Origin of the sequence: Erwinia persicina (genome assembly GCF_019844095.1) — a bacterium.
GTDB lineage: Bacteria > Pseudomonadota > Gammaproteobacteria > Enterobacterales > Enterobacteriaceae > Erwinia > Erwinia persicina.
Window position 1 is genome coordinate 745,408 of sequence record NZ_CP082141.1, and the last position, 230,686, is coordinate 976,093.

The window sequence follows — 230,686 nt, forward strand, 5'->3', positions numbered from 1 at the left end:
CGACCGCGCCGCCCCATAAAAAATCTTTTGGTAATTGCTGCTCTGACATAATCTGTCCTTTCTGGTGAGATTAACAACGTCTGTAAAAAAACCGCGCCGCAGGGGCACGGTGAGAATTAATAATCGATCGCTTTATCTAAGTTGGCGCCGTTGGTGTTGATCACCCGCTGATACCAGCTGAAGCTTTTCTTACGGTAACGAGCCAGATCTTTCAGATCGTGTTCGTCACGGTTGACGTAGATAAAACCATAACGCTTGCTGATCCCCTGATGGGTGCTGACCAGATCGATCGCCGACCACGGACAGTAACCGAAGATCTCCACGCCATCGCTGATGGCTAACTGCAGTTGCGCCAGATGATCGCTGAGGTAAGCAATGCGATAGTCATCATAGATCTTATTGCCCGCCGCCAGCTCGTCGAACGCCCCCAGGCCGTTTTCGGTGACAATCAGCGGCAGGTGGTAACGGTCGTAGATCTCACGTGCGGTAATGCGGAAGCCAACGGGGTCAACGTACCAGTTAAACTGGTTTTTCTTCAGGTGCGGGTTATTGGTGCCGACGTACACGCTTTTATCAATGCCCGCCATCTGCTGGTCCACTTTCTGCATTCCTTCCCCTTCGCTGCCCAGTTCGGCGGCGACGGTGGCAGAGGCATAGTAGTTAAAGGCAATAAAGTCCGGCTTCGCCTGTTTCAGCAGCGTCATATCGCCCTCAGTGATGGTGGGCAGCCAGCCTTTTTCCTGCATAAAGCGCCAGGCGATGGTGTTGTAACGGCCATAGCAGGCGAGGTCGAGGTACAGCCAGTTGCGAATCGAGGTAAAGTTATTGGCTGCCAGCATGTCTTCCGGTTTGGCACTGGCCGGATAAACGCAGGAAATATTCGGGGCCGGGCCGATTTTTGCCGCCGGCAGCATCTCGTGGCAGGCGATCATCGCCCGCGCCTGGGCCAGCATCATATGGTGATTCTGTTGATACAGGGTCTTATGCGGATCAGGCGTTCCCTCCGGTAGCGTACCGATGACGTCCCCTTTAAGGATCATCATGTTCTGCTCATTGATGGTCAGCCAGTATTTCACCCGGTCGCCAAACAGCGCGAAGCAGGTACGGGCAAAATGTTCAAAGGCGGTAATCGTGGCCGGATCTGACCAGCCGCCTTTCACCTGAAGCGCCCACGGCAGGTCAAAGTGATACAGCGTAACCAGCGGCTCAATCCCCTTATCGGTCAGGGCGGTGATCAGCTGCTGATAGAACTCAACGCCTTTAGCATTAATTTCCCCGGTTCCCTGCGGAAACAGCCGGCTCCAGGAGATCGACAGGCGGTAGGTTTTCAGGCCCAGTTCAGCGAACAGTGCCACATCCTCAGCGAAGCGATGGTAGTGATCGCTGGTGACGGTAAAATCAGTCAGGCGCGGATCAAAACGGGCTTTATCAATGACCGACGGCCCTTTACCGTCCTGGTCTGAAGCGCCTTCAACCTGATAGGCCGAGGTCGACGCTCCCCATAAAAATCCGTCAGGGAAGGGCGTAAGCTCACGATATTGCATCCTGTTCTCCTTGCGTTTTGGACGGGGCAGGCGTGCCTGACTCCCGGGGGACGAAATTGTCTGTCACGGGCTGGCGGAATAAAGGGTCAGCCCTTTTGTTTCAGTGCCTGGACTTCGCGATGCAGAAGGATGATCTCTTCGGCCAGTTCGCGGCACAGCATGGCGTTCATCAGATGGTCCTGCGCATGCACCAGAATCAGGTTGACCGGCACCTTACCCACCCCCTCGTCAGCACCGATCAGTGCCGTCTGGATTTTATGCGCCGCCTTTGCGGCGGCCCCTGCGGCAGCCAGCTGGGCATCCGCTTCCTGCCAGTCATAACTGCGTGCAGCGCGCAGCGCCTGCATGGAGCATGAGCGGGCTTCACCGGCATGAATGATCAGCTCCATCACCGTTGTTTCCATATCCATTATCGGTTCTCCACGGCGTTCAGTTCGGCTTCTGCCGGAGTGGGTTTTTCCTGTTTTAACAGCTCGCGTTCGTACATTTTGAAGAAGGGATAGTAAATCAGCGTCGAGACCACAATCAGCACGCCGACCAGAATCACCGCACGGAAGTCCCAGCCGGTGGACCAGGCGGCACCAATCGGGCCGGGGGTCGTCCACGGGGCCAGCGACACCACGTGGTTCACCAGATCGGTACGCGTCGCCACCCAGGCAATGATCGCATTGACCAGCGGGGCGGTGATAAAGGGAATAAACAGCAGCGGGTTCATCACTACCGGGGAACCAAAGATAATCGGCTCGTTAATGTTAAACATGCTGGGAACCAGGCCCAGCTTACCGATAGAACGAAGATGTGCTGAACGGCTGCGCAGATACAGGAACACCAGCCCCATGGTGGAACCAGACCCACCAACGACAATAAAGAACTGCCAGAAGGGTTCGATAAAGATCTGCGTAATCGGCTCACCGGCATTCAGCGCCTGCTGGTTAATCCCGAGATTGGTCAGCCAGAAGGCCTGCAATATGCCGCCAACGATCACCGCGCCGTGGATACCGGCAAACCACAGCAGGTGGCAGAGCAGCACGGCAATCAGCACCGCAGGCAGTGAGTCAGACGCCGAGATGATTGGCTTGAAGAGCGCCATAATCGCCTGCGGTAACAGCATGCCGAACTGATCCTGCACCAGCAGGCTGAGTGGGAACAGCGTCAGGAAAATCGCCAGAATCGGGATCAGCAGGTCAAACGACTGGCGGATTTTGGGGGGAACCTGCTCCGGCAGCTTAAAGCCAATATGGTGTTTCTGCAGGAAGTGCATCAGTTCGGTGGAATAGAGGCTGACGATAATCGCCGTAAAGATGCCTTCTCCGCCCAGCGATCCCACCGGCAGGGCACCGTTGCTCTGGGGGGACGCCACTAACAGGAATGACATCAGCGACAGACAGGCAGCCATAAAGCCATTCATCTTATAGCTGATTGCCAGGTTATAGGCGATGGCGGCGGCGATATACACCGCCATGATGCCCATGGTCATGTTGTACGGCATCATGATCTGCGCGGAATGACGCTCGACCATCCCCAGCCACCAGCGGGCAAAGGCCCACTGGCTGTCGGCACCAAACGGCGGATGGGCGAACAGCAGCATAAACGAACCCACAATCAGGAACGGCATCGAGGAGATAAACCCGTCTTTGATTGCCACCACGTGGCGCTGGCTGGACAGCCTTGCCGCAATGGGGCTGATCCGGTTCTCTATCACGCCGAACAGAGACTCGCTGAAGCGACTCATTGCTGGGGCCCGCCGTTCTGGATCATCGCCAGCGCTTCCGTGAGGATCTTTTCACCGTTCATCATGCCGTAATCCATGGTATTGATGACCGCAATAGGCTTATTCAGCTCATCAGCCAGCGGCTTAAAATCCACCAGCTTATATTTAATTTGTGGGCCCAGCAGACAGCAATCGTAGTCGGCTATTCGCTCATTAAACTCATCCAGACCGACGGCATTAATCTCTACAGCAATCCCTTTTTCTTTAGCGGATTTTTCCATCCGCTGGACGACCATACTGGTAGACATACCTGCAGCACAACAGAGTAAGATTTTATTCATGGTTGTTCTCCGGTCTGGGTTTCCTTAATAAATAGCCGAAAGGAACCCGTTTCTGCAACCGGTTTCATATTCATTAATTTGTTCTGTGAGCAGGATCGCAAAGGTATGGGAGTACGATAAAACAGGCTATTATGACCACAAGAGTTTCGCTTTCAGGATGCCACAATGATTACCATGCTGGACGTTGCAAAAAAGGCGGGCGTATCAAAAGCGACCGTATCCCGGGTGCTGGCGGGAAACAGTTACGTCAGCAAGAGCACGCAGGAAAGAGTTTTTAAAGCCATTGAAGAGACCGGTTATCGGCCGAATTTACTCGCGCGTAACCTGGCGACCAGCAAATCGCAAAATATTGGGCTGGTGGTGACGAATACGCTGTATAACGGCCCCTATTTTAGCGAGCTGTTATTCCAGGCGGCAACGTTAACGGAACAGCATGGCAGACAGCTGCTGCTGGCAGACGGCAAACATGACGCCCGTCAGGAGCGTCAGGCTATTGAGTTTTTACTCGATCTGCGCTGTGATGCGATTATTATTTATCCGCGTTTTCTCAATACCATCGAACTTGACGAGATTATTGAAAAAACCCATAAACCCATTATCGTCGTCAATCGTCAGCTGGAAAAACACCCCGAACACTGTGTGATCGCGGCGCATGAGCAGAACACGTTTGATGCCGTCAATTATCTGGTTTCCCGGGGCCATCGTGATATCGCCTTTATTTCCGGCTCACCCGATTCACCGACCGGTAACAGCCGCCTGAACGGCTATACGCAGGCCCTGCGGGCGCATCATATTGCCTTTAATGCCCAGCGTCTGGCGCAGGGAAGCTGGTCATTACAGAGTGGCTATGAGGCGGGGCTGGCGCTGCTGGAGCAGGGCGCTGAATTTACCGCGCTGGTGGCCAGCAACGATGACATGGCGATTGGTGCGGCTAAGGCGCTGTCTGCCGCCGGTAAGCGTATTCCGCAGGATGTTTCCCTGCTCAGTTTCGATGATATTCCCATGGCCGCGTTTTTTGTTCCGCCGCTGACTACCGTCCATGTGCCGGTCGGGGAGATGATTATGCATACGCTGGAGAAACTGGTAATGATGCTGGATGGCAAGCCTGCAGAGCCCTTGCCGGCGTTTAACGGTCAGCTGATCGTACGTGATTCCGTGGTGGCCGGCCCCTATCTGGGACGCACCTGACCTCCTCCGGGCCGGGACTGGATGGGGTTGAACAGGCTGTTTGCCTGTCTGAAAAATATCCCCGTCATACAGAGGTTCTGACTGAACCTTAATAACACAGGGTTATTATTGGGTTAAATAATATTTCCCCGGACAGGTATTTCATCCCCGCATTTGTATTGATTTGACGTGAAAATGACATGATAATACGCGGGCAAAAATCTCTGTTAATTCACTGAACGTTGTATGGAAATACGATGCATTTATGCTATCGGTTTTCCTGTACCCGGTCGCCTTAAAGGAATGGAATCATGAGTGACATCAAAATGGATGATATTTCATCTGCACGCCCTGGTAATCAGGCACTGAAGCCTTATGTGCATCAGGACGATGAACTCGATCTGCTGGGGTTACTGAGTATTCTGCTTAACCGTAAGTTCTTTGTGATTGCGATTACCGGACTGGCCGTGCTGGCCGGGGCGGGCATGAGTTATCTGATTCCGCAGCGCTGGACCAGTTCCGCCGTGCTGGTGCCCGCAGAGGCACCACAGTTGCGTAGTATGGAAAAAATCCTGACCGAACTGAACGTACTGGATATTAAAACGGATATCACCCCTGACTCGCTGCTGTCTGATTTTATGCGTAACTTTGATTCGCGCAGCCTGCGCGAGAAATATCTGGTTAATACCACTTATTTTAAAGAGCTGGCAAAAGACAAAGCAGATACACCGGATACCCGTAACCGGCTGGTGAATGCCATTTTGCAGGGAAATATCGATTCGCACAGCTCCGTGCAAGATAAAGATGCCGCGAAAAAAGAGTATCGCTACTACGAAATTAAATACACTGCCGAAAACCCCGTTGCCGCCCGCGATCTGCTGGAGGGGTACATTAATTATGTTTCGGATGTGGTGCAGAGTGAGTTACATCAGCGCATCAACTACCAGATTGATATGCTGAAAGGCAAAGCCATCGGACAATATAATCTGGATGTCAGCCGTGCCGAAAACGCCCACCGAATCAAACTGGAACGTTTGCAATACGCGCTGCAGATTGCTAACTCCGCCGGGCTGAAGCAGCCGTCGTGGAGCAATGGCCGTACCATTCAGGATGACCCGGACTTTTCAGTGACACTGGGCGCGGATGGCCTGGCGCGCAAACTTCAGATTGAGCAGGCGATCTCCGATCCTGCCCGGCTGAGTGCCGACTTACAGAACCGCCGGCTGTATATTGAAAAACTGAACGCGGTGAAAATTAATGAGCTGCACGTTGAGCCGTTCAAATACATGCGTGCGCCCTATGAGCCTATCCAGCGTGATGCGCCAAAACGGTCGCTGATTGTTCTGCTGTTTGGTCTGGCAGGCCTCATCGCCAGCTGCAGCTACGTGCTGCTGAACCATGCGATGAAAAATCGCAGTCAGCCTGTTGATCTCCTGCCGAAACGCCTGAACTAAGCGGCTATCCGGGCAGCGCATAGCGCTGCTGCCCGGCTCACCTGTTTACACGGCCGGAGTGACTGCCCGCTTGCGCAGTGCCAGGCACAGCACATAATAAATGACGCACGAAACCAGCAGCGAATTGATTGTTGGCACCCCCCATTCGGTCACCAGGCCAATCACACTGCCAATCAGCGTGGCGATAATCGCCGTCCAGCCAATCACCGGCGTTTCGCTTTCATTCGGTAATTTTCCCTCAGCCCGGCTTCTGTCCAGCACGGCACGATGGGAACGCAGCAGCAGGTAATCAACCAGCATAATGCCGAGGATCGGCGGGAATACCACGCCCAGTACGGTGAGGAAATCGACGAAGCGGTCAAGGATGCCCAGTACTGAAAGCAGCGTACCTAACACACCAATGGCCAGCGTGGTGTGACGATATTGCAGCTTCCTGCCACTGATACCTTCCACGGCGTTAATCACCCCCAGGGAAGAGGAGTAGAGGTTAAGATCGTTCACGCGCAGCGTGGAGAGGATCACTACCAGCAGTCCGACGCCGCCCGCCACCTGTGACATGATGGTCACCACATCGGCGGTTTGCAGCGTACGTGCAATCATGATCGCCAGGCCGTTAACGATAAACTCACCGGCAATAATGGTCAGCAGCGTCACGCCAGCGACATGCTTAGACGATCGGGAATAGCGCGTCAGATCCGGCGTCATCAGGCTGGCCACAATCGCGCCGCCCACCACCATGGTGATTGCTGCACTGATGGTCAGCGGGCTGCCCGTCGGTGGCAGATCAATAATCTGTTGCAGGGTATGCCCGGACAACGTCTGGAAAGATATAAAACCGACCAGGCAGATAAACAGTGGTACCGCGATACGCGCCGTGACGCGCAGCGCTTTGAAACCGAAGGTCACCAGCACGGTCAGCAGCAGACCGGAAAGCGTAGCGGCCAGCGGGAAGCCCAGTACGCCACCGAGGGCGAAATTCAGCGATTTGGCAAAGATGGCATTCTGAATGCCAAACCAGCCCAGCAGGCTGACGGCTACCACCAGCCCAATCAGGACGGAACCAATCCGACCGAAGCCACACCAGCGGGCCAGCAGACTGCCTGAGATCCCTTCTTTCATCCCGGCGTAGCCCAGACCGAAGGTGACAATACCAAAAATCACACTCCCGGCCAGGATGGCCAGAAAGGCCGAGGCGAGACTCATGGAGTCGCCCAGCACCGCGCCCAGCATAAACTGGTCAAGTGCGGTCAGCATGCCCATGTGGACAACGGCAACGCTTAAAAAAGAGACGCGTTTATTCTCAGGCACGCGACTGAGTGGGTAATCTTCAATACGAATCAAGTTGAGTTTCCTTCGCAAAAAATTAAATAAACTGGATGCCCTTTTCGATCAGACGATCCGGTATAAAATTATCTAACCCAGCCTGGCGACAATATTCTTCAAACTGGCTCAGTGTGTGCACCCCGGCCTTCTGATAGATGTTATAGATGCGGTTTTCTACCGTGCGGTGGCTGAGGTTATAAATCCGGGCAATCTCCTTCGTTGATAAGCGTTGCAGCATCAGAAACAGCGTATCCAGTTCGGAACGGGTAAACAGGTTATTGCTGACTTCGGTGGTCAGTACCCCGGGTTTTTGCTGTGTGATGTACTTCAGGGGGGACATGGTATCCAGCAGTTTCGCATTCCAGGCGATGCCAATGAATTCACCGGCTGCATCATGCAGGGGGATCTTCTCGCTCACGTAGGGCGTTAAGCTTTTCTGGCCGAACCAGTAATGGGTTTCAATCACCGCTACGCGTCCGTTGGAGGCCAGTGTCCGGCGATCGTGCTCGATCAGCGCCTCTTCACACTCGGCCCAGGAGGCGGGAAAGTCGCTGTCCAGCTGGCCTTCAATATTGAATTTCTGCGGCGTATTGGTGTAAAGATACGCCGCTTTATTCATATAAAGATGGCGGGATTCAGGATCTTTAATGCCCCAGGGTTCGGATAAGTGTTCCATCATGGCAATCAGTGCACTGAAGTCTGACCGTGCTTTATCGTCCGGCAATTCCATTTTTCCCCCTGAGGACTGTCTCTGTTAAATCTTTTTCGCCAGGTAGTGACGGGTATGCAGGTGTGCATAATCGCCAAGCTCACCATAGTCCGAATAGCCTAATTTCTCGTAAAACCCTTTTGCCTGGAAATCGAAGGTGTCCACGTAGGCCATATGACAGCCACGCTGTCTGGCTTCTTCTTCTGCCGCCAGCATCAGATCGCGGCCCACACCCTGACCCCGGCAGGCGTCGCTGACCCACAGATACTGGACTTCCAGCCCACCCCACCAGGTTCTTGCTACCAGGCCTGCCGTAATCTGCTGATTTTCATCACGCTGGGTCAGGAAAAGCGGGTGGATATCCACGGGTGTCGTTTTCGCATTGTGCTGCCACAGGCTGTCGATGACGAATGCCTCATCGGCGGCAGATGGACGATCGGTAACGGTAATTTTCATTGGCCTCATGCTCTCATTATTTGAATAATTATTAATAAGATTACTTGTACATTACCAATGCGTAATTATCATTTTAATTCGTCGGTGACAAGAGTGTTTTCCCCCCTTACTACGGCGCGAAAAAACGCTTATGGTATGCATCACGGACGGCACTTCTTTGCAGACACAACTAATATCCTGTCGTCCTTCCAATTTGGCAAGGCAATCTTTAGCCTCACCAGGGAAAATTACACAGCACGCCTCTTTTTCAGCGACCAAAACAGCGGCGGATGAAAAAGCGATAAATAAAGAAGTCTGATACTGATGAAGGTTGTCACTTCAGTAAATCTTTTCAAAGTATCTGTTTTAACAAAAAAGCCGCTCACTGAGCGGCTTTTTTTACAGCCCGCTTTCCCGTCCGATCCCCTCCTGCCGTTCCTGCCGACTCCGACATGTTAAAAACCAGTAAAGTTTGTAATGGTTTCTGCCGTTAATACTGTTTTAAGGATGCTTACTCTATATTGACAGGGAGACCAGTATGATCGACGCATCGTTAACGCCGGCCACTGCCGGGAAGAATGAGATTCTTTCTCTGGAGAAAATCTGGCGGCAGGCTGACTTTCTGATGCTTTTCCTGTCATGGGGAATGTGGGGCATCGCCTGCATAGTGGGATGGCTGATGGGGTCATTCCTGCTGGCATTGACCGTTGGTGGGGCGCTGGCCATCATTGCCACCCTGATCCGTTTTGCCGGGCCTGGGCGTCTCTTTACCCGGCTGTGGTTTGCCTTTACCCTGCTCGCTTTCTCTGCCCTGTTAATTCAGCTGGGGAAAGGCGAGGTTGAGTACCACTTCTTTATCTTTGTTCTTCTTTCTGCCTTACTGGCCTATCGCGATTATCGTCCACTGCTGATGGGGGCGGCTACTGCTGCCGTTCACCACACCCTGTTTAACTACTTACAGGAAAATGACCTTTACGGCATCGTCTGCTTTACGCATCCCGGCTTTCATATGGTGGTGTTTCACGCCATTTTTGTTGTAGCGCAGACAGCGATCCTGATCTTCATCGCCCACCGCATGGCGGCGGATGCCCGTGCGGCCTGTGAGGTGGCAAAACTGGCCGCATGGATCAATCGTGAGCCAGGTCGTCTGACCCTGGCGCAGGAAGATAACCGCAGCGAAACCGCGTTTGCCCGCACCTTCAGCAGCACGCTGGGTACCATGCGCAGCACCCTGAACCAGGTGAGTGAAGGGATCAGCACGCTACGCGAGGAGTCGGTCAGCATTCTGCAGCGTAACGCTGCGCTCTCGCAGCGAACCGACGAGCAGGCCCGCGCACTGGCCGTGGCCACTGGTGCCATGGAGCAGATGAGCACCGCGGCGGCAATCACCAGCGAAAAGACCCATGCGGCACAGCAGCTGGTGCAGGGGGCAAACCGGGTAGCCCTGCGCGGTGGGGACAATATTGCCTCTGCGGTCAGTTCGATGGCGCAGATAGAGCAGGAGTCGCAGCGTATCAATGTCATTCTTGAACTGATTGACAGCATTGCATTCCAGACCAATATTCTGTCGCTGAACGCCTCGGTCGAAGCCGCGAATGCCGGTCAGCACGGAAAGGGCTTTGCCGTGGTGGCGTCAGAAGTGCGTATCCTGGCCGGACGATGCGAAAATGCGGCGAAGGATATCCGGCACCTTATCTCCACCTCTGTTGAACGTACCCGGAGCGGAACCGAACAGGTCGCGGCGGCGGGCGAAACCATGCAGGAAATTATTCATACCATTAACGGTCTCAACGATCTGGTACGCGAGCTGGCCGGGATGAATGACCAGCAGCTCAGTCGTATTACGCAGATGAAGGAGAGTGTGGAGAGCATCGATCTCAGCGTGCAGCATAACCAGCAGCACGTTGCCGAAACACTGGAAGTGGCACAGCAGCAGCAGCGCCAGGCAGAAGCGGTACAGCAGGCGATCGCGGTGTTCCGCTTCACCTGATAGCCCTCAGCGCCCGGCGGCAGCCATCACCTGAATACAGCTGTCGATGTCTCTGGCCGCCGTGGCCTGTTGATCGGCACTCAGTGCCTGATATTTCTCAATCGACGCCCGGCCAGACCGGTCGTCATAGCTGATCTGCTTGATCGAGTAAGCGCTATTTTCGTTAATGATGACGGTACGGATTTTATTGACGAAATCCCGATCGCTGGTGGGCGCACCGAGGGCGACGACCGCCGCGCAGGCTGCGGCATCATAATGAGGATCGGGCGCCGGACTGCGGAACATAAACCACCACAGGGCCAGGGCGGCAACAGCCAGCATCAACAGCGGGAACAGCTTTTTCATGACCACAACTCAAATTCACCCGGGGTGGGCTATCAACAGGGGCGCATTATACGGAGAAATTCTCCTGTAGCGACCGAAAACACCCTCATGCGTTTGCGCATTCAGGGGACATCCTTTTGAGCAGGGCATGGAGCTGGTCAGCCGGCTGCGGTTTACTAAGCAGAAATCCCTGTAACCTGTCGCAGCCCGCTGAGGCCAGCATCAGCCTCTGTTCCTCGGTTTCCACGCCTTCGGCGGTGACGGTAATGCCCAGGCTGTGACCCAGATTAATCACCGACTCCACGATGGTGGCAGAATTTTCCCTGACGCCCAGCGACTGTGTGAAGGCGCGGTCAATTTTAATAGTGTCTACCGGAAACTGCACCAGATAGCTCAGGCTGGAGTAGCCGGTGCCAAAATCATCCAGTGCAATGCAGAATCCTGCTGCACGCAGCGTTTTAATCGTTTTCAACGCCTCCTGCTCATTTTCCAGCAGCACGCCTTCGGTGATCTCCAGTTCGATCTGCCGCGGATTAATGGCATGGCGCGCCATGATCGCCATCAGGTGGTCAACAAAACCCGGGGCGAGAAACTGCAGGGGAGACACATTCACCGCAACGATAAGCCGGGGGCAGGTGATGGCCAGCAGACACGCCTGCTCCAGCACCCACTCCCCCAGCGGTATAATCAGTCCGGTTTCTTCGGCAACCGGCACAAATTCTGCCGGAGAAATCGCGCCGAGCTGGGGATGATGCCAGCGGAGCAGGGCCTCAACAGCAATCAGTTTTGTGCCGCTGATATCCATAATGGGTTGATACCACTGCATCAGATCGCCGCTATTTGCCAGCGCCAGACGTAGCTCCTGCGCCAGCCGCTGGCGCTTTTGCAGGGCCTCATCCATGGCCGGAGCAAACAGACAGTAGCGGCCGCGCCCTTCGGCTTTGGCCGCATACAGTGAAATATCCGCTTTGCGCATCAGCTCCAGCCGATCCCTGCTGTGGCGCGGCGACAGCGCCACGCCGATGCTGACATCCACCCAGAGCGTATGGCCACGCAGCGTCATCGGTTCGGCCAGACGGGCAATAATCTGCTGACATAAATCGGCGACCTGCTGTTCATTTTCAATCTCGCTGACCATGACCACAAACTCATCCCCGCCCAGGCGTCCGACGGCATTCCTGACGGGTAGCAGCGCCGACAGCCGCTGGCCGACCTCGACAATCAGGTCGTCTCCCGTAGGGTGGCCGTAGGTGTCGTTGATCATTTTAAAGCGATCGAGGTCGAGCAGCAGCAGCGCCAGCGTGTGGTTTTTCCCCGGTCGCGAGGACAGCCTTTCACTGAGTTGTTCTTCAATCCAGGCGCGGTTAGGCAGACCGGTTAACACATCATGGCGCGCCAGATGGCGGGCGTGAGCTTCACTGGCGGCCAGGCGGTGCATTGAGCTGGAAAGCTTGAGTGAGGCGTGCCACAGACGGCGCGTCATAATAATGCACATCAGTGAAATACTGAGAATGGCCATCGCAATCAGCGGGCCTGTCACCATCAGCATCTGGCTGCCGGGGCGCATGGGGATCCACGAGACGCTGCTGACCGGGATCCCTGCTGCTGACGTGAGAAGGAATCCTGCGCTGTTATTCCGATCGGGGTCATTGGGGGTAAAACGAAAATGACTGACGACGCCGCGATGCTCAAGGAAGTCGATAAAGCTATGATGGAGGTAGCGGATAAACACCAGCGTTTTGCCGGAGTTATCGGGAAGGCCACCGATCGCCACTTCCGCCACCCGGCCGCGCAGACGGATGAAGTCCCGCGTCATCTCTGTCTTGCCTGACGGCAGAAGAACATGATCCAGCGACAGTGCGATGGCGGCAAAACCGGAGGGGGAAACCGGTTTGCCTTGCTGCCAGCTGACCAGCGGACGCTGCTGGTTATCCAGCAGATAGATTTCGTTGTCCCCGGCAAGGTTAAAAAGCCAACGGCCAAACTCAGTGGGTTTTTGAATCTGATCGATTAGATCCGGTCTTTTCAAGAGTCCTTTATGCTGGAGCGCATAATCATCCAGGTGCTGGGCAAGAATGTTTTGAATCACCTGCTGCTGTTTTTCTTCTGCTTTTGCATTGCTTTGTGCTGTCACCCACCATGCGGTAAGGCCGCATCCAAACAGGGAAAAAAGCACTACCGCCACCACCGGTACGACCACATTACGCCTGAATTCACGACGTAATTCAGCAACCGTGCTGTATTCGATTTTCATTGACCTTCCAGGATGAACGCGTCGCAACCTCAGGAAACCACTGGACCTGTAAAGCGCAAACATTACCGCATTGTCTATTATTGGCAAAGTTAAAGAGGTTAGAAAATCTCTGTTTATCTGAATTCGTGGGGGCAACCTGACAGTCTGGCCGGGCGGTTGACGGTATAAATCTGACCGTTGACCCCTATCTGTGCTTTACCGGATAGCTGGCCAGTGGCTTGATCTCTTTCAGTACAAACATACTCTGCATCTCTTTGATTCCCGGCAGACGCCGGATCACGGCCATCGCGAAATCGGCATAGGCATCGAGGTCGCGTGCGACCACCTGCAGCAAAAAGTCTGCATCGCCGCCGATGCTGTAACAGGCCACCACATCTTCCAGCGCTGTCACTTCCTGCTCAAACTTGCGGGCTTCAGCCTCACTGTGGCTGTCGATCGCTACGCGTACAAAGACCATCACCCCCAGTCCGATTTTTTTGCGGTTGAGCACCGCGCGGTAGCCCTGAATGACTTCGTCTTCTTCCAGTTTGCGCACTCTGCGCCAGCAGGGCGAGGCCGACATACCGATGTCGTCGGCCAGCGTCTGGTTGGTCATTCGCGCATCGTCCTGCAGCAGCGCGAGAATTTTCATATCAACAGCGCTTAAGGTCGTCATGTCAGATCCTTTCCATTTAGTGATTTATTAAGGTTTATTCTGCCCTTTTTTTGCGGTTTAACAACGGATTCAGACAATATTTTCCTGCCAGGCCGGGCGATAATAAGGGCTGTATTCGTTGACTTCCCTGAGGAATTTTTGATGAGATTTGACGCCAGTCAGCACCGATGTACGATTATTATCGACAGCCAGCTCAGCCCCGGGCTGGCCATGAATGCCGCCAGTGTGATCGGTATCAGCTTTGGCCGCACGGTTGAAAACCTTGTCGGACCGGATCTGCACAGCCTTGATGCGGTCAGTTATCCCGGGGTGATTTATGCCCCGTTGCCGGTTCTGCGGGCGGAGAGCAGCTATGTTCAGCAACTGCTGGCGATAGCCGGGCAGGACGATGAGATCGTCGCCATGCCGTTCAGCGCCCTGGCACAGTCCTGCCGGACTTATGAGGAATATAGCGAACGAATTTCTGCCGTCCCCAGCCCACAGATTGCGCTGGTGGCGATTGGCCTGCTCGGCCCGAAAAAGAAAATTACTCAACTGACGGGAAATCTGGCGCTGTATAAATAGAGGGTGAGGATGAAAATTATTAACAGTGAAATTCGTGATGTGACATCGGGTCAAAATGTTCGGGTGATGACGCCAGCTAACCTGTATGAGTGTGAGTTGCACGACGATGTTTTTATCGGCCCGTTTGTCGAAATCCAGAAAGGATGCGTCATCGGTCGTGGCAGTCGTATCCAGTCGCATACGTTTCTTTGTGAAAACGTGACGCTGGGCGAGCACTGTTTTATCGGACATAACGTCACCTTTGCCAACGATCTGTTCCACAGCGGGAAGCCCGATGCCGATGCGCAGAACTGGATCACTATCACGCTGGGCGACGGTGTGACCGTGGGCAGTGGCGCTACCATCCTGACGGAAACGGTGTGCAGCGGGGCGGTGATCGGCGCCGGGAGCGTGGTGATCAGGCCGGCGACCGTAAAGGGGATCTATGCCGGCAACCCGGCCAGGTTGATCAGGACGTTATGAGCGTTTCGGGCCGGGCGAGGAGAAAACCGGCCCCTGCGCCTGAGCGGAACGCCGTCAGCGCACCACGCACATCGGGCGCCCTGAGGCCGGTTCGGGGTAAATCTGTGCCTCAATATTGAAGACTTTCCGCAGCAGCACCGGTGTCATCACCTGTTCCGGCGTCCCGCTGGCCACAATCTGTCCACCAGACATCAGCACCAGATGGTCGCAGTAGCGGCTGGCCTGATTCAGATCGTGCAGCACGGCGACCACGGTTTTTCCCTGCTGTTGCTGGCGGCGCAACAGGGCCATCAGCTCCACCTGGTGGTGTATATCGAGCCAGGTGGTCGGTTCATCCAGTAACAGCAGGGGCGTGTCCTGTGCCAGCATCATGGCAATAAAGACCCGCTGACGCTGGCCTCCTGACAGCTCGGTGACATTTTTCCCGGCCAGATGGGCTATTTGTGCATCGTCCATCGCCGTGGCGATCAGCCTGCGGTCAGCCGCCGACGGGCGGCCAAACAGGTTCTGCCACGGGCTACGGCCGTAGCCGACCAGTTCCTGCACGGTCACCCCTTCCGGCGCAATGTGCTGCTGGGGTAACAGGGCCAGCGACTGCCCGAGCTGGCGGGCGCTGAAGCTGTTCAGCGGCTGACCATTCAGACGGACTTCTCCTGAGCCTGGCCGCAACAGCCGCGAAAAGCAGCGTAACAGGGTGGATTTTCCGCATCCGTTCGGGCCGAGCAGAGCGGTAACGTTAGCCGCCGGCAGCATCAGCGAAATATCATGCAGGACAGGCGTGCTGCCATAGCCGGCGTGAAGCCGTTCAGCGGCAATCTGCGTCATCAGCGGGTCCTCATTAACAGCCAGAAAAAGTAGGGGGCACCAATAATGGCGGTCAGCACCCCGGCGGGCAGTTCAAGCGGCGGGTGCAGCGTGCGTGCCAGCAGGTCGGCCAGCAGCAGCAGCAGTGCGCCGACCAGCATTGAGGCCGGTAGCAGCCAGTGGTGGCGTCCGCCGATCAGCCGGCGGGTAAGATGCGGGGCCACCAGACCGATAAAGCTTAAGGGGCCACACAGCGCAACGCTGACCGCCGCCAGTGCGACGGCCAGCAGCAGGGCGCGGTGTGGGGTTGCGGGCAGGGCCACCCCGAGAGTGTGGGCCTGCTCCTCACCCAGCGCCAGCAGATCGAGATCGCGGCACAGCAGCAGACTGAGAGGGATCAGCAGCAACAGCCACGGCAGGGCCACCCAGACAAACGGCCAGCCACGCCCCCACAGGCTGCCGGTGAGCCACAGCAGCGCCTGGTTTATCTCCAGCGGACGTGACAGCATCAGATAGTCGGTGACGCTGGCATAGAGCGCGGTCAGCGCCACACCCAGCAGCGCCAGCCTTAACGGGGCGCTGTGGCCGGCCAGCCTTCGCAGCAGTACAAAGGCCAGCAGCCCCCCTGCAAACGCCAGCAGCGGCAGCCACAGCACCGGCAGGGCCGGGAACAGCATCAGTGCGCTCACGGAGCACAGCCCGGCGGCGTGGTTCACGCCCAGAATTTCCGGCGAGGCCAGCGGATTGCGGATCACGCCCTGCACCAGCACGCCGGAAACCGCGAGCGCCGCACCGACCAGTAGCGCCAGCAGGGTGCGGGGCAGGCGATACTCCATCAGGGCGAAGTGGCGACTGTCGGCAGGATCAAGTGCCTGGCGCAGGGCGCTGAAGCTTAAAGTTTCACTGCCGTAGCGCAGGGACAGCACCAGGGCCAGCAGGACCAGCGCCAGCAGCAGGGAGAGCATCAGACGTGGCGATCTCATGTGCGCCTCCGCACCAGCCAGACAAAGAAGGGGGCCCCGATCAGCGCCAGCACCGCGCCGGCGGGCAGTTCGGCCGGATACGTCAGGCCGCGTGCCAGCAGATCAGCGGCCAGCATCAGCAGGGCGCCCAGCAGCATCGCCGTCGGCAGCATCAGGCGCAGATCGTGGCCGACCCACGCCCGCGCCATATGCGGCACCAGCAGCCCGAGGAATGCCACCGGCCCGGCAACGCTGACGCAGCTGCCGACCAGCACCACCACCACGATATTGACCAGCAGACGCAGCCGGCTGAGATTAACACCCAGCGTGCGGGCGCTGTCGTCGCTGACGCGCAGCAGATTAAGGCGGGCAGCCAGTAGCCAGGCCAGCGGGGAGAGCAGGGCCGTAAACGGAAACAGCTGCCAGAATTCACGCCAGCGCACGTGGGATACGCCGCCCGCCAGCCAGTGCAGGATGCCGTACGCGTGATCTTCGGCCAGCAGAAGCGTGGCTTTCGTCAGGGCGGCGCACAGGGCTGACACCGTCACTCCGGCCAGGATCAGGCGGCTGCGGTCACCCGCCTGCTGCCAGCCTCTGCCCAGCAGCATCACCAGCCCCCAGCTCACCCCGCCGCCGCAGGCCGCCAGCAGTGCGATACTGTATCCGGCGACCCAGGCAGGGTTATACGCGCTGGCCAGAACCATGGCCAGCGAGGCACCAGCATTAATACCCAGCAGGGAAGGGGACGCCAGCGGGTTACGCGTCAGGGTCTGCAACAGGCTGCCCGCCAGCGCCAGGCTGGCCCCGAGCAGCATCGCGACCAGGCTGCGCGGCAGACGCAGGTTAAGCACCAGCGCCTGCGGCAGCGAAGGGGGGCCTCCGGGAAACAGGGCGCTCAGCGCCTGCCACGGGCTGACGGGCACCGGTGACCAGCAGAACAGCGACAGCCAGAACGTCAGGAGCAGTGCCAGCAGCGGCAGGCCCCACGCCAGCAGCGGGGTCTGGCGCATCATTGCGCAACGGGAACCGGACGGTGATGGAGAAGGGCGACCAGGTCGCTGGCGATATGTTCCGCCGCAAACAGCCCGCGCATTCGCGCCCAGACATTGCTGTCAACGGCCACCACCTGATGGCGCTGGGCGGCTTTCAGCATCGGCCACAGTGCATCCTGCTGCCAGTCGCGCACGATGCTCTGCTGACGGTAGTGGGCGACAATCAGCCAGTCCGGATCGGTGGCCAGCAGCTGTTCCAGGTTAATGCTGACCATCGCCGCCTGGCCCACCGGCTGCGGCACTTTCATTCCCAGCGCTGCCAGCACGCTGCCGGTCCAGGACTGGCTGCTGTAGAGGTTGAACTGCTGTTCTCGCGAGGTGCCGAACACCACCGTCTGGTTTTTGGGCAGTTCGGCGGCAAAGGCCTGCATGCGCTGATGATGCAGAGTCAGGCGCTGCTGCATTTCACCGTCTTTCCCGACAGCCTTACCAATAATTGCCGCAGATTGCAGATTTTCGGCCCAGGTCTCATTGCGCGACTTTAGCATCAGCGTCGGCGCGATGCTTTTCAGCTGGCCGAGAATACCGCCGTGGCGGGCAGCGTCGGCAATAATCAGATCCGGCTTCAGCGCCGCAATCACTTCCAGGCTGGGCTGGGCACGGGTGCCCACCGATTTCCACGGCTGGATGCGCGCCCGCACCTCCGGCAGAATGCGCGTCGGATCATTGTCATCCGCCACGCCCACCGGACTGACGCCGACGGCGGCCAGCGCATCCACAAAGGACAGTTCCAGCACCACAACGCGCTGCGGCGTTTTATCCAGCGTAAAGGGACCGTTGCTGTCCTGCACGGTCACTGCCCGGGCGACAGGCACGATGGCCAGCAGGGTGCTGAACAAAATAAGGATGAGTCGCGTTAGCATGTTTCCTCCGGATCACAGAAACGAAAAAGCGAGCTGCCGTAACGCAGCCCGCTGGGGGACGAACGATCAGAACTTCACTGAGCCCTGCATATAAATCGTGCGCGGCTGACCGGCGTACAGGCCCTTGTTATTGTCTTCGGCGGCACGGGTAAAGTAATGATGGTCGAAGATATTTTTCACCCCGACGCCCAGATTGAGGTTGGCGAACTGCGGGCCAAAATCATAACTGGCGCGCGCGCCCCACAGCATAAAGCCGGGTATGCGGCCAAGGCTGCCGTCCGCACTCTCATCCTGCGTGTTGGCGTTGTCCGCGTACTGACCAGACTGATATTCGCTGTTGACGTTAAAGGTCCAGCTTCCACTGAGGTAATCCATCCCCAGCGTCCCCTTATGCTTCGGTGAAAACGGCACCTGATTGCCATAGTTATCTCCGGCCTGACGGATCACCGCATTCACGTAAGCATAGCTGGCGGAAACGGAGAGGTTTTCCAGCGCCGGCGAGACATCGCCCAGGTCATAGCGCAGCCGGCTTTCCAGCCCGCTGTGGCGGGTTTTTCCGCGCGAGGTCACGCTGTCATCAGTCTGGTTAGACTCATACTGGTTGCTGAAGTTAATCAGGAACAGGCCCACTTCCGCCTGCAGGGCCTGGTTATCAAAGCGGGTACCCAGTTCCCAGGTCCGCGCCTTTTCCGGCTCAATGCTGCCGCTGCTGACCGCTTTACCAATCTGGCTGTACTGCACGGTGCCGAAGGAGCCTTCAGTATTGGCATAGAGGTTCCACGACTCGTTGAGGTGATACAGCACATTCAGCGCCGGGAGCGGGGCGTTATAGCCAATCTCCTGTCTGCCGTCTTTGACGTAGTCGTTCTGATACGACTGGATATGCTCATAGCGCATGCCCGGCGTCAGGGTCCAGTTACCCACGTCGATGCGGTCATCAATATACCAGGCGTGCGCCTCGGTGCCGGACTGCGTATCCCGGTCGTACGGGCTGTTGCCGGTGGGCAGTCTGCCGCTGCTGGCGGGGCTGGTGTAGCGGACTTCGTGGGTGGATTCACTGACGTAGCGGTAGCCGACGCCCACTTCATGGGCGGTTTCCCCGAGGGTGAAGCTCTGGCTGTAGCGCGGCTCCACGCCGCGCACCCAGTATTCACGCGGTGACAGCGTCAGGTTTTTCCCCTGATCGAGATAGCCGCTGCGCAGGGTGTTGGTATAGAAAGTCAGAACAGAAAACTTGTGCTGCGTGTCCGGCTGATACTGATAGCCGAGGCTGGCCAGCTGGCGGCGGCCCCAGAACTCGTCGTACGGGCGGGTGGACTGGAAACGGTCAGCGTTGTAGTCGGCGCGCGACAGACCGCCCGGCATCTGCGCCCGGCCTTCATAGTATTGCAGCAGGCTGGTGAAGGTGTGTACCTCGTTTGGCGCATAGCGGGTTTTCAGCATCACGTCGTCGATTTTGGTCGAGCTGTGTTCGCGCCAGTCGCTGCCCCGGGTGCCGGAGTAGAGCAGCGCCGCGCCGAGGCCGTTATCGGCGGTGCCGCCGATCATCAGGTTGCCGCTGCCTTTGGGATCGTGCTGGCTGGAGGTCGGGCTCTGTAACCCTTCCATTCCGGCTTCAATGCCAAATTCTTTCGGGATGGCGCGGGTGACAAAGTTCACCACGCCGCCCACGCTCTGCGGTCCGTAGCGCACGGCACCGCCCCCGCGCACCACGTCGACGGCATCCATATTCCCGAGCGATACCGGGGCCAGCGACAGCTGCGGCTGGCCGTACGGGGCGAACGGCACCGGAATACCGTCCATCAGAATGGTTGAGCGGCTGGCCAGACGCGGGTTGAGCCCGCGAATGCCAAAGTTCATTGCCATATCATGGCTGCCCGTGCCGTTATTTTCCGGGGCGTTGACGCCGGGAATACGGTTCAGTGCTTCGCGCAGAGTGGTGGCACCGGTTTTGGTAAAATCCTCACGGCGGAGCACATCACGCGCTCCGGCATGTTCGAAGACGTCATTCTCACGGGCTTCGGCCAGCCAGTCACCGACCACGGTCAGCGTTTCTGCGGGGGCTGCCGCCGGCACCGGCGTCACCGTCCACGCGTTGTTACCCAGGGATTTCCCCTGCAGACCGCTGCCGTTGAGCAGGGTTTGCAGACCCTCCTCTGGTGTATAGCGGCCGTTCAGCCCCGGGCTTTGTTTACCCTGCGTCAGTGACGCGTCGATTGACAGGGTGATGCCGGCGCGGGCTGCAAACTGGTTCAGCGCGCTGTCGAGATCCGTGGCGGCAATCTGATAGGCCTGGGGCGTGGCCGCTGCTGCGGCGGCAAAAGGTGCCGCCAGCAGGGCGGCAGGGATCAGCGCGCAGTGAAGCGCGGCAGCCAGAGGTGTTGCCTGGTAAAAAGCGTACTGAATGCGGGGGCTGGGTTCAGACATGACCGTCTCCGAAAAAAATCATTTTTATGTGGTGTACTACAGGAGTCGGATAAGCCGCGCAAAAGGGACAATCGAAATGAAAATATTTCTTATTTTTATTCAGTGTCAGGGGGTCAGGCGGCGCTGACCCTGACCCAGTAACGGCTGCGGGTATGAATGGCGATCGGTAACGTCTGCGCCAGCACCCGCAGTAGCTGGTCGGTATCGCGCAGCGGAAAGGTGCCGCTCACGCGCAGATCGGCGGCGCTGGGGTCGCAGCTCAGTATCCCGTGGCGATAGCGTGCCACCTCGGCAAGCACCTCCGACAGGCGGCGATTGCTGACCGTTAACAGGCCCTGCGTCCAGCTGATATCGCCAGGCGTTAATGCGCGGACGGGGTCAAAGGCCCGGTCGGTAAAGCGCAGCGTCTGGCCTGCCTGCACGCGGATTTTCTGCTGAGGGGCGGCGTTAAGCGTGACTTCGACCGCATGCTTTTCTACGGTCAGCTGCGTTTGATGCTCCCACTGACGTACGCTGAATGCCGTGCCCAGCGCGCGCAGGCTGCCCTGGCGGGTGGTGACCCGAAACGGACGCTGCTGCGCGTCCCTCGCCGTGCTAATGGCGATCTCACCCTGTACCAGATGCAGCACACGCTGCTGCGGGCTGAAAGCCACGCTCACGGCGCTGGCGGTATTGAGCTGCAGCTGTGAGCCATCGTCCAGCCGGACCTGACGCTGTTCGCCGGTGCCGGTGTGGTAATCGGCCCGCAGGCCGACGCCGAGCGGGGACTGCCACAGCTGCCAGCTGGTGCCACCGACGCCCAGCAGTACCAGCAGCGATTTCAGCACCCGGCGGCGGGTCAGGTGCGCGCTCTGCTGCGCCTGATGCAGCGTCTGATAGCTGAGATGGCCCGGGATGTTTTTCAGCTGGCCCTGCAGGGATTCCACGCGCTGCCAGGCCCAGCGGTGGTCTTCATGCTGCTGATACCATGCCTGCCATTTTGCGCTCTGCTGCGGGGTGATCTCCCCGGCGCACAGGGTGGCGAACCAGTGCGCCGCCATTTTCAGCGCCAGCTTCTGCCGGTCACTGACCGGTTCATGCCTCATGTCAGCCCAGCCCCAGCCGGAACAGCAGGCAGTGTTCCGTGGCTCTGGCCATGTATTTTTTCACTGAACTGACGGAGACGTTCAGCTGGCCGGCAATCTGCGCATAGGTCAGCCCTTCCAGCTGCGACAGCAGAAACGCCTGGCGCACTTTTGCGCCGAGTCCGTCGAGCATCGCATCAATTTCCTGCAGCGTTTCCAGCAGCTCATGCTGAAGTTCGGGGGAGGGCACCTGCGCTTCCGGCAGCTGTTCCAGCATCTCCAGCCAGGCGCGCTCCAGCGCATTGCGGCGGAAAAAGTCGACCATCACGCGCCGGGCGACGGTGCAGAGGAACGATTTCGGCTCGCGGATATCCTGGGCGCTGCCCCCGAGCAGCACCCGAACAAAGGTATCCTGAGCCAGATCGTCCGCATCGCAGCTGGAGCCCAGCTTGTGCTGCAGCCAGTGGCGCAGCCAGCGGTGATGCGTCTGATACAGGGTGTTAAAAGCGTTGGCAGCCAGCGGCGCCGTCAGCGTTGACATAAGAAGTTACATCGCCCGGCAAAAAAATGACGCTGAGAGGATAATTGATAATGGTTATCATTACAATGGTGGCAATTTGTGCGGTGCCCGGCGGCGGGGGGGCGCGTGGTCACTGCCCGGGCAGCGGAACAACGGGGCTGAACAGCGGCGGCTGCCAGCCGGATCTGCCCTCACTACCCCGCTGCGGTGTCAGTGCGAACGTGCCGACGACGGTGCCTGTCGCCAGGCGATTTTTGGCTTAAGCCAGCCCGTTCTCCACCAGTGCTGAACGCGATATCTCCGCGACGGACTTCATCCCGGTCAGCGTCATCGCCACCCGCATCTCTTTTTCAATCAGCGTCAGCAGGTTTTCGACGCCAGCCTGACCGGCCGTTGCCAGCGCATAAAGGTAAGCACGGCCTAACAGCACGGTGTCTGCGCCCAGTGCAATCATACGCACCACGTCCAGACCGTTGCGGATGCCGCTGTCGGCCAGGATGGCAATATCGCCTTTTACCGCATCGGCAATGGCGGGCAGCGCACGGGCGGTAGAGAGCACGCCGTCTAACTGGCGACCACCGTGGTTGGACACCACAATGCCGTCGGCCCCGAAGCGCACGGCATCGCGCGCATCGTCAGGGTCGAGGATGCCTTTAATGATCATCGGGCCGTCCCAGAACTCACGGATCCACTCCAGATCGCTCCAGCTTATAGAGGGATCGAAGTTATTCGCCAGCCAGCCAATATAATCTTCCAGCCCGGTGGGCTTGCCGAGGTAGGCGGAGATATTGCCCAGGTCATGCGGCCTGCCGTGCAGCCCGACGTCCCACGCCCATTGCGGGTGGGTCACGGCCTGGCCGTAGCGGCGCAGGGCGGCATTCGCCCCGCTCATCCCCGAATGCGCATCACGGTAGCGCGCGCCGGGGGTGGGCATATCCACGGTAAACACCAGCGTGGAGCAGCCTGCGGCTTTCGCGCGTTCCAGCGCGTTACGCATAAACCCGCGATCTTTCAGTACATAGAGCTGGAACCACATCGGGCGGGTGATGGCCGGGGCCACCTCTTCAATCGGGCAGACCGATACGGTGGAGAGCGTAAACGGAATGCCCTTTGCCGCTGCGGCCTTCGCTGCCTGCACTTCACCCCGGCGGGCGTACATCCCGCACAGCCCGACCGGGGCCAGCGCCACCGGCATCGACAGCGTTTCGTTAAACAGCGTGGTGTGCAGGCTCAGGTCGGACATATTGTTCAGCACCCGCTGCTTTAGCGCGATGCTGGCCAGGTCCTCAACATTACGCCGCAGCGTATGTTCGGCATAGGCTCCGCCATCAATGTAGTGAAACAGAAACGGTGGCAGGATGCGTTTGGCTGCGGCGCGGTAGTCGGTTCCGGCTGAAATAATCATCGATTTTCGTCCCTTGTGATATCGGTATCGTCATCCGGCAGGCGGGTGCTGCGCCGCTGCCGGGCTTCATTTTCATGCAGGTTTTTCAGGGTGGTCTGCACAAAACCAAGGTGGTGTCTGGCCGCCTGACTCGCCCGCTCCGGGTCCCCGGCAAGGATCGCCAGCAGCAGCGCCTCATGCTGCTCTGTCAGCCGGGCAAAAATGGTCGGGGCGGTGTACATACGTTCACGGCTGTGGGCCACGGAGGATTGCAGCAGATCGAAGAAGCCGCGCATGGTCTGTAACAGCACCACGTTGTGTGAGGCTTCGGCAATCGCCAGGTGAAAGCGCACATCGGCCTGGGTGGCCATCTCCGGCGACAGGCTCTCCTGCTGCTGGATGGCGTCAAAGCAGCTTTGCAGCTTCTCTTTGTCGGCGTCGGTGGCGCGCAGTGCGGCATACCAGGCGGTGCTGGCTTCAATGGCGTGGCGGGCTTCCAGAATATCATTGCGATAGTCCGGATCGTCGGCCACCAGCGCCTTCAGCGGCTGGACGATGCGCTGTTCTGACCACGGTGGCGGCGCATCGCACAGGTAGTAGCCGCCGCCGTGACGGCTGTACAGGATGCCTTCCCCCACCAGTTTCTGCAGCGCTTCGCGCAGCGACGATCGCGACACAGCCAGTTCTTCGGCCAGCTTACGTTCAGCAGGCAGCCGGGCGCCTGCCGCCAGCTGGCGTGCGGCAATCAGCGCACGAATACGTTCGACAAGCTGGACGGAGGCGGTCATGGGATCATCCAGGTGAGGACGTAGGCCTGCAGCGTGGTGATCACCCCGACCATGCAGGTGAATATCAGGCTGTGCTTCACGGTAAAGCGGAACAGATCCGACTCTTTCCCGACCAGCCCCACTGCCGCACAGGCAATGGCAATCGACTGCGGGGAGATCATCTTGCCGGTCACGCCGCCGGTGGTATTCGCCGCCACCAGCAGCAGGTCGGACACGCCAATCTGCTGTGCGGTGGTGGCCTGCAGTGCGGCAAACAGCGCGTTAGAGGAGGTATCCGATCCGGTCAGGAACACCCCGAGCCAGCCGAGGAACGGCGAGAAGAAGGTGAAAGCAGGGCCGGTATGGGCCAGCGCCAGTGCCAGCGTGGCCGACAGTCCGGAGTAGTTAGAAATAAAGGCGAAGGCCAGCACCATCCCGATAGAGTAGATGGGCAATGCCAGTTCTTTCAGCGTGCTGCGAAAGGTCGACAGGGCATCGGCAGGCTTCATCTTCAGATAGACGATGGCGATCAGCGCCGCCACGATGATCGCGGTGCCGGTGGCCGACAGCCAGTCAAATTTAAACACCGCCGCGTAAGGCGTGACAGCGCTGACCACCGGCGGCATTTTCGCCACCAGTTTATCAAGGAACGGGATCGGGATATTCACCACCAGGTCGTACAGCGCGCCACCCGGGGCAAACAGCGCCTTGAACGGCGGGATGCTCCACAGCGTAACGGTGGCGGTCAGAAACAGGAACGGCATCCAGGCACGGATAATCTGGCCCGTGCGGTATTTCTCCACCACCAGCGGCTGTTCAGCCGCGTTATCCGCCGGTTTAAAGCGGAAGATGCGCACCGGTTTCCAGACGCGCAGGAACAGCGTCAGGCATACCAGTGACACCAGGGAGGAGATAATATCCGGCAGTTCGGGGCCGAGGAAGTTGGAACTGAGATACTGAGCGAGGGCAAAGGATCCGCCAGCGACGATCACCGCAGGCCAGGTCTCTTTGATCCCACGCCAGCCGTCCATGATCGCCATGATCCAGAACAGCACGATCATCGTCAGGAAGGGCAGCTGACGGCCCACCATCTGGCCAATTTCAAAGCTGTCCAGCCCTGTGACCTGGCCGGCCACAATAATCGGGATGCCCATCGCGCCAAAGGCCACCGGGGCGGTGTTGACGATCAGGCACAGACCCGCCGCATACAGTGGATTGAAGCCCAGACCCACCAGCAACGCCGCGGTGATCGCCACCGGCGCACCGAACCCGGCTGCGCCTTCAAGGAACGCGCCGAACGAGAAACCGACAATCAGCATCTGCAGGCGCTGATCGGGGGTGATCGACAAAATTGAGGCACGAATAATATCGAACTGCCCGGTTTTCACCGAAATTTTATAAACGAAGACAGCGGCAATAATAATCCAGGCGATAGGCCATAGCCCGTAGAAGAAGCCATACACCACCGAAGCCAGTGCGCGATCGACCGGCATGCGGTAAAGAAACAGCGCCACCATCAGCGCCAGCACCACGGTGATGGTCGCGGCAAGGTAGCCCTTCAGCTTGAGCTTAATCAGCGCGAAGAAGAAGAACAGGATCGGAATGGCGGCGATCAGGCTGGATAGCCAGATATTGTCCAGCGGGTCATACACTTGTTGCCAGGGCTGCATACAGGTTTCTCCAGAGTTTTTCTCACCCCCCTGCTGATTACGGTCCTACCAATTCAGCTATCTGGGGTTAACAGCTGCTGATAGTTAATATTTTGTTAGTTAAATACAATGATTGTTGTTTGAATTTTGCTTTTTTGTGGGGGTGATTCATCTTTTTTCGAAATTGGTAGGACCACTGGAAAGGGGAGGGAGGAAACACCTGCGATTAGCGTCAGGGAATGACCCCGGAGATATTCTCAGTCATTCAATGGGTGGATGAACAGCCCCTCACACAATCGTGCCCGCTGTGGGTTTGAAAACAGCCACGTCGGAGGCTGCGGGTAAAGGAGGAAGGGCTGATTGCAGCAGGCTGCCGGCCAGGGAAGGCCGGCAGCCAGGCCACAGGGATGTGTTTATGCCGTTGCAGCAAGCAGCCCTTCCTCCGTAGACCTGGTACTGCGCCTCCCGCGATAAAGACCTGCCATGTTTCCTGAGTGATTCCAGTGGCGGGGCAGGGGATCAGAATGACATAGTGACGCCCGCATAGTAGGCGCGGCCCGGTTCGTTATAGGTGGAAGCCCCGTCGTTTTCACGGTAAATCTGCTTATCAAACAGATTACTGACGCCGCCTTTCACACTCAGATCTTTGGTGAACTTATAGTTCATATTCAGACCCACAATGGAATACGCACCAATTTCTCTGTTTGACAGCCCGGTGGTGCCCTCAAGGCGGCTTTCAACAAACTCACGCGGTTTCTGGCGTCCGTACAATGTCCAGTTCAGCTCGGTGGAGAACTTATCGGTAACCTGATAATCCAGCATCGAGTTGATGGTGTACTTAGGGATGATCGACAGCGGGTTGCCGGTTTTCTTGTCTTTCGACTCCAGCATATAGGTGGCATTGGTACGCCAGTCGAGCACATCACTTACCACCGGGATCGTCAGGCTGGCTTCCAGACCTTCCACCAGCGCTTTGCCGCCATTTTCCCACTGCAGGATGTTATAACCGTTGGAGGCCTGCCCGAGCAGGTCAGTGCCGGAGACGATTTTGTTTTTATAGTCGTTGCGGAACCACGTCACACCCGCGGCATAACCGTCGGCAGCAAACTCCAGCCCCAGCTCTTTATTCACGCTGACTTCCGCGTCCAGATTAGGGTTGCCTAACAGATAGCAGCTGCCGCTGGCAACCGTCGTCGGGCAGCCATTACCCCGGGTGGCCAGCAGATAGCCTTCGCTTGACTGGTAGAGGTTCGGGGCTTTAAACACCCGAGCAATACCGGCTTTCAGTTTGAACCTTTCACCCAGATCCTGAGAGAAGTTGAAACTCGGGCTGAAGTTACTGCCAAATTCACTGTGGTGATCAAAACGCAGGCCCGGGATCAGGAAGGTGCCTTCCCATGGCTGGATATTATCTTCGACGTAGAGTGCGGCCGTGGTCGCGCTGTTCTTGCTGCTGCGACTGGCGGGATCCCCCGACATATCGCCGATGATCACGCCGCTGGCATCGGTGGCTGACATGGAGGCGCTGTCGTCCAGCTTTTCGTGATTCCACTCAGCGCCGAGGGTCACAGTCTGCTCAATCCAGCGATCCAGCGGCATATTGGCTTCCGCGCTGGCTCGGTAATTTTCCAGTCGGCTGGTGCTGTACTCATCGCTGTTAATCATCCCTTCCACGCGGCCGGTCGAGCCCTCTTTCATACGCGTGTTATTGGTTTTTTCGTAATTAAAGGCGAGCTTAGAGTCACCCCATTCCCAGAAGCCGTTATGGGTCAGCCCGTAAGACTGGCGATACAGGCGGTTGGTCTCGGAACCGTACAGCGAATCAACCAGGCCACCGGGGCTGATATTGCCGTTACTGTACTGGGTATCGCCGGCATAGATATTCCCCTGGCGGCTGTAGCCGTAGCTGAAATCCACGATCTGCGAGGGGGTCATTTTCCACGACACCAGCGCATTAATATCCTTGTTACGCACCCCTTCACGGCCCGCGGCATAAGATCCGTTTTGCGCCTGGTTGATATCGGCGGCATCGGCATCGGTTTTGTTGAGGTTACCGTAGAGACGCATGGTCAGCGCGTCACCCGCCAGCGGGCCGCTCAGGCTGAAGTTGGCCCGTTTAGTGTCACCTTCTTTGCTGTTTTCCGGCTGGTTGGTAAACAGTGACAGGGAGCCGTGCCAGTCTTTGGTCGGGCGTTTGGTGTGGATATTGATTACGCCGCCGGCAGCCCCTGAACCGTAACGGGCAGCGGCCGGGCCACGCAGTACTTCAATGCGTTCGACCATCTCTGCCGGTACCCAGTTGCTGTCGCCGCGGGTATCACGCTCGCCTTTCCAGCTGTAACGCACGGCATTCCGCGAGGTGGTGGGAACGCCATCAATCAGGATCAGCGTGTTTTCCGGGCCCATGCCGCGAATGTCGATTTGGCGGTTATTGCCCCGGCTGCCGTTAGCGCTGTTGCCGGTCAGGTTCACGCCGGGCATTTTGCGGATGATGTCGGATAAATCGTTAACGGGCGGATTCTTCGCGATATCCTCTGCCGTGATGATAGAGACCCCAGGCTGTTGTTTTAACTCCTGTTCTGCTGTTTTCTGTACCAGCAGTACATCCTCCACTTCACTGGCGGCGGCGGTATCGTCATCGGCGCTGGCCGTCCCGGCCAGCGTGGCAGTCAGTAAAAGTGCCAGAGGGTGTAATCGAAAGCGTCCGTTCCTGTTCATTGCATCATCTCAAAGTGTTTGGTGTTGTAAGAGAATGTGCATGATAACGATAATTGTTATCATTTCTATGGCGGAAACAACGAATCCTTAAAATCTCCACAATTGGCCACTTTTGTCAGAAAAAGTCAGCGCTCAGATTTTAGTTGATATTATACAATGTGTTAGGTTTTCCATATTTACTTCACAATCTGCTTATTTGGCACCGATTGTGAAAGCTGGATGTTTTATGAACACTCTGTGCCATGTTCTGTCTACCCATCCCGCCGCTCAGTCGTTATTATCCCGCAACAAAATCAAACGCGAATCGTTCTCATTTTTGCTACTTATCTGATTCTCAGGAGAGAAAATGCGCTTCCCTCAGGCTTTCGCTTTAACGCTGTGTTCCGCTCTGCTGGCCATGACCCCCGCGGCCTTTGCAGCAGAGGCGTCCGTGCTGTCAATCGTTCATGCGCAGGGCACCACGGAAGTGCCGAAAAATCCGCAGCGTGTGGTGATCCTCAGCCCGGCCACGCTGGATATTGCTGATGCCCTGGGGATTAACCCGATGGGTGTGCCACAAACCAGCGCGCACTATCCGCAGCATCTGGCGAAGTACAACGGCAAGGCGTATCTGAATGCCGGCACGCTGTTCGAACCCAACTTTGAAGCCCTGAGCAATGCCAGACCCGATCTGATTCTGGCCGGTGCCCGCGCCCACGATGCCTATAGCAAGCTGAGTGAAATTGCCCCGACAGTCTCGCTGGATCTCGACCCGAAACATTTTGTGCAGAGTCTGACTGAACGCACGGAGCAGTTAGGTAAGCTGTTCGGTAAAGAAGAAAAAGCCCGGCAGGTTTTGGCGGCGTTTAACGCGCAGATAGCCGACGTGCGTAAGGAGTCAGCCACTGCCGGTAGCGCCATGATGCTGATGATCAACGGCGGTAAGATCAGTGCCCATTCGCCAGGTTCGCGCTTTGGTTTTATCTATGACGTGCTGGGCTTTAAACCCGCTACCGCTTTCCCGGAAACGGGCAAACACGGTAACGCCGTGTCGCCTGAATTCATTATGGAAGCTAACCCGGACTGGCTGTTTGTGCTGGATCGTGACAGCGCGATTGGCCGCAAAGAGGGCGAGTCAGCGCAGCAGGTGCTGGATAACCCGCTGGTGCGTAAAACCAACGCCTGGAAAAAACAGCAGGTGGTGTACCTGGATTCAGGTTCGCTGTATATCGCCGGTGGCATTCAGAGTTACAGCAATCTGATGACTCAGGTGAAGCAGGTGCTGGATAAAACGAAAACACAGCCGTAAATGAAATCTGTTGCCTTTGTTGCAGGCCTGGCATTGCTGCTGGGCCTGATGGCGTGCAGCCTGTTTGTTGGCGTCAGCCGCGTCACGCTGGCCAGCCTGTGGTCGGACCCGGAGATGCGCGAGATCCTGATGATCAGCCGCTTTCCGCGTACCGCTGCGCTGCTGCTGGCGGGCAGTGCGATGAGCGTGGCGGGGCTGATGATGCAGATGCTGACGCAGAACCGTTTTGTTGAGCCTTCGGTGGTCGGCACCACGCAGTCTGCCAGCCTGGGACTGTTGCTGGTGATGATCGTCAGCCCGGCGGCGCCGATCATGCTGAAAATGGGCGTTGCCACGCTGTTCGCCCTCGGCGGTACCGCACTGTTTATGCTGCTGATCCAGCGTATCCGCATGAAATCCTCTCTGATGGTCCCGCTGGCCGGCATTATGCTGGGGGCGGTGTTCAGCTCGGTCACCACTTTCCTGGCGATGAAATTTGACCTGCTACAGTCGCTGGGCGGCTGGGAGTCCGGCGATTTTTCCAGCGTGATGCAGGGGCGCTATGAACTGCTGTGGGGCGTGGGGGCGATTACGCTGCTGGCGGCAGTGATTGCCGACCGCTTTACGGTCGCGGGAATGGGGCGTGACTTTTCGGTTAACGTCGGGCTGCGCTATCACCGCGTGATGCTCACCGGTATGGCGATGATCGCCATGATCAGCGGCGTAGTGATTGTGGTGGTCGGCGTGCTGCCTTTCCTTGGCCTGATCGTGCCCAACATTGTCAGCCTGGCGCTGGGCGATAACCTGCGCCGTACCGTGCCGTGGGTGGCGCTGGTGGGCGCAGTGCTGGTGATCGCCTGCGATATCGCCGGCCGTCTGATTATTCATCCGTTTGAGATCCCCGTCAGCGCGCTGCTTGGTGTGATGGGGGCGGCGATCTTCCTGGTGCTGATTGTGAGGTCGAAACGCCATGCGCACTGATCTGTCACTGTCGCCGGGTCAGCGTCTGCTGCTGCTTGCCGGGCTGCTGCTGGCGCTGATGACGCTGTTTATGACCCTCGATCTGCACGGGAATATCGCCTATATCCTGCGGCATCGCGGGCAGATCCTCGCCACCATGATGCTGGTCGGCTTTGCTGCCGGCATCAGTACTTTGCTGTTCCAGACCCTGACCCGTAACCGCATACTGACCCCGTCGGTGATGGGGCTGGAGTCGCTGTTTGTGCTGATGCAGACGCTGCTGATCTTTGCGCTGGATGTCGGCGGGCTGAATATGCTGGGCAGCGTGGGACGCTTTGTGGCAGAAAGTACGCTGCTGGTACTGTTTGCCACGCTGCTGTACCGCTGGCTGCTGGGCGGAGCCGGGCTGGATCTGCACCGGGTGCTGCTGATTGGTCTGGTGTGCGGCACGCTGTTCCGTAGTGTTTCCGGGCTGATGCAGCGGCTGATGGAACCCGGCGAGTTTGCCGTGTTGCAGAGCCGGATTTTTGCCACCTTTACCCGCGCCGACAGTGATGTGCTGCTGATCTCGTCGCTGGTGATTGCGCTGGTGACGTTGCTGGTGTGGCGACTGCGCCACCGTCTGGATGTGATGGCGCTGGGGCCGGACAGCGCCATTGCGCTCGGCATTGCCTGGCAGCGCCACGTGACCGGTCTGCTGCTGCTGATTTCGCTGCTGGTGGCGGTATCGACCGCACTGGTGGGGCCGATGATGTTCCTCGGTCTGCTGATCGTTAACCTCGCTTATCCGCTGATTGGCTCGTGGCGTCACGGCTACCTGCTGCCCGGCTGCGTGCTGATCGGCATGATTACGCTGGTGGGCGGGCAGCTGATCCTCGAACGGCTGCTGAATATGGCCGGTACTCTGTCGGTGGTGATTGAGTTCAGCGGCGGCGCATTGTTCATCTGGTTACTGCTGAGAAAGGGCGCAAAGTGATTGAAATTAAGCACGTTAGCAAAGGCTATGATAACCAGCCGGTATTGCAGGATATCTGCGAAACACTGCCATCGTCGGGTATCACCTCGATTATCGGGCCGAACGGCGCGGGAAAATCCACGCTGCTGTCGGTGATCAGCCGCCTGTTAAAAGCGGACAGCGGTGAGGTGAAGGTCGATGCGCTGGACGTCAGTGAGGCCAACAGTGAGAAGCTGGCGAAAGTGCTGTCGGTGCTGCGCCAGGAGAACCACTTTACCAGCCGCCTGACGGTGTGGGACCTGGTGAGCTTTGGCCGCTATCCCTACAGCAAAGGCCGCCTGACGGAACAGGATCGCCAGCATATTGAGCAGTCGCTGGCGTTCCTGGCGCTGGTGCCGTTGCGCAACCGCTACCTCGATGAACTGTCCGGCGGGCAGCGTCAGCGCGCGTTTGTGGCAATGGTGCTGTGTCAGGATACTCAGTATGTGCTGCTGGACGAGCCGCTGAACAATCTGGATATGAAGCACAGTGTGGCAATGATGAAGCAGCTCAGACGCGCCGCCGATCAGTTGGAGAAGTCGATTGTGCTGGTGATCCACGATATTAACTTTGCCTCGGCGTACTCCGACCATATTCTGGCGATGAAGGACGGCAGGGTTGTGTTTCGCGGCACGCCGGAGCAGGTAATGGTGCCGGAGGTGATTGAACAGATCTTCGATCTGCCGGTGACCGTTGATCAGGTCAATGGCCAGCGTATAGCGATGTATTACCGCTAAAAAGCAGGAAACGGTTTGGAATGACCCAATACGGCAAGCCTTGCTGATATCCGCCCCTGTTGCTGCACTAAAAACTGAGTTACAAGATATTACCCCTATCACATTCATAACAAAGTCCTATGAGCAGTGAGGGGGTAAATAAAAAGCTTCGTGATCCTGTTCGCATATTGTTGCCCTTTTACCGTGCTAGGCTTTTATTAGTCCTTAGTTAGGACTAAATAGGTGACCGGCAGCTTTCCCGCCGGACTTCGACCATGCAGCCTTGCTTCCGGAGTTAACGATGAACGGGATAGACTATTTTGTCATGGCGCTGTATGCGCTTATGATTGTTATGATCACGCTGTGGTCCATGCGTAAAGTAGGAAGTACGAAAGATTTCTTTGCTGCCGGAGGAAAGATGCCCTGGTGGCTTTCCGGTATCTCACACCATATGTCCGGCTATAGCGCGGCGGTATTTGTGGCCTATGCCGCAGTTGCTTACAAGTTTGGGCTGACCATCTATTTCTGGTGGGCGCTGCCCATTTCTATTGCCGTATTTATTGGTTCGGTTATTTTTGCACCGCGCTGGGCGCGTCTGCGTATCCATATGAATATCGAATCACCGATGGAATATCTTGCAACGCGTTATAACGTGCCAACCCAGCAAGTTCTGGCCTGGAGTGGCGTGCTGCTAAAGACCTTCGATGTCGGCGCTAAGTGGGCCGCTATCGCCATTATTATCAATGTATTTACCGGGCTTGATCCTGTCGTGGGTATTGCTGTTTCCGGCTTGTTGTGCCTGTTTTATACCGTTCTCGGCGGGCTATGGGCCGATGCTTGTAACGATTTTGGCCAGTTTATTGTCCAGTTTATTGCCGCCACTGTCATGGTGGCCGCCGTCGCATTTCATCTTGGTGGTTTCAGTAACCTGCTGACTATCTGGGACCGATTACCGGCAGGGCATACCGATATTATTGTTGAACCCTATTCAACGGGATTTATTCTGGCTTACTTTGTTATTTACACTCTGAGTTATAATGGCGGCACCTGGAATCTGGCGCAGCGATTTATTGCTTCGCCCCGTGGTAAAGATGCCCGCAAAGCCGCATTGCTTTCATCTGTTTTGTATCTTGTCTGGCCGCTGATTCTTTTTTATCCCATGTGGGCAGCACCACTGTTGTTCCCGGATATCCCTGACCCTTCGCAGTCTTATTCCATCATGGCCATGCAGTTACTGCCAAACGGTCTGATTGGCCTGGTGTTGGTGGCGATGTTTACACACACCTTATCGATGACGTCCTCGGACTCTAATGCCATTACTGCTGTGGTAACCCGCGATATTCTGCCGATACTGTTGCCGAAAAAATTTGGTAACGGGCAGTCTTCACTTTTGGTCGCACGGATAACTATTGTGTTGTTTATTCTGATAACGCTGCTGATTGCCGCCAACGCCAGCCGCTTTGGTGGAGTCCTGTCATTATTAATTGTCTGGTTTGGCGGGCTTGTCGGGCCGATATCTATTCCGATGTTACTTGGCCTGCTGCCGTGGTTCCGTAAATGCAACTCGACGGCGGCAATATCCTCATGGGTATCCGGTGTCACTGCCTTTTTCCTGGTGAAGTTTGTAATTCCAGATATGAGCACAGCTCAGGTCGTGGCTATTCCGGTATTGCTGTCATTGGCTGTCTATACGCTTGGGGGTTTCCTCCGTCGCAGCCCGGTAAGTGCAGAGGTGGATAATTTGCTAAATGCATTAAATCAGGATCAGGCCGATGATTTTTCTGCGCTAAAAAATAAACCCATTTATCAACACGAGTCCAAATGAATACAGGATGTAATGCTATGACAACACCTGGCTATATTAAACATGTTGAGCTTCTGACCGTTGAAGTTTTCGCTACCCGGCAACAAATGGGGCAAGCCGCCGCTGCGGCTGCGGCACAACATTTAAGGCAACTACTTAGTCAGCAAAATAATGTGCGAATTGTTTTTGCCGCTGCGCCATCACAAAATGAGTTTCTGGCACATCTGTCACGAGCAGAGGGGATCGACTGGCGTCGGGTCGTGGCTTTCCATATGGACGAATATATTGGGTTACCTGAACATTCGCCGGCACTGTTTCGCCACTACCTGGCGCATCATTTATTTGATACGGTGCGGCCAGGTAGGGTGTATTACATTCCCGCATCTGGCGATCCTCAACGGGTGTGTGAGCAGTACACCATGCTGTTGCAACAGGCACCTGTTGATATGGTCTGCCTGGGTATTGGCGAAAATGGTCACCTGGCATTTAACGATCCACCGGTGGCTGATTTTAACGACAGGGAGGCGATGAAAGTCGTTGAACTGGATTCATCATGCCGTCAGCAGCAGGTAAACGATGGCTGTTTTGCTTCGCTGGATGAAGTGCCTGTCCATGCGTTAACGCTCACGATTCCAACCCTGATGGCAGCCCGGCGTCTGTTTTGTATCGCACCCGGTAAAAATAAGCGTAATGCCATTGTTCAAACGCTGACCTCACCCCAATCTGTGGCATGCCCTGCCACCATTTTACGCAGCCATCCTGCCTGTACGCTATATACCGATATTGCGGGTTATGGGGAATTGCCACATGAGTGAAATGATAGTGCGTGCCAGAGACTATCGCGATCGGCAACCGGTTGAGATTATCGCCCATAACGGTGTGATCAGCGAGATCCGCCCTGTAGCCGGTGGAGAGCAATATCTGCCGCTGATAGCACCGGGGTTAGTTGATTTGCAGGTTAATGGATACAACGGCGCGGATTTCAACTGTTTTCCTTTTGCCGAAGAGTCTGTAGAGCTGGTGACACGTGCGCTATGGCAACAAGGGGTAACGACGTTTTTACCCACAATTATCACGAATGGCGAAGATGAAATTGAACAGATGATGGCAACGCTGGCGAGGGCCTGCCAGCATTTTCCGCTAGTCGGCCAGTCTGTTGCAGGTATTCATCTGGAAGGCCCCTTTTTATCAACACAGGACGGACCACGCGGTGCCCATAACCTCGAGCATATAAAAGCCCCTGACTGGTCGCTGTTTCAGCGCTGGCAGGATGCCGCCCAGGGGCGTATCCGCCTGGTGACGTTATCCCCGGAATGGAAACACGCTGATGATTTTATCCGTCACTGTGTTGCTGAAGATGTGGTGGTTTCTATCGGGCATACGGCTGCCAGCGCAGAACAAGTTGCCTCTGCGGTTAACGCGGGTGCACGGATGTCTACCCATCTTGGTAACGGAACGCACCTGATGTTGCCACGCCATCCTAACTACTTGTGGGAACAACTGGCACAGGACAGTCTCTGGTGCGCAATGATTGCTGATGGCGAACATTTACCACTGTCGGTACTGAAAGTATTTATTTGTGCTAAAGGCGAGCGGGCTATGCTGGTCAGCGATGTTACCTGCCATGCAGGGATGCCAGCGGGCCGTTATCGTTCGCATATTGGTGGTGAGGTAATATTGAGCGCAGAAGGGCGGTTGTCGATGGCAGAGAACCCGGCGTTGTTGGCCGGATCAGCACAGGGATTATTGCACGGCATTAACACGCTGGTAAAAAATGATCTGGTTTCGGTAGCAGAGGCTATTGAGATGGCATCAAGGCGGCCTGCGCGGTGCCTTAGGTTACCGGTGCAACAAGGACTGGCCGTTGGCGCACCGATGGATGCTATTTTGTTACGACAGGAGGGGGATAAAACGCTCCAGCTGCTGGCGACATATAAAAAGGGGACGGAAGTATGGCGTGTTGAATAGTTTGGTCAGTAAATCTTCTCTCATGCCATAATACCTGACAGGCTGTAGCGAACGGAAGATCATGAGATGAAAGAGCCAGGCAAAGGACCGGCGCTGCTGCGCCAGTATAATGAGAAACGTGTGCTGGCGTATCTGCGCCAACATAAAATCAGTTCTCGCCTGGATATTTCGCGTGCGCTGTCATTAAGCAAAAATACGATTTCACTGATAATCGACGGCTTGCTTGCGCAGGGTTTTGTTGAGGAACAGGGCGCAGCGCAAACTAGCAGCATTGGGCGCCCTAAAATTTATATAGCAGCCAGACCTGCGGCGATAAAAACGGCTGGTATCATGATTGAGCGCCAGCGTATTCACTGGGTGGTTTGTGACTTTTTCTCTCAAATTATTGATGAAAAAAATATCCTGCTTGATACTGCCAATCCGCAAGAGGTGTTGGTAGCGATAATGGATAACTGCCAACAGTTGCAGCAATCCTATCCGGATTTGGTCGGCATAGGCATAGGCTTTCCCGGTATTGTCGATCAACAAAAAGGTATGTTGCATGTTTCCGCCCATCTTGGCTGGGGGGCGGTTTCCTTGCAGCCTTTACTGTCCTGCACGAACGCTATTCCGGTGAGTCTGTGGAATAACGTTAAAGCTGCGGCGCTGATTGCCCGGCAGGGAGAAATAGCGGGAGGAAACGGGGCCTGTTTTTACCTGCGTATTGGCGAAGGTATTGGCGGTGCATTACTGACCGAACACGGAGTATATTCCGGCGGCAGCTGGACGGCGGGTGAAGTGGGGCATTTAGCGGTGTTCCCTGGGGGACCGCTATGTTCATGCGGGCAGAACGGCTGCCTGGAATCGCTGATTGGTTTCCTGGCGATTAATAAGCAGTTAGAACAGATGCAGCCGGGCCTCAACTGGGATAACCGACATCAGGCGGTCGCGTTGGTCGATGAGGTAATGGTGAATGCCGGAAAGCTGTTAGGCAGGGCGCTCAGTCAAATAATTCATTTGTTAAACCCGAAAATATTGCTGATAGACGGCCCTTACAACAGTCATCCATCATTTGTGGAAAATACGCTGGCAGTGGCCAGGCAAAGTACGCTGGCGTTTCCTTTTAGCAGCACACAGATTGTTTTTGTTACCGAAAGGCTCAACCCTGCGAGAGGGCTGGCGTTGGCGATGTTGCAAGATTTTGAGCAAATGTCACTGACATAAACCACGGCTTTCAGCGTGGTACTTCTGGTGGTAACGCTTATTTCGTGTGGATGTCTTCTCTGTCTTTTGAATATATTGACGGCAAAGAGGGAGGGGGGCTGTCCGTGGCAATGAATCGTTCTGAATACGGGGAGACGGTAAAAACGCCTGGTATCAGGCCTGCTGCGGCACGTAACCAATTGATCCACAGCAGAGAGCCTTTCCCGGATACGAAAGTTGTTATCTGCTGTCAGGCTGGCAAGTCGCAGGTTAATGATAACGATCCGGTGCACGTGAAATGTATCGGCGTATCCTTATCATGTCTGGCTGGAGGCTTTTGTCAGTGTTTTAGTGCGCGTTGACCACCAGCAGAGCAGCGACCCCAGGCTGACCATGCCGGCCCCCTGCCAGAAGTTCACCGACAGGCTGGCGTTGAGCAGACCGGCAGCCAGCACCGCAGAAATAACGGGAATAAAATAAGAGGCGGCGGCCAGTATCGTCACGTTGCCGTGCAGGATGCCAGTGTTCCAGGCGGCATAGCCAAAACCCATCGCCATCGCGGCCAGCCCCAGGCTGACCACGACCCGCGCAGTAAAGATCATCTCCGGCTGCGGCCCGGCAAAAAATTTCAGCCACAGCGCCAGTGCGGTAAGAATAAAGAACAGCGTAATGCCGTTACTGCCACGGGCGATCTGGCGGGTGACCACGCAGTAAACCGACCAGATCACCGCACCGCTGAAGGCCAGACCGTAGCTGAGTGGGTTGGACGCGATATTATGGCCGATCTCCAGCAGGGAAAAGGCGCTGTCGCCCGCCAGAACCCGACCAATACCGGCGACGGAGATCACCAGGCCCGGGATCAGCAGCAGGCTGCATTTCTGTCGGGTGACCAGTACTGAGAGCACCACGGTCATCGCGGGCCACAGATAGTTGACCATACCGACCTCTATCGCCTGCGTGCGGGTGGTGGCAAAGCCCAGCGACAGCGACAGGCAGAGTTCGTAGCAGACAAACAGCAGGCTGCCGGTTATCAGATAAGCCCGGGGGAATTTTTTAACATCCGGAAAGCCCACCGTCAGCAGCAGCAGCAGCGCGCTGAGTGAGTAGATCATCGCCGCCCCGCCTACTGCGCCCAGTCCTTCACTGACGGCGCGTATCAGTCCGACAATCGCGCTCCACAGTACGATAGCAATCAGTCCGGTCAGTGTGGCTTTGTTGTGTGTCATGGTGCGCTCCCTGCGAGTCATGGTTATCGCCTGAGACTTTACAGGTCAGAACGCCAATGCGCACCGACTATTGTTGCCAGGAGAAGGCGGCGCAGGCAACGGACATCGCCTGCGCCGGGGTGGACTCAGGATAGCTTAATGATCACCATCCCGGCGAGCAGCAGAGCCACTCCCAGCCAGCCTTTACGATCCAGACGCTGGCCAAACAGGATCCAGCCTGCGGCAATGGTGGCGACCAGACCGAACCCGCCCCACAGGGCATAGGCGACAGACAGATCGATGCCCTTCACCGCCTGGGAAAGGGCGCTGAACGCGGCCAGCACCGCCAGCAATGACAGTAGCCCGTAGGTTTTACGCTTAAAGCCGTCTGACAGCTTAAGAAAGATATTGGCGGCAATCTCCAGCAGCGTTGCCGCGCACAGCCAGGCGGCATGGATCCACTCAAACGGCTGCATGTGACCTCCTGCTGCGGGTGCCTGACTTAATCAGGGCAATCCCCGCCACCAGCGTGGCCAGGCCAATCGCTTTTGCCAGCGAAACGGACTCGTCAAACAGCAGCACGCTGAACAGCGTAATAAACACGATGCCAATGCCTTCCCACATGGCATAAGCAACGCCGAGAGCAATTTTTTTAATGGAAACAGAGAGCGCGATATAGGAGAGGGCGATCATCATCAGCATCAGGAAATAGCCCAGTTGATTATCGCTGACGTTTGACCACTTCATCAATAGCGTACCGGTGATCTCAAGCGCGATCGCCAGGGCCAGTAACATCCAGTAAAACATGATTTTTTCTTCCAGATAATACGTCTACGCGCCAGCCTGAAGCGATTTCAGACGGCAATAAGTCACAGACAAATAAAATGAGGAAGGGGACTAAAGCGCGTTGCGCCAGTGTTGTTCGCCGGAAAGGGAATAATCAGAAGCGTTCAGAGAAGAGCGGTTATGCCAGGTCTTGCCGATATTATCCATAATATTTACAACTTATCCGCGTTGTTGCTTTTCGTCGGTGCGGAAAGGAAATTGTCCTCAGTAGTGATACACGCCTCTCTTTTACCCGATCATCATCGCTTTAGCTGGTGTATTTGCAATTCTTTACGCTGCTTTCAGGCCAAAAAGCAGTGACAGTCACTGCTTACAGATTATAAGGCGTGATGATGCTGACTTTTGAAAAGGGCGCCGGTTGGTCCGGTGGCGTCATGAAACCATGGAAAGCCAGAATGTGATGAAAAATACGCCGTGCATCCTGCTGAAGATCATGGTCAATGATCGCATCCAGCCTGCCGTCACTGAGCAACTGGCGATTTTCGCGGTCAAGATCGTGACCAAGGTATGCCTTCAGCGGCCGACCGGCATCGGAGAAGGCCCGCAGGATCGCCGTATTGCCCCCACCCGCGCAGTAGATCGCGCCCAGCAGGGGATGCGCCTCCAGCTGTTGTGACACCGCGCTGTAGGTGGGGGCATCAATGCCATAGCCTGCGCGAATGCGGCGCATTTTCAGCGCCGGTGCCATCGTGGACATGGCCGCGCAAAATCCGTCTGCACGCGCCTCCTCCCCATGAAAATGCGGGCTGCCGGTCACCACGGCCACTTCCGGGCGGTGCTGGGCCAGCAGGTGAGACATCAGCCAGGCGGCGGTTTGTCCGGCGGCGTGATTGTCCATGCCGACGTAGCTAATGCGCTGGCTGTCAGGCAGGTCGGTCACCATCGTCACCACCGGTACGCGCTGTTTCAGCAATTCCCCGATAGTCTCCGTCAGTTCAGGGCTGCTTTCCGCCTTCAGCACAATGCCATAACTGTCGCTGGCGCAGCGCTGCATCAGCCGGGCGATCTGGTCTGCCGCGATCGCCTCAAAAATATGCAGGCGCAGCGTCAGCCGGAAGGGGGCAAAGCTACTCAACTCCTCCAGCAGTGCTGCGGTAACCAGCTGGCTGAAGCGGGCAGGGGTGTGCATGATGACGTCTATGGGCAGTGTCCTGCCGCTGGCCAGGCTCATACGCTGCTGCTGTTCCAGGTCGCTGATCGCCTGGGCGATGCGGCGTTCAGTGCGGGCATGAACCGCGCCGCGTTGGTGAAGCGCCCGGTCTACTGTGGCTTTGCTGACGCCCGCCTGCGCGGCAATCTGTTTAATGGAAAATTTCATCATTGAGGTTTTTCTGAGGTGATCCGTTTCGTTGAGAAATAATGTAGCGGCTAAATAAGTTGCAGGAAATGGTTAAATTGTGTAAAAAACTGTATCAAATCTAACTGATAATCATTTTTATTTGCCTTTAGTTTCTTACCGGGAACCTGCATCCATGACCAACTCTGCTTTTGCTCCACGTGCGCTGCTGTGCGCGCTCTCTTTTGCTGTACTGACGTTTACCTCTTCCGTATCGGCTAAGGTTCAGACCCTGACCGACGTGATCGGCCGGAAAGTGAACGTCGATCTGCCCGCAAAACGCGTGGTACTCGGGTTTTACTTTGAAGATTATATGGCGGTGGGCGGGGAGAAAGCTTATGACGCCGTGGCAGGCATTTCCCGTGAGGCCTGGGAAGGCTGGGTGCCAGCCAACTGGAACATGCACGTGGCGCACCGCCCCTCGCTGAAAACCATCCCGGACGTGGGGGAAGTGGAAGCACAGAGTTTCTCGGTTGAAAAAGTGCTCAGTCTGAACCCGGACCTGGTGATCCTCGCTGACTGGCAGTTCCAGGCGCTGGGTCAGGACGTGCAGCGCATCGAAAAGCAGGGCATCCCGGTCGTGGTCATTGACTTCAACGCCCAGACCGTTGAGCGCCACGTCGCTTCAACACGCGTTCTGGGAACGCTGACCGGGCAGGAAGCCCGTGCCAGTGAAATGGCAGCACTGTATGCCGGTGCGCTGAAGCAGGTCGCAGACCGCATTGCTGCGGCAGGCAAACCTCAGCCAAAAGTCTACGTGGAGTTTGGTAACAAAGGGCCGGAAGAGTACTCCTTTACCTACGGTAAAAATATGTGGGGCGCAATGGCGACAGCCGCGGGGGGCAATAACATTGCCACGCCGTTCGTCGAGTGGTGGGGGCCGCTGAATCCGGAGCAGGTGCTGGCCTCCAGGCCCGATGCTGTCTTTATCTCCGGGCGTGAAAACAATAAAAACCCGAACGCACTACCGATGGGGCAGGGCGTGAAGGTGGAAGAAGCCCGTGCGAAGCTGAAAGGGTTTATGCAGCGTCCGGGCTGGAATGAATTACCGGCCGTGAAAAACGGTAAAGTGTTCGGGGTTTATCAGGGCGCATCGCGAACGCTGTCAGACTTCGCGATGGTGCAGTACATGGCGAAACAGCTCTACCCGGATCTGTTTACGGATCTCGATCCGCTGGGTAACTACATGAACTTCTATAAAAAATACCTGCCGGTCACCCCGGAAGGGACATTTGTGGTCAGTGTGAAAGAGTGAGTTGATCCCCCTGCGGGCTGACCGGCAAAAGGTCAGTCCCGCCGGATCGGCTTTTCCGCGTGATACCAGGACCGCTAAATGAACACACCTCTTGACCATCGTGTCGCCATTGCGGCACATCGCCTGCGTGAAGGAAAACGCTGGCGCTTTGTCATTCTTTTTATTCTGCTGACTGCCGTTTGCCTGGTGCTGGATATTGCGACCGGGCCCTCAATGCTGGCCCCGTCAGAGGTGATCCGTTCACTGACCGGCATCGGTGAACGGGCGTCGATGACCGATGCCATCGTGCGTGAGTTCCGTCTGCCAATGGCGCTGATGGCGCTGGTGGTTGGCGCAGCGCTGGGGGCCGGAGGAGCACAGATGCAGACCCTGCTGAATAATCCGATGGCCAGTCCCTACACGCTGGGGATGGCGGCGGCGGCCGGGTTCGGCGCGGCGTTAAGCCTGGCCTCCGGCGGTTTCGGGCTTCATCCGATGATCGCCGTGCCGGTGGGGGCGTTTCTTTTCTCCATGCTGGCCGCGCTGTTTCTGTTTATGCTGGCTTCGCTGCGGCGGGTGCGTACGGAAACCATTATTCTCGGCGGCATCGCTCTGTTGTTTCTGTTCCAGTCGATGCTGTCGCTGATCCAGTTTCTCTCCGCCCCGGAACTGTCGCAGCAGATTTTATTCTGGCTGTTTGGCAGCCTGACCAAAGCGACCTGGCCGACGCTGGCCCTGACGGCAGGGGTGACGCTGGTGTGCTGCCTGCTGCTGATGGCCGACGCGTGGAAGCTGGCCGCGCTGCGGATGGGCGAAATGCGCGCGCTCAGTCTGGGGGTGAACGTCCGGCGCCTGCGGATGAAGGTGCTGGTGATTGTCGCGGTGATGACCGCCACCGCCACCAGTTTTGTTGGCGTCATCGGCTTTATCGGGCTGGTCGCACCGCATATTGCCCGCATGCTGGTGGGAGAAGACCAACGCTTTTCCCTGCCCATGTCACTCCTGAGCGGCGCGCTGATGCTGTCTGCCGCCTCAGTGCTGTCAAAATCCATCGTGCCCGGTGCGCTGTTTCCGGTGGGGATTGTCACTGCCATTGTCGGCGTACCGTTCCTGCTCTGGCTGATATTTTCCCCGCGAAGGAGTGCGCTGTGATCCAGCTTGAAAATGTCTCTGTCCATCGTCAGGGGCGACCGGTCATCGACGGCGTCAGCGCCGGGCTGGAGGGCGGCAAAATCCACGTGATGATTGGCCCGAACGGCACCGGTAAAACCACGCTGCTGAATGCCCTGTTCGGTGAGCTGGCGCTGGCTTCCGGCCAGATTTCTTGCGGCGGGCAGCGGCTGGTGGCGGGAAAATCATCGGGCCGTTTGCTCAACACCTGGCGTGAGCGGTTTGCCTACCTTCCGCAGGACAGCACGGCTGATATTGGTCTGACGGTGCTGGAAGTGGTGGTGCTGGGGCGGCTGGGCCGGCTGTCGCTGCATATTGATGATGAGACGCTGGAAGCGGCAATGCAGCGTCTGGAGCAGGCAGGTATTGCCCATCTTGCCGGACGCGATATTGCCTCGTTAAGCGGCGGTCAGCGTCAGATGGCGCTGTTTGCGCAGGTGATGATGCGTGAACCGCAGGTGATGCTGCTGGATGAGCCGGTCAGCGCCCTGGATGTGAAGCATCAGCTGGCGCTCCTCGACCTTGTCCGGCGGGAAACCCGTGCCCGTGGCTGGGTCACGGTGATTGTGCTGCATGACCTGAATCTGGCCTGCCAGTATGCCGATAACCTGCTGGTGGTGGCGCAGGGGAAAATTCAGGCTGTCGGTCAACCGCGCGATGTGGTCACCGCTGAACTGATCGCCACCACCTACGGGGTCGACGTCGAGATCCTGCGCGATCGCGCCGGTAATCCGGTGATCCAGCCGTTCAGTCCGGCAGCCGGTTAATGCGCCAGGGAAGGGGCGTACCGCTGCCTTTCCTGACGTTTTGTCACTAAAAAAACTCTGTACCAGTTCGCATTTCAGGGATTGAGGTTGGGAAAGAACGCCCCGCCCGGTGTATGTTGCACGCACGGGAGAATGCGGATTGCAGGATATGTACGAATTTACGTTGATTTTACTGCTGTTACAGCAGATGTGTGTGTTTCTGGTCATTGCCTGGCTGATGAGTAAAACCCGTCTGTTTATTCCCCTGATGCAGGTGACTGTGCGCCTGCCGCATAAGCTGCTGTGCTACATCACCTTCTCTATTTTCTGCATCATGGGCACCTATTTCGGCCTGCATATTGAAGACTCGATTGCCAATACGCGCGCCATCGGTGCGGTGATGGGGGGGCTGTTGGGTGGGCCGGTGGTTGGCGGATTAGTCGGCCTGACCGGGGGGCTGCATCGCTATTCACTGGGGGGAATGACCGCCCTCAGCTGTATGGTTTCTACCATTGCCGAAGGGCTGCTGGGCGGCCTGATGCACAGCATTCTGATCAAACGCGGCCGCAGCGATAAAGTCTTCAGCCCGCTGACGGCGGGGGGCATTACCTTTGTGGCTGAACTGGTACAGATGGCGATCATTCTGCTGATTGCCCGTCCGTTTCAGGATGCCCTGCATCTGGTGCAGAACATTGCGGCCCCGATGATGGTCACCAATACCATCGGGGCCGCCATGTTTATGCGTATCCTGCTGGATAAGCGGGCGATGTTTGAGAAATACACCACCGCGTTTTCCACCACTGCGCTGAAGGTGGCGGCATCGACCGAAGGCATACTGCGTCAGGGCTTTAACGAAGAGAACAGTATGAAGGTGGCACAGGTGCTTTATCAGGAGCTGGATATCGGCGCGGTGGCGATTACCGATCGTGAACGCTTACTGGCGTTTACCGGCACCGGGGACGATCATCACCTGCCGGGCAAACCGATCTCTTCCTCCTGTACCTGGCGCGCCATCGACAGCGGGGAGGTGGTGTATGCCGACGGTAACGAAGTCCCTTACCGCTGCTCGCTGCACCCGAACTGCAAGCTGGGATCCACGCTGGTGATCCCGCTCAGGGGCGAAAATCATCGGGTGATCGGCACGATAAAACTGTACGAGGCGCGCAACCGGCTGTTCAGCTCGATTAACCGCACGCTGGGCGAAGGCATTGCGCAGCTGCTCTCCGCGCAGATACTGGCCGGGCAGTACGAGCGGCAGAAGGCGCTGCTGGCACAGTCGGAGATCAAGCTGCTGCACGCTCAGGTAAATCCGCATTTTCTGTTTAACGCACTGAATACGCTGATGGCGGTGATCCGTCAGGATAGCGAAAAAGCCGGGCAGCTGGTGCACTATCTCTCCACTTTTTTCCGCAAAAATCTGAAGCGGCCTTCGGAGATAGTCACCCTGGCGAATGAGATTGAGCACGTTAACGCCTACCTGCAGATCGAGCAGGCACGTTTTCAGTCGCGACTGAGCATCCGGCTGCGGGTGCCGGAGGCGCTGGCGTATTACCGGCTTCCGGCGTTTACCCTGCAACCGATTGTGGAAAATGCCATTAAGCACGGTACTTCGCAGCTGCTGGGCCGGGGGGAGATCACCCTTCAGGCCAGCCGCGACGGAGAGCATCTGGTGCTGGATATTGAAGATAACGCCGGGCTGTATCAGCCCAAAGAGAGCAGCGGTGGGCTGGGAATGAGCCTGGTGGATAAACGTTTGCGCGCGCGGTATGGCGATGCTTACGGCATCACTGTCACCTGTGAGAAGGATTGTCTCACCCGTATCACTCTGCGGTTGCCGTTGGAGGAAACAGTATGATTAGCGTATTGATAGTGGATGATGAGCCGCTGGCGCGCGAAAATTTGCGTATTTTGCTGCAGAAAGAAGCGGATATCGACATTGTTGGGGAGTGCGGCAATGCTGTCGAGGCCATCGGCATGGTGCATAAACTGCACCCCGACGTCCTGTTTCTCGATATTCAGATGCCGCGCATCAGCGGCCTGGAAATGGTCAGTATGCTCGACCCGGCGGAACGTCCGTGGATCGTGTTTCTCACCGCCTTCGATGAGTTTGCCGTGCAGGCGTTTGAAGAACATGCTTTTGATTACCTGCTGAAACCGGTCGAAGCATCACGACTGAATAAAACGTTGATGCGACTGCGCCACGATCGCCACGGACAGGATGTTTCGGTGCTGCCGGACAGTCAGCAGGATCTGAAGTGTATTCCCTGCAGCGGCCTCAGCCGTATCTGGCTGCTGCAGATGGAAGAAGTGGTGTTTGTCAGCAGTCGCCTGAGCGGGGTGTATGTCACCAGCCAGGAGGGAAAAGAGGGTTTTACTGAGCTGACGTTACGCACGCTGGAAAACCGCACGCCGCTGGTGCGCTGCCACCGTCAGTTCCTGGTGAATATGACCCATCTGAAGGAGATCCGCCTGGAGGATAATGGCCAGGCGGAGCTGTTACTCAGCGGCGGCCACACTGTGCCGGTAAGTCGCCGCTATCTGAAAAGCCTGAAGGAGACCGTCGGGCTGTAGGTTACGATTTCAGCCCGGCAAAGGCCGCGCGGATTTCCGCTTCCGGTAGCTGAATGCCGATAAAGACCAGTGTGCTGGCAGGCTGTTCATCCGCCTGCCACTCGCGATCCCAGTCGGCACTGTACAGGCGTTGCACGCCCTGGAACAGCAGACGGCAGGGATGGCCGGCAATCCACAGCATTCCCTTGTAGCGCAGCAGCCTGTCGGCAAAACCAGCCAGCAGACCTTCCATGACGGCAGATACCGCCTCCAGCGCCAGCGGATAATCCAGCTCCACCACCACCGAGGTGATGGCGTTTTCCTGCGGCGCAATAAACTGGAAACGCGGTTTTGGCGTCACAATGGTTTCTTCCAGCATAAAGCCCCGGGTATCAAAAAGCTGCGCCAGGTCAATCTTGCCGTGGATCACCGGGTGGATCGGCGCACGGGCATTGATGCGCTGTAAACGTTCCAGCAGGGCCGGAGGCGTTCCGCAGACATCGGTTTTGGTCAGCAGGATCCGGTCAGCATAGCCCACCTGCGACTGGGCAAGCGTGAACTGATCCATCTGCTGCCCGGCATGGACTGCATCCACCAGGGCAATCACCCCATCCAGCAGATAGCGCTCGCAGAGGATGTCATGAGAGAAGAAGGTCTGAATGATTGGGCCGGGGTCGGCCATGCCGGTACATTCTATGATTAAGCGGTCGAAGGCCAGTTCGCCGCTGTCGCGACGTTCCAGCAGGTCGAGTAAGGCCGCTTCCAGCTCGCCGGAGCGGGTACAGCAGATGCAGCCATTCGTCAGTGTGGTGATCTGCGTGGCGCTGTCACCCAGCAGCTGGTCATCGACGGCGACGGCACCAAATTCATTTTCAATGACCGCGATTTTGTAGTCCTGCTGTTCATGCAAAATATGGCGCAGCAGCGTGGTTTTGCCCGCGCCAAGAAAGCCGGTCAGTACCGTAACAGCAACAGGTGTCATCATTTTTTCCTTATCAACAGCAGCGCATTCCGCCTTTTCCATCTCCGCCATAACGTGCCTGCTGGCGCTCGCGGAAGAACTCTTTATAGGTCATCACCGGCTTATCCGGGTGATTATTCTGCATATGTTCGACGTAAGTGTCGTAATCAGGAATGCCGACCAGCATACGCGCGGCCTGCCCGAGATATTTTTTCGCGCTGTTCAGATTATCAAACATCAGGTACTCCCAACGACGAGCCCCGCCGCAGCGGGGCCGTGTTAACGCGGATCAGTGTCAGTGGCCGGAAGCGATTTTCACCCCTTCCTTCGGCACGGCCACATACGGGGTTTCAGTATCCGTCGGACCATCGGCCTGGCGTGCTTTCAGCCAGGCTTTAATGCCGTAGAAGATAATACTGTACACCACCACGAGGAACAGGATACTCAGACCGGCATTTGTGTAGTTGTTGATCACAATATGATTCATATTGCTCACCTGCTGTGCCGTCAGATCGGCTCCCCCGGCAGCGGCTTTGGCTTTGTACTCGCGGGCCATGTAGAAGAAGCCTTCCATCTGCGGGTTGTTGCTGAACAGCTTAAGACCCAGCGCCCAGGTGGTGCAGATCAGCAGCCAGATGGCCGGCAGCATGGTCACCCAGATGTACTTCGTCCGCTTCATCTTAATCAGCACCACGCTTGCCAGCACCAGAGCGACGGCAGCCAGCATCTGGTTCGAAATTCCGAACAGTGGCCACAGGCTTTTCACGCCGCCCAGCGGGTCAACCACGCCCTGATACAGCAGATAGCCCCACAGCCCGACGCAGCCAGCGGTGCCTACCACGCCCGCCAGCAGCGAGTCGGTTTTTTTCAGGAACGGCACAAAGTTACCCAGCAGATCCTGCAGCATAAAGCGGCCGGAGCGGGTTCCTGCATCCAGGGCGGTGAGGATAAACAGCGCTTCAAACAGAATACCGAAGTGATACCAGAACCCCATATCGGCTATCGGCATAATTTTGTCGAACACATGGGCAATCCCGACGGCCAGCGTGGGCGCGCCCCCCGCACGGTTCAGCACTGACGGCTCACCGATATCCTTCGCGGTTTGCAGGATCGCGTCCGGGGAGATAACAAAGCCCCACGAGCTGACGGTGGCGGCCGCCTGAGCGGTCACGTCCTGCAGCTGCGCCATAATCAGTGGCGCGTTGGCACCTCCCAGTTCATGCAGGTTTGGCATCACGATGCCAAGGCCCGCCGGCGGTGTGTTCATGGCAAAGTAGAGACCGGGTTCAATAATCGATGCGGCCACCAGCGCCATCACGGCGACAAAGGACTCCATCAACATCGCCCCGTAGCCGATAAAGCGGGCATCGGTTTCACAGGCCAGCAGCTTCGGCGTGGTGCCGGAGGCGATCAGCGCGTGGAAACCTGAGACTGCGCCGCAGGCGATGGTAATAAACAGGAACGGGAAGAGCGCCCCTTTCCACAGCGGGCCGGTGCCGTCGATATACTGCGTCAGCGCCGGCATTTTCAGTTCAGGATTGAGGATGACAATCCCGATAGCCAGACCGACGATGACGCCAATTTTCAGGAAAGTGGCCAGATAGTCACGCGGCGCCAGGATCAGCCACACCGGCAGCAGGGCGGAAACAAACGCGTAGCCGATCAGGGTATAGGTGATCGTGGTGTCTTTGAAGGTCAGTGCCGGACCCCAGTAAGGATCGTGGGCGATCACGCCGCCGAAGTAGATGGCGGCGATCAGCAGTATCACGCCGATAACCGAAATCTCACCCACCCGTCCGGGGCGGATAAAGCGCATGTAGATACCCATAAACAGCGCAATCGGCACCGTTGAGCAGACGGTAAATACGCCCCACGGGCTCTCTGCCAGTGCCTTCACCACGATCAGTGCCAGCACCGCCAGGATAATAATCATGATCAGGAAGCAGCCGAACAGGGCGATGGTGCCGGGCACCGGGCCCATCTCATTTTTGATCATCTCACCGAGTGACGCCCCGTTACGTCGCTGCGAGATAAACAGCACCATAAAGTCCTGCACCGCCCCTGCCAGTACTACACCGGCCAGCAGCCACAGCACGCCGGGCAGGTAGCCCATCTGCGCCGCCAGTACCGGGCCGACCAGCGGGCCTGCACCGGCAATGGCCGCAAAGTGGTGACCAAACAGCACGTTACGATTGGTCGGGACGTAGTTCAGTCCGTCGTTATTGATCACCGCCGGCGTGGCGCGGGTTGGATCCAGCCGCATCACTTTCTGTGCGATATAGAGGCTGTAGTAACGGTAGGCGACCAGATAGACCGAGACGCTGGCAACCACAATCCATAGCGCACTGATATGTTCACCGCGCCGTAGCGCGACGACGGCCAGACAGCACGCGCCGATAATCCCAAGGATCATCCAGGGTATGTGTTTGAATAGTTTATTTTTATTCATAGGGGACCTGGTTTTTTATCAAATGATAATGAGTCGGTTTGTCACATTTTCAGACCGGGTCTATGGTGGCGAATTTCAAGGGTTCCAGGGGGGATAATTCGTTGAGTGGCGCTATCGGGCGGGTAAGCGGTTGTTGAGTGGTATAAGCGGTTTTATCCACGAAGCCGGAGATGAAAATTTGTGACTGGTGTCTCATCGTGTCGGAGCAGGGAACAACCAGAGCGCGTGGCGAACAGGGAACGGGAAGGAAGAGGAGCCATCAGCGGAGGATTTCCGGGCGATATATTTTCTGAATCCTGCATTATTAACTGATATAACAACATATTCATACATTGTCTTATTTTTATCCCTTTATCAGCACAGACACCTTTTCGCCGCGTGTGGCCTGCCAGGGCTGGCGGACGAAAACTCAGGAAGAAGCCCTACTATGACGACGAATTTTGAATCTCTGGATACGATCCTCAGCCGCCGCGCGCACCTGCGGGCGCTGTTAGTCGGGCAGCAATTTGATGCCCTTGACGCGTTACTGGAACAGCAGTCCCGGCCCTGGTTGAACGGCATCAGTCAGGACTATGACTATGAGTGGAGCATCGAAATGCTCTTCGACCCGATCCAGCCCGCCACTGAACTGCTGTCCCTTCTGCAGGAATGGGTCAGACACTATCCGACTTCCTACCATGCACATCTGCTGCTGGGAGGCTACTGGGAGCGGGCCGCCGGGCGAATTCGTACCCAGGATGGCGGTGAGTTCGTCGCGGACGATCGCTGGATGGGGGCCGGGCTGGCACGGGATCTGGCCATTGCGTCCTACCTGCGTGCGCTACCTTTGCATCAGCAACCCGCCTTTGCGCTGTTTCGTATCTTCCGTCTGAGCTGCTACCTGGGTGAGCCGCAGTGGCTGACGGCGCTGGCTGCGGGCGTGGCGCCGGCGGACTATTCGCAGCGCGAGGCGGAGGTTGATCCGGCTCTCTGGGCCGCTGGTGTTCAGCGTCTGCGTGATGAAGGCGGCAGCGAACTGGCGATCATCCCTGTGGCATTACCGCCTTCGTTGCCGTTGCGCAGTGAGCAGGAGCAGCACAACAGTAAGCTTTACTGGCTGCAGTTAACCCTGGCCGCGCGTCCGGACTTCTACAGCATTCTCAGTTCATGGGTCTATTTCCTTTATCCTCGCTGGGGCGGAAGTCATCAGGAGATGTCGGCGTTTATCGCCAGCGACTGGTGCCGCGGGCTGAGTGACATCGAACGCAATGGCCTGCGGATGACTCAGGCGTGGGATTATCTGGGCTACCTGGCCCTGATGCCGGACGCTGACGACAGCGAGCACATTGCCTTTTGTCTGCAGCAGTATGATGCGCTGCTGGCCCTCACCCTTGCCCCACGCCAGCATGCTGCGGTCCTGCGCAGCTATGCTAATTTTCTCAGCCACTATGCGCGTACGGAAAATGAAGAGGGCGTGCAGTGGGATCGGCCTGATATGCAGCGGGCTTATGATGCGCTGGTGCAGGCATGGCAGGTGGATCATCCGGCGGCCGATCCGGGGAGCAGCGATGCTTTCAGTACCTTGCTGCTCTGCCTGGATTTTGCCGGCATTGAGGACCATTTTGGCCTGCGCCCGCTGTGGCTGGAACGCAGCCAGCAGTGGGGGGACTGTCCGTACGAAGTGCTGATGGCGGGGCTGGCCAGCCGCTTCGGTTTTTACGGCATCGCACCGGGGCAGTTTGATCATGAAAGACTGATCGCACGGGGGCTGGCACTGCCGTCTGACTTCGATATCGGCCAGGCCGCAGCGAACCTGTTTGAATCGGTGTCGGAGGAGGCGGGTATTTATCTCGATCATGCCGCCGCCGGGGCCGGAAATGCGTCGGCCATGGCCGGTCTGTATGACCTTTACGCCGGCAGCCTGTCACGCCGCTACGGGCGCGACGCTTCGCCCTATGACGACCCGGCCCAGGCACAGCACTGGCTGGCGCGGGCGGCTGAGGCGGGCAGCGTGGTGTGCCAGTACAACCTCGGCTATGTGATTGCCCGGGAAAATGACATCGTCAATGCAGAGCAGTACCAGCGTGCGCGCGACCTGTTTATCGCGGTGATGCGAGCCCCTAACGTCGCTCTGGAGGTCTGGCAGCGTGCCACGCGCGAGCTGGCAGGGCTCATCCTTTTCAGTGAGTATGCCAGCTATGCGGATCGGAAGCTGGCGGTGGCGGAGGTCCTGGGTGAACTGTGGCGTGATGAGCGCCCGGAGAATCAGGAGTATGCCGCTGCCTATTATGCTTATGCCTTTTTCACCGGGACGGGCTGCGTGTCGAACCGCTATCTGGCAAAAGTGTGGGTCGACCGCGGCCTGGCCATCAACCCGCAGGATGCGTATCTGCGCGAACGGGCGGATGAGATTTATCAGCGAGGCGCACTTTTCGGCGGGTTGCGGGCGTCAATGGCCTTCCGGCGCGATCGGAAACGGGTGGAGGAACGTGGCCGGGCCATCACTTTTGATGGGACAGAGTAAGCCTGTGGGTGCGTTTTCATTTCTTTGTCGCACTTTTAGCTGTTTTTTCCGGTAGATTATCCCTCTGCCGGACGGACGGGCTTTCTGCCCCGCCGCATGATACCGGCAAGCACCTGCTAATGAGAATGACATGATGGAAAGGGCGTAAGGAAATAAAAATGATAAAACTAAAATACGGTCTGGGGATTGGGCTGGCTTTGCTGGCGCAGAACGCGCTGGCCGCCGGTTTCGACTGCTCGCTAACCGGTCTTAACAAGACGGAACAAACCATCTGCAAAGATCCCTATCTTTCCGGTCTGGATAACGTCACCAATGGGTATTTCGTTAAAGCCATGGATAACAGCTTTGCGGTCGGCAGCCTGTCGCGTGAGCAGAGAAAATGGCTGGCAGAAAGAAATCGCTGCGGGGTGGATGCGGAGTGTATCAAGCAGCGTTATATCGAGCGCAATAAAACCCTGTCGCGAGCCGGAGTGTATCAAAAGATTAGCGATGTCTTTACCCGTCCGGGCGATAAGCTGGATAAACCCGTCGCTGCCGGATTAAAAAGTGAAGCCGGTTTTACCATTACCGAAGAGCCGTGGCGCGTCCGGCCGCTGATCACCTCCAGTGATGTCACCGATCTGACCGTGGGCACCAGCGGGCATTATCTCAGCCCGCTGACCTACCGCATCGTGAATAACGACCTGATGGTGTTTGTCGTTCTGTATGTTGAAAAAGACGACAAAAAGGGGGCGTTTCTCCTGAGCCTGAAAGACGGTGAGAAACCGCAGGTGCAGGCGGTGTATGAGGGCTATAACCTCGTACTGTCGCTGCTGGATAACGTCAGCACGGTGGAGGGCGACATTCGCTACACGGTGGCAGAATACCGCGCGCCGGGCGTGACGGTGAACAGCCAAAGCGACTTTGCCACACCGCATGCCTATGCGCTGAACGTTTCTCCGAAAGCGCTGGGCGCCATCACTGAGCTGAGTGTGCCGCCGGACGAACCCGAGAAGAAAAAGTGGGTGGGGTACTGCGGAAGCAATGAGTGCAACAGCCGGCTGACGTCACCTGATGGCCAGTGGCGTCTGGCCTCTGCTGACCGCAGCAACAGCGAAGTTGATGAGGGGATGTACGTCTTCCCACATGACCGGCCGGATGCCGGTATGAACGTATTCCTGCCGCAGGCCGACACGGCCAAGGGCCCGGATTTCAGCTACAACCGCAATTATGTCTGGGGGCGTGATTCATCATTCTACTTCGACAATGAGGGCGGCTACGCCTGTATCTGGAAAACCGATCTCGCCGATAAAACCACTAAGCGAATTCTGCCGGTCGAAGCCTTCCTGCAGCCGCATTACGTGAACTACCGGGGTGAAGATATGATTATTGCCTCTTACAGCTACTATAATGAGGGGGGCGATTTCCACCTCGAAGAGATCTATCTTGCCAGAAAATAATTAAGTCGTTTTCCAGCGCAATAATAAGCCCGTCAACCGGGCTTATTATTGCTATTCACTCCCGTTAAATACGTTATCCCTTTTGACCTTCGGTGACTCAATTCTGGGTCTGACAGGCGCGCCGTCTTACGGTGATGCCTCCGCTGAATGTGAGCGTTTCAGGGCATCGATTATTTTACATAAGAGAGTGGTGTATCCAGAATGGGATGAAATCAATATTAAAATCAGGACCCTTTAATTGCGAACGGAGTGATTAACGCCATGCCGGGAAGAAGAATGCTGAAAACCCCTAATGAAGAACATCTTGAGTATATCTGCAGGATGGCTTTCCTTAGCGGTCTGGTCGTCACCGTTGGCTGGCTGGTGGTGTTTGCCATTATGCAGCAGTGGACGCTGGTGATCTCTCTGTTAATCATGGGTATGGCGGCCTTTTTCAGCTGGCGCATTGCCGCAGGGGGCTATTTCTCCACCGGGCTGATGCTGGCGCAGCTGGTCCATCTGATTTATGCCGTCCTGTTCTGTCTGCTGTATGACGTACCTGAAGCGGGTATCCCCAGAACCACACATCTCTACCTGCTGACGATTGCCCTGGTCGGTTATATCAACTATCAGCGCAGGCACACGCTGGCGCAGATGATGCTGATAGCGGTGACGCTGCTGGCGTTTATTATTTTCAGCAGTGCCGATCTGATCTATCCCTTTGCGCGACCGATACCTTACCGTCATCACCTCTGTCTTCCGCTGATTAATGCCATGGCGGCCACCGTTATTTTATGCGGCGGTATTGCGGCCATGCATGTGGATTTTTCCCGCCACAGCGAGAAAATCAGGGCCATCCAGCATGCGCTATATAACCATGAATTCGTTCTCTTTTATCAGCCGCTGCTCAATGCGGCCGGGCAGATTAGTGGGGCCGAAGCGCTGCTGCGCTGGCAGGAGCCGGGCAAGGAAATGGTCCCCCCCTCTGAGTTTATTCCTGATGCCCAGCGGGCAGGGTTGATGCCCGCCGTGGGGGAGTGGGTGATCGACAACGCCCTGAGCGCGCTGGCGGCATGGCAGCGCGATCCGGCGATGGCCCATCTGACCATCTCCGTCAATATTACCGTTGACCACCTGATGAAAGCGGATTTTGTCGAACGCCTGATCCACCTGGCTGACGTGCGTTCAGTGGCCCCGTCACGGGTGAAGCTTGAGCTGACAGAGAGTGTGTTTGCCTCGGATATTGAGACGGTGGTAGCGAAGATGCATGCGCTGGCTGCTGCGGGGTTCCGCTTCTCGCTCGACGATTTTGGTACCGGCTTTTCCTCGCTGAATTATCTGCGCCGTCTGCCGCTGGAGCAGATCAAAATCGATCGCAGCTTTATCTCTGGCGCAACGGAGGGGCCGAAAGGGGCAGTTATTGCCATGAATATTGCCCGCATGGGGCTGGAACTCAAGCTGGAGGTGCTGGCGGAAGGCATTGAAACAGCCGAGCAGTGGCTGCTGATGCAGGGATTTGGCTGCACGGCCTTTCAGGGGTTCTACTTTTCCCGCCCGCTCAGTTACAGCGATTTCCGCCTGTTTGCGCACAGGAACAGCCCCGGACAGCAGAACCGGGCCGCGGCTGAAGTCAGCCAGTAGTGCACTGAATTCAGCCGCGTCACGCTTATCTTTCGGCAGGCGTGCTGGGGCCTGACGCCGTCACCGGACGGATGCGGAACCAGATGGCGTACATCGCAGGCAGGAAGATCAGCGTCATTGCGGTTCCCCCAAGGGTTCCTCCAATCAGGGTGTAGGCCAGCGTCCCCCAGAACACCGAGTGGGTCAGGGGAATAAAGGCCAGCACCGCCGCCAGCGCGGTCAGCAGCACCGGACGGGCGCGCTGTACCGTGGCCTCAACCACCGCCTGGAACGGCGCTAATCCCTCCTGCTCGTTCTGATGAATCTGCCCAATCAGTATCAGCGTGTTACGCATCAGAATGCCCGACAGCGCGATCAGCCCGACCAGCGCATTGATACCGAACGGCTGCTGGAACAGCAGCAACGTGGGCACCACGCCAATCAGCCCCAGCGGGGCGGTCAGGAACACCATCGCCATCGCCGACATTGAACGCACCTGCAGAATAATAATCAGCAGCGTCATGGCAATCATGATGGGGAACAGCGGCAGCATCGCCTGACTGGCTTTGCCGGACTCCTCAATCGAACCGGCCTGTTCAATACGGTATCCCGGTGGAAGCGCATCCACCACCGGCTGCAGGGACCGGCCAATCGCGACCGAGACATCCGGCGGTTGCAGGCCGTCGGCGATATCGCCGCGCACGGTGATCGTCGGGGTGCGATCGCGGCGTCGCAGCAGAGGCTCTTCCATACCAACGCTGACTTCCCCCACCTGAGACAGGGGAATGCGCTGCCCGGCGGCACCCACCAGCGTGAACGCAGAAATCTTAGCGGGATCGAGCCGGATGTCACCGGCGGCACGCCCCACCACCTGGACGGAACGGATATCTTCCCGCACGGCCGTAATCGGCACGCCGGCAAGCAGGAACTGCAACTGCTGCGCCACGGAACTGGAGGTCAGGCCTACGGCCTGCAGCCGGTCCTGATCCAGCGCAAAGTGCAGAACAGGTGTGCGTGGCCCCCAGTCGCTGTTGACCGTTCGCATCTGCGGGCTGGCCTGCAGGATGCCCTGAACCTTCGCGGCAATCGTGCGCAGTACCGCGGGGTCGGGACCCATTATCCGCCAGGCCACCGGGAACGGGGAGTAGGGCCCGAATACCAGCTGCGTGACCCTGACCCGGGCATCAGGCACCAGGCCATCGGCTGCCGCCTGACGCAGGCGGAGTTTCAGCGTATCGCGGTCCTGCTGGCTGTCTGTCAGCACGACGATCTTGGCAAAGGAGGGATCGGGTAACTCCGGCGCCATGGCCAGATAGAAACGTGGCGCACCCTGCCCGATATAGGCGGTCACAATGCGCGTCTCTTTCTGTTTTTGCAGCCAGGCCTCTACCTTTGCACTGGCCGCGCTGGTCTGCTCTATTGACGTGCCGTAAGGCATCTGTACTTCAATCAGGACTTCCGGACGATCGGACGCCGGGAAAAACTGTTTCTTCACCAGCCCCATACCGATAACCGCAGCGACAAACAGACCGATCACCGTGATCGCCACCAGCCATTTGCGGGCAATCACCTTGCCCAGCAGAGTGCGGAATCGGTTGTAATGACGGGTGTTATAGATGGCCGCATGACCGCCCGCCACCGGCTTGATCGCCGGCAGCATTTTCACCCCGAGGTAGGGGGTAAAGACCACCGCCACCACCCAGGAGGCAATAAGGGCGATGCCGACGATCCAGAACATATTGCTGGTGTACTCGCCTGCGGTGGACTGGGCAAAACCATTGGGCATAAAGCCAATGGCAGTCACCAGCGTCCCGGAGAGCATCGGTGCAGCCGTATGGCTCCAGGCATAGGCAGAGGCGGCGATGCGGTCATAACCCTCTTCCATTTTCACCACCATCATTTCAATGGCAATGATGGCGTCATCCACCAGCAGGCCCAGCGCCAGGATCAGCGAGCCCAGGGTAATACGGTCAAAGTTTTTTCCGCTGGCGGCCATCACCACAAACACTACAGCCAGCGTCAGGGGAACCGCTGCTGCCACCACCACGCCAACGCGCCAGCCCATGCTGACGAAACAGACCACCATCACCACCAGCAGCGCGACAAAGAATTTAACCATAAACTCGTCAACGGCCGAACTGATGTTCACCGCCTGATCGCTGACTTTGGTCAGCGACATCCCCAGCGGCATTCCGGCATTGATCTGTGCGGTCTCTTTGTCCAGCGCCTGGCCCAGATCGAGGCCATTCCAGCCGTCGCGCATAATCACGCCGAGCAGCAGCGCCTGTTCACCGTTGTTGCGCACGATAAAGGTGGCGGGATCTTCATAGCCCCGTTCGACGGTGGCCACATCGGACAGCTTGAGCGTGCGGCCCTGCACACTGATCGGGGTATTACGGATTTTATCCAGCTTGTCGAGCGCACCTTCAAGACGCAGGAAAATCTGCGGACCGTGCGTATCGATCGAACCGGCAGGGGTCAGCAGGTTCTGTCCGTTCAGGGCGTTAAAAATATCCTGCGGCATTACGCCCAGGGTGGCCAGCCTGTCATGAGAGAAGGAAACAAATATACGTTCAGGCTGCTCGCCGATGATATTGACCTTTTTCACCCCCGGCACATGCAGGATCCGCTGGCGCAACGCCTCGGCATCGCGCACCAGCTGACGCTGAGGTTCACCTCGCGCTTTCAGCGCGAACAGGGCAAAGGTCACGTCTGAAAACTCATCGTTGACCATCGGCCCGATCACGCCGGCGGGGAGATTCTGACTTTCGTCACTCAGCTTTTTACGCGCCTGGTAAAAGGACTCCTGAACCTCACCGGGGGGCGTGCTGTCGAGCAGGGAGACCATGGTGAATGCCATGCCCGGACGGGTATAGGTCTCGGTACGGTCATACCATTTCAGTTCCTGCAGGCGCTTTTCTAACGGGTCAGCCACCTGGTCCTGCATTTCCTGCGCCGTTGCGCCGGGCCAGGCGGTAATGACGGTCAGCTGCTTGACGGTAAAAGGGGGATCTTCTGCCCGTCCCAGTTGAAAGAACGCCAGGATCCCTGCGACGGCCACCAGCAGGATCAAAAACAGGGTCACGGAGCGTTCACGCACCGCGAGGGCGGAGAGGTTAAAGCGATGCGCACTCATGGCTGGGCTCCCGGGACATTTTGCACGGCCAGACGTACTTTTTCCCCGTCGTGAAGCAGATGGGCACCGAGTGCCACGACCTGCTCACCGCGCGCCAGCTTCCCCGTCACGCGGGCGGTATCATCACTCAGGCTGATAACCTGTACGGCGCGCCAGGTGACGGTCGCCGGCTTGCCCTTCACTACCCACACTCCTGGCCCCTGGCCTGCGTCGTACACGGCGGCGATCGGCACCTCCACGCCCGGACGGGCATCGGCGGTTTGTGGCAGGCGCAGCGTCACCGTAGCGCCAAGCGGGGCGCGGGCAAGGGCATCCTGCAGAACGTAGCGGGCTTCATAGGTGCGGGTCACGCTGTCAGCAGAGTCAGACAGCACCCGCAGGGTGGCCGCGACGGGCGCGTCTTTATTGCCGTACAGCGAGGCCCAGGCGAGAGAGTGAAGCGCAGGACGCAGGGTTTCAGGGAGTTGCACAACGGCTTCGCGTTGTCCTGCCCGGGCCACGCGCACCACGGCCTGTCCGGCGCTGACCACCTGGCCGGGTTCGGCCAGGGTTTCCATCACCACGCCGTCTGCGTCGGCCCGCAGCACGGCATAGGTCGAGGCGTTACGCGAGACATCGGCCTGTGCCTGGGCGGCGTTCAGATCGGCCTTTGCCGCTTCTGCCGTGGCCTTAATCTGGCTGTAAGACGAGGCCGAGATGGCCCCGGCGGAGACCAGGCCCCGGTAACGGCGCTCGTCTTCCGTGGCCTGCACGGCGCGGGCGCGGGCGGCGGTCACCGCCTCCTGCTGGGCGCGAACCTGCAGCCCAAGATCAACCGGATCCAGACGCATCAGCGGCTGCCCCTTGCTGACACTTTGTCCGCTATCGACAAGGCGTTCCAGCACCTTACCCGATACCCGGAAGCCCAGATCGCTTTGAGTACGTGCGGCAACAACGCCGGTAAAGGTGCGTGAAGATGCGGCGGCATCCTGCACGCTGGCCACCCGCACCAGCGGAGGCTGATTGCGGGGATCCCCGGCCTCTGAGGGGGGATCGCCACAGGCGGCCAGGGTCAGTGGCAGCAGACAGACAGCAATGGTAACAGGTCGTAGCCGGAGCATGGGTTCCCTTACTTATTGAAAAGAGCAGAAACCGCATTCTGTAACTAGTGACTAATTATGTCAATGGTCACTTTCAGGGGGCGAGGCTGCGCAGGATCAGCGCCGCCAGCTGAACCGCCCCTTCCTCGGCAATTTCCAGATTAAATTGCAGCTGCACCGGATTCATATAAGGGCGGATCACCAGATAGATAGCGCTGGAGGCTTCGTCGAGCGGGGTCTTACGTTCAAACTCGCCCGACTCCCGGCCCTGATGCAAAATGTCCTGTATCAGCAGTCGCAGATGTTCTTCGTGCCCTTTGATCGACGGCCAGCGATCGCGAGCCGCTACGGCGGCAATGTCATACAGTTTACGATCGTGGAAAAACAGCTCTCTGCCGGTGTCGGACAGCGTGCGGAAGAGGCGGCGGAGCTTGTCGGAGGCGGTCGGGGCCTCCGCGATGGCACTGTCGACGCGCGCCATGATCATCGCCAGGCGGTTGGCACAGATCACTTCACCGATTGCCTGTTTCGAGTCGAAAAACTTATAGATATAGGCTTTTGAAAAACCGATGGCTTTGGCCAGATCGGACACGGTGGTTTTTTCGTAACCGTAATGACCGAAGTGTACGGTCGCCGCCTCGACGATCTGGTCGCGCACGCTGTGCTCGGAGGGCCCGCGTGACGTGGGCAGAGGGGTATTTTCAGTCATATTCACCACTTAGCTTGTAGAGCCTGATTGACAACTAGTGACCATTTGGTAATCTGGTCACTATCTTAACGCGTTTCCCAAGGAATCTCCATGTCTTCCCTGCGTTCCCTTGTTGTGGCTGTGAGCAGCACGTTGCTGTTCGGCTGTGCCGTTGGCCCGGACTATCACAGACCCGGGGTTCCATTACAAGCGCGTTACCTGAGCCAGCCTTCTGCGGGCGAACGCGCCGCACTACCGGTCACCTCGCTGGCTGTCTGGTGGCAGGGATTTAACGATCCTGTGATGACTCACCTGATTTCGCAAGCCCTGGCGCAGAATCTCGATCTGACGCAGGCTATCGCCCGTGTCGCTCAGACGCGCGCCGGACTGGGAACGGCGACTGCCGCACTGTTGCCTTCAGGTAATATCAGCGCCCAGGCCGGACGCGCCCGCGAATCAACGGAAACCCCGCTGGGGAGAGTTCTCAGTACCACTCCGGACTATGACCGCTACGGCAGTCGCTGGGAAACCAACCTGGGAGCCAGCTGGGAGCTGGACCTGGCGGGGGGACAGCGGCGTCAGCGTCAGGCCGCGCTGGCGGAATATCAGGCTGCGCAGGCGGATGTAGTGGCAACCCGACTGGCCGTCGCCGCACAAACGGCGGATCTCTATATTACCGTTCGCGGCCTGCAGATGCGGCTTGAGATTGCCCGCCAGCAGTCCGCAACGCAGCGGATGCTGCTGGAAAAAGTCAGACTGCGCCAGCGCGAGGGCATCGCGGCAGAATATCAGGTGCGCCAGACCGAAGGGGCGCTGTCACAGGTGGACGCTACGCTGCCGGTTCTGCGTAACGGGCTGGAGACGGCCATGAATGCGCTGGATGTGATGTTAGCCACGCCGCCCGGCACGCAGCGCCGCCTGCTGGAGGTGCCTGTGGGGCTGCCTGCGATCCCATCGATGAGCGATACCGGAACCCCCGGCGATCTGCTGAGGCGCAGGCCTGACCTGATTGTGGCAGAGCGTCGTCTGGCGGCGTCAAATGCGCGCATCGGGGTCGCTATCGCGGAGTATTACCCCAAATTTAGCCTCAGCGCCTTGCTGGGCAGTGCGACCTCGCTTTCCGACGGCCATCTGTTCAGCGGCCCCGCCAGCCAGTCGTCAGCGGGGCTTGGCCTGCAGTGGCGCCTGTTTGATTTTGGCCGTATCAATGCCGACATTGACCGTGCCAGGGGCCAGGAGGCTGAAGCGCTGGCGGCCTATCGTCAGTCGGTGCTGCGCGCAACAGAAGAGGTTGAAAATGCCTTTTCCGCGCTGATCAACCGGGAACAGCAGGCGAGGATTCTGGCGCAGGGAGAGGCGTCCCTGACCCAGGCCCGCGCCTCTTCATATGCCGCCTGGCAGAACGGTGCGGCCAGCCTGATTGACGTATTGCAGGCAGATGATACCCGGCTTCAGGCGTCGGATGGCCTTGTGATGGCACAAACGGCATCAGCCCGCGCCGCCGTTGCGGCATTTCTCGCCCTCGGGGGCGGATGGCAGCCGCCGGCGAGCGACGAAGCGGCCTCCGCCGCCACCGATCGCGCCGTCAGCCATGTCCGCTCCGCAGGAGTTCAACCGTGAGTTCCCCTGAGCAGGCCCCGGCTGTGCGCCCGCTGACAGGGAAGATCGTTGCGTTACTGGCCGGGTTAGCCGCCATTGGCATGCTGTCGACGAATATTATCCTGCCGGCCTTTCCGGAGATGGGCAGGGCGCTGGGCGTATCCACCCGCGAGCTTGGGCTGACACTGTCGGCATTCTTTATCACCTTCGCCTTTGGCCAGCTGGCAGTGGGCCCGCTGGCGGATCGCTTCGGACGGCAGAAACTGGTCCTGGGCGGGCTGGCGGTGTTTGTCACCGGCAGCGTGCTGGCGGGCTGTGCGGACAGCCTGGCGCAGATGATTACCGGCCGGGTGATTCAGGCGCTGGGGGTCTGCGCAACGTCGGTTCTGTCCCGGGCCATTGCCCGCGATCTTTACGAGGGGGATACGCTCGCCAGGGCGCTCTCGCTGACGATGATTGCCACGGCCGCCGCACCGGGTTTTTCGCCCCTGCTGGGCAGCCTGTTAACGCTGGCGTTCGGATGGCGGGCCATGTTCCTGCTGGTGGGGCTGAGCGCCGTGGTGCTTGCCGTGTGCTACCGGTGGGGGATGGGAGAAACTCATCCCGCCGATCGGCGTGCACCGCATTCGGCCGGTACGGTGATCCGTGCCTACTGTCGGCTGCTCACTGACCAGCGTTTTATCCTGCCTGCGCTGTCGATGGCGCTGCTGATGAGCGGGCTGTTCGCCGCTTTCGCTGCGGCTCCGGCCATTCTGATGAATGGAATGGGGCTGTCCCCGCTCCAGGCCGGATACTTCTTTGCCTCGACGGTCTTTGTGGTCTTCTCGGCGGGACTGGCCGCGCCGCGTCTGGCCCGCCGTTTTGGCTCAGCCAGGGTAGCTGCCGCCGGGATCGCTATCGCCACTGTCGGAGGGCTGGTGCTCTTTTGGGGCCCCGCCCACCCCGGACCGGGGGCGTATGCGCTTTCGATGGTGCTGTTTCTTCTGGGAATGGGGCTGGCTAACCCGCTGGGGACGGCGCTGGCCATGGGGCCGTTTGGTCAGGAAGCGGGGCTGGCTTCCGCCCTGTTTGGCTTTCTGCAGATGGCCGCTGCGGCCCTGGCGACCTGGCTGGGGTCGGTACTGACCTTTGCCCCGGTAAGTACGCTCGGCGGCCTGCAGACCAGCGCCTGCCTGATGGCGTTGCTGCTGCTGATGATGCGCAACGCGGCGACGTCGCCACCCTGACGCCAGCCTTCCTCCGCGCGGTGATCTGCCGCCACTGACTAAATTTTCCGCTCTCGCGGCCGATAACATGATCGGTTTGTTAAACAACATCACAATGCCTGCTTTATCGTTGTGCATCCGGATCCTGATGGGCTGAAACAAAAAAACAGAGCCGGATTCACAGGATCCTGATGATTTTTTTGACTTACACACACTGATGCTGACTGCAATTATGCTGTTACGGAATGCCCGTATACGATTGTCAGAGAGCATGAAATTCCGACCCTGATGTAAGGTAAAAACATGCTCAGAATAAAAAATATGAAACTCAGCGTGATGCTGAGTCTGGCGTTTCTGGTGGTTATTGCTGGCGGCGTACTGGTCTCCGTTTTTGCGGGAATTAAACTGTCTGATGCCAACGATCAGCAGAAACTCACCAGCGCCCGGCTGGACGACCTGCAGATACTGCGGACGGTGAAGGATAACGCCACCCTGCAGTCAACGCTGATGCTGCGGGCACTGGCGACAGAAGAGGGTGCCGTTGCGCCTGACATGCTGGCGCAGATTGAACAGGCCCAGTCCGGTAATCAGGCCATCACCACACGCTTCCGTCAGCTGGTGGAAGGGGCGAAATCGCTGCCAGGCATTAATCTGCAGGAAGTCGAGGAAGCCTCGACGCTGCTGGCTGGCATCGAGCAGACGCAGCCGGCGTTCGTGGCGGCGATGACCCGTCTGCTACAGTTGAAAAGTAGCAACGATATGGCAGGCACCCGCGCGCTGATCACCGGGCCGTTAAAGGTGGCGCAGGATGCCTACCTGACGGCAATTGACGCCATGGTCAGTTACCAGAGTCGCGTGACCAAAGGCACGGCCGTACAGTCACAGGAGAGCCTCTCCGGGGTGTTCGTGACGCTGATCGTCCTGACGCTGGCGTCGGTGGCGCTGGGTCTGCTGATGAGTGGTTTGATTACCCGTCATATCAAGCGGCAGTTAGGGGGCGAACCGGTTCAGGCCCAGCGACTGGCCTCGGCCATCGCGGACGGCGACCTCAATACGCCGGTCGAACTGCGGGCAAAGGATACCACCAGCCTGCTGGCGTCTCTTGATGTGATGCAGACGCGCCTGCGGAGTCTGGTCACGCAGATCAAAGAGACGGCGGCATCGGTGTCGCTGGCGTCGGATGAGATTGCCCAGGGGAATACCGAGCTTTCTTCCCGTACGGAGCAGCAGGCGGCGGCCCTGCAGCAGACGGCGGCGAGCATGGAGCAACTGACGGCCACCATCAGAAATAACTCCCAGAGCGCCACGCAGACCGCCTCGTCTGCACGCGGTGCGGCGGTGCTGGCGCGCGAAGGTGAGGAGCATGTCCAGACCATGGGCAGCACGATGAAAGATATCGCGCAGAGTTCAGGTAAAATTCGTGATATTACCGGCGTGATCGAAGGCATTGCTTTCCAGACCAATATTCTGGCGCTGAACGCGGCTGTGGAAGCGGCGCGTGCCGGTGAGCAGGGGCGCGGGTTTGCCGTGGTGGCAGGTGAAGTGCGTATCCTTGCACAGCGCAGCGCCACCGCCGCCCGTGAGATCAAGGCGCTGATCGCGGAAGCGGTTGCCGAAGTGGAAAACGGCGTGACGGTGGCGGACAACACCGGACGCAGCATTGTGGCGGTGGTCAGCATGGTGAGTGAGCTTGCCGCGTCAATGGATGAAATCGCCCTGGCCTCCGGCGAGCAGATGCTGGGCATTTCCCAGATCAGCACCGCGGTCAGCCAGATGGATAATGTGACGCAGAGCAATGCGGCGCTGGTGGAAGAGTCCTCTACCGCGTCACAGTCGCTGGCAGAGCAGGTTCACAGCCTGCAGGCGATGACCGATACCTTCCGCGTATAATCTCCCTGCCGGGCGGGCCTGTTGCGGTCCGCCCGTATCCGTTGTCAGACTAAAACAGCGCGTTAATATCTGCATAGGGTGTGGCTGTCGCCATCAGCGGTGCTGTCTCGTCCTGCGATAAAAAGCCCCGCACCAGCTGTTTGTTTCTGGCCCATAGCGTCTGTGGCAGCCAGGAGCCAGCGCTGATGCGTCGCACGCCGCAGGCTGTCAGCGATGCCAGCGGCGGAAGTTGTGGCCAGACGCTGACGTTGAGCAGCAGATCGCTGCCTTTGGCGATCGCCTGCATCTCCTGCGCTTCCACTAATCCCAGCACAAACAGACCATCAGCCCCGGCGTGACGGTAGTTCTGTGCCCTCAGGATCACTTCGCCCGCCTTATCCCCGGCCGGGACCAGATTACGTGCGTAGACGTCAGTACGCACATTGATATACAGCTCAACGCCTGCGCTGATGCTGGCGGCTCTGATGGCCTCAACCTTACGGCAAAGTAACTGCGGATGGGCGCTGCCGTCTTCAATATTGATCCCCACCACGCCTACATCGATCATCTGTCTTACCGTGTCGGCTACGGTGGCTGGATGTTCATGATAACCCCCTTCGATATCGGCGCTGAGGGGGATGTTGATCACGCGGGCAATGGATGCGGCGCGGGCAACATACTCTGCGACCGGGAGCTGATTGCCATCGCGATAGCCCAGTGACCAGGCCACGCCCGCGCTGGTGGTGGCAATCGCCTGTGCGCCGAGCATTTCGATCTGGCGTGCGCTGCCTGCATCCCAGGCATTGGGCAGACGCAGGGGGAGGGGCTGGTGGTGCAGGGCGTGGAACCGGGCGGCAGAAGAGGTGTTCATCAGATGTTCTCCAAAAAAGAACGATTCTAATCATGCTTAATTTTCTTGATAATAGCTGCTAATAAGATTCATTCGTTTATTGAGAGCAATAATGCCTGCGCCGCCCCTGCACTTAGTGCAAACCTTTATCGCTGTGGTTGAACACAACAGTTTTGCCCGTGCGGCGGAAGCGCTGGCGATCACCCCTTCCTCCGTCAGTCGTTTTATCAAGATGCTGGAACACCATCTGGGCACCCAGTTGCTGAACCGCACCACGCGGGCGATGTCGCTGACCGACACCGGGCAGCGCTATTTTTCTGAATGCCAGCAGGCGTTAGGCCAGCTGCGCGATGCCGCCGATCGGGTGCGCGACGAACAGGTCAGGCCGCAGGGCAGGCTGGTGGTCAGCGCACCCGTAGCGTTTGGTCACACCCACGTGGTGCCCCATCTGGCGGGATTTCTGCGTGCCTTTCCGGATATACAGCTGGATTTACGCCTCAATGATGGCTATGTGGATCTGGTGGCGGAAGGGGTGATGCTGGCCCTGCGTATTGGCCAGATGAAGGACTCCTCACTGGTGGCGCACAAGCTGCTGGAGAACCGCCGTATTCTGGTGGCCTCTCCGGCCTATTTGGCATTAAGAGGCACGCCCACAACGATTGATCAGCTTGGGCAACACGCGTGTATTGTCTCTGCGGCCAGCCAGGATGGTCTGTCCTGGCGTCTGTTTTCTCAGGGTGAACAGCGCACGCTGGAACCCCGTGGGCGCGTTACCGTGGACAACGCAGATGCAGCCCGACGGCTGTGTGTCGACGGCATGGGGATCGCTTTTCATTCCGCGTTGACAATGAGCGCTGCCATTGCCGCCGGAGACCTGGTGCAGGTGCTGCCGCAGTGGACCGGCCGTGAAACCGGGTTGTACTGCGTACGACCCAACCGGCGCATTGGCCCGGCGGCACGGGCGTTTATTGAATTTTATTCAGCGTGCTGGTCGGTCGAATAAAAACGCCATCCAGACGGATGGCGCTAGATGAAGGGAGCTCACTCAATGCCGTATTTCTTGTCAGTGACAAATCTCGGTTCTTTCCAGTTTGGGCCTTTGACCACCTGCCCGTTCAGGTCCTGAAGCACGCCTTTCCGGAATAATTCGTCATAGGTCCTTGAAAGATCTCCGCTGGATATGACGTCATATCGGTTATAAGTGAACGGCTTATCCAGCTTTGTATAATCAGATGTAGGCCCCAGGAAGGTTAATACATCTTCTACACTTTCATTTTTTACTATTTCGGTTAAAGATATTATTTATCTCCTTTGAAAGCATCCTTCAACTCTTTTTCATATGCGGCTTGTAAGGCAGCATCGGTATAAAGAGTTTGCTCTTTTTCATTAATTTCATAATCTTCTAACGTTGCAGTAAGAGTATTATTCCATACTGATTTTTCTCTGGAATGCTTTCAGGTAACGTACCATCTTTAACCCCCAAGATTTCTGTACCGTTTCTAAAAAGGTTCGCGGAATAGTCGATCACCTTGAGGTAACTCAGTCGAGATTGAGCTACCGGTCACTCGCCTGATATCCCACATTATCCACAGGACAGGCTGAGACTTACCGGGAGCAATGCTTACTGGAAATGGAACACGGCTTATAACCTGCGGTCGCTGTCCGAAACGGCAATGTACCGGGTTAAACAGCTTTCGGTGGATACCTGACGCTGTGTGACTTCGATGCGCAGGTTAGTTAGGCGATGACCATAATTCGTATCTTAAACAAAATGACGCGTGCATGGATGCCATAAAGTTTGCGGATTGCCTGAGGAAGACAGAGACGGGAGCTGTTTTTATCTAAATCCGGTTTATTCAACAAAGGGGGGGGCTACGGGCTTAGAATGCAAAAACGGACCTCCGTGGAGATCCGTTGATATGAATAGGGTGCCCGGACTCGGACAAAAACGCCGGGAGCGTTTTTGCATGACGCTTCAGCGTTAACCCCGCAGGGGCGAGTCTCATGGATGAGACGAGTCATCGAACGTAGTTCGATGGAGAGTCCGGATCGCAGAAAGCAAAAAACCCGCTATAAGCGGGTTCTTGTGAATATGGTGCCCGGACTCGGACAAAAACGCCGGGAGCGTTTTTGCATGACGCTTCAGCGTTAACCCCGCAGGGGCGAGTCTCATGGATGAGACGAGTCATCGAACGTAGTTCGATGGAGAGTCCGGATCGCAGAAAGCAAAAAACCCGCTATAAGCGGGTTCTTCTGAATATGGTGCCCGGACTCGGAATCGAACCAAGGACACGGGGATTTTCAATCCCCTGCTCTACCGACTGAGCTATCCGGGCAACGGGTCGCATTAAACCTTATGCCGCTGCCAGCGTCAACGGCTTTATTATGAAAAACCGAGCGATTGCACTCTTTTCCACCAGTCAGGCGCTGAAACGCTTTTTTTTTGACTGTTTAAATGGCAATCGGCCTCCTCATGACCTGCTTGCTGCCAGGCTGACCAGCGCTGGAAACCGTCGCGAATTTGTTTCGTGCCCGGGCTGGATGAAAATTATTTTCATCCTTTCATTGGGTTAGGTTGCATCTTTAAGCACCGTGATAAGCGCCATTTCATCGCCTGACAGACTGTTTTTAGCTTTCGTCGCGTATTGACCCGCAAACGGGCAAAAAACGCGCCCGGGTAGAGCAGGTAAACGCCTGGCGTCGGGGAGCTGGCATTGAACACGTTGCTAAAAAATGCCATTATTGCGCAAATTTTGACATCCCCGTCATCCCTTTATACTGAGGTCGTCGCCATGAGAGGTTCAGCGCTGAATAATCGCTTCTGTAACCCGCATCAGCAGATGTCGTGCCGCCGTTCTTCATGTTGTCACACCTTGTCGATACTCTTTTTCACCGTGCGGTGAGGTCTTACTACGCTTAACTGTTGGCCATGCGTAAAAACAGATGCGATCTGATTTTACTGATGTCTATCGGTCTGAGCGGCGCTTAATCGCTGACAGCCTCTGACACCCACTTACCCTTGAACGCCGGGCATTTGTGCTATGACACCGTTAAAAATTGCAGCCAGTACCACTGTGGCAATCCATCTCCAGACCGGGCGCGAAGTCGTCACGCTGGATAATACTGATTTTACCGATGTGGCCGCGGTGGTGTTGTCTGTTTCTGACGCCAGGAGCGGCATGCTGGCACTGCTGCGCCACACGGGATTTAACCTGCCGGTGTTTATCGCGCTGGACGATGCCTCACAGGCCGACAGTTTGCCTGCGGTGGACGGAGTGCTGACAGGAGAAAAGGGTGATGCTTCATTGCTGGAAGCGGCGGCTTCCGGGTATCAGGCTGACTTACTGCCGCCATTTTTCCAGACGCTGACCAAGTACGTGGCGATGGATAACACCACCTTTGCCTGCCCCGGGCATCAGGGGGGCGAGTTCTTCAAAAAGCATCCGGCCGGGCGTCAGTTTTTTGACTTCTTTGGTGAGAACGTGTTTCGCGCCGATATGTGTAACGCCGACGTTAAGCTCGGGGATTTACTGATCCACGAAGGGTCAGCCAAACATGCACAGAAGTTTGCGGCGAAGGTGTTTAACGCGGATAAAACTTATTTCGTGCTCAACGGGACCTCCAGCGCCAATAAGGTCGTCACCAATGCGCTGCTGACGCGTGGCGATCTGGTGCTGTTTGACCGCAATAACCATAAATCAAATCATCACGGTGCGCTGATCCAGGCAGGGGCCACGCCAGTGTATCTGGAGACCGCCCGTAACCCGTTTGGCTTCATCGGCGGTATTGATGCGCACTGTTTTGATGAAGGCTATGTGCGCGAGCGGATCAATGAAGTGGCACCGGATCGCGCCGGAGATGAGCGGCCGTTCCGCCTGGCCGTGATCCAGCTCGGGACTTACGATGGCACGGTATACAACGCGCGTAAGGTGCTCGACAGTATCGGGCACCTGTGCGACTACATCCTGTTTGACTCGGCATGGGTCGGCTATGAGCAATTTATTCCGGTCATGGAAGCCTGCTCGCCGCTGCTGCTTGAGCTGAAACCTTCCGATCCGGGGATCTTTGTGACCCAGTCGGTACATAAACAGCAGGCCGGGTTCTCCCAGACCTCGCAGATCCACAAAAAAGATAACCATATTCGCGGCCAGCAGCGTTTTTGCAGCCATAAGCGGCTGAACAATGCGTTTATGCTTCATGCCTCAACCAGCCCGTTCTATCCGCTGTTTGCGGCGCTGGATATCAACGCCAAAATGCATCAGGGGGAGGCCGGTCGCCGTCTGTGGCATGAATGTGTGGTGCTGGGAATTGACGCCCGCAAGGCGATCCTGGCGCGCTGTGAGATGATTAAACCCTTTATCCCCGATGAGGTCGACGGCAGGCCATGGCAGGATGCGCCGACGGCCACCATCGCCTCGGACGCCCGTTACTTCAGCTTCGCTCCGGGCGCGGCGTGGCATGGCTTTGCCGGCTACGAGAAAGATCAGTACCTGGTTGACCCGTGCAAGCTGCTGCTGACCACGCCGGGTATTGATGCTGCCAGCGGTAAATATGCTGCGTTCGGCATTCCGGCGACCATCCTGGCAAACTACCTGCGCGAAAATGGCGTTGTGCCAGAAAAGTGCGATCTTAACTCCATTCTGTTCCTGCTGACGCCGGCAGAGAGCATGGAGAAGATGGCGCGGCTGGTGGCGAAGCTGGCGCAGTTCGAACAGCACATCAAAGAGGATGCGCTGCTGCGCGACGTGCTGCCGACCATTTACCGTAAAAATGCGGCACGTTACGAGGGTTACACCCTTAAGCGTTTGTGCCAGGAGATGCACGACCTGTATGTCAGCCATGATGTGAAGGATCTGCAGAAGGCGATGTTCCGCCAGCAGAGCTGGCCGAAAATGGTGATGAACCCGCAGGATGCGAATATCGCCTTTATTCGCGGTAACGTTGAGCTTGTGCCGATTGCCGACGCGGCAGGGCGTATCGCGGCGGAAGGGGCGTTGCCTTATCCTCCGGGCGTGTTGTGTGTGGTGCCGGGTGAAGAATGGGGTGGAGCGGTACAGCACTATTTCCTGGCGCTGGAAGCGGGGCTGAATCTGCTGCCGGGCTTCTCGCCAGAGTTGCAGGGCGTGTATGTTGAAAGCGACGAGCAGGGCGTGAAACGGTTGCAGGGGTACGTGCTGACGGCGTGATCATGGGCCGGTGGTCGCCACAAAACGGGCGACTACCGGTCATGGAATCGTCACTTCAGGACGGATTTAATGCATCTTCCCGCGCCTGGCGCACAATGGCTTTTGCGATCCATTTACCAATGTCCTGCAGCTCGTCGTCATCGCAACCCCAGATATCTTTCATCACCAAAAAAATCTCCGAACCATACACCAGAGACAGTGAGCGCACGACGCGATCCATCAGCGCAGGAGGAAGCTCTTTATTGAGCGGCTCTATCACCTGGGTCAGCATGGCTTTTCGATTGCCACGCACCAGCTTTTCCTTTAACGGCAGCGCATTCACCGACTGCGACTGTGCCCACTGCGTCAGCGACAGATGGAGGGCTGCCCGGAGCGTACCTTCGTGTTTTAACATGCGGGGAAAGGCAAAGCTCAGCAGCTCGTCAATCCGGGCGCTGGCATCTTCTTCAGTCGGCTGCCAGTTTTTAATCGGGCTGAGCGTTTCGGCGACAATCGCTGATACCAGCGCACTCTGCGTAGGAAAGTAACGATAAGCCGTTGCGCGTGACAGCTGCGCCTCCTGAGCGACTTCTGTAATGGATGGAAATGCGCCGCTATCAAACAGCTTCATTGCCGTATCAATCAGTAAGCGGCGTGTTCTGGCGCGTGTGGATGTTAATCCCAAAACGCCAGCGGAATCCCTTTGCTCCACGATAACCTCATTTTCCAGTAGATCTGACTCTGTATCGATCCGGTAGTCATTATAATAATGCTACCGGCATTTTACTGCCGGGGGTGCGGGTCAGCACCTTGCTCCGGCGTTATAAGCGTAGTCAAAAACACCCGCAGACTCATGTTTCATTCAATTGATTTATCAATCTTTAAGGTGCTACTGTGAGCTCCTGCCAGTGCGCTTTCTTAGCGCTCCAAAGTTATTTACGTTTTTATGTGATGAATATCAACCCTTTATTAATATAAATAACAGGTTATTGTAACGCCAATGAAAAATGAGAATGGATCTGTCTACGTTGTTGCGACAGCGGATACTAAAGGAAGGGAACTGTTTTACGTGCGCGATCTGATCGTGCAGACCGGCGTAAAAGTCGTGACAGTTGATCTGTCTACTCAACCACTTAGCGAAACTTTTCCTGGCGATATTCCGGCTGAAATGGTAGCCGATTATCATCCCCAGGGACGCAATAGTGTGTTCTGTGGTGATCGCGGAAAAGCCATTGATGCGATGGCGCAATCTTTTAGGATTTTCCTTAGCCAGCGTAGTGACGTTGCAGGGATTATCGGGCTCGGTGGTTCCGGCGGTACGGCGCTGATTACCCCAGCGATGCAGGCCTTACCCGTGGGCGTGCCGAAGCTGATGGTGTCGACAATGGCATCGGGCGATGTGTCTGCCTATGTCGGTGCCAGTGATATAGGTATGCTTTACTCAGTGACTGATGTGGCCGGCCTCAACCGCATTTCCCGGCGCGTACTGGGCAATGCGGCCCATCAGATTGCCGGGGCGGTCAAATTCTCACTGCCTTCCTCCGGTGACGATAAACCGGCCATCGGTTTGACCATGTTTGGGGTGACCACGCCGTGTATCGAGGCTGTCAGCGCCGGGCTCGACGCTGACTATGACTGTCTGGTATTCCACGCTACCGGCAGTGGAGGCAGGGCGATGGAGAAGCTGGCAGACAGCCGGATGCTGACCGGAATGCTCGACCTGACGACCACAGAAGTCTGCGATTTACTCTTCGGCGGCGTGCTGGCCTGTGGTGAAGACCGCTTTGATGCCCTGGCGCGCAGCCAGATACCCGGCGTATTATCCTGCGGTGCGCTGGATATGGTGAACTTTGGCCATCCCTCCAGCGTGCCGGAAAAATATGCTGCCCGCCAGTTCTACCACCATAATGCCCAGGTGACACTGATGCGGACCACGGTGGAGGAGAATATCGCCATGGCCGAGTGGATCGCCGGTAAACTGAACCAGTGTGAAGGCGACGTGCGCTTCCTGATACCCGAAGGTGGATTTTCCGCCCTTGATGCACCGGGTCAGCCGTTCTGGTCACCCGAGGCCGATCGGGCGTTTATCACCGCCCTGGAATCACACTGTCATCAGACTGAAAAACGGCAAATTATTCGCCTGCCGTGGAATATTAATGACCCGCAGTTCGCCGCTGAAGCAGTGGCACAATTTCGTCAACTGGCGTCGAGAGGAAGATAATCATGCCCGCTTTTACCCGTCAGCAACTGCTGACTCATTTCAGACAGATGATTGCCCGCCGTGAGCCGATTATCGGCGGTGGGGCCGGCACCGGGCTGTCGGCTAAATGTGAAGAGGCCGGGGGCATCGACCTGATCGTTATTTATAACTCCGGGCGCTATCGTATGGCCGGGCGCGGTTCTCTGGCCGGGCTGCTGGCATATGGCAACGCGAATGAGATCGTGGTTGATATGGCTAAAGAGGTTCTGCCGGTGGTGAAACATACGCCGGTGCTTGCCGGGGTGAACGGCACCGATCCCTTCTGCCATTTTGATAAGTTCCTGGATGATTTGAAAGCGATGGGCTTTTCCGGTGTACAAAATTTTCCCACCGTTGGCCTGATTGATGGCAATTTCCGCGCCAATCTCGAAGAGACCGGCATGGGGTACGGGCTGGAAGTTGAAATGATTGCGCTGGCGCACCAGAAAGAGATGCTGACCACGCCCTATGTATTCAGCGCGGAGGATGCCGTGGCAATGACGCTGGCCGGTGCCGATATTATTGTGCCGCATATGGGGCTGACTACTGGCGGCAATATCGGCGCGGCAACGGCATTACAGCTTAAGGACTGTGTTCCCCGCGTGAATGAGTGGGCGGCGGCGGCGAAAGCCGTGCGTGAGGACGTGATTGTCCTGTGCCACGGCGGGCCGATCTCCAGCCCGGAGGATGCGCAGTACATTATGGACAACTGCCCGCAGTGCGACGGGTTCTACGGTGCCAGTTCGATGGAGCGACTGCCAACCGAAGTGGCACTGACCGAAACCACCCGCCGTTTTAAAAACATCAGCCGGTAATGTCCGGGTGAGGTTAAGAAGGAGGGGCAAGGCACTGGTTGCAGCGCCTTGCCTGCGTTTTAGTAGCGGTGATAGCTCTTCTGCGCGTTATTCACCTTATACAGGTAACGACGCGACTCGGCGGACGGATGGCTGGTGGTCAGCTTCTGGTACACCTCGGCAGGCGACAGGCCGTTGATGGCGCTGAACGCGCGATCTTTATCGCTGGAGAACACGCGCAGCACGCTGCCCGCCCCGCCGTTATAGGCGGTGATAACGGCATAACGACGTGAAGTCGGGTTACTGATCCCCGCCAGATAGTTGCCCTGTAACAGGGACAGGTAGGCTGCACCCGCATCGATATTGTTTTCCGGATCCAGCAGATAGCTGCGGCTCGGTTTGCCCCATTTCCCTTTCATACGGAACACATCCACCCCGGCGGTATGTTGCACCACCTGCATCAACCCCAGTGCGTCAGCATGACTGACCGCATAGGGGTTAAAGCTGGACTCTATCTGCATGATTGCCAGGATCAGCGACTGATCGACGCCGTAGCGTTCGGCGGCCTTACGCACCATCGGCAGATATTTGTGCGCACGTTTATCCAGGTGGTTAGGCACCATCGGAATGGTTACCGACCAGATGACATGCAGCCCGGAGTTACGGCGCTGAAGTTTATTCTGGATCAGGTAGTCGGCAAAACTGGCGGCACGACCCTGCCAGCGGATCGGCTGGCCGGTATTATCCAGCACCTGGCCGTACAGTAAGGGCTCTTTACTGACCTGAATATCCTTGGCGTCGGAATAGAGATCGACATTGCCCGGATCTTCACCGATCAGCAGGGTGGTAATGATGGCCTGACGCAGGCTGGCCGTCGGATCGGTGCCAGCGATAGTTTCAATCGTAATGCTACCGGCATCGAAGTTAATGTGGCTACGGGTATAGTACTGATCGCTGTACTTCACATAGTCTTTTGGACCTGCGATCAGGACTTCATTGATCCCCCAGATATTTTCGATGTTGTGGGCGAACTGTCCCATCAAAATATCAAAACCGTTGGTGTCTTTGATCCACTCTTCGTGAGAGGCGTTCTGCTTCTTGCCGGAGCAGGAAACTAACAACGGCGCAATAATCAGCAAACTTATCAGTTTTTTCTTCATTTTTTAGTAAAAGCCCACAATTGAGAGGGCCTCATCAGTGAGGCCCAACGACTTATTCTTCCGGCGGGGTATAACCTTCGATATGCACGTCGTGGCCTTCAAACAGGAACTTAATCATCTCCTGTTCCAGCAGCTTACGGTCATCAGGGTTCATCATGCTGAGTTTCTTTTCATTGATCAGCATGGTCTGTTTTGCCATCCATTTTGACCAGGCTTCTTTGGAGATCTCGTTAAAAATACGTTTACCTGTCTCACCCGGGTACAGCTGAAAATCCTGTCCTTCGGCATCACGTTGCAGGAACGTACAAAAAATGGTTCGGCTCATTACTCTTCCTCTTCCGTTACGCGAGCGCTCAATTCCATAGGGTTTGGCTGGCGCAACTGCTGTAGCAGACGCTCTACCGGCGCGGCCAGCCCCACAGCGGGCGGCTGCGCTAAGTTATACCAGAGACCCGCGCCATCATCCATGGCTGCACTGACAGAAGGCAGATCCAGCCACATTGGTACAATATCCAGGTGGAAGTGGCTGAAGGTATGCCGGAAGGCGGTCATCTGGTGTAGTTTACCGTCATCCACCCCGCGCTGCCGCAGGGCCTGGCGTAATGCCTCCTCGCTGGTGTACTGGGGGAAGCAGAATAACCCCCCCCACAGGCCAACGGGAGGACGCTGTTCCAGCCAGACGTCCTGCCCCTGCTGCATCAGCAGCAGGTAGCCGGTGCGTTCCGGAATGATCTGCTTCGGCTTTTTCCCCGGATATTGCGCCCAGCTGCTGTGGGCGTAAGCCAGGCAACCGGTATTCAGCGGACAGATCTCACACTTCGGTTTCGAGCGGGTGCAGACCATGGCACCGAGATCCATCATCGCCTGATTAAACTGGCTGACACCCTCGGCAGGCGTCACGGCTTCACTGAGCTGCCACAGGCGCTTTTCAACCTCTTTCTTACCCGGCCAGCCGTCCACCGCATAGCAGCGTGCCAGCACGCGTTTTACGTTGCCATCCAGGATCGGAAAATGCTTGCCCAGCGCTAGTGAAAGCACCGCGCCGGCGGTTGACCGGCCGATACCCGGCAGGGCCTCGACCTCTTCCAGCGTTTCCGGGAACACGCCCCCGTGTTTATCGACGACGGTTTTCGCTGCTTTGTGCAGATTGCGCGCCCGCGCGTAATAGCCCAGGCCGGTCCACAGGTGCAGCACTTCGTCCAGCGGTGCGGCGGCCAGATCGCTGACAGTAGGGAAACGCGCCATAAACCGTGTGAAATAGGGAATAACGGTCGCGACCTGCGTCTGTTGCAGCATGACCTCAGACAGCCAGACTTTATAGGGTGTTTTTTCCAGTTGCCACGGCAGGGTTTTCCGCCCGTAGCGCTGATACCATTCCAGTACCTGATGTGAAAACTGCGCTGGCTGCATGATGCGGGTTCCCGTTCTGCTATTCTGAAAATCAGGCAGGGATTCCAGCACAGACACTAAGGGCTGTAAACCGGATCTTCGCTGCATTTTATTAACCTGTAGAACAGTCTGTTCAGTCAGCCGAATTTTTAGCAGCCGCTATACTACCAGCCAGCCCCGGGAGTAAGCCGGTAACAGGGTGTCCTTTATGTTTTCACTTCCTGAAGGCATAATGCCCGCTTTCTACAGTGCACAGCCGCAGGCAGAATCATGAAAAACGATGTTATCTCACCGGAATTTGACGAAAATGGCCGCGCTATGCGCCGTATCCGCAGCTTTGTACGCCGCCAGGGCCGTCTGACGAAAGGTCAGCAGCAGGCGCTGGATTCGCTGTGGCCGGTAATGGGCGTTGAGTTTCAGCCGCAACCGGTGGATTTAACCGCTCTGTTTGGCCGTGATGCACCGCTGGTGCTGGAAATTGGCTTCGGTATGGGAGCGTCGCTGGTGGCGATGGCGGCCAGTAATCCGCACCAGAATTTTCTGGGAATTGAAGTGCACTCGCCGGGCGTGGGTGCCTGCCTGGCCACGGCGGAAGAGGCCGGCGTCAGCAATCTGCGCGTAATGTGTCATGATGCAGTCGAAGTGCTAAATTTGATGATCCCGGATAATTCGCTGCGTATGGTGCAGCTGTTCTTCCCGGATCCGTGGCATAAAGCGCGTCATAACAAACGTCGTATCGTGCAGGTACCGTTTGCTGAATTAGTACAGCGTAAACTCAAGCTGGGCGGCGTATTCCATATGGCGACCGACTGGGAAGCTTACGCGGAGCATATGCTGGAAGTGATGAGCAGTATTGAAGGGTATAAAAACCAGTCAGAAGCCGGAAACTGGGTGCCGCGTCCCGAGTCACGGCCGTTAACGAAATTTGAGCAGCGTGGGCAGCGTCTTGGCCACGGTGTATGGGATCTGATGTTTGAGAGGATTAAATAATGGCTACACAACGCAGTCGTCGTCTACGCAAGAAAATGCATATCGATGAGTTCCAGGAGTTAGGTTTCTCCGTGGGCTTTACCTTCCCGGAAGGAACTGACGAACAGACTATCGACAGCACCGTTGATGCGCTTATCAATGAAGTGATTGATCCGAATGGCCTGGCCTTTGATGGCAGCGGCTATCTGCAGTGGGAAGGTCTGATTTGCCTGCAGAAAATTGGCAAATGCACTGATGAGCATCGTGAGCTGGTCAAAAACTGGCTGGAAGCCCGCAAGCTGAACGACGTAAAAGTGACTGAACTCTTTGACGTCTGGTGGGACTGACGGTCTGACCGGAACAGAAGGTCAGACCCTGCGAAGGTGAAGCGATCGCTGTAGGGGCCGGTCTTTTTTCGGTCGGCCCTCCGGCGTGACCACATAAGGGGGCGACCATTTTTTCTGGTTGCCCCTTTTTCATATCAAGGAGACGATTTATGCGTAAAGCGCTTTTCAGTGGAGCATTACTGCTGCTGGCCGCAGGACAGGCTCAGGCGGATTACCAGTGCAGCGTTAATCCTCAGGACGATATCATTATCAGCCCGAACCAGGTGGAAGTGGTGGGGGCCAGCGGCAAGCTGATTATTTCCCCGGTTGGCGATGTGCAGCGTAATGGCAAAGTGGCCAGTATTGATGCAGCCACGCGTCAGAAAGCCATCGACTATCAGACCGCGCTGCGCCGTGACCTGCCGTGGATTGATAACGGCGCAAAACAGCGGCTGGAAAAAGGCCGTGTGGCGCTGGATCGGGTGATTGTGCAGAAGCTGGGGCAGGACAGTAACGTGCGTCAGCGCCTGACCTCGCTGGACGGGCAGCTCAAGCAGCAGATGAATCGCATCATCGAGCATCGCAGCGATGGCTTAACCTTCCACCATCAGGCCGTGGAGCAGGTTCGTCAGGACGGGGAGCGTCTGGTACAGAATGCGATGGGCGGCGTGGTGCAGGACAGCCTGAATGAGATGGGCAGCAAATCGACCGGTGGCGATAATCCATTGCAGGCGATCATGGGCAATCTGGGTGGCTTACAGCAGGCGATTCAGGCCGAATGGAGCAACCAGGAGCAGGATTTCCAGAACTTTGGTCATGAAGTCTGTAATCGTGTTACCACCCTGGAAGGACAGCGCAAGGCGCTGATCGCCGGGTTGAAATAACGTGCTGTTTGATATGGCGGGCTGACCGAAAAACAAGGTCAGCCTCTGCGTACCCTTTATACGTTGGGGCGAGCAGTTTTCCGGTCGCCTCCGACGTATTATTCTGCCAGGAAAAGCTCCAGCAGCGAGTTCAGGAACAGCTTCCCTTTCTCCGTAATCTGCCACGCCTCTGGCGTTTCTGTCAGATAGCCTCTGGCGATCGCCTCGTCGAGCTGCGTGCGGATGGTGCTCTCCGCCAGGCCGGTGTAGCGCGTGTACTCTTCGCGCGGTGCGGCCTCCAGCAGACGGAAACGGTTCATAAAGAACTCAAATGGCTTCTCGGCATCGGCCACTTCGTGTCGTTTATCCAGATATTTTCCGCTCATAAAACCACGCGGGTGCTTCGTTTTTGCCGTACGGATAATGGTTCCGTCCGGCTGGGTCAGCTTGCCGTGAGCCCCACAGCCAATGCCAAGGTAATCACCAAAGCGCCAGTAGTTGAGATTATGCTCGCAGCGATAGCCGGGTTTGGCATAGGCGGACGTCTCGTACTGCTGGTATCCCGCCGCCGTCAGCAGCGCATCGCCCTGTTCGAAAATATCCCACAAGTCGTCCTCATCAGGCAGGCGCGGCGGCCGCGAGGCAAACAGAGTATTCGGCTCGATGGTCAGCTGATACCACGACAGATGAGGCGGATTGAGCGCGATGGCCTGACGCAGGTCGTCCAGCGCTTCTTCCAGCGACTGATCCGGCAGGCCGTGCATCAGGTCGAGGTTAAAGCTGCGCAGCCCGAGGCCTTCGGCCAGTCGTGCCGCCCGCTTTGCCTCTTCAGGCCCGTGAATGCGCCCCAGACGCTCCAGTTTGGCCGCGCTGAAGCTCTGCACGCCAATGGAGATACGATTGACGCCGGCGCGCTGGTAGCCGCTGAAGCGCTCTGCTTCGACGGCACCCGGATTCGCTTCCATGGTAATCTCGGCGGCAGCTGACAGAGGCAGACGCGCACGCACGCCGTCCAGCAGCATCTGCATCGCTTCGCTGCTTAACAGGCTTGGCGTACCGCCACCGATAAAGATCGTGCTCACTTCGCGACCCGACGTCAGCGGCAGGTCAATATCCAGGTCGTTGAGCAGGTGCTGCACGTACTCTTCGTGCGGGACTTCCCCTTTCAGCGCGTGCGAGTTGAAGTCGCAGTACGGGCACTTCTGCACACACCAGGGAATATGGATGTACAGACTTAACGGTGGGAGATTAGGCATGTTTCATGGCACTCAACAGCAGGCTGAGGGCCTGGCCACGGTGTGACACTGCCTGTTTCTCTGCTTTAGTCAGTTCCGCAGCGGTTTTCCCCAGCGCAGGCACGTAGAAAATAGGGTCATAGCCAAAGCCGCCGACGCCTGCAGCGGTACGGGTGATTTCGCCCGCCCAGCTGCCGTGGAACACCAGCGGTGTCGGATCTTCAGCATGACGCAGATAGACCAGCACGCAGTGAAACTGCGCCTGACGCTCCCCGTCCGGCGTGGCTGCCAGCGTGGTCAGCAGCTTTTCCAGGTTCTGCTGATCACTGGCGTCCGGGCCCGCATAGCGCGCTGAATAGATCCCCGGCGCACCGCCAAGCGCATCGACCGCCAGCCCTGAGTCATCGGCTATCGCCGGTAAACCGGTAATGGCTGCCGCGTGACGTGCCTTCAGAATGGCATTTTCAATAAAGGTCAGACCGGTTTCTTCGGCGGACTCCACGCCCAGTTCCGTTTGCGCGACAATATCCAGCCCAAACGCGGCCAGCAGGTCGGCCAGTTCACGAACCTTTCCGGGATTACCGGTGGCGAGTACGACTTTTTGCATAATGATTCCAGAACGATAATTTTAAGAAAGCATTTTCAGAAACAGATGGCGCGATATAACCAGGAATTTTGCCCTTCAGGGGAAAGAATCATGGTTAATCCAATAGCCACAATAATTGGAGCTGCCGCAAGGCGGCAAGGACATGAGACCCCGGGAGCTTACTGTAGTAAGTGACCGGGGCGAATGTACGCAGCCAACGCAGCGGCAGTTTCAAGGATGAAGGCTATTTAAAATTGGGCCCAGCCAGGAATATATTCCAGTCCCAGGAAGTTCAGCATATAGAGAACCAGAATGACTGCCATCGCCGAGAAGTCGATGCCACCCATCGCCGGAATAATGCGGCGTACCGGAGCCATCAGCGGTTCAGTCAGTTGGATCAGCACGTAATCAACCGGGTTACGGCCCTGGCTTACCCAACTCATCAGTGAGCGAACAATAATGACCCAAAATACCAGCATGCCCGCCGCTTTAACCAGGATGACCAGGCCCAGATAGAGGAAAATCGGATCCGGTACAAACAGGCGCAACGTCACCGGCCCCAGCAGCACGCTGACGATATAGGCCAGCAGCAGTGAGGCGGTATCCACCGGCCCGACAGACGGGATGATTCGGCGCACGGGTTTGACGATTGGTTGGGTGATTTTCACCACAAACTGTGAAAACGGGTTGTAGAAGTCACACCGCGCCCACTGCATCCAGACGCGCAGTAATAACACTTTGATGTAAATCGCAATCACCGTTGTGACCAGAAAGATCAACGCTAGCATGGGGTTCCTCAGTTGTTATGATGAGCGGCGGCATGACCGTAGTCGCGCGCACCGAAAATAGCGGTGCCAATGCGCACCAGGGTACTACCGGCCGCGATTGCGGCGTCCATATCGTCACTCATTCCCAGCGACAGCGTATCCACGCCGGGAACCTCCCGCTGTAACTGCTTAAATGCCGCCGCCATCTGCTGGCATACGGCCAGCTGACGTGCGTAGTCAGCTTCCGGCGCGGGGATCGCCATTATTCCACGCAGTCTGAGGCGTGGCATTACGGCAATATCCTGTGCCAGTGCAGACAGCCCGGCAAGGGCAATACCGGATTTGCTCTGTTCATCGCTGATGTTTATCTGGATCAGAACGTTAAGCGGTGGCAGCGTTTCAGGCCGCTGCTCGTTAAGGCGGCTGGCAATGCGCAGCCGGTCAACGGTATGACACCAGTCAAAGTTCTCCGCCACAAGACGACTTTTGTTAGATTGCAGCGGGCCAATAAAGTGCCAGGTCAGGTCAGAATTTGCCAGCAGCTGGATTTTGTCCACGCCTTCCTGCACGTAATTCTCACCGAAGCTGCGCTGACCGGCCGCCACCGCTTCTTCGATCGCGCTCGCAGGTTTTGTTTTGCTCACTGCAAGCAGCTCAATCTCATGTGGATCGCGCCCGCACTGTGCCGCCGCCGCTGAGATCCGCTGGTGGACTTGTTGTAAGTTGTGCTCAATCGAAGTCATAGTCAGGGAACAAATATGGATATTGAGGAATTAGTGGCCCTTAGTGTAAAGCATAATGCAGGCGATCTGCACCTTTGCAGTGGTCATTCTCCATTCTGGCGCTGCAATGGCCGCCTGGCACCGATTGAGGGTATGCCGGAGATGACCAATGAGTGGCTGGAAAGCTTCGCTGTACGCTGGCTGACGGTCGTTCAGCAACAGACGCTGGCAGAGGAAGGGCAGGTGGACTTTGCCCTCACGATGCCGGACGGCGTGCGCCTGCGGGCCAGTCTTTTTCGTCAGCGCCACGGTTTATCGCTGGCGCTGCGCCTGATTGCCAGCCGCTGTCCGGATATGACATCACTGCTTCTTCCTGCGGTGACCCAATCGCTGCTGCTGCGGGAAGAGGGCCTGATTCTGATCGTCGGCGCTACCGGTAGCGGAAAATCCACTACGCTGGCGGCAATGATTGACGGGATGAACCAGCAGCAGCAGCGCCATATTCTGACGCTGGAAGATCCGGTTGAATATCTGCATCACAGCGAGCAGTCGCTGATCCAGCAGCGTGAGAAAGGGCTGCATTTTACCGACTTTGGCGGAGGGCTGAGGGCGGCGCTGAGGGAAGACCCTGATGTGATACTGCTGGGGGAACTGCGCGACGCCGAGACGATTCAACTGGCGCTGACTGCCGCCGAAACGGGGCATCTGGTGCTGGCAACGCTGCATACCCGAGGGGCGGCGCAGGCGGTGGAGCGACTGGTGGATGTCTTTCCGGGAAACGAAAAGAATCTGGTACGCAGCCAACTGGCGGGCAGCTTACAGGCGGTGATTGCCCAGCGACTGGTAGCAACCACTGGCGGCAGGGTCGCGCTGTTCGAGGTACTGGTGAACAGTCCGGCAGTGGCTAACCTGATCCGCGAGGGGAAAACCCATCAGTTGCCTGCACTCTTGCAGACTGGCAGTCAGCAGGGGATGCAGACGTTTGAGCAAAGCCTGGCGGAAAGGCAGAGAATGGGGGTTCTGGCTGGTTAACTGGTATTGAGAAGGCGGGCTGACGAAAAAAGCAGGTCAGCCATGACCGTCACAGCCTGAGGGGTGTCCTTTTGCAGTCACCTGTGTCGGGCGAGGATTGCGATCCGTAGCCTGCTTACGTGTAATGGTTCTCGAACCAGCTTTCCAGAATAATCACTGCAGAGAGCGAGTCGACGCTGCCTTTGCTCAGGGCGCGAAAACCGCCGCGCTCAAACAGTTCGGCCCGGGCTTCGACGGTGCTCAGGCGTTCATCGTGCAGTTCTATCTGCACGCCAAAACGTCCGTGCAGGCGGTTGGCGAATTTGCGGGCGCGCACCGTTAATGGTTGCTCGGTGCCATCCATATTTAACGGCAGTCCCACCACCACGCGGTCGGGCTGCCACTCTTTCAGCAGTGCTTCAATTCTGTTCCAGTCCGGCACACCATCGTTGGCCTTCAGTGCCGTCAGAGGGCGTGCGGTGCCGGTCAGCTGCTGGCCGATGGCCACGCCGATGCTTTTCGTCCCGAAATCGAAGGACAACATAGTCATACTGCTCATCAGGCGTGTCCTGCTTCACTGGCTATATTATGGATATCCACGCCCATGCTTTTCGCCGCTTCACGCCAGCGCTCTGCAATCGGGGTATGGAACAGAATATTGCTATTAGCAGAGGTCGTCAGCCAGGCATTTTCCAGCAGTTCATTTTCCAGTTGGTCTTTTTCCCAGGCACAGTAGCCCAGCGCCACCAGTACGTTATCCGGCTGCTCCGGCGTTCCCAGCGTTTCCAGCACGTCACGGGAGGTGGTGATCACCGTGTTGTCAGACACGCGAATACTGGAGGTGAATGTTTTCTGCGCGGAATGCAGTATAAAACCGCGATCTTCTGCCAGCGGCCCACCGGTAAAGACAGGTTTATCCAGCCTGACGTCGGGTTCGCGTGGCGTGGGTGAAATTTTTAGCTTGGTCAGAATGCCGTCAACCGTCAGATTTTCCATCGGCTTATTCACTATCAGACCCATCGCACCATCACTATTATGTTCACAGATATAGACCACTGAACGTTTGAACAGCGGATCCTGAAGCGTTGGCATGGCAATCAAAAAATGATGCTGTAAATTCATACTTAATGTTCTGTAGTCTGGTTAACGCCCGGACGGATAGTCGCGGGCGTTAATGGGTGAGCAGCGGGCAGTCCGGCCCCGCCGCAACAATCAGGCCAGGCGTTTTTCGATCGCATCCATCAGCATACCAGTGACAGAAATCGGGAATGCGGCTTCGATCTCACGAACGCAGGTTGGACTGGTCACATTAATTTCAGTCAGCTTGTCACCGATAATATCCAGTCCGACAAAGATCAGCCCTTTCTCTTTCAGAATTGGGCCGACACGGCGGGCAATTTCCCAGTCGCTTTCGGTCAGTGGACGGGCTTCACCACGGCCACCGGCGGCAAGGTTACCACGGGTTTCACCTGATTTAGGAATACGCGCCAGGCAGTAAGGCACTGGCTCACCGTCCACGACCAGCACGCGCTTATCTCCGTCTTTAATCGCCGGCAGGTAATTCTGCGCCATGCAGTAGAAGCTGCCGTGCTCGGTCAGGGTTTCAATAATGACTGACAGATTCGGGTCTTCCTGTTTAATACGGAAGATTGACGCGCCGCCCATGCCGTCCAGCGGCTTGAGGATGATGTCACCATGCTCCTGCCAGAATTCACGGATCTGGCTGGCATTGCGGGTGACCAGGGTATCCGGGGTCAGTTCTGCGAACCAGGCGGTGAACAGCTTTTCGTTACAGTCACGCAGACTCTGCGGCTTATTAACGATCAGCGTGCCTTTTTCTTCCGCACGCTCAAGGATATAAGTGGCGTAGATAAACTCGGTATCGAAAGGGGGATCTTTACGCATCAGCACCACGTTCAGGTCACTGAGGGCAATATCCTGCTCGCTACCAAATTCGAACCATTTGTCATAGTTCTGTTCAACGCTTAACTGGCGGGTACGTGCCCGGCCCTCGCCGCCGCGCAGATAGAGATCGTTCATCTCCATGTAATGAATTTCATAACCGCGGCGCTGTGCTTCCAGCAGCATAGCAAAGCTGCTGTCTTTTTTAATATTGATAGACGTAATGGGATCCATCACGATGCCAAGCTTAATCATTGTGTCTCCAAATTGAGCTTTCCCATGACAGAGAAGGCTCAAGCTATGCGGAATAATACCTAAAAGTTAGCCCAGGTCGCCAAAACGTACCTGGAGGGCGGTTATTGCCGTCAGTGCTGTTGTTTCAGTCCGCAGAACGCGCGGCCCAAGCAAAATGTCGGTGAATCCAAACTGTGCTGTCATGCTGATTTCATCGGCCGTCAGTCCCCCTTCGGGACCAATCAGCAGCCTGACCCGTTCAACCGGCAGCGGCAGTGTGTTGATACTGTGTTCAGCCCGGGGATGAAGATTCAATCTTAACCCGCGATCCTCTTCGGCACACCAGGCGTCAAGTGCCATTGCCGGACGAATATCCGGAACGACATTACGTCCGCACTGTTCGCAGGCGGCAATGGCGATTTTTTGCCACTGCTGCATTTTTTTTAACAGACGTTCTGTATCCAGCTTTACGCCACAGCGTTCAGAAAACAAGGGGGTAACGACATTTACCCCCAGTTCAACGGCTTTCTGGATAGTGAATTCCATCTTTTCGCCGCGTGACATCACCTGGCCAAGGTGCAGATGAAGCGGAGACTCGCGGCTGTCGGCGCGGCTTGCGGTGATTTTCACGCGCACATTTTTTTTATCGGCCTGAATTATCTCGGCGGCAAAAGTCAGATTTGTGCCATCGAACAACTCCAGGGCCTGGCCTGGCACCATGCGCAGCACGCGACCAACATGATTGGCGGCGTCTTCGCAGAGGGCCGTCTCGCTGCCTGTCTCTAACGGTTCAGGGTGAAAAATGCGGGGTATACGCATGGTGATCCTGTCAAAAGTAGTGCACGAATGCTGTGCAGTGTAGGTCAGTGATTTTACTGCTGGCAAGCCTGCTGTACATAGGGGTTATGATTCCCCTGTACGCGTGCAATACGCCGATCGCGTTCGCACTCCCACGGTGTGACCGGATACTGCTTACTCCACACGTTCATCAGTTGGGTCTGCTGTCTGGACATTTGCAGCTGGTACTGGTCACGCATATAAAACCAGGTGCGGGCAATGGCCCCACGGGCACGTACCGGCGGCTCAGCCAGTTTGCTTTTGAAATCGACTTTCATCGCGCACTGGCCATACTGCGGCTCGCCGCCATTCCACTGGCTGTACATAAAGTTTCCCCGGTCGCCGTTCACTTCCCCGATGGACGGCTGCAGATTGTGCAGATCGGTTTCCATGCGGCGGTAGCCATCGTCTTTCGCACAATTCTTACGGCCGCCATTTTGCCAGCACTGACGCTGATGGCCGAAACTCCAGGCCGGAACCACATGCTCCCACTCTATACGGCTGGCGCGATTGGCATTCTTACGCACCTGATAACCGCACGAGGCAAGGTCAGGCACCCCTTTTTTCCCCTGCCAGTGAATTTTGCAGCCGCAGTAGAACGTGCCGGGCGCGCCACTGTTGATCTGCGCGGCATAGGCTTTCGCCTGACTGAAGCTGTTTTGATGATAGTTATCCAGGCTGAGGGCATGGCTGAAAAAGGCGGGTAACAGCAGAGCAAAGGCCACAGTGGCCAAAATTTTGCGAGACATATTCCAGTAAATCTGTAATCCATGAAAGAGGCGGGGAGAGTAACAGATATGAAAGATATTACGAATATGTCACGGCAATACCCGTCTTAAATTGCCGGTTTTTCAATCACATCAGCTTCTTTTAGGATTTCTGGAAGTCTCCCGACTTCAGGAGATCGCCACAGTGCAGGCAGCGGTACTCGCTTTCGCCACGCACCACGCGGTTATGACGCCTGACGGTCAGTTGGTGCTGCTGACAGCGACAGAAATAGGGGAAGGCCCGGCTGCGCACCGATTCTATCTCGAACTGATGGGTGCGGCGTGCCGGAACGCCCAGCACGCTTTCCATCATCCACTTCCACTCTTTGCCGTGCGGGGCGACGCGGCCAAAATGTTTCCATACCAGCAGATGAGCCAGTTCGTGCGGGACGACTTCATCCACAAATGCCTGCTGATTTTCCAGCAGTAATACCGGATTCAGGCGGATTTCCCAGCGCTGAAGCCAGGCAGTGCCAGCCGCTGTGCCACGCTGTTGATAAACCAGGGAGGGTTCAGGATAGTCACGTTCCAGGCGCAGGTTGGCCTGCTGCAATTTTTCGCGCAGCTGACGCATAACGGCCTGTTGCAGGGCGATAGGGAGTCTGAGGGATTTCATGCCGCAAAGAATACGGGCCGATAAAGAGCAATTCAAGAGGGTGTGACATCACTGTGGCTGCCTTTACATTGCGTTTGTGGGGGCATCGGGCTGTCGAGGACGTGTGGCAGAGGAGGGCGGCGAAGCAGGATGAGGGCACTTTCAGAAGAACGTCGGTACGGGGAGCCCCGTACCGACGAGCGGTCAGAATTTAGTTACGCTGACCGATGTTACGCAGTTTTTTACCCGCTAACAGATTACGTTCGATGTGTTCCAGCGAAACGTTTTTGGTTTCCGGGATCAGCCACAGCGTCAGCACGATGAAGAACAGGTTCAGTGCGCCGTACACCCAGAAGGTATTGGCATTGCCCAGATTGTTCAGCATGGTCAGGAAGGTTGCCCCGACAATCATATTCGCGATCCAGTTGGTGGCCGTAGAAACGGTAATGCCGAAATCACGGCCTTTCAACGGCTGGATCTCTGAACACAGTACCCAGATCAGCGGGCCGGCGCTCATGGCGAAGCCAACGATAAACATCAGCAGCATCGCCACCGCGAAGTATTGCGCGCTCTGAGAATGAATACCCATATGCAGCATGGTACCCAGAATGCCCATACCGGCAGCCATCACAATAAAGCCTAAGATCAGCGTAGGTTTGCGGCCCCAGCGATCCACCAGGCCGATAGCGATAAAGGTTGCCAGCACGTTAATCAGACCAACAATCACCGTGCCCCACATTTGCTGGGTGGTATTGGTGAACCCGGCAATCTCAAAGATTTTTGGCGCGTAGTACATGATGACGTTCATACCGGTGAACTGCTGCATCACCTGTAACAATACGCCCAGATAGACGGCACGACGGAAGTTGCTGTTGTCTTTAAACAGCGACCAACCGGACTGTTTGATCTTCAGACTTTCACGAATCTCATCCAGTTCACGTTTTGCCTGTTCACTGGTATCACGCAGACGATCCAGCACGCGCTGTGCGCTGCGGAAGTCGCCTTTCGCTGCCAGCCAGCGCGGGCTGTTCGGCAGGAAGAAGACCCCGACCAGCAGCAGCAGGGCAGGGATGGTGATCACGCCCAGCATCCAGCGCCATTCACCGGTATAGCTGAAGGCTGTATCTGACAGGTAAGCCCCGAGAATACCAATGGTAATCATCAGCTGATACAGCGAGATCATGCTGCCACGGATTTTCTCCGGAGCAATCTCGGACAGATAAAGTGGGGCAGTATAAGAGGCTACCCCGACCGCCAGACCCAGCAGTACGCGGGCAACGATCAGCATTTCTGGGTTAGGGGCAAAGGCCGACCACAGTGAACCGATGACGAACAGGACAGCACCGATCATCAGGCTCTTTTTACGCCCGAGATAGGATGACATCCAGCCGCTGCCGACGGCACCAATGGCGGCACCAAACATCATTGAGCTGACAATCCACTCCTGCTGATGCGGTGTCACGTTAAAGTCTTTGGCGATAAACGGCAGTGCACCCGCGATGACGCCGATGTCCAGACCAAACAGCAGGCCCGCCAGTGCTGCGAGGAAACAGACGAACAGGGTCATAGCCTTGTTCGATGTCCGGCTCCGTTTTTTATTTTCAGGCATAGTTGCCTCCATTAAGTAGTCCCACTTGTTGTTGTTATAGATGTTAGGTAAGCCTGGCGCAGCAGACTGTGCTTCAGATCACATTGGTGTAATCGCTTACACTTCTGAAATCGCTGAAAAACACTTTTTATCATGCTGTAACGCTTTGTAACCAGTAACTCATAGCAGTTTATAGCTTTAACTATTTTCCCCCTGAACCACTATCAGACAACGCTGAAAATAGCGCATTTTCAGAATAAGCATAAGATTAGAGTTGATGTAATGATATGAAATATTTAGGTTTATTAAGTGTAATCGTTATCATTTTAAGGCCGTGGCCACTTTGTTATACGCGTAAAAAAGGGCACCCGAAGGTGCCCTGATGCAACCGGCTTAAACTTACTTCAGGCCGGCAGCGTCACGCAGCAGTGCCGCTTTGTCGGTTTTTTCCCACGGGAAATGTTCGCGACCAAAGTGACCGTAAGCGGCGGTTTCACGGTAGATCGGGTGCAGCAGATCCAGCATCTGGATCAGACCGTAAGGGCGCAGGTCAAAGAACTCGCGCACCAGCAGCGTCAGCTGTTCGGTAGAGATTTTTTCCGTACCGAAGGTTTCCACCATGATAGAGGTCGGTTCAGCCACACCGATGGCGTAGGAGACCTGAATTTCACAGCGATCTGCCAGACCAGCAGCCACGATGTTTTTCGCTACATAGCGTGCCGCATAGGCTGCTGAACGGTCGACTTTTGACGGATCTTTACCTGAGAACGCCCCGCCGCCGTGACGGGCCATGCCGCCGTAGGTATCGACGATAATTTTACGTCCGGTCAGGCCGCAGTCGCCCATCGGGCCGCCGATAACAAAACGACCGGTCGGGTTGATGTGATATTTGGTGCTGGCGTTGATCCACTCTGTCGGCAGAACCGGCTTGATGATCTCTTCCATCACTGCTTCCTGCAGATCTTTCTGCGAGATATCTTCCGAATGCTGAGTCGACAGCACCACCGCGTCAATACCGACGATTTTACCGTCGTCGTACTGGAAGGTGATCTGGCTTTTCGCATCCGGGCGCAGCCATGGCAGGCTGCCACTTTTGCGCACTTCAGCCTGACGCTGTACCAGACGGTGTGCGTAAGTGATTGGCGCAGGCATCAGCACGTCGGTTTCATTGGTGGCATAGCCAAACATCAGGCCCTGGTCGCCTGCACCCTGTTCCAGCGGATCGGTGCGGTCAACGCCCTGATTGATGTCAGGTGACTGTTTGCCAATGGCGCTCAGTACGGCACAGGAGTTGGCATCAAAGCCCATATCGGAATGAACATAGCCGATATCACGCACGGTCTGGCGAGTGATCTCTTCGATATCAACCCACGCGCTGGTGGTGATTTCACCGCCGACCAGCACCATACCGGTCTTCACATAGGTTTCACAGGCCACACGCGCTTTCGGATCCTGCTCGAGGATGGCATCGAGCACAGCATCAGAAATCTGGTCGGCGATTTTATCAGGATGTCCTTCTGATACGGACTCGGATGTAAAAAGGTGTTTAGCCATTTTATTCTTTACCTTGACTCTAACGGGTTAATAATCGACTGCATAGCGCGAAGACTGGAAACCAGCCCGGAGGCAAAGCCATGAACAGTAATAAAGGACGCTTGGAAGTTAACCAGTATAGATGGATTAACATCTGGACGTCTATTTTAGGTTACTCAATAAGCGTATTGCCAGCGTTTTTTGCTGACTAATGTTTTAAGTAATGTAAAAAGTGGCAAGATATCCTGACAGACTACGCATTTAGCACATTTAGATTTTGCATTTTACCCTTCAGAGCTGTATAAAACGCCGTTGCCCGTTGCCCGTTGCCCGTTGCCCGTTGTCGTTGTCATTGGGCGCAGCAAATGCCCGTCAGCCACGAACCCTTTCGTGCTGGCCTTCACCCTCAGTCTCAGGTTTTCCATACGCCACAGTGGTGTGTGTGGAGGTGATAGCAGTAATGAACCACGATGTCGTTTCATCCGGTCAATTACGCCATTCGGGCGTGTTCAGTTCCCCTTCATTTATCACGACTCCTTACCCTCTGAGCCGAAGTTATCTCTGCGCTGGTCATAATCCCGACACCCGCGGCAGTTAAGCTTTCTATACTCATAGCGGTGCTCTCAGATTATCCTGAGAGTGTTCCTTATTAGTTCTCTGACCCGTTACCCGGAGTCCGCGACGTGTCTTACAATGTTATACTTAACAATCCGCGCTTAATGGCCTTGCTAACTTCAGGGCTGAAATTACCGGCGGGGAATGGGTTATTGCTGCAGGGGACGCCTGTAGCGGATTGCTGTTTTGCATCATTACAACTTGAGGTTCGCGATGTCTGACGACATGAAGACAATTAAGGGTTCGTCAGCAGGCGAACAGGGTGTACTACGCTCCATGCAGGAGGTCGCAATGAGCGATCAGGATGCCAGCAAAATGCTGCGTACCTACAACATCGCCTGGTGGGGTAATAACTACTATGACGTCAACGAGCTGGGGCACATCAGTGTCTGCCCCGATCCGGATGTGCCGGAAGCGCGCGTTGATCTCGCCAAACTGGTTAAAGAACGTGAGGCCGAAGGCCAGCGTCTGCCAGCCCTGTTCTGCTTCCCACAGATTTTACAGCACCGCCTGCGCTCGATTAACGCCGCCTTTAAACGCGCGCGTGAGTCCTATGGCTATCGCGGTGACTACTTCCTGGTCTACCCGATTAAGGTTAACCAGCACAAGCGTGTGATCGAGTCCCTGATTAACTCCGGTGAACCGCTGGGCCTGGAGGCGGGCTCTAAAGCCGAGCTGATGGCCGTACTGGCTCACGCAGGTATGACCCGCTCGGTGATCGTCTGTAACGGCTATAAAGATCGTGAATATATCCGTCTCGCGCTGATTGGCGAGAAGATGGGCCATAAGGTCTATCTGGTGCTGGAAAAAATGACCGAAGTGAAGCTGGTACTGGAAGAAGCGGAGCGCCTGAATGTGGTGCCGCGTCTGGGTATCCGCGCGCGTCTGGCCTCTCAGGGCTCCGGCAAATGGCAGTCGAGCGGTGGCGAAAAATCGAAGTTTGGTCTGTCAGCCACTCAGGTGCTGAAGCTGGTAGAAATCATGCGTGAAGCGGGCCGGATGGAAAGCCTGCAACTGCTGCATTTCCACCTTGGTTCACAGATGGCTAACATTCGCGATATCGCCACCGGCGTACGCGAATCGGCGCGGTTCTATGTTGAACTGGCGAAGCTGGGCGTAAATATCCAGTGCTTCGACGTGGGCGGCGGGCTTGGTGTTGATTATGAAGGCACGCGCTCGCAGAGCGACTGCTCGGTCAACTATGGACTTAACGAGTACGCCAACAACGTCATCTGGGCCATTGGCGACGCGTGTGACGAGCACGACCTGCCGCACCCGACGGTGATTACTGAGTCGGGCCGCGCCGTTACCGCGCACCATACTGTTCTGGTGTCCAACATTATTGGTGTGGAGCGCAACGAGTTCAGCGAGCCTCAGCCGCCGCTGGAAGACTCCCCGCGCCCGATTGTCAGCATGTGGGATACCTGGCAGGAGATGCACGAACCCAGTAACCGTCGTTCGCTGCGCGAATGGCTGCATGACAGCCAGATGGATTTGTTCGATATCCACACCGGCTATTCGCAGGGGACTTACGATCTGACCCAGCGTGCCTGGGCCGAGCAGCTGTATCTCAGCATCTGCCACTATATTCAGCAGCATCTTGACCCGAGCAATCGTGCACACCGCCCGATTATCGACGAACTGCAGGAGCGCATGGCGGATAAAATTTACGTCAACTTCTCGCTGTTCCAGTCGATGCCGGATGCGTGGGGTATCGATCAGCTGTTCCCGGTGATGCCGCTGGAAGGCCTGAATCAGGTGCCTGAGCGCCGGGCGGTACTGCTGGATATAACCTGTGATTCTGACGGGACTATCGACCACTATATTGACGGTGATGGCATTGCCACCACCATGCCGATGCCTGAATACGATATCGATAACCCGCCGATGCTCGGCTTCTTTATGGTGGGGGCGTACCAGGAGATCCTGGGTAACATGCATAACCTGTTCGGCGACACCGAAGCGGTTGACGTGTTTGCCTTCCCTGACGGCAGCGTGGAAGTCCAGCTTTCTGATGAAGGCGATACCGTCGCCGATATGCTGGAGTACGTGCAGCTGAATCCGGCAGAGTTGCTGACCCACTTCCGTAACCAGATCAAACAGAGCGATCTGGATGAAGAGCTGCGCGCGCAGTTCCTGGAAGAGTTTGAAGCGGGCCTTTACGGGTACACGTACTTAGAAGACGAGTAAAACCGGAGCGATAACCTTCGGCTTTGTTTCTGAACCAGCAAATCCCTTCCTCGTCGGGTTAACGACGCGGTGGGGATTTTTTTTAACTATAGGAGTTGCTATGAATAACACCCTGGGTAATCAGTACGATAACTCGCTGGTGTCTAACGCCTTCGGTTTTATGCGTTTCCCGGTCAATTTCCAGCCTTACGACAGCGATGCCGAGTGGGTGATCACCGGGATCCCGTTTGACGCCGCGACCTCCGGCCGTCCTGGCAGCCGTCTTGGCCCGGGCGCTATCCGTCAGATTTCCACTAACCTGGCGTGGGAAGGTTGCCGCTGGCCGTGGGAGTTCAACCTGCGTGAACGCCTGAACGTGATTGACTGCGGTGATTTGGTTTACGCTTTTGGTGACTCTCAGGATCTGAGCGATAAATTACAGGCGCACGCCGAGAAATTGCTGGCCAGCGGCAAGCGTATGCTTACGTTCGGCGGTGATCACTACATCACGCTGCCGCTGCTGCGCGCCCATGCAAAAACTTTTGGTAAAATGGCGCTGGTTCACTTCGATGCGCATACCGATACCTATTCAAATGGCCCGACCTTCGATCATGGCACCATGTTCTTTACGGCGCCAAAAGAGGGGCTGATCTCGCCTGAGCACTCGGTGCAGATCGGTATCCGTACCGAGTTTGATAAGTCGCTGGGCTTCAACGTGCTGGATGCCGCGCAGGTCAATGACCGCAGCGTGGAGGATATCCTCGCCCAGGTGAAGCAGATTGTGGGTGACCTGCCTGTCTACCTGACCTTTGATATTGACTGTCTGGATCCCGCTCATGCGCCAGGAACCGGTACGCCGGTGATCGGTGGGCTGACCAGCGACAAAGCCAGCAAGCTGGTACGTGGCCTGCAGGGCATGAACATTGTCGGAATGGATTTAGTCGAAGTGGCCCCGGGCTACGACCAGTCTGATATTACCGCGCTGGCGGCTGCCAGCCTGGCGCTGGACATGTTGCATGTTCAGGCAGCCAATAAAGGATAATTGAATCGTCTGGGCCGACCCTTTTACCGGCCGGCCCGTGCAGACGTTATTTACCTGCTGCAATACGCTGTTTGATATGATCAGCACGCGCCTGGGAAGCCGGGTGCGAGTCGAACATGCTGCTTTCGTGCGTCCCTTCAAGCTTGGCTAATTTCTCAAAGCTGGTGACCAGGCCCTGTGGATTGATGTTGCGTTTTTTCAACAGATCGAAGGAGTAGTCATCTGCCTGGGACTCCTGGCTCTGTGAGAACTGAGCATTGACCAGCTTCTCACCCAGATCACCCAGCTGTGACTGTGACAGCGAAGCGGCAACGCCACCGGCTGACGCAGCCGCAGTTCGGATAGCCGTGGTAGAGTAAGCCAGCTGCATCGCCTTACGTGAGTGGCCCAGCGCAACGTGGCCCATTTCATGGCCCAGTACGCCTTCTACTTCATTATCGGTCATCAGATCCATCAGGCCGCTGTAAACGCGGATGCAGCCGTTCGCCATCGCCCAGGCGTTGACATCTTTGGTCAGGTAAACTTTATAGTTTGCCGGGGTGCCGTTGATATTGTCGCCCAGGGCTGCTGAGATTTTGTTCAGACGTTTCGCGTAGGTGCTGCTGGCAGGCGCGATTTGTGCTTCGCTGTCCATCTGCTGACAGGATTTATCACTTAACTCTTTTACCTGCGCATCGCTCAGTGTGGCGGCCTGAAAGGCCTGCGTACCGGACTTCATCAGCGTGTTTGCATCAAAATTCTGACAGCCCGTCAGCGTAGTCGCCAGTGCCAGCGCGGCGAAAGAAATACGTGTCTTCATTCCAGTTCATCCATTTAGGTAATAAATTGTTTAAAATCATAAAGTTGAAAAAACACGCCGGACAAAAAAGTACGGACGTGGAGAGAGTTATAGCGCGTGTTAACGTGGTTGCATAGTCATCGTCATCTCAAACTGCAACTTATGTGACTCTTTTTACATCCTGCGCCATGTACATGTTACCCGTATTTCATGTACATTGATGGTCGACTTTCCTTCGGCTTTGCCTGATAACTCATTCATTACAATAGGTTAAGGACGGCGAAGCGTTAAATCCGACCTGGAGTAGAAAATGTCTTCTCGTAAAGAGCTTGCCAACGCCATTCGCGCATTAAGTATGGATGCGGTGCAAAAAGCCAAATCCGGCCACCCGGGCGCCCCGATGGGGATGGCTGATATCGCCGAAGTGCTGTGGCGCGACTTCCTGAACCACAACCCTGAAAACCCACTGTGGGCCGATCGTGACCGCTTCGTGCTGTCTAACGGTCACGGCTCAATGCTGATCTACAGCCTGCTGCACCTCAGCGGTTACGACCTGCCAATCAATGAACTGGCTAACTTCCGTCAACTGCATTCCAAAACCCCAGGTCACCCGGAATACGGCTACACCGCAGGCGTGGAAACCACCACCGGCCCACTGGGCCAGGGTATTGCTAATGCCGTAGGCTTTGCGATTGCGGAACGCACGCTGGCCGCGCAGTTCAACCGTCCAGGCCACGATGTGGTTGACCATAACACCTACGTGTTTATGGGCGACGGCTGCATGATGGAAGGTATCTCCCACGAAGTCTGCTCGCTGGCCGGGACGCTGAAACTGGGCAAACTGGTTGCGTTTTATGATGACAACGGTATCTCTATCGACGGCCACATTGAAGGCTGGTTCACCGACGATACGGCGAAACGTTTTGAGTCTTACGGCTGGCATGTTGTACGCGGCGTGGACGGTCATGATGCAGACGCGATTAAAAAAGCCGTGGAAGAAGCCAAAGCAGTGAGCGATAAGCCTTCCCTGCTGATGTGCAAAACCGTAATCGGTTTCGGTTCACCGAACAAAGCCGGTACGCACGATTCACACGGTGCTCCGCTGGGTGATGACGAAATCGCCCTGACCCGTAAACAGCTGGGCTGGAACCACGCGCCGTTTGAAATCCCTTCAGACATTTATGCACAGTGGGATGCGAAAGAAGCTGGCCGTGCAAAAGAAGCAGCATGGAACGAGAAGTTTGCCGCTTACGCCAAAGCGTTCCCTGAGCTGGCGGAAGAGTTCTCCCGCCGCGTGAAGAACGCATTGCCGGCCAACTGGGAAGCTGAGTCGCAGAAGTTCATCGAACAACTGCAGGCTAACCCGTCTAAAATTGCCAGCCGTAAAGCGTCGCAGAATGCCATCGAAGCCTTCGGTAAATTGCTGCCAGAATACCTGGGCGGTTCCGCCGACCTGGCACCAAGCAACCTGACGATGTGGTCCGGTTCTAAGCCGATCAACGAAGATGCGGCGGGTAATTATATTCACTATGGCGTGCGCGAATTCGGTATGACCGCCATCGCGAACGGTATCACTCTGCACGGTGGTTTCCTGCCGTACACAGCGACCTTCCTGATGTTCGTGGAATATGCCCGTAATGCGGTGCGTATGGCTGCGCTGATGAAGATCCGCCAGGTGATGGTGTATACCCATGACTCCATCGGTCTGGGCGAAGACGGTCCGACTCACCAGCCGGTCGAGCAGATGGCCAGCCTGCGCGTGACGCCAAACATGAGCCTGTGGCGTCCGTGTGACCAGGTGGAATCAGCCATTGCGTGGAAATACGCCATTGAACGCCAGGACGGCCCGACAGCCCTGATCCTTTCCCGTCAAAATCTGGCGCAGCAGGATCGTACGGCAGAACAGCTGGCGAACGTCGCTCGCGGTGCATACGTGCTGAAAGATTGCGCAGGTACGCCTGAAGTGATCCTGATCGCCACCGGTTCAGAAGTTGAACTGGCCGTAGGCGCCTATGACCAGCTGACGGCTGAAGGCCGCAAGGTGCGCGTGGTGTCTATGCCGTCTACCGATGCGTTCGACAAGCAGGATGCGGCCTACCGTGAAGCAGTACTGCCGAAAGCGGTCAGCGCGCGCGTGGCGATTGAAGCCGGTATTGCTGATTACTGGTATAAATACGTGGGCCTGAACGGCGCTATCGTTGGCATGACCAGCTTTGGTGAGTCTGCGCCGGCGGAGAAGCTGTTTGATCTGTTTGGATTCACGGTAGAAAACGTGGTAGCGAAAGCGAAAGGCCTGCTGTAACCGGTGGCTATCGCTCTTCGGAGCCCTGAATAACTGAAAAGGCATCGCACGGCGATGCCTTTTTTTATGGCGGAAGAAAGCTCAGTCCCGCACGATGTTAGCCAGTTGTGCTGCATCCAGATCCCAGCCTGCTGTACCTTCCTGAGGCAGGAAATGGCCGTCATCCGTGCCAATTTCCTGTTGATAACGCGTATTCAGCTTCTGATTCAGTGCCATAATCAGCGCCCGGGAAGTTTGCGGATCGCGGGCGAGGTTGTTGTTTTCCTGCGGATCGTTTTCCAGGTCATACAATTCCAGATCGTTCAGCGCCAGTAACTGCTCCCAGGTTTGCGGCACATTGTGCTGTCGCAAAGAGAAGTAGCGGGCAAATTTGTAACGCCCGTCGAATATCATCCGGATACCTGTTCGCCGTCTGTAATCAGGGGAGAGCGCATTCATCGCGAGATGCTTTTCATCCGGGGTCATGGCCTTATCATCGCGCAGGCGGAATATTTTACGCAGATATTCCCGGTCGATATACAGCATCATGTCGTAGCAGTAGAGGGTTGCATCGCGTATCTGATGCAGCCCCGCCTGCTCTGGCTGCCGGATCAGCGGGCTGAAATCGACACCCTTGCGATCGTGCAGCAGTGATGTCCGCTGTGCCAGTGGCCGCCCGGTCAGCCCCAGCAAAGTGGGCACCAGATCCAGGTGGCTGGTCAGCGCCTGACAGCGCTTGCCGCCCGGATAGTCAGGATGGCTGATGATCATCGGAACGTGCACCTGCTGGTTATAGACACAAGTGCCTTTACCATGCATCTGATGGTAACCCTGCATTTCCCCGTGGTCGGAGGTAAACACGACAATGGTTTTCTCCCGCAGGCCCAGCGCATCCAGTTCGTCCAGCAGGCGAACCAGATGGCTGTCATGATCGCGAATGCAGTTAAAATAGTAGTCACGCAGTTTCTTCCAACGACGATCCTCATCAGGAAACTGTCCGACCAGTATGGCTCTGGCCTGCTGATAGTCCCACTGCGCGGCGGGCCTGCCCGGCTGATCAAAGGGCTGATGGCGGCTTTCGGGCAGGGGGCTTTTATCCCAGCGGGCCGCATACAGCACGTTTTCCGGCGGCTGGGACGGGCTCATTGGCTGGTTTTCATTCAGCGCCTGGTGCCACTGCACTTTTTCCCCCGGGGCATCGGTATCAATGAACATGACATCATGAGGATTAACCAGATTGACGGCCAGCAACCACGGCTGCTGCGCGTCCGCCATGTTACGGCCCTTGCCGCGCAGCCAGCTGATGACCTGCGCTGTCGTTAGGCTGTCATAGACATACCCCCCTTTATGCAGGCCTATCAGGTCACCGATTCCGGAATAATCTTCAAAGCCATATTTCTGCATCTGTTGATGCAAGGGCGCATGATCAATATCGTCGATGTTGCCGGAAGGAACGTTCTTCAGCGAGTGTTCCATCAAGGTGGAGAGGTGCCACTTCCCTTTATAGGCGGCGTAATAACCTAACGATTTTATCAGTGTTGCAAGGGTCCCCAGCTGCGGGTCGAGGCTCCAGGGCATCCATGGCATGCCGGCGTTATCAAACATACGCGTCTGCGGCATATGCAGGCCGGTGTACATCACTGAGCGCGATGAGGTACAGACGCAGCTGTTGATATAATGTCGGGTAAATGTGGTGCCAGTGTTCATCAGGCGCTCCCGGCCCGGTACAGGGAAAGGGTAGTGGTCGAAGTAGCGTTCCTGATCGGAAGTGACAAACAGAATATTGTAGCCCTCGGGAAGCTGCAAAGGTGCCCGGGGGGGAGGGGACGTCGGGTGTGGAAGGGGGGCGTTCGTTGTGTCTGCGGCCAGCGCTGAGGGAAGCAACTGACTGCTGGCGAGAACCCCGGCACCTTTCAGCAGGGTGCGGCGTGAAATGCCGGATTTATCTGGTTTGTGTACGGCCACGGGTGGCTCCTTTCTCTGATGTGTTAATCAATCGTTAAAAACAGAAAGTAAGCGCTTCGCTTTGCCGTCGATAGACATAAGGTGTGGTTTGACTAAAAAATGTTCACTGCTGCGCTTTGTGTCGGAAAATGCCCGATTTTTTAACAACTTTTATTTGATTTTGTGACGTAGATCGAAAGTTGAGGGGCGCAATTGATCCCGATCATTCCTATTATTCCTGACATCAATTATTCTAGCTGAAGCGTTTCAGTTCTCTGTCCAGCCATGATCCTCTTGCCGGCAGACAGGAGGCAGAGGGCAAGAATGTCCTGTACAAATCGCGGTGTCTGGCTCAGGCTAATCCTCCGATTTCATAGTGAATTCTGATGCAGGGGTGATATGACGGTTCGCATTGCCATTAACGGATTTGGGCGTATAGGGCGCAACGTATTGCGTGCGCTCTATGAAACCGGCCGCCGTGCTGAGATTACGGTGGTGGCTATCAATGAGCTGGCAGAGGCCGCCGGAATGGCGCATCTGTTAAAATACGATACCAGCCATGGTCGGTTTGCCTGGGATGTGCGCCAGGAACGCGATCTGCTGTTCGTTGGCGATGACACCATCCGTCTGCTGCACCGTCCTGATATCCCTGCGCTACCCTGGCGCGAACTGAATGTTGATATCGTGCTGGACTGTACCGGGGTTTACGGCAGCCGTGCGGATGGCGAGGCTCATCTGCAGGCCGGGGCGAAAAAGGTCCTGTTCTCCCACCCCGGCGGCAACGATCTGGATGCCACCGTGGTGTTTGGTGTGAATGAAAAAGATCTCCTGCCTGAACACCGGCTGGTTTCTAATGCCTCCTGCACCACGAACTGCATCATTCCTGTGATCAAATTACTGGATGATGCATGGGGTATTGAGTCGGGAACGGTCACCACCATCCATTCGGCGATGCATGACCAGCAGGTGATTGACGCCTATCACCCGGATTTGCGCCGCACGCGTGCCGCCAGTCAGTCGATTATCCCTGTTGATACGCGACTCGCTGCCGGCATCACGCGTTTCTTCCCGAAATTTAACGATCGCTTCGAAGCGATTGCCGTTCGCGTGCCGACCATCAACGTCACGGCCATCGACCTGAGTGTCAGCGTGCGGGATGCTGTCAGCGCCTGCGAGGTAAACGCGCTGCTGCAAAGTGCGTCAGAAGGGGCATTTAGTGGTATAGTTGACTACACGGAATTGCCGTTAGTCTCCATTGATTTTAACCATGATCCGCACAGTGCCATTGTTGACGGCACCCAAACGCGGGTCAGTGGTCAGCACCTGATCAAGACGTTAGTCTGGTGCGATAACGAATGGGGCTTTGCCAACCGTATGATCGATACGACGTTAGCGATGGCCGCAAGCGGTTTCAGGTAAGGCGCGTACAGCGTCTGTAAAACTTTGAGAATCAACGAGAGGGTTCACCATGTCTGTAATTAAGATGACCGATCTGGATCTGGCTGGTAAACGTGTTCTGATCCGTGCGGATCTGAACGTGCCAGTTAAAGAAGGGAAAGTGACGTCAGATGCACGTATTCGCGCTTCACTGCCGACAATTGAAGCGGCGTTGAAGCAGGGCGCAAAAGTGATGGTTACCTCTCACCTCGGTCGTCCGACCGAAGGTGAATACAACGAAGAGTTTTCTCTGCTGCCGGTAGTTAACTACCTGAAAGACAAGCTGGGTGCAGACAATGTGACGCTGGCGAAAGATTACCTGGACGGCGTTGAGCTGACCGCCGGTAAACTGGTTGTGCTGGAAAACGTGCGCTTCAACAAAGGCGAGAAAAAAGACGACGAAGCCCTCTCTAAAAAATACGCTGCACTGTGCGACATCTTTGTGATGGATGCGTTCGGTACTGCTCACCGTGCGCAGGCCTCTACACACGGCGTTGGTAAGTTCGCACCGATTGCCTGTGCAGGTCCGCTGCTGGCCAATGAGCTGGAAGCCCTGGGCAAAGCCCTGAAAACCCCGGCGCGTCCGATGGTTGCCGTGGTCGGGGGTTCTAAAGTTTCCACTAAGTTCGACGTGCTGAACTCACTGGTAAACATTGCTGACACGGTGATTGTGGGTGGCGGTATCGCCAACACCTTCGTTGCTATCGATAACAACGTGGGTAAATCACTGTACGAGCCTGATTTTGTTGAAGCCGCTAAAAAACTGCGTGATGAATACAAGATCCCGGTGCCGACTGACTCCCGCGTCGGCACGGAATTCTCTGAAACTGCGCCGTCTACCGTGAAGAAAGTGTCTGAAGTTCAGGACAACGAAGAGATCATGGACTTCGGTGATGAGACTGCGCTGGCCATGGCTAAGTTACTGAAAGAAGCCAAAACTATTCTGTGGAATGGCCCGGTAGGCGTGTTTGAATTCCCGAACTTCCGCAAAGGCACTGAAATCATTGCCAACGCCATTGCAGACAGCGACGCATTCTCCATTGCAGGCGGCGGTGATACGCTGGCGGCTATCGATCTGTTCGGTATCGAAGATAAAATCTCCTACATCTCTACCGGTGGCGGTGCGTTCCTTGAGTTCGTGGAAGGCAAAACCTTACCTGCGGTTGCTATGCTGGAAGAGCGTGCGAAGCAGAAGTAATTAAACCTCAGTGCGGGGTGCATGACGCCCCGCGTGAGAACTGGATCCTTTAATACGACCGAAGAAACAGGACAAGCTAACATGTCTAAAATTTTTGATTTCGTAAAACCTGGCGTTGTCACCGGTGATGACGTGCAGAAGATCTTTAAAGTGGCGAAAGAGAACAAATTCGCCCTGCCAGCCGTTAACTGCGTCGGCACCGACTCCATCAACGCCGTACTGGAAACCGCTGCGAAAGTAAAAGCGCCGGTAATTATTCAGTTCTCCAACGGTGGCGCTGGCTTCATCGCCGGTAAAGGCCTGAAATCAGACAAACCACAGGCTGCTGCCATCTTTGGCGCAATCTCTGGCGCACACCATGTGCACCTGATGGCTGAACATTACGGCGTGCCGGTGATCCTGCACACTGACCACTGCGCGAAGAAACTGCTGCCGTGGATCGACGGTCTGCTGGACGCGGGCGAAGAGCACTTCGCTAAAACCGGTAAGCCGCTGTTCTCTTCTCACATGATCGATCTGTCTGAAGAGTCACTGGAAGAGAACATTGAGATCTCCAGCAAGTACCTGGCGCGCATGGCGAAAATCGACATGACCCTGGAAATCGAACTGGGTTGCACCGGTGGTGAAGAAGACGGTGTGGACAACAGCCACATGGACGCCTCTGCCCTGTACACTCAGCCAGAAGACGTTGATTATGCGTACACCAAGCTGAACGCGATCAGCCCACGTTTCACCATCGCTGCCTCTTTCGGTAACGTGCACGGCGTGTATAAGCCAGGCAACGTGAAGCTGACACCAACCATTCTGCGTGATTCTCAGAAATACGTCAGTGAGAAACATGGTCTGCCAGAGAACTCCCTGGACTTCGTGTTCCACGGTGGTTCCGGTTCATCTGCCGCTGAAATCGAAGAGTCTATCGGTTACGGCGTGATCAAAATGAACATCGATACCGATACCCAGTGGGCCACATGGGACGGTATCCTGCAGTACTACAAAAAGAACGAAGGCTATCTGCAGGCGCAGCTGGGTAACCCGGAAGGCGCTGATAAGCCAAACAAGAAGTTCTATGATCCACGCGTCTGGCTGCGTGCTTCACAGTCTTCAATGATCGTTCGCCTGGAGCAGGCATTCAAAGAGCTGAACGCAGTCGACGTACTGTAATCTCCCCTTTGGTTAAAAAAGGCCCTGATGGGCCTTTTTTTATACGCTAAATCCGGAATTTTTAAGTAATTGTGTGACTTGTTTGGCACAACAACAATTCTTGTTTACCCTTAACTCCACCGGTTGTCGTTACAGCGGCAGTGAATTGAACGCCCGCTCAGGGCAAACAACAGGACAGGGTAATGGACGAGTTAAATGTGGTAAACGGCCTGAATAATGCAGGCGGATGGCTGGTACGCAACCAGGCATTACTGCTGAGTTATGCGGTAAATATTGTTGCGGCTATTGTCATTGTTATCATCGGGATGATTGCCGCCCGCTTTATTTCTAATGCTGTTAATAAGCTCCTGGTAACACGAAAAATCGACCCAACCGTGGCGGATTTCCTTTCCGGTCTGGTGCGCTACGGCATCATTGCCTTTACACTGATTGCCGCCATGGGCCGCGTTGGCGTACAGACCGCATCGGTGATCGCCGCGCTGGCTGCCGCAGGCTTTGCCTTTGCGCTGGCACTGCAAGGGTCGCTGTCTAACCTCGCTGCGGGCGTGCTGCTGGTGACCTTCCGTCCCTTCCGTGCGGGTGAGTTTGTCGACCTTGGCGGCGTTATGGGTACAGTGCTCAATGTGCAGATTTTCTCCACCACGCTGAGAAGTGCGGATGGCAAAATCGTGGTGGTGCCGAACGGCAAAATCATCGCCGGAAACATCATCAATTTTTCGCGTGAGCCGGAACGCCGGAACGAGTTTATTATCGGGGTGGCTTATGATGCCGATGTCGACCAGGTGCTGAAACTGCTGCGTGAGGTGGTTGATGCCGAACCGCGCGTGTTGCAGGAGCGCGGCGTGCAGATTGGCCTGAATGAGCTGGGTGCCTCTTCAGTGAACTTTGTGGTGCGCTGCTGGAGCAAAGCGGGTGACCTGCAGGATGTTTACTGGGACCTGATGAAAAACTTCAAGCGTACGCTGGATGCAAATAATATCGGCATTCCTTATCCGCAGATGGACGTGCATCTGCATCAAGTGAAAACACCGGAGCAGGCGGTTCAGGCTCAGGACTAATTCAACACCGTGACGCCAGCCCTCTGACCCAGACCGTCAGGGGGCTTTTTTTTGCCCAAAATGAGAAAACCGGAGGCATGACGTTGCGCTCGTGTTTATGGGGTGAAGGCGTAAGTATTAGTATTTTTTATAAGGCATTAAATCTTTCAATTTCCACTAATAATTAAGTCCCTATACACTTTGCCAAAATCGAAAACGGTGAGGTGATTATTGTGTTATCGGTGTTTTTTCAGGGCGTTGCCATGGGCGCGGCGCTTATTCTTCCGCTGGGGCCGCAGAACGCGTTTGTGATGAATCAGGGCGTACGTCGTCAGTATCATCTGATGACCGCCGCGCTCTGCACCCTGAGTGATATTGTGCTGATCTGTGGCGGCATCTTTGGCGGTAGCGCGCTGCTTAATCAGTCCGCGCTGCTGCTGAACGTAGTGACCTGGGGCGGCGTCGCCTTCCTGCTGTGGTACGGCTGGGGCGCGCTGCGTACCGCATTCAGTGGTGACGTGCAGCTGGCCTCTGCGGCCGCGCTGAAGCAGGGACGCTGGCGGATTGTCGCCACGATGATGGCGGTCACCTGGCTTAACCCGCACGTTTACCTGGATACGTTTGTGGTGCTGGGGAGCCTGGGGGGACAGCTGCCGGCAGAAGCCCGCCGCTGGTTCGCCCTCGGCTCTGCCAGTGCCTCCGTGCTGTGGTTTTTCGGCCTGGCGCTGCTGGCGGCCTGGCTGGCACCGCTGCTCAATACCGCGCGCGCCCAGCGTGTTATCAACCTGCTGGTTGGGGTGGTGATGTGGGGGATTGCGCTCAAACTGGCCTTACAGGCACTCTCATGATGCCAGCAGGAACTCACTATCAGAATTGATGTCCTAGTGTGACGCGCCAATGCGCACTAAAATATCTTGTACCGCCAGATGTTGACGGAACAATTCGCTACCGCAACCCGTTTTTATCCGGTAGCGTTCTCGCTGATGATGAACCCATGGAGGATGCTTTGAAGCTCACTAAACTGGCTCTGGCCGCAATGATTGGATTAGGCACGCTGCCACTGGCTGTACAGGCAGATGAACTACCGAATGGCCCACACGTCGTGACCTCCGGTCAGTCCAGCGTGGATGCTGCGCCGGATATCGCCACCCTCGCGATTGAAGTCAGTGTGTCTGCTAAAGATGCTGGCGAAGCGAAGAAACAGGCTGACAGCCGCGTACAGCAGTATTTTGACTTCCTGGATAAAAGCGGTATCGAGAAGAAAGATATCAATGCCGCCAACCTGCGGACTCAGCCAGAATATGATTACCTGAAAGACGGTAAGTCCGTACTGAAAGGCTACCGTGCCGTGCGTCAGGTTCAGGTGACGCTGCGTCATCTGGATAAGCTGAATGAGCTGCTGGACGGTGCGCTGAAATCTGGCCTGAATGAGATCCGTTCCGTGGAACTGGGCGTTGCTAATCCGGAAGAGTACAAAGCCAAGGCGCGTAAAGCCGCCATTGACGATGCGGTGAAGCAGGCAGGGGATCTGGCGCAGGGCTTCGGCAGCAAGCTGGGCCCGGTGTACAGCATTCGCTACCATGTTGCTAACTATCAGCCAATGCCGATGGCCCGGATGTACAAGGCCGCCGACGCGGCACCGATGACCTCTGCTGCGCAGACTTACGAACAGCAGAGTATTCATTTTGACGATCAGGTCGATGTGGTGTTTGAGCTGCAGCGTAACCCTTAATGCCGGGTGGGCTGACCGACAACCACGGTCAGCCCCTGGGAGAATCCCCCCTGAGGTCGGCCCCGACCCTGACAGGGGGTTATTCTGTATCCTGACGCAGTACGCGATGGCCGTGCGCCAGCAGCGCGTCCGTCACCTTACGCATCAGGCGGCTTTCCGGCGCAAAGCGGTGCCAGTAAAGCATCCGACGCTGCAACAGGCCCGGGGTTAAATCAATCAACTCGCCTTCCGCCAGCTCGCGTTCGATTTGCAGATGCGGGATCATACAGCAGGTGGTGCCCTGACGGGCCAGCTGGACAAACGCTTCCGACGAGTTAACGATGTGGCAGGGCACGCTGCCCGGTGACAGGTCAAAGTTCTGCTGTAAAAATGCCTGATGCATATCATCCAGATGATCAAAGGCCACTGCCGGGGCTTTCAGCAGCGCAGAGCGCGTCACGCCATTCGGGAAGTAGCGGGCGGCAAACTCCTTCGATCCCACAAACAGATAGTCGAGCGCACCCAACTGATCCACCAGACAGCTGGGGAGCGGTTGCGGCTGGATACTGACGGCACCCACAACCTCCCCACGGCGCAGGCGTTCCTGAGTCCGGGTTTCATCTTCCACCTGAAGATTCAGGCGCACCGGGGAATCGGTCAGTACGGTTTTCAGCGCGGGAAGCAGCCAGGTCGCCAGACTGTCGGCGTTCACCGCCAGCGACAGCAGCAGGGGCGTGGTGCCGCTGATATCGTCCCCGAGCCACTCTTCTTCCAGCAGCTCCACCTGGTGCAGTAAGGCCAGCAGCTTCTGGCCCTGCTCTGTCGGGCGCGGCGGTACGGTTCGCACCAGCAGAGGCTGGCCGAACATATTCTCAAGCTGCTTGATACGCTGCGAGACCGCTGACTGGGTAATACAGAGCTTTTGCGCGGCGCGTTCAAAGCCGCGTTCACGAATCACTGCATCCAGCGCCTGAAGCGTTCGATAATCCGGGCGTTTCATTAATCGTTGTACTCTCTTTCAGGTGTGGTTCTGCACTATGCCATATTTTTCATGTTTTGCCTTTGGCTGGCATCACTGACCAATCCGCCACTTTGTGGGGTGGGTTCCATTCCTGTTAATCAAAGACCGCGTAAGGCGGTTTTTTTTCTCAGCGTTGCTTTATACTACGCGCACACAGTGACTCACAGGTTTTAAACATACCATGACACAGGATGAACTGAAAAAAGCCGTAGGCTGGGCTGCACTGGACTACGTCACGCCGGGCACCATCGTAGGGGTGGGAACGGGGTCGACCGCTGCGCATTTTATTGATGCTCTGGCCTCAATTAAACATCAGATTGAAGGCGCTGTTTCCAGTTCGGAAGCCTCCACGGCCAAACTGAAAGAGTATGGCATCCACGTCTTTGATCTGAACGAAATCGACGAATTGTCCGTGTATGTGGACGGCGCAGACGAAATCAACGGTCAGATGCAGATGATCAAAGGTGGCGGCGCGGCGCTGACGCGCGAAAAGATTATCGCTGCCGTGGCCGATCGCTTTATCTGTATTGCCGATGCCTCCAAGCAGGTGGATGTGCTGGGGCGCTTCCCGCTGCCGGTTGAGGTGATCCCTATGGCGAGGTCGTATGTCGCCCGTGAGCTGGTCAAGCTGGGTGGGCAGCCGGAATACCGTCAAAACGTGGTAACCGACAACGGCAACATTATTCTCGACGTGCATAATCTAAAAATTATCGACCCTGTGCGTCTGGAAACGGCGATTAACGCGCTGCCTGGAGTGGTCACTGTCGGGCTGTTTGCTGCCCGCTGCGCCGATGTTGCGTTGATCGGGACGGCTGACGGCGTGCAAACCATTCAAAAATGATCTGCCCGCGGGCAGTTATTTTTATCTAAAAAACATCTTTTCTTTTGCAGGCAATATTTAGTGACTTATGTCACATTCGGGCTGCCTGAAGCGCGATCCTCCTGATGGTTCGCGCTGCACCACGATTTTCTATCGCAATGTTCTGGCCGACCGTGTTGCCATGCTGGCAGCCAGGCAATCGTTTGTATTGCTGCGGGCGTAAATTTTGTTATTTTGACAGAAGGCTATCTTATCTCCCCGCTGTTTTATCCTTTCTGCAGGCTGATGTTACGCCTGTAAACGGGAAAGCCTGGGGATTAAGCCACATCTGAAGTCTGCTAAATAGGGTCGGGAAATGGCAAAAGTATCACTGGAGAAAGACAAGATTAAATTCCTGCTGGTGGAAGGCGTTCACCAGAGTGCAGTTGATAATCTGCGTTCTGCTGGCTACACCAACATTGAATTTCACAAGGGCGCACTGGACAGCGAAGCACTGAAAGAGTCCATCCGCGATGCGCACTTCATCGGGCTGCGTTCGCGTACCCACCTCACCGAAGAGATCTTCGCCGCAGCAGAAAAACTGGTTGCGGTGGGTTGCTTCTGCATCGGTACCAACCAGGTGGATCTCAATGCGGCGGCGAAGCGCGGCATTCCGGTGTTTAACGCACCTTTCTCCAACACCCGATCCGTGGCTGAACTGGTTATCGGTGAACTGCTGCTGATGCTGCGCGGCGTGCCGGCGGCCAATGCCAAAGCACACCGGGGCCAGTGGCATAAGCTGGCGGTAGGTTCCTATGAAGCTCGCGGCAAAAAGCTGGGGATCATCGGTTACGGTCACATTGGTATGCAGCTGGGCGTGCTGGCGGAAAGCCTCGGGATGCATGTCTTCTTCTACGATATCGAAAGCAAACTGCCACTGGGTAATGCGACCCAGGTACAGCATCTCTCCGACCTGCTGAATATGAGCGACGTGGTGAGCCTGCACGTGCCGGAAACACCGTCTACCCAGAATATGATGGGGCCGGACGAACTGGCGCTGATGAAGCCGGGTGCGCTGCTGATCAATGCTTCGCGCGGTACCGTGGTCGATATCCCGGCCCTGTGTCACGTCCTGGCCACCGGGCACCTGGCCGGGGCGGCGATTGACGTCTTCCCGGAAGAGCCGGCGACCAACAGCGACCCGTTCAACTCGCCGCTGTGTGAGTTTGATAACGTGATCCTGACACCACATATCGGGGGCTCCACGCAGGAAGCACAGGAAAACATTGGTATTGAAGTGGCTGGTAAACTGGCGAAATACTCAGACAATGGCTCGACGCTGTCTGCCGTTAACTTCCCGGAAGCCTCACTGCCGATGCACGGCGCAAATGCCAGCCGTCTGATGCACATCCATGAGAACCGTCCCGGTGTGCTGACAGCAATCAACCTGATCTTTGCCGAGCAGGGGATCAATATCTCTGCCCAGTATCTGCAAACCACGCCGCAGATGGGCTATGTGGTCATCGACGTCGATGCCCCGCAGGATGTGGCTGATAAAGCCCTGCAGTTGATGAAGGCTATTCCGGGCACTGTACGCGCACGTTTGTTGTACTGACAGACGGGCTGACCGAATAAGAAGGTCAGCACCGGTACAATACCCCTGAGGGGCGACTTTTTGAGTCGCCCCTTTTGCTTCACCACTGCCACAGCCTGGACGGCGTGATCAACGCCGGTAATGGGACATCCCACTCCGCGACGGGTAAGCGTTCCACCTGCTGACAGTCATGCGCCAGACCCACCGGCAGAAAGCCGTGCTGCTGCCAGTTCTGCAGCGTTCTGTCATAAAACCCGCCCCCCATACCCAGACGCTGACCGCCGGCATCAAACGCCACCAGCGGTACCATCAGCACGTCCAGCTCACTGAGCGGCAGCAAATGACGGATATCCAGCGGCGGTTCGGGTATGCGCAGGCGGTTATTGCGCAGTTCGGTGTGTTCATCGTAACGCAGGAACAACAGCTGACCGCGAGAAAAAGGGTGCAGAACCGGAAGATAAACCCGCTGCTTACGCTGCCAGAGTTTGGCAATCAGCGGCCGGGTATTGATTTCACCGTCGACAGAAAGAAACAGCGCAATATTCTTCGCCTGCTGTACCGGGGCAAAATTCAGGGCATGGTCAGCGACCTGCACGGCAGCAAGCTGCTGCTGTTCATGGCTGAGTTCTCGCCGGAGGTGGCGGATATGGGTGCGGATATCCTGACGGTCGCGAAGAAGGAGGCTCATAGCTGGCCACTCCAAAAGCAAAGGGTGTCTTCAGATTGCCGGGTCTTGCAGAGAGTGTAAATACCAGAAAAAAGAGTGGAGATAAAACGTGGGAATCTCCGAGATGCCGCCGCAGGCTGTAACCCTTGAACCCATGGTTCAAGGTGAGTATGCCGTCGTAACCATCAGGCTTCTCGGACGAACCGAGCTTGCGCACAGGTTACAGAGCGTCACACTCTGTTTGGTATTAATTATCGGCTCAGGGGACGGGCCCGCTTGCAAACATCTCAGAGAATTTTTTACTTCACCGTCACTGTATCACAGCTAACGTTGAAGTGTTATTCGAACTTCGCACCCGTACGTTCAGTTATGCGACCTTGCTCAAGCAATGCCTGTTCAATGGTCTGTTGCAGCATCCGAATTCGTTGTTCCATGTTCGACGCATAGTCACGGGTTTTGACTTTTTCCTGCGCCAGTTCATGGCAAATGTTCAGTGCAGCAATAAATACCAGTTGCTCGGTATTAGTGACTCTAGTGCGAACTTTTAAGTCTTGCAACCGTTGATTGAGGTCTTCGGCAGCCAGATTCAGCGCATCTTGCTGTTCGGGCGGACAATTTACTCTTAATGAACGGCCAAAAATTTGAATATCTACCGGTTGTGCAGACATGCCACCTTCCTGACTGATTACTGCGCCCGCCATCACCCTTACCGCTCAAGGGCTTGGGAGGGGCGCTACTATAACTACCCCTAATATAAGAAACAACCCCTTTCTGGAATCGTTGAGGCACCTGGTGGTAGCATACCACGAACTTAACCAGCCAACGACGAACAAAACCCATGTCACTAACGAACATTATGCCGGGCTACAACACGCTGGCCTCAGTACTGACGCAGCAGGGCGTAGGAATGACCCCTGCCGAGATGCATGGCCTGATCAGCGGATTGATCTGCGGCGGCAACCATGACAGCAGCTGGCAAACGCTGATGCACGACCTGACCAATGAGGGCATGGCGTTTTCGCAAACGCTGGCGCAACCCCTGCAGGAGATGCACGAAGCGATTGGTAATACACTGGAAGATGAAGGCTTCCTGTTCCAGCTTTACCTGCCGGAAGATGACGACATCACCGTTTTTGATCGTGCCGATGCGCTGGCAGGTTGGGTGAACCATTTCCTGCTTGGCCTGGGCGTTGTACAGCCTAAAATTGGCCAAGTGAAAGGGGAAACCGGAGAAGCCATCGACGATCTGCGCACCATTGCCCAGCTCGGTTATGATGAAGATGAAGATCAGGAAGAACTGGAACAGTCGCTGGAAGAGGTCATTGAGTATGTGCGTGTGGCTGCACTGCTGTGTCATGACACCTTTACCCGCGCCGTGCCGACCAATGTCGTGATGAAAAAGCCGACGCTGCACTAAGAGGCGGTCCGTCAGGCCGCCCGTGGTGATTTAACGGAACAGCATTCAGGAGGTCAAATGACCCAGCAGGAGTTTTTGCGCCGTCGTCAGGCGCTGTTAGCGAAGATGGCACCGGCAAGCGCGGCGATTATTTTCGCCGCACCGGAAGCAACGCGCAGTAATGACAGTGAGTATCCGTATCGACAGAACAGTGATTTCTGGTACTTCACGGGATTCAACGAACCCGAGTCGGCACTGCTGCTGATCAAAAGTGCAGATAACCACAGCCACAGCGTCCTGTTTAATCGGGTGCGGGATCTGACGGCTGAGATCTGGTTTGGCCGCCGTCTGGGCCAGGAGGCTGCACCGGAAAAGCTGGCGATCGATCGTGCTCTTCCCTGGAGTGACATTAACGAGCAACTGCACCTGCTGTTGAACGGGCTGGATGTGATCTACCATGCCCAGGGACAGTATGCCTTTGCCGACACCATCGTCTTCAACGCGCTGGACGTGCTGCGCCGGGGTTCGCGACAGAACCTGTCTGCGCCCGCGACACTGACCGACTGGCGTCCGTGGGTTCATGAACTGCGTCTCATTAAATCGCCGGAAGAGCAGGCTGTGCTGCGTGAAGCCGGGCGTATCAGTGCGCTGGCACATACCCGCGCCATGCAGAAAGCCCGTCCCGGGATGTATGAATACCAGCTCGAAGGGGAAATTCACCACGAATTCAACCGTCACGGCGCGCGTTTTCCGTCCTACAACACCATTGTTGGCGCGGGGGATAATGGCTGTATTCTGCACTACACCGAAAACGAGAGTCAGATGCGCGACGGCCAGCTGGTGCTGATCGACGCCGGGTGTGAACTGAAAGGCTATGCCGGAGATATTACCCGCACCTTCCCGGTGGGGGGGAAATTTACCGCGCCGCAGCGCGCGCTCTACGATATCGTCCTGGCCGCCTTATACCGTTCGCTGGCGCTCTATCGCCCGGGTACCAGTATCCGTGAAGTGACGGCGGCAGCGGTGGAAGTGATGGTCACGGGGCTGGTTAAGCTGGGCATTCTGCATGGTGATGTCGACGTCCTGATCGCAGAAAATGCACACCGGCAATTCTTTATGCATGGCCTGAGCCACTGGCTGGGGTTGGACGTGCATGATGTCGGTCATTACGGCGTCGACCGCGATCGTCTGCTCGAACCCGGTATGGTGCTGACTATTGAACCTGGCCTGTATATCGCCCCGGATGCCGATGTGCCTGCTGAGTATCGCGGTATTGGCATACGCATTGAAGATGACATCATTATCACCGCAGAAGGTAACGAAAACCTCACGGATACGGTGGTAAAAGATGCCGATGACATTGAAGCATTAATGGCAGCAGCGAAACGCTCATGAGCATAATTATTGCAGGCGGCGGGATGACCGGCGCGACGCTGGCGCTGGCCATTTCACACCTGACGCAGGGGCAGCTGGCGGTCACGCTGGTGGAGGGAACCGAGCCTGCCAGCCGTGTGCATCCTGGCTTTGATGGCCGGGCGATTGCGCTGGCAGAGGGGACCTGTCAGCAGCTGGCGGCAATCGGCCTCTGGCCACTGCTGGCCTCCGCCGCGACGGCCATCACCGATGTACATGTCAGCGATCGCGGCCATGCCAGCTTTGTCTCGCTGACTGCGGCCGATTACGGCGTGTCGGCGCTGGGGCAGGTGGTTGAGCTGCATGAAGTGGGCCAGCGGCTGTTTTCCCGCCTGAAAAACGCCCCGGGTGTCACCCTGCGCTGCCCGGATAAAGTGGCCAGCGTCGAACGTACCCGGGATCGGGTGTGCGTGGCGCTGGAAAGCGGTGAGCAGCTGACTGGCCATCTGCTGGTCGCCGCAGACGGTTCGCACTCCCGGGTCGCTGCGGCCTGCGGTGTCCAGTGGCAGAGTGCGGACTATCAGCAGGTCGCCGTGATCGCCAATGTGTCGACGCAGGTAGCCCATCAGGGGCGTGCGTTCGAGCGTTTTACCGAATTCGGCCCGCTGGCGCTGTTGCCGATGTCCGCTGGCCGCAGTTCGCTGGTATGGTGCCATCCTCTGGCACAAAAAGACGCGGTGGATCGCTGGGGCGACGATCGCTTTATCGCTGAATTGCAGCGTGCCTTTGGCTGGCGGCTGGGGCGCATTACACAGGTAGGGCAGCGCACCAGCTATCCGTTACGGCTGCAAACCGCCTCTCAGCATATTGCTCACCGGCTGGCGCTGGTTGGTAATGCTGCACAGACCCTGCACCCGATCGCCGGACAGGGGTTTAATCTGGGGATTCGTGATGTCATGTCGCTGGCCGAAACGCTGGCGGCGGCCTGGCGTGCCGGACGCGAAACAGGGGCTTACGCTACACTGCAACATTATCAGCAGCGCCGGCAGCCGGACGCACAGGCGACGATTGGTATTACCGACGGGCTGGTTCGACTGTTTGCTAACCGTTACACGCCGCTGGTCGCAGGGCGAAATCTGGGACTGATGGCGATGGATCATCTACCGCCATTACGTAATTTGCTTGCCGAGCGCACGTTGGGCTGGGTTAAGCGTTGAGGAGAAAGCAGTCATGCAAACCTATGATGTGATCATCGCCGGTGGTGGAATGGTCGGACTGGCAGTCGCCTGTGGCTTACAGGGCAGCGGTCTGCGCATCGCCGTACTGGAGCGTGAAGCCCCGCAGGTGCGCGATACCAGCGCACCCCCGGCGTTACGCGTTTCTGCGATTAATGCTGCCAGCGAAAGACTGTTGCAGCACCTTGGCGTCTGGGATGCCATCCTCAGCGCACGCGCCAGCGCCTATCACGGCATGGAAGTGTGGGACCGCGACAGTTTCGGGCGCATTGTTTTTGACGATGAGCAGCAGGGCCTGGCCCACCTTGGGCATATTATTGAAAATGCAGTGATCCATCAGGCGCTGTGGCAGCGGGCAGAGGGCCTGAGCGATATCACGCTGATTGCTCCTGCGGAACTGCAGCAGGTAGCGTTTGGCGACAATGAAGCCTTTGTGACGCTGCAGGATGGCACCATGATGACGGCCCGTTTGCTGGTGGCGGCAGACGGTGCCAATTCCTGGCTGCGCAACAAGGCCGATATTCCGCTCACCTTTTGGGACTACCAGCACCATGCGCTGGTAGCGAATATTCGTACGGAACAGCCGCATGCGTCGGTGGCCCGTCAGGTGTTCCACGGTGACGGTATCCTGGCGTTCTTACCTCTGAGCGATCCGCATCTCAGCTCTATCGTCTGGTCGCTGCCGCCGCAGGAGGCGACCCGCCTTCAGGCGATGCCGGAAGCGGTGTTTAACCAGCAGCTGTCGGTGGCTTTCGACCTGCGTCTGGGGCTGTGTGAGGCAGAAAGCGAACGTCAAGCCTTCCCGCTGATGGGCCGCTATGCGCGTCATTTTGCCGCACATCGTCTGGCGCTGGTGGGGGATGCTGCGCATACCATTCATCCACTGGCCGGGCAGGGCGTTAACCTCGGCTTTATGGATGCGGCAGAGCTGATCGGTGAAGTGAAACGCCTGCAGCAGCAGGGTAAAGACATTGGTCAGCACCTGTATCTGCGGCGCTACGAGCGCAGCCGTAAACACAGCGCTGCAGTGATGCTGGCCAGTATGCAGGGGTTCCGCGAGTTGTTTAACGGTAACAACCCGGCGAAGAAACTGCTGCGAGATGTGGGCCTGGCGTTAGCCGATAATCTGCCGGGCGTGAAGCCACGGCTGTTAAAGCAGGCGATGGGGTTGCATGACCTGCCGGCTTGGCTGCGCTAAGTAGCCAGCAGAAAGGGGGGCGTTTCGCTCCCCTTTTTTTATTCCTGCCTGCCTGAGAACCTGCGCCCCGCTGGTGCAATATCTGCCCCATTTTTGCCCGTCGTTTGAAAAATTCTAATTTTACGGGCCTCTTCGCATTACTTTTTGTAATGCCACCTTTGGTTACCCTTCGCTTTTTTACGGCGGGTTAATGCCTGTGCTGTATGTTTAAACTATGTTTGTCGCAATGAATTGCCGTTTTTGTGTGTAATAACGCATTTTTTTAGTGAAAAAAACCAGAAAATCAACGGCGCCCTGTTTTGAGGCAGAGCGGGTTCGACCTCGTTTACCTTATGGTTAATTGACGGGTTCGGTGGTAAGTTCATAGTGAAGGTAACGATTGCGTCGGCTATCCCGGGTGGTGAACGACGCGCGTCAGCAACCGACTCAGGCACAGGAAAACTATGGTTCAGCAAAGCGAGATTCAGCAAACCCCGTTGTTTGAACAGCACCAGGCAAGCGGTGCCCGTATGGTCGATTTTCACGGCTGGATGATGCCGCTTCATTACGGCTCTCAGATGGATGAACATCATGCGGTGCGCACGGATGCCGGGATGTTTGATGTTTCCCACATGACCATTGTTGATCTGCGCGGTGTCCGCACCCGCGAGTTCCTGCGCTATCTGCTGGCCAACGATGTGGCCCGGCTGACCCAGCCCGGAAAAGCACTTTACACTGCCATGCTCAACGCTTCTGCCGGCGTGATAGACGATCTGATTGTTTACTTTATGGATGAAGAATTTTTCCGCCTGGTGGTCAACTCTGCCACCCGTGAAAAGGATCTGGCGTGGATAGGTGAGCATGCGACAGCGTTCGGCGTAGAACTGATCGAGCGTGACGATCTGGCGCTGGTGGCAGTGCAGGGCCCTCATGCCCAGCAAAAAGCGCAGACGCTGTTTAATGACCAGCAGCGGCAGGACGTCAGCGGCATGAAGCCATTCTTTGGCGTGCAGTCCGGCGATCTTTTTATTGCCACAACCGGTTATACCGGGGAGGCGGGTTATGAAATTGCCCTGCCCAACGATCAGGTAGCCGGGTTCTGGCAGCAACTGCTGGCTGCCGGGGTTAAACCTGCCGGGCTGGGCGCACGCGATACGCTGCGTCTGGAGGCGGGTATGAATCTGTATGGGCAGGAAATGGATGAGAGCGTCTCCCCTCTGGCAGCCAATATGGGCTGGACCATCGGCTGGGAACCCTCAGATCGTGAGTTTATTGGCCGTGAAGCGCTGGAATTTCAGCGTGAAAAAGGTACCGACCAGTTGGTGGGGCTGATCATGACCGAAAAAGGTGTACTGCGTAATGAACTGCCGGTTCACTTCAGCGATGCCGCAGGCAATCAGCTGGCAGGCGTCATTACCAGTGGTTCATTCTCCCCGACGCTTGGGTGCAGCATTGCGCTGGCACGCGTACCCGCCGGGATTGGCGAACATGCCGTGGTGCAAATTCGCAACCGTGAAATGCCGGTGCGCGTCACCCGGCCCGTTTTTGTCCGCGCCGGAAAACCGGTAACGAAGTAACTTTTGGAGAGCAATTTAATGAGCAATGTACCCGCCGAATTGAAATATCGTGACAGCCATGAATGGGTGCGCAAAGAAGCGGATGGCACCTACACCGTGGGCATTACCGAACACGCGCAGGAGCTGCTGGGAGATATGGTCTTTGTTGACCTGCCGGACGTCGGCAATACCTACAGCCAGGGTGAAGACTGCGCGGTGGCAGAGTCCGTGAAAGCCGCTTCCGATATTTATGCGCCCCTGAGTGGTGAGATTGTGGAAGTGAACAGCGGGCTGGATGCTGAACCTGAACTGGTTAACAGCGCCCCCTATACCGATGGCTGGCTGTTCCGTATTAAAGCGACGGATGATACCGAGTTTGAGACGTTATTAGATGCAGCAGGCTACCAGGGAACAATTGAATAACAGCCCGCTCACTTGTCATTTCGGGACTGGCTCTCTGCCTGTCCCGCCTCTTTGTGCCTGATGCAGGATTGACCACCCATGACCCAGAAACTCAGCCAGCTTGAACACCACGGTGCATTTATTGAGCGCCATATCGGCCCTTCGCAGGAACAGCAGGATGTCATGCTCAACGCCATCGGCGCGACGTCGCTGGCCGAACTGATTGCCTCGATTGTGCCTGCCGACATCCAGCTTCCCAGCCCGCCTGCGGTAGGCGATGCGCTGACGGAGCACCTGGCGCTGGCCGAGTTAAAGGCGATTGCGTCGCAGAATCAGCGTTACAAATCGTTTATCGGTATGGGCTATACGCCGGTGCTGACGCCTCCGGTGATCCTGCGCAATATGCTGGAAAATCCCGGCTGGTACACCGCGTATACCCCTTATCAGCCTGAAGTCTCTCAGGGGCGTCTGGAAGCCCTGCTGAACTTCCAGCAATTGACGCTGGATCTGACCGGGCTGGATATTGCCTCCGCTTCCCTGCTGGACGAGGCGACGGCCGCCGCTGAAGCCATGGCCATGGCAAAACGCGTCAGCAAGCTCAAAAATGCTAATCGTTTCTTTGTCGCTGATGATATCCATCCGCAAACGCTGGATGTGGTGCGCACCCGTGCAGAAACCTTTGGCTTTGACGTGCTGGTGGACAAAGCAGAGAAAGTGCTGGAGCTGGATGAGGTGTTCGGCGTGCTGTTGCAGCAGGTCGGCACCGGCGGTGAAGTACATGATTATACGGATCTGATTACCCGGCTGAAAAGCCGCAACGTGGTGGTCAGCGTGGCGGCCGATATGATGTCGCTGGTGCTGCTACAGGCACCGGGCCAGCAGGGGGCCGATATCGTCTTCGGTTCTGCCCAGCGCTTCGGCGTGCCGATGGGCTATGGTGGTCCTCATGCCGCCTTCTTCGCCGCCCGCGATGAGCACAAGCGTTCAATGCCTGGCCGGATTATTGGCGTATCCCGGGATGCGGCAGGGAATATCGCGTTGCGTATGGCAATGCAGACCCGTGAACAGCATATCCGTCGTGAGAAAGCGAACTCCAACATCTGCACCTCGCAGGTATTACTGGCCAACATCGCCAGCCTGTACGCGGTATTCCACGGGCCGGCTGGCCTGAAGCGCATTGCCACCCGCATTCACCGGCTGACCGATATCCTGGCGCAGGGATTACAGCAGCGCGGCCTGAAACTGCGCCATGACACCTGGTTCGATACCCTGACCGTGGAAGTCAGCGACAAAGCGGCGGTACTGGATCGCGCCCTGAGCTTCGGTATGAACCTGCGCAGCGATATTCTCAATGCGGTGGGCATCACTCTGGATGAAACCACTACCCGGGAAGACGTAGTGGCACTGTTCTCGATCCTGCTGGGAGAGGAGCATGGCCTGAATATCGATGCGCTGGATAGCGATGCCAGCGCCATCCCGTCAGCGATGATCCGCACAGCACCAATCCTGACTCATCCGGTGTTTAACCGTTATCACAGCGAAACCGAGATGATGCGCTACATGCACAGCCTGGAGCGGAAAGATCTGGCGCTGAATCAGGCAATGATCCCGCTGGGGTCGTGCACCATGAAGCTGAATGCAGCAGCAGAGATGATCCCCATCACCTGGCCAGAGTTTGCAGAACTGCACCCGTTCTGCCCGGCTGAGCAGGCGGGCGGTTACCTGCAGATGATTGGCCAGCTCTCGCGCTGGCTGGTGCAGCTGACCGGGTATGACGCACTCTGTATGCAGCCCAACTCCGGCGCCCAGGGTGAATATGCAGGTCTGCTGGCGATACGCCGCTATCACGAAAGCCGTAATGAAGGGGGACGTCACATCTGTCTGATCCCTGGCTCGGCGCACGGCACCAACCCGGCCTCGGCACAGATGGCGGGGATGACCGTTGTGGTGGTCGCCTGTGACAAACAGGGCAACATCGATCTGCACGATCTGCGTGTGAAAGCAGAACAGGCGGGTGAAGCCCTCTCCTGCATCATGGTGACTTACCCGTCCACGCACGGCGTCTATGAAGAGACGATCCGTGAGGTGTGCCAGATCGTTCATCAGTTCGGTGGACAGGTATATCTGGACGGAGCCAACATGAATGCCCAGGTGGGGATCACCACGCCGGGTTACATCGGGGCGGATGTCTCACACCTTAACCTGCATAAAACCTTCTGCATCCCGCACGGCGGCGGCGGGCCGGGCATGGGGCCGATTGGCGTCAAAGCTCACCTTGCCCCCTTTGTACCGGGCCACAGCGTGGTAGAAATTGAAGGCATGCTGACCGGGCAGGGCGCGGTATCAGCAGCGCCGTTTGGCAGCGCGTCAATCCTGCCGATCAGCTGGATGTATATCCGCATGATGGGCGCTGAAGGTCTTAAACAGGCCAGCTCAGTGGCGATCCTCAATGCCAACTATATTGCGCATCGTCTGCAGTCGGCCTATCCGATCCTCTATGCCGGCCGTGATGGCCGGGTGGCGCATGAATGTATCCTGGATATTCGGCCGCTGAAAGAGCAGACCGGTATCAGTGAGCTGGATATTGCCAAACGCCTTATCGACTACGGTTTCCATGCGCCGACCATGTCATTCCCGGTGGCGGGTACGCTGATGGTGGAGCCAACCGAGTCGGAAAGTAAGGTTGAACTGGATCGCTTTATTGATGCGATGCTGGCTATCCGCAGCGAAATTGATCGTGTGGCAGACGGCGAGTGGCCGCTGGCAGATAACCCCCTGGTCAATGCACCGCACACCCAGATGGAAATGGTCGGCGAGTGGAGCCATCCTTATAGCCGTGAACTGGCGGTATTCCCGGCAGGAAGTGCGAATAAATACTGGCCTGCCGTGAAACGTCTGGATGATGTTTACGGGGATCGTAATCTGTTCTGCTCCTGTGTACCGATGAGCGAATACGAGTAACCCTTCGCATTATCGCCTGCGCGGGTTATGCCGGGGCTGACCTTCTTTTGCGGTCAGCCCTTTTTTATGGGAGAGACGAGATGAACATCGCATTAGTCACCGGCGGCAGTCGGGGCATTGGGCGTGCGACGGCGATTCTGCTGGCCCGACAGGGCTGGCGGGTCGCAGTTAACTACGTGCATCGTACCGCTGAGGCAGAGTCGGTGGTGGCAGAGATTGAACGACAGGGCGGCAGCGCTTTTGCTGTGCAGGCGGATATTGCGGACGAAGCTCAGGTCATGGCGATGTTTGCCGACATTGACCGTCAGCCGGAGCCGCTGAGAGCCCTGGTCAATAACGCCGGGATCCTCTTTCAGCAGTCGACACTGGAGCAGTTAACCGCAGAGCGTATAAACCGGGTCTTTGCCACCAACGTCACCGGTGCTTTTATCTGCTGTCGCGAAGCGGTGAAACGCATGGGGCATCATCACGGCGGTGGCGGCGGGGCGATTGTGAACGTCTCTTCGGCAGCGTCGCGCACCGGTTCACCGGGGGAGTACGTCGATTATGCTGCGTCAAAAGGGGCAATGGACACGCTGACCCGGGGACTGTCGCTGGAGGTGGCCGCGCAGGGCATCAGGGTTAATGGCGTCCGTCCCGGATATATCTATACCGACATGCACGCTGACGGGGGCGAACCGCAGCGGGTGGACCGCCTGGCCTCTGCGATCCCTATGCAGCGCGGCGGGCACCCCGGGGAGATTGCCAGTGCGATAGCCTGGCTGCTGAGTGACGAGGCATCCTACGTCACCGGTACGTTTATTGACGCGGCAGGTGGGCGTTAAAACGGGGCGAACAAAAAAGGGCGCGGTCGTCCCGGGCACCTTGCCATCTCACTCACTCACGCAGGCTGACCTGCTTTTCTGGTCAGCCTGCCGGCGGATCTGCCCTACAGCAGCCAGCCCTTCGCATGTGCGCAGTCCAGGTGCTGCTCCAGATGCTGCCATAATGCAGGCCACTGCTGCGCCAGTTCCACATTTCGCGCCTTTACCTGCACCAGGCGGATACCGTTGTCTTTCCAGCTCTGCCCCTGATTGTGCAGATTAAGCATAACCGGCAGCGCGCGGTCCAGCATATTGGCAAAGCGCGCTTCTGCGGTGTCCCCCGCCTCGTATTCGTCCCACAGCGCACGAAAATATTCACCCTGCGCGCCCGGCAACAGGCCAAATATGCGGCGTGCTGCGGCAATTTCCTGAACCTGAATAGCTTCACGCGCAGCAGTGTCATAGACCATGACATCACCGGCATCGATCTCGACCACGTCATGCACCAGCGCCAGTTTTATTGCATGCTGTACATCTATGGGATCCGGCGAGAAGGGGGCCATACTCATCACTGCCATGGCAAGGTGCCAGCTGTGTTCTGCCGAGTTCTCCTGGCGCGCATTGTCGAGCAGGCGGGTACGGCGCTCCACACCTTTAAGCTTGTCCAGCTCCATTAAAAACTGCACCACTTCCGTCATCGCGCCGAAATCTAAGGCTGCTACCCTGTCTGACATCGCTGTCTCACTTATCGCTAAAAAAGGTGTCCATATTGTAAGGTAAACGATTGCGTATTTCGCCCAGGAATGTGCGTGCAGGATGTCGCAGTATATTTTAGCTTACATGTGTACTCTGAAATTATTCTCAGTTACGCTAGGTCTGATGAGATTTCCGTCATGGCATTTTATGATGGTGGTGGCGGGTAAACCGGGGATAGTAATTGATTATGGTGAAGCAAAAAGTACCGACGGCAGGCTATTCCGTCGCTGAAGAGTGGGCGAACAGCATCAGCCACGGACTCGGCTGCCTGCTGGGGATTATTGGTCTGGTGCTGATGCTGGATCAGGCGATTAATAACAACGCGGGGACGCTGGCTATCGTCAGCTACAGTCTGTACGGCGGCAGCATGATCCTGCTGTTTCTTGCCTCGACGCTCTACCACTCAGTACCGGGTGAACGGGCTAAATTCTGGCTGAAAAAACTCGACCATGCCGCGATCTATCTGCTGATTGCCGGAACCTATACGCCGTTCCTGCTGGTGGGGCTGCGGTCGCCGCTGGCACACTGGCTGATGGTGGTGATCTGGGGGCTGGCGCTGGTCGGGATTATCTTCAAGCTGGTGTTTGCTCACCGTTTTGAAGCCATCTCCCTGATCACCTATATGCTGATGGGCTGGCTCTCAGTGATTGTGCTGTATCAGATGGTAATGCGCCTGCCTGCGGGCAGCGTATGGCTGCTGGCCGCAGGCGGGATCACCTATTCGCTGGGGGTGATTTTCTACGTGTCGAAACGTATCCCTTACAATCATGCCATCTGGCACGGTTTCGTGCTTGGCGGCTCTTTCTGCCACTTCCTGGCGATTTATCTCTACGTGATGTAGGGGGCAGCGCCCCGGTCATCCCGCAGCGATGTCGTAGGGCAGCGGCCGTATGGCTAGCTGCCCACCCTCATCGCCCTGCACGCGCAGAACCGTATCCGGCTCCAGGTCGTTATTCATCACCGCCTGCACCCAAACTTCACCGTTGTCGAGCTGGCAGGCTGCCAGAATGGTTCCGGTGCGACGCCAGTTTTCACCCATCTTCATTTCCAGCGCGCCGTTGGCTACCGGGACGGTGCTGGCTTTCCCCGCCAGCCAGTAGAGTGCGCGTTTATTCGCGCCACGGAATTTAGCCCGCGCCACCATTTCCTGCCCGGTATAGCAGCCTTTCTTGAAGCTGATGGCATCCAGCGCCTGCAGGTTGGTGGCCTGCGGGATCAGCTGGGCGCTGGTCTCGCTGTCAATCACCGGGAAACCAGCCTCAATCTCCAGCGCCAGCCACTGTGAGCTGTCGGTCAGCTGTGCGGCGTCCGCCAGTGCGACGCGCAGCGCTTCGGCTTTTTCTGCGCTGGTGACCAGCAGGAAACGTTCGGCGGGCAGATCGAACCACAGCAGGGTGCTCTCGCCATCCTGCACCACCTGCGTCTGAGCGTCAGGCAGCATACTGAACAGATTGGTCAGTGCTGCTCTGGCCTGGAAACCGGCCACGCCCAGCAGGACGGACTCATCATCGGGCGTCAGGGCAACTTTGGCAAAGACCGCATACTTTTTCAGCTCTGCCAGCTGGTTATCACGCAGGCTGCGGCGCTCAATAAAGGCAAGGCCATCGGCGCGGTGGAACAGGCGCAGATTGCTCCACATCTTTCCTTTTGCATCACAGTGCGCAGCAGGGCGGTGTTGATCGGCGGCCAGGGCGGCCACATCCAGCGTGACCTGCCCCTGCAAATAGCTGACACGATCGGCACCCGTAGCCGTTACCAGCGCCCACTCTTCCAGTGACATCAGGGTCAACGGCAGACGCGCCGAGGCAGTAGGTTGACGTGGCGGGAAAGAAATCGTCGGCATAGTTCAGTCCTAAAGTCAGCAAGGGATGAAAATTTGTGTCTCATGTTAAAAGAGCAGCCCGGCTTTGCAACTTGTTTCCGGAAATTGCGGCACAAAACGTGTGATAACCCTGCAACCCATGTCATTGTTTTGTGTTGCAGCGCGCAGGGGAAAAATTGCTGCATCAACAGTGAAGCAAAAAAGCGGTACACTGAGCGCCATGTTTTGTTAACCGACACAGAGTGACATGGATATTTCAAACAAATCACGAATTCACTGGGCATGCCGTCGCGGTATGCGTGAGCTGGATATCTCCATCATGCCGTTTTTTGAGTATGAATATGACTCGCTCAACGATCAGGATAAACAACTTTTCGTTCGCCTGCTGGAGAATGATGATCCCGATCTGTTTAACTGGCTGATGAATCATGGCGAACCGGCCGATGACGAGTTAAAGCGCATGGTCGCCCTGATCCAGGACCGAAACAGAGAACGTGGTCCGGTGCCACTGTAACCTTCGGCTTTCACGGCACGCGCAGAGCTTATCCCTGCTACTGCACGGTGGCGTGATGCTGTTACTGTTGCTGGCACCCTGGCCTCCTGAAGCCTCGCTGGTTAAAGTTGCTCTGCTGTTGCTGACAGGGGGGGAGTGCCTGCGCAGTTGCCGCCGCACCCGGCGCTGGCAGGGGCTTTTTGTACTGCTCAGCGGCCGTCGCGTCCAGTGGCATCAGGCACAGTGGCAGATGGTTTCACCGCCATGGATGACCCGTCATGCCGTGCGTCTGTCCTTACGGGACAACCAGGGGCGGCATGAACGGTTGTGGCTTTTTGCCGATGGTATGGATAACAGTGAGTGGCGGCTTTTGCGCCAGCAATTGCTCAGTAAAAAGGAATGGCGTGATGAGTAGCGCGACCCTGTGGCTGGTAGAAGATGAAGCGGCCATTGCTGATACCCTGCTGTATATGCTGCAGCTTGAGGGGTTTTCCACCCGCTGGTTCCCCAGAGGAATGCCGATGCTGGATGCACTGGGGCAGGAAGTGCCCGACCTGGTGATCCTTGATGTGGGGCTGCCGGATATCAACGGCTTTGAGCTGTGCCGCCGGCTGCTGGCGAGTCAGCCCGATCTGCCCGTGCTGTTCCTCACCGCCCGCAGTGAAGAGGTTGATCGCCTGCTGGGGCTGGAGATTGGGGCGGATGATTATGTCGCTAAACCTTTTTCGCCACGTGAAGTCTGTGCCCGGGTACGTACTTTGCTGCGTCGCCTGCAAAAACAGCAGCGTATTGCACAGTCGCCAAAGTATAACGTTGGCAGTTTTACGCTGGATGAGGCTTCCGCCCGGGTGGAGTGGTGCCAGCAGCCGCTGGCCCTGACGCGCTATGAATATCTGCTGCTGAAAACCCTGTTGCTGTCGCCCGGGCGGGTTTTTTCCCGGCAGCAGTTGATGAATCTGGTGTGGAAAGAGGCGGAAGAGAGCCTTGATCGTACTGTTGATACTCATATTAAAACGCTGCGCGCCAAACTCCGTGACATCAATCCGCATGAGCAGGTGCTGCTGACGCATCGCGGCCTCGGCTACAGCCTGGTGGCTGGCTGATGCGCATCGGGATGCGTTTGCTGCTGGGCTATTTCCTGATCGTTGCCGTGGCCGCGTGGTTTGTGCTGAGTATCTTTCTTAAAGAAGTTAAACCCGGCGTCCGCCGCGCTACCGAAGGGACGCTGGTGGATACCGCCACGCTGCTGGCACAGTTTGCGCGGGCCGATATTCTCAGTGGCCAGCCGCAGAACGGGCAGCTTGCCGCCGCTTTCTCACAGCTGCGCGGCTATCCGGTCAGGGCGGATATCAGTGGGATTGCCAAGCGTCGTAATGAGTACCGGGTCTATCTGACCGATGAGAAAGGCAGGGTGCTGTTCGATTCTGCTGGCGTAGCCCTGGGTCAGGATTACTCCCGCTGGAATGATGTCCTGCTGACCCTGCGGGGTGAATACGGCGCACGTAGCTCGCGCAGTAATCCGGATGATGATGCCAGTTCCGTCATGTATGTCGCGGCACCGGTGCGTGACGGCGCCAGGCTGTTGGGGGTCCTCAGCGTCGGGAAGGCCAACAGCACCATGGTGCCGGTGATCCGCCGCAGTGAGCGTCGTATCCTGTGGGCAGGGGCGGCGCTGCTGGGGATCGCGCTGCTGATCGGTCTGACTTTTGTGCTGTGGATTAACCGTTCCGTGGGGCGTCTGGTGCGTTACGCCGACTCCGTCACCCAGGGAGAGGCACTGCCCCTTCCCGCCATGAACAGCAGTGAGTTGCGCAAGCTGGCACAGGCGCTGGAAAGTATGCGCCTGAAACTGGAGGGTAAACGCTATATTGAGCATTATGCTCATGCGCTGACTCACGAACTGAAAAGCCCGCTGGCAGCAATCCGGGGGGCGGCTGAAATTCTGCATGAATGCCCCCCTGCTGCGGTGGTTCAGCGCTTCTCGGCCAATATCCTGCAACAAAATATCCGGATGCAGCGGCTTATCGACAACCTGCTTCGCCAGGCCACGCTGGAAAACCGTCCGGAGATCCAGCGGCAGACCGTCAGCCTGCTGCCGCTGGTCACGGGACTGTGCGACAGCCGGGCGGTTCAGGCCCAGGGCAAACGACTGACTTTTGATGCTGAGGCACTGGTGGGGCTGTCCGTTCGGGCAGATCCGCTACTGCTGGAGCAGGCGCTGGCCAATTTACTGGATAACGCTCTCGATTTTACGCCGCTGGCGGGAGAGGTGCGTATTGAGGTCAGCCAGAGCACGGACGAAATGATTTTTCAGGTGCTGGACAGTGGCAGCGGTATTCCTGACTATGCACTGCCTCATATTTTCGACCGGTTCTATTCGCTGCCGCGCAGCAATGGTGAAAAGAGCAGTGGACTGGGGCTGGCCTTTGTCCGCGAAGTGGCGCGACTGCATCAGGGGAGCATCACGTTAACCCCCCGGGCGGAAGGTGGCGTCTGTGCGCAACTGACGATAAAAAATAACGTCTGACTTCACCGTCTCTTCACATAACTTCATTTTCTCCCCATTCAGGGGGGCTATCTTCTGCGTTATACACACAGGAGAATCGCCCATGAATAAATCCCCCGTATTATGGAAAATGTTAACGCTTATCGGCTGCCTGTTACTGCTGCTGGTGCCGCTGAGTATGCTCAGTACATTGATCACCGAGCGCAGCGTATGGCGCGACAACGTGGCAGACAAGCTCAGCCAGAGCACCAGCGGTCCGCAGCGCCTGTTCGGACCGCTGATTGCCATTCCCTGGAGCGAAATCGTCACGGAAATGCGTGAGGGAAAGGAGGTTACGGTAAAGGTCACCCATTTGCGCTATTTTCTGCCTGAAAGCCTGAAAGTGACGGGCGATCAGAAGGTGGAAGAGCGCAAGGTCGGCATTTACAAGGGGCAGGTCTGGCGTACGGGCATCAACATTAATGCCACCTTTAATCGGGATCAGCTGGCCGACATTGCCCGTCCTGGGGTCACTCTGGGCGATCCGCTACTGGTGATGGGCGTTGGCGATCCACGCGGGATCAGCAGCGTGACGTCGCTGAATATTGGCGATAAGCAGTTCGATTTCCAGCCGGGTAGCCAGCTTCCGGGCAATAGCGAAGGGTTACACGTTGAGCTGCCGCCAGAGGTTTTACAGGAGAAAAGCCTGGCGCTGAACTTCTCGCTCAAACTGCTGGGAACACAGAAGCTGGAAGTGGTGCCTCTGGGTAAAAACAGCACCTTTGATCTGAAGAGCAACTGGCCGCATCCGGGCTTTACCGGCAGCTTCCTGCCGGAACAACGCCAGATCACGCCTGAAGGTTTTACGGCGCGCTGGCAGAGCAGCTGGTTTGCTAACAACATCAACTCGCTGGTGCGGGATGATTTTACCGTCAGTACAGAAACGCTCCCGGCCTTCAGCGCGATGGTAGTCAATCCGGTTGACCAGTACCAGCTGACCCAGCGGGCGGTAAAATATGCCATTCTGCTGATCGGTCTGACCTATATGGCGTTTTTCCTGTTTGAAACGCTGACCGCACTGCGCGTTCACCCGATGCAGTATCTGCTGGTGGGGCTGTCGCTGGTGATGTTCTTCCTGGTACTGCTGGCGCTGTCTGAGCATATTGGCTTCAACCTGGCCTGGCTGACGGCAAGTCTGACCTGTGCAGCCATTAACGGCTTCTACCTGCAGGCGGTATTGCAGGGATGGCGGCGCAGCCTGCTGTTCGTTGGCGGTGTACTGGCGCTGGATGCGGTGCTGTGGCAGCTGCTGCAGTCGGAAGACAGCGCGCTGCTGCTGGGCACCGGCGTGCTGATGGCGGCACTGGCGGCGGTAATGGCGCTGACGCGTAATATCGACTGGTACCGGCTGTCCGCAGCGGCTAAACCGCAGGAGAGTAGCGAAGCAGGGCAGGACGGGAAGGGACGTTTCGGTCTGTGGAAATAAGCGGCTGAACACAACAGGGCGAACCGTGACAGAAGGTTCGCCCCTGCTCAGGGGCCGGTCATCTCTTTGACCGGCCCTTTTGTGTTGGGCACCACGATTACAGCAGTTCGGCCATCTCCGTCAGGATCTGTTCACACCACTGGGCAATACGTTCGTCAGTCTGCTCAAACTGGTTGATATCATCCAGCGCCAGACCGACAAACTGCTTACCATCGGCGGTCAGCGGTTTTTTACTGGTAAACTCGTAGCCTTCCAGCGGCCAGTAACCCACAAACTGCACGCCGGAGGGCGCCAGTACCTCGTGCAGCATCCCCAGTGCATCCAGGAACCATTCGCTGTACTCCCCCTGGTCCCCCATGCCGTAAAGGGCCACCACCTTGCCCTGTAAATTAAGCTGCGGCAGTTCTGTCCAGATCGCTTCCCAGTCTTCCTGCAGTTCGCCAAAATCCCAGGTCGGAATACCCAGGATCAGCAAATCGTACTGTTCCATCAGCGCCGGAGAATCGTCTTTCAGGTTATGCAGCGTGACCAGATCGTCCCCGATAAAGTCACGGATCTTCTCGGCGGCCATCTCGGTGTAGCAGGTACTGGATCCATAAAACAGACCAATATTCATGGTAGTGGCACTCGTTTTTCCTAAAGTCTGCCGGCGATTATATCAGAAGGCGGCAGGAATAAGGCATAATGGGTGCACTTTGTACGACAGTACGATATGTCATCATGCTGTTTTTAAAGCATTAAATGGGTTTTAGTTGCGCACTCATCGTTATGATAACGACAGACTGGAGAGGTTGAGGTGCAGGATAACGATCTGATTGAGCAGTTTCTTGATGCGCTGTGGATCGAGCGTAATCTGGCGCAAAATACCGTGGCGTCATATCGTCTTGATCTGCGGTCGCTCTGCGGCTGGCTGGCGCATCATCAGCTGTCGCTGCTGACCGTGGATGCGATAGCTTTACAGGGCTTCCTGGCGGAACGGCTTGAGGGGGGCTACAAGGCCACCAGTTCGGCACGCCTGCTCAGTGCGATGCGCCGCCTGTTCCAGTATCTCTACCGTGAAAAGCTGCGTGCGGACGATCCCAGTGCGTTGTTATCGTCGCCCAAGCTGCCACAGCGCCTGCCGAAAGACCTGTCTGAAGCGCAGGTGGAAAGACTGCTTCAGGCTCCCTGCCTCGATCAGCCCATTGAGCTGCGTGATAAAGCGATGCTCGAGCTGCTTTACGCCACCGGGCTGCGCGTGACCGAACTGGTGGGGCTGACCCTGAGCGATATCAGCCTGCGGCAGGGGGTGGTGCGCGTCATCGGCAAGGGAAATAAAGAGCGGCTGGTGCCGATGGGCGAAGAGGCGGTTCACTGGATCGAACAGTTTATTGAGTATGGCCGCCCGTGGCTGCTTAACGGCCAGACGCTGGACGTACTGTTTCCCAGTAACCGCGCGCAACAAATGACCCGGCAAACTTTCTGGCATCGCATTAAACATTACGCCACACTGGCGGGCATCGATAGCGCAAAACTGTCTCCGCACGTGCTGCGCCATGCGTTTGCTACCCATCTGTTGAACCACGGCGCCGATTTGCGTGTCGTACAGATGCTGTTAGGTCACAGCGATTTATCGACCACCCAGATTTACACGCACGTAGCGACCGAACGACTGCGCCAGTTACACCAGCAGCATCATCCACGTGCCTGATTGATATAAAATACAGCCCGCTTAGTGAGGCTATAAGGACATGAAATGAAGAAGCACTACCTGTTACTTTCGGGACTCATCGCGCTGGCCAGTGGACTGGTCCATGCCGACGATGCCGCCATTAAACAGTCTCTCAGTAAGCTGGGCTTACAGCAGACCGAGATCCAGCCTTCGCCACTGCCTGGTTTTAAAACGGTATTGAGCGAAAGCGGTGTGCTGTACGTGACCGATGACGGCAAACATTTTGTCCAGGGTCCGCTCTATGACGTCAGTGGCAGCCAGCCGGTCAACGTCACTAATCAGCTTCTGGAAAAGAAAGTGGAAGCACTGAGCAAAGAGATGATCGTTTATAAAGCACCTAAGCAGCAGTATGTGGTGACGGTCTTTACTGATATTACCTGTGGATACTGCCGCAAGCTGCACGAGCAGATGGCTGACTACAACGCACTGGGGATCACCGTGCGCTATCTGGCTTTCCCACGTGAGGGTATGAACGGCAACGTGGCGAAGGAGATGAAATCGATCTGGTCGGCGGGTGAACCGCGTAAAGCTTTTGACGCGGCGATGAAAGGCGAGGCAGTGTCACCGATTGATGGCAAAATCGATATTGGTCAGCAGTATAAATTAGGTGTGCTTTACGGCATTCAGGGCACGCCGGCAATGCTGCTGGAAAACGGGACGATGATCCCGGGTTACCAGAGCCCGCAGGATCTGAAGAAATTCCTCGATAGCCAGAAAAACGGCGGCTGAGTTGGTGAATCGTAAAACTGAACTCCGTCGTCGCGAGGCGACGGACGCTGCTGCACTCCCTGCCGATCTTCACCCGCTGTTACATCGTCTGTATGCCCGCCGGGGCATACAGCAGGCCAGTGAGCTGGAGCGGGGGGCGAAATATCTGCACCCCTTCCAGTCGCTGAGTGGTATTCAGACGGCTGCGACTCTTTTACAACAGGCGCTGGCTGACAACCTCTGCATTATGATCGTCGGTGATTTCGATGCCGACGGCGCCACCAGCACCGCGCTGACCGTGCTGGCACTGCGCAGCATGGGCGGGCAGAACGTCAAGTATCTGGTCCCCAACCGTTTTGATGACGGTTATGGTCTGAGCCCGGAAGTGGTGGAGCAGGCCGCAGCCCGTGGTGCCCAGCTGATCCTGACCGTAGATAACGGTATCTCCTCACACGCCGGGGTGACACTGGCCAACGAGAAAGGCATTGCGGTGATCGTGACCGATCACCACCTGCCGGGTGATACGTTACCGGAGGCGGCAGCCATCGTTAACCCTAATCTTGCTGACTGTGATTTTCCCTCCAAGTCGCTGGCGGGCGTTGGCGTGGCGTTCTACCTGATGCTGGCGCTGCGCGCGCAGTTGCGCGACAGCGGGGTGACGACACTGCCCAATCTGGCAGAGCTGCTGGATCTGGTGGCGCTGGGTACCGTGGCCGACGTGGTACCGCTGGATGCGAACAACCGCATTCTGGTCTGGCAGGGGCTGAGTCGTATCCGTGCCGGTAAGTGCCGTCCAGGGATTCGCGCACTGCTGGAAATCGCTAACCGCGATGCGCGTCAGCTCGCTGCCAGTGATTTGGGCTTTGCCCTCGGGCCGCGTCTGAATGCGGCAGGAAGACTGGATGATATGTCGGTCGGCGTGGCGCTGCTGCTGAGTGAAGATCTGGGCCAGGCACGAATGCTGGCCAGCGAGCTCGACGCGCTGAACCAGACGCGTAAAGAGATCGAGCAGGGAATGCAGTCCGAAGCCCTCGCCCTGTGCGATAAACTGGAAAGCACCAGCGAAGCGCTGCCGCTGGGTATCGCTATGTACCATCCTGAGTGGCATCAGGGGGTAGTCGGCATTCTGGCATCCCGTCTGAAAGAGCGTTTCAACCGTCCGGTGATTGCCTTTGCACCGGCAGGTGACGGGACGCTGAAAGGATCGGGACGCTCAATTGCCGGGCTGCATATGCGCGATGCGCTGGAGCGGCTGGATACACTGAATCCGGGGCTGATCATTAAATTTGGTGGCCATGCGATGGCGGCAGGCCTGTCGCTGGAAGAAGCTAACTTTGAGCGCTTCCGCCAGTGTTTTTCTGAACTGGTGGGGGACTGGCTCGATGCTGAATCTCTGCAGGGGATCATCTGGTCCGATGGCGAACTGATGGCCCAGGAGCTGACGCTGCCGACGGCCGAACTGCTGCGCGAAGCGGGCCCGTGGGGGCAGGCGTTCCCGGAGCCGACGTTTGACGGTAAGTTCAGGTTGTTACAGCAGAAACTGGTGGGCGAACGTCATCTTAAAGTGATGATTGAGCCGCTGGGCGGCGGGCCGCTGCTGGACGGCATCGCCTTTAATATTGATACGACGCTGTGGCCCGATCCGAGTGTCCGGCAGGTCGAGCTGGCGTACAAGCTTGACGTCAATGAGTTCCGAGGCAACCGCACTGTGCAGCTGATTATCGAACATCTCTGGGCATTGTAATCTGCCCCTGCTATGGCGGGGGCATGATGACAGGCAGCGGGCTGACCAAAACAGCAGGCCGGCCCGGGTTTCATCCCGGGCGGCGGCTTAATGCCAGCCTGGCAGCAAACAGCAGAAATACCGTGCCGGTGGTGCGGTCCAGCCACTTCACCACCTTCTCACGCTTCAGCACGCCGGACAGCTTACGCGTACTGCCAATCAGTAGCGACGACCACAGCGTACCCAGTACCACATGGATCAGCACCAGTCCGAACGTCCATAGCACCGGGGAATGCCCGGTTGGAATAAACTGCGGCAGGAAAGAGACATAGAAAATGCCCACCTTGGGGTTAAGCAGGTTGCCGAAAAAGCCGCGCAGGAACGCATTCTGTGATCCGGTTGCCAGCGCTGCCTCACCCATATTTGCACGCGGTTTCAACAGCATCTGCACGCCCAGCCCGGCGAGATAGGCCGCCCCGCACCACTTCAGCAGGTTGTACGCCAGTTCAGAGACGGCAATCAGCGCCCCCAGACCAAAAGCCACCGCGACCGCCCAGGCCAGGCACCCGGCATTAATCCCCAGCTGTGCCTGAATCGCTTTTTTCGTTCCCTCCACGGCGGAGGTACGCAAAATCAGCGCGGTATCCAGCCCCGGCGTGAGGGTGAGCAGGGTGGCCGCAAAGGTAAAGGCCAGCAGGGCATCGGTCACAGACATTTTCAGGCTCCAATCTTTGCGATACTCAGGGCTGACCGGAAAGAGGGGGTCACCCCTGACAAATTATGGCAGGATGAGCGAAAAAGAAGGCCATCCCTCAGGGGCACTGAATACGCAATGCGCGTTCAGTGCTACAAACTGTGCGCCATTTCGGTTAAACTGCGTGGTTACAATTACGCCCTTTTCGATCACCTAAAAAGATTCTAAAACCATGTTTGAAATTAATCCGGTAAAGAACCGTATTCAGGATCTCACTGAACGCAGCAGCGTCCTTCGGGGGTATCTTTGACTATGATGCCAAGAAAGAACGCTTACAGGAAGTTAACGCTGAACTAGAGCAGCCTGATGTCTGGAACGAACCCGATCGCGCACAGGCGCTGGGTAAAGAACGTTCCGCATTAGAGGCCGTTGTTGAAACGCTGGATCTGATGGAGCAGGGGCTGGAAGATGTCGCTGGTCTGCTGGAGCTCGCGGTAGAAGCCGAAGATGAAGACACGTTTAACGAAGCGATTGCTGAACTTGACGTGCTGGAAAAGAAACTCGGTGAGTTAGAGTTCCGCCGCATGTTTTCTGGTGAATACGACAGCGCCGACTGCTACATGGATATCCAGGCCGGTTCGGGCGGAACGGAAGCTCAGGACTGGGCCAGCATGCTGCTGCGCATGTACCTGCGCTGGGCGGAAGCCCGTGGTTACAAGACTGAAATCATCGAAGAGTCTGACGGCGAAGTCGCAGGCACCAAATCCGCGACCATCAAAATCATCGGCGACTACGCGTTCGGCTGGTTACGTACTGAAACCGGCGTGCATCGCCTGGTGCGTAAAAGCCCGTTTGACTCCGGTGGCCGTCGACATACCTCGTTCAGTTCGGTGTTTATTTACCCGGAAGTGGATGACAACATCGATATTGATATTAACCCGGCCGACCTGCGTATCGACGTCTACCGCGCTTCAGGGGCAGGTGGTCAGCACGTTAACAAGACCGAGTCGGCGGTGCGTATTACCCACTTACCGACCAACATTGTGGTGCAGTGCCAGAACGATCGTTCTCAGCATAAAAATAAAGACCAGGCTTTCAAGCAGTTGCGTGCGAAGCTTTACGAATATGAAATGCAGAAGAAAAATGCGGATAAACAGGCGGCGGAAGACAACAAGTCTGACATCGGCTGGGGTAGCCAGATCCGCTCTTACGTGCTGGATGATTCCCGCATCAAGGATCTGCGTACCGGCGTAGAGACGCGCAACACTCAGGCGGTTCTGGACGGCGATCTGGATCGTTTTATCGAAGCAAGTTTGAAAGCAGGTTTATAAGGAACTCACATGTCTGAACAACAACCGCAGGCCGCTGATGCTGCACTTGAGCTGAACAATGAATTGAAATCGCGCCGTGAGAAGCTGGCCGCGTTGCGTGAAGCCGGTCTGCCGTTCCCGAACGATTTCCGCCGTGACCGGACTTCCGATACGCTTCATGCCGAATTTGATGGCAAAGAGAACGAAGAGCTGGAAGCACTGAACATCGAAGTCAGCGTGGCAGGCCGTATGATGACTCGTCGCATTATGGGTAAAGCCTCTTTCGTCACGCTGCAGGATGTGGGTGGCCGTATTCAGCTTTACGTTGCCCGCGACGATCTGGCAGAAGGTATTTATAACGAACAGTTCAAGAAGTGGGATCTCGGCGATATCGTCGGGGCACGCGGTAAGCTGTTCAAGACGAAAACCGGTGAGCTGTCGATTCACTGTAGCGAACTGCGTCTGCTGACCAAAGCCCTGCGCCCGCTGCCGGACAAGTTCCACGGTCTGGCCGATCAGGAAACCCGTTACCGTCAGCGTTACCTTGACCTGATCGCTAACGACGAGTCGCGCAACACGTTTAAAATCCGCTCCCAGATCATGGCCGGCATCCGCAGCTTTATGGTGGGCCGCGATTTTATGGAAGTGGAAACCCCGATGATGCAGGTGATCCCCGGCGGCGCGGCGGCGCGTCCGTTTATCACCCATCATAATGCGCTGGACATTGATATGTACCTGCGTATTGCCCCGGAGCTGTATCTGAAGCGCCTGGTGGTGGGAGGGTTCGATCGCGTCTTCGAAATCAACCGTAACTTCCGTAATGAAGGGGTTTCCCCACGCCATAATCCAGAGTTCACCATGATGGAACTCTATATGGCTTATGCGGATTATAAAGACCTGATCGAACTGACCGAAAGCCTGTTCCGTACGCTGGCGCAGGATATTCTGGGCAACACCGTGGTGCCTTACGGCGATCAGGAGTTCGACTTCGGTAAGCCGTTTGAAAAGCTGACGATGAAAGAAGCCATTCTGAAATATCGTCCGGAAACCCTTCTGGCCGATCTCGATGACTTTGATAAATCGGTGGTGATTGCACAGTCTCTGGGCATCAAAGTCGAGAAGAGCTGGGGTCTGGGCCGTCTGGTTACCGAGATCTTCGAAGAGACCGCCGAAGCGCATCTTATCCAGCCAACGTTCATCACGGAATACCCGGCAGAGGTTTCGCCGCTGGCACGCCGTAACGACCAGAATCCGGAGATCACCGATCGCTTCGAGTTCTTTATTGGCGGCCGTGAAATCGGTAACGGCTTCTCCGAGCTGAACGATGCGGAAGATCAGGCAGAGCGTTTCCTGCAGCAGGTTAATGCGAAAGACGCCGGTGATGACGAAGCGATGTTCTACGATGAAGACTACGTGACAGCACTGGAGCACGGTCTGCCGCCAACGGCAGGTCTGGGGATCGGTATTGACCGTATGGTGATGCTGTTTACCAACAGCCACACCATTCGTGATGTGATCCTGTTCCCGGCAATGCGGCCAGGCAACAAGTAAGCGTATATCGCAGCATCAAACGGTCAGCCTTATCGCTGGCCGTTTTTTTTTGCGTCCCTCGGCAAAATAGCCAATAGTTACGTTTTATCACATCGTACTGCAGGGAGAATCCCCATGGCCCGACCTGGTTTTATCCGCCACTGGCAGGAACTGGAGGGAGAGGATAATGAACACTATCCGGACAGCGACGAGCTGATGTCGATTGGCGCCCCGCTTGGCAGAGCTCTGGGCCTGACGCGTCTGGGGATTCACCATGAACGCTTACTGCCGGGGCGGCGAATGTCGTACCCCCACGCAGAAAGTGCGGAAGAAGAGTTTGTTTTTGTGCTGGAAGGCGAACCGGACGTATGGATCAACGGCGAGCTGCATCGGTTAAGGCCCGGAGATGCGGTGGCATTCCCGGCGGGCAGCGGTATTTGTCATACCTTTATCAATAATAGCGATCGTGAGGCCCGCTTTATGGTGGTCGGCGAAGCGAATAAAAAAGATAACCGCATCTGGTATCCCAAAAATCCGGTCTACCTCTCAACGCGAGAGGACCGCTGGGAAAACCCGCCAGAACAGGATTTTGGCCCCCACGACGGATTGCCTGACATACTGAAAAAAGGGCCATGAGAAAAACGTTGGGGCAGTACGATACCTGTCCGGGCGACGAAGGTGTTTCTGCTGGCGTCCATGTGCTGCGCTGAGCTTCAGGATTTTACTGCATCATTCAGCCAGTCTTTAAAGCGGGCGTAGGGAATATACAGCGAGACATCTTTATACAGCGTTTTGCCGGTTTTCATGTCGTTAATGCGCTTGCTGTAGCCCACAATCACCCCGCCGATAGAGTCGTCTGAGGCGTTATACACCGCGCCGCCGGACATGCCCTGTACCACGCCCGCATCTGATGCCACCACCACGCAGCTGACTTTATTCCAGGAATTTTTCAGCCCGGTATTGATCAGGTTAGTGCCGGTTGAGGCCACCGGCATCGCCGAGATAAAGCTGTAGCCATACATGTTCACTTTGTCGCCGATCAGACCATTACGAAAATGCGGGGGAGGGGGATTATCATTTTTGTGATAAACCACTGCCAGATCGCACTCGGGATGATAGGACTTCACCCGGTACATAGAGAACTTAGCGACATGGGCCGCCGTCAGACTGTAGTTGGCCGTCAGTGGGATGGTGGTGCCCAGCGTCCCCAGCCCCAGAACAGTTGGAATGCCGGTGACGGTCATATCCACCCGGTCATGCGCTTCACTGCTGTACTGATACTTCCCTACAGAACACCCGCCCAGAAAAAGGGCTAGCAGGCAAATGGCGAGTCGCATCGGGTCTCCTCAGTAATGAGTGATTCAGGCACAGCAGGAGAGGTCATTACCTCGTTTACGGATATATCGGCTCGCGTTCGTAAAACTTTAATGTATTGAATACGCAAAAAACAAATCAGCATATTCCCCAGGGCCCGATAAAGCTCAGTCTTCAGTTAAAATCTTAGGATGAATCGCAAAAAAGAATCATTAGAAATAATGATGTAATTTGGGATTAGGGCAAAGTATAGCGAACTACGTTGACGAAATGTGCACTCGATCGCTTTTTTTTCGTCTTGTGATGAGCTGAATCAGACGATTCTTGCCTGTAAGACAACAGTCTCTTGCTGAATCCGCGCTGTAAGCCTTTCTGCTGCTATGTTTTAATAAGTTGCTGTGACCCAGATCACTCATCCTGAGCGACTGCGTTAATTTAAATCAATACCCGAATGAGTTCTCTGCTGGCAGAGGGCGGGTTTTCTATTCTCCTGGGAGTGTGTGACATGCCTGTTTCATTACTGGCGCTGGCGTTGAGTGCCTTTGCTATCGGCACCACCGAATTTGTCATTATGGGGCTGTTGCCGGAGGTCGCGAATGACCTGAGGGTGTCTATACCCTCTGCAGGCTGGCTGATCAGCGGCTATGCGCTCGGCGTGGCAATCGGGGCACCGATTATGGCCCTGCTGACCGCCAAACTGCCGCGTAAGCGGACGCTGACCCTGCTGATGGCAATCTTTATCGTGGGCAATGTCCTCTGCGCACTGGCCTATACCTATAACCTGCTGATGCTGGCGCGTATTGTGACCGCACTCTGTCACGGGGCCTTCTTTGGTATCGGGGCCGTGGTGGCCGCCAGCCTGGTGGCGCCGGGTAAACAGGCCTCGGCAGTCGCACTGATGTTTACCGGCTTAACGCTGGCGAACGTGCTGGGTGTCCCGCTGGGAACCTGGTTTGGTCAGATGTTTGGCTGGCGCGCCACGTTCTGGGGCGTAGCGGTGATTGGTGTGCTGGCCTTTATTGGCCTGATTGTCAGCCTGCCCACCAACAAAGATGAAAAACCGGTGCACCTGGCGTCAGAGGTAAGTGCGCTCAATAACGGCAAGCTTTGGCTGTCCCTGCTGATGACCGTCTTCTTCGCTGCTGCCATGTTTGCGCTGTTCAGCTATATCGCGCCACTGCTGTTAGAAGTCACCGGTATCACTGACCGGGGGGTTAGCTGGACGCTGTTCCTGATCGGTGCCGGTCTGACAGTCGGGAATATCCTTGGTGGCAAACTGGCAGACTGGAAAGTGTCCTTCAGCCTGATCCTCAGCTTCTCGCTGATTGCGGTGTTCTCCCTGCTGTTCAGCTGGACAAGCCATTCGCTGTGGCTGGCAGAAATCACCCTGTTCCTGTGGGCAATGGCTACCTTTGCGATGGTTCCTGCCCTGCAGATTAACGTGGTCCGCCACGGCAAAGATGCCCCGAACCTGGTCTCGACGCTGAATATTTCCGCCTTTAACGTCGGCAACGCGCTGGGCGCCTGGGTCGGTGGCGCCGTCATTGGCGGTGGCTACGGGTTGACGGCGGTGCCGGTCTCAGCCGCGTTACTGGCGGTGGCCGGGCTGCTGGTCTGCCTGTATACCTTCCGGGGATCGCGCGGTCGCCCCCAGGAGGCCCGCGCTTAACGCAGCCGCTGTACCAGCCGCTCGCTGAACGGCGCGATATGCTGATGCAGGTGCCGGCTAAAGGCGTCGACCAGCGCAGAGGCGGGCCGGTGACGTGGCCGGATAAGACTGACGGTGAACGGCACGGCGATGCTGAAACGCCGTATCACCACCCCGCTGTCGGCGTAATCCAGCGCCGTCAGCGGGTTCACAATTGACACGCCAATCCCCGCTTTTACCATTGAACAGACCGACGCTGCACTGTGCGTCTCCATCACCATTCGCCGCTGCACCCCGTGTTCGGCAAAAATACCATCCAGTATCTGTCGGTAGCTGTCGGTGCGCGACAGACTGATGTAGTTCTGTCCGTTGAAATCCGCTGGGGTCAGCGTGGTTCGCTGCACCAAGGCATGCCCGGCGGGCAGCACACAGACTTCATCGCCGGTAAACAGGGCAGTGCGATCGGTACCCGCCGGTGTATGCGTGGTTTCAGTAAGACCCAGATCGTAACGCTGTGCCGACAGCCACTCCTCCAGCAGCGGAGATTCCTGCGGAATAATATTCAGACTCAGCTCCGGGTAGTGCTGCATAAACGGCTGGCACAGCAGCGGCAGTAGCGATTGGGAAAACACCGGCAGGCAGGCGACTGACAGCTCCCCCTGACGAAACTGGCGCAGCCCCTCGGCGGCGCTGATAATGCGGTCAAGCCCGTACCAGGATCGCTGCACTTCTTCAAACAGCTGCAGCCCCTGCACCGTGGGTTGCAACCGGCCCCGTACTCGTTCAAATAACTGCAAACCGGTCAGTTTTTCGAAACGGGCCAGCTCGCGGCTGACGGTAGGCTGTGAGGTGTGCAGCAGCGTGGCGGCTTCAGTCAGGTTGCCGGTGGTGACCACGGCATGAAAAATTTCAATATGACGCAGAGAAATGCCTGCCATCGATGATTACCGGATTGTGTGCAGATAACCCATATCATGGGTGAATAGAGTCCAATAAAAAAGATATTTTTATCCCACATCAGGCTGTGGCGTAATGGCCGTATCATTTTAGGGAGAACGCTTATGCCACGCCTGCTGACCGACACCACCACCGCCCTGACTCAGGACAACCTGCTGCCGCTGGCGCTGCAATACGACGGCCCGCTCTGGGCGTATGATGCCGCGATTATTCATGAACGCATCCGCCAGCTGCAACAGTTCGACGTGGTGCGCTTTGCCCAGAAAGCCTGCTCTAACATTCATATCCTGCGCCTGATGCGCAGCGCCGGTGTCAAGGTCGACTCCGTGTCGCTGGGCGAGATTGAACGCGCGCTGGCGGCGGGCTACGTGGCGGGGGGCGATGAAATTGTGTTTACCGCCGACCTGCTGGATGAACCGACCCTTGCGCGGGTGGCTGAACTGAAGGTGCCGGTCAATGCCGGTTCTGTCGATATGCTGCATCAGCTTGGGCAGGTTTCCGCCGGACATCCGGTCTGGTTGCGCGTTAATCCGGGATTTGGCCACGGGCACAGTCAGAAAACCAATACCGGTGGTGAAAACAGCAAACACGGTATCTGGCATGGCGATATGGCGCTGGCGCTGGAGGCTATTCAGCAGTATCAGCTGAAGCTGGTGGGGATCCACATGCATATCGGTTCCGGTGTCGATTACAGCCACCTGGAGCAGGTATGTGATGCGATGGTCAGCCTGGTGGTGAGCTTTGGTCAGGATCTGGAGGCGATCTCCGCCGGAGGCGGGCTGTCCATTCCGTATCACTTTGGTGAAGAAACTATCGATACCCGCCACTATTTCGGCCTGTGGGATGCCGCGCGTCAGCGGGTGGCGCAGCATCTCGGCCATCCGGTGAAACTGGAGATTGAACCGGGACGTTTCCTGGTGGCGGAGTCGGGCGTGCTGATAAGCCAGGTACGCGCCGTGAAATCGATGGGCAGCCGCCACTTTGTGCTGGTGGATGCCGGGTTTAACGACCTGATGCGTCCATCGCTGTACGGCAGCTATCACCATATCTCAGCCATCGCCGGAGATGGTCGTCTGCTGGACGAGCACCACACCGTGGACAGCGTGGTGGCCGGGCCGCTGTGTGAATCGGGAGACGTCTTTACCCAGCTGGAAGGCGGCAAGGTCGAAACGCGTGCGCTGCCTGCGGTACAGGTGGGTGATTATCTGGTCTTCCACGATACCGGCGCTTACGGAGCATCGATGTCGTCGAATTACAACAGCCGCCCGCTGATCCCGGAAGTGCTGTTTGAAAATGGTCAGCCGCGCCAGATCCGTCGTGCACAAACCGTGGCAGAACTACTGGCCCTGGAGCTGTAATCGGGGCAACGTGCGGATGGGCTGACCGGAAAAGAAGGTCAGCCCCCGGACGACAATCCCCTGCGGGGCGGATCGTTTTATCGCTCACCCCGTGCCGATAGGGTGTCCTGTCCGGCAAACATCTCTTTCCTCAGTAACACAATCTCCTCCGCCAGATCCCGACACAGCATCGCATTCATCAAATGATCCTGCGCATGGACCAGGATCAGCGTCACCGGCACCTTGCCGCAGCCCTCATCGGCCCCAATCAGCTGGGTCTGGATTTTATGGGCCCCGCGTGATGCCTCCACGGAAGCGGCCAGCGCCTCATCTGCCAGCTGCCACTCCCGCTTACGGGCATGCTGGATTGCGCTCATGGCGTGGGAACGGGCTTCACCTGCGTTGATCAGCAATTCCATCATCGTTTGCTCGAAATCCATCACTGCCTCCATTGGTATACCAAAATTGGTCTGATTATCTTATTGGAATACCAGTGATCACTTCTGAGAGATAAATCACAGTAAATAATCAGCGATTGTTTATTTTTGGTATGCCACAACAGCGGAAGTTCAACAAACTATCAATGCCTGGATGCCTGACCCTTTACCTCGAGGATTCACACATGTCTCTACAGGATCGGCTAATCGACTCACTGGGGAGTTTTGCCACTAAGTTCAATAGCTACCGCTATATTATGGCGATCAAATCATCGTTTATTACGCTGATGCCGGTCATTATTGTCGGCGCATTTTCGGTACTGATCTCCAATATGGTGCTGGACGGTAAGAACGGCCTTGCGAGTTTTGCGGCGCTGTCGTTCCTGGCGGAACTGAAGCCCATCACGTCCAGCATTAACTACGCCACCCTCAGTTTCCTGAATATCGGCGCGGTGTTTTTGATCGGTATTGAGCTGGGTAAAATCAACGGCATCAAGACGCTTTTCCCGGGCCTGCTGGCGATTATCTGTTTTGTCGCGGTCACGCCGACGACCTTAAGCATGATGGTTAACGGGGAGATGCAGGTGGTGACCGATGTGCTGGCGAAACAGTTCTCTGATACCAAGAGCCTGTTCCTTGGCATGTTTATCGCCATTCTGTCTGTTGAGATTTACTGCCGCCTGGAGCATGTGGATCGGCTGAAGATCAAAATGCCGGACACCGTCCCGCCCAATGTGGCGGCGTCGTTCTCCGCACTGATCCCGGCGATCATCACCGTCTCCGCCATCGCCACGTTTGGTTTTATCTTCCACCGTTTCACCGGTATGTATCTGTATGACGCCGTGTACAAAATTGTGCAGGAACCGCTGGAGTCGGTGGTGCAAAGCCTGTGGGGCATTCTGCTGCTGATGTTTGTCGCCCAGCTGTTCTGGGTAATTGGCATCCACGGAAATCAGATGGTTAAACCGATCCGTGAACCGCTGCTGTTGGGGGCGATCCTCGTCAATATGAACGCCTTTGAGCAGGGGATCGAGGCACCGAATATCATCACCATGCCATTCTGGGATGTCTATATGAGCATCGGCGGTTCCGGGCTGACCATTGGCCTGCTGACGGCGGTGATGCTGGCAACCAAACGCAAAGAGATGCGCGAGATTGCCAAACTCTCCTTCGGGCCCGGCCTGTTCAACATCAATGAGCCGGTGATCTTCGGGATGCCGATCATGCTGAATCCGATCCTCGCCATTCCGTTCATTATCACCCCGCTGATCACCGGCTCGATCGGCTACTTCGCCACGGTCACCGGTTTTGCCGGGAAAGCGGTGGTGATGGTGCCCTGGACCACGCCGCCGATCATTAATGCCTGGCTCTCCACGGCCGGATCGATGGGGGCGGTGGTGACGCAAATTGTCTGCATCCTGGTTTCTATTCTGATCTATCTGCCGTTCGTCAAAATTGCCGCACGCCGTGCGGAAGCCGCTGACGCGAAAGCGTTACAGCCTGAACCCGCGAAAAATTAAGGAGTTATGATGAGTACCTTTAACGTCACCATCCCGGACGATTTTATCCTCGGTGCTGCCGCGTCGGCGTGGCAGACCGAAGGCTGGAGCGGCAAAAAACCGGGCCAGGACTCCTATCTTGATGCCTGGTATCAGCACGATCGCCACGTCTGGCATAACGGTTTCGGGCCGGCGGTCGCTACCGATTTTATTAACCGCTACAAAGAAGATGTGGCGCTGATGAAAGCCTCGGGCCTGACGCACTACCGCACCTCGATTAACTGGGCGCGCTTTCTGACGGATTATGAAAATGCGGTAGTGGATGAAGAGTACGCGGCTTACTACGACAGCCTGATCGATGAACTGCTGGCCAATGATATTCAGCCGATGCTGTGCCTGGAACATTACGAACTGCCCGCAGCCCTGCTGGAACAGTACGGTGGCTGGGGATCGAAACAGGTGGTGGCGATGTTCGTCCGCTATGCGGAGCAGGTGTTTGCCCGTTACGCCCATAAGGTTACGCGCTGGTTTACCTTTAACGAGCCGATTGTGGTGCAGACCCGGGTTTATCTGGATGCGCTGCGCTGGCCGTACGAGCAGAACACCGATAAATGGATGCAGTGGAACCATCATAAAAACCTCGCCACGGCGAAAGTGGTGCAGCTGTTCCGTGAGAAAGGTTATCAGGGGAGCGTCGGCACCATCCTTAACCCGGAAGTGACCTACCCGCGTTCCAGCGCCGCGCACGATGTCAGGGCGGCCGAGATTTACGATCTGTTCTACAACCGCGTGTTCCTTGACCCGGCGATCAAGGGCGAATACCCGGCAGAGCTGATAGCGCTGCTGGCAAAACATCACGTTAACTGGGAGTACGATGCGCAGGAGCTGGCGATTATTCACGCCAATCGCGTCGACGAAGTGGGGATTAACCTCTATTACCCGCATCGCGTTAAAGCGCCGTCGCGGGCCTGGCATGCGGAAACGCCGTTCCATCCGGCCTGTTACTACGAGCATTTTGAGCTGCCGGGACGGCGGATGAATACCTCTCGTGGCTGGGAAATTCAGCCCGCTATCGTCTGGGATATGGCGGTACGCATGAAAAATGATTACGACAATTTCCCGTGGTTTGTCGCAGAAAATGGTATGGGCATTGAGAACGAAGCGCGCTTTAAAAACGCCGATGGCGAAATCCAGGACGACTATCGCATCGCCTTTATCACCGAACACCTCTACCAGGCGCTTCGCGCCAGGGACGCAGGCATGAACTGCCAGGGCTATATGCTGTGGGCCTTTACCGACAACGTCTCGCCGATGAATGCGTTTAAAAACCGTTACGGACTGATTGAAATCGACCTGGAAAATCAGCGTCAGCGCCGGATGAAAAAGTCCGCCCGCTGGTATCAGCAGGTCAGTGAACAACGCCAGCTTTCTGTCACGCTGGATGATGAAGCCAAATAAGGAGCAACTGATGCAACGTATCGTACTGGCCTGCGCAGCAGGCATGTCCACCTCAATGGTGGTGACACGCATGGAAAAAGAAGCGGCCGCACGCGGGCTGGAGTACCAAATCTATGCCATCCCGGAACAGAACCTGCGCGATGAGCTGGAAAACTACCCCGGCGAAGTGGCCGTGGTTCTGCTGGGGCCACAGGTGCGTTTCAAGCTGGAAGAGAACCGCAAGCTGACCGACAGCCATCAGATCCCGATTGCGGTGATTGATTCGGTGGCTTACGGTACCCTTAACGGCGCAAAAGTACTCGATCAGGCGCTGGCTTTGGTAAACTAGCCGCCATCAATGGTCATAATGGTTTAAAAGGTGAGGATCCGTGGACAAAGGTGCGCCTGCGCAGGACAAAAAGCAGTATCAGGAAATCGGGCACGATCTGCGTCAGCAAATCATCGAGGGCCACTATCCCGTGGGATCGCGCCTGCCGCCGGAGCGTCAGATCGCTGAGACCTGGGGCGTCAGCCGCACCATTGTCCGCGAAGCGTTACTGATGCTGGAACTGGAGGGGACGGTGGATATCCGCCAGAGCTCCGGCGTGTATGTGATGCGTATCCCTTCGGAAAGCAGCGATGAAGAGGAAGCGTTCTTTCGCAGCGATGTTGGCCCGTTTGAAATGCTGCAGGCGCGTCAGCTGCTGGAGAGCAATATCGCTGCTTTTGCTGCGAAAATGGCCACCAAGGCAGATATTGAGAATCTGAAACGTATTCTGGAGCAGGAACAGCGCGCCATCGCGCTTGACGATAAAAGTCAGGACAATGACAAGGTGTTTCATCTGCTGCTGGCCGGCGCCACACAAAACCAGATGCTGCTGGATACCGTTAACAGCATCTGGCGTCATCATGAAAGCAGCCCGCTGTGGCAGCAGTTACGCAGCCATATTGAAACCCGCAGCTACCGCCTGAAGTGGCTGGGCGATCATCAGACCATCCTCGCGGCTTTGCGGCGGCGGGATGTGATGGGATCCTGGCAGGCGATGTGGCAGCATCTGGAAAATGTGAAACACAGCCTGCTGGAGCTGTCGGACGCCGATGCCCCGGACTTTGATGGTTATCTGTTTGAATCTGTTCCGATTTTTCAGGGTAAGCTGGTGTGAGTTCACTGCGTATAGTGCCGCTGAACGCCGTGCCTGAACTGCGGGACACCCTCGCTGACTGGCTGTGGCGGGCGTTTGGCACTGAAAACAGCCGTGACTTTTTTGCCAGCATTCTCGACAGCAGCCTGAGTGGGGCCGATCTGCCGCTGACCTTTGTGGCGCTGGACGGCGACCGTCCGGTGGGTACCGTCGGGCTGTGGCGCTGCGACCTGATCAGCCGTCAGGATCTGTTCCCCTGGCTGGCGGCGCTGTATGTGGATGAGCATTATCGCGGGCGGGGGGTAAGCGGGCAGCTTCAGCAGACGGTGATCGACTGCTGCCGTCAGCGGGGCGATCGCCATCTCTATCTCTATTCCGCCTGTGCGGATTATTACGAACGTTTTGGCTGGGCGTACATCGGCGATGCGCTGGATTATCCGGCAACCGCGGTACGGTTGTACCACAAAGCGCTGCAATAACATCGGTTCGGGCATACCTGCCCGGCCTCCTGTTTTGTCAGTCAGTGGCGCAGGCCTGACCGCAATGCTTGCCCTCAGTAAGGGACGACCGCATTACGGTCGCCGTTCCGGCGAAAGAACGCGATGCAGGCCCGGTCTGTCGTCAGCACGCCACGGTTACGGCGGTGCCCCCACCGAATGACGGCGCACCAGTGTCGGGCTGAACAGATTGGTGATCTCCGGCAGGGGCTGCCCGTGAGCCAGCGCCAGCGCCAGTTCGGCCGCCTGCTGGGCCATCGTCACGATAGGGTAACGCACGGTTGTCAGACGCGGGCGCACATAGCGTGAAACCAGCACATCATCGAAGCCGATCAGCGACATCTCCTCCGGCACGCGTACGCCGTTATCACTCAGCACGGCCAGCGCCCCGGCGGCCATCGAATCGTTATAGCAGGCTACGGCGCTAAAGGTTTTTCCCTGGCCAAGCAGTTCGGTCATCGCCTGCTCACCGCCCACTTCATCCGGCTCACCAAAAGCCACCAGCCGATCGTTACACGGCAGGTTGTGCTCCTTCAGCGCATCGTAGTAGCCCTGCAGGCGGTCGGTGGCATCAGAGATGGAGTGGGTGGAACAAATATAGGCAATGTTAGTGTGGCCCTGCTGGATCAGATAGCGGGTCGCCAGCCAGGCACCATAGCGATCGTCCAGCGCAATGCAGCGGGTTTCAAAGCCCGGCAGCACGCGGTTGAGCAGCACCATTCCGGGGATCTGCTTCATCAGCGGCATCAGCTCCGCGTCGGGAACCTGCTTGGCATGAACGACCAGGGCCGCGCAGCGATGGCGCATCAGCTGTTCAATCGCCTGACGTTCTTTTTGTTCATTATGGTAACCGTTACCAATCAGTAAAAAGTTGCCGGTTTCCCAGGCGACGGAATCCACCGCTTTGACCATTGCGCCAAAAAAAGGGTCAGAAACGTCCCCGACCACCAGCCCGATGGTTTCGGTCGACTGCTGCGCCAGCGCGCGTGCATTGGCGTTGGGGTGGTACTGCAATGACTCCATTGCCGTGGTCACTGCCAGACGTGAGGCTTCACTGGCTTTAGGGGAGTGGTTAATGACACGGGACACGGTCGCCACCGAAACACCCGCGAGCCTGGCAACATCCTTTATGGTAGCCATGAGTTAAATGCCTTCCTGGGTAAGCGTTTACATTGCTATTAGTGTTGCGGAAAGCGCCAGTGACTGCAAGCCTGTGGAGTGATGCAGAATGTCGCAGACATCGCAAAGCCAGACGATAAAACGGCCTGTGCCGCTGCCCAATGAAAAATGATATTCTGCTTTTCCAGAAAACCTCCTGTTTAACGGATCCTGCAATGACGAAGATTAACGTGCCACATCTTGCCCACTGGGGTGCTTTTCGCGCCGTGGTTGAAAACGGAAAATTGCTCCGCTGTGAGCCCTTCTTCGCTGACCAGGATCCATCCCCGATGCTCAACAGCATCCCCGAACTGGTTTACTCGGATAAGCGTATCCGCAGGCCAATGGTTCGCCGTTCATGGCTGGCCTCACGCGAGAACAGTGACCGTACCCTGCGCGGCCGCGAAGAGTTTGTGGAAGTGGACTGGGATACCGCACTGGACCTGGTGGCAGAGGAAAATCGACGGGTGCGCGATCGTTACGGTGCCAGCGCTATTTTCAACGGCTCTTACGGCTGGTCCTCGGCCGGGCGCGTCAACCACGCCCGCACGCTGGTACGCCGTTTTTACAACCTGGGCGGCGGCGGTATTGATCAGCAGGGGAATTACAGCTGGGGGGCTGCGCAGTTCTTTCTGCCGTATGTGATTGGCACCTATATGCCGCTTACCGGACGGGTCACTGACTGGCCAGGCGTGATTGAACACTGCGAGATTTTTATCGCATTCGGCGGGCTGGCGCTGAAAAACAGCCAGGTGGCTTCCGGTGGGGCAGGGGAACACAGCCTGAAGCCAGCGCTGTTAAAGCTGGCCGCGAAAGGCACGCCGGTGGTGAATATCAGCCCGATGCGTGATGACTGTCCGGCCTTTGCCAATGCAGAGTGGATCCCCATTCGTCCTAATACGGATGTGGCGCTGATGCTGGCGCTGGGCCATGAAATAGAGCGTCTCGGGGCCGTGGATGAAACCTTCCTGCAGTCACACTGTGTGGGGTATCCGCAACTGCGTGCTTACCTGCTGGGCGAGAGCGATGGCCAGGCGAAAACGCCGCAGTGGGCCAGTGAGATCACCGGTATTCCGGCGGCGCGCATTGCTCTGCTGGCCAGACAGCTGTGTGGCAAGCGCAGCTTTATCACCTGTTCCTATTCCGTGCAGCGCGCCCATCGCGGCGAGCAGCCGTACTGGATGATGATTGCCCTCTCTTCCATGCTGGGTCAGCCGGGTCTGCCAGGGGCCGGATTCTCTTTCGGCCACGGCTCAATGAACAGTGTGGGCAATCCCCGTACGGAGGGGCCTTCACCGCTGATGTCGACCGGGTTTAATCCGATCGCTGACCAGGCGATCCCGGTGGCGCGCATCAGCGATATGCTGCTCAACCCCGGCGCGGAATATACCTTCCAGGGGCAGACGCACACTTACCCGGATATCCATCTGGTGCACTGGGCGGGGGGCAATCCCTTCCATCATCATCAGCAGCTTAATCGTCTGGTCGAGGGCTGGCAGCGCCCGGATACGGTGATAGTCCAGGACATCGTCTGGACGCCAGCGGCACAGATGGCAGACATTGTCCTGCCGGTCACCACCTCGCTGGAGCGCAATGATATTGGCGGCTCGTCCAAAGACCGCTTTGTGCTGGCGATGCATCAGGCCATCAAACCACAGCATCAGGCGCGCAACGATTTTGATATTTTTGCCGATCTCGCCGAGCGTCTGGGCTATCGCGATACCTTTACCGAAAACCGCAATGAGCGCCAGTGGATTGAGCATCTCTACCAGCAGTGCGCGGTGGCCCATCGGAGCAAAGGCATTGATTTCCCTTCGTTTGACGATTTCTGGCAGACGGGGCATGTCGAGATCCCGGCCCCGGAGAAAGACTGGGTGTTTATGGAGGCGTTCCGCCAGGATCCGGTTGCCCACCCGATTAAAACCGCCAGCGGTAAAATTGAGCTCTTCTCTGAAACCATTGCCGGTTACCAGCTTGCCGACTTTGGCCCTCACCCGGAGTGGCAGCCGCCGCAGGAGTGGCTGGGTGCGCCGCTGGGTGAACGTTTCCCGCTGCATATGATCTCCATTCAGCCTCACGACCGTCTGCACAGCCAGATGGATGCGACGCCATCGGTCCAGGCGAACAAAACCGCCGGACGTGAAACGCTGTTAATGCACCCGCAGGATGCCGCAGCACGCGGCATTAGCGACGGAGATGTCATCGAAGTCAGCAACGATCGCGGCACCATGCAGGCAGGCGTGCGTCTCAGCGAGGGGATCACCCCGCAGGTCGTGCTGATCGCTACCGGCGCCTGGTTCGATCCGGGCTTTGGCCAGGCCTGGAAACCTTACGATCGCGCGGGGAACCCGAACGTACTGACGCTGGACATTGGTACGTCGTCGCTGACTCAGGGGCCGAACGCCATGAGCTGTCTGGTGGAGATCAGAAAAGCGGACCTTGATGCCTGAAGCGGGGGGATACATTGCAAAAAACCCTACAAATCACATAGCTGGTTACATTTTGCGGGTAACTGTTGCGATTGGTGTGTAGCGGCGTATCGCCCAGGATTGCTACAGTTCAAGTCCCAGAGGTATTGATGGGTGAACATCAAAAAGTTTTTATCGCTTTGTTTCACCAACCTGCGCAGATGCGCAGGTTTTTTTTGCCTGTAATTCAGCGAAAGTTGTTTAACTAACTGATTTAAAGGTTTTAATTTTTATCATTAACCGCCGCCGTTGCGGTGCGACCACTCACGATCTGAAACACAGTTTCCCTGTCATCCCCGCAACATTTTTTGTATAACTGCCAGCAAGTTATCCTCCAGCCTGTTCCGGAACCCACATGCCCCCGTTAAAAAAATTCCTGGCAAAGTCTCAGCCAGCTCCGACGTTCAACCCCGTGCGTTTCAGGCTTGTCTGCCTGGGTGTGGTGGTCTGCCTGGTGGTATTGCTGGCCAGGGTCGCTGATTTGCAGCTGATTAACCATCCGATGCTGGAAAAGCAGGCCGATGAACGTTCGCTGCGGACCGTAACGCTGCCGACTAACCGGGGCACGCTGTTGGATCGTAACGGGGAAGCCCTGGCCCTCAGCGTTCCGTCGCGTGATGTGATTGCCGATCCGCAGCGCGTACTGCAGGCACACCCGGACTTTACCAGCGCGAAATGGCAGTACCTGGCTAACGCCCTGGAGCAACGACCGGAGCAGCTGGCGGCGCAGATTAATGCTAACCCCAACCGCCGGTTTCTCTATCTCGGGCGCAAGGTTGAGTTAGGCATTGCAAAGGATATCGTCAAACTGCATCTGACCGGCATCAGCACCGTGTATAACGACAGCCGTTTCTATCCGATGAGCGAAGCGACTGCCCCGCTGCTCGGTATTGTGGGGGCGGACAACAGTGGGCTGACCGGGCTGGAAAAAGGGTTCGATAAACTGCTTCAGGGCACGCCGGGGATGGAGAAATATCGTCAGGATGCCAGCGGCAACATTGTCGCGATGATCAACTATGAGCCCCCGCAGCAGCCGCCGACGGTGCAGCTCAGTATTGATAAATTCGATCAGTACACCATGTACAGCAAGCTGCGCGATGGCGTGCTGCTTAACAAGGCGGATTCAGGGGCGGCAGTGCTGGTCAGGATCGACACCGGCGAAATTCTGGGGATGGCCTCCTATCCCTCGTTCAATCCCAACAACTTTGTTGATGTCTCACCGGCGCAGATGCGTAATACCGCCATTAATGACAGCTTCGAGCCCGGTTCTACCGTCAAGCCGCTGGTGGTGATGGAAGGGCTGGCGCGTAAGCTGGTTCGTCCCGATTCGGTGCTGGATACCACCCCTTATCGCGTCAACGGCCACCTGATCCGCGATGTGGGCCACTGGCCGCGTCTGACCATGACCGGCATCCTGCAGAAATCCAGTGATATCGGTGTTTCCCATATTGCACTGGCGATGCCTGCTGAAGTGCTGGTGAACACCTATCATGCCTTCGGTCTGGGGAAACCTACCGGCCTGGGGCTGACCGGTGAAAGCGTGGGCTACTTCCCGCTGCACCGTGAACGCTGGGCGGATATTGAACGTGCTACTTTCTCCTTTGGCTATGGTCTGCGCGTGACGCCGCTGCAGATTGCCCGTGAATATGCCACGCTGGGCTCTTTTGGCATCTACCGGCCGCTGTCGATTACTAAAGTTACCCCGCCGGTATCGGGCCGACGCGTGGCGGATGAAGAGACCGTGCGCGAAGTGGTACATATGATGGAAAGTGATGCGTTACCCGGCGGTAGCGGGGTGCGTGCCGCTGTGCCGGGCTATCGACTGGCGATCAAAACCGGTACGGCAGAAAAAATGGGCGACAGCGGAAAATATGATGGTGGCTATATCAACTACACCGCTGGCGTGGCGCCAGCCAGTAATCCGCAGGTGGCGCTGGTGGTTATGATTAACCATCCGACGGCGGGCGATCACTTTGGTGGTTCGGTAGCGGCGCCGGTCTTTGGCAATATTATCGGCCCGGTACTGAAGCATATGAATATTGCGCCGGATGCGATTTATCATCCCGGCTGATACATCGGCTTCTGACGCTAACCCACGCTAATGCGTGGGTTTTTTTATCCCCGCTCGCGCTCTTTCCTGCCTATTTGTTACAGCGGTGAAATTCGCTGACAACTTTTCCTTACCACATACACTAATCGCCAAAAGACACCGCTGCCAACGCGCTACTGTGATGCCACCACGGTGCGGTACGCATTCCATTGCATCGTGTCAGCCCCCTGAGGTGTTGGTAGCGCTGCAGGGGGCGTTTTTCACCTTCAGGAACCGACGATGATGCCGAAACTTAAAGACAGGACGCCAAAAACGGGCGGCCGTTCAGCGGCTTTTCAGCTACGCATTCACCCTGAACTCCATGACCAGTTGAGAATGCTGACGGACAATGAAAATGTGACGCTTGCCTGCTGGCTGAAAGAGCTGGCACGACGCGAACTCAGGAGGAGAGGAATCGAACCACAGGGCTAGCCGGAGCAGTTATCTCGGGAGTAACAGGGCGGCATCCGTCGACGCAAGCAGGCACGACTGATTGACTCGTCGCGTTTCGATAGAAACCCTAGCAGAAACTTAATAAAGCCAGATTTTTGTTCCTTCTGTAATGCTTTTCTTTAATGAGAGTAATCACTCTCGTTATTAATTTAACGCTATCTAATTGAGATTTTACCATGCGCTTAAGGATCCTTTCCGCGAGTTTAGTTTTGGTGCTGTCTGCCTGTGACCAGACAACGGCACCCTCCGGCGATGTGCCGGTTAATGTGGGGGTCAGCACGCTGAAAAGCGAAGCCGTGACCCTGTTCACGCAGTTGCCTGGCCGGACCACCGCGGTGCGTACGGCAGAAGTGCGCCCTCAGGTCAGCGGTATTGTGCTGAAACGTCTGTTTAACGAGGGGAGTGAAGTGAAAGCCGGACAACCCCTCTATCAGATCGACCCGGCGAGCTATCAGGCGACTTACGACAAAGCCATGGCTACCCTGATTAACGCGGATAAAGTCGCAGCACGCTACAAACCTCTGGCTGCCGCCCGCGCTATCAGTCAGCAGGTTTACGATGATGCCGTGGCAACGGCACGTGAAGCGAAAGCCGATGTAGAAACAGCGCGGGTCAATCTGAACTACACCCATGTCCGGGCGCCAATTACCGGGCATATCGGTCGCTCCCTCTCCACGGAGGGGGCGCTGGTGACTGACGGCCAGAGCAGTTACATGAGCCTGATCCAGCAGCTTGACCCGATCTATGTTGATGTCAGCGAGTCGTCGCTCGATCTGTTGGCGCAGCGGCACGCGCTGGCAAACGGGCAGATGAAAAAAGCCGGAGACAATGCGGCGGCAGTGACATTGACGCTGGAAGATGGTTCCCACTATCCGCTGGAGGGGCGTCTGGAGTTCTCTGAAGTGACTGTGGATGAAAGCACCGGCAGCGTCATTATGCGCGCAGCCTTCCCCAATCCGCAGCGTGAGCTGCTGCCGGGGATGTTTGTGCACGCCAGCTTCCCGCAGGGCGTGGCGGAGCAGGGCATTCTGGTGCCACAGGAGTCGATTATGCACGACACCAAAGGCCGGCCTTATGTCTATCTGGTGGATGCGGATAACCGTATCAAAGAGCAGCAGATTGTCACCGGCCAGATGCTGGGCAACAAATGGCTGGTGAATACGGGGCTGAAGTCGGGCGACAGGGTCGTGGTCAACGGCCTGCAGAACGTTCATCCGGGCTCGCGGGTTTCAACCAGCGCCAGTGAGCGTCAGAGGCCGGATGCATTAAAGGTGAATCTGACCACCTCCGACCCGTCGGCACAGTGAGTTAAGGAAACGTGGATGTCTACATTTTTTATTGAACGCCCTATTTTCGCCTGGGTCATTGCGATAGTGGTGATGCTGGTCGGGGGACTGTCGATTCTCAACCTGCCCGTAAACCAGTATCCGAACATTGCTCCTCCGGCCATTTCGGTCCAGGTTGCCTACCCAGGGGCCAGCGCGGAAACCACGCAGAATACCGTCGTACAGGTCATTGAACAGCAGCTGAACGGGCTGGATAACCTGCGCTATATCGAATCGCAAAGTAACAGCGACGGCAGTGCCACCATTATTGTCACCTTTAACCAGGGGGCCGATCCGGATATCGCCCAGGTTCAGGTGCAGAACAAAGTCTCGCTGGCGGAGTCGCAGCTGCCGACTGAAGTGGTTAATCAGGGGATTAATATCCGTAAGTACCAGTCCAACTTTATGCTGGTTGTCGCGCTGACATCGAATAATCCTAATCTGAGCAACGGCGACCTTGCTGACCTGATGGTGTCAAAACTCCAGGATCCGATTGCGCGCAGTAACGGCGTGGGTGACTTTATGGTGATGGGGGCTGAGTACGGGATGCGCATCTGGCTGGATCCGGCAAAACTGTATCAATATCAGCTGGTTCCCAGCGATATTACCACTGCCATCAGCCAGCAGAACGTGCAGGTTTCCAGCGGTAAGCTGGCGGGCTTACCGACGGTAAGTGGTGCCCGGTTCAGCGCCACCGTGGTAGGCAAAACGCGTTTGCAGTCGGTGGCGCAGTTTAAAAATATCCTGCTGAAAGTGAACCCTGATGGTTCCCAGGTACGCCTGCGGGATGTGGGCGGCGTCGATCTGGGGCCGCAGGATTACAGCATCTCCGCAACGTACAACGGTGTGCCTTCGGTGGGGATTGCGCTTCGCCTCGCCAGTGGGGGTAACGTGCTGGATGCGATCGACAACGTGCGCAAAACCGTCAATGATATCAAGCCCTACCTGCCAGAAGGGGTCAAAGTTGAGTTCCCCTATGACACTTCACCGGTGGTCAGTGCGTCGATTAAAGAGGTGGTAAAAACGCTGATTGAGGCGATCGCCCTGGTATTCCTTGTCATGCTGCTGTTTTTACAAAATCTGCGGGCGACGCTGATCACCACCATGGTGGTGCCGGTCGTCCTGCTGGGCACCTTCGGTATCCTCGCGGCCTGTGGTTACACCATTAACATTCTGACGATGTTCGGTATGGTGCTGGCCATCGGTCTGCTGGTGGATGACGCGATTGTGGTAGTGGAAAACGTCGAGCGTGTCATGCACGGAGAGGGACTCGATCCGAAAGCAGCGACCATAAAATCCATGCAGCAGATCCAGGGGGCTCTGCTGGGTATTGCCCTTGTCCTGTCGGCAGTACTGCTGCCGATGGCCTTCTTTAGCGGTTCGACCGGCGTCATCTATCGCCAGTTCTCGATCACTATCGTTTCCGCGATGGCACTGTCCGTGCTGATGGCGATGATCTTTACGCCAGCACTGTGTGCCACCTTACTGAAAGCCAGTTCCGCCGAGCAAAAAAACACCGGGATGGCTGGCTGGTTCAACCGTAAATTTGATGCCGGCACGCTGCGTTACACCCACAGCGTCGGGGCCGTGATCGCCAAACGTCATCTGTTTCTGCTGATCTATCTGGGGATCGTCGTGGCCACGGGGTATCTGTTCACGCGCGTGCCCACCTCCTTCCTGCCGGATGAAGATCAGGGAGTGATGATGATGCAGGTAACGCTGCCGGCGAATGCTTCCAGCGAACGGACGCAGGAGGTGCTGAATAACATCGGCAGCTGGTTGCTGAAAAATGAACCGGAAGTGGGCTCCGTATTTTCACCGAACGGATTCAGTTTTGCCGGGCGTGGGGAAAATACCGCCATGTCCTTTGTTCTGCTTAAACCCTGGGATCAGCGTAACAGCAATCAGACCGTGGCCAAACTGGCGCAGCGCACTATGGCGCATTTTGCTTCGCTGAAGGACGCCAAAGTGTTTGCCCTGGTACCGCCCGCGGTCATGGAGCTGGGTAATGCCACCGGCTTTGACTTCTTCCTGCAGGACGTGAATAACCAGGGCCACGCGGCGCTGATGGCGGCGCGTAATCAGTTCCTGGCAATGGCGGCAAAAGATAAACGTCTGTTCGCGACCCGACCTAACGGGATGGAAGATGAACCACAGTACCATCTTATTATCGACGATGAACGCGCAAGGGCGTTGGGACTGAACCTGGCCGATATCAACGATACGCTCTCCACCGCCTGGGGTTCCAACTATGTGAATCAGTTCATTTACGGCGGTCGCGTGAAGAAGGTCTATGTGCAGGGGAATGCGGGTTCGCGCGTCACCCCGGAGGATTTGGATAAGTGGTACTTCCGCAACGCCAGCGGTGACATGGTGCAGTACTCAGCCTTTGGCAGCGGTAAATGGGAGTACGGCTCGCCACGCTATGAACGCTTTAATGGCGTATCGGCAGTGGAAATTATGGGATCCCCTGCGCCCGGCTACAGCTCCGGTGAGGCGGTCAAGGCGGTCAATGAGATCGCCGCCAGACTGCCTAAAGGCTTTAGCGTGCAGTGGCACGGCCTGTCCTATGAGGAGCAGATGTCGGGTTCGCAAACGCCTGCGTTGTATACGCTCTCTATCCTGATGGTCTTCCTCTGCCTGGCCGCGCTGTATGAGAGCTGGTCGATCCCGTTCTCGGTGCTGATGGTCGTACCGATGGGCGTGCTGGGGACCATCCTGGCCGTGCTGCTGCGCGGGCTGGAAAATGATGTCTTCTTCCAGGTGGGGTTACTGACCACCGTCGGACTGGCGGCCAAGAACGCCATTCTGATTGTTGAGTTCGCCAAGGATCTGCATGAGAACGAAGGCAAAGGACTGGTAGAGGCGGCAATGGAGGCAGCCAGACTGCGTATCCGGCCGATTATCATGACATCGATGGCCTTTGTGCTCGGCGTCATGCCGCTCACCATCTCACATGGGGCCGGTGCCGGTAGCCAGCACTCCATCGGGACGGCCGTGGTAGGCGGGATGATCACGGCCACCTTCCTCGCCATCTTCTTTGTTCCGATGTTTTACGTTGTGGTCGCACAGCGTTTTGCCGGTAAAAGAAAATCAAAAACTGAGGTTGAAGAACATGATGCGTAATGCTTTTTCTCTGGGCATGTTGCCTCTGGCGATAATACTGGCAGGCTGTACGATGGAGCCGGACTATCAGCGCCCGGCACTGCCGGTGGCAGGACATTACGACAGTCAGAATAAAACAGGAGGGGCCGGGAACGGCGCGGATATCCGCTGGCAGAACTTCTTTACCGATCCGGTGATGCACCGGCTGATTGCCAGCGCGCTGGCCAATAACCGCGATCTGCGCGTCGCCGCACTGAACGTTGAAGTGGCGCGTTCACAGGTGCAGATCGACCGCGCTGCGCTGATGCCGTCTGTTGCCTTTAGCGGTGGTGATGACGTGACACATCTGCCGGGGAACCTTTACAGCACACAAAACAGCGGATCGGTCACCTACCGGCAGATGAACACCAGCCTTGGGGTGACGGCCTGGGAGCTGGACTTCTTTGGCCGGCTGCGCAGTCTGCGCGATCAGGCACTGGAAGCCTGGCTGGCCAGTGCGGCCACGCAGCGGGCTACGCAGATCAGCCTCATTGCGGAAGTGGCATCGGGCTATCTTACGCTCTGCGCGGATAATGAATTGCTGAAGCTGGCGCAGGATACGGCACAAAGTCAGCAGGACTCCTATAACCTGACCAAACGCAGCTATGACGGCGGCGTGGCCAGCGAGCAGGATCTGGTACAGGCCGAAACCTCGGTTCGTACCGCACAGGCCGACATCGCCCGCTACAGTCGTCAGGTGCGACAGGACGTTAACGCCCTGAAACTGCTGGTGGGCACTGAACTTCCGCCGGATCTGATGGCGGGTGCACATTTGCAAAAAGCGTGGCACTTCCCGGCGACGCCAGCCGGGTTACCGTCCGATCTGCTGACGCGTCGCCCGGATATCATCGCCGCAGAGCATACGCTGAAATCCGCCAATGCCAACATTGGGGCGGCCCGTGCCGCCTTCTTCCCCAGCATCTCGCTCACCGCAGCAGGGGGCTCCACTTCCAGTACCTTCAGCCATCTGCTTTCCGGCGGGACGGCGGCCTGGTCTTTTGGCCCGAGTATCAATCTGCCGATCTTTGACGGCGGGGTGAATATGGCCAATCTGGATATCGCTAAACTGCAAAAACGCATTGAAATTGCAGACTATGAAAAAACCATCCAGACGGCGTTTAAAGAAGTGGGTGACGCGCTGGCAGGGCAGGAAACCTACCAGGATGAATTGCGAGCGCGCCAGCTGGATGAAGCGGCAAATCTGCATAATTACAGTTTTGCTGACGTGCGCTACCGTGAAGGTGTGGACAACTATCTCAACGTGCTGGTGGCGCAGCGCTCACTGTATGCCTCTCAGCAGTCGCTGATCACCACGCATCTTGGGCAGCTCAACCAGCAGATTACGCTGTATAAGGCGCTGGGAGGTGGCTGGAAATCGTGATGAAAACAGAGTGAATATTGCAGTTCTTACGAAACGCTTACGCTCTGAGTATAGAATTTCTGCAGACAACTGGATGATAATGGGAATTACTATCAACAACGTGTGATGGTCTTGCTGTTCGGGACTACCTGAACGGTGATGAATCCCGATCGCGCCGGCAATGCCGGCGCATTTATCTTTTTTCTGCAGCCTGAAGATCTTAACGCCATGACCGCGAACCTCCCGAAGACGTCTCACTCCCGGCGAATCCTGTTTCTCTGCCTGATTATACTACTGATGGCTGCCGGGCTGATCTGGCGTTTCTGGCCGCAGGCTCCTTCCGCTGCGGGAACGCCCGGCGGAATGCGGGGGCCTGGCGGGGCGGGGCAGAGGGGGGTAATGACCACGCCAGTACATACCGGTACGGTGGGGCTGGCCGATGTGCCGGTTTATCTCAATGCACTGGGAACGGTGATCCCAAATGCCACGGTGACGGTCACCAGCCGGGTTGATGGTCAGTTAACGCACGTTTACTTCAAAGAGGGGCAGAAAGTGGCGGCGGGGCAGCTACTGGCCCAGATCGACCCGCGCAGCTATCAGGCGACACTGGCGCAGTATGAGGGCGAGCTCAACCAGAATCTGGCGCTACTAAAAAGCGCACAGCTGACGCTTTCGCGCTACCAGAAACTCTATTCGCAGGATTCGCTGGCACGTCAGGATCTCGATACGCAGACCGCCACCGTCGGTCAGTACAGCGGGGCGGTAGCCGCGGATCGGGCGCAGATTGACGCAGCGAAACTCAATATCGAATATGCGCGTATTACCGCCCCCATCAGCGGGCGTGTGGGTCTGCGCCTGGTGGATGCCGGTAATATGGTACAGAGCAGTTCAACCACCGGGCTGGTGACCATTACCCAGACGCAGCCTGCGGCGGTAACCTTTAGCGTGCCACAGAGCAATATCCCCTCACTGCTGGCCGCGCTTCACCATGACCAGATGCTGCCTGCCACCGCTTTTGACCAGCAGGGCAGCAGCGTACTGGCGCAGGGCGAAGTACAGTTTATCAGTAACCAGATCGACACCAGCACCGGTTCGGTGGCGCTGAAAGCACTGTTTACGAACCGGGATGAGGCACTGTATCCGAATCAGTTTGTGAACCTGCGCCTGCAAACCGGCACCCTGAAACAGGTTACGGTGATCCCCGGCCAGGCCCTGCAATTGAGCAGTGATGGCAGCTTTGTCTATGTGGTGAATAAAGACAATACGGTGAAGCGGAAAGCTGTCACCACCGGCCCGGTCTTTGGCAGCGAGCGACAGGCAATCCTTAAGGGTGTCAGTGCAGGTGAACGGGTGGTGACGGAAGGGATCGATCGCCTTACCGATGGCAGCAAAGTCACCGTGGTGACGGCGGAAGAGACGGCCGCCGCTATCGCCGGTAAGAACGTGCCATGAATCTGTCGCGCATTTTCATCGAACGCCCGGTGGCCACGATTCTGCTAATGATGGGGATGCTGATTTCCGGTATTTTTGCCTACCGCACGCTTCCCACCTCGGCGCTGCCGCAGGTGGATTACCCGACGATTCAGGTGACCACGCTCTACCCCGGAGCCAGTCCGGACGTCATGGCCTCCTCGGTGACGGCGCCGCTGGAACGCCAGCTCGGACAGATGTCGGGTCTGAGCCAGATGTCCTCCAGCAGCGCCAGCGGATCGTCAGTGATCTCGCTGAAGTTCTCACTCGACCTGTCGCTTGATGTGGCGGAACAGGAAGTGCAGGCCGCGATCAACGCCGCCGACAGCCTGCTGCCCGACGACCTGCCTAATCCGCCGACCTATAAAAAGGTCAACCCGGCAGACAGTGCCGTGATCACGCTGGCCGCCAGCTCGGATACGCTGCCCCTGACCCGCGTTCAGGATCTGGTCAACACCCGTATTGCCCTGAAGCTGTCGCAGATTTCCGGTGTCGGTATGGTCACCCTGGCGGGTGGACATCAGCCCGCTATCCGCATACAGATGGACCCGAAAGCGCTGGCGGCACACGGGCTGACCCTGGAAGACGTCAATACGCTGGTCAGTAACAGCAACGTTAACGGTTCGAAGGGCGGATTTGACGGTCAGTATCATTCGGTAAGCATTGATGCCAACGATCAGCTGCGCTCTGCGGCGGAATACGGCAATCTGATCCTCACCTGGAAAAACGGCGCAGCGCTGCGCCTGCGCGACCTGGCGCACATCGAAGAAGCCGCAGAAAATACCTGGCAGTCGGCGTGGGCTGACAACCAGCCGGCGATTATTATCAGCGTGCAGCGCCAGCCGGGGGCGAACGTTATTACGGTGGTGGACAGCATTAAAGCACAGCTGCCGACGTTACAGGCGCCCCTCCCGGACGGTGTCAGGGTGACTATTCTCTCTGACCGCACCCAGACCATCCGTGCCTCCATCAGCGATGTGCAGTTTGAACTGATGCTGTCAATTGCGCTGGTGGTCATGGTGACCTTCCTGTTCCTGCGCAACGTGGCGGCGACGCTGATCCCCAGCGTCGCCGTGCCGCTGTCGCTGGTCGGTACCTTTGGCGTGATGTACCTGGCCGGTTTCAGCCTGAATAATCTGTCGCTGATGGCCCTGACTGTCGCCACCGGCTTTGTGATTGACGATGCCATTGTGGTGGTGGAGAACATCTCCCGCCGTCTGGAAAGGGGGGAAAGCCCGCTGGAAGCGGCACTGAAAGGCTCGGCGCAGATCGGTTTTACCCTTATTTCACTGACTTTTTCTCTGATAGCGGTGCTGATCCCGCTGCTGTTTATGGGGGATGTGGTCGGGCGGTTGTTCCGCGAATTTGCCATTACGCTGGCAGTGTCGATCCTGGTCTCCCTGCTGGTGTCGCTGACGCTGACGCCGATGCTGTGCGCGACGCTGCTGCGCGCTATTCCTGAAAACCGTCAGACACGCTTCTATCGTCAGGGCGGCAAATTTTTTGACCGGCTGGTGGCCGGGTACGATCGCCTGCTGACTGTGGTTCTCAACCATCAGCGTGTGACCCTGCTGGTCGCGCTGGCCACGCTGCTGCTCACCGGGCTGCTTTATCTGCTGGTGCCGAAAGGTTTCTTTCCGTCCCAGGACACCGGGCTGATCCAGGGGGTGACGGTAGCCTCGCAGGAGGTGTCATTTAAAGAGATGTCGCGACGGCAGCAGCAGCTGGCGGCGATCATTTTAAAAAACCCGGCTGTCGCGAGCCTCTCCTCGACGGTGGGCATTGACGGCAGCAATACCAGCCTCAACAGTGGCCGCCTGCAGATCAACCTCAAACCGTTTGACCAGCGAGATAAACGTGCGGATAGCGTCATTGCACAACTCCGGCAGGCAACTGCGGGCGTGCCGGGCATCGCGCTTTACCTGCAATCCGCACAGGATTTGACGGTGAACGACCAGGTGACGCCGGACCGCTACCCGTTTACGCTGGACGATGCGGACAGCCAGAACCTGGTGACCTGGTCACCGAAACTGGTCAGCGCGCTGCGGCAGCGTCCCGAGTTCAGCTCGGTGGTCAGTAATTTGCAGGATCAGGGGCAGGTGGCTTACGTCGAGCTCAACCGTGATGCCGCCGCACGCTTCGGTATTACGGCACTGGACGTTGACACTGCGCTGTATAACGCCTTCGGCCAGCGTCTGATTTCGACGATATTTACCCAGTCAAATCAGTATCGCGTGGTGCTGGAAGTGGCTCCGGCATTCCAGCAGTCTCCGGCCTCGTTCGATAATATCTGGTTGCAACCCTCAGCCAGCAGCAACACATCGACGTCCACGTCTGACACTTCTTCCAGCAGCAGTGTCAGCGGGTTGGTAAAACTGACGTCAGTGGCGAGTATCCACCTGCGTACCGGTTCGCTGGTGCAGATGCGTCTGAACCAGTTCCCGGCGGTGACGGTGTCGTTCAATCTGAACGCCGGTTATTCACTGGCGCAGGCACAGCAGGCGGTAAGCGACGTCACGACCTCGCTGGCGATGCCGCCGTCGGTGACGCTGCGCTACCAGGGGGAAGCTGCCGCTTTTCAGCGCGCCACCGGAAATACGCTGTGGCTGATCCTCGCCGCGCTACTGACCATGTATGGGGTGCTGGGGATCCTCTACGAGAGCTTTATTCATCCGGTGACCATATTGTCGACGCTGCCTTCGGCAGCGGTGGGGGCTCTGCTGACGTTAATGCTGGCCGATACGGAGTTCAGCCTGATCGCCTTGATCGGGGTGATCCTGCTGATCGGTATTGTCAAAAAGAACGCCATTATGATGATCGACTTTGCGCTGGAGGCAGAGAAAACCCAGCACCTCAGTCCACGGGAGGCGATCCACCAGGCCTGTCTGCTGCGCTTTCGGCCGATCCTGATGACCACCATGGCGGCGCTGCTGGGCGCAATGCCGCTGATGCTGGCCTCCGGCTCGGGGGCTGAACTACGTCAGCCGTTGGGGCTGGTGATCGTGGGCGGTCTGATCTTCAGCCAGGTGCTGACGCTGTTCTCCACGCCGGTGATCTACCTGTGGTTTGACGGACTGTCACAGCGTTCGAAACGCTATCTGCGCCGTCAGGTTGCCCGGGGGCGTGAATGAGTCTCCCTCGTTGGTTTATTTTTCGTCCGGTGGCCACGCTGTTGCTGACGCTGGCCCTGGTGTTAGTCGGGGCGCTGGGCTATCGCCTGCTGCCGGTGGCACCGCTGCCAACCGTGGATTTTCCGACCATTATGGTGTCGGCGGATCTGCCCGGAGCCAGTCCGGAGACCATGGCTGCCACGGTGGCGACACCGCTGGAGCGTGCGTTGGGGCAGATTGCCGGTATCACTGAAATGACCTCGGAGAGTGCGCAGAGCTCAACCAATATTACTCTGCAGTTTGCCCTCGATCGCGATATCAACGGTGCCGCGCGCGATGTGCAGGCGGCCATCAACGCCGCGCGCAGCCTGCTGCCCGGCAGTATGCCGTCGTTACCGACCTATCAGAAGGCAAACCCGTCTGATGCGCCGGTACTGATGATGGCACTGTCATCCACCACCCGGACCAGCGCCGAGCTGTACGATCTGGCTGACAGTAAAATCAAGCAGAAAGTCGCCCAGGTGGCGGGGGTGGGGGAGGTTTCGCTGCGCGGTAGCGCCCTGCCGGCGGTGCGTATTGACCTGCAACCGCAGCTGTTAACCCAGTTCGGCGTGTCACTGGACAGCGTGCGGGAAGCGGTTGCTGACAGCACCACCAACCTGCCGAAAGGGAGGCTGGAGGGAAAAAACCAGTCCTGGATGGTGGACGGTAACGGCCAGCTCGATCACGCCAGCCAGTATCGTCAGCTGGTGATCAGCTACCGTAACGGCCGCGCGATTCATCTCAGCGATGTCGCCCACGTCTATGATGCAGTCGAGGATAACTACAGCGCCGGATTCTATAACGGATCGCCCTCGGTCACTATTGGTGTCACGCGCTCGGCCGGGGCCAATATGCTGGAGACGATCGATGGCATTAAAGCCCGGCTGCCGCTGATACAAAGCGATCTCCCTGCGGACGTGAAACTGACGATAGTGGTTGACCGCTCGCCCAACGTGCGTGCCTCCCTCTATGAAACGGAAGAGACACTGCTGATCGCCATACTGCTGGTGATCGGTGTGGTATTCGTCTTTCTGCGCAATGGGCGCGCGCTGATTATACCGGCGCTGGCACTGCCGGTGTCGCTGATGGGCACCTGTGCGGTCATGTCTCTGTGCGGCTACAGCCTGGATAACCTGTCTCTGATGGCGTTGATCGTCGCCACCGGCTTTGTCGTGGACGACGCCATCGTGGTACTGGAAAACATCACCCGCTATATCGAAGAGGGGCTCAGTCCGGTTCGCGCCTCGATTAAAGGTGCACAGGAGGTGAGTTTTACCGTGCTGTCGATGACGCTGTCGCTGGTGGCGGTGTTTATCCCGATCCTGATGATGGGCAGCATCGTAGGCCGCCTGTTTCGCGAATTTGCCGTTACGCTGACCGCCTCGCTGGTTATCTCGATGCTGGTGTCACTCAGCCTCACGCCGATGCTCTGCTCGCGCCTGTTGAGACGTAAACCGGCGGTAACGGTGCGCCCGCATCCTCTGTATCAGTGGGTTGAAAATGGTCTGAACCGTCTGCTGGCGGCCTATGCCGCTGCGCTGGCGTGGGTGATGCGCCACCAGCGACTGACGCTGTTCAGCCTGCTGCTGACGGTGCTCCTCAACCTGTTTCTGTATTCGGTGGTGCAAAAAGGGTTCTTTCCAAATCAGGATACCGGTCTGCTGATGGGGATGATGCGCGCCGATCAGAACATCTCCTTCCAGGCGATGGAACCGAAGGTCAAAGCGTTCGCCAACATGATCGAAGCCGATCCGGCGGTAGATGGCGTGATCTCCTCGATGGGCAGTGGCGCATTTGGCTCACACAATACCGCGATGTTTTTCGTGCATCTGAAAGATTTTGACAAGCGTGATGCTAGCGCCAGCGAAGTCGCCAACCGTCTCAGCGGCAAAACGCGGACTGTCCCCGGCGTAGAGCTGTTTCTGATGGCGGCGCAGGATCTGCATATTGGCGGTCGCAGTGCTAACGCTTCGTATCAGTACAGCCTGCAGGCGGACAATCTTGATGCCCTGCGCATCTGGACGCCGAAAGTGAAAGCGGCGCTGGAACAGATCCCGCTATTGACCAGTGTGGATGCTGACTCGCAGACCGGCGGGCAGGAAGTGATGATCACCCTTGACCGCGATCGTGCCACCCGCCTGGGGGTGGACGTGCAGATGCTGGATGACATGCTGAATAATGCTTTCAGTCAGCGTCAGGTGGCCACCCTGTACAAAACGTTCAACCAGTACCACGTGGTGATGTCACTCAGCCCGGCCTGGACGCGCGACCCGGAGACGCTGAATCAGCTGTTTGTCGTCAATGACAGCGGCGAACGTATTCCGCTGTCGGCCTTTGCCAGCATCAGCGGCAGTAATGCCCCGCTATCGGTTAATCATCAGGGACAGTCGGCCACCAGCACCCTTGCCTTTAACCTGCGGGACGGCGCCTCACTGGAACAGGCGCAGGCTGCGGTGAAAACCGCGATGGCAAAAATCGGCCTGCCAGACACCATTCAGGCGGGGTTTGCCGGAACGGCGCAGGCGTTTGCCGAACTGAGCGCGTCAATGCCGTGGCTGATCCTCGCGGCGCTGGCTGCCGTCTATATCGTGCTGGGGATGCTGTATGAAAGTTATATTCACCCGCTGACCATCCTCTCCACGCTGCCCTCTGCCGGGGTTGGCGCCCTGCTGCTGATGCTGCTCACCGGAACGGAACTGACAGTGATCGCGCTGATCGGTATTCTGCTGCTGGCAGGCATTGTCAAAAAGAACGCGATTATGATGATCGATTTTGCCCTGGCCGCCGAGCGTAAGCAGGGAATGACACCCCAACAGGCGATTACTCAGGCCTGCCTGATGCGCTTCCGGCCCATTATGATGACCTCGCTGGCGGCATTCTTTGGCGCGTTACCGCTGGCGCTTGGCAGCGGTGGCGATGCCGATCTGCGCAGTCCGCTGGGGCTGGCTATTGCCGGCGGTCTCGCCCTGAGCCAGTTACTTACCCTGTTCACCACCCCGGTGGTGTACCTCTATCTTGACCGCGTCGGTCGTGCCACAAAACACGCGTGGCAACGTCTGCGTCATGCTGATTAACCTGATGATGATGAATAAAATTACTCCCTTTATGCTGGCTTTGCTGATAAGCGGCTGTACCGTTGGCCCGGATTACCAGCGTCCGACGACGCCGACGTCACTTTATTACAAAGAAGCCCGAGGCTGGCAGCAGGCCGAACCTCAGGATCAGATCAGCAAAGGTGACTGGTGGGCGGTTTACCACGACAGCACCCTGGACGGACTGTTGCGCCTGGTAAAAATTTCGAATCAGAACGTCGCTCAGTATGAGGCGCAGTACCGGCAGGCGCAGGCGCTGGCTGCGGGATCGCGAAGTGACCTGTTTCCGACCGTGACGGCCACCGGCAGTTCGACACGCAGCGGCACCGCCAGCAGCAGTGGAAGCGGGGCTGCGACCGGCAACAGTCACTCGCTGGAGACGTCGGCCTCCTGGGAGCTGGATATCTGGGGTAAATTGCGCCGCACGCTGGAAGAGAACCGCGCCAGTGCCAGTGCCAGCGCCGCCGCACTGGCGAACATGACCCTCAGCGCTCAGTCGACGCTGGCGCAGGACTATTTCCAGCTGCGTATCCTCGACCAGCGCATTGCGCTGTATGAGAAAAGCGTGGCCGCTTATCAGCGTTATCTGACGGTGATTAACAACAAATACCAGGCGGGCAGTGAATCGCGCGGCACGCTGGCCCAGGCGGAAACCCAGCTGGAGAGCGCGCGCGCTTCAGCGCTGGATCTCAGCTGGCAGCGTGCCCAGCTTGAACATGCGATTGCCGTGCTGACGGGGCAACCCCCGGCAGCGTTCAGCCTGGCAGTGGCACCCTTGCAGGCCACGTTGCCTGCTATTCCCCATGCGCTGCCTGCGGATTTGCTTCAGCGCCGTCCTGATATCGCTCAGGCGGAGCGTACCGTGGCGGCGGCGAATGCGGCGGTGGGCGTGGCGATTGCCGGTTATTTCCCGGACCTGACTCTCAGCGCCAGCGCCGGCTATTCAGGTGCCAGCTTCCGTCATCTGCTGAGCTTGCCCAATCGTGTCTGGTCGCTGGGGCCAGAGCTGAGCGGAACCCTGCTGGATTTTGGTGCGACCTCGTCGAAGGTGGAGCAGGCAAGAGCCGCCTATGACGCTGATGTTGCCAGCTATCGACAGACCGTGCTGTCCGCCTTTGAAGAGGTAGAAAACGCCCTGGTGGCGCTTCATACCTTTGAGGCTGAAATGCAGGCTCAGACACGTGCCGCCGCGTCGGCTCAGGCGTCAGCACGGGTAACGCTTAATCAGTATCAGGCCGGGATGATCGACTATCTGGATGTCGCCACAACGGAGAATACCAGTCTGAGCCAGCAGCAGAGTGCATTGACGTTACAGAGTACGCAATGGGTGACCAGCGTACAGCTGATGGCAGCCTTAGGAGGTGGGTGGAAGTGATAAGGCAAATGGGAATAATGCCGGCTATTTTCGCCGTTCGCGAAGATCTGAGGCCTGAGTTTTCTGGTCAGGTCAGAGGGGGTCGTGGTTGATCTGCTTCGTATATACCCGGCATTGCCCATCTTATATTTTTTATCCGTTATTCTGATCTTCCTTATTAGTCATTTTACTAATGGGCAAGCGTATTACACTTTTTTAAAAGCCCGCGTCAGTGACGTATATTTTCAGGAAGTCAGGGGGGGGTTTTATTGTAAAACGCGGGGTTAACGAAATGATGACGTTAAGAGAGAATAATCAGGAGTTTATAACGTTAATTCCCCCTTCGGAGATGCATTATTTATGTTGTCCTGTATGACAGGAATGTCGTTATTACTCTGATCTGAGCGTCACCTGTTCTTTCGCCAAAAGGGGGCGTTGCGCATTTTTTTTTCGCTTTTTTTTCCACTTATATTCAGTCACATATTGAGTTGGGCTGTCATATCCTGCATCGTTAGGGACAATTGTGATCCGCTATGGAGTCGGCATGTTGTTTACATTCTTTCGCGTCCTTTTTCGCATACTCTTCCGAACCCGTCTGACGGGTGACCTCTCAGGGCTGTATAAAGAGAAGGTACTGATTACCCCTAATCATATGTCATTTATTGATGGCATCCTGCTGGCCGTGTTCCTGCCGGTGAAGCCGGTGTTTGCCGTCTACTCGTCAATCACTGAGCAGTGGTACATGCGCCTGCTGCGTCCCCTGATTGATTTCGTGCCGCTTGACCCGACAAAACCAATGTCCATCAAGCATCTGGTGCGGCTGATCGGCACCGGCCGCCCTGTGGTGATCTTCCCGGAAGGGCGTATCACCGTCACCGGGTCGCTGATGAAAATTTATGATGGGGCGGGCTTCGTCGCTGCAAAATCTCAGGCGACCGTGGTGCCGGTGCGCATTGAGGGCGCGGAGTACACACCCTTTGGCCGGCTGGCCGGTGTGTTTAAACGACGCCTGTTCCCGCGCATCACTCTCAGTGTCCTGCCTGCCACTTCCATCCCGATGCCGGAAGCACCCCGTGCGCGCGATCGCCGCCGCCTGGCGGGGGAACACCTTCACCATATTATGATGGAAGCCCGCATGGCGGTGCGCCCGCGTGAAACCCTGTATCAGGCGTTTCTCTCCGCGCGTACCCGCTATGGCTGGTTTAAACCCTGTGTGGAAGACGTCAATTTCAAACCTGACAGCTATACGGGATTGTTGAAAAAGGCGCTGGGGGTCGGTCGAATTCTGGAGCGCTACAGTCAGCCCGGGGAATATATCGGCCTGCTGTTGCCGAATGCCACCGTCACCGCGGCGGCGATTCTCGGGGCTTCAATGCGCGGACGCATCCCGGCCATGCTGAACTATACCGCCGGGGTGAAAGGGCTGACCAGCGCCCTGAGTGCCGCCGAAGTCAAAACCGTATTTACCTCACGCCAGTTCCTCGATAAGGGCAAACTGTGGCACCTGCCGGAGGGCATCCCGCAGGTGCAGTGGATCTATCTGGAAGATCTGAAAGAGACCGTCACGTTTCAGGACAAGCTGTGGATCCTGCGACATCTGCTGACACCAGCACAGGCTGCGGTCGCACAGCAGCCGGAAGAGGCTGCGATGGTGCTGTTTACCTCCGGCTCTGAAGGACATCCGAAAGGGGTGGTGCATTCGCATAAAAGTCTGCTGGCGAACGTGGAACAGATCCGCACTATTGCCGATTTCACCCCACGCGATCGGTTTATGTCGGCGCTGCCTCTGTTCCATGCCTTTGGTCTGACGGTGGGACTGTTTACGCCACTGATGACCGGGGCGCAGGTGTTTCTCTATCCCAGCCCGCTGCATTACCGCATTGTGCCGGAACTGGTTTATGACCGTAACTGCACCGTGCTGTTTGGCACGTCGACCTTCCTCGGTAACTATGCGCGTTTCGCCAGTCCGTATGATTTTGCCCGCCTGCGCTATGTCGTGGCCGGAGCAGAAAAGCTGCAAGAGCAGACGCGCGAGCTGTGGATGGAAAAATATGGCATCCGCATCCTGGAGGGCTACGGCGTCACCGAATGTGCGCCGGTGGTGGCCATTAACGTGCCGATGGCGGCCAAAACACATACCGTCGGACGTATCCTGCCGGGCATGGATTCGCGTCTGATTGCGGTGCCGGGGATCGACAACGGCGGCCTGCTGCAACTTCGTGGCCCGAATATTATGAAAGGCTATCTGCGCGTTGAGCGGCCTGGCGTGCTGGAAGCGCCACAGGCGGATAACGGAGAAGGGCTGATGGAAGCGGGCTGGTATGACACCGGTGATATCGTCAGTTTTGATGACGGTGGGTTCTGCCAGATTCAGGGACGGGTGAAGCGTTTTGCCAAAATCGCCGGAGAAATGGTTTCCCTGGAGATCGTCGAAATGATTGCCCGTAAAGCATCGGAAGATAAGCAGCACGCGGCTACCCTTAAACCGGACGGCAATCGCGGTGAGGCGCTGGTGCTGTTTACTACTGATGCGCAGCTGACCCGTGAACAACTGACCCGTGCCGCCCGCGAGCTGGGCAGCCCGGAGCTGGCGATCCCCCGTGATATCCGCGTTCTGTCGCAGCTGCCATTGCTGGGCAGCGGTAAACCGGACTTCGTTACCCTGCGTGAAATGGCTGAAAACCCGGAGGAACAGGCATGACAATTTCTCAGGCGCATGGCCAGCCGCTGATGTCGAAGGGCATGATGGCAGTGATTGGCGCGCAGTTCTTCTCCGCGTTTGGCGATAATGCGCTGCTGTTTGCCACGCTGGCCGTGATGAAGTCGCTGGTCTATCCGGCGTGGAGTCAGCCGGTGTTGCAGATGATGTTTGTCGCGACTTATATCATTCTGGCCCCGTTCGTCGGCCAGCTGGCGGACAGCTTTGCCAAAGGGCGGGTAATGATGTTTGCCAACGCCCTCAAGCTGCTGGGGGCCCTGGTGATCTGCTTTGGGTTTGATCCGTTCCTTGGTTACAGTCTGGTGGGGATTGGTGCTGCGGCTTACTCACCGGCGAAGTATGGCATTCTGGGCGAACTGACTGGCGGGGAAACGCTGGTGAAGGCCAACGGGATGATGGAATCGTCAACCATTGCCGCTATTCTGCTGGGCTCTGTGGCCGGGGGATTCCTGGCTGACTGGAACCTGACGGCCGCCCTGGCGGCCTGCGTACTGGCTTATGCGCTGGCAGTGGCGGCAAACGTGCTGATCCCTAAACTGGATGCGGCGCGCGCGGGTCAGTCCTGGCACCCTGCCCGTATGTCAGCCAGCTTCTTCCGCGCCTGCGGCACGCTGTGGCGTGATGGCGAAACGCGGTTTTCCCTGGTGGGCACCAGCCTGTTCTGGGGGGCGGGTGTCACGCTGCGTTTTCTGCTGGTTCTCTGGGTGCCGGTGGCACTGGGTATCAGCGATAATAAAACGCCGACGCTGCTGAACGCCATGGTGGCCATTGGTATCGTGTTCGGGGCCATTGCCGCGGCGAAGCTGGTGACGCTGAAAACCGTCGGCCGCTGTATGCCTGCGGGGGTGCTGATTGGCGTGGCGGTACTGGCTTTCTCGCTCCAGCATCAGGCCATCAATGCCTACGTGCTGCTGGTGATTATCGGTATGCTCGGCGGCTTCTTTGTGGTGCCGCTGAATGCGCTGTTGCAGATGCGTGGGAAAGATACCGTTGGCACAGGCAATGCCGTCGCGGTACAGAATCTGGGTGAAAATACCGCGATGCTGTTGATGCTCGGACTTTATACGCTGGCGATTAAGTTCGGTGCGCCGCCGGTGGCGACAGGTGTGGGCTTCGGTGCACTTTTTGCCCTGGCGATTGCGGTACTGTGGGGCTGGCAGCTGGCTCAGAAACGTAAAGTGACGACCTCGCTCTGAGAGAGTAATACCACACCGCCAGGGCGCAAGCGTGCCCTGGCGGTGGCTTCCGGATTAAGGCGCTGGATAGGTAAAGCGACGATGGATCGCTTCCAGTCCTTCCATGACCTCTTCATTCAGCGTGACATCATAGCTGTCGATATTGATCTTCAACTGTTCCAGCGTGGTCGCCCCCAGTAAGGTGCTGGCGACAAACGGCTGCTGGCGTACGAAGGCCAGTGCCATTTGCGAGGGATCCAGTCCGTGCTGCTTCGCCAGGGCGACATACTCGGTAATGGCCCCGACAGACTGTTCGCTACTGTAGCGTTTGAAACGGCTGAACAGGGTGTTACGCGCCCCGGCAGGCTGTGCACCGTTAAGGTATTTCCCACTCAGTGTACCGAAGGCCAGGCTGGAATAGGCCAGCAGCTCGACGCCTTCATGCTGGCTGATTTCGGCCAGACCGACTTCAAAGCTGCGGTTCAGCAGGCTGTAGGGATTCTGGATGCTGACGATACGCGGCAGTTCATGTTTCTCCGCCAGTTGCAGATAGCGCATTACGCCCCACGGCGTTTCGTTCGACACGCCGATATAGCGAATTTTACCGGCCCGCACCTGTTCAGTCAGCGCCTCCAGTGTTTCCAGCAGCGTTACGGTTGCTGCGCTGTCGGTGTACTCATAGTTCAGCTTACCAAAACAGTTGGTCTGGCGCTGCGGCCAGTGCAACTGATACAGGTCGAGATAATCGGTATTCAGCCGCTTCAGGCTGGCATCCAGCGCGCTGCGTATATTTTTGCGATCCAGCGCCTGGCCCGGACGGATGGAGGCATCAGCGCCACGAATCGGCCCGGAGACTTTAGAGGCCAGGATGACCTTATCGCGATTACCGCGTGCCGCCAGCCAGCTGCCGATATACTGCTCGGTCAGACCCTGCGTTTCCGGGCGTGGCGGGACGGGGTACATTTCGGCAGTATCAATCAGGTTGATGCCGCGGCTCAGGGCATAATCCAGTTGTGCATGGGCGTCGGCTTCGCTGTTTTGCTCACCAAACGTCATGGTGCCCAACCCCAGAGTACTGACTTCCAGGGTGCTGTGGGGGATACGGTGATAATGCATTGCCGGCTTCCTTTTTCATTATTCAAAGGTCAGGGACATCAGGGCGTCCGCAACAGGGGCTTTTTGCCTGGGGCTGGCACGTGTCGCACCGAAAACCCGGTTTTTGACTATAACCGTGCTGAACGGGCGGGGGAAGGGGGGATTTATCGGGAAGTGCTTTAGCGAGCCACCTTTAACCGCACGGGTCAGGTGGCAATATGCGCTTAACGCTCAACAATGGATGAGACTTCATCACCGTTGATTTGCTTTTCATGACCGCTATCGTCCGTATATTTCACCAGGCCAGTCTCTTTATCGATCTGCGGCTTACCATCGGTCATAATCATCTTGCCTTCTTTGGTCGCCATGACGTAGTCGCTGCTGCATCCGGACGTTAACATAGCCAGGCCGACGACTGCTGCACCCAAAATCCACTTCATACTTGTCTCCCTAATGTTTATTACTCAACCGGTATCAGTGTAGTAATAAACTATTTTCCCTGTAACGATAATAGTATGAGTCTGAAAATAGACGCTGCGCACAGCATACCATTGACATATTGCTCACATTGTATCCTGCCCGACCAGTGGGGACGGGCAGGGACATTATCTTATAGCGGACGCTTTTTATTGCGTGCCAGATTAAGGCATTCCACGGCCATGGAGAAGAACATCGCGAAGTAGATGTAGCCTTTTGGAATGTGAATACTGAAACTTTCCAGCATCAGAGTGAATCCGACCAGGATCAGGAACGCCAGTGCCAGCATTTTTACCGACGGATGGCGGTCAACAAACTCACCGATGGCCCGGGCGGCAAACATCATCACCAACACGGCAATCACCACGGCGGCCATCATGATAATCAGATGATCTGAAAGGCCGACGGCGGTGATCACCGAGTCCAGGCTGAAGATGATATCCAGTACCATGATCTGCACGATGGCTCCGAAAAACGAATGCACTTTCGTCGTGTGTTCGCTTCCCCCGCCCTCAATGGTTTCATGAATCTCCATGCTCGACTTCCAGAGCAGGAACAGTCCACCAAATAGCAGGATCAGGTCTCGTGCCGAGAACGCGTGATCCATCAGGGTAAACAACGGATCCGTCAGACGGATAACCCAGGCAATAGAGGCCAGCAGACCAAGGCGCATTAACATCGCGCCGGCCAGACCAATACGTCGGGCGGTGTTTTGTTGATGCGCTGGCAGTTTGGCGACGACCAGCGAGAGGAAAATAATGTTATCTATCCCGAGAACAATCTCGAGGATCGTCAGCGTGCCAAGCGCGAGCCAGGCATTGGGATCGGCAATCCATTCAAACATGTTAAAAGCACACCTTAAACTTAAACAAAAGCTAAACGACGATTATACGCAAGGTTGACGATAGTGGGAAAATCTTTGATGCAATTTCTTAAAGAAGAAAATGTCGTGCCAGCAGCGGCGCAGTGAAGGTTTTCTTTAGATAAAAGCCGCGTGGCAGCGTCATGATCGGCTGGCCATCGCGGCCGATACCCTCCGTCAGCGCTTTGCTGTTCGCCGCCTTGGGGCGTATCTGCAGTACTTCTCCATGACGTGCCGTAATCTGCTCGACCTGGCCCAGCACGATCATGTCCATCAACTCCTCCCAGTCGCGCTGAAGGCGCTGCTCCTCACTGGCGTCCGGACTCCATAGCAGGGGCGCGCCCACGTGACGTTGCGCCAGCGGGATGGCGCGATCTCCTTCCACCGGGATCCAGAGCACCCGCGTCAGTTTATGGCGGACGTGACTGTTCTGCCAGGTGACACCACTGTTTCCGGTCAGAGGGGCGACGCAGACAAACGTGGTTTCCAGGGGGCGACCGCTGGCGTCCACTGGAATGGTTTTCAACTCAACGCCGATACTGGCGAAATCCTGCTCGGGTTTACTGCCTGCGCTGGCACCCAGATAGCGCTCCAGCAGCATGCCCACCCAGCCTTTATCCCGCTTAAGATCGCGCGGCACGGGCAGTGAAATCCGCTGCGCCAGTTCACCCAGCGTATATCCTGCCAGTGCAGAGGCGCGGGCCAGCAGTTCCTCCTCATCCTGTGGAGGTGGAACGATGTGATGAGGGTCAGTCATAATCAGACCTGTATTGTGTTTAAAAAATAGACGCATTTTGCCCACACAGCGAATCTGACTCACTTATCTGGGGAAAACACCAATAATAGCATGATAACTCGTGTTTTTTTATTGCACTTCGTCCCTGTAAAAAGCCCGCTTCCGACAGTTTTACCCGGGTTGCCACCGACAATGAACAGGATCACGAGGGTACTTATCCACAGAAAAGAGGGATAACTTCCTTTCTGCACGAATACTGTTTCCATTTACAGCCTTGACGGCGCTGTTTTTACCCTGTTTTGCGTTTTTCATGCCCACATAATCTGCTTATTCTGTGGATAACGTCGTCAGCGTTCGATCTTTCACCAGTTGACGATCCGGGTCACATGACAAACGAATGACAACCGGGGGAAATGCTGTGGTTAACGTTAAAACCTAATGATTCCTATGGGTTTATTCTGAGTTTAAAAAACAGCGCTTTAAGAGTGAGAGAAAGTTTTCCCCACCTGTTAACAGAGTTCTGCACAAAGCTATCCACAGAAAACGTGAATAAGATCGCCCTTTTATTCGTGTTTCTGTTTATAACTTTGCCAAATTGGGCGAGTTATCCCAGCCTGGCGTCGTCACCTCGCCTGAAACCAGTGGTTTACCGTCTGTAAGGAGTATGAAACAATCAGAACATCCAGTTTTAGTTTGAGGTAGTCCGGTGATCGATGATGATGGCTACCGCCCGAATGTTGGTATCGTAATATGTAACAAGCAGGGACAGGTGCTGTGGGCCAGACGTTACGGTCAACACTCCTGGCAGTTTCCCCAGGGCGGTATCAACCCTGGAGAAACGGCGGAGCAGGCGATGTACCGCGAACTTTTCGAGGAAGTCGGTTTGAACCGTAAGGATGTCCGCATCCTTGCATCTACCCGTAACTGGTTACGATATAAGTTGCCAAAACGTTTGGTGCGTTGGGACACAAAGCCGGTTTGTATCGGCCAAAAACAGAAGTGGTATCTTCTGCAGCTGATGTGCAATGACGCGGATATCAACATGCAAACCAGCAGTACGCCAGAATTTGATGGCTGGCGGTGGGTGAGCTTTTGGTATCCGGTTCGCCAGGTGGTCTCTTTTAAACGCGACGTTTACCGACGCGTGATGAAAGAGTTTGCCGGCGTGGTTATGCCCCTGCAGGAGAATGCCGTACAACGAAATGCGCCAGGTTTTCGACGGAAGAGAGGTTAAGCCACGTAGATTATGCTCACACAGCTACGCGAAATAGTTGAGAAAGTGGCGGCAGCGCCCCGGCTTACCGAGGCGCTGGACATTTTGGTTAACGAAATCTGTCTGGCGATGCAAACCGAAGTGTGTTCGGTCTACCTCGCGGATCACGATCGTCGCTGCTACTACCTGATGGCTACGCGTGGGCTAAAAAAGCCGCGTGGGCGCACCGTCGCCCTGGCCTTTGATGAAGGGATTGTCGGGCTGGTGGGGCGTCTGGCCGAGCCGATTAACCTTGCTGATGCGCAGAGTCACCCAAGTTTTAAATACATCCCCTCCGTAAAGGAAGAGCGTTTTCGCTCTTTCCTTGGCGTGCCGATTATCAGCCGTCGCCAGTTGCTTGGTGTGCTGGTGGTTCAGCAACGTGAGCACCGCCAGTTTGATGAAAGTGAAGAGTCATTTCTGGTTACGCTGGCCACTCAGATGGCGGCCATTCTCTCTCAGTCCCAGCTGAATGCCCTGTTTGGTCAATACCGGCAAACCCGTATCCGTGCTCTGGCAGCCGCGCCTGGCGTGGCCGTCGCCCAGGGCTGGGTCGACTCCAGCCAACCCTCGCTGGAAAATGTGTTTGCGGCTTCAACCCTCGATACGGTCAGAGAGCGTGAACGACTGGCGCTGGCAATGAGTGAAGCTTCCAGTGAGTTTCGCCGCTACAGCAAGCGTTTCACCGCCAGTATGCATAAAGAGAGTGCGGCGATCTTTGATCTCTACTCGCACCTGTTAACTGACGCCCGACTGAAAAAAGATCTGCTGGCGGAAATCGACGCCGGTTCCGTCGCCGAGTGGGCGGTTAAAAAGGTGATCGAGAAGTTCGCCGCCCAGTTTGCCAGCCTTCAGGACAGCTATCTGCGCGAGCGCTCCGGTGACCTGCGTGTGCTGGGGCAGCGCCTGCTGTTTCACCTCGATGACACGGTGCAGGGTACCAATACCTGGCCCGAGCGCTTTGTGCTGGTGGCCGATGAACTGACGGCAACCACCCTTGCCGAGCTGCCGCGTGACCGGCTGGCGGGCGTGGTGGTGCGCGATGGGGCCGCGAATTCCCACGCCGCTATTATGGTTCGGGCGATGGGGATCCCTACCGTGATGGGGGCCGACATTCAGCCTGAGCTGATGAAAGGGCGTCTGCTGATCGTTGACGGCTATCGTGGCGAACTGCTGGTGGATCCGGAACCGGTGCTGGTGCAGGAATACCAGCGTCTGATCAGTGAAGAGAATGAACTGAGCCTGCTGGCGGAGGATTTTGTCTTCCTGCCTGGCGCGCTCAAAAGCGGCGAGCCGGTCAAGGTGATGCTGAACGCCGGCCTGAGCGCAGAGCATGAACAGATGGTGGGTAACCGGGTAGATGGCGTGGGCCTCTACCGCACCGAAATTCCCTTTATGCTACAAAACGGTTTCCCTTCGGAAGAAGAGCAGGTGGCGCAATATCAGGGCATGTTGCAGCTCTTCCTCGATAAACCCGTCACTTTACGTACGCTGGATGTCGGGGCGGATAAACAGCTGCCGTATATGCCGATCAGCGAAGAGAACCCGTGCCTGGGCTGGCGGGGCATCCGCCTGACGCTCGACCAGCCGGAAATTTTCCTGGTACAACTCCGGGCCATGCTACGCGCCAACGTAGCCAGTGATAATCTCAATATCCTGCTGCCGATGATCACCAGCCTGGAAGAGATTGATGAGGCAAGACGCCTGATCGCCCGCGCTGCGCGTGAAGTGGAAGAGATGCTCGGTTACGCCATTCCGCAGCCGCGCATTGGTGTGATGGTTGAAGTGCCGTCGATGATCTTTATGATTGGTCAGCTAAAAGGCCGGGTGGACTTTGTCTCCGTTGGGACCAACGATCTGACGCAGTACCTGCTGGCGGTCGATCGAAATAACACCCGGGTGGCCAGCCTGTATGACAGTCTGCATCCGGCCATGCTGCGTGCGTTAAAAAGTATTGCAGAAGAGACACAACGAGCGGGAATCGAGCTCTGTTTGTGTGGTGAAATGGCCGGTGACCCGATGTGCGTAGCACTGCTGGTGGGTATGGGATACCACCATCTCAGTATGAACGGCCGCAACGTGGCGCGCGTGAAATACCTGCTGAGGCATCTCGACCAGGAAGAGGCACAACACCTGGCGCAACGTGGACTGGAAGCGCAGTTCGCCACCGAAGTGCGGCATCAGGTGGCCTCGTTCATGGAAAGACGGGGACTGGGCGGGCTGATTCGCGGCGGCAGGTGAAAGGGGCTTAAGGGCTGTTTTGTTTGCCGGTGCCTCATGGCTCAGGCGCCGATCCTGATTTATTATCTGCACATTCTGCTGGTCTGCGCGCTGGCTGGCTTAAGACGGGTGGCAACCGAAACAGCTGAAACGTCATTGCCTCTGCAGCCTGCTTAATAAAGTTTACAGTTAGCTGAGAACGCAGTAATTCGCATTATGCTATCATGCGCGCCTTATGCAGCCCCTCCTTGCGCGGCTGCCTGTCAGGACTGACTTTAACAATGGTGAAAGATGAATAACGGCTATCTGGCTTTCCCTCAATTTGATCCGGTGATTTTCTCCATCGGGCCAGTTTCTCTGCACTGGTACGGACTGATGTACCTTGTGGGCTTTGTTTTCGCGATGTGGCTGGCCGTGCGCCGGGCTAACAAACCGGGCAGTGGCTGGAAAAAAGAAGAGGTGGAGAACCTGCTGTATGCGGGCTTCCTTGGCGTCTTCCTTGGTGGGCGTATCGGCTATGTCCTGTTCTATAACATGCCGTTGTTCCTCGACAACCCGCTGTATCTGTTCAAAGTATGGGATGGCGGTATGTCGTTCCACGGTGGCCTGATTGGGGTGATCGTGGTGATGATGATCTTTGCTTACCGCACTAAACGTCATTTCTTCCAGGTGGCTGATTTCATGGCACCGCTGATCCCGTTCGGTCTGGGCGCGGGTCGCCTCGGTAACTTTATTAACGGCGAGCTGTGGGGACGTGTCGATCCGAACCTGCCGTGGGCGATGCTGTTCCCGGGCTCCCGTAGCGAAGATATCGCTCTGGTGGCGACTCACCCTGAGTGGCAGCAGTTGCTGTCGACTTACGGGGTATTGCCGCGCCATCCTTCACAGCTTTATGAGCTGATCCTTGAAGGCATCGTGCTGTTTATTATTCTCAACGTCTTTATTCGCAAATCCCGTCCGATGGGTGCGGTGTCCGGGCTGTTCCTGATTGGTTACGGTGCGTTCCGCATTATCGTTGAGTTCTTCCGCCAGCCTGATCAGCAGCTTGGTCTGTTCAGCGGTATCAGTATGGGGCAGATCCTCTCCATACCGATGATTGTGGCTGGTGTGATTATGATGGTTTGGGCGTATCGTCGTCGCCCGCAGACTCAGGTTCGTGGGGAAAAATGAAACAGTATCTGGCGTTAATGCAGCACGTGCTCGATCAGGGCACACCAAAAAACGATCGTACCGGTACCGGCACACTGTCGATTTTTGGTCATCAGATGCGTTTCAACCTGCAGGAAGGTTTCCCACTGGTGACCACCAAGAAGTGTCATCTGCGCTCCATTATTCATGAGCTGTTATGGTTCCTGAATGGCGACACCAACATTGCTTACCTGAAAGAAAATAAGGTGTCGATCTGGGACGAGTGGGCTGATGAAAATGGCGATCTTGGCCCGGTTTACGGCAAGCAATGGCGCAGCTGGGGCGCACCTGACGGGGCACAGATTGACCAGCTGACAAAGGTGGTTGAACAGCTGAAAAGCGACCCGGACTCTCGCCGTATTATTGTGTCAGCCTGGAACGTCGGTGAGCTGGATCAGATGGCGCTGGCACCCTGCCATGCCTTTTTCCAGTTCTATGTGGCCGACGGTAAACTCTCCTGCCAGCTTTATCAGCGTTCGTGCGATATCTTCCTTGGCCTGCCGTTCAATATCGCCAGCTATGCGTTACTGGTGCATATGATGGCACAGCAGTGCGAGCTGGAAGTGGGTGATTTTGTCTGGACTGGCGGGGACACCCATCTTTACAGTAACCACCTTGAACAGTCGCGCCTGCAGCTGTCACGTGAACCCCGTGCGCTGCCGAAACTGATCATCAAACGCAAACCGGCCTCCCTGTTTGACTATCGTTTCGACGATTTTGAGATTGAAGGCTACGATCCGCACCCGGCCATTAAAGCACCGGTCGCGATCTGAGGCGTACCGCCCCCTTTCCCGGGGGCGTCATCGCCAGACGCGGTGCCCCCCCACAGTTGTCTGCCCTTCTGGAATCTTCCTCTCAACGTAAATGAATATGCCTGCAAGCGGGCAATCACTCTGCATGACGTCGCGCAATAACGCGAACAGGCGCTGGCCCCTGCGGGTTAAAAGCGCACAATGCCGTTCATGAAAAAGCAAAACCTTAATGGATTTACCCTGCTGGAAATGATGGTGGTGCTGACTCTGCTTGCCCTGCTCAGTCTGAGTGGTTGGAGCGGCTGGCAGCGCTGGCAGCAGCGCCAGCAGCTCAATGACAGCGCGCAGCAGATCCAGCGTCTGTTATTCCGGCTACGCAGCGATGCCAACTGGCATAATGTCGAGCATATCCTTTGGCTGAAGCGTGGGGCGCGCTGGTGTCTGGGGGCGGGACCGGTAAGGTGCGATCGTTCCCTGAGGCACACCCTTCTGGCACCGCATGCCGGCGTTAACATCCGTTCGCTCACGGCCGGTATGGGGTTCTATGGCCTCAACAATACGGCCCGTCCCGGCAGTATCGTTATTGCCAGTGAGGCCGGGGAGCGACGCATCATTGTCTCTTCTCGCGGGCGGGTGCGTACCTGCAGGCAGACAGAGGAGGCGTGCCGGTGAAATCGCAGGGGTTTACGCTGCTGGAAACGTTAATCGCCCTGGCTGTTAGCAGCATACTGATGGTGGGGGCAATGCGAACCCTACCGCAGCTGCAGTCACAAAATCTACGCTTAATGCTCCGGGCTCAGCTCTATGAAGAACTGCAGCAGATGATGCATACCCTGGAAAAAGCCGTGCGGCGGGCCGGTTACTGCCACGGGCGCTGCCAGGGGATCGGGATGCAGGGCATACGGGTTGCCAGCGGTTGCCTGTTGGTGCGCTGGGATGAAAACAGCAATGGTCAGTGGGAGGCCGCAGGGCATGAAAACAGTGAGGTGTGGGGCTACCGGTTGCGGGCATCCAGTCTGGAGGCACAGCGTGGTGTCACGGACTGTCAGGGGAGTGGCTGGGAGCGATTAAACGACCCGCGCACCAGTGGTATTAGCGCGTTTCAGGTGATCCGCAGCGGACGACAGGTGAAAGTGATGTTGAGTGGATTTACGTACCGTTTTCCGGATATCAGACTCGATCTGGAGCACTGGCTAACGGCGGAGAACTTGTGATGTCTTTGGTGATGCAGCGCGGCAGCGGGGCCCTGATCGCGGTGATGATCGTTCTGTTAATGGGAACTCTGATGCTGCACGCTACCCGGCGGCAGTTAAGTGATGCGATGAGCCTGGTGGGAGATGAACGACGTTATATCCAGCAGTTTACCGGCGCAATGTCCGCACTTGCCTGGGGGGAGCGTTTGCGCTGGCCCGCTGCGCAAAAGTGGCAGTGTCAGCATCAGACTGAGTATCACTGGCGTGCCTGTGTGGCGTCCTCGCTATTATTGCTCCGTGCTGATAGCGGTCCGGGCACGCTGGCGCTCTGGCGCTGGATCCGTCCGGGCGACAATGGGGCGATTCACCCACAGCCCCACGGCTGGCTGGATTTTTGCCCGTTAGCCGCAGGAGAGGCTTGCCATGTTGAATAATCGTCTGCTCCAGAGAGGGGCCAGCCTGCCCGAAGTCCTGTTCGCGCTGCTGATTTTCAGCCTCAGTTACACGGCCCTGATGCGGTATCAGCAGGCAATAGGGCAGGGGTTTCACCGACAATGGCAGCAGCGTGAAGCCTGGCGCTATGCCTTCCAGCGTTTACAGGGAAAAGAGACCGCAGGCTGGCAGACACAACTACACTCACGCAGCGGCCCCGGTGGCTGCCGGCTGGTTACGGCGAAAGCCATCAGTCCTGCAGGGCAAGCGGCAGAACTGACGCGACTGCAATGTGATGACCACGCTGACTGAACCATGACATTTTCAAGCCGGGCGTAACGGGGTAAAGTAGCCTCCGGCGTATTATTAAAGGGCGTGTGTGTATGTTTACCGTTTACCATTCGAATCAGCTGGATCTGCTCAAGACGCTGGCGTGCTGGCAGATAGAGAATCAGCCTCTGGGCGATCCGCTGCGTTCTGAAGTGGTGCTGGTACAAAGCCCGGGCATGGCGCAGTGGCTGCAAATGTCACTGGCTGAAGAGTTTGGTATTGCGGCTAATATTGACTTTCCACTCCCCGCCAGTTTTATCTGGGACATGTTTGTCAGGATCCTGCCGGAAATTCCGAAAGAGAGCGCATTTAATAAATCCAGTATGAGCTGGAAGCTGATGGCGATCCTGCCTGCCATGCTGTCGGGTGACGAGTTTGAGATGCTGCGCCACTATCTCACCGAAGACAATGACAGTCGTAAACTGTTCCAACTGGCCTCACGCGTGGCGGATCTCTTTGACCAGTATCTGGTTTACCGCCCGCACTGGTTAAACAGCTGGGAAAAAGGTCAGCTGATTGATGGCCTGGGCGAGGCGCAGCGCTGGCAGGCCCCGCTGTGGGCTGCCCTGGTTGAGTACACCCATCAACTCGGCCAGCCAGAGTGGCACCGCGCCAATCTCTATCAGCGCTTTATCAGCAGGCTGGAAAACAGTGCTGAGCGTCCGGCCAGTCTGCCCGACCGCGTGTTTATCTGCGGTATCTCCGCACTTCCTCCGGTCTATCTGCAGGCCCTGCAGGCACTGGGCAGACATATTGATATCCATCTGCTTTTCACCAACCCCTGCCGCCACTACTGGGGTGACATTCAGGATTACGCTTTCCTCGCTAAACTGCAAAGCCGCCATCGACGCCATTACCAGGATAACCGTGAGATCCCTCAGTTCCTCGACGGTGATTCCGCGTTCTCTTTGTTTAACGAGGGGGGAGAGCAGCAGTTGAGTAACCCGCTGCTGGCCTCCTGGGGCAAGCTGGGGCGTGACAACCTGTATCTCCTGGCACAGATGGAACCCAACGAAGTCTTTGCCTTTGTCGATATTGAACCGGATAACCTGCTTCATACGCTGAAGCGCGATCTGCTGGAACTGGAGGACCATGCGGCCATTGGCCTTAAACAGAGCGACTGGTCTCACAGCCGCAGCAAGCGGGTACTGGCCCCGGACGATCGCTCCATAGCGATTCACCTGTGCCACAGCCCGCAACGTGAAGTCGAAGTATTACAGGATCGGCTGCTGGCGATGATGGCAGACGATCCCACGCTGACCGCACGCGACATTATCGTGATGGTGGCCGATATAGATGCCTATACCCCTTATATTCAGGCCGTCTTTGGCAATGCGCCAGCGGAGCGCGCGCTGCCGTTTGCTATTTCTGACCGTCGTGCCAGTCAGGCCCATCCGGCATTACAGGCATTTATTTCTCTGCTCAGCCTGCCGGAAAGCCGCTTTACTGCTGAGGACGTACTGGGGCTGCTGGAAGTTCCTGCCGTCGCCAGCCGGTTTACGATAGATGAAGAGGGATTACGTCTGCTGCGTTACTGGGTAGCGGAGTCCGGGGTTCGCTGGGGGCTGGATGATGACAGCGTGCGTGAGCTGGATCTGCCCGCGACCGGTCAGCACACCTGGCATTTCGGGCTGACGCGGATGCTGCTGGGCTACGCCATGAACAGTGAAGCAGGGGACTGGCAGGGCATTCTGCCCTACGACGAGTCCAGCGGCCTGATCGCGGAACTGGCGGGTAACCTGGCGGAACTGCTGATGCAGCTTAATCGCTGGCGGCAGTGGCTGAGTGAACCCCGTGCGCTTCAGGACTGGCTGCCGCTGTGCCGTCAGATGCTGGATGACTTCTTTACCAGCGATGCAGAAACGGAAGCGGCCCTGGCGCTGATTGAAGAGCAGTGGCAGCAGGCGATCACCTATGGTATTGAGGCAGGCTATCAGCAGGCAGTGCCGCTCGCGCTGCTGCGTGATGATTTGTCCTCACGTCTGGATCAGCAACGCATCAGCCAGCGTTTCCTCGCCGGCCCGGTTAACTTCTGTACGCTGATGCCGATGCGCTCTATTCCGTTCAAGGTGGTCTGCCTGCTGGGGATGAACGATGGCGTCTATCCGCGCACGCTGCCGCCACTGGGGTTTGATTTAATGAGCCAGCAGGCGCAGAAGGGAGATCGCAGCCGCCGTGACGATGACCGGTATCTGTTTCTTGAAGCACTCAATTCGGCGCAGCAGCAGCTCTATATCAGCTATATCGGCCGCTCGATTCAGGACAACACGGAGCGCTATCCGTCGGTGCTGGTCAGTGAATTAGTGGAGTACATCAGTCAGAGTTTCTGTCTGGAACAGGATCGCGAACGCGATGTCGACAGCAGTGCCGACGCGGTGGTGAAGCATCTGCACCATCTGCACACCCGGATGCCTTTCTCGCCTGAAAACTTCAGTGCGGGTTCTGAATTCCGCAGTTTTGCCGCCGAGTGGCTGCCCGCTGCCAGCGCGAAGGGGACAGCACACCCGCCTTTTATGCAGCCGTTACCTGACGAACCCTCTGATACGCTGAGTTTTGACAAACTGGTGCGTTTCTGGCGGCATCCGGTGCGGGCTTTCTTTAGCCTGCGGCTTGGGGTCAGCTTCCATCTTGAGGAGACCGGGCTGCCCGATGCCGAGCCGTTTTCCCTGCAGGGACTGAGCCGTTATCAGGTGAACATGCAACTGCTGAACAGCCTGATTGAGGGCAACGAGAGCGAACGGCTGTATGCCCGCCAGCGTGCCGCCGGGGTGCTGCCTTACGGTGCCTTTGGTGAACTGTTCTGGCAGGAGCAGGAGCAGGAAATGCGTGAACTGGCCGGTCGCGTACGGGCATTGCGGGCGTCGGCAGAAAGCTGGGAGATTCAGTTGACTGTGGGGAACATGGCCCTCAGCGGCTGGTTGCCCCAGGTGCAGGACAGTGGCCTGCTGCGCTGGCGGCCGGGGATGCTTAACTTTAATGACGGGCTGACACTGTGGCTTGAGCATCTGGTCTACTGTGCGCTGGGCGGGACCGGCAGCAGTACGATGCTGGGACGTAAGGAGAGCGAGTGGCGTTTTGCCCCTCTGGCTGCCAGTGAAGCGATGCAGCACCTTAACCGTTACGTTGAAGGCTACCGTCAGGGCATGTGCATACCGCTGCTGCTAACCGCATCCGGTGGTGCCTGGCTAAAGGCTTGTTTTGACGACAAAACAGGCGCGCTGTTGCGCGATGACGCCACGCTGAAAAAAGCCCGGGGAAAACTGCTGCAGTGCTGGCAGGGGAATTATCAAATCGACGGTGAGGGCACCGACCCTTACCTGCAACGTCTGCTGCGTACGCTAAATAGCTCCAGCGAACAGGAGATGATTGAGCAGGCAGAGCGCTGGCTGTTGTCATTGTTGCAGCATCATTGCCCAGGTTAGGGCATGTTTTCAGGACATTCAGGCCTGCATCCTGTATGTTTTTATTGAGTTAAGTGCGCAAAATAACCTGCGCTCTGAAATCTGTAAGCCGATATTTAACCGGCAGGGAGCCGGTGAATAATAGTCCGTTGAGGAGTTTGAATGCGTCGTTATGCAGTCTGGTTAGCTTGTTTTGTTTCTGTCACGCTGTTTGCCCCACTGGTTCAGGCGCAGCAAGGTTGGCAGCCAATTACCGACACTATCCGTAAAAGTGAGAAGGATCCTCGCCAGTACCAGGCCATCACATTAGATAACGGCATGGTTGTGCTGCTGGTTTCCGATGCGCAGGCGACGAAATCACTGGCGGCGCTGACGCTCCCCGTCGGCTCCCTGGAAAATCCCACCGAACAGCCTGGCCTGGCGCACTATCTTGAGCATATGGTGCTGATGGGATCAAAGCGCTATCCCCAGCCGGACAATCTTGCCGAATTCCTGAAAAAACACGGCGGCAGCCATAATGCCAGCACCGCATCTTACCGCACGGCTTTCTATCTTGAGGTGGAAAACGATGCGCTGCAGCCGGCTGTCGATCGCCTGGCCGATGCCATTGCTGAACCGCTGCTTGACCCGGTTAACGCTGACCGGGAACGCCATGCGGTCAACGCCGAGCTGACGATGGCCCGTTCGCGTGACGGTCTGCGCATGTCGCAGGTGAATGCCGAGACGCTTAACCCGCTGCACCCCAGTTCGCGTTTTGCCGGCGGTAACCTGGAAACACTGAGCGATAAGCCGGGCAGCAAACTGCACGATGCGCTGAAAGCCTTTTATCATCGCTATTACTCTGCCAATTTAATGAAGGCGGTGATCTACGGTAATCAGCCGATGCCTGAACTGGAAAAAATTGCTGCCGCAACGTTTGGTCGTGTGGAAAACCGCCAGGCGACGGTGCCCGATATCACCGTGCCGGTGGTGACTGCGCAGCAGAAAGGCATCATTATTCACTACGTCCCTGCTCAGCCGCGCAAGCAGCTAAAAATCGAATTCCGCATTGATAACAACAGCGATAAGTTCCGCAGCAAAACGGACACGCTGATCGGTTATCTGATAGGCAATCGCAGCAAAAATACGCTGTCCGACTGGCTACAAAATCAGGGGCTGGCCGATTCAGTGAATGCCGGTGCTGACCCGATGATAGACCGCAACGGTGGCGTTTTCGCCATCGCGATTTCCCTGACTGATAAAGGTCAGGCTAACCGTGATGAGGTCATTGCGGCGGTCTTCAGTTATCTGAAAACCCTGCGTACCCAGGGCATTGATAAACGTTACTTCGATGAAGTGTCGCACGTGCTGGATCTCGATTTCCGCTATCCGTCGATCACCCGTGACATGGACTATATCGAGTGGCTGGTGGATACCATGCTGCGAGTACCGGTGACTGATACCCTGGTCGCCCCGTATATCGCCGATCGCTTTGATCCCGAGGCGGTCAACGCGCGGCTTGACGAGATGACCCCGCAGAATGCCCGTATCTGGTTCATCAGCCCGAAAGAGCCGCATAATAAAACCGCCTACTTTGTCGATGCGCCCTATCAGGTGGATCATATTTCCGCGCAGCGCTTCAGCGACTGGCAGAAAGCCAGCGATAAAATGTCCCTGTCACTGCCGGAGCTTAACCCCTACATACCGGATGATTTCAGCCTGATTAAACCGGAGAAGCCGTATTCACGTCCGCAGGAACTGGTGAATGAGAAAGGGCTGCGCGTGTTTTACATGCCCAGCCAGTATTATGCCGATGAACCGAAAGCGAACATCACGCTGGCACTGCGTAATAAAGCATCAATGAGTACCGCGCAGAACCAGGTATTGTTTGCACTGAATGACTACCTGGCGGGAGTGGCGCTGGATGAACTGAGCTCACAGGCTTCGGTGGGCGGCATCAGTTTCTCCACCGGTGAAGATGATGGTGTTTCATTCAGCGCCAGTGGCTTTACCCAGCGCCTGCCGAAACTGATGGGCCAGCTGCTGGCCGGTTATGCCAGCTTTACCCCCACTGAACAACAGCTGGAACAGGCGAAGTCCTGGTACCTTGAGCGTCTTGACGCCGCCGAGAAGGGCAAAGCGTTTGAGCTGGCGATCCAGCCTGCACAGTTACTGTCACAGCTGCCCTATACCCAACGCAGCGAACGGCGCAAGCTCCTGCCAGGCATAACGCTGCAGCAGCTGCTCGACTACCGTAAAATGCTGCTGGAAAACGCCACGCCTGAACTGATGGTGGTCGGTAATATGACTCCTGAGGCGGTACGCCAGCTGGCGAATGAGGTAAAACATCAGCTTAATTGTGAGGGCAGCGACTGGTGGCACAGCCAGCACGTTACAGTGGATAAAAAAGTGCTGGCTAACCTGCAACAGCCGGGAAGCAGCACCGACTCAGCGCTGGCCGCGGTGTATGTCCCCCTGGGCTTCTCTGAATATCAGAGCATGGCCAGCAGTGCCATGCTAAGCCAGATCGTCCAGCCGTGGTTCTACAATCAGCTGCGAACCGAAGAGCAGCTCGGCTATGCGGTGTTCTCCTTCCAGATGCCGGTCGGCCGCCAGTGGGGGATTGGCTTCCTGCTGCAAAGCAACGTTAAGCAGCCTGCCTACCTGTTAAGCCGCTTTAAAGCGTTTTATCCGACGGCTGAAAAGCGTCTGCGCGAGATGAGCAAAGTCGATTTCGCCCAGTATCAGGCCGCGATGATCAATGAGCTCAGGCAGCGTCCACAGACGCTGGATGAAGAAGCCGGGCGCTACACCAAAGATTTTGACCGCGAAAACTACCGTTTCGATACCCGTGAGAAGGTGATAGCCCAGGTTCAGGCGCTGACGCCGCAGGCTATCGCTGATTTCTTCCATCAGGCAGTGATGGCACCGACGGGACTGGCGCTGCTGTCGCAGGTATCGGGCAGCCATCACGGCAAGGCTGACTATGCCGCAGAGAAAGGTTTCACCACGTGGAAAGACCTCTCTACACTGCAGCAGTCATTGCCGGTGAGCCAGGATAAGCCATGAATCAACGGGTACCTGAGCGGCTCGATCCGTTAATCCTGCCGCTGCATGGCGAACGGCTGATTGAGGCCTCGGCCGGCACCGGGAAAACCTTTACCATCGGGCTGCTGTATTTGCGCCTGTTGCTGGGGCTGGGCGGCGAGGCCGCCTTCAGTCGTCCGTTGTCGGTGGAAGAGATACTGGTCGTCACCTTTACCGAAGCCGCCACGGCGGAGCTGCGCGGGCGTATCCGCGCCAATATTCACGAACTGCGCATTGCCTGTGTGCGGGGGGAGAGTCAGAATCCGATGCTGGCAGCCCTGATGGCCGAAATAACTGACTTATCCCGGGCGGCATCGATGCTGCTGGCAGCGGAACGGCAGATGGATGAGGCCGGGATCTTTACCATTCACGGCTTCTGCCAGCGTATGCTCAACCTCAATGCCTTTGAATCAGGCATGCTGTTTGAACAGGTTTTAATTGAGGACGAAACGCCGCTGCGCCGCCGGGCCACGGCGGATTTCTGGCGCAGGCACTGTTATCCGCTCCCGCTCCCTGTCGCCCGGGTGGTTCGCCAGCTCTGGGACGGGCCGGAACAGCTGTTGAAAACGCTGTCGCCGTGGCTGGGTGGTGAAGCACCGGTATTAAAATCTGCACCGGCGCCTGATGAAACGCTGGCGCAGCGTCATGAGAAAATTATTGCGCAAATCGATGCGCTGAAACAGGCGTGGCTGGCAGCGGGCGATCTGCTGTCGCTGGTGGAATCCTCTGGCGTAGACAAGCGAAGTTACAGTAGTAAGCACTTACCAAACTGGCTGGAGAAAATCACCCAGTGGGCGCAGACAGTGACGGAAGACTATGAGGTGATTAAAGACCTTGAACGCTTCGGTCAGCGCGTGCTGTCAGAGAAAACAAAAAAGGGCGAGCCGCCCCGTCATGCGCTGTTTGAGCAGATTGATGCGTTCCTGGCTCAACCGCTTTCGCTGCGCGACCTGGTGATTGCCCGCGCGCTGCACGAAGTGCGCTTTGTGACTCAGCAGGAGAAACGTTTGCATGCCCAGCTCGGCTTTGACGATCTGCTCGGGCGTTTTGATGCGGCGTTACAGCAGCCTGGCGGCGCGGCGCTGGCGATGGCTATCCGTCAACGCTATCCGGTGGCGCTCATCGATGAGTTCCAGGACACCGATCCGCAGCAATATCGCATATTTCATACGCTGTATGCCGGACAGCCGGACAGCGCACTGCTGCTGATCGGGGATCCGAAACAGGCTATCTATGCTTTCCGTGGAGCGGATATCTTCACCTACATGAAAGCACGCGCAGAAGTTAGCGCTCACTATACGCTGGAGACCAACTGGCGATCATCACCGGCGATGGTTGAGAGCGTTAATCAGCTGTTTTTACACCAGCGTAACCCCTTTCTCTTCAGCGATATCCCCTTTATCACCGTGAGTCCGGCAGAACCCAACGCCAGCCTGAGTTTTAGCATCGGCGGCGAAGAGCAGCCGGCGCTGCAATTCTGGTTACAGCCGGGCGAGGGTGTGGGGGTAAGTGATTACCAACAGTTTATGGCGCGCCAGTGTGCGGCGGAGATCCGCCGCTGGCTTACGGCGGGCCAGCAGGGTACCGCGCTGATCGGCAAAGCGGGAAAACAGCAGCCGGTACGTGCCTCAGATATTACTATCCTGGTACGCAGCCGCAGCGAGGCGTCGGTGATGCGGGAGGCGCTGAAGGGGCTGGCGATCCCGTCGGTGTACCTCTCTAACCGCGACAGCGTCTTCACCACCCCGGAAGCCCGGGAGATGCTGTGGCTGCTGCAGGCGGTGCTGGCGCCTGAACAGGAGCGCACGCTGCGCAGCGCGCTGGCCAGCAGTCTGCTGGGTCTGGATGCGCGGGAACTGGATGCGCTGAATCAGGATGAGCGTGCCTGGGATGCGCTGGTGGATGAGTTTGCTGAATACCGTCAGCGCTGGCTGAAGCGTGGCGTGCTGCCGATGCTGCGCGATCTGATGGTGAAACGGCATATTGCCGAAAACCTGCTGGCCTCCGACAGCGGTGAACGTCGCCTGACGGACCTGCTTCATCTGGGCGAACTGTTGCAGGAGGCAGCGGCGACCCTGGACAGTGAACATGCGCTGGTGCGCTGGCTGGCTCAAATGGTGGAACAACCGGATGGCCAGGTCAGCAATCAGCAGCTGCGCCTTGAGAGCGACCGTCACCTGGTGCAGATTGTCACCATTCACAAATCAAAAGGCTTACAGTATCCGCTGGTGTGGCTGCCGTTTGTCGCCAATTTCCGTGAGGCGGAAAATGGCGTCTATCACGACCGCCAGACGTTTGAAGCGCTGCTTGACCTGCAACAGGGTGAAGAGAGCGTGGCGCTGGCCGGGGAGGAGAGACTGGCTGAAGACCTGCGTCTGCTTTACGTCGCGCTGACCCGATCTGTTTTCCACTGCAGCGTCGGCATCGCGCCGTTGATCAAAGGCACCCGTAAAAAAGAAGGTAACAGCGACCTGCACCGTAGCGCACTGGGCTATCTGATTCAGCAGGGTGAACCGGCGGATGCAGTGGGTCTGAGGGCCGCCCTGCTGACGCTGCAAAGCGCCGCGACGGCGATTATGCACCCGCTGGAGCCAGACGATACGCCCTGGCAGCCGGAGCGGGAAGATCCGCAGGTACTGAGCAGCCAGCCGATGCGGCGTTCACTGCGCGACGACTGGCGCGTGACCAGTTATTCCGGCCTGCAACAGCATGGCCATTCCCCGGCGCTGGACCTGCTGCCGCGCCTGGATGTGGATGCGGTGGGTGAAGCCACTGATGAGCTGCTGCCACAGCTGACACCGCACAGTTTTCCTCGCGGTGCGGCACCGGGCACGTTCCTGCACGGTCTGTTTGAAACACTGGAATTCACCGCTCCGCTGGACGACGACTGGCTTGCACAACAGCTGAGTGGCCAGGGGCTTGACGAGGCCTGGCTTCCCGTCATGCGTGACTGGATTGAGCGTATTCTGACAACGCCATTGAACGAGAGCGGTGTCTGTCTGCAGCAGCTGACACCGGACGTCAGACGGGTTGAGCTACAGTTTTATCTGCCGATTTCACGTCTGCTCACCGCAGACGCGCTGGATAACGTCGTGCGCCAGGATCCGCTCTCTGCTGAGTGCCCCCCCCTCGATTTTTATCAGGTGCAGGGCATGCTGAAAGGCTTTATCGATCTGGTGTTCTGCTGGCAGGGGAAATATTACCTGCTGGACTACAAATCGAACTGGCTGGGGGAAGACAGTCACGCCTATACCCAGGAGGCGATGGCGCAGGCAATGCGGTCGCATCGTTACGACCTTCAGTATCAGCTTTATACGCTGGCATTGCATCGCTATCTGCGCCATCGCCTGGCGGACTACGACTACGACCGTCATTTTGGCGGCGTCATTTATCTGTTCCTGCGTGGCCTGGACGGCGCGGAGGGGAGCAACGGGATTTACAGCACACGGCCGCAGACAGCGTTTGTCGCCGCCCTTGATCGGCTGTTTGCAAACGACGCGGAGCCTGCATGACGCTAATGGAAGGGTTACAGCAGGCACAGCGTCTGCGACTGCTGCGTCCGCTTGACGTCCAGTTTGCGCAGATGGTGGCGAGCGAACAGCAGCCTGCGCTGATGCTGGCTGCCGCGCTGGTCAGTCGTGATGCGGGAGAAGGGCACGTCTGTCTGCCACTCGAACAGCTTCACCCGGAGGCCTTTTTTGCCGGGCGTCACCCGGAGCTGGCGCAGGCCTTATGGCAGGCCGCAGGCTCCCCCGAGGACTGGTCAGCCTGTCTGCGGGCGCAACATGCGGTCAGTGACGGGCAGTCAGCCACACCGCTGGTGCTGTATCAGCACCGCCTCTATCTGCACCGGATGTGGCAGAGCGAAGGTGAGGTGGCGCAGTTTGTGCAGCGCCAGCAGCCAGCCGTGGCACTGGATGAAGGGCAGATGCGCCAGACGCTGGATCGCTATTTTGGCCGGCAGCCTGATGACTGGCAGAAGATTGCCGCCGCCGTGGCGTTAACCTGCCAGGTGTCGGTGATTTCCGGCGGGCCGGGTACCGGGAAAACGACGACGGTGGCCAAACTCCTTGCCAGCCTGATTGAACTGTCAGCCAGTACGCCACGCATCGAACTGGCGGCACCCACCGGAAAAGCGGCGGCCAGGCTGACAGAGTCGCTGGGTAAAACCCTGCAGGAACTGCAGCTCGATGAAGCGATCCAGCGTCGTTTCCCCGGCGAAGCGACCACGCTGCACCGCCTGCTCGGCGCGCTGCCGGGCAGCCAACGGATGCGCTATCACCGGGGGAATCCGCTGCATCTTGATGTGCTGGTGGTGGATGAGGCCTCCATGGTCGATCTGCCGATGCTGGCCAACCTGATTGCGGCCCTGCCACCGCAGGCGCGGGTGATTTTTCTCGGTGACCGCGATCAGCTGGCCTCGGTAGAAGCCGGAGCCGTGCTGGGGGATATCTGCCGCTGCGCCGAACTGGGCTACAGTCCGGAGCGTGCTGCGCAACTGACAAGGCTGACCGGGTGCGAGGTGGCGGGACGTGAAGACCCCGGAGCTTCAGCCGTTCGCGATACGATTTGCCTGCTGCGTAAAAGCTATCGTTTCACCGAGTCATCTGGCATCGGGCAGCTGGCGCTGGCAGTTAATGCCGGGGAGGTGAAACGGGTTGACCAGGTGTTTCAGGGGACATTCAGTGATATCCGACATCATGCGTTAAGCAGTACAGAAGATTATCAGCTGTTGCTGAATGACTGTGTGGCGGGCTATCGCGGGTATCTCAAACTGCTGGCGTCTGGAGCCGCTGCGGCGGAGGTTCTGGCTGAGTTTGGCCGTTTCCAGTTGTTGTGCGCCCTGCGTGAGGGCCCGTTTGGCGTCGCCGGGTTGAATGAACGCATTGAGCAGTCGCTGCGGCAGGTGGGATTGATCCGCCGAAACGTGGCGGTAAACGGAAAATGGTTCGCCGGACGTCCCGTGATGATAGCCCGTAACGATAGGGCGCTTGGCCTGTTTAACGGCGATATCGGGATTGCAATGCCGGACAGCGAGCAGCAGTTGAAAGTGTACTTCCCGCTGCCGGACGGCACGATCAAAGCGGTACAGCCCAGCCGGCTGCCGCCGCATGACAGTGCGTGGGCAATGACAGTTCATAAGTCTCAGGGCTCGGAGTTTGAACATACGCTGATGGTGCTGCCGAATCAGATGATGCCGGTGTTAACGCGGGAGCTGGTTTATACCGCCATTACCCGCGCTAAACGCCAGCTGACGCTGTATGCGGATAAAACCGTATTCAACAGTGCGGTGAAGATGCGCACGCAGCGGCGCAGCGGGCTGGTCGATCGTTTAACGAAGGTATAGGGACGGCGTGTGGATCCGGCCGGGGCGACCAGAACAGACGGTCGCCCCGGGAAGCTCATCGCACTTTGCGTGGTTAGCTTTGCCGGGAATGGGCGCTGGCTTCACGCAGGTCGACCATCAGCACTTTTGAGCGGCGCTGGTAGTTATACATCTGCTTTTTGCTTTCCGGCAGCAGTTCAATATCCACCGGTACAAAGCCGCGCTCCTGGAACCAGTGAATGCTGCGTGTGGTTAGCACAAACAGTTTTTTCAGCCCCATCTGCCGGGCCTGAAGCGCCACGCGCTCCAGCAGCGCTTCGCCGCGCGCCGAACTGCGATAATCCGGGTGGACCGCCACACAGGCCATTTCACCGATCTGCTCTTCCGGGAAGGGATAAAGCGCCGCACAGCCGATAGTCAGGTTGTCACGTTCAACAATCGTAAACTTATCGATCTCCATTTCCAGCTGTTCGCGCGAGCGACGCACCAGGATGCCCTGCTGCTCCAGCGGACGAATCAACTCCAGAATGCCCCCGATATCATTAATCGTGGCACGACGGATCTGTTCGGCGCTCTCCATCACAATCTGCGTACCGATACCGTCGCGGGAGAACAGCTCCTGTAACAGCGCACCGTCTTCCTGATAGCTGATCAGATGACTGCGGCGGACGCCGCTGCGGCAGGCTTTAACGGCACCGCGCAGGAAGCGCACCGTGCCGGAATGGTAATCATCGCTGGTTTCCAGCTCTTCGATGCGCTGCTGCGCTTCGTTAGGAAACAGCTCAGACACAATGTCACCTTCGCTGTTAATCACGCCCTGCTCCGAGCAGAAGCCAATCATTTTTTCGGCTTTCAGCTTAATGGCCAGTTGTGTCGCCACCTCTTCCGAGGTCAGGTTGAAACTCTCCCCGGTGACAGACACGGCAACCGGCCCCATCAGCACAATGGCGCCGCTGTCCAGCTGACGGTGGATCGCTTCTTCATCAATACGACGGATGCGACCGCTGTGGCAGTAGTCCACGCCGTCATCCACACCCAGCGGCTGCGCAATAATAAAGTTACCGCTCACCACATTAATATGCGCGCCCTGCAGCGGCGTATTGTTGAGGCTCATCGACAGGCGGGCAGTGATATCGAGCTGCAAACGACCGGCTGCCTGCTTTACCAGCTCCAGGGAGGGGGCATCCGTGACGCGGGTATGTTTATGATAGAGGGGGGCCAGATTGCGCTCTGCGAGGCTGGCGTCAATCTGTGGCCGTGCGCCGTACACCACGACCAGGCGGATGCCCAGGCTGTGGAGCAGACCGATATCGTTAACGATACTTGAGAAGTTCTCATGCTCGATGGCTTCCCCACCCAGCATAATGACAAACGTTTTACCACGGTGGGCGTTGATATAGGGAACGGTATGGCGAAATCCCTGAACCAGCTCGGTACTACGTTCCTTCACGGCAAACCCTCTTTGAATTATTATTCGGTAAAAGTGTATTTTTATTCTTTTATCGGGTCGGGTGCAAGTATCATTTATCCTTACTTATCACCCATTACCGCTTTTCCTCATGGCTAATGCCCTGCATTTATTCGCTTTTTTCGGGTGACACTGCCGGGTGGATTCGTTAAAGTTTTTGCAAAATTTTTCGTATTGGCTTTTTATTAGGCACATCACAGCATCAGGAGCGGCATGACCGATTCAACTTCTCTTAACCGGCGGCGGTTAATACAGGGAGCAGGGGCAGCCTGCTTACTCAGCTTCAGCCGTATCGGCTTCGCCGCCAGCAGTCACGTCCTGGCTATCCGTCTCTGGCCTTCCTCGACTTACTCACGTCTGACTATTGAGTCAAATACCGCACTGAAGTATAAGCAGTTTGCCCTCAGTAACCCCGAGCGCGTCGTGGTGGATATCGAAAATATCCGGCTGAACGCGGTACTGAACCGCGTGGGAAACCTGGTGCGATCGGACGACCCTTATATTAAAAATGCCCGCGTCGGCCAGTTTACCCCCAATACCGTCCGGCTGGTGCTGGAGCTGAAGCAGAATGTCGCCCCTCGCATCTTTACGCTGGCCCCGGTGGCCGGAATTAACAACCGTCTGGTGCTGGATCTCTATCCGGCCATGTCGCAGAAGTACACGGATGATCCCCTGCTGGCATTGCTGGAAGATTACAATCAGGGGGAGCTGGAGCGCAGCCAGCCCGCCGATGCAGCGCTACCGGGTAAGGCCGGAAGGGACCGGCCCATCGTCATTATGATCGACCCCGGCCACGGAGGCGAAGACTCCGGTGCGGTGGGGAAACATAAGACCCGCGAGAAGGATGTGGTGCTGAAAATTGGCCGCCGTCTGAAGGCGCTGATCGACAAGCAGCCGAATATGCGCGCCTATATGACGCGTAATGAAGATGTCTTTATTCCATTGAAGGTACGGGTTGCTAAAGCGCGAAAACAGCGGGCCGACCTGTTCGTCTCTATTCACGCGGATGCGTTTACCAGCCGCGCGGCGCGCGGCTCGTCGGTATTTGCGCTGTCAACGAAAGGGGCCACCAGTACCGCCGCCCGTTTTCTGGCGAAGACGCAAAATGAGTCGGATTTGATTGGTGGAGTGAGCATGAGCGGTGACCGTTACCTCGACCACACCATGTTCGATATGGTGCAAAGCCTGACGATCAATGACAGCCTTAAGTTCGGTAAAGAGGTGCTCTCACGGATGGGAAAAATTAATCATCTGCATAAACGCACTGTGGACCAGGCGGGCTTCGCGGTACTGAAAGCACCGGATATTCCGTCGATTCTGGTGGAAACCGCCTTTATCAGTAACATTGAAGAAGAGCGTAAATTGCGCACCACGCGTTTTCAGCATCAGGTGGCAGATTCGATTCTGGCCGGGATTAAAGCCTACTTTGCCAGCGGCGCACCACTGGCCCCGCATAAATAGTCATTCGGCGGAAGGGATTCCGCTGCAATTCAGAAGAGAGGGGGGTAAACGACAGATACAAAAAAACACCCTTAAGGGTGCTTGATTGGTTGCGGGAGCCGGATTTGAACCGACGACCTTCGGGTTATGAGCCCGACGAGCTACCAGGCTGCTCCATCCCGCGTCCGATTGACGCTTTTACTACTTTTCGTTCCCATCCACGGCGGAAATTGGTTGCGGGAGCCGGATTTGAACCGACGACCTTCGGGTTATGAGCCCGACGAGCTACCAGGCTGCTCCATCCCGCGTCCGCGTGGTTTGTCGCTTCCATCACGACAACGTTCTTTTACTGCTGCTTAACTCAATCATAAAGACTTCAGTTAATTGGTTGCGGGAGCCGGATTTGAACCGACGACCTTCGGGTTATGAGCCCGACGAGCTACCAGGCTGCTCCATCCCGCGTCCGTGGATGCGCACTATACGCCTGATGGGTTTTCTTGCAACCCCTTTTTGCAGATAAGTCGCTAAAATCGTGCCTGTTATACATTTCTTAGCCAGAATGTTGAAATGTTGCACAAGTGCCGGTGCTCTTTACCACTGGCGCATTTTATTCTGACGATGCCTTTGCTATCTTCGCGCAGGGTTCCCGTATAAAGGTAGAGATGGCATGAAAGCAGGTTGGGCAAAATATCTGGTGACCGGCACGCTGCTGGCGCTGCTGGCAGGGTGTTCATCAAAACCCACCGATCGTGGGCAGCAGTATAAGGACGGGAAACTCGATCAGCCGCTGGCGCTGGTCAATCAACCCAATGCGAAAGGACGCCCGGTCAACGGTAAGGACTTTGCCGACCAGGTTTCTCAGATTCGTTTTGCCTCGTCGGCAATGTATTCCCGACAGGCGGGGACTTACAGCGCGATAGAGAGCTGGCTGATGGCCGGTGGCGATACCCGCCAGCTTCGCCAGTTTGGTCTGGACGCATACCAGATGGAAGGAACCGATAATTACGGCAACGTCCAGTTTACCGGTTACTACACGCCGGTGATTCAGGCGCGCTATACCCGTCAGGGCGAATTCCAGTATCCTTTATATCGTATGCCACCGCGTGCAAAGGGCAGGAAACTGCCCAGCCGTGCGGATATTTACAGCGGTGCGCTGGATGACCGCTACGTGGCGGCTTACAGCAATTCGCTGATGGATAACTTTATTATGGATGTGCAGGGCAGCGGTTATGTTGACTATGGCGACGGCCGCCCGCTGATGTTCTTTGGCTATGGTGGTAAAAATGGCCATGCCTATCGCAGCATCGGTAAGGTTCTGATCGATCGTGGTGAAGTGAAACGGGAAGACATGTCAATGCAGGCTATCCGCCAGTGGGGGGAAGAGCACAGCCCGGCTGAGGTACGTGAACTGCTGGAACAGAACCCTTCCTTTGTGTTCTTTAAGCCTGAGAATTTTGCCCCGGTGCGCGGTGCCAGCGCGGTGCCTCTGGTCGCGAAAGCGTCCGTGGCGTCTGACCGATCGTTGATCCCTCCGGGAACCGCTCTGCTGGCAGAAATTCCACTGCTGGACAACAACGGTAAATTTACCGGAAAATACGAAATGCGCATGATGGTATCGCTGGACGTTGGCGGTGCCATTAAAGGTCAGCACTTCGATATTTACCAGGGAATTGGCCCGGATGCCGGGCATATGGCGGGCTGGTTCAACCATTATGGCCGTGTCTGGGTGCTGAAAAATGCGCCCGGCGCCGGAACGCCACTCTTCTCGTCTGCACAGAATAACGCTTCTCAGCGTGGTCTGCTGGTCAGCCAGTAAATCGCGGTGGGCCGGGTACCGGCCCGCCGTTCGTTGGGACGCGTTTCGAGGAATAATGAATGATGGTTCTTTCAGACGCCTGGCGGCAACGCTTTGGCGGAACGGCGCGCCTGTATGGTCAGTCAGCGCTCCAGCTTTTTGCTGATTCACACGTCTGCGTGGTGGGCATTGGCGGCGTGGGCTCATGGGCGGCGGAAGCGCTGGTGCGAACCGGCATCGGGGCGATTACGCTGATCGATATGGATGACGTCTGCGTCACTAACACCAATCGCCAGGTTCACGCACTGAAAGAAAATGTGGGCCGGGCGAAAACCGAGGTCATGGCCGAACGTCTGCTGGCTATCAATCCCGAATGTCGGGTGATCTGCGTGGATGATTTTATTACGCCAGATAATACTGCCGCGCTGATTGGTAAAGATTTCAGCTATGTCATTGATGCAATTGACAGCGTACGGCCAAAAGCCGCGCTGCTGGCCTGGTGCCGCCGTAATAAAGTCCCGTTGGTCACCACGGGCGGTGCGGGCGGTCAGATTGATCCGACGCAGATCCAGGTGGCAGACCTGGCGAAAACCATTCAGGATCCGCTGGCGGCGAAATTGCGTGAGCGGCTGAAAGGCGATTTTAATATCGTGAAAAACAGCAAAGGCAAACTGGGAATTGACTGCGTCTTTTCTACCGAGGCGCTGATGTACCCGCAGCCCGACGGTTCGGTCTGTGCATCACGCAGTACCGCAGAAGGGCCAAAGCGGATGGACTGTGCGGCCGGATTTGGCGCGGCCACCATGGTGACCGCCACGTTTGGTTTTGTCGCGGTTTCACACGTGCTGAAGAAAATGATGGCGAAAGCGACCCGTGAGGGTAACCCCACATAGGGGAGAACTTCGTCATGATCAGACCTTTTTGCACCGGCCGCCCGAATTAACCCGTCTGCAGTGGTAAGTGACCCCCTCTCTTAACCGGTGGCAGCCCGCATGACCGCTGCCGCCATCGCCTGTAAGCCTGCGCTGCGTGAGGCGCTAAGCTGTTCCATTAAACCCAGTGCGGCAAACAGCGCCAGCGGATCTTCCTGCCGCAGCCGGGCGGCGGTTTTGCCCTCTACCGCCGTTAACAGTACTGCCAGCAGCCCGCGAACAATACGTCCTTCGCTGTCACCAAAGAAATGCAGCCGGCCGTCTTCCATCAGCTGATGGCCCAGCCAGACACGGTTTTCACAGCCGCTTAATTCAATAGCGGCGCTTTTCATTGCCTCGGGCAGCGGGGGCAGTTGTTTGCCCAGCAGGATAAGCTGGCGGTAGCGATCTTCCCACTGCCTGAAGTGGGAAAATTGCGCCCGCAGAGCGTCGGGGGTTATCGTGATGCCAAAAGGGTGCGGCGCGACAGGGGATAAAGTCATGATTAATCAGCCAGTAAGGTCAGGGCGGTGGTCATGGCCGCGACCAGCGCGTCCACGTCTTCCGGGGTGTTATAAGGCGCGAATGAGGCGCGTAGCGTACCGCTGACGCCCAATGCGGCCAGCAGCGGCTGGGCGCAGTGCTGACCCGCGCGAACGGCAATACCGCTGCCAGCCAGCAGCATCACCACATCGCTGTGATGGACGCCGGCAATATCAAATGCCAGCAGGCTGGAGTGGCTGGCACGGTAGCTGCGGAAACCTGGCAGCAGTGACAGACGGGCTTCCGCCTGGGAGGCCAGCTCACAGCTCCAGCGCTCGGCGGCGGTGACATCCACATGGCTTAACCACTCCAGCGCGGCGCTCAGGCCAATCACACCGGCCACGTTCGGCGTACCGGCCTCGAAGCACCAGGGGACGGCCTGGGGAGTAAATCCATCGAAGTCCACGCGGCTGATCATTTTGCCGCCGCCCTGCCAAGGCGCCATTTCTGCCAGCCGTTCAGCCTGGCCATACAGGACACCGATCCCCATTGGTCCATACAGTTTATGGCCAGAAAAAGCGTAAAAATCAATATTCAGCGCCTGTACGTCCGGGGGACAATGAACCACGCCCTGCGCGCCATCTACCATCACTTTTGCCCCGCAGCCATGGGCCAGATCGATGATCTGTTTCAGATCAGGACAGCCGCCGGTGACGTTGGACATCTGTCCGATGGCCACCAGGCGGGTTCGGGCATTGAGCAGATCCGGGAGCAGGTGCAGATCCGGCAGGCGATCCTGCCCAATGGGCCACTTCACGACGCGGGCCCCCGTCTGCTCTGCCACCATCAGCCACGGCACGAGGTTAGCATGGTGTTCTGCTTCGCTGACCACAATCTCATCCCCTGGCCGCAGGCGCGGACGCAGCCAGCTTTGCGCCACGAGGTTAATGGCCTCGGTGGTGCCTTTCGTCCAGACGATGCTGTGACGGTCTGCGGCATTTAGCAGTTCCGCAACCTGTGCGCGCGCGTGTTCAAAACGGTCGGTCAGGTGCTGTGCAGCGGCATACTGGCTGCGGTGAACCGTACCGGCGCTCAGACGATAAAACTGTTCCGTCGCGTCGATGACGCTCTGTGGTTTCAGCGCGGTCGCTGCACTGTCAAGATAGCAGGATCCCTCGTTCAGGGCGGGAAACTGCTTACGAAACAGCGATGGATTAAATGATGTCATACTTTTTGCGCGTTCCTGTGGAATGGGGCGTGCTTTTTAGGACCAAACTGAAATGACTGAGGATTTCTGGCAAAGCTGAAAAAGCGCGTTATGCTGAATTATGACTGCTTTACCTGTTTGCCCGCAATGATACGCACTGTTCAGTAGGCTTTTTTAATGTGTTTTTGGCCACGATTCCGACAGTGCTTCGGGTATTTCCTGTCTCAAAATGGAGAAATAAAAATGAAAAAGTTAGCTGCTGTAATCGCTGCCTGTGCCATGACGTTCACGCTGGCGGCCTGTTCAAGCAATTACGTTATGCACACCAATGATGGACGGACGATCGTTGCCGACGGCAAGCCTATGGTAGACGATGAAACCGGGATGATCAGCTACAAAGATGCCAACGGGACAAAACAGCAGATCAACCGCTCAGATGTCAAAGAGATGGTCGAAGCGGGACAGTAAATTCCAGATAAAAAAAAGCACCGCGCTTGGCGGTGCTATTAAAAATCAATATGGACAGACAGGGTAAATCTACAGGAATAAAAGGTAGCCAGGCTACCAGACCTGAAAATCGTCAGGTCAAATGCAAACACAACATCACGACACAAGCCAAAAGCCCCTCAAAATTCCGCGAGTTAACACCAAATTTTAATGCGCTTTTCGTTCCGGCTCAGGAAGTGCCGCAACTATAGGTATTTGCTGGTAGTTCCTCAACGGACAATTTATAATGCCTCGGATAAAAAAAACTAATACGTAACTCTGTGTAACAGAGCAACATCTTGCTGTGATGAAAAGTACCCCTCTACCATGTCGAAACGTTTACCACCTTTAAATGCGCTGCGTGTTTTTGATGCTGCAGCGCGTCATCTCAGCTTTACCAAAGCTGCAGAAGAACTGTTCGTTACCCAGGCCGCCGTCAGCCACCAGATTAAGTCACTGGAGGACTTTCTGGGCCTGAAGCTGTTCCGCCGCCGTAACCGGTCTCTGCTGCTGACCGAAGAAGGGCAAAGTTATTATCTCGATATTAAAGAGATTTTCACCGCGCTGAATGACGCCACGCGCAAGCTGCAGGCCCGCAGTGCGAAAGGGGCGCTGACGGTCAGTTTGCTGCCCAGTTTTGCTATTCAATGGCTGGTTCCCCGGCTGACCAGCTTTAACTCAGCTTATCCGGGAATCGATGTGCGTATCCAGGCGGTGGATCGTGATGAAGAGAAACTGGCCGATGATGTCGATGTGGCCATCTTCTACGGGCGAGGCAACTGGCCAGGTCTGCGCGTAGAGAAACTTTATGCGGAGTATCTGCTGCCCGTCTGCTCACCGCTGCTGTTAACCGGGGAACGCCCTCTGACCTCACCCGCTGCGCTGGCAGGGCATACGCTGCTGCATGATGCCTCACGCCGTGACTGGCAGGCGTATACCCGTCAGTTGGGCCTTAACAGTATCAATGTGCAACAGGGACCGATTTTCAGCCACAGTGCGATGGTCCTGCAGGCGGCGATCCACGGTCAGGGGGTGGCGCTGGCCAATAATGTGATGGCAGAGAGTGAAATCGAAGCCGGCAGGCTGGTGTGTCCTTTTAATGACGTGTTAGTCAGTAAAAATGCTTTTTATCTGGTTTGTCATGACAGTCAGGCAGAACTGGGTAAAATAGCGGCCTTCCGCCAGTGGATCCTGGCAAAAGCGGCCAGCGAACAAGAAAAATTTCGCTTTCGCTACGATCACTGATTGAACGGCCCCCGCCGATACGCGGCAGGGAAGAAGAACGGGCAGCAGGAGGCACGCCTCCCTGCCCCGAAAGAGGATGAGGTCATGTCCAGTCGTGCAATGCTAATTTTTGCCGCCATCAGTGGATTTTTCTACGTGATGCTGGGGGCGTTTGGTGCCCACGTGTTAAGTAAGTCGCTCGGAAGCGCAGAAATGGCCTGGATGAAAACCGGGCTGGAATATCAGGGGTTTCATACCCTGGCGATACTGGGTCTGGCGACAGCGATGCTGCGTCGGGCCAATATCTGGTTTTACTGGAGTAGCGCGTTTCTGGCTCTTGGTACCGTATTGTTCAGCGGCAGTCTTTATTGTCTGGCGTTGTCGCACCTGAAGCTGTGGGTGTATATCACTCCGATTGGTGGCACCTGCTTCCTGCTGGGTTGGGTTTTGATGTTGGTTGGCGCACTGCGTCTGAAAAAAAGGGCAGATCGCCATGAATAAGATTTTACTGTATTGCCGTCAGGGTTTTGAAAAAGAGTGTGCCGCCGAAATTACGGCCAAGGCCGCTGAGCGTGAAGTGTATGGCTTTGCCCGGGTTAAAGACGACTCGGCTTACGTGCTTTTCGAGTGCTACCAGCAGGGCGAAGCAGAAAAGCTGCTTAATACGCTGCCCTTCAGTGAGCTGATCTTTTCCCGTCAGATGATCGTGGTCGGCGAACTGTTGCGCGACCTGCCAACGGAAGATCGCATCTCGCCGGTGGCGGGCATGCTGACCGGTGTGGTGGAGAAGGGCGGCGATTTGCGCGTTGAGGTACCAGATACCAATGCCAGCAAAGAGCTGCTCAAGTTCTGCCGCAAGTTTACCGTACCGCTGCGTGCCAGCCTGCGGAAACAGGGGATCCTCCTTAACTATGAAAGCAATAAGCGCCCGGTGGTTCACGTGTTCTTTATTGCGTCCGGCTGTTGCTATGTGGGCTATTCGCTGCCGGAGAATAACTCAGCGCTGTTTATGGGCATCCCCCGTCTTAAGTTTCCTTCCGATGCACCAAGCCGTTCAACCCTGAAGCTGGAAGAGGCTTTCCATGTCTTTATCCCTGCCGATGAGTGGGATGAACGTCTGGCCAGCGGCATGTGGGCCGTCGATCTCGGCGCGTGCCCTGGCGGCTGGACCTATCAGCTGGTGCAGCGCAGCATGATGGTGAATGCAGTCGATAACGGACCCATGGCGCCCAGCCTGATGGATACCGGACAGGTGTTCCACCAGCGTGAAGACGGTTTCAAATACCGGCCAACACGCAGCAATAACTACTGGGTGGTCTGCGATATGGTGGAAAAACCCATCCGCGTGGCGAATCTTATGGCCGACTGGCTGGTCAATGGCTGGTGCCGAGAGGCGATCTTCAACCTCAAGCTGCCGATGAAAAAACGCTACGAAGAAGTGTCACAGAATCTGGCGATGATCGACGAAAAACTGAAAGAGAATGGGATCAATGCCCAGATTCAGGCGCGCCAGCTTTACCATGACCGTGAAGAAGTGACGGTGCATATCCGTCGTATCTGGAGTGCCGCACCGGGTCGTCGCGACGAGCGCTAACATCCGCTGCGTTGCCGGGCCGATCGTGGATCCGATCGGCCCGCAGACCGGACAGTATGTCTGCTTTGCCTGCTATTTATGGCAGACGTAAATCCTTCAGGTTCCCTTCCAGCACTAAATCGGTTTTCAGCGTGGCCACCTGACGGCAAATCTCAGCCATCTGCTGGTGTTCTGCCAGTTTTTTACGCCATTTTTCCGGCACCTGATCCAACTGCTGATAGAGCGCTGTCAGCGTGCCGAACTGTTGCAGCAGCTGGCTGGCGCTTTTGCCGCCAATGCCTGCCACGCCGGGGATCTTGCTGCTGCTGATGCCGGCCAGCCCCCAGTAATCGGGCAGCTGCGCGGGGGACACGCCAAACTCTGCGGCAATAAAAGGCACATCCAGCCAGCGCTTCTGAAAGTAATCGCGGATTTGTATCGTCGGTGCCAGGAGCTGACAGTAGCCCTTATCGGTAGAGACAATCGTTGCCTGATGGCCTGCGGCGGCCACCTTGCTGGCCAGGGTCGCCGCCAGGTCGTCAGCCTCATCGCCCTCAGAATGCCAGCTGGCGATGCCGATGCTGGCAAACGCCTTGCGTAACAGCGGCATCTCATCACGCAGCGTATCCGGCATCGGGGAACGGCCCGCTTTATAATCCGGCAACAGTCGGTGACGCCAGCTGTCGCTGCGATCGTCATCATCGAAGACGGCCACGGCGTGGGTGGGGCGGGTGTGCAGCAACAGCTGTTGCAGGGCATTCAGACAGGTATCCTGGCAGGGAGAGCCCTGGACGGCGTGAATGCGCCGAATCAGATTCAGCGCATCGATAATTAACAGATGTATCATCAGATAACCCTGAGCGGCCCGCAGGCCGCTCTTTTACTTAATGATTTCGTAGCAGGGGATATAAGCGCTGCCCGGCAGTTTCATACGATGCTGGGCAACGAAGCCTTGCAGCAGATCGTCCATGCGTCGCATGATTTCCGGATCGCCGTGCAGTTTATAGGGCCCTTTCTCTTTAATGGCCTGGATGCCAACATCCTTTACATTTCCCGCCACGATGCCGGAGAATGCGCGCCGCAGAGCGGCTGCCAGCTGTTCGGCCGGCTGGTCAGGTGAGAGATTAAGGTTCGCCATATTCTCATGGCTCGGCATAAACGGCATTTGCAGATCGGGGGCAATACGCAGTGCCCAGTTAAAGCTGTAGGCATCGCCGGTTTCGCGACGGTACTCTTTGACCTTCGGCATGGCTTTTTTCATTACCCGCGCCACTTCTGCCGCATCATCAATAATGATGGTGTAGTGCCTGCGCGCCTCATCGCCCAGCGTGTTGACGATAAACTCGTCCAGCACGCGGAAGTAATCAGCGCTTTCTTTCGGGCCGGTCAGGATCAGCGGCAGTACCTGGTCGTGATTGTGTGGGTTCATCATAATACCCAGCAGATACAGCAGCTCTTCCGCCGTGCCCACACCGCCCGGGAAGATAATGATGCCGTGAGCGATGCGCACAAAGGCTTCCAGACGTTTTTCAATGTCCGGCATGATGATCAGTTCATTGACCAGCGGATTGGGCGGCTCGGCAGCAATGATCGAGGGCTCTGTCAGGCCGATAAAGCGGCTGTCCCGGTAGCGCTGCTGGGCGTGACCCACTGCCGCGCCTTTCATTGGTGCTTCCATCACCCCCGGCCCACAGCCGGTACAGATGTTCAGTTCGCGCAGGCCCAGCTGGGAGCCCACGCTCCGGCAGTACTGGTATTCAATGGCATTAATGGAGTGCCCTCCCCAGCACACCACGGTGTTCGGCTCCTCACCCACATGCAGGGCGCGGGCATTTCGCAGGATAGAGAACACCAGGTTAGTGATATGCACCGGGTCTTCTGTTTCAAACTGCTGAAAACGCCCGGCGTTATCAATTTTCCCGTTCAGGAAGAGAATGTCGCGCAGTACGGCAAACAGGTTAGCCTGCAGCGCACGAATAATCCGTCCGTCCACAAAGGCTTCTTCTGGCGGATTAATCAGTTCCAGTTTCACGCCCCGCTCGCGGCGCAGCACGTTAATGTCAAAATTTTCAAAGCGTGAGAGCAGTTCATGGCTGCTGTCGGTCTGGCTGCCGGAGTTGAGCACAGCCAGTGAGCAGTTACGAAAGAGCTGATAGAGGTCGCTGCTGGCCGTGCGTTTCAGCATATCGACTTCAAGCTGAGAGAGCAGATCCATTGAGCCGAGTGGGCTGACATGTGTAATCAAGTGAACTCCTTTACACCCGCCGGGTGTGCAGTGACTCCACGGCCTCGCGGTCGCAGAGAAAAGATATCCTTAAGCAATATCGCGACCTGACCGAAAGCGAAGATTTGCCCTTACAGGCATCGGATCGGGTGGGCAGGTTCGCCGCGCGTTGGGGGCGACGTATCGCTGTCCGCTGTCAGAGTAGCGTTTTCCAGTGATATTTAACAACAGGTTAACGTGCGGCAGGACAGAATTACTGACGAACCAGCCGTGAGCGACTTGCCACAAAAGTATCATTCGTACGCCACGGGTTGATATCCAGCCCACCCCGCCGCGTGTAGCGCGCATAGACCGTCAGGCTTTCCGGCTGGCAGTAATGCTGAATGTCGTTGAAAATACGTTCAACACACTGTTCGTGAAACTCATTATGATTGCGGAAAGAGACCAGATATCGCAGCAGCGCTTCACGGCGGATACGTGGACCGCGGTAGGTGATCTGCACGGATCCCCAATCCGGCTGGTTGGTGATCAGGCAGTTCGATTTCAGCAAATGACTGACCAACTGCTCTTCAACCCGCTCGTGGGAGGTCGCGTCACGCAGATAGTCAGCACTGAACGCGTAGTTATCGATGGTAATGTCCTGTTCATCAATGCATTCGCCGCTAAAGCGGCCAACAGGCTGCCCTTCGATTTCCTGCAGGCGGAACAGTGCCACGCTCACCTTGCCCTGGGCACAGGCGCTGAGGTCACGTTCCAGTGTCTGACGGACCTCTCCCCAGTTGGCAAATGAACTCTGATTAAAGCTGTTCAGATAAAGTTTGAAGCTTTTTGACTCGATGAGATTCACACTGCCGGCATCCAGCGTAACTTCCCCTATCGCGACCTGCGGCAGTCCCTTGCTGTTGAGCCAGGAGAGCTCATACAGCGTCCAGATATCTGCACCGCTGAACGGCAGATTTTCGGGATACAACCCCAGCGGCTCGCGGTTAAGGCTGCGCGGCACGGCCTGCAACAGTTCCGGCTGGTAGTGATCGTGATATTCTGTGGGTTTCCCCAGGCTCAGGCCTTCCAGTGCCTGATGATGCTCGTATGAAGACATGGTGTTACCTTGTGTTACCTTAATGCACCCGCCGTGGCAGATGTGTGGATACGTTCGGGTACTGTCAGTGCGCGAAGAGCGTGACAAGTACATCAGGCTGTCAGTGTAACTCAGCAAGCAAAGAGTGAAAAAATAATGATCGAAGAAACCTCCCAGGCATTACGCGATTTTAGTCATCGCTACTGCGAACTCTGGCAGCAACATCATGGCCATGCCCCGGCCAGTACAGAACTGCACGGCATACCTTCTCCCTGCATTGTTGCTGCGCACGAGGATGAGGTCTGGTGGCAGCCGCAGCCCTTTACGCTGGCCAAAAATCTTGATGCGGTTGAACGGGCGCTCGATCTGAGACTGCAACCATCGATAGCGGGCTTCTATACCACGCAATTTTCTGGTGACATGAAGGGAACTTTTGCCGGACGGCGTGTGTCTCTTGTACAGGTGTGGAGTGAAGACGACTTTGTCCGTGTGCAGGAAAACCTGATCGGGCATCTGGTGATGAAGCGTCGTCTTAAACACTCCCCCACAACCTTTATTGCCACAACAGAGTCTGAACTCGAAGTGGTGTCGGTGTGTAACATCAGCGGCGAAGTCATTATTGAGCAGTTAGGTACGACAAAACGTGAAGTCATCACCCCCTCTCTTAAGAAATTTCTTATTCTTTTACAACCTCTTAGTGAGCGTTGATCAGATTTAAGCCATTCCTTGTGTGCGATATCTCTCACAAACACTGTGAGAGATCGCTACGATTATTGCAGATATCGCATTCGTTCATTTTGTAAAAATATTGTAGATCATAACGTTATGAGACCGGTTGCTGATATTGGCGTGTAAGACGCTTAAAAAGCACGACAGGGTGTCTTGTTTGCTTATGCTGATCGGGCAGAATAGCACCCAACGCAAAGGATGCGCAGGACTGGAACAGACATCATGATGATGTCACTCATGGAATGAGACGGACCCGTCTGGATGATGTATCAGGGAAAGGCTTCGGGAAGAAGCGAGGACACCTCAGGATGAGGTAAGGGACACCTCCAGGAAGGAGAATGTGAACCGAACAGGATGGTTTGGTTGGCAGGGATGTCAAAGGACTTGCATCAGGATGATGCTTAGCTCAGGAGAGCACAGGAATAGTTTTCAAGGATGAGCAGGGAGCATAAAGGTAGCTGGAGCGCTGCAAACGAACCAGGGGCACTGTTAACACAGTGCCCCTTTTTTTTGTTGAAATTTTTGCCCTGCGCAGTGCCAGTGATATGCTTTGCGCTCATTATCCCCGAAGCCTAATCAGGAGGTTGCTTATGATGCGTGAACAGCAGGTTCAGGAACGATTGCTGGCGATTGAAACGCAGCTTAAAACCGCCGGTCTCTGGCAGGCGGTCGCCCCCAATAGTGAAGCGTTTGCCAGCACAGAGCCTTTCTGTGTGGATACCATGACGCCACTGCAGTGGCTGCAATGGGTGTTTTTGCCGCGTATGCAGGCGCTGCTTGATGCCGGGGCCGCATTACCGGTTTCACTGGCCATCGCCCCTTATTATGAAGTCTGGCTTGAGGGAGAAATCCCGGAGCGTGCCCAACTGCTGCACTGTTTAAATGCGCTTGACCAGCTGTTCGAGTCGCCCAACTGATGCTGGAGATTATTTACCAGGATCAGTGGTTGGTGGCGGTCAATAAACCCTCCGGCTGGCTGGTACATCGCAGCTGGCTGGATCGCCATGAAACGCAGTTTGTGATGCAGACGGTGCGCGACCAGATTGCACAGCATGTGTTTACCGTACACCGTCTGGACAGACCTACCTCCGGCGTACTGCTGATGGCGCTGTCCAGCGAAGTGGCGCGCCTGCTTTCTCAACAGTTTGAGCAGCACCAGCTGCAAAAAACCTACCATGCCGTGGTGCGTGGCTGGCTGGAAGGCGAGGACAGGCTGGACTATGCCCTGACCGAAGAGCTGGATAAAATTGCGGATAAATTCAGCCAGCCGGAAAAAGCGCCGCAGCCAGCCGTTACCCACTGGCGCGGGCTGGCCACGGTCGAGCAGCCTTTCCCGGCCGGTCCGTACCCGACATCGCGCTATTCGCTGATGGAGATGAAGCCTGAATCCGGACGCAAGCATCAGCTCCGGCGACATATGACTCATCTGCGTCACCCCATCATCGGTGACAGCGCCCACGGTGATCTCAAGCAGAACCGGGCTGCGGCAGCGAACTTTGGCATGAATCGTTTGATGCTGCACGCCAGCGAGCTTTCACTGAAACATCCGGTCACGGGTGACCCCCTGCGGATCCATGCAGGGCTGGATGACGTCTGGCAAACGGCGATGTTCCGGTTCGGCTGGCAGCACTGCCTTCCTGACGTGCCGCGGGTTGAGTTCGCGACGCAACGCCCGCAGGATAGTGAATAATAATCAGCATCAACAATGGAGAAAAAGCATGGCTGAGGTAGGCATTTTTGTCGGTACCGTTTACGGTAACGCCCTGTTAGTGGCGGAAGAAGCGGAACCCCTGCTGGTGGCCGCAGGCCATCAGGTAAAGATTTTTGAGGATCCCACGCTGGAAGAGTGGCAGCGCTATGCCGAGAAGGTCGCGCTGGTGATCACTTCAACCACCGGCCAGGGCGATCTGCCGGACTGCATTGTCTCGCTGTACAACGGCATCAAAGATAAGCTCGGTTATCAGCCGACCCTGCGTTACGGCATCATTGCGCTGGGTGACAGCAGTTATGACGCGTTTTGCGGTGGAGGGAAAAAGTTTGCAGAGCTGCTGCAGGATCAGCAAGCGGTTCGCGTCGGAGAGATGCTGCTGGTTGATGCCACGGAGAACCCGGAGCCGGAAGAGGTGACCTCCCCCTGGGTAGAGGAATGGGCGAAACTCCTCGGTTAAAGATAACCATCCCCCGGGTTTTCTGTCTGTGACGGTGAGGCACGCCTCACCGTCACAGGCCTTACAGCTTCAGGCGTTCTTTCGCCAACTGCGCCACGTTTTGCATCTCATCCAACAGCTCGAAAAGCTCCGGTTCGACCAGCGTCAGGTCTCTGCTGTTGCGCAGGCTCTGCTCCAGTTGCAGACAGAGCTGTTTCATTCGGGGCACACCGCTGTAGCTGGCGCTGCCATGCAGTTTATGAATGATATCGCTCAGGGCATCCGGATTATCCTCTGCCATATATTGCTCAACCAGCCCCTGCACTTCCGGCAGGAAATCTACCAGCATCTGTAACAGATCGCGGGCCAGATCGGGCTTATTCGCGGCCTGACGCAGTGCCAGCGGCCAGTCGAGGGAGGCGGGGACCTCAATGATTTTCGGTATTGCCCGCTGCCCGCCGGGCGTATATCGGGCGAGCAAACGGCTGAGTTTTTGTTCATCGATCGGTTTAGCCAGATAATCATTCATTCCCGCTTTAATCAGCTGTTCACGTTCACCGTCCATGGCATGTGCCGTCACGGCAACAATCGGCGTATTGGCGTGCTGGGGCAGGGTACGTATGGCTTCACTGGCGCGGATACCGTCGATCTCCGGCATCTGAATATCCATCAGGATAATATCCAGATGCTGCTGACGTGCCTGAGTGATCGCCCCTTCACCGCTGTCGCACAGGACGATCTCTGCCACCTGCTCTTCCAGCAGGGCACCAATCAGCTTGAGGTTAGCCGGGTTATCGTCTACCGCCATCACGCGTAACGGCAGACGGGGACGTTCAGGTAAGGGCAGGGTATCACGACGATGATGATCGACCAGTAATGGGATCAGGCGGGTCATGGATATCGGCTTAATCAGACAGGCGGTTACGCCGCGTGCTTTCAGCTCCTCAGCGAAGACCTGCATCTGGAAGGGCAGTGCCATAATCACGCTGCTTGCCCGTTGCAGAATGGGCTGCAACTGTTCACTGCTCATCTCCAGATTTTGCGCATCGGCCACCGGCAGCCCCATCAGCAGCACGTCATAGTGTTCGTCCGGAAGGGCGCTGAGCGTCGGACTGTAGCTGATTTTCATTGGTGTCGCTGCCAGCATATCCAGCAGGGCTTTCGCCGCCGTCTCGTTTGGCTCGACATAGGCCATGTGCTGCCCTTCAATACAGTCCATCACGCGTGGATCGCTGGCAGCATTAGGGTTAAGTGCCAGATTCACGTGGAACCAGAAGGTGGAACCGTGGTTAAGGCGGCTGTGGAAGGAGATTTCCCCGCCCATTTCATTGACCAGTTTCTGGGTGATCACCAGCCCCAGGCCGGTCCCGCCATGGCGGCGAGAAATGCTGGCATCTGCCTGGCGGAAGGCCTGGAACAGCTGTGACTGCTGCTTTTCGGAAATGCCGATGCCGCTGTCATGGATCTGCACCTCCAGCTCCATGCGATTGTTGCTCAGCGCGCGCTTTTCCACGCGAATATCGATATTGCCGCGTTCGGTAAATTTGATCGCATTACCCAGCAGGTTGACGATGATTTGCTGCATACGCAGTGGATCGCCAATGGCATTATCCGGAACGTCTCCCTGAATGTTCAGCGTCAGTTCCAGCCCTTTTTCATGCGCTGACTGCGCCAGCAGCACGACAACCTCATCCAGGGTGGCGCGCAGCGGGAAAGGGATGGTTTCCAGAACCAGCTTCCCGGCTTCCAGCTTCGAAAAGTCGAGAACATCATTGATGATACTCAACAAATTGTTCGCCGAGCGTTCAATGGTATGCAGGTAGTCGCGCTGAGTGGAGTTCAGCATGGTTTTCAGCGTCTGGCGGGTAAAGCCGATTACCCCGTTTAATGGTGTACGCAGCTCATGCGACATATTGGCGAGGAACTCTGATTTAATGCGTGCCGCCTCCTGAGCGCGTTTTTTCGCCAGATCCAGCTCGACGTTCTGGATCTCCATCTGCTCCAGTGTCTCACGCAGATCGGAGGTGGCCTGGTCGATATTTTGCTGCATCTCTTCATGGTACGCGGTGAGAGACATGGCCATCGAGTTGATACCATTCTTCAGCACGTCCAGCTCACCGAGCATATGACCTTCTACGCGACTGTCGAGCTGACCACGGCGGATGCGGTCAACGGTGCTGACCATGTTGCGAATCGGCCCAGTGACATCGCGCATCAGGCGGTAGGCAAACACCATGGCAATACACAGGCACAGCAGCAGCAGCAGGGTGGAGATAAACACTTCTTTATACTGCTGAAGCCGGACTGACTGTAAATCCAGCTCAATGGCAACGTATCCGAGGGGGTTACCGGTGGGTTTGGCGTCCTGGCCCGGGGATTCATCCGGGTAGTAGGTTTCAGACAAAATCGGCGTGCGCAGAATCACCGAGTTACCGTGGCGTTCCTTCATAAAGCGCATCGTTAATGGGGTGTTATCAGGCAGGCGAAGCAGGTCCGGTGTCTGGTGATAGTTTGAGGTAACAAACAGCTGATTCTGGTCATCGAAAACAGAAATTGCCCGCACAATATCGGAATGGCGGCGGTGCAGCAGGCTGACCAGCTGACGCACTGACTCACGGCTGTGAAAGGTCATGCCATATTCACTGGAGACAGCCAGGGGTTCGATAATATTGACTCCGGCATCGGTCAGCTGGCTCTGCAGTTCGTTGTAACGGTTAACCACGAAAAAGGTCGAGAGCAGCAGCCCGATCATCAGCGTCGGAGCCAGAATCAAGATCATCATTCGCGCCCGCAGGCTGTATTTGGTCATAGTATTCCCTGTAGGCGGCGATTCGCGCTGTGCCGTTCCCATGGCATGAAGGTCTGTACGGGCAATAACCGGTTCGCCAGCAGGCGATGTCCGATTATTTCTGCTGATAATGATGACGTGTGAACATCAAAGAAACAATGACCAAATGCGTGCGGTAAAAAGAGGGCCGTTGCTCCATGATGAGGCCCGCACTTAAGGCATTTTGTCCGTGATGCTATGATTGTCACGGATTTCACCGGCAGAATTCTCCAGACTGCGCCCGTATTGTGGGCCAGCCGGCTGTGGGCAGGTGCAGATTTATGCGATATTTTTGAATATCAGGGACTATTTCCTGCAAAAACTGGAACAATTTTCGCATAAGCCTAAGCTATGACGGCAGCCACCCGCTGATCGGGGACGGCTGTGTGATTAGTATTGGAAGTTTTATCCCATTATCGGGAAAATATGGGCCGAAAATGTCGCAGGTATTGCTGGCAGTGCAGCATTAGCGGCCAAGGCTGCGTATAATGTCACGACACGAACCCGGGACAGTCAGGTATGACTGCGGTCCGGCTACCTACAGGAACGGATGCGGCTGTGCGTCGGGGGGGAACCTGTCGGCAGGCGGTGTCCATGGCGTGTTTAGCCGAAAATAAGCCCCTGAACAGAGGCGATGCCAGGAGAGGATATGGTTGCGGTAAGAAGTGCACATCTGAACACGGCTGGCGAGTTTGCACTCGACCAATGGATCACCAGTCTGGGGATCTCCAACCAGCAGTCATGTGAACGACTGGCCGAAACCTGGCGCTACTGTGAAGCCACCACCCAGGGCCACCCCGATGCTGCACTGCTGCTGTGGCGCGGCGTTGAGATGGTGGAAATCCTGTCGATGCTCAGTATGGACTGCGAAACGCTTTGCGCCTCATTGCTGTTCCCGCTGGCCGATGCGGGCGTGGTCAGTGAAGCACTGCTGGAGGAGCAGCACGGTAAAGCTATCGTCTCGCTGGTGCACGGCGTGCGTGATATGGATGCCATCCGTCAGTTAAAAGCCACCCATAATGATTCGATGGCCTCTGAGCAGGTCGATAATGTACGCCGGATGCTGCTGGCGATGGTGGAAGATTTCCGCTGCGTGGTGATCAAGCTGGCGGAGCGTATTGCGCACCTGCGTGAAGTGAAAGACGCACCGGAAGATGAGCGCGTACTGGCAGCCAAAGAGTGCACCAATATCTATGCTCCCCTGGCAAACCGTCTAGGCATCGGCCAGTTAAAATGGGAGCTGGAAGACTTCTGCTTCCGCTATCTGCATCCGGACGAATACAAGCGCATTGCCAAACTGCTGCACGAGCGCCGCATTGACCGTGAAGACTATATTGATACCTTCGTGCAGTCACTGCGCACCGAGATTGTGAAAGAGGGCGTGAAAGCCGAAGTCTATGGCCGCCCGAAACATATCTACAGCATCTGGCGCAAGATGCAGAAAAAATCCCTGGCCTTTGACGAGTTGTTTGACGTGCGTGCAGTGCGTATCGTGGCCGAACGCCTGCAGGACTGTTATGGCGCGCTGGGTATTGTCCACACGCTTTATCGCCATCTGCCGAGCGAGTTCGACGACTACGTCGCCAATCCTAAACCTAACGGCTATCAGTCCATTCATACCGTGGTACTGGGGCCAAAAGGCAAAACCGTTGAAATTCAGATCCGCACCCGTCAGATGCATGAGGATGCCGAGCTGGGCGTGGCCGCGCACTGGAAATACAAAGAGGGCGCGACAGCGGGCGGCAGTGCGCGCGGTGCTTCCGGTCACGAAGGGCGCATTGCCTGGCTGCGTAAGCTGATCACGTGGCAGGAAGAGATGGCGGACTCCGGCGAGATGCTCGACGAGGTGCGCAGTCAGGTATTTGACGATCGGGTCTATGTGTTTACCCCGAAAGGCGACGTGGTCGATCTGCCGGCCGGCTCCACGCCGCTGGATTTTGCTTACCATATCCACAGCGATATTGGCCATCGCTGCATCGGTGCCAAGATTGGCGGGCGCATCGTGCCGTTCACCTATCAGCTGCAGATGGGTGACCAGATCGACATTATTACCCAGAAGCAGCCGAACCCGAGCCGCGACTGGCTTAACCCGAATCTGGGGTATGTTACCACCAGCCGGGGGCGCTCCAAGGTTCATGCCTGGTTCCGTAAGCAGGATCGGGACAAGAACATCATCGCCGGACGTCAGATCCTCGACAGCGAGCTGGATCACCTCGATATCAATCTGAAAGATGCTGAAAAGCTGCTGCTGCCGCGCTACAACTTCAATTCCCTGGACGAACTGCTGGCGGCCATTGGTGGCGGCGATATTCGTCTGAATCAGATGAGCAACTTCTTGCAGTCGAAGCTGAATAAGCCCAGCGCCGAGGAAGAGGATCGCGAGGCGTTGCAGAAGCTGACGCAGAAAACCTCGAACAGCGTGCCGCGCAGTAAAGAGAGTGGCCGCGTGGTGGTGGAAGGTGTCGGTAATCTGATGCACCATATTGCCCGCTGCTGCCAGCCTATCCCCGGTGACGATATCACCGGGTTTATCACCCAGGGGCGCGGTATCTCCATCCACCGCGCCGACTGTGACCAGTTGGCTGACCTGATATCACACGCGCCGGAACGTATCGTCGATGCAGTCTGGGGAGAGACTTATTCCAGCGGTTATTCGCTGGTGGTGCGCGTCACCGCCAACGATCGCAGCGGGCTGCTGCGTGATATCACCACCATACTGGCCAATGAAAAGGTTAACGTGCTGGGGGTGTCCAGCCACAGCGATACGAAGAAGCAGCTGGCCACCATCGATATGGATATTGAGATATACAACCAGCAGGTGCTGGGACGGGTGATTGCCCGGCTCAACCAGGTGCCGGACATCATCGACGCCAGACGATTACACTGATCTGCCATGTTGTCCTCCGGCAGTGCTCACCCCTGGTCACATACTCGTGTAGATGACCAGGGGGATTGCGCGTTGGCGGTGAACAAACGGCCTGCGCCAGTAACGCCACGACGTGGCCTGTTGTAAAACCCCATCAGGCCTGCCAAACAAATAAGACTTAAATGGATTAAATTATGACTTCTCTCGATCGCCTGCTGGGCATCATGAAAACCCTGCGCGATCCGGAAAGCGGCTGCCCGTGGGATCGCCAGCAGACCTTTGCTTCCATCGCCCCTTATACTCTTGAAGAAACCTATGAAGTCATCGATGCGATTAACCGCGCTGACTTCGACGATCTGCGCGGAGAACTTGGGGATCTGCTGTTCCAGGTGGTGTTCTATGCCCAGATGGCACAGGAAGAGGGGCGCTTTAACTTTGATGATATCTGCAACGCCATCAGCGACAAACTCGAACGCCGTCATCCGCACATTTTTGCCGACGCTCAGGTCAGCGGCAGCGCTGAGGTGCTGGTGAACTGGGAGCAGATCAAAAGCAACGAGCGGGCCGGTAAAGCCCAGCATTCTGCGCTGGATGATATTCCACAGGCGTTACCGGCGCTGATGCGCGCGCATAAAATTCAGAAGCGCTGCAGCAACGTCGGTTTCGACTGGACGACCCTTGGCCCGGTGCTGGACAAAGTGCATGAAGAGATCGATGAAGTGATGCACGAAGCGCAACAGGCGGTGATAGACCAGGACAAGTTGGAAGAGGAGATCGGTGACCTGCTCTTCGCGACGGTAAACCTGTCACGCCACCTCGGCAGTAAAGCGGAAACTGCGCTGCAAAAAGCCAACACCAAATTTGAACGCCGCTTCCGTCAGGTTGAACAGATTATCGCCGCGCAGGGGATGACGATGCAGCAGGCCACGCTTGAAGAGATGGAAGCCGCATGGCAGGTGGTCAAATCTCAGGAATAACAGGCTGACACGATTCAACAAAAGTGTGACGTGCATCAATCTCCTGGGGCGCGTATTCCGGTAATCTCAGGGTGGTAAATGCGGTGGGAAGCACACAACCGGAAACGATCAATTGTCGCCACGGGGTGTTTCGGGTATACTATTTTCCCGTCCTGGTTATCCATTCCATCGTCTTTAAACCTACATTCTCAGGTTCAGCATGACAACGAACTATATATTTGTGACCGGCGGGGTCGTTTCCTCTCTGGGTAAAGGCATTGCCGCAGCTTCCCTGGCCGCTATCCTTGAAGCACGTGGTCTTAACGTGACTATCATGAAGCTGGACCCGTACATTAACGTGGATCCAGGTACCATGAGTCCCACCCAGCACGGTGAAGTCTTCGTCACCGATGACGGGGCGGAGACCGATCTGGATCTTGGCCACTATGAGCGTTTCATCCGGACTAAGATGAGCCGCCGTAACAACTTCACCACCGGTCGAATCTACTCAGAAGTGCTGCGCAAAGAACGTCGCGGTGACTACCTGGGCGCGACCATTCAGGTGATCCCACACATTACCAATGCAATCAAAGAACGCATCATCGAAGGCGGCGAAGGCCACGATGTGGTGCTGGTAGAAATTGGTGGCACCGTAGGTGACATCGAATCCCTGCCGTTCCTTGAGGCGATCCGCCAGATGGCGGTAGACGTGGGCCGTGAGCACACGATCTACATGCACCTGACGCTGGTGCCGTACATGGCAGCAGCGGGCGAAGTCAAAACCAAGCCTACTCAGCACTCCGTTAAAGAACTGCTTTCTATCGGTATTCAGCCGGATGTGCTGATTTGCCGTTCAGACCGTGCCGTTCCGGCAAATGAGCGTGCGAAAATAGCGCTGTTCTGTAACGTGCCTGAAAAAGCGGTTATCTCGCTGAAAGACGTCGACTCCATTTATAAAATCCCAGGCATGTTGAAATCGCAGGGCCTGGATGACTACATCTGCAAGCGCTTCAACCTGAACGCCCCGGAAGCCAATCTGGCCGAGTGGGAGCAGGTGATTTATGAAGAAGCTAACCCGGGTGGTGAAGTTAACATTGGTATGGTCGGCAAATATGTCGAGCTGCCGGATGCCTACAAATCAGTGATTGAAGCCCTGAAGCACGGTGGCCTGAAAAATCGCGTTACTGTGAATATCAAACTTATTGACTCTCAGGATGTCGAAACCCGTGGTGTTGAAGTGCTGAAGAATCTGGATGCTATCCTTATTCCTGGCGGTTTCGGCTATCGCGGCGTTGAAGGCAAACTGATGACCGCGCAGTACGCCCGTGAAAATAACATCCCTTACCTGGGCATCTGCCTGGGAATGCAGGTGGCGTTGATGGAGTTTGCCCGTAACGTGGCGAACATGCCGGGTGCGAACTCGACTGAGTTTGTCCCTGACTGTAAGTACCCGGTTGTCGCGCTGATTACTGAATGGCGTGATGAAGACGGCAACGTTGAGCAGCGTTCTGAGCAGAGCGATCTGGGTGGAACCATGCGTCTGGGCAGCCAGCAGTGCCAGCTGACCGAAAACAGCCTGGTGCAGAAGCTGTACGGCTCTGACACTATTGTTGAGCGTCACCGTCATCGTTATGAAGTCAACAATATGCTATTGAAGCAGATTGAAGCGGCTGGATTACGTGTTGCAGGCCGCTCAGGGGATGACCAGCTGGTGGAGATCATTGAGCTTCCTGACCACCCCTGGTTTGTTGCGTGTCAGTTCCATCCGGAATTCACCTCAACACCTCGAGACGGGCACCCGCTGTTCAGTGGCTTTGTTAAAGCCGCCAGTGAGTACCAGAAGCGTTTGGCAAAATAAGTGTTTTCATAACCTCTTGAAATCGTAAGGCTTCAAGAGGTGCGTCTAAGTTTAAGCTAACTTGTACTGAGGAAAAACTAATGTCCAAAATCGTAAAAGTCATCGGTCGTGAAATCATCGACTCCCGTGGAAATCCGACCGTTGAAGCTGAAGTGCACCTGGAAGGTGGCTTTGTTGGTCTGGCAGCAGCACCATCAGGGGCTTCTACCGGTTCCCGCGAAGCGCTGGAACTGCGTGACGGTGACAAATCTCGTTTCCTGGGTAAAGGCGTGACCAAAGCGGTTGCTGCGGTTAACGGTCCAATCGCTGATGCGGTCACCGGTAAAGACGCGAAAGACCAGGCCAACATCGATAAAATCATGATCGATCTGGACGGTACAGAGAACAAATCTCAGTTTGGTGCTAACGCCATCCTGGCCGTTTCTCTGGCGGCGGCGAAAGCTGCTGCGGCAGCGAAAGGCATGCCACTGTACGAGCACATCGCTGAACTGAACGGCACCCCAGGCAAGTTCTCTATGCCACTGCCAATGATGAACATCATCAACGGCGGCGAGCACGCAGACAACAACGTCGATATCCAGGAATTCATGATCCAGCCTGTTGGCGCGAAAACGCTGAAAGAAGCGGTTCGCATGGGTTCTGAAGTTTTCCACACCCTGGCAAAAGTGCTGAAGTCTAAAGGTATGGGTACTGCGGTTGGTGACGAAGGTGGCTACGCGCCAAACCTGGGTTCTAACGCCGAAGCACTGGCTGTTATCGCTGAAGCGGTAAAAGAAGCGGGCTACGTTCTGGGTAAAGACATCACCCTGGCGATGGACTGTGCAGCCTCTGAATTCTACAAAGACGGCAAATATGTGCTGGCTGGCGAAGGCAACAAAGCCTTCACTTCTGAAGAGTTCACTCACTTCCTGGAAGACCTGACCAAACAGTACCCAATCGTCTCTATCGAAGACGGTCTGGACGAATCTGACTGGGCTGGCTTCAAATACCAGACCGAAGTGCTGGGCGACAAAATCCAGCTGGTGGGCGACGACCTGTTCGTTACCAACACCAAGATCCTGAAAGAAGGTATCGATAAAGGCATCGCTAACTCCATCCTGATCAAATTCAACCAGATCGGTTCTCTGACCGAAACCCTGGCTGCGATCAAAATGGCAAAAGACGCGGGCTACACTGCGGTGATCTCTCACCGTTCAGGCGAAACCGAAGATGCCACTATCGCTGACCTGGCGGTAGGTACTGCAGCGGGCCAGATTAAAACCGGTTCGATGAGCCGTTCTGACCGTGTTGCTAAGTACAACCAGCTGATCCGTATTGAAGAAGCGCTGGGCAACCGTGCGCCGTTCAATGGCCTGAAAGAAGTTAAAGGTCAGTAAGCTGCTGTTATTCTGAGCCGTTTATCAGGCTGAGGATAATCTGAAAAGCCCCGTCTCCGGACGGGGCTTTTTTTTGTTTATTTTTATTTTTCAGAGCGTTAACTGAATTTTGTCTGATGCGGAAAAATCCTGGTTATCTGTTACGGGGCGTTTTATGCGGTTATTTTGTGTAAATTCCTGGTCACTATTTGTAATCAGGATCAGGAAATATGAAATACCGTGCTGATGTTGACGGGCTTCGCGCACTCGCCGTGCTACCCGTTATCGCTTACCACATGGGGATCGGGGGGATACCCGGTGGGTTTACCGGCGTGGATATCTTCTTTGTTATTTCCGGCTATCTGATCTGCGGCATTATTTATAACAGTGCTATCAGCGACAACTTCTCCTGGCTGGATTTCTATAAGCGCCGCTGCCTGCGTATTCTGCCGCCGCTGTTTGTGGTGCTGCTGGCGACAATGATCTTTGGCTACTACCATCTGTTGCCTGCGCAGTTCACCGATCTGAGTAACAGCGCGCTGGCGGCGCTGCTTTCTGCGTCCAATATCTTTTTCTGGAAGACCACGGGCTACTTTGACGGGCCGGCCGACCTGAAACCGCTGCTGCACACCTGGTCGCTGGCGGTAGAGGAACAGTTCTATATTCTCTTCCCGGTCGTGCTGCTGCTGGTGATCCGGCTCTTCCGCCGCCGCACCACGCAGGTGATGCTGCTGGTGATTGCCGGATCGCTGCTGCTGAGTATTTACGGCGTAACGCGCAAGCCAACCTTTACCTTCTATATGCTGCCAACCCGTGCGTGGGAGCTGGCGCTTGGTGGGATTATTGCTATCGCCGGGCTGGAGGCGAAAACCGCCCATTACAGTGCCGCGCTGAAACACGGCATGAGTCTGGCCGGGCTTGGGCTGATTCTGTTTGGCTTCCTGTGGCTGGATACCACTCTGCCATTCCCGGCGTGGAATGCGCTCTATCCCTGCCTCGGCAGCTTCCTGATTATCCTCGCAGGCCAGCAGTCGGTGGTCTCGCGTCTGCTGGCGCTGAAGCCGGTGGTGTACATCGGTATGATCTCCTACTGCCTGTATCTGTGGCACTGGCCGATTATTGTCTACTCCCGCATGTTCTTTAATATCGAACCCGGTGTACGCGAGCTGGTGATCCTGGCCTTAACCTTTGGTCTTGCCGTTGCCTCTCGCTATCTGATCGAGATCCCCTTCCGTTACCGTCTTGCCTGGGTATCGCCGGGGCGTATTGTGACGGCATCGGTTATTGGTCTGGCAGTGATGGCCAGCGGTGCGGTGTATAAAGGGCATATCAGTAACAGCTCCGGGCAGTTTTCTGCGGAAGCGCTGGCGCTGGCACAGTATTCCGAATACAGCAAAATGCCGGAGTTTGACTACCAGTACCGCCGGGGCCAGTGCTTTGTGGATGGAAAGAACGAAGAGGATAAGCCTTTTAACCGTGAGTTCTGTCTGAAGACCTCCAGCACGGCGAAGAACTACGTGATGATCGGCGACAGCCATGCCGCCCACCTGTGGCGTGCCGTCAGTCTGGCTGCGGGCGAGGGGGTGAACGTCATCCAGGCCACCTCAGCGGGCTGTAAGCCGCTCTACAAACAGGACCTGCGTAATCCCTGCACGAAGCTGGTCGACTACGTCTACGATGAGTGGATCCCCGCGCATCACATTGACGGCATTATTATTTCGGCACGCTGGGCGCCGGAGGATATCGCTCCGCTGCGCGCCACCCTCGACCATCTTAAATCCCGCTCTGACAATATCATCGTGATGGGGCCTACCGTGGAATACACCGAGGCGCTGCCAGATCTGCTGGCGTACCAGACGGACGGGCGCAAAGATTTGGTGGCGTCTTCGATTAAAAAAGAGGTCAGGGGAACCGATGCCCAACTGCATGCGGCGATGGCGCAGCAGGGGACGCCTTATATCTCGGTTTATTCGATAGTCTGTCCGGGGAACGTCTGCCGTGGCCTGGCGTCTGACGGCCACCCGACGTCGAATGACTACGGGCACTTCACCCTCAGCGGGGCGAAGGACGTGGCGAAGCAGGCGATGATGCAGATGCACGAGAACGGATTTATGTAGCTTATCCACGCGGGCGGCCAGCAAAGGGCCGCCCGCGGGGTTTTGTAATTATTTAAAGTAAAGTGCACTTTGTACCGATATTAGCTGTTACCGGGCTAACCCCATGACAGAGTGCGCACCATGCTTAAAAATATAAAAGTTGTCACCAGCATCGTTATCATGCTGATCGTTTTCAGCGCGTTATTGCTCGTCTCCAGCGCGCTCTCCTTTAATGCCATCAGCCAGGACAAGGCCAACTTCACCCGCGCCAGTATTTTGACCGAACAGCAGGGGCAACTGAGTGATGCCTGGCAGACGCTGGTCAAAACACGTGTAACCATCAACCGGGTCGCAATCCGTATCCTGAAAAAGCAGACCGATCCCGCTTCCATGGCGGCAATAGAAAAGCTGCTGGGTCAGGCGACGGAAACGCTGGACGACGCCGGGCAGCATTTTGCCCGCTATAAAAGTTATCCTACGGTCGACGGGCAAAATCCGGCACTGGATGAGGCTATCGTCAGCAGCTATCAGCTGATGTATGACACCATGAAGCAGTCTATCCAGTTCCTGGGCGCGAATAACTACGAGGCCTACGGTAATCTGGAAGCGCAGAAAGCGCAGGACGACCTGGAAAAAAATTATGACGGCTGGCGTGAGCAGAACAGCAAGCTGCTGGCGGTCGGGGTCACGGATAATCACGAAGGCTACAGCCATATGGTATGGACGCTGGGCGCGATTATTCTGGTGCTGCTGGTGCTGGTTGCTTCGGTCTGGGTAGTGATCAAACGCGTCCTGCTGACGCCGCTGAAACAGCTGCTGGTGCATATTCAGCGCATCGCCGCCGGTGACCTTTCTGAAACCCTGGTGGTGGATGGACGCAGTGAAATGGGGCTGCTGGCCAGTAACCTGACGCAGATGCAGCAGTCGCTCGTCGCCACTGTGGGTAACGTGCGCGACAGTTCCAATGCCATCTACACCGGAGCCAGTGAAATTTCGCAGGGTAATAATGACCTCTCTTCCCGTACCGAGCAGCAGGCCGCCTCTCTGGAGCAAACGGCGGCGAGTATGGAAGAGTTGACGGCCACCGTGAAGCAGAACGCAGAAAATGCCCGTCAGGCGTCCCAGCTGGCCAAAAATGCCTCTGAGACGGCGGCGAAAGGAGGCCGTGTGGTCGACGGGGTGGTGAAAACCATGCAGGAGATCGCCGGCAGCTCGAAGAAGATTGCCGATATCACCAGCGTGATCGACGGTATCGCCTTCCAGACCAACATCCTGGCGCTGAATGCGGCTGTGGAAGCGGCACGGGCCGGTGAGCAGGGGCGCGGTTTTGCCGTGGTCGCCGGGGAGGTTCGCAACCTTGCCCAGCGCAGCGCGCAGGCCGCCAAAGAGATCAAAACGCTGATCGAGGACTCCGTTAACCGCGTTGACGCCGGTTCGCAGCAGGTCGCGACGGCGGGGGACACCATGACGGACATCGTCAGTGCGGTGGTCCGTGTCACCGATATCATGGGGGAGATTTCCTCTGCCTCGGACGAACAGAGCCGGGGTATCGACCAGATTGGCCTTGCAGTGACCGAAATGGATCGGGTCACCCAGCAGAATGCCGCGCTGGTGCAGGAATCAGCGGCAGCATCCGCGTCGCTGGAAGAGCAGGCCAGCCTGCTGTCTCAGGCAGTGGCGGTGTTTAAAATCGGTTCACAGAACGCCGCAGCGATCCGTCATGTCGCACCGGCGTTGAAAACGCCGCGCCTGGCCGCACCGCGTAATATCACTGTGCAGAGTGAGGGCCACTGGGAAACGTTCTAGCCCTGTCTGACCGTCACCTTTTCAGGGCGGCGGTCAACCTCAGTACAATCACAGGCACGCTTTGTTTGGTCTTCTTCTGTCAATCTGCCATAATCTGCGCCCGTATTTTAGCCACCAGTCGAGATGTAAATGCAGTACCCGATAAATGAAATGTTCCAGACGTTGCAGGGCGAAGGTCTTTATTCCGGCGTTCCGGCAATTTTTATCCGCCTGCAGGGATGCCCGGTGGGCTGCAGCTGGTGTGATACCAAGCATACCTGGGATAAGCTGGCCGATCGGGAGACATCGCTGGGAGATATCCTGCTGAAAACCGTGGAAACGGATGCCTGGGGAGCGGCCGATGCGCAGGCGTTAATCGGTGTGATCCGCCAGCACGGCTGGACGGCAAAGCATATTGTGATCACCGGCGGTGAGCCCTGCATTCACGATCTGACGCCGCTGACCGCCGCCCTTGAGCAAGAAGGTTTCGGCTGCCAGATCGAAACCAGCGGCACTCATGAGGTGCGCTGTACGCCGGAAACGTGGGTGACCGTGTCGCCCAAGGTGAACATGCGTGGCGGCTATGACGTGCTGAATCAGGCGCTGGTGCGGGCAGATGAGGTCAAGCATCCGGTGGCGCGCCAGCGTGACGTGGACGCGCTGGATACTTTACTGGCAACACTGAGTGATGACAAAGCGCGGATTATCGCGCTGCAGCCCATCAGCCAGAAGGCGGATGCGACGAAGCTCTGTATTGAAACCTGTATCGCGCGCAACTGGCGGCTGTCGATGCAGACGCATAAATACCTGAATATCGCCTGAGGTCAAGGGTAGCGGGGCGGCCAGAAAAAGGCCGACCCGCTACGCCCTGTTATCCGCTTACTGCGGCCACTTCATCTCCCCTTTCAGCACTTTTGCACTCAGTTCCAGACTTGAGGCTTCCTTCAGTGCCGGATACCGGGTCTTCATCGCCGCCGTATAGCTGGCTGCATCCTGACTCTCCGCCAGCACGGTTTCAGCGGTCTTCAGATACTGTTGGGTGAAGTTAACCGATGCCAGCGTCTCGGCTGCGCCCGGCAGGAAATGGCCCGGCACCACGCGCGCGGGCTTCAGGGCCTGAATCGCTTCCAGCTTCTGCTGCCAGGCAGAACGTTCAGCAGGCGTCTGGGCATCGGCCATCCAGACGTGGATATTATTGCCATACACCACCACGCCGCCCATCACCGTTTTCAGCGCGGGCACCCACAGATACGTATTCTGCGGCTGCGGGCCGTCAATGCCTTTCACCTCAATGGTTTCACCATCGACCCGGAAACTGTTGCCGGTTAACACGTCAGGCACCACCAGCGACTGTGGCGCATTCGCGCCCATTTTCGGGCCCCAGAACGCCAGCTTACCGTCTTTCGATTGCTTAATCAGATCGACCGTGGCCGCCGTGGCGATAATTTTAGCCTGCGGGAATGCCTGCTTAATGGTCTCCAGGCCAAAGTAAAAGTCCGGATCGGACTGGCTGATAAACACCGTGGTCAGCCGCTTTCCGGTGGCTTTGATGCGTTTCACCAGGGCTTCAGCGTCATTGCGCTGGAACTGGGCATCGATCAGCACCACCTCATGCGGGCCGGAGATTATTTCGCTGGAGACGGCAAACATGCTGGCTTCGCCCGGGTTATAGACCTCCAGCTTCAGCGTTTCAGCGGCATACAGCGGTGCGCTGGCGGTCAGGGCCAGCAGTAACGTCAGACGGGTTTTCATGATGAGCTACCTGATTACGGGAAAGAGAACAGTGTAGGTTGCAAAATTCAGCAGATAAACCGACTATCAGGCAACAGATTGTTGCATATAACGGACAGATTATGGATCGCATCACGGCGGCGAAGGTTTTTATCACCATCGTGCAGCGCGGCAGCCTGTCGGCGGCGGCGGACACGCTGGATATCTCACGCGCGATGGTCACGCGCTATCTCAGCCAGATGGAGAGCTGGGCCGGCGCGCGCCTGCTGCACCGCAGCACGCGACGCCTGAGCCTGACGCCGGCCGGAGAACATGCGCTGGCCCGCTGCCAGCAGATGATGGCGCTGGCCGCGGAAATTGAGCTCAGTAACCAGCCGGAAGGTGAAGCGCTGTCCGGTCTGCTGCGGGTGTCCTGCTCGCTGTCGCTGGGCCAGAGCGTGCTGATGGTGGCGCTGACCGCCTTCCAGCAGCGTTACCCCCTGGTGCGTATCGACCTGCACATCAGTAATCAGCGGGTTAACCTGGTGGAAGAGCGCATCGATTTGGCCCTGCGCATCACCGCCCAGTTGGAGCCGAACCTGATTGCCCGACCGCTGCACCGCTGCCGGTCGGTAATCTGTGCGGCACCAGCCTATCTGGCACGGGCGGGGATCCCGGTGGTGCCGCAGGATCTGGTACATCACAACTGTCTGGCCTACTCGCACTTTGGTAAAAGCCTGTGGCACTTTACCCGTCGTCAGGAGAAGGAGGCGGTGGCCGTCAGTGGCAATCTGAGTGGTAATGATTCGGTGATGCTGCTGGCGGCGACGCTGGCTGGAGCTGGTATCGCCATGCAGCCGGTGTACAGCGCGCAGCCGTTTCTTGCCCGCGGTGAACTGGTGGCGCTCCTGCCCGATTACCAGCTGGATGAACTGGGGGTGTATGCTATTTATGCCTCCCGTCAGTATCAGTCAGCGCGCCTGCGCGCCCTGCTGGATTTTCTGGTGGAGTGGTTTGGATCAGAAGACGCGGGACAATTACTGAGCGGTACGGCCCTCTGACAGCAAGGAAACCTGACCGGGCGGAGAGGACTCCGCAGGGGAACGCCCTGCGGAGGGATAACAGCGATTATTTCGAAACGTCAGCGGCAAAGTAGTGCTGGGAAATACGCTGATAGGTGCCGTCATTTTTCATTTCGGTCAGCGCCTTATCAATGGCGGCCTTCAGCTCCGGGTTACTTTTGCGCAGCAGAATACCGGAATGTTCGGCATCACTCTGGGTGGCAGCAATTTTGACTTTTGCCTCTGGCTTGTGCTTTTTGAAGTCGAGGTATGACAGGTTATCGTTAATTGTCGCATCTGCGCGGCCGCTGGCCACCAGATCGACCGACTGGTTAAAGCCATCCGTCCCGACGATCTCCGCACCATAACTGCGGGCCAGCTGAGCATAGTTGCTGGTCAGCGTGTGGGCAGATTTTTTCCCTTTCAAATCCGCGAAGGTCTTAATGGTGTCGTTATCACTGCGCACAATCAGCACGCCTTTAGACGCAATATACGGCGCAGAGAAATCAAATTTCTGCTGGCGCTCCGGGGTGATGGAAACCTGATTAATGACTGCCTCGTAGCGTTTAGCATCCAGCCCGGCAATCAGTCCGTCCCATTTACCTTCAACAAACTCCGCTTTAACGTTCAGACGCTTTGCGACTTCACGACCGATATCGACATCAAAACCGGTCAGTGCCCCGGATGCATCGTGGAAGGTAAACGGTGGGTAGGTGCCCTCCGTGCCGATTTTCAGCACGCCTGCCGACTGGATTTTTGCCAGATCGTTCTCTGCCAGTGCGGCAGAAGAAAAACCGAGCTGAATCAGTCCGGCGAATAACAGTGTGGCTATCTTTTTCATGTCATAACTCCTGAATGCAGTCTGTGATGAGGTCTTTAATTATATTTCCCATGAATCGGGCAGGGTGTCTGTCAGGGTGGAAATAAACGCTTTGGTTCGGGGCTTTTCTGCACGGGTAAACAGGTCACGGGAGGTGCCCGTCTCGACGATCTCGCCCGCTTCCAGAAACACCACGTTATTGGCAATATTTGCCGCCAGCCGCAGGTCGTGGGTGGCCATCAGCATGGTCATTCCCTCTTTCGCCAGCTGTTTCAGTACCGCCACCACTTCCAGCGACAGTTCGGGATCCAGAGCCGAGGTCGGTTCATCACACAGCAGCACTTTAGGCGAGGGGGCCAGCGCCCGGGCAATGGCCACACGCTGTTGTTGACCCCCTGACAGCGTGCCGGGCAGGGCATCGCGTTTATGGCCCATCCCCACCTTTTCCAGCAGGGCTTCTGCCCGCTGCCGCGCCTGCTGAACGGGCTGCTTATGGACAGTGACCAGACCTTCCATAATGTTTTCTATCACCGTCAGATGAGGAAACAGCTGAAAGTTTTGAAATACCATGCCGGTTTGCTGGCAGATACGGCGAATATCTTTACGGCCCGGGCGGGCGCTGCCGGTAAAAACGAGGTGCTCATGGCCGATAGTCAGCTCCCCCGCCTGGGGGATTTCCAGCAAATTAATGCAGCGCAATAAGGTGCTCTTGCCACTGCCGGAAGGGCCGATGAGGGCGGTGACGCTGCCTTCATTAATGGTCAGGTTAATCTTTTTTAAGACCGGGTTGCCATCGAACTGTTTATCAATGTTGGATAATTTTATCATTATCTCTTACCTTTACTGCGCCATTATTGGCGAGCTTATTTTCCAGTCGGGTCTGTAACGCCGATAATACCGAGCTGATCAGTAAATAAATAATGGCGGCTTCGGTATACAGGATTAAGGGCTGATAGGTCACCGCTGCAATACGCTGTGCCGCCAGAAACATTTCAGGCACGGTAATCACCGAGGCCAGCGACGTGTCTTTTACCAGTGAAATAAAGGTGTTGGACAGCGGCGGAACGGCAATCCGCGCCGCCTGAGGGATAATAATACGACGCAGTGCCTGAGCCCAGCTCATGCTGATCGAGTGTGCGGCTTCCCACTGGCCTTTCGGCACCGAGAGCAGCGTGGCGCGTATCACTTCGGAGGTATAGGCCCCGATATTCAGGGTAAAGCCAATAACGGCTGCCGGGAAGGCATCCAGCGTTATACCCACCCCGGGCAGGGCATAGAAAATAAGGAAAAGCTGTACCAGTAACGGGGTGCCGCGAATAAGCCAGACATAAAAGCGAACAATGTACTGTAATGGCTTCGGGCCATATAATCGTGCCAGGGCCACAATAAAGCCCAGCGATAAACCCAGCGCAAATGAAATAAGTGTTAATGGAATAGTGAAGGTGACGCCGGCATACAGCATCGGCCAGAATGAATCAATTGCCAGACTTAACCATGGGGGCATGTTGCACCTGTCCTGAGACACGATTATTGCTATTTTATTTTATGGCGAGAGATTATCACGGGGCAGAAAAAGACGCTTATATCTTGCGGTGCTACCATAGATTCGAATGGAATATGTTTTTTACCCCCCCAGTGATAATGGCAAAAAAGAGAAAGAAAAAGGCCCGCGAGCGCAGCGAGCCTTCTTGTCATTATCCGCGATAAACGCAACCGGCAGTGCAGGTTTCTTTTACCAGTACAGCGCTTAACAGCGGCAGTACTGGCTTCATCTGCTGCCAGATCCATGCAGCCAGCACTTCGCTGGTTGGGTTCTCAAGGCCAGGAATATCATTGAGATAGTAGTGATCCAGACGATCGTAGATCGGCTTAAAAGCCGCTTTGATCTCGGAAAAGTCCATCACCCAGCCGGTATGCGCATCCACTTCGCCAGTAATTTCCAGACGAACCATAAAGGAGTGCCCGTGCAGGCGTCCGCATTTGTGCCCTTCCGGCACATTCGGCAGGTGGTGTGCGGCTTCGAATTGAAAATCTTTAAACAGCGTAGTAGCCATAGTGACAGTCTCAGTCTTCATCAATAAAACCGCCGCAGGATACCGGAAAACCGCTTTTTTCGCACCCGTTTCCCGGCTGAACGACATAACCGGAAACACCTGAGAACGGTGTGGTTTGTAATCCATTGAAAAATAAAATAATAATCAATCTGTTTTGTCGCTAACCGTTACCCATAAAACCGCTTAGTCATTTTGGTTATTTATTATTTCCAACCCTTATTTAAGGGTTATTATGCTTGCCCTTACCCTGTTGTTAATAGATCTCCGACCTTGGACTTTTCAACGAAATGACGACTCAGGCACCCCCCAACATGCTTCCCCTTAATCCGGAACAGCTTGCCCGCTTGCAGGCAGCCACCGGTGATTATTCACCTACTCAGCTGGCGTGGCTTTCCGGTTACTTCTGGGGCATGGTCAATCAGGCGCCGGGTGCGACGGTCACCAGCGCACCGGCGGTTGAGGTGCCTGCGATTACGCTTCTTTCTGCCTCACAGACCGGAAATGCACGCCGCCTGGCTGAACAGCTGCGCGACGACCTGCTGAGCGAAAAGCTGAACGTTAACCTGGTCAATGCCGGTGATTACAAATTTAAGCAGATCGGTCAGGAAAAACTGCTGGTGGTGGTGACCTCCACGCAGGGTGAGGGCGAGCCACCGGAAGAAGCTGTGGCGCTGCATAAATTCCTGATGTCGAAAAAAGCACCGAAAATGGACGGCTGCGCATTTGCGGTGTTTGGTCTGG

Annotated in this window: 195 protein-coding genes, 4 tRNA genes, 1 other RNA gene and 1 pseudogene (2 of these 201 running past the window's edge); 117 read left to right on the top strand and 84 right to left on the bottom strand. The window is 56.6% G+C overall.

Annotated elements, in window-relative coordinates; genetic code table 11:
* From K6L24_RS03430 to K6L24_RS03450, 5 genes are all read right to left on the bottom strand, one after another.
* Positions 1–49, bottom strand: partial view of a 6-phospho-beta-glucosidase gene (locus tag K6L24_RS03430; protein WP_062745975.1) — the 5' end (the start) only. The gene continues 1,394 nt to the left of window position 1, outside the view; only the first 49 of its 1,443 coding nucleotides appear in the window; its start codon is at positions 47–49; its stop codon lies off the left edge, out of view.
* Positions 50–116: 67 nt separating this feature from the next.
* Complete coding sequence (locus tag K6L24_RS03435) at positions 117–1,544, bottom strand: glycoside hydrolase family 1 protein (RefSeq protein ID WP_062745977.1); 1,428 nt, start codon at positions 1,542–1,544, stop codon at positions 117–119.
* A gap of 86 nt (positions 1,545–1,630) precedes the next feature.
* Positions 1,631–1,954, bottom strand: coding sequence for a PTS lactose/cellobiose transporter subunit IIA (locus K6L24_RS03440; protein ID WP_062745981.1), 324 nt, complete (start codon positions 1,952–1,954; stop codon positions 1,631–1,633).
* Positions 1,954–3,276 carry a PTS sugar transporter subunit IIC gene (locus tag K6L24_RS03445; RefSeq protein WP_062745984.1) on the bottom strand — a complete coding sequence of 441 codons (1,323 nt, stop codon included), beginning with the start codon at positions 3,274–3,276 and terminating at the stop codon, positions 1,954–1,956. Before K6L24_RS03445 ends, K6L24_RS03440 begins: the two co-directional genes overlap by 1 nt.
* The gene (locus K6L24_RS03450) at positions 3,273–3,596 is read right to left on the bottom strand and encodes a PTS sugar transporter subunit IIB (protein ID WP_062745986.1); all 324 of its coding nucleotides are present in this window, start codon (positions 3,594–3,596) and stop codon (positions 3,273–3,275) included. Before K6L24_RS03450 ends, K6L24_RS03445 begins: the two co-directional genes overlap by 4 nt.
* Before the next feature lie 165 nt (positions 3,597–3,761).
* Here K6L24_RS03450 and K6L24_RS03455 point away from each other — a divergent pair, with 165 nt between their 5' ends.
* Together K6L24_RS03455 and wzz(fepE) are read left to right on the top strand one after the other, a co-directional pair.
* Positions 3,762–4,784 (top strand): LacI family DNA-binding transcriptional regulator, encoded by a 1,023-nt coding sequence (locus K6L24_RS03455; protein WP_062745988.1) that lies wholly within the window; start codon positions 3,762–3,764, stop codon positions 4,782–4,784.
* Between the two features lie 290 nt (positions 4,785–5,074).
* Complete coding sequence (gene wzz(fepE) / locus K6L24_RS03460) at positions 5,075–6,217, top strand: LPS O-antigen length regulator Wzz(fepE) (protein ID WP_062745990.1); 1,143 nt, start codon at positions 5,075–5,077, stop codon at positions 6,215–6,217.
* Positions 6,218–6,262: 45 nt separating this feature from the next.
* On the opposite strand, the gene K6L24_RS03465 is transcribed toward wzz(fepE), so the two are convergent.
* From K6L24_RS03465 to K6L24_RS03475, 3 genes are read right to left on the bottom strand one after another with little or no spacing between them, the layout of a single operon-like run.
* Positions 6,263–7,558: a cytosine permease gene (locus K6L24_RS03465; protein ID WP_062745991.1), complete on the bottom strand. Its 1,296-nt coding sequence runs from the start codon at positions 7,556–7,558 to the stop codon at positions 6,263–6,265.
* A 22-nt stretch (positions 7,559–7,580) separates the two neighbouring features.
* The gene (locus tag K6L24_RS03470; RefSeq protein ID WP_062745992.1) at positions 7,581–8,270 is read right to left on the bottom strand and encodes a helix-turn-helix transcriptional regulator; all 690 of its coding nucleotides are present in this window, start codon (positions 8,268–8,270) and stop codon (positions 7,581–7,583) included.
* A 24-nt stretch (positions 8,271–8,294) separates the two neighbouring features.
* On the bottom strand, positions 8,295–8,705 hold the full coding sequence (locus K6L24_RS03475; RefSeq protein ID WP_118665569.1) for a GNAT family N-acetyltransferase: 411 nt from the start codon (positions 8,703–8,705) through the stop codon (positions 8,295–8,297).
* 517 nt (positions 8,706–9,222) lie between these two features.
* Here K6L24_RS03475 and K6L24_RS03480 point away from each other — a divergent pair.
* A complete protein-coding gene (locus K6L24_RS03480) occupies positions 9,223–10,674 on the top strand; it encodes a methyl-accepting chemotaxis protein (protein WP_222681951.1) in 1,452 nt (483 codons plus the stop codon).
* A gap of 6 nt (positions 10,675–10,680) precedes the next feature.
* Here K6L24_RS03480 and K6L24_RS03485 read toward each other — a convergent pair whose 3' ends face one another.
* From K6L24_RS03485 to K6L24_RS03495, 3 genes are all read right to left on the bottom strand, one after another.
* Positions 10,681–11,019, bottom strand: coding sequence for a hypothetical protein (locus K6L24_RS03485; protein WP_191927609.1), 339 nt, complete (start codon positions 11,017–11,019; stop codon positions 10,681–10,683).
* A gap of 85 nt (positions 11,020–11,104) precedes the next feature.
* Positions 11,105–13,252, bottom strand: a complete 2,148-nt coding sequence (locus K6L24_RS03490; RefSeq protein WP_191927610.1) for a putative bifunctional diguanylate cyclase/phosphodiesterase — start codon at positions 13,250–13,252, stop codon at positions 11,105–11,107.
* Between the two features lie 184 nt (positions 13,253–13,436).
* Positions 13,437–13,907, bottom strand: a complete 471-nt coding sequence (locus K6L24_RS03495) for an Lrp/AsnC family transcriptional regulator (RefSeq protein WP_062746002.1) — start codon at positions 13,905–13,907, stop codon at positions 13,437–13,439.
* Positions 13,908–14,048: 141 nt separating this feature from the next.
* Here K6L24_RS03495 and K6L24_RS03500 point away from each other — a divergent pair, with 141 nt between their 5' ends.
* Both K6L24_RS03500 and K6L24_RS03505 read left to right on the top strand, forming a co-directional pair.
* On the top strand, positions 14,049–14,471 hold the full coding sequence (locus K6L24_RS03500) for a DUF2000 domain-containing protein (RefSeq protein ID WP_062746004.1): 423 nt from the start codon (positions 14,049–14,051) through the stop codon (positions 14,469–14,471).
* 9 nt (positions 14,472–14,480) lie between these two features.
* On the top strand, positions 14,481–14,933 hold the full coding sequence (locus K6L24_RS03505) for an acyltransferase (RefSeq protein WP_062746006.1): 453 nt from the start codon (positions 14,481–14,483) through the stop codon (positions 14,931–14,933).
* A 54-nt stretch (positions 14,934–14,987) separates the two neighbouring features.
* On the opposite strand, the gene fecE is transcribed toward K6L24_RS03505, so the two are convergent.
* The 7 genes from fecE to fecI all read right to left on the bottom strand — a co-directional run bounded on the left by fecE (position 14,988) and on the right by fecI (position 22,646).
* A complete protein-coding gene (gene fecE / locus K6L24_RS03510; protein ID WP_062746008.1) occupies positions 14,988–15,758 on the bottom strand; it encodes a Fe(3+) dicitrate ABC transporter ATP-binding protein FecE in 771 nt (256 codons plus the stop codon).
* Complete coding sequence (gene fecD / locus K6L24_RS03515; RefSeq protein WP_137269513.1) at positions 15,758–16,720, bottom strand: Fe(3+) dicitrate ABC transporter permease subunit FecD; 963 nt, start codon at positions 16,718–16,720, stop codon at positions 15,758–15,760. Before fecD ends, fecE begins: the two co-directional genes overlap by 1 nt.
* Complete coding sequence (gene fecC / locus K6L24_RS03520; RefSeq protein ID WP_137269541.1) at positions 16,717–17,709, bottom strand: iron-dicitrate ABC transporter permease FecC; 993 nt, start codon at positions 17,707–17,709, stop codon at positions 16,717–16,719. Before fecC ends, fecD begins: the two co-directional genes overlap by 4 nt.
* Complete coding sequence (locus K6L24_RS03525; protein ID WP_118665579.1) at positions 17,709–18,614, bottom strand: Fe(3+) dicitrate ABC transporter substrate-binding protein FecB; 906 nt, start codon at positions 18,612–18,614, stop codon at positions 17,709–17,711. The genes fecC and K6L24_RS03525 overlap by 1 nt, the downstream gene beginning before the upstream one ends.
* A gap of 66 nt (positions 18,615–18,680) precedes the next feature.
* Positions 18,681–21,041 (bottom strand): TonB-dependent Fe(3+) dicitrate receptor FecA, encoded by a 2,361-nt coding sequence (gene fecA, locus K6L24_RS03530; RefSeq protein ID WP_222681952.1) that lies wholly within the window; start codon positions 21,039–21,041, stop codon positions 18,681–18,683.
* 113 nt (positions 21,042–21,154) lie between these two features.
* Positions 21,155–22,126 carry a ferric citrate uptake sigma factor regulator FecR gene (gene fecR / locus K6L24_RS03535; protein ID WP_137269515.1) on the bottom strand — a complete coding sequence of 324 codons (972 nt, stop codon included), beginning with the start codon at positions 22,124–22,126 and terminating at the stop codon, positions 21,155–21,157.
* Position 22,127: 1 nt separating this feature from the next.
* A complete protein-coding gene (gene fecI, locus K6L24_RS03540) occupies positions 22,128–22,646 on the bottom strand; it encodes a ferric citrate uptake sigma factor FecI (protein WP_062746018.1) in 519 nt (172 codons plus the stop codon).
* 50 nt (positions 22,647–22,696) lie between these two features.
* Between fecI and K6L24_RS03545 the strand changes: the two genes are divergently transcribed.
* Positions 22,697–22,888: a hypothetical protein gene (locus K6L24_RS03545; protein WP_162901009.1), complete on the top strand. Its 192-nt coding sequence runs from the start codon at positions 22,697–22,699 to the stop codon at positions 22,886–22,888.
* On the opposite strand, the gene lldD is transcribed toward K6L24_RS03545, so the two are convergent.
* From lldD to K6L24_RS03565, 4 genes are all read right to left on the bottom strand, one after another.
* Positions 22,885–24,030 carry an FMN-dependent L-lactate dehydrogenase LldD gene (gene lldD, locus K6L24_RS03550; RefSeq protein WP_062746020.1) on the bottom strand — a complete coding sequence of 382 codons (1,146 nt, stop codon included), beginning with the start codon at positions 24,028–24,030 and terminating at the stop codon, positions 22,885–22,887. The two genes, K6L24_RS03545 and lldD, sit on opposite strands and share 4 nt — an antisense overlap.
* Complete coding sequence (lldR, locus tag K6L24_RS03555) at positions 24,027–24,797, bottom strand: transcriptional regulator LldR (RefSeq protein WP_062746022.1); 771 nt, start codon at positions 24,795–24,797, stop codon at positions 24,027–24,029. The genes lldD and lldR overlap by 4 nt, the downstream gene beginning before the upstream one ends.
* A complete protein-coding gene (gene lldP, locus K6L24_RS03560) occupies positions 24,794–26,446 on the bottom strand; it encodes an L-lactate permease (protein WP_062746024.1) in 1,653 nt (550 codons plus the stop codon). Before lldP ends, lldR begins: the two co-directional genes overlap by 4 nt.
* Before the next feature lie 498 nt (positions 26,447–26,944).
* Positions 26,945–29,143 (bottom strand): TonB-dependent siderophore receptor, encoded by a 2,199-nt coding sequence (locus tag K6L24_RS03565; protein WP_062746026.1) that lies wholly within the window; start codon positions 29,141–29,143, stop codon positions 26,945–26,947.
* Between the two features lie 346 nt (positions 29,144–29,489).
* Here K6L24_RS03565 and K6L24_RS03570 point away from each other — a divergent pair, with 346 nt between their 5' ends.
* The 8 genes from K6L24_RS03570 (at position 29,490) to K6L24_RS03605 (ending at position 38,055) form a co-directional block, all read left to right on the top strand.
* Entirely contained in the window at positions 29,490–30,431 is a 942-nt protein-coding gene (locus K6L24_RS03570) for a siderophore ABC transporter substrate-binding protein (protein WP_062746030.1), read from the top strand.
* A complete protein-coding gene (locus K6L24_RS03575) occupies positions 30,432–31,391 on the top strand; it encodes an ABC transporter permease (RefSeq protein ID WP_062746032.1) in 960 nt (319 codons plus the stop codon). It abuts the gene before it with no gap.
* Positions 31,381–32,346 carry an iron chelate uptake ABC transporter family permease subunit gene (locus K6L24_RS03580; RefSeq protein ID WP_062746034.1) on the top strand — a complete coding sequence of 322 codons (966 nt, stop codon included), beginning with the start codon at positions 31,381–31,383 and terminating at the stop codon, positions 32,344–32,346. The genes K6L24_RS03575 and K6L24_RS03580 overlap by 11 nt, the downstream gene beginning before the upstream one ends.
* Entirely contained in the window at positions 32,343–33,101 is a 759-nt protein-coding gene (locus K6L24_RS03585) for an iron ABC transporter ATP-binding protein (protein ID WP_222681953.1), read from the top strand. The genes K6L24_RS03580 and K6L24_RS03585 overlap by 4 nt, the downstream gene beginning before the upstream one ends.
* A 280-nt stretch (positions 33,102–33,381) precedes the next feature.
* Positions 33,382–34,905, top strand: coding sequence for a sodium:solute symporter family protein (locus tag K6L24_RS03590; RefSeq protein ID WP_222681954.1), 1,524 nt, complete (start codon positions 33,382–33,384; stop codon positions 34,903–34,905).
* 17 nt (positions 34,906–34,922) lie between these two features.
* A complete protein-coding gene (locus K6L24_RS03595; RefSeq protein WP_222681955.1) occupies positions 34,923–35,699 on the top strand; it encodes a glucosamine-6-phosphate deaminase in 777 nt (258 codons plus the stop codon).
* The gene (locus tag K6L24_RS03600) at positions 35,692–36,852 is read left to right on the top strand and encodes an N-acetylglucosamine-6-phosphate deacetylase (RefSeq protein WP_118665587.1); all 1,161 of its coding nucleotides are present in this window, start codon (positions 35,692–35,694) and stop codon (positions 36,850–36,852) included. Before K6L24_RS03595 ends, K6L24_RS03600 begins: the two co-directional genes overlap by 8 nt.
* 66 nt (positions 36,853–36,918) lie before the next feature.
* Positions 36,919–38,055: an ROK family transcriptional regulator gene (locus tag K6L24_RS03605; RefSeq protein ID WP_137269523.1), complete on the top strand. Its 1,137-nt coding sequence runs from the start codon at positions 36,919–36,921 to the stop codon at positions 38,053–38,055.
* Between the two features lie 296 nt (positions 38,056–38,351).
* On the opposite strand, the gene yddG is transcribed toward K6L24_RS03605, so the two are convergent.
* The 5 genes from yddG to K6L24_RS03625 all read right to left on the bottom strand — a co-directional run bounded on the left by yddG (position 38,352) and on the right by K6L24_RS03625 (position 41,406).
* Positions 38,352–39,260 (bottom strand): aromatic amino acid DMT transporter YddG, encoded by a 909-nt coding sequence (gene yddG / locus K6L24_RS03610; RefSeq protein WP_118665591.1) that lies wholly within the window; start codon positions 39,258–39,260, stop codon positions 38,352–38,354.
* Positions 39,261–39,385: 125 nt separating this feature from the next.
* Entirely contained in the window at positions 39,386–39,715 is a 330-nt protein-coding gene (gene mdtI, locus K6L24_RS03615) for a multidrug/spermidine efflux SMR transporter subunit MdtI (protein ID WP_062746052.1), read from the bottom strand.
* Positions 39,702–40,046: a multidrug/spermidine efflux SMR transporter subunit MdtJ gene (gene mdtJ / locus K6L24_RS03620; RefSeq protein ID WP_062746054.1), complete on the bottom strand. Its 345-nt coding sequence runs from the start codon at positions 40,044–40,046 to the stop codon at positions 39,702–39,704. Before mdtJ ends, mdtI begins: the two co-directional genes overlap by 14 nt.
* Before the next feature lie 90 nt (positions 40,047–40,136).
* Positions 40,137–40,232, bottom strand: coding sequence for a protein YdgV (locus tag K6L24_RS22535; protein ID WP_478279649.1), 96 nt, complete (start codon positions 40,230–40,232; stop codon positions 40,137–40,139).
* A 163-nt stretch (positions 40,233–40,395) separates the two neighbouring features.
* A complete protein-coding gene (locus tag K6L24_RS03625) occupies positions 40,396–41,406 on the bottom strand; it encodes a LacI family DNA-binding transcriptional regulator (RefSeq protein WP_137269525.1) in 1,011 nt (336 codons plus the stop codon).
* Between the two features lie 151 nt (positions 41,407–41,557).
* On the opposite strand from K6L24_RS03625, the gene K6L24_RS03630 reads away from it, so the two are divergent.
* The 5 genes from K6L24_RS03630 (at position 41,558) to btsR (ending at position 47,142) form a co-directional block, all read left to right on the top strand.
* Entirely contained in the window at positions 41,558–42,676 is a 1,119-nt protein-coding gene (locus K6L24_RS03630) for an ABC transporter substrate-binding protein (protein WP_118665595.1), read from the top strand.
* A 78-nt stretch (positions 42,677–42,754) separates the two neighbouring features.
* A complete protein-coding gene (locus tag K6L24_RS03635) occupies positions 42,755–43,807 on the top strand; it encodes a FecCD family ABC transporter permease (RefSeq protein WP_222681956.1) in 1,053 nt (350 codons plus the stop codon).
* Positions 43,804–44,592, top strand: a complete 789-nt coding sequence (locus K6L24_RS03640; RefSeq protein ID WP_191927620.1) for an ABC transporter ATP-binding protein — start codon at positions 43,804–43,806, stop codon at positions 44,590–44,592. Before K6L24_RS03635 ends, K6L24_RS03640 begins: the two co-directional genes overlap by 4 nt.
* A 148-nt stretch (positions 44,593–44,740) precedes the next feature.
* Positions 44,741–46,426, top strand: a complete 1,686-nt coding sequence (locus K6L24_RS03645; protein WP_222681957.1) for a sensor histidine kinase — start codon at positions 44,741–44,743, stop codon at positions 46,424–46,426.
* The gene (gene btsR / locus K6L24_RS03650) at positions 46,423–47,142 is read left to right on the top strand and encodes a two-component system response regulator BtsR (RefSeq protein WP_062746066.1); all 720 of its coding nucleotides are present in this window, start codon (positions 46,423–46,425) and stop codon (positions 47,140–47,142) included. Before K6L24_RS03645 ends, btsR begins: the two co-directional genes overlap by 4 nt.
* A gap of 1 nt (position 47,143) precedes the next feature.
* Here the strand turns inward: btsR and yjiA are convergent, their stop codons facing one another.
* The 3 genes from yjiA to K6L24_RS03665 are packed head-to-tail and all read right to left on the bottom strand — an operon-like array spanning position 47,144 to position 50,531.
* On the bottom strand, positions 47,144–48,103 hold the full coding sequence (yjiA, locus tag K6L24_RS03655) for a GTPase (RefSeq protein WP_222682292.1): 960 nt from the start codon (positions 48,101–48,103) through the stop codon (positions 47,144–47,146).
* Positions 48,104–48,116: 13 nt separating this feature from the next.
* A complete protein-coding gene (locus K6L24_RS03660) occupies positions 48,117–48,320 on the bottom strand; it encodes a YbdD/YjiX family protein (protein WP_062746071.1) in 204 nt (67 codons plus the stop codon).
* A gap of 57 nt (positions 48,321–48,377) precedes the next feature.
* The gene (locus tag K6L24_RS03665) at positions 48,378–50,531 is read right to left on the bottom strand and encodes a carbon starvation CstA family protein (RefSeq protein WP_062746073.1); all 2,154 of its coding nucleotides are present in this window, start codon (positions 50,529–50,531) and stop codon (positions 48,378–48,380) included.
* A gap of 427 nt (positions 50,532–50,958) precedes the next feature.
* On the opposite strand from K6L24_RS03665, the gene K6L24_RS03670 reads away from it, so the two are divergent.
* The 3 genes from K6L24_RS03670 to K6L24_RS03680 all read left to right on the top strand — a co-directional run bounded on the left by K6L24_RS03670 (position 50,959) and on the right by K6L24_RS03680 (position 56,093).
* Positions 50,959–53,034 carry a DUF4034 domain-containing protein gene (locus K6L24_RS03670; RefSeq protein ID WP_222681958.1) on the top strand — a complete coding sequence of 692 codons (2,076 nt, stop codon included), beginning with the start codon at positions 50,959–50,961 and terminating at the stop codon, positions 53,032–53,034.
* A 158-nt stretch (positions 53,035–53,192) separates the two neighbouring features.
* On the top strand, positions 53,193–54,473 hold the full coding sequence (locus K6L24_RS22265; protein WP_240043812.1) for a lysozyme inhibitor LprI family protein: 1,281 nt from the start codon (positions 53,193–53,195) through the stop codon (positions 54,471–54,473).
* 276 nt (positions 54,474–54,749) lie between these two features.
* Positions 54,750–56,093 (top strand): EAL domain-containing protein, encoded by a 1,344-nt coding sequence (locus tag K6L24_RS03680; protein ID WP_222681959.1) that lies wholly within the window; start codon positions 54,750–54,752, stop codon positions 56,091–56,093.
* Between the two features lie 25 nt (positions 56,094–56,118).
* Here K6L24_RS03680 and K6L24_RS03685 read toward each other — a convergent pair whose 3' ends face one another.
* The 3 genes from K6L24_RS03685 to K6L24_RS03695 form a co-directional block, all read right to left on the bottom strand.
* Complete coding sequence (locus K6L24_RS03685; RefSeq protein ID WP_062746079.1) at positions 56,119–59,208, bottom strand: efflux RND transporter permease subunit; 3,090 nt, start codon at positions 59,206–59,208, stop codon at positions 56,119–56,121.
* Complete coding sequence (locus K6L24_RS03690) at positions 59,205–60,308, bottom strand: efflux RND transporter periplasmic adaptor subunit (protein WP_062746081.1); 1,104 nt, start codon at positions 60,306–60,308, stop codon at positions 59,205–59,207. The genes K6L24_RS03685 and K6L24_RS03690 overlap by 4 nt, the downstream gene beginning before the upstream one ends.
* A gap of 73 nt (positions 60,309–60,381) precedes the next feature.
* A complete protein-coding gene (locus K6L24_RS03695) occupies positions 60,382–60,996 on the bottom strand; it encodes a TetR/AcrR family transcriptional regulator (protein WP_062746083.1) in 615 nt (204 codons plus the stop codon).
* Between the two features lie 90 nt (positions 60,997–61,086).
* On the opposite strand from K6L24_RS03695, the gene K6L24_RS03700 reads away from it, so the two are divergent.
* From K6L24_RS03700 to K6L24_RS03710, 3 genes are all read left to right on the top strand, one after another.
* Positions 61,087–62,595, top strand: coding sequence for an efflux transporter outer membrane subunit (locus tag K6L24_RS03700; protein ID WP_191927623.1), 1,509 nt, complete (start codon positions 61,087–61,089; stop codon positions 62,593–62,595).
* Entirely contained in the window at positions 62,592–63,800 is a 1,209-nt protein-coding gene (locus K6L24_RS03705; protein ID WP_240043813.1) for a multidrug effflux MFS transporter, read from the top strand. The genes K6L24_RS03700 and K6L24_RS03705 overlap by 4 nt, the downstream gene beginning before the upstream one ends.
* 282 nt (positions 63,801–64,082) lie before the next feature.
* Positions 64,083–65,669: a methyl-accepting chemotaxis protein gene (locus K6L24_RS03710; RefSeq protein ID WP_118665616.1), complete on the top strand. Its 1,587-nt coding sequence runs from the start codon at positions 64,083–64,085 to the stop codon at positions 65,667–65,669.
* 49 nt (positions 65,670–65,718) lie between these two features.
* Here the strand turns inward: K6L24_RS03710 and K6L24_RS03715 are convergent, their stop codons facing one another.
* Complete coding sequence (locus K6L24_RS03715; RefSeq protein WP_118665618.1) at positions 65,719–66,519, bottom strand: isocitrate lyase/PEP mutase family protein; 801 nt, start codon at positions 66,517–66,519, stop codon at positions 65,719–65,721.
* Between the two features lie 91 nt (positions 66,520–66,610).
* On the opposite strand from K6L24_RS03715, the gene K6L24_RS03720 reads away from it, so the two are divergent.
* On the top strand, positions 66,611–67,501 hold the full coding sequence (locus K6L24_RS03720; RefSeq protein ID WP_222681960.1) for a LysR family transcriptional regulator: 891 nt from the start codon (positions 66,611–66,613) through the stop codon (positions 67,499–67,501).
* A gap of 598 nt (positions 67,502–68,099) precedes the next feature.
* Positions 68,100–68,239 (top strand): annotated as a pseudogene (locus K6L24_RS22270) (IS5/IS1182 family transposase); the annotation flags it as partial.
* Positions 68,240–68,758: 519 nt separating this feature from the next.
* Here the strand turns inward: K6L24_RS22270 and K6L24_RS03725 are convergent.
* A tRNA-Phe gene (locus K6L24_RS03725) sits at positions 68,759–68,834 on the bottom strand.
* 705 nt (positions 68,835–69,539) lie between these two features.
* Between K6L24_RS03725 and K6L24_RS03730 the strand changes: the two genes are divergently transcribed.
* Positions 69,540–71,684 (top strand): ornithine decarboxylase, encoded by a 2,145-nt coding sequence (locus tag K6L24_RS03730; protein WP_222681961.1) that lies wholly within the window; start codon positions 69,540–69,542, stop codon positions 71,682–71,684.
* A 55-nt stretch (positions 71,685–71,739) separates the two neighbouring features.
* On the opposite strand, the gene K6L24_RS03735 is transcribed toward K6L24_RS03730, so the two are convergent.
* Positions 71,740–72,393: a TetR/AcrR family transcriptional regulator gene (locus K6L24_RS03735; protein WP_062744334.1), complete on the bottom strand. Its 654-nt coding sequence runs from the start codon at positions 72,391–72,393 to the stop codon at positions 71,740–71,742.
* Positions 72,394–72,663: 270 nt separating this feature from the next.
* On the opposite strand from K6L24_RS03735, the gene K6L24_RS03740 reads away from it, so the two are divergent.
* Complete coding sequence (locus K6L24_RS03740; RefSeq protein ID WP_222681962.1) at positions 72,664–73,884, top strand: Tm-1-like ATP-binding domain-containing protein; 1,221 nt, start codon at positions 72,664–72,666, stop codon at positions 73,882–73,884.
* A 2-nt stretch (positions 73,885–73,886) separates the two neighbouring features.
* Positions 73,887–74,717, top strand: coding sequence for a phosphoenolpyruvate hydrolase family protein (locus K6L24_RS03745; protein WP_062744332.1), 831 nt, complete (start codon positions 73,887–73,889; stop codon positions 74,715–74,717).
* 59 nt (positions 74,718–74,776) lie between these two features.
* On the opposite strand, the gene mltC is transcribed toward K6L24_RS03745, so the two are convergent.
* Genes mltC through mutY form a run of 3 tightly spaced genes read right to left on the bottom strand, consistent with a single transcriptional unit; the run spans position 74,777 to position 77,266 of the window.
* The gene (mltC, locus tag K6L24_RS03750; protein ID WP_062744331.1) at positions 74,777–75,856 is read right to left on the bottom strand and encodes a membrane-bound lytic murein transglycosylase MltC; all 1,080 of its coding nucleotides are present in this window, start codon (positions 75,854–75,856) and stop codon (positions 74,777–74,779) included.
* A 52-nt stretch (positions 75,857–75,908) separates the two neighbouring features.
* Positions 75,909–76,181 carry an oxidative damage protection protein gene (locus K6L24_RS03755; protein WP_062744330.1) on the bottom strand — a complete coding sequence of 91 codons (273 nt, stop codon included), beginning with the start codon at positions 76,179–76,181 and terminating at the stop codon, positions 75,909–75,911.
* Positions 76,181–77,266, bottom strand: coding sequence for an A/G-specific adenine glycosylase (gene mutY / locus K6L24_RS03760; protein WP_222681963.1), 1,086 nt, complete (start codon positions 77,264–77,266; stop codon positions 76,181–76,183). Before mutY ends, K6L24_RS03755 begins: the two co-directional genes overlap by 1 nt.
* Before the next feature lie 249 nt (positions 77,267–77,515).
* Between mutY and trmB the strand changes: the two genes are divergently transcribed.
* The 3 genes from trmB to K6L24_RS03775 all read left to right on the top strand — a co-directional run bounded on the left by trmB (position 77,516) and on the right by K6L24_RS03775 (position 79,424).
* Positions 77,516–78,235 (top strand): tRNA (guanosine(46)-N7)-methyltransferase TrmB, encoded by a 720-nt coding sequence (trmB, locus tag K6L24_RS03765; RefSeq protein ID WP_118665630.1) that lies wholly within the window; start codon positions 77,516–77,518, stop codon positions 78,233–78,235.
* The gene (locus K6L24_RS03770) at positions 78,235–78,561 is read left to right on the top strand and encodes a YggL family protein (RefSeq protein ID WP_062744328.1); all 327 of its coding nucleotides are present in this window, start codon (positions 78,235–78,237) and stop codon (positions 78,559–78,561) included. Before trmB ends, K6L24_RS03770 begins: the two co-directional genes overlap by 1 nt.
* Positions 78,562–78,710: 149 nt before the next feature.
* Complete coding sequence (locus K6L24_RS03775; protein WP_137269038.1) at positions 78,711–79,424, top strand: YggN family protein; 714 nt, start codon at positions 78,711–78,713, stop codon at positions 79,422–79,424.
* Between the two features lie 98 nt (positions 79,425–79,522).
* On the opposite strand, the gene hemW is transcribed toward K6L24_RS03775, so the two are convergent.
* The 4 genes from hemW to K6L24_RS03795 form a co-directional block, all read right to left on the bottom strand.
* Entirely contained in the window at positions 79,523–80,659 is a 1,137-nt protein-coding gene (gene hemW / locus K6L24_RS03780) for a radical SAM family heme chaperone HemW (RefSeq protein ID WP_062744326.1), read from the bottom strand.
* Complete coding sequence (rdgB, locus tag K6L24_RS03785) at positions 80,652–81,245, bottom strand: RdgB/HAM1 family non-canonical purine NTP pyrophosphatase (RefSeq protein WP_062744325.1); 594 nt, start codon at positions 81,243–81,245, stop codon at positions 80,652–80,654. The genes hemW and rdgB overlap by 8 nt, the downstream gene beginning before the upstream one ends.
* A 227-nt stretch (positions 81,246–81,472) precedes the next feature.
* Complete coding sequence (locus K6L24_RS03790) at positions 81,473–82,012, bottom strand: YggT family protein (RefSeq protein WP_062744324.1); 540 nt, start codon at positions 82,010–82,012, stop codon at positions 81,473–81,475.
* Positions 82,013–82,020: 8 nt separating this feature from the next.
* On the bottom strand, positions 82,021–82,734 hold the full coding sequence (locus tag K6L24_RS03795; RefSeq protein WP_137269037.1) for a YggS family pyridoxal phosphate-dependent enzyme: 714 nt from the start codon (positions 82,732–82,734) through the stop codon (positions 82,021–82,023).
* 15 nt (positions 82,735–82,749) lie between these two features.
* Between K6L24_RS03795 and K6L24_RS03800 the strand changes: the two genes are divergently transcribed.
* A complete protein-coding gene (locus K6L24_RS03800) occupies positions 82,750–83,745 on the top strand; it encodes a type IV pilus twitching motility protein PilT (protein WP_062744322.1) in 996 nt (331 codons plus the stop codon).
* A gap of 115 nt (positions 83,746–83,860) precedes the next feature.
* On the opposite strand, the gene ruvX is transcribed toward K6L24_RS03800, so the two are convergent.
* The 8 genes from ruvX to metK form a co-directional block, all read right to left on the bottom strand.
* Positions 83,861–84,283 carry a Holliday junction resolvase RuvX gene (ruvX, locus tag K6L24_RS03805; RefSeq protein WP_174522416.1) on the bottom strand — a complete coding sequence of 141 codons (423 nt, stop codon included), beginning with the start codon at positions 84,281–84,283 and terminating at the stop codon, positions 83,861–83,863.
* Positions 84,283–84,846 carry a YqgE/AlgH family protein gene (locus K6L24_RS03810; RefSeq protein WP_062744320.1) on the bottom strand — a complete coding sequence of 188 codons (564 nt, stop codon included), beginning with the start codon at positions 84,844–84,846 and terminating at the stop codon, positions 84,283–84,285. The genes ruvX and K6L24_RS03810 overlap by 1 nt, the downstream gene beginning before the upstream one ends.
* Positions 84,847–84,936: 90 nt before the next feature.
* Positions 84,937–85,881 (bottom strand): glutathione synthase, encoded by a 945-nt coding sequence (gene gshB / locus K6L24_RS03815; protein ID WP_062744319.1) that lies wholly within the window; start codon positions 85,879–85,881, stop codon positions 84,937–84,939.
* A gap of 66 nt (positions 85,882–85,947) precedes the next feature.
* Positions 85,948–86,679: a 16S rRNA (uracil(1498)-N(3))-methyltransferase gene (gene rsmE / locus K6L24_RS03820; protein WP_062744318.1), complete on the bottom strand. Its 732-nt coding sequence runs from the start codon at positions 86,677–86,679 to the stop codon at positions 85,948–85,950.
* A 53-nt stretch (positions 86,680–86,732) separates the two neighbouring features.
* Positions 86,733–87,446, bottom strand: coding sequence for a deoxyribonuclease I (endA, locus tag K6L24_RS03825; RefSeq protein WP_062744317.1), 714 nt, complete (start codon positions 87,444–87,446; stop codon positions 86,733–86,735).
* Positions 87,447–87,567: 121 nt separating this feature from the next.
* Positions 87,568–88,080 (bottom strand): SprT family zinc-dependent metalloprotease, encoded by a 513-nt coding sequence (locus K6L24_RS03830; protein ID WP_137269036.1) that lies wholly within the window; start codon positions 88,078–88,080, stop codon positions 87,568–87,570.
* A gap of 190 nt (positions 88,081–88,270) precedes the next feature.
* Positions 88,271–89,668 carry a sugar porter family MFS transporter gene (locus K6L24_RS03835; protein WP_062744315.1) on the bottom strand — a complete coding sequence of 466 codons (1,398 nt, stop codon included), beginning with the start codon at positions 89,666–89,668 and terminating at the stop codon, positions 88,271–88,273.
* A gap of 378 nt (positions 89,669–90,046) precedes the next feature.
* Positions 90,047–91,201, bottom strand: coding sequence for a methionine adenosyltransferase (gene metK, locus K6L24_RS03840; RefSeq protein ID WP_062744314.1), 1,155 nt, complete (start codon positions 91,199–91,201; stop codon positions 90,047–90,049).
* A gap of 807 nt (positions 91,202–92,008) precedes the next feature.
* Between metK and speA the strand changes: the two genes are divergently transcribed.
* Together speA and speB are read left to right on the top strand one after the other, a co-directional pair.
* Complete coding sequence (gene speA, locus K6L24_RS03845) at positions 92,009–93,985, top strand: biosynthetic arginine decarboxylase (RefSeq protein WP_072277432.1); 1,977 nt, start codon at positions 92,009–92,011, stop codon at positions 93,983–93,985.
* Between the two features lie 100 nt (positions 93,986–94,085).
* The gene (gene speB / locus K6L24_RS03850) at positions 94,086–95,006 is read left to right on the top strand and encodes an agmatinase (protein ID WP_062744312.1); all 921 of its coding nucleotides are present in this window, start codon (positions 94,086–94,088) and stop codon (positions 95,004–95,006) included.
* A gap of 46 nt (positions 95,007–95,052) precedes the next feature.
* On the opposite strand, the gene loiP is transcribed toward speB, so the two are convergent.
* Positions 95,053–95,805: a metalloprotease LoiP gene (loiP, locus tag K6L24_RS03855; RefSeq protein WP_062744311.1), complete on the bottom strand. Its 753-nt coding sequence runs from the start codon at positions 95,803–95,805 to the stop codon at positions 95,053–95,055.
* Positions 95,806–96,094: 289 nt separating this feature from the next.
* Here loiP and tkt point away from each other — a divergent pair, with 289 nt between their 5' ends.
* On the top strand, positions 96,095–98,086 hold the full coding sequence (gene tkt / locus K6L24_RS03860; RefSeq protein WP_118663247.1) for a transketolase: 1,992 nt from the start codon (positions 96,095–96,097) through the stop codon (positions 98,084–98,086).
* A gap of 81 nt (positions 98,087–98,167) precedes the next feature.
* Here tkt and K6L24_RS03865 read toward each other — a convergent pair whose 3' ends face one another.
* On the bottom strand, positions 98,168–100,030 hold the full coding sequence (locus K6L24_RS03865; protein WP_222681964.1) for a sulfatase family protein: 1,863 nt from the start codon (positions 100,028–100,030) through the stop codon (positions 98,168–98,170).
* Between the two features lie 378 nt (positions 100,031–100,408).
* Between K6L24_RS03865 and epd the strand changes: the two genes are divergently transcribed.
* From epd to K6L24_RS03895, 6 genes are all read left to right on the top strand, one after another.
* Positions 100,409–101,428: an erythrose-4-phosphate dehydrogenase gene (gene epd / locus K6L24_RS03870; protein ID WP_062744308.1), complete on the top strand. Its 1,020-nt coding sequence runs from the start codon at positions 100,409–100,411 to the stop codon at positions 101,426–101,428.
* 49 nt (positions 101,429–101,477) lie between these two features.
* Entirely contained in the window at positions 101,478–102,644 is a 1,167-nt protein-coding gene (gene pgk / locus K6L24_RS03875; protein WP_062744307.1) for a phosphoglycerate kinase, read from the top strand.
* An 81-nt stretch (positions 102,645–102,725) separates the two neighbouring features.
* Positions 102,726–103,805, top strand: coding sequence for a class II fructose-bisphosphate aldolase (fbaA, locus tag K6L24_RS03880; protein WP_062744306.1), 1,080 nt, complete (start codon positions 102,726–102,728; stop codon positions 103,803–103,805).
* 182 nt (positions 103,806–103,987) lie between these two features.
* Positions 103,988–104,863 (top strand): small-conductance mechanosensitive channel MscS, encoded by an 876-nt coding sequence (mscS, locus tag K6L24_RS03885; RefSeq protein WP_062744305.1) that lies wholly within the window; start codon positions 103,988–103,990, stop codon positions 104,861–104,863.
* A 212-nt stretch (positions 104,864–105,075) separates the two neighbouring features.
* Positions 105,076–105,690, top strand: coding sequence for an arginine exporter ArgO (gene argO, locus K6L24_RS03890; protein ID WP_062744304.1), 615 nt, complete (start codon positions 105,076–105,078; stop codon positions 105,688–105,690).
* 158 nt (positions 105,691–105,848) lie between these two features.
* A complete protein-coding gene (locus K6L24_RS03895; protein WP_062744349.1) occupies positions 105,849–106,574 on the top strand; it encodes an oxidative stress defense protein in 726 nt (241 codons plus the stop codon).
* Positions 106,575–106,653: 79 nt separating this feature from the next.
* On the opposite strand, the gene K6L24_RS03900 is transcribed toward K6L24_RS03895, so the two are convergent.
* Positions 106,654–107,553: a LysR family transcriptional regulator ArgP gene (locus K6L24_RS03900; RefSeq protein ID WP_062744303.1), complete on the bottom strand. Its 900-nt coding sequence runs from the start codon at positions 107,551–107,553 to the stop codon at positions 106,654–106,656.
* A gap of 202 nt (positions 107,554–107,755) precedes the next feature.
* Here K6L24_RS03900 and rpiA point away from each other — a divergent pair, with 202 nt between their 5' ends.
* From rpiA to serA, 3 genes are all read left to right on the top strand, one after another.
* Positions 107,756–108,415, top strand: a complete 660-nt coding sequence (gene rpiA / locus K6L24_RS03905; protein WP_062744302.1) for a ribose-5-phosphate isomerase RpiA — start codon at positions 107,756–107,758, stop codon at positions 108,413–108,415.
* A gap of 67 nt (positions 108,416–108,482) precedes the next feature.
* On the top strand, positions 108,483–108,617 hold the full coding sequence (locus K6L24_RS22365; protein ID WP_255851439.1) for a hypothetical protein: 135 nt from the start codon (positions 108,483–108,485) through the stop codon (positions 108,615–108,617).
* 132 nt (positions 108,618–108,749) lie between these two features.
* Positions 108,750–109,988 (top strand): phosphoglycerate dehydrogenase, encoded by a 1,239-nt coding sequence (serA, locus tag K6L24_RS03910; RefSeq protein ID WP_062744301.1) that lies wholly within the window; start codon positions 108,750–108,752, stop codon positions 109,986–109,988.
* A 79-nt stretch (positions 109,989–110,067) separates the two neighbouring features.
* Here serA and K6L24_RS03915 read toward each other — a convergent pair whose 3' ends face one another.
* The 3 genes from K6L24_RS03915 to zapA form a co-directional block, all read right to left on the bottom strand.
* Positions 110,068–110,655, bottom strand: coding sequence for a 5-formyltetrahydrofolate cyclo-ligase (locus K6L24_RS03915; RefSeq protein ID WP_062744300.1), 588 nt, complete (start codon positions 110,653–110,655; stop codon positions 110,068–110,070).
* A 91-nt stretch (positions 110,656–110,746) separates the two neighbouring features.
* Positions 110,747–110,931, bottom strand: a non-coding RNA gene (gene ssrS, locus K6L24_RS03920) — 6S RNA.
* Between the two features lie 41 nt (positions 110,932–110,972).
* Positions 110,973–111,302 (bottom strand): cell division protein ZapA, encoded by a 330-nt coding sequence (zapA, locus tag K6L24_RS03925; protein WP_062744299.1) that lies wholly within the window; start codon positions 111,300–111,302, stop codon positions 110,973–110,975.
* Positions 111,303–111,472: 170 nt separating this feature from the next.
* On the opposite strand from zapA, the gene K6L24_RS03930 reads away from it, so the two are divergent.
* The 8 genes from K6L24_RS03930 to K6L24_RS03965 all read left to right on the top strand — a co-directional run bounded on the left by K6L24_RS03930 (position 111,473) and on the right by K6L24_RS03965 (position 121,538).
* The gene (locus K6L24_RS03930; RefSeq protein WP_062744298.1) at positions 111,473–112,051 is read left to right on the top strand and encodes a YecA/YgfB family protein; all 579 of its coding nucleotides are present in this window, start codon (positions 111,473–111,475) and stop codon (positions 112,049–112,051) included.
* 57 nt (positions 112,052–112,108) lie between these two features.
* On the top strand, positions 112,109–113,425 hold the full coding sequence (pepP, locus tag K6L24_RS03935; RefSeq protein ID WP_187509502.1) for a Xaa-Pro aminopeptidase: 1,317 nt from the start codon (positions 112,109–112,111) through the stop codon (positions 113,423–113,425).
* Positions 113,422–114,600 carry a 2-octaprenyl-6-methoxyphenyl hydroxylase gene (ubiH, locus tag K6L24_RS03940; RefSeq protein ID WP_062744296.1) on the top strand — a complete coding sequence of 393 codons (1,179 nt, stop codon included), beginning with the start codon at positions 113,422–113,424 and terminating at the stop codon, positions 114,598–114,600. Before pepP ends, ubiH begins: the two co-directional genes overlap by 4 nt.
* Before the next feature lie 13 nt (positions 114,601–114,613).
* Positions 114,614–115,816, top strand: a complete 1,203-nt coding sequence (ubiI, locus tag K6L24_RS03945) for an FAD-dependent 2-octaprenylphenol hydroxylase (RefSeq protein ID WP_062744295.1) — start codon at positions 114,614–114,616, stop codon at positions 115,814–115,816.
* A 443-nt stretch (positions 115,817–116,259) separates the two neighbouring features.
* Positions 116,260–117,372 (top strand): glycine cleavage system aminomethyltransferase GcvT, encoded by a 1,113-nt coding sequence (gene gcvT, locus K6L24_RS03950; protein WP_062744294.1) that lies wholly within the window; start codon positions 116,260–116,262, stop codon positions 117,370–117,372.
* A gap of 18 nt (positions 117,373–117,390) precedes the next feature.
* A complete protein-coding gene (gcvH, locus tag K6L24_RS03955; RefSeq protein ID WP_062744293.1) occupies positions 117,391–117,774 on the top strand; it encodes a glycine cleavage system protein GcvH in 384 nt (127 codons plus the stop codon).
* Positions 117,775–117,852: 78 nt separating this feature from the next.
* A complete protein-coding gene (gene gcvP / locus K6L24_RS03960) occupies positions 117,853–120,714 on the top strand; it encodes an aminomethyl-transferring glycine dehydrogenase (protein ID WP_118663255.1) in 2,862 nt (953 codons plus the stop codon).
* An 80-nt stretch (positions 120,715–120,794) separates the two neighbouring features.
* Entirely contained in the window at positions 120,795–121,538 is a 744-nt protein-coding gene (locus tag K6L24_RS03965; RefSeq protein ID WP_118663257.1) for an SDR family oxidoreductase, read from the top strand.
* A 104-nt stretch (positions 121,539–121,642) separates the two neighbouring features.
* Here the strand turns inward: K6L24_RS03965 and K6L24_RS03970 are convergent, their stop codons facing one another.
* Positions 121,643–122,251, bottom strand: coding sequence for an HD domain-containing protein (locus K6L24_RS03970; RefSeq protein WP_062744290.1), 609 nt, complete (start codon positions 122,249–122,251; stop codon positions 121,643–121,645).
* Positions 122,252–122,460: 209 nt separating this feature from the next.
* Here K6L24_RS03970 and trhA point away from each other — a divergent pair, with 209 nt between their 5' ends.
* Positions 122,461–123,114 (top strand): PAQR family membrane homeostasis protein TrhA, encoded by a 654-nt coding sequence (gene trhA, locus K6L24_RS03975; RefSeq protein ID WP_118665636.1) that lies wholly within the window; start codon positions 122,461–122,463, stop codon positions 123,112–123,114.
* A 15-nt stretch (positions 123,115–123,129) separates the two neighbouring features.
* Here the strand turns inward: trhA and ygfZ are convergent, their stop codons facing one another.
* The gene (gene ygfZ, locus K6L24_RS03980; RefSeq protein WP_062744289.1) at positions 123,130–124,116 is read right to left on the bottom strand and encodes a tRNA-modifying protein YgfZ; all 987 of its coding nucleotides are present in this window, start codon (positions 124,114–124,116) and stop codon (positions 123,130–123,132) included.
* A 226-nt stretch (positions 124,117–124,342) separates the two neighbouring features.
* Between ygfZ and sdhE the strand changes: the two genes are divergently transcribed.
* From sdhE to creD, 5 genes are all read left to right on the top strand, one after another.
* The gene (sdhE, locus tag K6L24_RS03985) at positions 124,343–124,609 is read left to right on the top strand and encodes an FAD assembly factor SdhE (protein WP_062744288.1); all 267 of its coding nucleotides are present in this window, start codon (positions 124,343–124,345) and stop codon (positions 124,607–124,609) included.
* Complete coding sequence (locus K6L24_RS03990) at positions 124,590–125,003, top strand: protein YgfX (protein WP_062744287.1); 414 nt, start codon at positions 124,590–124,592, stop codon at positions 125,001–125,003. Before sdhE ends, K6L24_RS03990 begins: the two co-directional genes overlap by 20 nt.
* Positions 124,996–125,691 (top strand): two-component system response regulator CreB, encoded by a 696-nt coding sequence (creB, locus tag K6L24_RS03995; RefSeq protein ID WP_062744286.1) that lies wholly within the window; start codon positions 124,996–124,998, stop codon positions 125,689–125,691. The genes K6L24_RS03990 and creB overlap by 8 nt, the downstream gene beginning before the upstream one ends.
* A complete protein-coding gene (gene creC, locus K6L24_RS04000; protein WP_191927640.1) occupies positions 125,691–127,115 on the top strand; it encodes a two-component system sensor histidine kinase CreC in 1,425 nt (474 codons plus the stop codon). Before creB ends, creC begins: the two co-directional genes overlap by 1 nt.
* 82 nt (positions 127,116–127,197) lie before the next feature.
* Positions 127,198–128,559: a cell envelope integrity protein CreD gene (gene creD, locus K6L24_RS04005; RefSeq protein ID WP_137269030.1), complete on the top strand. Its 1,362-nt coding sequence runs from the start codon at positions 127,198–127,200 to the stop codon at positions 128,557–128,559.
* 97 nt (positions 128,560–128,656) lie between these two features.
* On the opposite strand, the gene fldB is transcribed toward creD, so the two are convergent.
* Entirely contained in the window at positions 128,657–129,175 is a 519-nt protein-coding gene (gene fldB, locus K6L24_RS04010) for a flavodoxin FldB (protein ID WP_062744283.1), read from the bottom strand.
* Between the two features lie 180 nt (positions 129,176–129,355).
* On the opposite strand from fldB, the gene xerD reads away from it, so the two are divergent.
* The 3 genes from xerD to recJ are packed head-to-tail and all read left to right on the top strand — an operon-like array spanning position 129,356 to position 132,722.
* A complete protein-coding gene (gene xerD / locus K6L24_RS04015; RefSeq protein ID WP_062744282.1) occupies positions 129,356–130,249 on the top strand; it encodes a site-specific tyrosine recombinase XerD in 894 nt (297 codons plus the stop codon).
* A gap of 45 nt (positions 130,250–130,294) precedes the next feature.
* On the top strand, positions 130,295–130,999 hold the full coding sequence (dsbC, locus tag K6L24_RS04020) for a bifunctional protein-disulfide isomerase/oxidoreductase DsbC (protein WP_118663263.1): 705 nt from the start codon (positions 130,295–130,297) through the stop codon (positions 130,997–130,999).
* Between the two features lie 4 nt (positions 131,000–131,003).
* Positions 131,004–132,722 (top strand): single-stranded-DNA-specific exonuclease RecJ, encoded by a 1,719-nt coding sequence (gene recJ / locus K6L24_RS04025; protein WP_222681965.1) that lies wholly within the window; start codon positions 131,004–131,006, stop codon positions 132,720–132,722.
* 70 nt (positions 132,723–132,792) lie between these two features.
* On the opposite strand, the gene K6L24_RS04030 is transcribed toward recJ, so the two are convergent.
* Complete coding sequence (locus tag K6L24_RS04030) at positions 132,793–133,416, bottom strand: LysE family translocator (protein WP_222681966.1); 624 nt, start codon at positions 133,414–133,416, stop codon at positions 132,793–132,795.
* A gap of 211 nt (positions 133,417–133,627) precedes the next feature.
* On the opposite strand from K6L24_RS04030, the gene prfB reads away from it, so the two are divergent.
* From prfB to K6L24_RS04045, 3 genes are all read left to right on the top strand, one after another.
* A protein-coding gene (gene prfB / locus K6L24_RS04035; RefSeq protein WP_137269027.1) for a peptide chain release factor 2 occupies positions 133,628–134,726 on the top strand; the annotation gives its coding sequence in 2 pieces (ribosomal slippage) (positions 133,628–133,702 and positions 133,704–134,726; 1,098 coding nt in all).
* Positions 134,727–134,735: 9 nt separating this feature from the next.
* Complete coding sequence (gene lysS, locus K6L24_RS04040) at positions 134,736–136,256, top strand: lysine--tRNA ligase (RefSeq protein WP_062744278.1); 1,521 nt, start codon at positions 134,736–134,738, stop codon at positions 136,254–136,256.
* A gap of 114 nt (positions 136,257–136,370) precedes the next feature.
* Positions 136,371–136,871, top strand: a complete 501-nt coding sequence (locus K6L24_RS04045; RefSeq protein WP_062744277.1) for a cupin domain-containing protein — start codon at positions 136,371–136,373, stop codon at positions 136,869–136,871.
* A gap of 77 nt (positions 136,872–136,948) precedes the next feature.
* Here K6L24_RS04045 and K6L24_RS04050 read toward each other — a convergent pair whose 3' ends face one another.
* Positions 136,949–137,572 carry a trypsin-like peptidase domain-containing protein gene (locus K6L24_RS04050; protein WP_118663271.1) on the bottom strand — a complete coding sequence of 208 codons (624 nt, stop codon included), beginning with the start codon at positions 137,570–137,572 and terminating at the stop codon, positions 136,949–136,951.
* Between the two features lie 482 nt (positions 137,573–138,054).
* On the opposite strand from K6L24_RS04050, the gene K6L24_RS04055 reads away from it, so the two are divergent.
* Positions 138,055–139,218: an MFS transporter gene (locus K6L24_RS04055; RefSeq protein WP_118663273.1), complete on the top strand. Its 1,164-nt coding sequence runs from the start codon at positions 138,055–138,057 to the stop codon at positions 139,216–139,218.
* On the opposite strand, the gene K6L24_RS04060 is transcribed toward K6L24_RS04055, so the two are convergent.
* Positions 139,215–140,135 (bottom strand): LysR family transcriptional regulator, encoded by a 921-nt coding sequence (locus K6L24_RS04060; protein WP_062744274.1) that lies wholly within the window; start codon positions 140,133–140,135, stop codon positions 139,215–139,217. The genes K6L24_RS04055 and K6L24_RS04060 overlap by 4 nt on opposite strands.
* 123 nt (positions 140,136–140,258) lie before the next feature.
* Here K6L24_RS04060 and lysA point away from each other — a divergent pair, with 123 nt between their 5' ends.
* Complete coding sequence (gene lysA, locus K6L24_RS04065; protein ID WP_062744273.1) at positions 140,259–141,512, top strand: diaminopimelate decarboxylase; 1,254 nt, start codon at positions 140,259–140,261, stop codon at positions 141,510–141,512.
* Between the two features lie 77 nt (positions 141,513–141,589).
* Here the strand turns inward: lysA and K6L24_RS04070 are convergent, their stop codons facing one another.
* Entirely contained in the window at positions 141,590–141,931 is a 342-nt protein-coding gene (locus K6L24_RS04070; RefSeq protein ID WP_174522415.1) for a PTS lactose/cellobiose transporter subunit IIA, read from the bottom strand.
* A gap of 182 nt (positions 141,932–142,113) precedes the next feature.
* On the opposite strand from K6L24_RS04070, the gene K6L24_RS04075 reads away from it, so the two are divergent.
* The 5 genes from K6L24_RS04075 to K6L24_RS04095 are packed head-to-tail and all read left to right on the top strand — an operon-like array spanning position 142,114 to position 146,485.
* Positions 142,114–143,448: a PTS sugar transporter subunit IIC gene (locus K6L24_RS04075; RefSeq protein ID WP_062744271.1), complete on the top strand. Its 1,335-nt coding sequence runs from the start codon at positions 142,114–142,116 to the stop codon at positions 143,446–143,448.
* 9 nt (positions 143,449–143,457) lie between these two features.
* Positions 143,458–144,885, top strand: a complete 1,428-nt coding sequence (locus K6L24_RS04080; RefSeq protein WP_222682293.1) for a glycoside hydrolase family 1 protein — start codon at positions 143,458–143,460, stop codon at positions 144,883–144,885.
* A 10-nt stretch (positions 144,886–144,895) separates the two neighbouring features.
* Positions 144,896–145,213 (top strand): PTS sugar transporter subunit IIB, encoded by a 318-nt coding sequence (locus K6L24_RS04085; RefSeq protein WP_062744269.1) that lies wholly within the window; start codon positions 144,896–144,898, stop codon positions 145,211–145,213.
* Positions 145,214–145,253: 40 nt separating this feature from the next.
* Positions 145,254–146,027, top strand: a complete 774-nt coding sequence (locus K6L24_RS04090) for an FCD domain-containing protein (RefSeq protein WP_062744268.1) — start codon at positions 145,254–145,256, stop codon at positions 146,025–146,027.
* Between the two features lie 5 nt (positions 146,028–146,032).
* The gene (locus K6L24_RS04095) at positions 146,033–146,485 is read left to right on the top strand and encodes a GNAT family N-acetyltransferase (RefSeq protein WP_118665640.1); all 453 of its coding nucleotides are present in this window, start codon (positions 146,033–146,035) and stop codon (positions 146,483–146,485) included.
* A gap of 156 nt (positions 146,486–146,641) precedes the next feature.
* On the opposite strand, the gene galR is transcribed toward K6L24_RS04095, so the two are convergent.
* Positions 146,642–147,643 carry an HTH-type transcriptional regulator GalR gene (gene galR / locus K6L24_RS04100; protein ID WP_062744267.1) on the bottom strand — a complete coding sequence of 334 codons (1,002 nt, stop codon included), beginning with the start codon at positions 147,641–147,643 and terminating at the stop codon, positions 146,642–146,644.
* Positions 147,644–147,837: 194 nt separating this feature from the next.
* Here galR and K6L24_RS04105 point away from each other — a divergent pair, with 194 nt between their 5' ends.
* The 12 genes from K6L24_RS04105 (at position 147,838) to lplT (ending at position 171,483) form a co-directional block, all read left to right on the top strand.
* A complete protein-coding gene (locus tag K6L24_RS04105; protein ID WP_222681967.1) occupies positions 147,838–150,111 on the top strand; it encodes a molybdopterin guanine dinucleotide-containing S/N-oxide reductase in 2,274 nt (757 codons plus the stop codon).
* A gap of 373 nt (positions 150,112–150,484) precedes the next feature.
* Complete coding sequence (locus tag K6L24_RS04110) at positions 150,485–152,200, top strand: penicillin-binding transpeptidase domain-containing protein (RefSeq protein ID WP_062744266.1); 1,716 nt, start codon at positions 150,485–150,487, stop codon at positions 152,198–152,200.
* Between the two features lie 261 nt (positions 152,201–152,461).
* Positions 152,462–152,650 (top strand): hypothetical protein, encoded by a 189-nt coding sequence (locus K6L24_RS04115; protein WP_062744344.1) that lies wholly within the window; start codon positions 152,462–152,464, stop codon positions 152,648–152,650.
* 197 nt (positions 152,651–152,847) lie between these two features.
* Positions 152,848–153,978 carry an efflux RND transporter periplasmic adaptor subunit gene (locus tag K6L24_RS04120; protein WP_118663277.1) on the top strand — a complete coding sequence of 377 codons (1,131 nt, stop codon included), beginning with the start codon at positions 152,848–152,850 and terminating at the stop codon, positions 153,976–153,978.
* Between the two features lie 15 nt (positions 153,979–153,993).
* Entirely contained in the window at positions 153,994–157,122 is a 3,129-nt protein-coding gene (locus K6L24_RS04125) for an efflux RND transporter permease subunit (protein ID WP_118663279.1), read from the top strand.
* On the top strand, positions 157,112–158,521 hold the full coding sequence (locus K6L24_RS04130) for an efflux transporter outer membrane subunit (RefSeq protein ID WP_062744263.1): 1,410 nt from the start codon (positions 157,112–157,114) through the stop codon (positions 158,519–158,521). Before K6L24_RS04125 ends, K6L24_RS04130 begins: the two co-directional genes overlap by 11 nt.
* Before the next feature lie 207 nt (positions 158,522–158,728).
* On the top strand, positions 158,729–159,952 hold the full coding sequence (locus tag K6L24_RS04135; RefSeq protein WP_062744343.1) for an MdtA/MuxA family multidrug efflux RND transporter periplasmic adaptor subunit: 1,224 nt from the start codon (positions 158,729–158,731) through the stop codon (positions 159,950–159,952).
* A complete protein-coding gene (locus K6L24_RS04140; protein WP_222681968.1) occupies positions 159,949–163,101 on the top strand; it encodes a multidrug efflux RND transporter permease subunit in 3,153 nt (1,050 codons plus the stop codon). The genes K6L24_RS04135 and K6L24_RS04140 overlap by 4 nt, the downstream gene beginning before the upstream one ends.
* Positions 163,098–166,196, top strand: a complete 3,099-nt coding sequence (locus K6L24_RS04145) for an efflux RND transporter permease subunit (RefSeq protein ID WP_222681969.1) — start codon at positions 163,098–163,100, stop codon at positions 166,194–166,196. The genes K6L24_RS04140 and K6L24_RS04145 overlap by 4 nt, the downstream gene beginning before the upstream one ends.
* Before the next feature lie 10 nt (positions 166,197–166,206).
* A complete protein-coding gene (locus K6L24_RS04150; RefSeq protein ID WP_187509550.1) occupies positions 166,207–167,589 on the top strand; it encodes an efflux transporter outer membrane subunit in 1,383 nt (460 codons plus the stop codon).
* A gap of 523 nt (positions 167,590–168,112) precedes the next feature.
* A complete protein-coding gene (gene aas, locus K6L24_RS04155; protein WP_222681970.1) occupies positions 168,113–170,269 on the top strand; it encodes a bifunctional acyl-ACP--phospholipid O-acyltransferase/long-chain-fatty-acid--ACP ligase in 2,157 nt (718 codons plus the stop codon).
* On the top strand, positions 170,266–171,483 hold the full coding sequence (lplT, locus tag K6L24_RS04160) for a lysophospholipid transporter LplT (protein ID WP_118663287.1): 1,218 nt from the start codon (positions 170,266–170,268) through the stop codon (positions 171,481–171,483). The genes aas and lplT overlap by 4 nt, the downstream gene beginning before the upstream one ends.
* A gap of 54 nt (positions 171,484–171,537) precedes the next feature.
* Here lplT and K6L24_RS04165 read toward each other — a convergent pair whose 3' ends face one another.
* The 4 genes from K6L24_RS04165 to mutH all read right to left on the bottom strand — a co-directional run bounded on the left by K6L24_RS04165 (position 171,538) and on the right by mutH (position 174,653).
* A complete protein-coding gene (locus K6L24_RS04165) occupies positions 171,538–172,578 on the bottom strand; it encodes an NADP(H)-dependent aldo-keto reductase (protein ID WP_062744257.1) in 1,041 nt (346 codons plus the stop codon).
* Between the two features lie 203 nt (positions 172,579–172,781).
* Complete coding sequence (locus K6L24_RS04170) at positions 172,782–172,997, bottom strand: YgdI/YgdR family lipoprotein (RefSeq protein ID WP_062744256.1); 216 nt, start codon at positions 172,995–172,997, stop codon at positions 172,782–172,784.
* Between the two features lie 170 nt (positions 172,998–173,167).
* Positions 173,168–173,878, bottom strand: a complete 711-nt coding sequence (locus tag K6L24_RS04175) for a TerC family protein (RefSeq protein ID WP_118663289.1) — start codon at positions 173,876–173,878, stop codon at positions 173,168–173,170.
* Positions 173,879–173,966: 88 nt separating this feature from the next.
* Entirely contained in the window at positions 173,967–174,653 is a 687-nt protein-coding gene (mutH, locus tag K6L24_RS04180) for a DNA mismatch repair endonuclease MutH (protein ID WP_062744254.1), read from the bottom strand.
* A gap of 685 nt (positions 174,654–175,338) precedes the next feature.
* On the opposite strand from mutH, the gene rppH reads away from it, so the two are divergent.
* The 12 genes from rppH to recD all read left to right on the top strand — a co-directional run bounded on the left by rppH (position 175,339) and on the right by recD (position 193,813).
* Entirely contained in the window at positions 175,339–175,866 is a 528-nt protein-coding gene (gene rppH, locus K6L24_RS04185) for an RNA pyrophosphohydrolase (protein ID WP_062744253.1), read from the top strand.
* A gap of 12 nt (positions 175,867–175,878) precedes the next feature.
* Positions 175,879–178,125 (top strand): phosphoenolpyruvate--protein phosphotransferase, encoded by a 2,247-nt coding sequence (ptsP, locus tag K6L24_RS04190; RefSeq protein ID WP_062744252.1) that lies wholly within the window; start codon positions 175,879–175,881, stop codon positions 178,123–178,125.
* A gap of 270 nt (positions 178,126–178,395) precedes the next feature.
* On the top strand, positions 178,396–179,274 hold the full coding sequence (gene lgt / locus K6L24_RS04195) for a prolipoprotein diacylglyceryl transferase (RefSeq protein WP_062744251.1): 879 nt from the start codon (positions 178,396–178,398) through the stop codon (positions 179,272–179,274).
* A complete protein-coding gene (gene thyA, locus K6L24_RS04200) occupies positions 179,271–180,065 on the top strand; it encodes a thymidylate synthase (RefSeq protein WP_222681971.1) in 795 nt (264 codons plus the stop codon). The genes lgt and thyA overlap by 4 nt, the downstream gene beginning before the upstream one ends.
* 189 nt (positions 180,066–180,254) lie before the next feature.
* Entirely contained in the window at positions 180,255–180,716 is a 462-nt protein-coding gene (locus K6L24_RS04205) for a prepilin peptidase-dependent protein (RefSeq protein ID WP_187509515.1), read from the top strand.
* Positions 180,707–181,258 (top strand): prepilin peptidase-dependent protein, encoded by a 552-nt coding sequence (locus K6L24_RS04210; protein WP_118663295.1) that lies wholly within the window; start codon positions 180,707–180,709, stop codon positions 181,256–181,258. The genes K6L24_RS04205 and K6L24_RS04210 overlap by 10 nt, the downstream gene beginning before the upstream one ends.
* Positions 181,258–181,671 (top strand): DUF2509 family protein, encoded by a 414-nt coding sequence (locus K6L24_RS04215; protein WP_222681972.1) that lies wholly within the window; start codon positions 181,258–181,260, stop codon positions 181,669–181,671. The genes K6L24_RS04210 and K6L24_RS04215 overlap by 1 nt, the downstream gene beginning before the upstream one ends.
* Positions 181,661–181,981, top strand: a complete 321-nt coding sequence (locus tag K6L24_RS04220; RefSeq protein ID WP_118663297.1) for a prepilin-type N-terminal cleavage/methylation domain-containing protein — start codon at positions 181,661–181,663, stop codon at positions 181,979–181,981. The genes K6L24_RS04215 and K6L24_RS04220 overlap by 11 nt, the downstream gene beginning before the upstream one ends.
* 71 nt (positions 181,982–182,052) lie before the next feature.
* Positions 182,053–185,421, top strand: a complete 3,369-nt coding sequence (gene recC, locus K6L24_RS04225) for an exodeoxyribonuclease V subunit gamma (protein ID WP_222681973.1) — start codon at positions 182,053–182,055, stop codon at positions 185,419–185,421.
* A 141-nt stretch (positions 185,422–185,562) separates the two neighbouring features.
* On the top strand, positions 185,563–188,448 hold the full coding sequence (ptrA, locus tag K6L24_RS04230) for a pitrilysin (protein WP_187509516.1): 2,886 nt from the start codon (positions 185,563–185,565) through the stop codon (positions 188,446–188,448).
* Positions 188,445–191,978, top strand: a complete 3,534-nt coding sequence (gene recB, locus K6L24_RS04235) for an exodeoxyribonuclease V subunit beta (RefSeq protein ID WP_187509517.1) — start codon at positions 188,445–188,447, stop codon at positions 191,976–191,978. The genes ptrA and recB overlap by 4 nt, the downstream gene beginning before the upstream one ends.
* Complete coding sequence (gene recD / locus K6L24_RS04240; RefSeq protein ID WP_222681974.1) at positions 191,975–193,813, top strand: exodeoxyribonuclease V subunit alpha; 1,839 nt, start codon at positions 191,975–191,977, stop codon at positions 193,811–193,813. Before recB ends, recD begins: the two co-directional genes overlap by 4 nt.
* Positions 193,814–193,886: 73 nt before the next feature.
* Here the strand turns inward: recD and argA are convergent, their stop codons facing one another.
* Positions 193,887–195,242, bottom strand: a complete 1,356-nt coding sequence (argA, locus tag K6L24_RS04245) for an amino-acid N-acetyltransferase (protein WP_137269015.1) — start codon at positions 195,240–195,242, stop codon at positions 193,887–193,889.
* Between the two features lie 231 nt (positions 195,243–195,473).
* Between argA and amiC the strand changes: the two genes are divergently transcribed.
* Complete coding sequence (gene amiC, locus K6L24_RS04250) at positions 195,474–196,721, top strand: N-acetylmuramoyl-L-alanine amidase AmiC (protein WP_062744241.1); 1,248 nt, start codon at positions 195,474–195,476, stop codon at positions 196,719–196,721.
* 86 nt (positions 196,722–196,807) lie between these two features.
* On the opposite strand, the gene K6L24_RS04255 is transcribed toward amiC, so the two are convergent.
* From K6L24_RS04255 to K6L24_RS04265, 3 genes are all read right to left on the bottom strand, one after another.
* Positions 196,808–196,884: transfer RNA gene (locus K6L24_RS04255), tRNA-Met, on the bottom strand.
* 47 nt (positions 196,885–196,931) lie between these two features.
* Positions 196,932–197,008: transfer RNA gene (locus tag K6L24_RS04260), tRNA-Met, on the bottom strand.
* Between the two features lie 77 nt (positions 197,009–197,085).
* Positions 197,086–197,162, bottom strand: a tRNA-Met gene (locus K6L24_RS04265).
* 205 nt (positions 197,163–197,367) lie between these two features.
* Here K6L24_RS04265 and mltA point away from each other — a divergent pair.
* Both mltA and tcdA read left to right on the top strand, forming a co-directional pair.
* On the top strand, positions 197,368–198,516 hold the full coding sequence (mltA, locus tag K6L24_RS04270; protein ID WP_222681975.1) for a murein transglycosylase A: 1,149 nt from the start codon (positions 197,368–197,370) through the stop codon (positions 198,514–198,516).
* A 62-nt stretch (positions 198,517–198,578) separates the two neighbouring features.
* Complete coding sequence (gene tcdA, locus K6L24_RS04275) at positions 198,579–199,388, top strand: tRNA cyclic N6-threonylcarbamoyladenosine(37) synthase TcdA (RefSeq protein ID WP_191927687.1); 810 nt, start codon at positions 198,579–198,581, stop codon at positions 199,386–199,388.
* An 80-nt stretch (positions 199,389–199,468) separates the two neighbouring features.
* Here tcdA and csdE read toward each other — a convergent pair whose 3' ends face one another.
* Together csdE and csdA are read right to left on the bottom strand one after the other, a co-directional pair.
* Complete coding sequence (csdE, locus tag K6L24_RS04280; protein WP_222681976.1) at positions 199,469–199,909, bottom strand: cysteine desulfurase sulfur acceptor subunit CsdE; 441 nt, start codon at positions 199,907–199,909, stop codon at positions 199,469–199,471.
* Between the two features lie 2 nt (positions 199,910–199,911).
* On the bottom strand, positions 199,912–201,117 hold the full coding sequence (csdA, locus tag K6L24_RS04285; RefSeq protein WP_222681977.1) for a cysteine desulfurase CsdA: 1,206 nt from the start codon (positions 201,115–201,117) through the stop codon (positions 199,912–199,914).
* Positions 201,118–201,339: 222 nt separating this feature from the next.
* On the opposite strand from csdA, the gene K6L24_RS04290 reads away from it, so the two are divergent.
* The 4 genes from K6L24_RS04290 to rlmM all read left to right on the top strand — a co-directional run bounded on the left by K6L24_RS04290 (position 201,340) and on the right by rlmM (position 204,400).
* A complete protein-coding gene (locus K6L24_RS04290) occupies positions 201,340–201,564 on the top strand; it encodes a YgdI/YgdR family lipoprotein (protein ID WP_062744236.1) in 225 nt (74 codons plus the stop codon).
* Positions 201,565–201,909: 345 nt separating this feature from the next.
* Positions 201,910–202,827, top strand: a complete 918-nt coding sequence (locus K6L24_RS04295; protein WP_062744235.1) for a transcriptional regulator GcvA — start codon at positions 201,910–201,912, stop codon at positions 202,825–202,827.
* Positions 202,828–202,911: 84 nt separating this feature from the next.
* A complete protein-coding gene (locus K6L24_RS04300) occupies positions 202,912–203,307 on the top strand; it encodes a DUF423 domain-containing protein (protein WP_222681978.1) in 396 nt (131 codons plus the stop codon).
* A complete protein-coding gene (gene rlmM, locus K6L24_RS04305; RefSeq protein ID WP_062744233.1) occupies positions 203,300–204,400 on the top strand; it encodes a 23S rRNA (cytidine(2498)-2'-O)-methyltransferase RlmM in 1,101 nt (366 codons plus the stop codon). The genes K6L24_RS04300 and rlmM overlap by 8 nt, the downstream gene beginning before the upstream one ends.
* A 76-nt stretch (positions 204,401–204,476) precedes the next feature.
* On the opposite strand, the gene xni is transcribed toward rlmM, so the two are convergent.
* From xni to queF, 3 genes are all read right to left on the bottom strand, one after another.
* Positions 204,477–205,226 (bottom strand): flap endonuclease Xni, encoded by a 750-nt coding sequence (gene xni / locus K6L24_RS04310; RefSeq protein WP_062744232.1) that lies wholly within the window; start codon positions 205,224–205,226, stop codon positions 204,477–204,479.
* A 33-nt stretch (positions 205,227–205,259) separates the two neighbouring features.
* Positions 205,260–206,624 (bottom strand): nucleotide 5'-monophosphate nucleosidase PpnN, encoded by a 1,365-nt coding sequence (gene ppnN, locus K6L24_RS04315; RefSeq protein WP_062744231.1) that lies wholly within the window; start codon positions 206,622–206,624, stop codon positions 205,260–205,262.
* Between the two features lie 232 nt (positions 206,625–206,856).
* The gene (gene queF, locus K6L24_RS04320) at positions 206,857–207,702 is read right to left on the bottom strand and encodes an NADPH-dependent 7-cyano-7-deazaguanine reductase QueF (RefSeq protein WP_222681979.1); all 846 of its coding nucleotides are present in this window, start codon (positions 207,700–207,702) and stop codon (positions 206,857–206,859) included.
* A gap of 135 nt (positions 207,703–207,837) precedes the next feature.
* Here queF and syd point away from each other — a divergent pair, with 135 nt between their 5' ends.
* From syd to K6L24_RS04340, 4 genes are all read left to right on the top strand, one after another.
* Positions 207,838–208,389 (top strand): SecY-interacting protein, encoded by a 552-nt coding sequence (gene syd / locus K6L24_RS04325; protein WP_062744229.1) that lies wholly within the window; start codon positions 207,838–207,840, stop codon positions 208,387–208,389.
* 611 nt (positions 208,390–209,000) lie between these two features.
* Positions 209,001–209,327, top strand: a complete 327-nt coding sequence (locus tag K6L24_RS04330) for a YqcC family protein (RefSeq protein WP_062744228.1) — start codon at positions 209,001–209,003, stop codon at positions 209,325–209,327.
* A complete protein-coding gene (gene truC / locus K6L24_RS04335) occupies positions 209,327–210,100 on the top strand; it encodes a tRNA pseudouridine(65) synthase TruC (protein ID WP_062744227.1) in 774 nt (257 codons plus the stop codon). Before K6L24_RS04330 ends, truC begins: the two co-directional genes overlap by 1 nt.
* 28 nt (positions 210,101–210,128) lie before the next feature.
* The gene (locus K6L24_RS04340; RefSeq protein ID WP_222681980.1) at positions 210,129–210,578 is read left to right on the top strand and encodes a flavodoxin; all 450 of its coding nucleotides are present in this window, start codon (positions 210,129–210,131) and stop codon (positions 210,576–210,578) included.
* Positions 210,579–210,639: 61 nt separating this feature from the next.
* Here K6L24_RS04340 and barA read toward each other — a convergent pair whose 3' ends face one another.
* Entirely contained in the window at positions 210,640–213,366 is a 2,727-nt protein-coding gene (gene barA / locus K6L24_RS04345; RefSeq protein WP_062744225.1) for a two-component sensor histidine kinase BarA, read from the bottom strand.
* 667 nt (positions 213,367–214,033) lie between these two features.
* On the opposite strand from barA, the gene relA reads away from it, so the two are divergent.
* The 7 genes from relA to queE all read left to right on the top strand — a co-directional run bounded on the left by relA (position 214,034) and on the right by queE (position 225,122).
* Complete coding sequence (gene relA, locus K6L24_RS04350) at positions 214,034–216,271, top strand: GTP diphosphokinase (protein WP_062744224.1); 2,238 nt, start codon at positions 214,034–214,036, stop codon at positions 216,269–216,271.
* A gap of 173 nt (positions 216,272–216,444) precedes the next feature.
* On the top strand, positions 216,445–217,227 hold the full coding sequence (mazG, locus tag K6L24_RS04355; protein WP_137269011.1) for a nucleoside triphosphate pyrophosphohydrolase: 783 nt from the start codon (positions 216,445–216,447) through the stop codon (positions 217,225–217,227).
* Positions 217,228–217,426: 199 nt separating this feature from the next.
* The gene (gene pyrG, locus K6L24_RS04360; RefSeq protein WP_062744222.1) at positions 217,427–219,064 is read left to right on the top strand and encodes a glutamine hydrolyzing CTP synthase; all 1,638 of its coding nucleotides are present in this window, start codon (positions 217,427–217,429) and stop codon (positions 219,062–219,064) included.
* An 80-nt stretch (positions 219,065–219,144) separates the two neighbouring features.
* Entirely contained in the window at positions 219,145–220,440 is a 1,296-nt protein-coding gene (gene eno, locus K6L24_RS04365; RefSeq protein WP_062744221.1) for a phosphopyruvate hydratase, read from the top strand.
* Between the two features lie 209 nt (positions 220,441–220,649).
* The gene (locus tag K6L24_RS04370) at positions 220,650–222,536 is read left to right on the top strand and encodes an acyltransferase family protein (protein WP_062744220.1); all 1,887 of its coding nucleotides are present in this window, start codon (positions 220,650–220,652) and stop codon (positions 222,534–222,536) included.
* A 120-nt stretch (positions 222,537–222,656) separates the two neighbouring features.
* On the top strand, positions 222,657–224,321 hold the full coding sequence (locus K6L24_RS04375) for a methyl-accepting chemotaxis protein (protein WP_062744219.1): 1,665 nt from the start codon (positions 222,657–222,659) through the stop codon (positions 224,319–224,321).
* 129 nt (positions 224,322–224,450) lie between these two features.
* Positions 224,451–225,122, top strand: a complete 672-nt coding sequence (gene queE / locus K6L24_RS04380; RefSeq protein WP_222681981.1) for a 7-carboxy-7-deazaguanine synthase QueE — start codon at positions 224,451–224,453, stop codon at positions 225,120–225,122.
* A 57-nt stretch (positions 225,123–225,179) separates the two neighbouring features.
* On the opposite strand, the gene K6L24_RS04385 is transcribed toward queE, so the two are convergent.
* Positions 225,180–226,052 carry an MBL fold metallo-hydrolase gene (locus K6L24_RS04385; protein WP_137269007.1) on the bottom strand — a complete coding sequence of 291 codons (873 nt, stop codon included), beginning with the start codon at positions 226,050–226,052 and terminating at the stop codon, positions 225,180–225,182.
* Positions 226,053–226,153: 101 nt separating this feature from the next.
* On the opposite strand from K6L24_RS04385, the gene K6L24_RS04390 reads away from it, so the two are divergent.
* Positions 226,154–227,071, top strand: coding sequence for a LysR family transcriptional regulator (locus K6L24_RS04390; RefSeq protein WP_137269006.1), 918 nt, complete (start codon positions 226,154–226,156; stop codon positions 227,069–227,071).
* 67 nt (positions 227,072–227,138) lie between these two features.
* On the opposite strand, the gene K6L24_RS04395 is transcribed toward K6L24_RS04390, so the two are convergent.
* The 4 genes from K6L24_RS04395 to queD all read right to left on the bottom strand — a co-directional run bounded on the left by K6L24_RS04395 (position 227,139) and on the right by queD (position 229,945).
* Positions 227,139–227,912: an amino acid ABC transporter substrate-binding protein gene (locus K6L24_RS04395; RefSeq protein WP_222681982.1), complete on the bottom strand. Its 774-nt coding sequence runs from the start codon at positions 227,910–227,912 to the stop codon at positions 227,139–227,141.
* Between the two features lie 39 nt (positions 227,913–227,951).
* Complete coding sequence (locus tag K6L24_RS04400) at positions 227,952–228,719, bottom strand: amino acid ABC transporter ATP-binding protein (RefSeq protein ID WP_062744214.1); 768 nt, start codon at positions 228,717–228,719, stop codon at positions 227,952–227,954.
* The gene (locus K6L24_RS04405) at positions 228,697–229,395 is read right to left on the bottom strand and encodes an amino acid ABC transporter permease (RefSeq protein ID WP_062744213.1); all 699 of its coding nucleotides are present in this window, start codon (positions 229,393–229,395) and stop codon (positions 228,697–228,699) included. The genes K6L24_RS04400 and K6L24_RS04405 overlap by 23 nt, the downstream gene beginning before the upstream one ends.
* 190 nt (positions 229,396–229,585) lie before the next feature.
* Positions 229,586–229,945: a 6-carboxytetrahydropterin synthase QueD gene (gene queD / locus K6L24_RS04410; protein WP_062744340.1), complete on the bottom strand. Its 360-nt coding sequence runs from the start codon at positions 229,943–229,945 to the stop codon at positions 229,586–229,588.
* A 287-nt stretch (positions 229,946–230,232) separates the two neighbouring features.
* Here queD and cysJ point away from each other — a divergent pair, with 287 nt between their 5' ends.
* On the top strand, positions 230,233–230,686 hold the start of the coding sequence (cysJ, locus tag K6L24_RS04415; RefSeq protein ID WP_062744212.1) for an NADPH-dependent assimilatory sulfite reductase flavoprotein subunit. The gene runs 1,346 nt beyond the window's last position; only the first 454 of its 1,800 coding nucleotides appear in the window; it begins with the start codon at positions 230,233–230,235; its stop codon lies off the right edge, out of view.

Bases quoted from the DNA above. Each gene is read 5' to 3' on its own strand.
- K6L24_RS03435 (WP_062745977.1), bottom strand. From the start codon at position 1,544: ATGCAATATCGTGAGCTTACGCCCTTCCCTGACGGATTTTTATGGGGA.
- K6L24_RS03440 (WP_062745981.1), bottom strand. From the start codon at position 1,954: ATGGATATGGAAACAACGGTGATGGAGCTGATCATTCATGCCGGTGAA.
- K6L24_RS03445 (WP_062745984.1), bottom strand. From the start codon at position 3,276: ATGAGTCGCTTCAGCGAGTCTCTGTTCGGCGTGATAGAGAACCGGATC.
- K6L24_RS03450 (WP_062745986.1), bottom strand. From the start codon at position 3,596: ATGAATAAAATCTTACTCTGTTGTGCTGCAGGTATGTCTACCAGTATG.
- K6L24_RS03455 (WP_062745988.1), top strand. From the start codon at position 3,762: ATGATTACCATGCTGGACGTTGCAAAAAAGGCGGGCGTATCAAAAGCG.
- K6L24_RS03470 (WP_062745992.1), bottom strand. From the start codon at position 8,270: ATGGAATTGCCGGACGATAAAGCACGGTCAGACTTCAGTGCACTGATT.
- K6L24_RS03475 (WP_118665569.1), bottom strand. From the start codon at position 8,705: ATGAAAATTACCGTTACCGATCGTCCATCTGCCGCCGATGAGGCATTC.
- K6L24_RS03480 (WP_222681951.1), top strand. From the start codon at position 9,223: ATGATCGACGCATCGTTAACGCCGGCCACTGCCGGGAAGAATGAGATT.
- K6L24_RS03485 (WP_191927609.1), bottom strand. From the start codon at position 11,019: ATGAAAAAGCTGTTCCCGCTGTTGATGCTGGCTGTTGCCGCCCTGGCC.
- K6L24_RS03490 (WP_191927610.1), bottom strand. From the start codon at position 13,252: ATGAAAATCGAATACAGCACGGTTGCTGAATTACGTCGTGAATTCAGG.
- K6L24_RS03495 (WP_062746002.1), bottom strand. From the start codon at position 13,907: ATGACGACCTTAAGCGCTGTTGATATGAAAATTCTCGCGCTGCTGCAG.
- K6L24_RS03500 (WP_062746004.1), top strand. From the start codon at position 14,049: ATGAGATTTGACGCCAGTCAGCACCGATGTACGATTATTATCGACAGC.
- K6L24_RS03505 (WP_062746006.1), top strand. From the start codon at position 14,481: ATGAAAATTATTAACAGTGAAATTCGTGATGTGACATCGGGTCAAAAT.
- fecE (WP_062746008.1), bottom strand. From the start codon at position 15,758: ATGACGCAGATTGCCGCTGAACGGCTTCACGCCGGCTATGGCAGCACG.
- fecD (WP_137269513.1), bottom strand. From the start codon at position 16,720: ATGAGATCGCCACGTCTGATGCTCTCCCTGCTGCTGGCGCTGGTCCTG.
- fecC (WP_137269541.1), bottom strand. From the start codon at position 17,709: ATGCGCCAGACCCCGCTGCTGGCGTGGGGCCTGCCGCTGCTGGCACTG.
- K6L24_RS03525 (WP_118665579.1), bottom strand. From the start codon at position 18,614: ATGCTAACGCGACTCATCCTTATTTTGTTCAGCACCCTGCTGGCCATC.
- fecA (WP_222681952.1), bottom strand. From the start codon at position 21,041: ATGTCTGAACCCAGCCCCCGCATTCAGTACGCTTTTTACCAGGCAACA.
- fecR (WP_137269515.1), bottom strand. From the start codon at position 22,126: ATGAGGCATGAACCGGTCAGTGACCGGCAGAAGCTGGCGCTGAAAATG.
- fecI (WP_062746018.1), bottom strand. From the start codon at position 22,646: ATGTCAACGCTGACGGCGCCGCTGGCTGCCAACGCTTTTAACACCCTG.
- K6L24_RS03545 (WP_162901009.1), top strand. From the start codon at position 22,697: ATGGTTATCATTACAATGGTGGCAATTTGTGCGGTGCCCGGCGGCGGG.
- lldD (WP_062746020.1), bottom strand. From the start codon at position 24,030: ATGATTATTTCAGCCGGAACCGACTACCGCGCCGCAGCCAAACGCATC.
- lldR (WP_062746022.1), bottom strand. From the start codon at position 24,797: ATGACCGCCTCCGTCCAGCTTGTCGAACGTATTCGTGCGCTGATTGCC.
- lldP (WP_062746024.1), bottom strand. From the start codon at position 26,446: ATGCAGCCCTGGCAACAAGTGTATGACCCGCTGGACAATATCTGGCTA.
- K6L24_RS03565 (WP_062746026.1), bottom strand. From the start codon at position 29,143: ATGAACAGGAACGGACGCTTTCGATTACACCCTCTGGCACTTTTACTG.
- K6L24_RS03570 (WP_062746030.1), top strand. From the start codon at position 29,490: ATGCGCTTCCCTCAGGCTTTCGCTTTAACGCTGTGTTCCGCTCTGCTG.
- K6L24_RS03575 (WP_062746032.1), top strand. From the start codon at position 30,432: ATGAAATCTGTTGCCTTTGTTGCAGGCCTGGCATTGCTGCTGGGCCTG.
- K6L24_RS03580 (WP_062746034.1), top strand. From the start codon at position 31,381: ATGCGCACTGATCTGTCACTGTCGCCGGGTCAGCGTCTGCTGCTGCTT.
- K6L24_RS03590 (WP_222681954.1), top strand. From the start codon at position 33,382: ATGAACGGGATAGACTATTTTGTCATGGCGCTGTATGCGCTTATGATT.
- K6L24_RS03595 (WP_222681955.1), top strand. From the start codon at position 34,923: ATGACAACACCTGGCTATATTAAACATGTTGAGCTTCTGACCGTTGAA.
- K6L24_RS03600 (WP_118665587.1), top strand. From the start codon at position 35,692: ATGAGTGAAATGATAGTGCGTGCCAGAGACTATCGCGATCGGCAACCG.
- K6L24_RS03605 (WP_137269523.1), top strand. From the start codon at position 36,919: ATGAAAGAGCCAGGCAAAGGACCGGCGCTGCTGCGCCAGTATAATGAG.
- yddG (WP_118665591.1), bottom strand. From the start codon at position 39,260: ATGACACACAACAAAGCCACACTGACCGGACTGATTGCTATCGTACTG.
- mdtI (WP_062746052.1), bottom strand. From the start codon at position 39,715: ATGCAGCCGTTTGAGTGGATCCATGCCGCCTGGCTGTGCGCGGCAACG.
- mdtJ (WP_062746054.1), bottom strand. From the start codon at position 40,046: ATGTTTTACTGGATGTTACTGGCCCTGGCGATCGCGCTTGAGATCACC.
- K6L24_RS22535 (WP_478279649.1), bottom strand. From the start codon at position 40,232: ATGGATAATATCGGCAAGACCTGGCATAACCGCTCTTCTCTGAACGCT.
- K6L24_RS03625 (WP_137269525.1), bottom strand. From the start codon at position 41,406: ATGATGAAATTTTCCATTAAACAGATTGCCGCGCAGGCGGGCGTCAGC.
- K6L24_RS03630 (WP_118665595.1), top strand. From the start codon at position 41,558: ATGACCAACTCTGCTTTTGCTCCACGTGCGCTGCTGTGCGCGCTCTCT.
- K6L24_RS03635 (WP_222681956.1), top strand. From the start codon at position 42,755: ATGAACACACCTCTTGACCATCGTGTCGCCATTGCGGCACATCGCCTG.
- K6L24_RS03645 (WP_222681957.1), top strand. From the start codon at position 44,741: ATGTACGAATTTACGTTGATTTTACTGCTGTTACAGCAGATGTGTGTG.
- btsR (WP_062746066.1), top strand. From the start codon at position 46,423: ATGATTAGCGTATTGATAGTGGATGATGAGCCGCTGGCGCGCGAAAAT.
- yjiA (WP_222682292.1), bottom strand. From the start codon at position 48,103: ATGACACCTGTTGCTGTTACGGTACTGACCGGCTTTCTTGGCGCGGGC.
- K6L24_RS03660 (WP_062746071.1), bottom strand. From the start codon at position 48,320: ATGTTTGATAATCTGAACAGCGCGAAAAAATATCTCGGGCAGGCCGCG.
- K6L24_RS03665 (WP_062746073.1), bottom strand. From the start codon at position 50,531: ATGAATAAAAATAAACTATTCAAACACATACCCTGGATGATCCTTGGG.
- K6L24_RS03670 (WP_222681958.1), top strand. From the start codon at position 50,959: ATGACGACGAATTTTGAATCTCTGGATACGATCCTCAGCCGCCGCGCG.
- K6L24_RS22265 (WP_240043812.1), top strand. From the start codon at position 53,193: ATGATAAAACTAAAATACGGTCTGGGGATTGGGCTGGCTTTGCTGGCG.
- K6L24_RS03680 (WP_222681959.1), top strand. From the start codon at position 54,750: ATGCTGAAAACCCCTAATGAAGAACATCTTGAGTATATCTGCAGGATG.
- K6L24_RS03685 (WP_062746079.1), bottom strand. From the start codon at position 59,208: ATGAGTGCGCATCGCTTTAACCTCTCCGCCCTCGCGGTGCGTGAACGC.
- K6L24_RS03690 (WP_062746081.1), bottom strand. From the start codon at position 60,308: ATGCTCCGGCTACGACCTGTTACCATTGCTGTCTGTCTGCTGCCACTG.
- K6L24_RS03695 (WP_062746083.1), bottom strand. From the start codon at position 60,996: ATGACTGAAAATACCCCTCTGCCCACGTCACGCGGGCCCTCCGAGCAC.
- K6L24_RS03700 (WP_191927623.1), top strand. From the start codon at position 61,087: ATGTCTTCCCTGCGTTCCCTTGTTGTGGCTGTGAGCAGCACGTTGCTG.
- K6L24_RS03710 (WP_118665616.1), top strand. From the start codon at position 64,083: ATGCTCAGAATAAAAAATATGAAACTCAGCGTGATGCTGAGTCTGGCG.
- K6L24_RS03715 (WP_118665618.1), bottom strand. From the start codon at position 66,519: ATGAACACCTCTTCTGCCGCCCGGTTCCACGCCCTGCACCACCAGCCC.
- K6L24_RS03720 (WP_222681960.1), top strand. From the start codon at position 66,611: ATGCCTGCGCCGCCCCTGCACTTAGTGCAAACCTTTATCGCTGTGGTT.
- K6L24_RS03730 (WP_222681961.1), top strand. From the start codon at position 69,540: ATGACACCGTTAAAAATTGCAGCCAGTACCACTGTGGCAATCCATCTC.
- K6L24_RS03740 (WP_222681962.1), top strand. From the start codon at position 72,664: ATGAAAAATGAGAATGGATCTGTCTACGTTGTTGCGACAGCGGATACT.
- K6L24_RS03745 (WP_062744332.1), top strand. From the start codon at position 73,887: ATGCCCGCTTTTACCCGTCAGCAACTGCTGACTCATTTCAGACAGATG.
- mltC (WP_062744331.1), bottom strand. From the start codon at position 75,856: ATGAAGAAAAAACTGATAAGTTTGCTGATTATTGCGCCGTTGTTAGTT.
- K6L24_RS03755 (WP_062744330.1), bottom strand. From the start codon at position 76,181: ATGAGCCGAACCATTTTTTGTACGTTCCTGCAACGTGATGCCGAAGGA.
- mutY (WP_222681963.1), bottom strand. From the start codon at position 77,266: ATGCAGCCAGCGCAGTTTTCACATCAGGTACTGGAATGGTATCAGCGC.
- trmB (WP_118665630.1), top strand. From the start codon at position 77,516: ATGAAAAACGATGTTATCTCACCGGAATTTGACGAAAATGGCCGCGCT.
- K6L24_RS03770 (WP_062744328.1), top strand. From the start codon at position 78,235: ATGGCTACACAACGCAGTCGTCGTCTACGCAAGAAAATGCATATCGAT.
- K6L24_RS03775 (WP_137269038.1), top strand. From the start codon at position 78,711: ATGCGTAAAGCGCTTTTCAGTGGAGCATTACTGCTGCTGGCCGCAGGA.
- hemW (WP_062744326.1), bottom strand. From the start codon at position 80,659: ATGCCTAATCTCCCACCGTTAAGTCTGTACATCCATATTCCCTGGTGT.
- rdgB (WP_062744325.1), bottom strand. From the start codon at position 81,245: ATGCAAAAAGTCGTACTCGCCACCGGTAATCCCGGAAAGGTTCGTGAA.
- K6L24_RS03790 (WP_062744324.1), bottom strand. From the start codon at position 82,012: ATGCTAGCGTTGATCTTTCTGGTCACAACGGTGATTGCGATTTACATC.
- K6L24_RS03795 (WP_137269037.1), bottom strand. From the start codon at position 82,734: ATGACTTCGATTGAGCACAACTTACAACAAGTCCACCAGCGGATCTCA.
- K6L24_RS03800 (WP_062744322.1), top strand. From the start codon at position 82,750: ATGGATATTGAGGAATTAGTGGCCCTTAGTGTAAAGCATAATGCAGGC.
- ruvX (WP_174522416.1), bottom strand. From the start codon at position 84,283: ATGAGCAGTATGACTATGTTGTCCTTCGATTTCGGGACGAAAAGCATC.
- K6L24_RS03810 (WP_062744320.1), bottom strand. From the start codon at position 84,846: ATGAATTTACAGCATCATTTTTTGATTGCCATGCCAACGCTTCAGGAT.
- gshB (WP_062744319.1), bottom strand. From the start codon at position 85,881: ATGATTAAGCTTGGCATCGTGATGGATCCCATTACGTCTATCAATATT.
- rsmE (WP_062744318.1), bottom strand. From the start codon at position 86,679: ATGCGTATACCCCGCATTTTTCACCCTGAACCGTTAGAGACAGGCAGC.
- endA (WP_062744317.1), bottom strand. From the start codon at position 87,446: ATGTCTCGCAAAATTTTGGCCACTGTGGCCTTTGCTCTGCTGTTACCC.
- K6L24_RS03830 (WP_137269036.1), bottom strand. From the start codon at position 88,080: ATGAAATCCCTCAGACTCCCTATCGCCCTGCAACAGGCCGTTATGCGT.
- K6L24_RS03835 (WP_062744315.1), bottom strand. From the start codon at position 89,668: ATGCCTGAAAATAAAAAACGGAGCCGGACATCGAACAAGGCTATGACC.
- metK (WP_062744314.1), bottom strand. From the start codon at position 91,201: ATGGCTAAACACCTTTTTACATCCGAGTCCGTATCAGAAGGACATCCT.
- speA (WP_072277432.1), top strand. From the start codon at position 92,009: ATGTCTGACGACATGAAGACAATTAAGGGTTCGTCAGCAGGCGAACAG.
- speB (WP_062744312.1), top strand. From the start codon at position 94,086: ATGAATAACACCCTGGGTAATCAGTACGATAACTCGCTGGTGTCTAAC.
- loiP (WP_062744311.1), bottom strand. From the start codon at position 95,805: ATGAAGACACGTATTTCTTTCGCCGCGCTGGCACTGGCGACTACGCTG.
- tkt (WP_118663247.1), top strand. From the start codon at position 96,095: ATGTCTTCTCGTAAAGAGCTTGCCAACGCCATTCGCGCATTAAGTATG.
- epd (WP_062744308.1), top strand. From the start codon at position 100,409: ATGACGGTTCGCATTGCCATTAACGGATTTGGGCGTATAGGGCGCAAC.
- pgk (WP_062744307.1), top strand. From the start codon at position 101,478: ATGTCTGTAATTAAGATGACCGATCTGGATCTGGCTGGTAAACGTGTT.
- fbaA (WP_062744306.1), top strand. From the start codon at position 102,726: ATGTCTAAAATTTTTGATTTCGTAAAACCTGGCGTTGTCACCGGTGAT.
- mscS (WP_062744305.1), top strand. From the start codon at position 103,988: ATGGACGAGTTAAATGTGGTAAACGGCCTGAATAATGCAGGCGGATGG.
- K6L24_RS03900 (WP_062744303.1), bottom strand. From the start codon at position 107,553: ATGAAACGCCCGGATTATCGAACGCTTCAGGCGCTGGATGCAGTGATT.
- rpiA (WP_062744302.1), top strand. From the start codon at position 107,756: ATGACACAGGATGAACTGAAAAAAGCCGTAGGCTGGGCTGCACTGGAC.
- K6L24_RS22365 (WP_255851439.1), top strand. From the start codon at position 108,483: ATGTCACATTCGGGCTGCCTGAAGCGCGATCCTCCTGATGGTTCGCGC.
- serA (WP_062744301.1), top strand. From the start codon at position 108,750: ATGGCAAAAGTATCACTGGAGAAAGACAAGATTAAATTCCTGCTGGTG.
- K6L24_RS03915 (WP_062744300.1), bottom strand. From the start codon at position 110,655: ATGAGCCTCCTTCTTCGCGACCGTCAGGATATCCGCACCCATATCCGC.
- zapA (WP_062744299.1), bottom strand. From the start codon at position 111,302: ATGTCTGCACAACCGGTAGATATTCAAATTTTTGGCCGTTCATTAAGA.
- K6L24_RS03930 (WP_062744298.1), top strand. From the start codon at position 111,473: ATGTCACTAACGAACATTATGCCGGGCTACAACACGCTGGCCTCAGTA.
- pepP (WP_187509502.1), top strand. From the start codon at position 112,109: ATGACCCAGCAGGAGTTTTTGCGCCGTCGTCAGGCGCTGTTAGCGAAG.
- ubiH (WP_062744296.1), top strand. From the start codon at position 113,422: ATGAGCATAATTATTGCAGGCGGCGGGATGACCGGCGCGACGCTGGCG.
- ubiI (WP_062744295.1), top strand. From the start codon at position 114,614: ATGCAAACCTATGATGTGATCATCGCCGGTGGTGGAATGGTCGGACTG.
- gcvT (WP_062744294.1), top strand. From the start codon at position 116,260: ATGGTTCAGCAAAGCGAGATTCAGCAAACCCCGTTGTTTGAACAGCAC.
- gcvH (WP_062744293.1), top strand. From the start codon at position 117,391: ATGAGCAATGTACCCGCCGAATTGAAATATCGTGACAGCCATGAATGG.
- gcvP (WP_118663255.1), top strand. From the start codon at position 117,853: ATGACCCAGAAACTCAGCCAGCTTGAACACCACGGTGCATTTATTGAG.
- K6L24_RS03965 (WP_118663257.1), top strand. From the start codon at position 120,795: ATGAACATCGCATTAGTCACCGGCGGCAGTCGGGGCATTGGGCGTGCG.
- K6L24_RS03970 (WP_062744290.1), bottom strand. From the start codon at position 122,251: ATGTCAGACAGGGTAGCAGCCTTAGATTTCGGCGCGATGACGGAAGTG.
- trhA (WP_118665636.1), top strand. From the start codon at position 122,461: ATGGTGAAGCAAAAAGTACCGACGGCAGGCTATTCCGTCGCTGAAGAG.
- ygfZ (WP_062744289.1), bottom strand. From the start codon at position 124,116: ATGCCGACGATTTCTTTCCCGCCACGTCAACCTACTGCCTCGGCGCGT.
- sdhE (WP_062744288.1), top strand. From the start codon at position 124,343: ATGGATATTTCAAACAAATCACGAATTCACTGGGCATGCCGTCGCGGT.
- creB (WP_062744286.1), top strand. From the start codon at position 124,996: ATGAGTAGCGCGACCCTGTGGCTGGTAGAAGATGAAGCGGCCATTGCT.
- creC (WP_191927640.1), top strand. From the start codon at position 125,691: ATGCGCATCGGGATGCGTTTGCTGCTGGGCTATTTCCTGATCGTTGCC.
- creD (WP_137269030.1), top strand. From the start codon at position 127,198: ATGAATAAATCCCCCGTATTATGGAAAATGTTAACGCTTATCGGCTGC.
- fldB (WP_062744283.1), bottom strand. From the start codon at position 129,175: ATGAATATTGGTCTGTTTTATGGATCCAGTACCTGCTACACCGAGATG.
- dsbC (WP_118663263.1), top strand. From the start codon at position 130,295: ATGAAGAAGCACTACCTGTTACTTTCGGGACTCATCGCGCTGGCCAGT.
- K6L24_RS04030 (WP_222681966.1), bottom strand. From the start codon at position 133,416: ATGTCTGTGACCGATGCCCTGCTGGCCTTTACCTTTGCGGCCACCCTG.
- lysS (WP_062744278.1), top strand. From the start codon at position 134,736: ATGTCTGAACAACAACCGCAGGCCGCTGATGCTGCACTTGAGCTGAAC.
- K6L24_RS04045 (WP_062744277.1), top strand. From the start codon at position 136,371: ATGGCCCGACCTGGTTTTATCCGCCACTGGCAGGAACTGGAGGGAGAG.
- K6L24_RS04050 (WP_118663271.1), bottom strand. From the start codon at position 137,572: ATGCGACTCGCCATTTGCCTGCTAGCCCTTTTTCTGGGCGGGTGTTCT.
- K6L24_RS04055 (WP_118663273.1), top strand. From the start codon at position 138,055: ATGCCTGTTTCATTACTGGCGCTGGCGTTGAGTGCCTTTGCTATCGGC.
- K6L24_RS04060 (WP_062744274.1), bottom strand. From the start codon at position 140,135: ATGGCAGGCATTTCTCTGCGTCATATTGAAATTTTTCATGCCGTGGTC.
- lysA (WP_062744273.1), top strand. From the start codon at position 140,259: ATGCCACGCCTGCTGACCGACACCACCACCGCCCTGACTCAGGACAAC.
- K6L24_RS04070 (WP_174522415.1), bottom strand. From the start codon at position 141,931: ATGGATTTCGAGCAAACGATGATGGAATTGCTGATCAACGCAGGTGAA.
- K6L24_RS04075 (WP_062744271.1), top strand. From the start codon at position 142,114: ATGTCTCTACAGGATCGGCTAATCGACTCACTGGGGAGTTTTGCCACT.
- K6L24_RS04080 (WP_222682293.1), top strand. From the start codon at position 143,458: ATGAGTACCTTTAACGTCACCATCCCGGACGATTTTATCCTCGGTGCT.
- K6L24_RS04085 (WP_062744269.1), top strand. From the start codon at position 144,896: ATGCAACGTATCGTACTGGCCTGCGCAGCAGGCATGTCCACCTCAATG.
- galR (WP_062744267.1), bottom strand. From the start codon at position 147,643: ATGGCTACCATAAAGGATGTTGCCAGGCTCGCGGGTGTTTCGGTGGCG.
- K6L24_RS04105 (WP_222681967.1), top strand. From the start codon at position 147,838: ATGACGAAGATTAACGTGCCACATCTTGCCCACTGGGGTGCTTTTCGC.
- K6L24_RS04110 (WP_062744266.1), top strand. From the start codon at position 150,485: ATGCCCCCGTTAAAAAAATTCCTGGCAAAGTCTCAGCCAGCTCCGACG.
- K6L24_RS04115 (WP_062744344.1), top strand. From the start codon at position 152,462: ATGCCGAAACTTAAAGACAGGACGCCAAAAACGGGCGGCCGTTCAGCG.
- K6L24_RS04120 (WP_118663277.1), top strand. From the start codon at position 152,848: ATGCGCTTAAGGATCCTTTCCGCGAGTTTAGTTTTGGTGCTGTCTGCC.
- K6L24_RS04125 (WP_118663279.1), top strand. From the start codon at position 153,994: ATGTCTACATTTTTTATTGAACGCCCTATTTTCGCCTGGGTCATTGCG.
- K6L24_RS04130 (WP_062744263.1), top strand. From the start codon at position 157,112: ATGATGCGTAATGCTTTTTCTCTGGGCATGTTGCCTCTGGCGATAATA.
- K6L24_RS04135 (WP_062744343.1), top strand. From the start codon at position 158,729: ATGACCGCGAACCTCCCGAAGACGTCTCACTCCCGGCGAATCCTGTTT.
- K6L24_RS04140 (WP_222681968.1), top strand. From the start codon at position 159,949: ATGAATCTGTCGCGCATTTTCATCGAACGCCCGGTGGCCACGATTCTG.
- K6L24_RS04145 (WP_222681969.1), top strand. From the start codon at position 163,098: ATGAGTCTCCCTCGTTGGTTTATTTTTCGTCCGGTGGCCACGCTGTTG.
- K6L24_RS04150 (WP_187509550.1), top strand. From the start codon at position 166,207: ATGAATAAAATTACTCCCTTTATGCTGGCTTTGCTGATAAGCGGCTGT.
- aas (WP_222681970.1), top strand. From the start codon at position 168,113: ATGTTGTTTACATTCTTTCGCGTCCTTTTTCGCATACTCTTCCGAACC.
- lplT (WP_118663287.1), top strand. From the start codon at position 170,266: ATGACAATTTCTCAGGCGCATGGCCAGCCGCTGATGTCGAAGGGCATG.
- K6L24_RS04165 (WP_062744257.1), bottom strand. From the start codon at position 172,578: ATGCATTATCACCGTATCCCCCACAGCACCCTGGAAGTCAGTACTCTG.
- K6L24_RS04170 (WP_062744256.1), bottom strand. From the start codon at position 172,997: ATGAAGTGGATTTTGGGTGCAGCAGTCGTCGGCCTGGCTATGTTAACG.
- K6L24_RS04175 (WP_118663289.1), bottom strand. From the start codon at position 173,878: ATGTTTGAATGGATTGCCGATCCCAATGCCTGGCTCGCGCTTGGCACG.
- mutH (WP_062744254.1), bottom strand. From the start codon at position 174,653: ATGACTGACCCTCATCACATCGTTCCACCTCCACAGGATGAGGAGGAA.
- ptsP (WP_062744252.1), top strand. From the start codon at position 175,879: ATGCTCACACAGCTACGCGAAATAGTTGAGAAAGTGGCGGCAGCGCCC.
- lgt (WP_062744251.1), top strand. From the start codon at position 178,396: ATGAATAACGGCTATCTGGCTTTCCCTCAATTTGATCCGGTGATTTTC.
- thyA (WP_222681971.1), top strand. From the start codon at position 179,271: ATGAAACAGTATCTGGCGTTAATGCAGCACGTGCTCGATCAGGGCACA.
- K6L24_RS04205 (WP_187509515.1), top strand. From the start codon at position 180,255: ATGAAAAAGCAAAACCTTAATGGATTTACCCTGCTGGAAATGATGGTG.
- K6L24_RS04215 (WP_222681972.1), top strand. From the start codon at position 181,258: ATGTCTTTGGTGATGCAGCGCGGCAGCGGGGCCCTGATCGCGGTGATG.
- K6L24_RS04220 (WP_118663297.1), top strand. From the start codon at position 181,661: ATGTTGAATAATCGTCTGCTCCAGAGAGGGGCCAGCCTGCCCGAAGTC.
- recC (WP_222681973.1), top strand. From the start codon at position 182,053: ATGTTTACCGTTTACCATTCGAATCAGCTGGATCTGCTCAAGACGCTG.
- ptrA (WP_187509516.1), top strand. From the start codon at position 185,563: ATGCGTCGTTATGCAGTCTGGTTAGCTTGTTTTGTTTCTGTCACGCTG.
- recB (WP_187509517.1), top strand. From the start codon at position 188,445: ATGAATCAACGGGTACCTGAGCGGCTCGATCCGTTAATCCTGCCGCTG.
- recD (WP_222681974.1), top strand. From the start codon at position 191,975: ATGACGCTAATGGAAGGGTTACAGCAGGCACAGCGTCTGCGACTGCTG.
- amiC (WP_062744241.1), top strand. From the start codon at position 195,474: ATGACCGATTCAACTTCTCTTAACCGGCGGCGGTTAATACAGGGAGCA.
- mltA (WP_222681975.1), top strand. From the start codon at position 197,368: ATGAAAGCAGGTTGGGCAAAATATCTGGTGACCGGCACGCTGCTGGCG.
- tcdA (WP_191927687.1), top strand. From the start codon at position 198,579: ATGGTTCTTTCAGACGCCTGGCGGCAACGCTTTGGCGGAACGGCGCGC.
- csdE (WP_222681976.1), bottom strand. From the start codon at position 199,909: ATGACTTTATCCCCTGTCGCGCCGCACCCTTTTGGCATCACGATAACC.
- csdA (WP_222681977.1), bottom strand. From the start codon at position 201,117: ATGACATCATTTAATCCATCGCTGTTTCGTAAGCAGTTTCCCGCCCTG.
- K6L24_RS04290 (WP_062744236.1), top strand. From the start codon at position 201,340: ATGAAAAAGTTAGCTGCTGTAATCGCTGCCTGTGCCATGACGTTCACG.
- K6L24_RS04295 (WP_062744235.1), top strand. From the start codon at position 201,910: ATGTCGAAACGTTTACCACCTTTAAATGCGCTGCGTGTTTTTGATGCT.
- K6L24_RS04300 (WP_222681978.1), top strand. From the start codon at position 202,912: ATGTCCAGTCGTGCAATGCTAATTTTTGCCGCCATCAGTGGATTTTTC.
- rlmM (WP_062744233.1), top strand. From the start codon at position 203,300: ATGAATAAGATTTTACTGTATTGCCGTCAGGGTTTTGAAAAAGAGTGT.
- xni (WP_062744232.1), bottom strand. From the start codon at position 205,226: ATGATACATCTGTTAATTATCGATGCGCTGAATCTGATTCGGCGCATT.
- queF (WP_222681979.1), bottom strand. From the start codon at position 207,702: ATGTCTTCATACGAGCATCATCAGGCACTGGAAGGCCTGAGCCTGGGG.
- syd (WP_062744229.1), top strand. From the start codon at position 207,838: ATGATCGAAGAAACCTCCCAGGCATTACGCGATTTTAGTCATCGCTAC.
- K6L24_RS04330 (WP_062744228.1), top strand. From the start codon at position 209,001: ATGATGCGTGAACAGCAGGTTCAGGAACGATTGCTGGCGATTGAAACG.
- truC (WP_062744227.1), top strand. From the start codon at position 209,327: ATGCTGGAGATTATTTACCAGGATCAGTGGTTGGTGGCGGTCAATAAA.
- K6L24_RS04340 (WP_222681980.1), top strand. From the start codon at position 210,129: ATGGCTGAGGTAGGCATTTTTGTCGGTACCGTTTACGGTAACGCCCTG.
- barA (WP_062744225.1), bottom strand. From the start codon at position 213,366: ATGACCAAATACAGCCTGCGGGCGCGAATGATGATCTTGATTCTGGCT.
- relA (WP_062744224.1), top strand. From the start codon at position 214,034: ATGGTTGCGGTAAGAAGTGCACATCTGAACACGGCTGGCGAGTTTGCA.
- mazG (WP_137269011.1), top strand. From the start codon at position 216,445: ATGACTTCTCTCGATCGCCTGCTGGGCATCATGAAAACCCTGCGCGAT.
- pyrG (WP_062744222.1), top strand. From the start codon at position 217,427: ATGACAACGAACTATATATTTGTGACCGGCGGGGTCGTTTCCTCTCTG.
- eno (WP_062744221.1), top strand. From the start codon at position 219,145: ATGTCCAAAATCGTAAAAGTCATCGGTCGTGAAATCATCGACTCCCGT.
- K6L24_RS04370 (WP_062744220.1), top strand. From the start codon at position 220,650: ATGAAATACCGTGCTGATGTTGACGGGCTTCGCGCACTCGCCGTGCTA.
- K6L24_RS04375 (WP_062744219.1), top strand. From the start codon at position 222,657: ATGCTTAAAAATATAAAAGTTGTCACCAGCATCGTTATCATGCTGATC.
- queE (WP_222681981.1), top strand. From the start codon at position 224,451: ATGCAGTACCCGATAAATGAAATGTTCCAGACGTTGCAGGGCGAAGGT.
- K6L24_RS04385 (WP_137269007.1), bottom strand. From the start codon at position 226,052: ATGAAAACCCGTCTGACGTTACTGCTGGCCCTGACCGCCAGCGCACCG.
- K6L24_RS04390 (WP_137269006.1), top strand. From the start codon at position 226,154: ATGGATCGCATCACGGCGGCGAAGGTTTTTATCACCATCGTGCAGCGC.
- K6L24_RS04395 (WP_222681982.1), bottom strand. From the start codon at position 227,912: ATGAAAAAGATAGCCACACTGTTATTCGCCGGACTGATTCAGCTCGGT.
- K6L24_RS04400 (WP_062744214.1), bottom strand. From the start codon at position 228,719: ATGATAAAATTATCCAACATTGATAAACAGTTCGATGGCAACCCGGTC.
- K6L24_RS04405 (WP_062744213.1), bottom strand. From the start codon at position 229,395: ATGCCCCCATGGTTAAGTCTGGCAATTGATTCATTCTGGCCGATGCTG.
- queD (WP_062744340.1), bottom strand. From the start codon at position 229,945: ATGGCTACTACGCTGTTTAAAGATTTTCAATTCGAAGCCGCACACCAC.